The organism is Pseudoalteromonas luteoviolacea, assembly GCF_018100925.1.
Lineage (GTDB): Bacteria > Pseudomonadota > Gammaproteobacteria > Enterobacterales > Alteromonadaceae > Pseudoalteromonas > Pseudoalteromonas obscura.
This window is the reverse complement of record NZ_JAGJEH010000004.1, coordinates 1-230,686: the sequence shown is the minus strand read 5'-3', so window position 1 is coordinate 230,686 and position 230,686 is coordinate 1. Positions and strand designations below refer to the sequence as shown.

At 40.9% G+C, this 230,686-nt stretch carries 202 protein-coding genes, 5 tRNA genes and 1 pseudogene (1 of these 208 cut by a window edge); 124 read left to right on the top strand and 84 right to left on the bottom strand.

What is annotated here, in order from left to right; genetic code table 11:
• The 3 genes from J8M00_RS10045 to J8M00_RS10035 form a co-directional block, all read left to right on the top strand.
• A protein-coding gene (locus J8M00_RS10045; RefSeq protein WP_211010124.1) for an efflux RND transporter permease subunit crosses the window boundary here: on the top strand, positions 1 to 1,533 show its 3' portion. It extends 1,518 nt beyond the left edge of the window; only the last 1,533 of its 3,051 coding nucleotides appear in the window; its start codon lies off the left edge, out of view; it ends in the stop codon at positions 1,531 to 1,533.
• A 400-nt stretch (positions 1,534 to 1,933) separates the two neighbouring features.
• Positions 1,934 to 2,491, top strand: a complete 558-nt coding sequence (locus tag J8M00_RS10040) for an NADPH-dependent FMN reductase (RefSeq protein ID WP_211010123.1) — start codon at positions 1,934 to 1,936, stop codon at positions 2,489 to 2,491.
• 15 nt (positions 2,492 to 2,506) lie between these two features.
• Entirely contained in the window at positions 2,507 to 3,310 is an 804-nt protein-coding gene (locus J8M00_RS10035; protein WP_211010122.1) for an arylamine N-acetyltransferase family protein, read from the top strand.
• Positions 3,311 to 3,428: 118 nt separating this feature from the next.
• Here the strand turns inward: J8M00_RS10035 and nrdA are convergent, their stop codons facing one another.
• From nrdA to ubiG, 3 genes are all read right to left on the bottom strand, one after another.
• Complete coding sequence (nrdA, locus tag J8M00_RS10030; RefSeq protein ID WP_211010121.1) at positions 3,429 to 5,714, bottom strand: class 1a ribonucleoside-diphosphate reductase subunit alpha; 2,286 nt, start codon at positions 5,712 to 5,714, stop codon at positions 3,429 to 3,431.
• A gap of 334 nt (positions 5,715 to 6,048) precedes the next feature.
• Positions 6,049 to 6,696, bottom strand: a complete 648-nt coding sequence (locus J8M00_RS10025; protein WP_211010120.1) for an HAD family hydrolase — start codon at positions 6,694 to 6,696, stop codon at positions 6,049 to 6,051.
• Entirely contained in the window at positions 6,693 to 7,403 is a 711-nt protein-coding gene (gene ubiG, locus J8M00_RS10020) for a bifunctional 2-polyprenyl-6-hydroxyphenol methylase/3-demethylubiquinol 3-O-methyltransferase UbiG (protein ID WP_211010119.1), read from the bottom strand. The genes J8M00_RS10025 and ubiG overlap by 4 nt, the downstream gene beginning before the upstream one ends.
• A 181-nt stretch (positions 7,404 to 7,584) precedes the next feature.
• Here ubiG and gyrA point away from each other — a divergent pair, with 181 nt between their 5' ends.
• The 13 genes from gyrA to J8M00_RS09955 all read left to right on the top strand — a co-directional run bounded on the left by gyrA (position 7,585) and on the right by J8M00_RS09955 (position 22,596).
• The gene (gyrA, locus tag J8M00_RS10015) at positions 7,585 to 10,260 is read left to right on the top strand and encodes a DNA gyrase subunit A (RefSeq protein WP_211010118.1); all 2,676 of its coding nucleotides are present in this window, start codon (positions 7,585 to 7,587) and stop codon (positions 10,258 to 10,260) included.
• Positions 10,261 to 10,451: 191 nt separating this feature from the next.
• Complete coding sequence (gene serC / locus J8M00_RS10010; RefSeq protein ID WP_211010117.1) at positions 10,452 to 11,534, top strand: 3-phosphoserine/phosphohydroxythreonine transaminase; 1,083 nt, start codon at positions 10,452 to 10,454, stop codon at positions 11,532 to 11,534.
• Positions 11,534 to 12,814 carry a 3-phosphoshikimate 1-carboxyvinyltransferase gene (aroA, locus tag J8M00_RS10005; protein ID WP_211010116.1) on the top strand — a complete coding sequence of 427 codons (1,281 nt, stop codon included), beginning with the start codon at positions 11,534 to 11,536 and terminating at the stop codon, positions 12,812 to 12,814. The genes serC and aroA overlap by 1 nt, the downstream gene beginning before the upstream one ends.
• A gap of 160 nt (positions 12,815 to 12,974) precedes the next feature.
• Positions 12,975 to 13,682 carry a (d)CMP kinase gene (cmk, locus tag J8M00_RS10000; protein WP_023401702.1) on the top strand — a complete coding sequence of 236 codons (708 nt, stop codon included), beginning with the start codon at positions 12,975 to 12,977 and terminating at the stop codon, positions 13,680 to 13,682.
• A 95-nt stretch (positions 13,683 to 13,777) separates the two neighbouring features.
• A complete protein-coding gene (rpsA, locus tag J8M00_RS09995) occupies positions 13,778 to 15,445 on the top strand; it encodes a 30S ribosomal protein S1 (RefSeq protein ID WP_023401703.1) in 1,668 nt (555 codons plus the stop codon).
• 60 nt (positions 15,446 to 15,505) lie between these two features.
• Positions 15,506 to 15,796, top strand: a complete 291-nt coding sequence (gene ihfB, locus J8M00_RS09990; RefSeq protein ID WP_023401704.1) for an integration host factor subunit beta — start codon at positions 15,506 to 15,508, stop codon at positions 15,794 to 15,796.
• Positions 15,797 to 15,855: 59 nt separating this feature from the next.
• A complete protein-coding gene (locus J8M00_RS09985; RefSeq protein ID WP_284136910.1) occupies positions 15,856 to 16,080 on the top strand; it encodes a LapA family protein in 225 nt (74 codons plus the stop codon).
• Entirely contained in the window at positions 16,077 to 17,213 is a 1,137-nt protein-coding gene (gene lapB / locus J8M00_RS09980) for a lipopolysaccharide assembly protein LapB (protein ID WP_211010114.1), read from the top strand. Before J8M00_RS09985 ends, lapB begins: the two co-directional genes overlap by 4 nt.
• 39 nt (positions 17,214 to 17,252) lie before the next feature.
• Positions 17,253 to 17,957 carry an orotidine-5'-phosphate decarboxylase gene (pyrF, locus tag J8M00_RS09975; protein WP_211010113.1) on the top strand — a complete coding sequence of 235 codons (705 nt, stop codon included), beginning with the start codon at positions 17,253 to 17,255 and terminating at the stop codon, positions 17,955 to 17,957.
• A 142-nt stretch (positions 17,958 to 18,099) separates the two neighbouring features.
• On the top strand, positions 18,100 to 19,431 hold the full coding sequence (locus J8M00_RS09970; protein ID WP_211010112.1) for a DASH family cryptochrome: 1,332 nt from the start codon (positions 18,100 to 18,102) through the stop codon (positions 19,429 to 19,431).
• Positions 19,421 to 20,875, top strand: coding sequence for a cryptochrome/deoxyribodipyrimidine photo-lyase family protein (locus tag J8M00_RS09965; protein WP_211010111.1), 1,455 nt, complete (start codon positions 19,421 to 19,423; stop codon positions 20,873 to 20,875). The genes J8M00_RS09970 and J8M00_RS09965 overlap by 11 nt, the downstream gene beginning before the upstream one ends.
• Entirely contained in the window at positions 20,875 to 21,018 is a 144-nt protein-coding gene (locus J8M00_RS09960; protein WP_211010110.1) for a DUF2256 domain-containing protein, read from the top strand. Before J8M00_RS09965 ends, J8M00_RS09960 begins: the two co-directional genes overlap by 1 nt.
• A 6-nt stretch (positions 21,019 to 21,024) precedes the next feature.
• Entirely contained in the window at positions 21,025 to 22,596 is a 1,572-nt protein-coding gene (locus J8M00_RS09955) for a cryptochrome/photolyase family protein (protein WP_211010109.1), read from the top strand.
• On the opposite strand, the gene J8M00_RS09950 is transcribed toward J8M00_RS09955, so the two are convergent.
• From J8M00_RS09950 to J8M00_RS09940, 3 genes are all read right to left on the bottom strand, one after another.
• On the bottom strand, positions 22,597 to 23,796 hold the full coding sequence (locus J8M00_RS09950) for a hypothetical protein (RefSeq protein WP_211010108.1): 1,200 nt from the start codon (positions 23,794 to 23,796) through the stop codon (positions 22,597 to 22,599).
• A gap of 85 nt (positions 23,797 to 23,881) precedes the next feature.
• Positions 23,882 to 25,483, bottom strand: a complete 1,602-nt coding sequence (locus J8M00_RS09945; RefSeq protein WP_211010107.1) for a trypsin-like serine protease — start codon at positions 25,481 to 25,483, stop codon at positions 23,882 to 23,884.
• 262 nt (positions 25,484 to 25,745) lie between these two features.
• Positions 25,746 to 28,031, bottom strand: a complete 2,286-nt coding sequence (locus tag J8M00_RS09940) for a TonB-dependent siderophore receptor (protein WP_211010106.1) — start codon at positions 28,029 to 28,031, stop codon at positions 25,746 to 25,748.
• Positions 28,032 to 28,483: 452 nt separating this feature from the next.
• Here J8M00_RS09940 and J8M00_RS09935 point away from each other — a divergent pair, with 452 nt between their 5' ends.
• The 4 genes from J8M00_RS09935 (at position 28,484) to J8M00_RS09920 (ending at position 30,169) form a co-directional block, all read left to right on the top strand.
• Positions 28,484 to 28,855 carry a hypothetical protein gene (locus J8M00_RS09935; protein ID WP_211010105.1) on the top strand — a complete coding sequence of 124 codons (372 nt, stop codon included), beginning with the start codon at positions 28,484 to 28,486 and terminating at the stop codon, positions 28,853 to 28,855.
• An 84-nt stretch (positions 28,856 to 28,939) separates the two neighbouring features.
• Positions 28,940 to 29,030 (top strand) — tRNA-Ser (locus tag J8M00_RS09930).
• Between the two features lie 50 nt (positions 29,031 to 29,080).
• A complete protein-coding gene (locus J8M00_RS09925; protein WP_211010104.1) occupies positions 29,081 to 29,449 on the top strand; it encodes a hypothetical protein in 369 nt (122 codons plus the stop codon).
• 102 nt (positions 29,450 to 29,551) lie between these two features.
• Positions 29,552 to 30,169 carry an FKBP-type peptidyl-prolyl cis-trans isomerase gene (locus J8M00_RS09920; protein ID WP_211010103.1) on the top strand — a complete coding sequence of 206 codons (618 nt, stop codon included), beginning with the start codon at positions 29,552 to 29,554 and terminating at the stop codon, positions 30,167 to 30,169.
• Positions 30,170 to 30,227: 58 nt separating this feature from the next.
• Here J8M00_RS09920 and J8M00_RS09915 read toward each other — a convergent pair whose 3' ends face one another.
• Positions 30,228 to 32,645, bottom strand: coding sequence for a methyl-accepting chemotaxis protein (locus tag J8M00_RS09915; RefSeq protein ID WP_211010102.1), 2,418 nt, complete (start codon positions 32,643 to 32,645; stop codon positions 30,228 to 30,230).
• 193 nt (positions 32,646 to 32,838) lie between these two features.
• Here J8M00_RS09915 and J8M00_RS09910 point away from each other — a divergent pair, with 193 nt between their 5' ends.
• The 5 genes from J8M00_RS09910 (at position 32,839) to J8M00_RS09890 (ending at position 37,510) form a co-directional block, all read left to right on the top strand.
• The gene (locus J8M00_RS09910; protein WP_211010101.1) at positions 32,839 to 33,831 is read left to right on the top strand and encodes a cytochrome-c peroxidase; all 993 of its coding nucleotides are present in this window, start codon (positions 32,839 to 32,841) and stop codon (positions 33,829 to 33,831) included.
• Between the two features lie 9 nt (positions 33,832 to 33,840).
• The gene (locus tag J8M00_RS09905; protein ID WP_211010100.1) at positions 33,841 to 34,449 is read left to right on the top strand and encodes a hypothetical protein; all 609 of its coding nucleotides are present in this window, start codon (positions 33,841 to 33,843) and stop codon (positions 34,447 to 34,449) included.
• 10 nt (positions 34,450 to 34,459) lie between these two features.
• The gene (locus J8M00_RS09900; RefSeq protein ID WP_211010099.1) at positions 34,460 to 35,047 is read left to right on the top strand and encodes a cytochrome P460 family protein; all 588 of its coding nucleotides are present in this window, start codon (positions 34,460 to 34,462) and stop codon (positions 35,045 to 35,047) included.
• A 645-nt stretch (positions 35,048 to 35,692) separates the two neighbouring features.
• Positions 35,693 to 36,115, top strand: a complete 423-nt coding sequence (locus J8M00_RS09895) for a globin family protein (RefSeq protein ID WP_211010098.1) — start codon at positions 35,693 to 35,695, stop codon at positions 36,113 to 36,115.
• Positions 36,116 to 36,292: 177 nt separating this feature from the next.
• On the top strand, positions 36,293 to 37,510 hold the full coding sequence (locus J8M00_RS09890) for a glycoside hydrolase family 18 protein (protein ID WP_211010097.1): 1,218 nt from the start codon (positions 36,293 to 36,295) through the stop codon (positions 37,508 to 37,510).
• A gap of 407 nt (positions 37,511 to 37,917) precedes the next feature.
• Here J8M00_RS09890 and asnS read toward each other — a convergent pair whose 3' ends face one another.
• The gene (gene asnS, locus J8M00_RS09885; protein WP_211010096.1) at positions 37,918 to 39,315 is read right to left on the bottom strand and encodes an asparagine--tRNA ligase; all 1,398 of its coding nucleotides are present in this window, start codon (positions 39,313 to 39,315) and stop codon (positions 37,918 to 37,920) included.
• 345 nt (positions 39,316 to 39,660) lie between these two features.
• On the opposite strand from asnS, the gene J8M00_RS09880 reads away from it, so the two are divergent.
• Positions 39,661 to 40,095, top strand: coding sequence for an AAA family ATPase (locus J8M00_RS09880; protein WP_211010095.1), 435 nt, complete (start codon positions 39,661 to 39,663; stop codon positions 40,093 to 40,095).
• A gap of 32 nt (positions 40,096 to 40,127) precedes the next feature.
• Here the strand turns inward: J8M00_RS09880 and J8M00_RS09875 are convergent, their stop codons facing one another.
• Complete coding sequence (locus J8M00_RS09875; protein WP_211010094.1) at positions 40,128 to 41,465, bottom strand: KamA family radical SAM protein; 1,338 nt, start codon at positions 41,463 to 41,465, stop codon at positions 40,128 to 40,130.
• 215 nt (positions 41,466 to 41,680) lie between these two features.
• Positions 41,681 to 42,970, bottom strand: coding sequence for an adenosylmethionine--8-amino-7-oxononanoate transaminase (gene bioA, locus J8M00_RS09870; RefSeq protein ID WP_211010093.1), 1,290 nt, complete (start codon positions 42,968 to 42,970; stop codon positions 41,681 to 41,683).
• Positions 42,971 to 43,084: 114 nt separating this feature from the next.
• Between bioA and bioB the strand changes: the two genes are divergently transcribed.
• The 5 genes from bioB (at position 43,085) to J8M00_RS09845 (ending at position 47,732) form a co-directional block, all read left to right on the top strand.
• Positions 43,085 to 44,128: a biotin synthase BioB gene (gene bioB / locus J8M00_RS09865; RefSeq protein WP_211010092.1), complete on the top strand. Its 1,044-nt coding sequence runs from the start codon at positions 43,085 to 43,087 to the stop codon at positions 44,126 to 44,128.
• The gene (locus J8M00_RS09860; protein ID WP_211010091.1) at positions 44,129 to 45,262 is read left to right on the top strand and encodes an aminotransferase class I/II-fold pyridoxal phosphate-dependent enzyme; all 1,134 of its coding nucleotides are present in this window, start codon (positions 44,129 to 44,131) and stop codon (positions 45,260 to 45,262) included.
• Positions 45,259 to 46,011 (top strand): methyltransferase domain-containing protein, encoded by a 753-nt coding sequence (locus J8M00_RS09855; protein ID WP_211010090.1) that lies wholly within the window; start codon positions 45,259 to 45,261, stop codon positions 46,009 to 46,011. Before J8M00_RS09860 ends, J8M00_RS09855 begins: the two co-directional genes overlap by 4 nt.
• Entirely contained in the window at positions 46,011 to 46,688 is a 678-nt protein-coding gene (gene bioD / locus J8M00_RS09850) for a dethiobiotin synthase (protein ID WP_211010089.1), read from the top strand. Before J8M00_RS09855 ends, bioD begins: the two co-directional genes overlap by 1 nt.
• A 156-nt stretch (positions 46,689 to 46,844) precedes the next feature.
• The gene (locus J8M00_RS09845) at positions 46,845 to 47,732 is read left to right on the top strand and encodes an NAD-dependent epimerase/dehydratase family protein (RefSeq protein ID WP_211010088.1); all 888 of its coding nucleotides are present in this window, start codon (positions 46,845 to 46,847) and stop codon (positions 47,730 to 47,732) included.
• Positions 47,733 to 47,788: 56 nt separating this feature from the next.
• Here the strand turns inward: J8M00_RS09845 and J8M00_RS09840 are convergent, their stop codons facing one another.
• From J8M00_RS09840 to J8M00_RS09810, 7 genes are all read right to left on the bottom strand, one after another.
• Entirely contained in the window at positions 47,789 to 50,443 is a 2,655-nt protein-coding gene (locus tag J8M00_RS09840) for a DUF2339 domain-containing protein (protein ID WP_211010087.1), read from the bottom strand.
• Positions 50,444 to 51,072: 629 nt separating this feature from the next.
• Positions 51,073 to 51,149: transfer RNA gene (locus J8M00_RS09835), tRNA-Val, on the bottom strand.
• Between the two features lie 33 nt (positions 51,150 to 51,182).
• A tRNA-Val gene (locus J8M00_RS09830) sits at positions 51,183 to 51,259 on the bottom strand.
• A gap of 30 nt (positions 51,260 to 51,289) precedes the next feature.
• Positions 51,290 to 51,366: transfer RNA gene (locus J8M00_RS09825), tRNA-Val, on the bottom strand.
• A gap of 36 nt (positions 51,367 to 51,402) precedes the next feature.
• A tRNA-Val gene (locus J8M00_RS09820) sits at positions 51,403 to 51,479 on the bottom strand.
• Between the two features lie 104 nt (positions 51,480 to 51,583).
• Positions 51,584 to 52,567 (bottom strand): DUF3080 family protein, encoded by a 984-nt coding sequence (locus J8M00_RS09815; protein WP_211010086.1) that lies wholly within the window; start codon positions 52,565 to 52,567, stop codon positions 51,584 to 51,586.
• The gene (locus J8M00_RS09810; RefSeq protein WP_211010085.1) at positions 52,536 to 53,897 is read right to left on the bottom strand and encodes an MATE family efflux transporter; all 1,362 of its coding nucleotides are present in this window, start codon (positions 53,895 to 53,897) and stop codon (positions 52,536 to 52,538) included. The genes J8M00_RS09815 and J8M00_RS09810 overlap by 32 nt, the downstream gene beginning before the upstream one ends.
• A gap of 136 nt (positions 53,898 to 54,033) precedes the next feature.
• Here J8M00_RS09810 and J8M00_RS09805 point away from each other — a divergent pair, with 136 nt between their 5' ends.
• Positions 54,034 to 54,675: a riboflavin synthase subunit alpha gene (locus J8M00_RS09805; protein ID WP_211010084.1), complete on the top strand. Its 642-nt coding sequence runs from the start codon at positions 54,034 to 54,036 to the stop codon at positions 54,673 to 54,675.
• Here the strand turns inward: J8M00_RS09805 and J8M00_RS09800 are convergent.
• Complete coding sequence (locus J8M00_RS09800) at positions 54,672 to 54,875, bottom strand: CPXCG motif-containing cysteine-rich protein (protein WP_023399951.1); 204 nt, start codon at positions 54,873 to 54,875, stop codon at positions 54,672 to 54,674. The genes J8M00_RS09805 and J8M00_RS09800 overlap by 4 nt on opposite strands.
• Before the next feature lie 75 nt (positions 54,876 to 54,950).
• Positions 54,951 to 55,805 carry a fructosamine kinase family protein gene (locus J8M00_RS09795; protein ID WP_211010083.1) on the bottom strand — a complete coding sequence of 285 codons (855 nt, stop codon included), beginning with the start codon at positions 55,803 to 55,805 and terminating at the stop codon, positions 54,951 to 54,953.
• 127 nt (positions 55,806 to 55,932) lie between these two features.
• Between J8M00_RS09795 and J8M00_RS09790 the strand changes: the two genes are divergently transcribed.
• Positions 55,933 to 56,625: a DUF445 domain-containing protein gene (locus J8M00_RS09790; protein WP_211010082.1), complete on the top strand. Its 693-nt coding sequence runs from the start codon at positions 55,933 to 55,935 to the stop codon at positions 56,623 to 56,625.
• A 57-nt stretch (positions 56,626 to 56,682) separates the two neighbouring features.
• Here J8M00_RS09790 and J8M00_RS09785 read toward each other — a convergent pair whose 3' ends face one another.
• Entirely contained in the window at positions 56,683 to 57,033 is a 351-nt protein-coding gene (locus tag J8M00_RS09785; RefSeq protein WP_211010081.1) for a DUF3718 domain-containing protein, read from the bottom strand.
• A 472-nt stretch (positions 57,034 to 57,505) separates the two neighbouring features.
• On the opposite strand from J8M00_RS09785, the gene J8M00_RS09780 reads away from it, so the two are divergent.
• Both J8M00_RS09780 and J8M00_RS09775 read left to right on the top strand, forming a co-directional pair.
• A complete protein-coding gene (locus J8M00_RS09780; RefSeq protein ID WP_211010080.1) occupies positions 57,506 to 58,891 on the top strand; it encodes an amidohydrolase in 1,386 nt (461 codons plus the stop codon).
• 10 nt (positions 58,892 to 58,901) lie between these two features.
• Positions 58,902 to 60,143, top strand: a complete 1,242-nt coding sequence (locus J8M00_RS09775; RefSeq protein ID WP_211010079.1) for an amidohydrolase family protein — start codon at positions 58,902 to 58,904, stop codon at positions 60,141 to 60,143.
• Between the two features lie 305 nt (positions 60,144 to 60,448).
• Here the strand turns inward: J8M00_RS09775 and J8M00_RS09770 are convergent, their stop codons facing one another.
• Positions 60,449 to 61,255 (bottom strand): hypothetical protein, encoded by an 807-nt coding sequence (locus J8M00_RS09770; protein WP_211010078.1) that lies wholly within the window; start codon positions 61,253 to 61,255, stop codon positions 60,449 to 60,451.
• 1,024 nt (positions 61,256 to 62,279) lie between these two features.
• Here J8M00_RS09770 and J8M00_RS09765 point away from each other — a divergent pair.
• From J8M00_RS09765 to J8M00_RS09745, 5 genes are all read left to right on the top strand, one after another.
• Complete coding sequence (locus tag J8M00_RS09765) at positions 62,280 to 62,963, top strand: hypothetical protein (protein ID WP_211010077.1); 684 nt, start codon at positions 62,280 to 62,282, stop codon at positions 62,961 to 62,963.
• A gap of 45 nt (positions 62,964 to 63,008) precedes the next feature.
• Positions 63,009 to 63,767 carry an alpha/beta hydrolase gene (locus J8M00_RS09760; RefSeq protein WP_211010076.1) on the top strand — a complete coding sequence of 253 codons (759 nt, stop codon included), beginning with the start codon at positions 63,009 to 63,011 and terminating at the stop codon, positions 63,765 to 63,767.
• Between the two features lie 565 nt (positions 63,768 to 64,332).
• Complete coding sequence (locus tag J8M00_RS09755) at positions 64,333 to 65,040, top strand: hypothetical protein (protein ID WP_211010075.1); 708 nt, start codon at positions 64,333 to 64,335, stop codon at positions 65,038 to 65,040.
• Positions 65,041 to 65,160: 120 nt separating this feature from the next.
• Positions 65,161 to 65,514, top strand: coding sequence for a DUF2834 domain-containing protein (locus tag J8M00_RS09750; RefSeq protein ID WP_211010074.1), 354 nt, complete (start codon positions 65,161 to 65,163; stop codon positions 65,512 to 65,514).
• Positions 65,515 to 65,666: 152 nt separating this feature from the next.
• Positions 65,667 to 66,071, top strand: a complete 405-nt coding sequence (locus J8M00_RS09745; protein WP_211010073.1) for a hypothetical protein — start codon at positions 65,667 to 65,669, stop codon at positions 66,069 to 66,071.
• A gap of 211 nt (positions 66,072 to 66,282) precedes the next feature.
• Here J8M00_RS09745 and J8M00_RS09740 read toward each other — a convergent pair whose 3' ends face one another.
• Entirely contained in the window at positions 66,283 to 68,421 is a 2,139-nt protein-coding gene (locus tag J8M00_RS09740) for a winged helix-turn-helix domain-containing protein (protein WP_211010072.1), read from the bottom strand.
• A 498-nt stretch (positions 68,422 to 68,919) separates the two neighbouring features.
• Between J8M00_RS09740 and J8M00_RS09735 the strand changes: the two genes are divergently transcribed.
• Together J8M00_RS09735 and J8M00_RS09730 are read left to right on the top strand one after the other, a co-directional pair.
• A complete protein-coding gene (locus tag J8M00_RS09735; RefSeq protein WP_023399969.1) occupies positions 68,920 to 69,357 on the top strand; it encodes a hypothetical protein in 438 nt (145 codons plus the stop codon).
• A 70-nt stretch (positions 69,358 to 69,427) separates the two neighbouring features.
• On the top strand, positions 69,428 to 70,144 hold the full coding sequence (locus J8M00_RS09730) for a hypothetical protein (RefSeq protein WP_211010071.1): 717 nt from the start codon (positions 69,428 to 69,430) through the stop codon (positions 70,142 to 70,144).
• A gap of 214 nt (positions 70,145 to 70,358) precedes the next feature.
• On the opposite strand, the gene J8M00_RS09725 is transcribed toward J8M00_RS09730, so the two are convergent.
• A complete protein-coding gene (locus J8M00_RS09725) occupies positions 70,359 to 70,559 on the bottom strand; it encodes a hypothetical protein (RefSeq protein WP_023399971.1) in 201 nt (66 codons plus the stop codon).
• A gap of 426 nt (positions 70,560 to 70,985) precedes the next feature.
• On the opposite strand from J8M00_RS09725, the gene J8M00_RS09720 reads away from it, so the two are divergent.
• Positions 70,986 to 72,275, top strand: a complete 1,290-nt coding sequence (locus tag J8M00_RS09720) for a hypothetical protein (protein WP_211010070.1) — start codon at positions 70,986 to 70,988, stop codon at positions 72,273 to 72,275.
• A gap of 138 nt (positions 72,276 to 72,413) precedes the next feature.
• Here J8M00_RS09720 and J8M00_RS09715 read toward each other — a convergent pair whose 3' ends face one another.
• Positions 72,414 to 73,604, bottom strand: coding sequence for a beta-propeller fold lactonase family protein (locus J8M00_RS09715; RefSeq protein ID WP_211010069.1), 1,191 nt, complete (start codon positions 73,602 to 73,604; stop codon positions 72,414 to 72,416).
• 232 nt (positions 73,605 to 73,836) lie between these two features.
• Here J8M00_RS09715 and J8M00_RS09710 point away from each other — a divergent pair, with 232 nt between their 5' ends.
• The 5 genes from J8M00_RS09710 (at position 73,837) to J8M00_RS09690 (ending at position 77,245) form a co-directional block, all read left to right on the top strand.
• Entirely contained in the window at positions 73,837 to 74,466 is a 630-nt protein-coding gene (locus J8M00_RS09710; RefSeq protein ID WP_211010068.1) for a LysE family translocator, read from the top strand.
• Between the two features lie 76 nt (positions 74,467 to 74,542).
• Positions 74,543 to 75,127, top strand: a complete 585-nt coding sequence (locus J8M00_RS09705) for a DUF4377 domain-containing protein (protein ID WP_211010067.1) — start codon at positions 74,543 to 74,545, stop codon at positions 75,125 to 75,127.
• Positions 75,128 to 75,152: 25 nt separating this feature from the next.
• Complete coding sequence (locus J8M00_RS09700) at positions 75,153 to 75,503, top strand: hypothetical protein (protein ID WP_211010066.1); 351 nt, start codon at positions 75,153 to 75,155, stop codon at positions 75,501 to 75,503.
• A 795-nt stretch (positions 75,504 to 76,298) separates the two neighbouring features.
• Positions 76,299 to 76,622, top strand: a complete 324-nt coding sequence (locus J8M00_RS09695; RefSeq protein WP_211010065.1) for a hypothetical protein — start codon at positions 76,299 to 76,301, stop codon at positions 76,620 to 76,622.
• 212 nt (positions 76,623 to 76,834) lie between these two features.
• Positions 76,835 to 77,245 (top strand): GNAT family N-acetyltransferase, encoded by a 411-nt coding sequence (locus tag J8M00_RS09690; protein ID WP_211010064.1) that lies wholly within the window; start codon positions 76,835 to 76,837, stop codon positions 77,243 to 77,245.
• Between the two features lie 102 nt (positions 77,246 to 77,347).
• Here the strand turns inward: J8M00_RS09690 and J8M00_RS09685 are convergent, their stop codons facing one another.
• Positions 77,348 to 79,168, bottom strand: a complete 1,821-nt coding sequence (locus J8M00_RS09685) for a hypothetical protein (protein WP_211010063.1) — start codon at positions 79,166 to 79,168, stop codon at positions 77,348 to 77,350.
• 609 nt (positions 79,169 to 79,777) lie between these two features.
• Positions 79,778 to 80,674, bottom strand: a complete 897-nt coding sequence (locus J8M00_RS09680) for a LysR family transcriptional regulator (RefSeq protein WP_211010062.1) — start codon at positions 80,672 to 80,674, stop codon at positions 79,778 to 79,780.
• Positions 80,675 to 80,894: 220 nt separating this feature from the next.
• On the opposite strand from J8M00_RS09680, the gene hutH reads away from it, so the two are divergent.
• From hutH to J8M00_RS09660, 4 genes are all read left to right on the top strand, one after another.
• Positions 80,895 to 82,394 carry a histidine ammonia-lyase gene (gene hutH / locus J8M00_RS09675; RefSeq protein ID WP_211010061.1) on the top strand — a complete coding sequence of 500 codons (1,500 nt, stop codon included), beginning with the start codon at positions 80,895 to 80,897 and terminating at the stop codon, positions 82,392 to 82,394.
• A gap of 11 nt (positions 82,395 to 82,405) precedes the next feature.
• Entirely contained in the window at positions 82,406 to 84,406 is a 2,001-nt protein-coding gene (locus tag J8M00_RS09670) for a urocanate hydratase (RefSeq protein ID WP_211010060.1), read from the top strand.
• 455 nt (positions 84,407 to 84,861) lie between these two features.
• Positions 84,862 to 85,035, top strand: coding sequence for a hypothetical protein (locus J8M00_RS09665; RefSeq protein WP_211010059.1), 174 nt, complete (start codon positions 84,862 to 84,864; stop codon positions 85,033 to 85,035).
• 290 nt (positions 85,036 to 85,325) lie between these two features.
• Entirely contained in the window at positions 85,326 to 85,943 is a 618-nt protein-coding gene (locus J8M00_RS09660; RefSeq protein ID WP_211010058.1) for an HAD family hydrolase, read from the top strand.
• 49 nt (positions 85,944 to 85,992) lie between these two features.
• Here J8M00_RS09660 and J8M00_RS09655 read toward each other — a convergent pair whose 3' ends face one another.
• Positions 85,993 to 86,493 (bottom strand): DUF1842 domain-containing protein, encoded by a 501-nt coding sequence (locus J8M00_RS09655; protein WP_211010057.1) that lies wholly within the window; start codon positions 86,491 to 86,493, stop codon positions 85,993 to 85,995.
• Positions 86,494 to 86,802: 309 nt separating this feature from the next.
• On the opposite strand from J8M00_RS09655, the gene J8M00_RS09650 reads away from it, so the two are divergent.
• The 5 genes from J8M00_RS09650 to J8M00_RS09630 all read left to right on the top strand — a co-directional run bounded on the left by J8M00_RS09650 (position 86,803) and on the right by J8M00_RS09630 (position 91,534).
• Positions 86,803 to 87,438 (top strand): hypothetical protein, encoded by a 636-nt coding sequence (locus J8M00_RS09650; protein WP_211010056.1) that lies wholly within the window; start codon positions 86,803 to 86,805, stop codon positions 87,436 to 87,438.
• Positions 87,439 to 87,841: 403 nt separating this feature from the next.
• Positions 87,842 to 88,354 carry a GrpB family protein gene (locus tag J8M00_RS09645; protein WP_211010055.1) on the top strand — a complete coding sequence of 171 codons (513 nt, stop codon included), beginning with the start codon at positions 87,842 to 87,844 and terminating at the stop codon, positions 88,352 to 88,354.
• Positions 88,355 to 88,450: 96 nt separating this feature from the next.
• On the top strand, positions 88,451 to 88,948 hold the full coding sequence (locus J8M00_RS09640) for a DUF7000 family protein (protein WP_211010054.1): 498 nt from the start codon (positions 88,451 to 88,453) through the stop codon (positions 88,946 to 88,948).
• A gap of 303 nt (positions 88,949 to 89,251) precedes the next feature.
• A complete protein-coding gene (locus J8M00_RS09635; protein ID WP_211010053.1) occupies positions 89,252 to 89,416 on the top strand; it encodes a hypothetical protein in 165 nt (54 codons plus the stop codon).
• A 486-nt stretch (positions 89,417 to 89,902) separates the two neighbouring features.
• On the top strand, positions 89,903 to 91,534 hold the full coding sequence (locus J8M00_RS09630; RefSeq protein WP_211010052.1) for a methyl-accepting chemotaxis protein: 1,632 nt from the start codon (positions 89,903 to 89,905) through the stop codon (positions 91,532 to 91,534).
• 406 nt (positions 91,535 to 91,940) lie between these two features.
• Here the strand turns inward: J8M00_RS09630 and J8M00_RS09625 are convergent, their stop codons facing one another.
• Positions 91,941 to 92,303, bottom strand: coding sequence for a hypothetical protein (locus tag J8M00_RS09625; RefSeq protein ID WP_211010051.1), 363 nt, complete (start codon positions 92,301 to 92,303; stop codon positions 91,941 to 91,943).
• 260 nt (positions 92,304 to 92,563) lie between these two features.
• Here J8M00_RS09625 and J8M00_RS09620 point away from each other — a divergent pair, with 260 nt between their 5' ends.
• From J8M00_RS09620 to J8M00_RS09585, 8 genes are all read left to right on the top strand, one after another.
• Positions 92,564 to 92,938, top strand: coding sequence for a MazG nucleotide pyrophosphohydrolase domain-containing protein (locus J8M00_RS09620; protein WP_211010050.1), 375 nt, complete (start codon positions 92,564 to 92,566; stop codon positions 92,936 to 92,938).
• A gap of 48 nt (positions 92,939 to 92,986) precedes the next feature.
• Entirely contained in the window at positions 92,987 to 93,433 is a 447-nt protein-coding gene (locus J8M00_RS09615) for a GNAT family N-acetyltransferase (RefSeq protein WP_211010049.1), read from the top strand.
• 67 nt (positions 93,434 to 93,500) lie between these two features.
• Positions 93,501 to 93,845: a VOC family protein gene (locus tag J8M00_RS09610; protein WP_211010048.1), complete on the top strand. Its 345-nt coding sequence runs from the start codon at positions 93,501 to 93,503 to the stop codon at positions 93,843 to 93,845.
• A gap of 424 nt (positions 93,846 to 94,269) precedes the next feature.
• Positions 94,270 to 94,719 carry a pyridoxamine 5'-phosphate oxidase family protein gene (locus J8M00_RS09605; RefSeq protein WP_211010047.1) on the top strand — a complete coding sequence of 150 codons (450 nt, stop codon included), beginning with the start codon at positions 94,270 to 94,272 and terminating at the stop codon, positions 94,717 to 94,719.
• A gap of 81 nt (positions 94,720 to 94,800) precedes the next feature.
• Positions 94,801 to 95,673, top strand: a complete 873-nt coding sequence (locus J8M00_RS09600) for a PhzF family phenazine biosynthesis protein (protein WP_211010046.1) — start codon at positions 94,801 to 94,803, stop codon at positions 95,671 to 95,673.
• A gap of 97 nt (positions 95,674 to 95,770) precedes the next feature.
• The gene (locus tag J8M00_RS09595; protein ID WP_211010045.1) at positions 95,771 to 96,136 is read left to right on the top strand and encodes a hypothetical protein; all 366 of its coding nucleotides are present in this window, start codon (positions 95,771 to 95,773) and stop codon (positions 96,134 to 96,136) included.
• A 246-nt stretch (positions 96,137 to 96,382) separates the two neighbouring features.
• Positions 96,383 to 96,853 (top strand): DUF6265 family protein, encoded by a 471-nt coding sequence (locus J8M00_RS09590; RefSeq protein ID WP_211010044.1) that lies wholly within the window; start codon positions 96,383 to 96,385, stop codon positions 96,851 to 96,853.
• Positions 96,854 to 97,225: 372 nt separating this feature from the next.
• Complete coding sequence (locus tag J8M00_RS09585) at positions 97,226 to 99,103, top strand: NACHT domain-containing protein (RefSeq protein ID WP_211010043.1); 1,878 nt, start codon at positions 97,226 to 97,228, stop codon at positions 99,101 to 99,103.
• 125 nt (positions 99,104 to 99,228) lie between these two features.
• Here J8M00_RS09585 and J8M00_RS09580 read toward each other — a convergent pair whose 3' ends face one another.
• On the bottom strand, positions 99,229 to 99,585 hold the full coding sequence (locus J8M00_RS09580; protein WP_211010042.1) for a ribosome recycling factor family protein: 357 nt from the start codon (positions 99,583 to 99,585) through the stop codon (positions 99,229 to 99,231).
• Between the two features lie 207 nt (positions 99,586 to 99,792).
• Positions 99,793 to 100,794, bottom strand: a complete 1,002-nt coding sequence (locus tag J8M00_RS09575) for a sensor domain-containing diguanylate cyclase (protein ID WP_211010041.1) — start codon at positions 100,792 to 100,794, stop codon at positions 99,793 to 99,795.
• A gap of 304 nt (positions 100,795 to 101,098) precedes the next feature.
• Here J8M00_RS09575 and J8M00_RS09570 point away from each other — a divergent pair, with 304 nt between their 5' ends.
• Positions 101,099 to 101,479, top strand: coding sequence for a hypothetical protein (locus J8M00_RS09570; protein ID WP_211010040.1), 381 nt, complete (start codon positions 101,099 to 101,101; stop codon positions 101,477 to 101,479).
• A gap of 78 nt (positions 101,480 to 101,557) precedes the next feature.
• Here J8M00_RS09570 and J8M00_RS09565 read toward each other — a convergent pair whose 3' ends face one another.
• Positions 101,558 to 104,722 carry a M43 family zinc metalloprotease gene (locus tag J8M00_RS09565; RefSeq protein WP_211010039.1) on the bottom strand — a complete coding sequence of 1,055 codons (3,165 nt, stop codon included), beginning with the start codon at positions 104,720 to 104,722 and terminating at the stop codon, positions 101,558 to 101,560.
• A 689-nt stretch (positions 104,723 to 105,411) separates the two neighbouring features.
• On the opposite strand from J8M00_RS09565, the gene J8M00_RS09560 reads away from it, so the two are divergent.
• A complete protein-coding gene (locus J8M00_RS09560; protein WP_211010038.1) occupies positions 105,412 to 106,338 on the top strand; it encodes a S41 family peptidase in 927 nt (308 codons plus the stop codon).
• A 189-nt stretch (positions 106,339 to 106,527) separates the two neighbouring features.
• On the opposite strand, the gene J8M00_RS09555 is transcribed toward J8M00_RS09560, so the two are convergent.
• On the bottom strand, positions 106,528 to 107,412 hold the full coding sequence (locus J8M00_RS09555) for an alpha/beta hydrolase (protein ID WP_211010037.1): 885 nt from the start codon (positions 107,410 to 107,412) through the stop codon (positions 106,528 to 106,530).
• A 448-nt stretch (positions 107,413 to 107,860) separates the two neighbouring features.
• Between J8M00_RS09555 and J8M00_RS09550 the strand changes: the two genes are divergently transcribed.
• The 5 genes from J8M00_RS09550 to J8M00_RS09530 all read left to right on the top strand — a co-directional run bounded on the left by J8M00_RS09550 (position 107,861) and on the right by J8M00_RS09530 (position 112,336).
• Positions 107,861 to 109,411, top strand: a complete 1,551-nt coding sequence (locus tag J8M00_RS09550) for a hypothetical protein (protein ID WP_211010036.1) — start codon at positions 107,861 to 107,863, stop codon at positions 109,409 to 109,411.
• A 227-nt stretch (positions 109,412 to 109,638) separates the two neighbouring features.
• On the top strand, positions 109,639 to 110,022 hold the full coding sequence (locus J8M00_RS09545) for a GFA family protein (RefSeq protein WP_211010035.1): 384 nt from the start codon (positions 109,639 to 109,641) through the stop codon (positions 110,020 to 110,022).
• A 293-nt stretch (positions 110,023 to 110,315) separates the two neighbouring features.
• The gene (locus J8M00_RS09540; protein WP_211010034.1) at positions 110,316 to 110,672 is read left to right on the top strand and encodes a VOC family protein; all 357 of its coding nucleotides are present in this window, start codon (positions 110,316 to 110,318) and stop codon (positions 110,670 to 110,672) included.
• A 93-nt stretch (positions 110,673 to 110,765) separates the two neighbouring features.
• Entirely contained in the window at positions 110,766 to 110,936 is a 171-nt protein-coding gene (locus J8M00_RS09535) for a DUF6435 family protein (RefSeq protein WP_211010033.1), read from the top strand.
• 296 nt (positions 110,937 to 111,232) lie between these two features.
• On the top strand, positions 111,233 to 112,336 hold the full coding sequence (locus J8M00_RS09530; protein ID WP_211010032.1) for a serine hydrolase domain-containing protein: 1,104 nt from the start codon (positions 111,233 to 111,235) through the stop codon (positions 112,334 to 112,336).
• A 347-nt stretch (positions 112,337 to 112,683) separates the two neighbouring features.
• Here the strand turns inward: J8M00_RS09530 and J8M00_RS09525 are convergent, their stop codons facing one another.
• The gene (locus J8M00_RS09525; protein WP_023400014.1) at positions 112,684 to 113,511 is read right to left on the bottom strand and encodes a CvfB family protein; all 828 of its coding nucleotides are present in this window, start codon (positions 113,509 to 113,511) and stop codon (positions 112,684 to 112,686) included.
• Between the two features lie 3 nt (positions 113,512 to 113,514).
• The gene (locus J8M00_RS09520) at positions 113,515 to 114,843 is read right to left on the bottom strand and encodes a DEAD/DEAH box helicase (protein ID WP_211010031.1); all 1,329 of its coding nucleotides are present in this window, start codon (positions 114,841 to 114,843) and stop codon (positions 113,515 to 113,517) included.
• A 265-nt stretch (positions 114,844 to 115,108) separates the two neighbouring features.
• Here J8M00_RS09520 and J8M00_RS09515 point away from each other — a divergent pair, with 265 nt between their 5' ends.
• The 8 genes from J8M00_RS09515 to J8M00_RS09480 all read left to right on the top strand — a co-directional run bounded on the left by J8M00_RS09515 (position 115,109) and on the right by J8M00_RS09480 (position 131,208).
• On the top strand, positions 115,109 to 116,095 hold the full coding sequence (locus tag J8M00_RS09515) for a rhodanese-related sulfurtransferase (RefSeq protein ID WP_211010030.1): 987 nt from the start codon (positions 115,109 to 115,111) through the stop codon (positions 116,093 to 116,095).
• Positions 116,096 to 116,366: 271 nt separating this feature from the next.
• Entirely contained in the window at positions 116,367 to 117,473 is a 1,107-nt protein-coding gene (locus J8M00_RS09510; RefSeq protein ID WP_247687315.1) for a sensor histidine kinase, read from the top strand.
• A 14-nt stretch (positions 117,474 to 117,487) separates the two neighbouring features.
• The gene (locus tag J8M00_RS09505) at positions 117,488 to 118,330 is read left to right on the top strand and encodes a LytR/AlgR family response regulator transcription factor (RefSeq protein WP_211010029.1); all 843 of its coding nucleotides are present in this window, start codon (positions 117,488 to 117,490) and stop codon (positions 118,328 to 118,330) included.
• Between the two features lie 281 nt (positions 118,331 to 118,611).
• The gene (locus J8M00_RS09500) at positions 118,612 to 121,788 is read left to right on the top strand and encodes a glycoside hydrolase family 16 protein (protein WP_211010028.1); all 3,177 of its coding nucleotides are present in this window, start codon (positions 118,612 to 118,614) and stop codon (positions 121,786 to 121,788) included.
• Between the two features lie 60 nt (positions 121,789 to 121,848).
• Positions 121,849 to 124,818, top strand: a complete 2,970-nt coding sequence (locus tag J8M00_RS09495; RefSeq protein ID WP_211010027.1) for a TonB-dependent receptor — start codon at positions 121,849 to 121,851, stop codon at positions 124,816 to 124,818.
• A 93-nt stretch (positions 124,819 to 124,911) separates the two neighbouring features.
• Positions 124,912 to 126,171 carry a sugar MFS transporter gene (locus J8M00_RS09490; RefSeq protein WP_211010026.1) on the top strand — a complete coding sequence of 420 codons (1,260 nt, stop codon included), beginning with the start codon at positions 124,912 to 124,914 and terminating at the stop codon, positions 126,169 to 126,171.
• Complete coding sequence (locus J8M00_RS09485) at positions 126,168 to 128,717, top strand: glycoside hydrolase family 3 protein (RefSeq protein WP_211010025.1); 2,550 nt, start codon at positions 126,168 to 126,170, stop codon at positions 128,715 to 128,717. Before J8M00_RS09490 ends, J8M00_RS09485 begins: the two co-directional genes overlap by 4 nt.
• A gap of 865 nt (positions 128,718 to 129,582) precedes the next feature.
• Positions 129,583 to 131,208, top strand: coding sequence for a methyl-accepting chemotaxis protein (locus J8M00_RS09480; protein WP_211010024.1), 1,626 nt, complete (start codon positions 129,583 to 129,585; stop codon positions 131,206 to 131,208).
• Positions 131,209 to 131,700: 492 nt separating this feature from the next.
• On the opposite strand, the gene J8M00_RS09475 is transcribed toward J8M00_RS09480, so the two are convergent.
• Both J8M00_RS09475 and J8M00_RS09470 read right to left on the bottom strand, forming a co-directional pair.
• Positions 131,701 to 133,113, bottom strand: a complete 1,413-nt coding sequence (locus J8M00_RS09475; protein WP_211010023.1) for an alpha-amylase — start codon at positions 133,111 to 133,113, stop codon at positions 131,701 to 131,703.
• A 136-nt stretch (positions 133,114 to 133,249) separates the two neighbouring features.
• The gene (locus J8M00_RS09470) at positions 133,250 to 135,253 is read right to left on the bottom strand and encodes an alpha-amylase (RefSeq protein WP_211010022.1); all 2,004 of its coding nucleotides are present in this window, start codon (positions 135,251 to 135,253) and stop codon (positions 133,250 to 133,252) included.
• A 319-nt stretch (positions 135,254 to 135,572) separates the two neighbouring features.
• On the opposite strand from J8M00_RS09470, the gene J8M00_RS09465 reads away from it, so the two are divergent.
• Entirely contained in the window at positions 135,573 to 136,061 is a 489-nt protein-coding gene (locus J8M00_RS09465) for a DUF523 domain-containing protein (RefSeq protein ID WP_211010021.1), read from the top strand.
• 19 nt (positions 136,062 to 136,080) lie between these two features.
• Here J8M00_RS09465 and J8M00_RS09460 read toward each other — a convergent pair whose 3' ends face one another.
• Positions 136,081 to 138,573, bottom strand: coding sequence for a cation:proton antiporter (locus tag J8M00_RS09460; protein ID WP_211010020.1), 2,493 nt, complete (start codon positions 138,571 to 138,573; stop codon positions 136,081 to 136,083).
• A 152-nt stretch (positions 138,574 to 138,725) separates the two neighbouring features.
• Here J8M00_RS09460 and J8M00_RS09455 point away from each other — a divergent pair, with 152 nt between their 5' ends.
• Positions 138,726 to 139,127 (top strand): GFA family protein, encoded by a 402-nt coding sequence (locus J8M00_RS09455; RefSeq protein WP_211010019.1) that lies wholly within the window; start codon positions 138,726 to 138,728, stop codon positions 139,125 to 139,127.
• 67 nt (positions 139,128 to 139,194) lie between these two features.
• On the opposite strand, the gene J8M00_RS09450 is transcribed toward J8M00_RS09455, so the two are convergent.
• Complete coding sequence (locus tag J8M00_RS09450) at positions 139,195 to 140,082, bottom strand: alpha/beta hydrolase (RefSeq protein WP_211010018.1); 888 nt, start codon at positions 140,080 to 140,082, stop codon at positions 139,195 to 139,197.
• Between the two features lie 208 nt (positions 140,083 to 140,290).
• Here J8M00_RS09450 and J8M00_RS09445 point away from each other — a divergent pair, with 208 nt between their 5' ends.
• The 8 genes from J8M00_RS09445 (at position 140,291) to J8M00_RS09410 (ending at position 146,603) form a co-directional block, all read left to right on the top strand.
• Complete coding sequence (locus tag J8M00_RS09445) at positions 140,291 to 141,283, top strand: D-cysteine desulfhydrase family protein (RefSeq protein WP_211010017.1); 993 nt, start codon at positions 140,291 to 140,293, stop codon at positions 141,281 to 141,283.
• Positions 141,284 to 141,497: 214 nt separating this feature from the next.
• A complete protein-coding gene (gene def, locus J8M00_RS09440; protein WP_211010016.1) occupies positions 141,498 to 142,001 on the top strand; it encodes a peptide deformylase in 504 nt (167 codons plus the stop codon).
• 144 nt (positions 142,002 to 142,145) lie between these two features.
• On the top strand, positions 142,146 to 142,568 hold the full coding sequence (locus J8M00_RS09435) for a DUF3574 domain-containing protein (protein WP_211010015.1): 423 nt from the start codon (positions 142,146 to 142,148) through the stop codon (positions 142,566 to 142,568).
• Positions 142,569 to 142,571: 3 nt separating this feature from the next.
• Positions 142,572 to 142,958, top strand: coding sequence for an MmcQ/YjbR family DNA-binding protein (locus J8M00_RS09430; RefSeq protein ID WP_211010014.1), 387 nt, complete (start codon positions 142,572 to 142,574; stop codon positions 142,956 to 142,958).
• Positions 142,959 to 143,060: 102 nt separating this feature from the next.
• Positions 143,061 to 143,687 carry a LysE family translocator gene (locus J8M00_RS09425; protein ID WP_211010013.1) on the top strand — a complete coding sequence of 209 codons (627 nt, stop codon included), beginning with the start codon at positions 143,061 to 143,063 and terminating at the stop codon, positions 143,685 to 143,687.
• 170 nt (positions 143,688 to 143,857) lie between these two features.
• Positions 143,858 to 145,729: a DUF885 domain-containing protein gene (locus tag J8M00_RS09420; protein WP_211010012.1), complete on the top strand. Its 1,872-nt coding sequence runs from the start codon at positions 143,858 to 143,860 to the stop codon at positions 145,727 to 145,729.
• Positions 145,730 to 146,063: 334 nt separating this feature from the next.
• Positions 146,064 to 146,246, top strand: a complete 183-nt coding sequence (locus J8M00_RS09415; RefSeq protein WP_211010011.1) for a hypothetical protein — start codon at positions 146,064 to 146,066, stop codon at positions 146,244 to 146,246.
• Positions 146,247 to 146,336: 90 nt separating this feature from the next.
• Positions 146,337 to 146,603, top strand: a complete 267-nt coding sequence (locus J8M00_RS09410; RefSeq protein WP_211010010.1) for a hypothetical protein — start codon at positions 146,337 to 146,339, stop codon at positions 146,601 to 146,603.
• A 50-nt stretch (positions 146,604 to 146,653) separates the two neighbouring features.
• Here the strand turns inward: J8M00_RS09410 and J8M00_RS09405 are convergent, their stop codons facing one another.
• The 3 genes from J8M00_RS09405 to J8M00_RS09395 form a co-directional block, all read right to left on the bottom strand.
• Positions 146,654 to 146,854 carry a hypothetical protein gene (locus tag J8M00_RS09405; protein WP_211010009.1) on the bottom strand — a complete coding sequence of 67 codons (201 nt, stop codon included), beginning with the start codon at positions 146,852 to 146,854 and terminating at the stop codon, positions 146,654 to 146,656.
• Positions 146,855 to 146,966: 112 nt separating this feature from the next.
• Positions 146,967 to 147,569 carry a LysE family translocator gene (locus J8M00_RS09400; protein ID WP_211010008.1) on the bottom strand — a complete coding sequence of 201 codons (603 nt, stop codon included), beginning with the start codon at positions 147,567 to 147,569 and terminating at the stop codon, positions 146,967 to 146,969.
• Positions 147,570 to 148,146: 577 nt separating this feature from the next.
• A complete protein-coding gene (locus J8M00_RS09395) occupies positions 148,147 to 148,323 on the bottom strand; it encodes a hypothetical protein (protein WP_211010007.1) in 177 nt (58 codons plus the stop codon).
• Between the two features lie 500 nt (positions 148,324 to 148,823).
• Between J8M00_RS09395 and J8M00_RS09390 the strand changes: the two genes are divergently transcribed.
• Together J8M00_RS09390 and J8M00_RS09385 are read left to right on the top strand one after the other, a co-directional pair.
• The gene (locus J8M00_RS09390) at positions 148,824 to 149,051 is read left to right on the top strand and encodes a hypothetical protein (RefSeq protein ID WP_211010006.1); all 228 of its coding nucleotides are present in this window, start codon (positions 148,824 to 148,826) and stop codon (positions 149,049 to 149,051) included.
• Positions 149,052 to 150,077: 1,026 nt separating this feature from the next.
• Positions 150,078 to 150,308, top strand: coding sequence for a hypothetical protein (locus J8M00_RS09385; protein WP_211010005.1), 231 nt, complete (start codon positions 150,078 to 150,080; stop codon positions 150,306 to 150,308).
• Between the two features lie 573 nt (positions 150,309 to 150,881).
• Here J8M00_RS09385 and J8M00_RS09380 read toward each other — a convergent pair.
• Positions 150,882 to 151,820, bottom strand: a complete 939-nt coding sequence (locus J8M00_RS09380) for a hypothetical protein (RefSeq protein WP_211010004.1) — start codon at positions 151,818 to 151,820, stop codon at positions 150,882 to 150,884.
• A gap of 297 nt (positions 151,821 to 152,117) precedes the next feature.
• Here J8M00_RS09380 and J8M00_RS09375 point away from each other — a divergent pair, with 297 nt between their 5' ends.
• The gene (locus J8M00_RS09375; protein WP_211010003.1) at positions 152,118 to 152,807 is read left to right on the top strand and encodes a sel1 repeat family protein; all 690 of its coding nucleotides are present in this window, start codon (positions 152,118 to 152,120) and stop codon (positions 152,805 to 152,807) included.
• A gap of 231 nt (positions 152,808 to 153,038) precedes the next feature.
• Here the strand turns inward: J8M00_RS09375 and J8M00_RS09370 are convergent, their stop codons facing one another.
• Positions 153,039 to 153,875, bottom strand: a complete 837-nt coding sequence (locus J8M00_RS09370; RefSeq protein WP_211010002.1) for a hypothetical protein — start codon at positions 153,873 to 153,875, stop codon at positions 153,039 to 153,041.
• 547 nt (positions 153,876 to 154,422) lie between these two features.
• Positions 154,423 to 154,746, bottom strand: coding sequence for a hypothetical protein (locus tag J8M00_RS09365; RefSeq protein WP_211010001.1), 324 nt, complete (start codon positions 154,744 to 154,746; stop codon positions 154,423 to 154,425).
• Positions 154,747 to 155,106: 360 nt separating this feature from the next.
• On the opposite strand from J8M00_RS09365, the gene J8M00_RS09360 reads away from it, so the two are divergent.
• Positions 155,107 to 157,266 carry an alkaline phosphatase family protein gene (locus J8M00_RS09360; RefSeq protein WP_211010000.1) on the top strand — a complete coding sequence of 720 codons (2,160 nt, stop codon included), beginning with the start codon at positions 155,107 to 155,109 and terminating at the stop codon, positions 157,264 to 157,266.
• A gap of 87 nt (positions 157,267 to 157,353) precedes the next feature.
• Here J8M00_RS09360 and J8M00_RS09355 read toward each other — a convergent pair whose 3' ends face one another.
• The 4 genes from J8M00_RS09355 to J8M00_RS09340 are packed head-to-tail and all read right to left on the bottom strand — an operon-like array spanning position 157,354 to position 164,533.
• The gene (locus tag J8M00_RS09355; protein WP_211009999.1) at positions 157,354 to 159,903 is read right to left on the bottom strand and encodes a hypothetical protein; all 2,550 of its coding nucleotides are present in this window, start codon (positions 159,901 to 159,903) and stop codon (positions 157,354 to 157,356) included.
• On the bottom strand, positions 159,896 to 160,375 hold the full coding sequence (locus J8M00_RS09350; RefSeq protein ID WP_211009998.1) for a hypothetical protein: 480 nt from the start codon (positions 160,373 to 160,375) through the stop codon (positions 159,896 to 159,898). The genes J8M00_RS09355 and J8M00_RS09350 overlap by 8 nt, the downstream gene beginning before the upstream one ends.
• Before the next feature lie 18 nt (positions 160,376 to 160,393).
• Positions 160,394 to 163,231, bottom strand: coding sequence for a sensor histidine kinase (locus J8M00_RS09345; RefSeq protein ID WP_211009997.1), 2,838 nt, complete (start codon positions 163,229 to 163,231; stop codon positions 160,394 to 160,396).
• A complete protein-coding gene (locus J8M00_RS09340; protein WP_211009996.1) occupies positions 163,232 to 164,533 on the bottom strand; it encodes a KAP family P-loop NTPase fold protein in 1,302 nt (433 codons plus the stop codon).
• A 586-nt stretch (positions 164,534 to 165,119) separates the two neighbouring features.
• Between J8M00_RS09340 and J8M00_RS09335 the strand changes: the two genes are divergently transcribed.
• Positions 165,120 to 167,270, top strand: a complete 2,151-nt coding sequence (locus J8M00_RS09335) for a PQQ-dependent sugar dehydrogenase (protein ID WP_211009995.1) — start codon at positions 165,120 to 165,122, stop codon at positions 167,268 to 167,270.
• A gap of 92 nt (positions 167,271 to 167,362) precedes the next feature.
• Here J8M00_RS09335 and J8M00_RS09330 read toward each other — a convergent pair whose 3' ends face one another.
• Entirely contained in the window at positions 167,363 to 167,782 is a 420-nt protein-coding gene (locus tag J8M00_RS09330; RefSeq protein WP_211009994.1) for a hypothetical protein, read from the bottom strand.
• Positions 167,783 to 168,073: 291 nt separating this feature from the next.
• On the opposite strand from J8M00_RS09330, the gene J8M00_RS09325 reads away from it, so the two are divergent.
• A complete protein-coding gene (locus tag J8M00_RS09325) occupies positions 168,074 to 169,168 on the top strand; it encodes a GGDEF domain-containing protein (RefSeq protein ID WP_211009993.1) in 1,095 nt (364 codons plus the stop codon).
• Positions 169,169 to 169,215: 47 nt separating this feature from the next.
• Here the strand turns inward: J8M00_RS09325 and J8M00_RS09320 are convergent, their stop codons facing one another.
• The gene (locus tag J8M00_RS09320; RefSeq protein ID WP_211009992.1) at positions 169,216 to 170,580 is read right to left on the bottom strand and encodes a hypothetical protein; all 1,365 of its coding nucleotides are present in this window, start codon (positions 170,578 to 170,580) and stop codon (positions 169,216 to 169,218) included.
• A gap of 533 nt (positions 170,581 to 171,113) precedes the next feature.
• Here J8M00_RS09320 and J8M00_RS09315 point away from each other — a divergent pair.
• Positions 171,114 to 171,422 carry a hypothetical protein gene (locus tag J8M00_RS09315; protein WP_023397514.1) on the top strand — a complete coding sequence of 103 codons (309 nt, stop codon included), beginning with the start codon at positions 171,114 to 171,116 and terminating at the stop codon, positions 171,420 to 171,422.
• A 100-nt stretch (positions 171,423 to 171,522) separates the two neighbouring features.
• Here J8M00_RS09315 and J8M00_RS09310 read toward each other — a convergent pair whose 3' ends face one another.
• Positions 171,523 to 171,708, bottom strand: a complete 186-nt coding sequence (locus J8M00_RS09310; protein ID WP_211009991.1) for a hypothetical protein — start codon at positions 171,706 to 171,708, stop codon at positions 171,523 to 171,525.
• 298 nt (positions 171,709 to 172,006) lie between these two features.
• Between J8M00_RS09310 and J8M00_RS09305 the strand changes: the two genes are divergently transcribed.
• Together J8M00_RS09305 and J8M00_RS09300 are read left to right on the top strand one after the other, a co-directional pair.
• Positions 172,007 to 172,966 (top strand): ABC transporter substrate-binding protein, encoded by a 960-nt coding sequence (locus J8M00_RS09305; protein ID WP_211009990.1) that lies wholly within the window; start codon positions 172,007 to 172,009, stop codon positions 172,964 to 172,966.
• A 16-nt stretch (positions 172,967 to 172,982) separates the two neighbouring features.
• On the top strand, positions 172,983 to 173,729 hold the full coding sequence (locus tag J8M00_RS09300; RefSeq protein ID WP_211009989.1) for a substrate-binding periplasmic protein: 747 nt from the start codon (positions 172,983 to 172,985) through the stop codon (positions 173,727 to 173,729).
• A gap of 118 nt (positions 173,730 to 173,847) precedes the next feature.
• Here the strand turns inward: J8M00_RS09300 and J8M00_RS09295 are convergent, their stop codons facing one another.
• The 3 genes and pseudogenes from J8M00_RS09295 to J8M00_RS28240 all read right to left on the bottom strand — a co-directional run.
• The gene (locus tag J8M00_RS09295; protein WP_211009988.1) at positions 173,848 to 174,054 is read right to left on the bottom strand and encodes a hypothetical protein; all 207 of its coding nucleotides are present in this window, start codon (positions 174,052 to 174,054) and stop codon (positions 173,848 to 173,850) included.
• Between the two features lie 417 nt (positions 174,055 to 174,471).
• Positions 174,472 to 175,269 carry a dermatopontin-like protein gene (locus tag J8M00_RS09290; protein ID WP_211009987.1) on the bottom strand — a complete coding sequence of 266 codons (798 nt, stop codon included), beginning with the start codon at positions 175,267 to 175,269 and terminating at the stop codon, positions 174,472 to 174,474.
• A 588-nt stretch (positions 175,270 to 175,857) separates the two neighbouring features.
• A pseudogene (locus J8M00_RS28240) lies at positions 175,858 to 175,980 on the bottom strand (sulfite exporter TauE/SafE family protein); the annotation flags it as partial.
• 362 nt (positions 175,981 to 176,342) lie between these two features.
• Between J8M00_RS28240 and J8M00_RS09285 the strand changes: the two are divergent.
• The 5 genes from J8M00_RS09285 to J8M00_RS09265 all read left to right on the top strand — a co-directional run bounded on the left by J8M00_RS09285 (position 176,343) and on the right by J8M00_RS09265 (position 181,997).
• On the top strand, positions 176,343 to 177,317 hold the full coding sequence (locus J8M00_RS09285; protein ID WP_211009986.1) for a DUF1852 domain-containing protein: 975 nt from the start codon (positions 176,343 to 176,345) through the stop codon (positions 177,315 to 177,317).
• Between the two features lie 327 nt (positions 177,318 to 177,644).
• On the top strand, positions 177,645 to 178,850 hold the full coding sequence (locus J8M00_RS09280) for an N-acyl amino acid synthase FeeM domain-containing protein (protein WP_211009985.1): 1,206 nt from the start codon (positions 177,645 to 177,647) through the stop codon (positions 178,848 to 178,850).
• Positions 178,850 to 179,734: a class I SAM-dependent methyltransferase gene (locus J8M00_RS09275; protein ID WP_211009984.1), complete on the top strand. Its 885-nt coding sequence runs from the start codon at positions 178,850 to 178,852 to the stop codon at positions 179,732 to 179,734. Before J8M00_RS09280 ends, J8M00_RS09275 begins: the two co-directional genes overlap by 1 nt.
• A gap of 204 nt (positions 179,735 to 179,938) precedes the next feature.
• The gene (locus J8M00_RS09270; protein WP_211009983.1) at positions 179,939 to 180,388 is read left to right on the top strand and encodes an Lrp/AsnC family transcriptional regulator; all 450 of its coding nucleotides are present in this window, start codon (positions 179,939 to 179,941) and stop codon (positions 180,386 to 180,388) included.
• Between the two features lie 73 nt (positions 180,389 to 180,461).
• Positions 180,462 to 181,997: a serine hydrolase domain-containing protein gene (locus J8M00_RS09265; protein ID WP_211009982.1), complete on the top strand. Its 1,536-nt coding sequence runs from the start codon at positions 180,462 to 180,464 to the stop codon at positions 181,995 to 181,997.
• 139 nt (positions 181,998 to 182,136) lie between these two features.
• Here the strand turns inward: J8M00_RS09265 and J8M00_RS09260 are convergent, their stop codons facing one another.
• Positions 182,137 to 182,712: a TetR/AcrR family transcriptional regulator gene (locus J8M00_RS09260; protein WP_211009981.1), complete on the bottom strand. Its 576-nt coding sequence runs from the start codon at positions 182,710 to 182,712 to the stop codon at positions 182,137 to 182,139.
• 144 nt (positions 182,713 to 182,856) lie between these two features.
• On the opposite strand from J8M00_RS09260, the gene J8M00_RS09255 reads away from it, so the two are divergent.
• Positions 182,857 to 183,420: a hypothetical protein gene (locus J8M00_RS09255; RefSeq protein ID WP_211009980.1), complete on the top strand. Its 564-nt coding sequence runs from the start codon at positions 182,857 to 182,859 to the stop codon at positions 183,418 to 183,420.
• An 82-nt stretch (positions 183,421 to 183,502) separates the two neighbouring features.
• Here the strand turns inward: J8M00_RS09255 and J8M00_RS09250 are convergent, their stop codons facing one another.
• The 8 genes from J8M00_RS09250 to J8M00_RS09215 form a co-directional block, all read right to left on the bottom strand.
• Complete coding sequence (locus J8M00_RS09250) at positions 183,503 to 183,976, bottom strand: peroxiredoxin (RefSeq protein ID WP_023397526.1); 474 nt, start codon at positions 183,974 to 183,976, stop codon at positions 183,503 to 183,505.
• Positions 183,977 to 184,121: 145 nt separating this feature from the next.
• Positions 184,122 to 185,792 (bottom strand): asparagine synthase B, encoded by a 1,671-nt coding sequence (gene asnB / locus J8M00_RS09245; protein WP_211009979.1) that lies wholly within the window; start codon positions 185,790 to 185,792, stop codon positions 184,122 to 184,124.
• Between the two features lie 201 nt (positions 185,793 to 185,993).
• Positions 185,994 to 186,656 (bottom strand): pyroglutamyl-peptidase I, encoded by a 663-nt coding sequence (gene pcp, locus J8M00_RS09240; RefSeq protein ID WP_211009978.1) that lies wholly within the window; start codon positions 186,654 to 186,656, stop codon positions 185,994 to 185,996.
• Positions 186,649 to 187,671, bottom strand: coding sequence for a DUF979 domain-containing protein (locus J8M00_RS09235; RefSeq protein WP_211009977.1), 1,023 nt, complete (start codon positions 187,669 to 187,671; stop codon positions 186,649 to 186,651). Before J8M00_RS09235 ends, pcp begins: the two co-directional genes overlap by 8 nt.
• Complete coding sequence (locus tag J8M00_RS09230; protein ID WP_211009976.1) at positions 187,668 to 188,396, bottom strand: DUF969 domain-containing protein; 729 nt, start codon at positions 188,394 to 188,396, stop codon at positions 187,668 to 187,670. The genes J8M00_RS09235 and J8M00_RS09230 overlap by 4 nt, the downstream gene beginning before the upstream one ends.
• Positions 188,393 to 189,331, bottom strand: coding sequence for a biotin-dependent carboxyltransferase family protein (locus tag J8M00_RS09225; protein WP_211009975.1), 939 nt, complete (start codon positions 189,329 to 189,331; stop codon positions 188,393 to 188,395). The genes J8M00_RS09230 and J8M00_RS09225 overlap by 4 nt, the downstream gene beginning before the upstream one ends.
• On the bottom strand, positions 189,325 to 189,981 hold the full coding sequence (gene pxpB, locus J8M00_RS09220) for a 5-oxoprolinase subunit PxpB (protein WP_211009974.1): 657 nt from the start codon (positions 189,979 to 189,981) through the stop codon (positions 189,325 to 189,327). The genes J8M00_RS09225 and pxpB overlap by 7 nt, the downstream gene beginning before the upstream one ends.
• Positions 189,982 to 190,144: 163 nt before the next feature.
• Entirely contained in the window at positions 190,145 to 191,659 is a 1,515-nt protein-coding gene (locus tag J8M00_RS09215; protein ID WP_211009973.1) for a leucyl aminopeptidase, read from the bottom strand.
• A gap of 391 nt (positions 191,660 to 192,050) precedes the next feature.
• On the opposite strand from J8M00_RS09215, the gene msrA reads away from it, so the two are divergent.
• A complete protein-coding gene (gene msrA / locus J8M00_RS09210) occupies positions 192,051 to 193,268 on the top strand; it encodes a peptide-methionine (S)-S-oxide reductase MsrA (protein ID WP_211010370.1) in 1,218 nt (405 codons plus the stop codon).
• On the opposite strand, the gene J8M00_RS09205 is transcribed toward msrA, so the two are convergent.
• Complete coding sequence (locus tag J8M00_RS09205; protein ID WP_211009972.1) at positions 193,233 to 193,619, bottom strand: hypothetical protein; 387 nt, start codon at positions 193,617 to 193,619, stop codon at positions 193,233 to 193,235. The two genes, msrA and J8M00_RS09205, sit on opposite strands and share 36 nt — an antisense overlap.
• Complete coding sequence (locus J8M00_RS09200; RefSeq protein ID WP_211009971.1) at positions 193,609 to 193,776, bottom strand: hypothetical protein; 168 nt, start codon at positions 193,774 to 193,776, stop codon at positions 193,609 to 193,611. The genes J8M00_RS09205 and J8M00_RS09200 overlap by 11 nt, the downstream gene beginning before the upstream one ends.
• A gap of 200 nt (positions 193,777 to 193,976) precedes the next feature.
• Here J8M00_RS09200 and J8M00_RS09195 point away from each other — a divergent pair, with 200 nt between their 5' ends.
• Genes J8M00_RS09195 through J8M00_RS09185 form a run of 3 tightly spaced genes read left to right on the top strand, consistent with a single transcriptional unit; the run spans position 193,977 to position 196,165 of the window.
• Entirely contained in the window at positions 193,977 to 194,231 is a 255-nt protein-coding gene (locus J8M00_RS09195) for a hypothetical protein (RefSeq protein ID WP_211009970.1), read from the top strand.
• A gap of 6 nt (positions 194,232 to 194,237) precedes the next feature.
• Entirely contained in the window at positions 194,238 to 194,549 is a 312-nt protein-coding gene (locus tag J8M00_RS09190; RefSeq protein ID WP_211009969.1) for a hypothetical protein, read from the top strand.
• Complete coding sequence (locus tag J8M00_RS09185) at positions 194,546 to 196,165, top strand: PepSY-associated TM helix domain-containing protein (protein ID WP_211009968.1); 1,620 nt, start codon at positions 194,546 to 194,548, stop codon at positions 196,163 to 196,165. Before J8M00_RS09190 ends, J8M00_RS09185 begins: the two co-directional genes overlap by 4 nt.
• A gap of 37 nt (positions 196,166 to 196,202) precedes the next feature.
• Here J8M00_RS09185 and J8M00_RS09180 read toward each other — a convergent pair whose 3' ends face one another.
• The gene (locus J8M00_RS09180) at positions 196,203 to 197,990 is read right to left on the bottom strand and encodes a sensor domain-containing diguanylate cyclase (RefSeq protein WP_211009967.1); all 1,788 of its coding nucleotides are present in this window, start codon (positions 197,988 to 197,990) and stop codon (positions 196,203 to 196,205) included.
• A 90-nt stretch (positions 197,991 to 198,080) separates the two neighbouring features.
• Positions 198,081 to 198,605 (bottom strand): TetR/AcrR family transcriptional regulator, encoded by a 525-nt coding sequence (locus tag J8M00_RS09175; protein WP_211009966.1) that lies wholly within the window; start codon positions 198,603 to 198,605, stop codon positions 198,081 to 198,083.
• A gap of 136 nt (positions 198,606 to 198,741) precedes the next feature.
• Between J8M00_RS09175 and J8M00_RS09170 the strand changes: the two genes are divergently transcribed.
• From J8M00_RS09170 to J8M00_RS09150, 5 genes are all read left to right on the top strand, one after another.
• On the top strand, positions 198,742 to 198,957 hold the full coding sequence (locus tag J8M00_RS09170) for a hypothetical protein (protein ID WP_211009965.1): 216 nt from the start codon (positions 198,742 to 198,744) through the stop codon (positions 198,955 to 198,957).
• A 189-nt stretch (positions 198,958 to 199,146) separates the two neighbouring features.
• Complete coding sequence (gene purE / locus J8M00_RS09165) at positions 199,147 to 199,629, top strand: 5-(carboxyamino)imidazole ribonucleotide mutase (protein WP_023397540.1); 483 nt, start codon at positions 199,147 to 199,149, stop codon at positions 199,627 to 199,629.
• A gap of 1 nt (position 199,630) precedes the next feature.
• The gene (locus J8M00_RS09160) at positions 199,631 to 200,779 is read left to right on the top strand and encodes a 5-(carboxyamino)imidazole ribonucleotide synthase (RefSeq protein ID WP_211009964.1); all 1,149 of its coding nucleotides are present in this window, start codon (positions 199,631 to 199,633) and stop codon (positions 200,777 to 200,779) included.
• 58 nt (positions 200,780 to 200,837) lie between these two features.
• Positions 200,838 to 201,776 carry a YeiH family protein gene (locus J8M00_RS09155; RefSeq protein ID WP_211009963.1) on the top strand — a complete coding sequence of 313 codons (939 nt, stop codon included), beginning with the start codon at positions 200,838 to 200,840 and terminating at the stop codon, positions 201,774 to 201,776.
• Between the two features lie 280 nt (positions 201,777 to 202,056).
• A complete protein-coding gene (locus tag J8M00_RS09150) occupies positions 202,057 to 204,540 on the top strand; it encodes a prolyl oligopeptidase family serine peptidase (RefSeq protein WP_211009962.1) in 2,484 nt (827 codons plus the stop codon).
• A 213-nt stretch (positions 204,541 to 204,753) separates the two neighbouring features.
• Here J8M00_RS09150 and rrtA read toward each other — a convergent pair whose 3' ends face one another.
• Positions 204,754 to 205,350, bottom strand: a complete 597-nt coding sequence (gene rrtA, locus J8M00_RS09145; protein ID WP_211009961.1) for a rhombosortase — start codon at positions 205,348 to 205,350, stop codon at positions 204,754 to 204,756.
• A gap of 90 nt (positions 205,351 to 205,440) precedes the next feature.
• Here rrtA and ggt point away from each other — a divergent pair, with 90 nt between their 5' ends.
• The 4 genes from ggt (at position 205,441) to J8M00_RS09125 (ending at position 211,549) form a co-directional block, all read left to right on the top strand.
• On the top strand, positions 205,441 to 207,204 hold the full coding sequence (gene ggt / locus J8M00_RS09140) for a gamma-glutamyltransferase (RefSeq protein ID WP_211010369.1): 1,764 nt from the start codon (positions 205,441 to 205,443) through the stop codon (positions 207,202 to 207,204).
• Between the two features lie 172 nt (positions 207,205 to 207,376).
• Entirely contained in the window at positions 207,377 to 209,071 is a 1,695-nt protein-coding gene (locus J8M00_RS09135; RefSeq protein ID WP_211009960.1) for an NAD-dependent malic enzyme, read from the top strand.
• Between the two features lie 342 nt (positions 209,072 to 209,413).
• Complete coding sequence (locus J8M00_RS09130; protein ID WP_211009959.1) at positions 209,414 to 210,232, top strand: ABC transporter substrate-binding protein; 819 nt, start codon at positions 209,414 to 209,416, stop codon at positions 210,230 to 210,232.
• A gap of 510 nt (positions 210,233 to 210,742) precedes the next feature.
• On the top strand, positions 210,743 to 211,549 hold the full coding sequence (locus tag J8M00_RS09125) for a hypothetical protein (RefSeq protein ID WP_211009958.1): 807 nt from the start codon (positions 210,743 to 210,745) through the stop codon (positions 211,547 to 211,549).
• A 100-nt stretch (positions 211,550 to 211,649) separates the two neighbouring features.
• Here J8M00_RS09125 and J8M00_RS09120 read toward each other — a convergent pair whose 3' ends face one another.
• A complete protein-coding gene (locus tag J8M00_RS09120) occupies positions 211,650 to 215,831 on the bottom strand; it encodes a response regulator (protein ID WP_432652262.1) in 4,182 nt (1,393 codons plus the stop codon).
• A 241-nt stretch (positions 215,832 to 216,072) separates the two neighbouring features.
• Here J8M00_RS09120 and J8M00_RS09115 point away from each other — a divergent pair, with 241 nt between their 5' ends.
• From J8M00_RS09115 to J8M00_RS09100, 4 genes are all read left to right on the top strand, one after another.
• Entirely contained in the window at positions 216,073 to 216,771 is a 699-nt protein-coding gene (locus J8M00_RS09115; RefSeq protein WP_211009957.1) for an SIMPL domain-containing protein, read from the top strand.
• 69 nt (positions 216,772 to 216,840) lie between these two features.
• On the top strand, positions 216,841 to 217,215 hold the full coding sequence (locus J8M00_RS09110) for an MAPEG family protein (protein ID WP_211009956.1): 375 nt from the start codon (positions 216,841 to 216,843) through the stop codon (positions 217,213 to 217,215).
• Positions 217,212 to 217,847 (top strand): sulfotransferase, encoded by a 636-nt coding sequence (locus J8M00_RS09105; RefSeq protein ID WP_211009955.1) that lies wholly within the window; start codon positions 217,212 to 217,214, stop codon positions 217,845 to 217,847. The genes J8M00_RS09110 and J8M00_RS09105 overlap by 4 nt, the downstream gene beginning before the upstream one ends.
• A gap of 70 nt (positions 217,848 to 217,917) precedes the next feature.
• Positions 217,918 to 218,490: a tRNA-(ms[2]io[6]A)-hydroxylase gene (locus J8M00_RS09100; protein ID WP_023397553.1), complete on the top strand. Its 573-nt coding sequence runs from the start codon at positions 217,918 to 217,920 to the stop codon at positions 218,488 to 218,490.
• A 263-nt stretch (positions 218,491 to 218,753) separates the two neighbouring features.
• On the opposite strand, the gene J8M00_RS09095 is transcribed toward J8M00_RS09100, so the two are convergent.
• On the bottom strand, positions 218,754 to 219,716 hold the full coding sequence (locus J8M00_RS09095; RefSeq protein ID WP_211009954.1) for an endonuclease/exonuclease/phosphatase family protein: 963 nt from the start codon (positions 219,714 to 219,716) through the stop codon (positions 218,754 to 218,756).
• Between the two features lie 852 nt (positions 219,717 to 220,568).
• Between J8M00_RS09095 and J8M00_RS09090 the strand changes: the two genes are divergently transcribed.
• Positions 220,569 to 220,838 carry a hypothetical protein gene (locus J8M00_RS09090; RefSeq protein ID WP_211009953.1) on the top strand — a complete coding sequence of 90 codons (270 nt, stop codon included), beginning with the start codon at positions 220,569 to 220,571 and terminating at the stop codon, positions 220,836 to 220,838.
• An 84-nt stretch (positions 220,839 to 220,922) separates the two neighbouring features.
• Here J8M00_RS09090 and J8M00_RS09085 read toward each other — a convergent pair whose 3' ends face one another.
• The 9 genes from J8M00_RS09085 to J8M00_RS09045 all read right to left on the bottom strand — a co-directional run bounded on the left by J8M00_RS09085 (position 220,923) and on the right by J8M00_RS09045 (position 228,095).
• Positions 220,923 to 221,144, bottom strand: coding sequence for a hypothetical protein (locus J8M00_RS09085; RefSeq protein WP_211009952.1), 222 nt, complete (start codon positions 221,142 to 221,144; stop codon positions 220,923 to 220,925).
• A gap of 237 nt (positions 221,145 to 221,381) precedes the next feature.
• Positions 221,382 to 221,822 carry a hypothetical protein gene (locus J8M00_RS09080; protein ID WP_211009951.1) on the bottom strand — a complete coding sequence of 147 codons (441 nt, stop codon included), beginning with the start codon at positions 221,820 to 221,822 and terminating at the stop codon, positions 221,382 to 221,384.
• A 142-nt stretch (positions 221,823 to 221,964) separates the two neighbouring features.
• The gene (locus J8M00_RS09075) at positions 221,965 to 223,107 is read right to left on the bottom strand and encodes a phage head morphogenesis protein (protein ID WP_211009950.1); all 1,143 of its coding nucleotides are present in this window, start codon (positions 223,105 to 223,107) and stop codon (positions 221,965 to 221,967) included.
• A 1-nt stretch (position 223,108) separates the two neighbouring features.
• Positions 223,109 to 223,723, bottom strand: coding sequence for a DUF3164 family protein (locus J8M00_RS09070; RefSeq protein ID WP_211009949.1), 615 nt, complete (start codon positions 223,721 to 223,723; stop codon positions 223,109 to 223,111).
• A gap of 4 nt (positions 223,724 to 223,727) precedes the next feature.
• Complete coding sequence (locus J8M00_RS09065) at positions 223,728 to 225,200, bottom strand: phage portal protein family protein (protein ID WP_211009948.1); 1,473 nt, start codon at positions 225,198 to 225,200, stop codon at positions 223,728 to 223,730.
• Positions 225,193 to 226,938 carry a hypothetical protein gene (locus tag J8M00_RS09060; protein ID WP_211009947.1) on the bottom strand — a complete coding sequence of 582 codons (1,746 nt, stop codon included), beginning with the start codon at positions 226,936 to 226,938 and terminating at the stop codon, positions 225,193 to 225,195. The genes J8M00_RS09065 and J8M00_RS09060 overlap by 8 nt, the downstream gene beginning before the upstream one ends.
• Positions 226,938 to 227,441, bottom strand: coding sequence for a DUF1804 family protein (locus J8M00_RS09055; RefSeq protein ID WP_211009946.1), 504 nt, complete (start codon positions 227,439 to 227,441; stop codon positions 226,938 to 226,940). The genes J8M00_RS09060 and J8M00_RS09055 overlap by 1 nt, the downstream gene beginning before the upstream one ends.
• A complete protein-coding gene (locus J8M00_RS09050) occupies positions 227,441 to 227,689 on the bottom strand; it encodes a hypothetical protein (RefSeq protein ID WP_211009945.1) in 249 nt (82 codons plus the stop codon). Before J8M00_RS09050 ends, J8M00_RS09055 begins: the two co-directional genes overlap by 1 nt.
• Positions 227,679 to 228,095 carry a glycoside hydrolase family protein gene (locus J8M00_RS09045; protein ID WP_211009944.1) on the bottom strand — a complete coding sequence of 139 codons (417 nt, stop codon included), beginning with the start codon at positions 228,093 to 228,095 and terminating at the stop codon, positions 227,679 to 227,681. Before J8M00_RS09045 ends, J8M00_RS09050 begins: the two co-directional genes overlap by 11 nt.
• Positions 228,096 to 228,312: 217 nt before the next feature.
• Between J8M00_RS09045 and J8M00_RS09040 the strand changes: the two genes are divergently transcribed.
• The gene (locus J8M00_RS09040; protein WP_211009943.1) at positions 228,313 to 228,768 is read left to right on the top strand and encodes a hypothetical protein; all 456 of its coding nucleotides are present in this window, start codon (positions 228,313 to 228,315) and stop codon (positions 228,766 to 228,768) included.
• Positions 228,769 to 228,861: 93 nt separating this feature from the next.
• Here the strand turns inward: J8M00_RS09040 and J8M00_RS09035 are convergent, their stop codons facing one another.
• The 5 genes from J8M00_RS09035 to J8M00_RS09015 form a co-directional block, all read right to left on the bottom strand.
• Complete coding sequence (locus J8M00_RS09035; RefSeq protein WP_211009942.1) at positions 228,862 to 229,050, bottom strand: hypothetical protein; 189 nt, start codon at positions 229,048 to 229,050, stop codon at positions 228,862 to 228,864.
• A 257-nt stretch (positions 229,051 to 229,307) separates the two neighbouring features.
• Positions 229,308 to 229,724 (bottom strand): Mor transcription activator family protein, encoded by a 417-nt coding sequence (locus tag J8M00_RS09030; protein WP_211009941.1) that lies wholly within the window; start codon positions 229,722 to 229,724, stop codon positions 229,308 to 229,310.
• Positions 229,717 to 229,908: a hypothetical protein gene (locus J8M00_RS09025; RefSeq protein ID WP_211009940.1), complete on the bottom strand. Its 192-nt coding sequence runs from the start codon at positions 229,906 to 229,908 to the stop codon at positions 229,717 to 229,719. Before J8M00_RS09025 ends, J8M00_RS09030 begins: the two co-directional genes overlap by 8 nt.
• Positions 229,901 to 230,287, bottom strand: coding sequence for a phage protein GemA/Gp16 family protein (locus J8M00_RS09020; RefSeq protein ID WP_211009939.1), 387 nt, complete (start codon positions 230,285 to 230,287; stop codon positions 229,901 to 229,903). The genes J8M00_RS09025 and J8M00_RS09020 overlap by 8 nt, the downstream gene beginning before the upstream one ends.
• Positions 230,284 to 230,640 (bottom strand): hypothetical protein, encoded by a 357-nt coding sequence (locus J8M00_RS09015; RefSeq protein ID WP_211009938.1) that lies wholly within the window; start codon positions 230,638 to 230,640, stop codon positions 230,284 to 230,286. The genes J8M00_RS09020 and J8M00_RS09015 overlap by 4 nt, the downstream gene beginning before the upstream one ends.
• Positions 230,641 to 230,686 lie beyond the last annotated feature (46 nt).

The window sequence follows — 230,686 nt, the reverse complement described above, 5'->3', positions numbered from 1 at the left end:
CTCGGGTTGATGTACGCCAAGGTATTAAAAGCAAGCTTTAGGTATAAAGTACAAATCATTTTCGCATCAATTGTCTTGAGCTCTTTGATGGTGCCATTTTATTTGTACTCGGCGAAAGAGTTAGCGCCAGTTGAAGATCAAAGTTCAGTATACATTGTTTCGGATGCACCTCCCGCTTCTACGTTGGCTTATGGTACTGAATATATGTCTAAAGCTGTTGATACTTTGAGTCAAAACCAAGGCATTGAAGCTATTTGGCAAATTATACGCCCGGGCAATGCATTCAGTGGCATCAACTTTGTTGATTTTGAACAAAGAGATGAGTCAGTACAATCCATGCTACCTGCATTATATGGGCAGTTATCTCAGATTTCCGGTATTAAAGTGTTCCCGGTTTTGCCCATGCCTTTGCCAACAGCTGGACAGTTTGACGTGGAGCTTGTGGTGCAATCTCAAGATAGTTATGAAGAAATGTTGAATTATGCGTATCAATTGGTTGGTGCGGCATATGAAACGAACATGTTTCTTTTTGTAGATACTGATTTGAAGGTGGATCGGATGCTCGCACATTTTGAATTTAATCATCAACAAATGGCTGATTTGGGGTTGGATGTATCAAATGTTGTTAATCAAGTGTCTTCTTTACTGTCTGAGCAGGCGGTTAATCGGTTTGATGCTGACGGTAGGGCATACCGTGTCATACCTATGGTTGAACATAAAGATCGCCGTTTCGCTGAAGCAGCATTGGGGTTACATATAAAACTACCCAGTGGTGAGCTTATCCAGTTGAGTTCAATCGCGACGCTTAAAGAGAGAGTTGGACCAAGGCAAATGGGGAAATTTAATCAGCAAAATGCATTTAGAATTCTTGGCGGAGTGGCCCCCGGGGTGACGGCGGAGCAGGCACTTAAAGCGCTTGAGGAACAAGCCCGACATATTTTACCTGATGAGTACGCGCTAAATTATGCGGGAAACAGTCGTCAGCTGAGAAAGCAAGGCAATAGCTTTTTAGCGACATTGGGCGTCGCCATTCTAGTAGTCTACTTGGTACTTGCAGTGCAATTTAACAGTTTTAGATCGCCATTGGTAATTTTATTGGGGTCGGTACCGTTAGCGATATCTGGCGCTATGTCATTTAGCTTTTTCAATCTAACAAGTATGAATATCTACGCCCAGATTGGGCTTATTACATTGGTTGGTTTAATCGCAAAAAATGGCATTTTGATCACTGAGTTTGCAAATGAATTATTAGCGCAAGGGAAGTCCAAGAGTGAAGCGATTATTGAAGGGGCGGTAGTCAGGTTAAGGCCTATCATGATGACAACCGCAGCGACCGTGTTGGGGCATTTCCCTTTGGTGTTGGTTACAGGTGCAGGCGCAGAGGCAAGAAATAGCATAGGGATTATTCTAGTTGCTGGTATGTTGATAGGCACAGTGTTCACATTATTTGTGCTGCCGACGGTTTATATGTTACTTGCTAAAAACGTTCAACAGATAAAAAGTGAAAACAGTCAGCTTCTCACTGCGAATTAATAGTGATGCTCAGGTAAAAGACGTGTATTGCATCTCTTTTACCTGGGCACTGTAAATAATATCCGAATTGTATATTTGTAATCACTTTTTCTAAAACAAACCAAAATATCATATTGTTTCATTTGGGTGCTTTTAAGCGCTGATATATTCCAAGTATTCAGACCTTTTATTTAATTCGATCCTCTTTTAGTTGGTATGGCAGAGCTGCCATATTTGGTCATTCTACGACTAGATTCTTGTTTTTCCGTCTTTTTTGCTCTTGTCGTTAAAAGTTATTTTAAGTGCTTGACCTCAACTTAACTTAAGGTTTTAGAGTGGCAGTATAAGATTTGAGGCAAGCTGGACTGTAAGGAGCCGCGACTTAAATCGATAACTTATGATTAATTAATGAGGGCTTTAAATGAATATACTGGCATTTGGTGCAAGCAATAGTAAAAAATCAATAAATCAAAAACTGGCTTTCTATGCTGCCACACAAGTGAATGGCGCGACTATTTCTCTAATCGATCTCAATGACTACGAAATGCCAATTTATAGTGAGGACAGAGAGAAGGAGTTTGGTATACCAGAGCTAGCAACTCGGTTTTACAACAAAATAGCAGAGGCCGACTTAATTGTGGTTTCATTTGCAGAATATAATAGTTCATATACTGCCGCTTATAAAAACTTGCTTGACTGGACATCGAGAGTTGGCATGCAAATTTTTCAGCAAAAGCAGGTACTCATGCTGGCCACATCACCGGGAGCAGGGGGAGCAAAAAAGGTTTTATCATCGGCTCAATCATCAGCCAGTAGCTTCAGTGCTAACCTTATTGGCGCTATATCGCTTCCTAGTTTTTATGACAATTTTGACTTAGAAACAAATACGGTTACGAGTGATTCGTTTAATACTCAGTTAATAGATTCATTTAAGAGTAATGACATTGAGCCTGTTAATTTAAGCAAGAGCCAACAGTAAAGCCGAGGTATACCTATGAATAGCGAGTTACTAGCAAAGTACTTTAATAGAATTAACCTTAAAACTGATGCGGTTGTGGATATTGATTCACTTTTCCATATTCATGAATTGCAACATGAGTTCATCCCTTTTGAGAACCTCGACATTATTGATGGCAACCCCATAGATTTATCTAATGAACATGTATTTAAAAAGCTGGTGGACAAACAGCGGGGAGGATACTGCTACGAATTAAATGGCTTGTTATACCAAGTTTTAAAGACCATTGGCTTTGAGGTGACGCAAGCATTAGGCAGAGTTCATTTGTCAGACAAACCTACAGGGCGAGGGCATCTTATTAATTTAGTATCAATAGAAGGCCAGCAGTGGGTTGTTGATGTAGGGTTTGGTGCAAATACACCGAGAAAACCATTACCTCTTGTTTTTGATCAGGAGTTTAATACCGACAAGCAAGTTTTTCGATTCGTCAAAGACACCACTTTTGGTGTGATGCTACAAAGTAAAATTGAAGGTGGTTGGCAAAGTCTCTACAGCCTTGACATGAGCTATGTCTGTGAGGGAGATATTGAGTATGGTAATCACTTTGCTTCTACCGGCTCTAGTTCTTTATTTACATCGAATATAGTGCTGGTAAAGCGTACAAAATACGGAAAAAATATTCTATTTAATAATAGGCTAAAAATTGACACGCAAGACGAAACCATAGAGACAATATTGGACAGTGAGCAGCTTTTTAATCGAGCCTTGAAAGAGCATTTTGGCATCAAAAAGAAAATTGCTTACGAAAAAATAGCTGGTTACGTCAATTGGGCTGAATAATTTAGAGCGATTAATATGGTGTTGGATCTGATGTAATGAGTTGATTATTGAAAAGAGAGTTAAAATTTTTTGACAAAAAAGCCCAGCAATAGCTGGGCTTTTATTATTTTAAAGCTTGTTAAATCTTACAAGCACCGCCTTCGCAGCCATCATCTTCTGGCTCAGGCTTCAACTCGTCTTGTGCATCGGCTGCACCATCGCGAGTATTATGGTAGTAAAGTGTTTTAACACCAAGCTTGTATGCTGTTAGTAAGTCTTTTAGTAACAGCTTCATTGGTACTTTACCGCCTTCAAACTTAGTTGGATCATAGTTTGTGTTTGCAGAAATAGTTTGGTCGACAAACTTTTGCATAATACCAACTAGACCTAGGTAACCATCATTTGAAGGAATATCCCATAGCAATTCATATTGATCTTTAAGCTTTTCGTACTCAGGTACAACTTGCTTTAAGATACCGTCTTTACTTGCTTTTACGCTGATATGGCCTCGAGGTGGTTCAATACCATTCGTTGCGTTAGAGATTTGAGAAGAGGTCTCTGAAGGCATCAGTGCTGATAGCGTAGAGTTTCTCATTCCATACTCTTGGATACTTGCTCTTAGCGAATCCCAATCAAGGTGTAACGGCTCATCACAAATTGCATCGATGTCTTTTTTGTAAGTATCGATTGGCATAATACCTTGTGAATACGTCGTCTCATTGAACATAGGGCAAGCACCGCGCTCTTTTGCAAGTTCGTTTGACGCTTTCATTAAGTAGTACTGAATTGCTTCAAATGTTTTGTGTGTTAGGGCATTTGCGCTGCCATCTGAGTATTTCTTACCATTTTTAGCAAGGTAATAAGCGTAGTTGATAACACCAATACCTAGCGTACGACGTCCCATTGTTGCTGTGTGCGCTGCTGGCACTGGGTAATCTTGGAAATCAAGTAGGTTATCAAGTGCACGAACCGCTAGCTCAGCAAGTTCTTCAAGCTCTGAAAGGTCGTTAATCGCGCCTAAGTTAAATGCAGACAAGGTACACAGTGCGATTTCGCCTTCTGCATCATTTACATTATTTAGTGGCTTAGTAGGAAGCGCTATTTCCAAACATAAGTTTGATTGACGGATTGGCGCAACTTTTGAGTCAAATGGGCTATGTGTATTACAGTGGTCAACATTTTGTAAGTATATACGACCAGTACTAGCACGCTCTTGTGCGAACATTGAAAACAGTTCAATCGCTTTGATGCGTTTTTTACGAATAGACTCGTCTTGCTCGTATTTTAGGTATAGCTCTTCGAATAGTGCTTGATCTTCGAAGAATGCATCATACAGCCCCGGAGTATCAGACGGGCTGAATAGGGTAATGTAGTCATCTTTTAATAGACGCGTATACATCGTTTTATTGAATTGTACGCCGTAGTCTAAGTGACGAACACGGTTTTCTTCAACACCACGGTTGTTTTTCAGAACAAGTAGGTTTTCTACTTCTAAATGCCACAATGGGTAGAATAGTGTTGCAGCGCCACCACGCACACCGCCTTGTGAACAGCTTTTTACTGCTGTTTGGAAGTGCTTGTAGAATGGAATACAGCCAGTATGGAAAGCTTCACCGTTACGAATAGGGCTACCTAGCGCACGAATACGGCCGGCATTAACACCAATACCAGCTCGCTGGCTCACATACTTCACGATTGCAGAAGAAGTTGCATTGATTGAGTCCAAGCTATCATCACACTCGATTAGTACACATGAACTAAACTGGCGCGTAGGTGTGCGTACACCCGCCATAATAGGCGTTGGTAATGAAATTTTAAATTGTGAAACTGCATCGTAAAAACGCTTAATATAGTCAAGACGAGTTTCTTTTTCGTAATCTGAGAACAGGCTTGCTGCAACTAGCATGTATAGAAACTGCGCGCTCTCATAGATTTCACCTGTCACACGGTTTTGTACCAGGTATTTACCTTCAAGCTGTTTAACCGCAGCGTAGCTGAATGTCATATCGCGGCTGTGGTCGAGGTATTCATTTAGCTCGTTAAGCTCTTCACGGGTGTAGTCTTTCAATAGGTGTTCGTCGTAGCGCTTATCTTCAACCAGCTTGGCTACATGATCGTATAAATGTGGTGGCTCAAATTGACCGTAAGCTTTCTTTCTTAAATGGAACACTGCAAGACGTGCTGCTAGATATTGATAATCGGGTGTATCTTTTGAAATTAAATCAGCAGCTGCTTTAATGATTGTTTCATGGATATCTTCAGTACGGATCCCATCGTAAAATTGGATATGAGACTTCAATTCCACTTGAGAGACTGAAACATTGTCTAGGCCTTCGGCAGCCCAAGTTATCACACGATGGATTTTATCTAAATCAAGCGGCTCTTTACGACCGTTTCTTTTACTGACAGATAATTGTTGGTTCATAAGCTATGCCTGTATTCCCAAATTCTTATATTGGCTAGGAAATCACCACTAGATATGGTGCCTATTTGAAAGTGCATCACAAGATAGTGTGGTTATTTATATTTTGCAATAGAACAACTTCACTCAAATTGTGGATAACATTGGGATAAAACTAGCGTGTTAGTGTTCACTAACCTTCTGTTATCCACGAAGTCTGCGTGCGTAAAAAAATCAACTTCAGTTCGGTGATTTTTGTCTTTTTTTAACAAAAAAACTGAATGATTTTTTTATGTTCAATTTATTGCCCAATAAAGTGTAAGGCACAATATGTAGTGTCTCAAATTATAATTTTTCACTATATGTGCGAAATTAACTCTTTTGGTTGCTTTAAGTTTAACTCGGCTTGCCAAGAAAGAGCTTCTTCAAGAGAAGGAATGAAACCCCATAAAGCAGTGACTGAGCGCATCTTCGCTGCTTTAGCTGCTTCTATATCACGTTGTGCATCACCAACATAAGTACACTGTGTTGCCGTGACACCAAGTTTTTCGGCTGCATATAGCAGTGGATCTGGGTGTGGTTTAGCAACTTTTAGCGTATCTCCACACACAACTGCTTTAATGTCTTTTAATGCATCTATTTTTGCAAGAAGTGGGAAAGTCAAAAACTCAGGCTTGTTTGTGACTATACCAACAGCGATATTTTGCTCATACAACGATTTTAGCATGTCGGTAATACCGTCAAAGCAATGGCTGTGAACAGAAATATTTTGTTCATAATAGTCTAAGACTTGCTTCCTTAAAGAAGCAAAGTCGTAGTCGACCAGTTTGTCTTTAAAGCCTACTTCTAATAGGGCTTTTACTCCATTAGAGATTGCGGGGCTATATTCATTTTTGGGTAAAGTCGGTAATCCATGCTCTTCGAGCACGTGATTTAATGCAGCCCCGAGGTCGTCACTGGTATCTAATAGCGTACCATCTAAATCGAACAGAACGGCTTTGGTCATGCTAATTTCTCAAAGTGAAGTAAGTAGTTCACACTGACATCTTTGGTCAGCGTAAATGTCTTAGTGAAAGGGTTATAACTGATACCAGCAGCGTTGCGTACTTTTAAACCGTGTTCTTCGGCCCAACCAATTAGTGTCGACGGTCGAATGAATTTGTTGTGATCATGAGTGCCTTCAGGCACCATTTTTAATACTTTTTCGGCAGCGACCACAGCAAGTAAGTAGGCTTTGTGTGTTTTATTTAAAGTAGAGAAAAAGACACTGGCCCCAGGTTTTGCTGCCTGTGCAACGGCGCCAATAATCGCTGCTGGATCTGGCACGTGTTCTAGCATTTCCATACAAGTGACGACATCAAATTCTTCTGTATGTTGCTGCGCAAATACTTCGGCGGGGATCTTTTGATAATCCACATCTATTCCGCTTTCTAGACTGTGCAATTTGGCTACGTTTAGTGGTTCTTGACCCATGTCGATACCTGTGGCTTGTGCCCCAAGTTTTGCCATGCTTTCTGTCAGGATCCCGCCTCCGCAACCGACATCTAGTACTTTTTTAGAAAACAAGCCTGCGCTTTTATCATTAATAAAGTCCAATCTCAATGGATTGATGTCATGTAGCGGTTTAAATTCTCCCTCGGTATCCCACCATCGCTCAGCGATTTCTTCAAATTTTGCGATTTCTTGGTGATCTACATTTTGATGTTCGGTCATAAAAAGCTTCCTCGTTTATCTGGGCGCATTGTATTGGCTATTTATAAAAATACCAGACATTTTACGACTGCAAATTGAATTTAACTGTGTTACTATCGGCAGCCGAATAAATAATAACTTAACCCTTTGTTGCTAATAGTTTGACACAAAAGGGCAAGACTCTGAAGGAAAGTGGTATCAAATGACTGATCTCGCCAATGAAATCCTCCCGGTCAATATTGAAGATGAATTGAAAAATTCATACCTAGATTACGCGATGAGTGTAATTGTAGGGCGTGCATTGCCAGACGTACGTGACGGACTAAAACCAGTTCACCGTCGTGTACTTTTCGCAATGAACGAGCTACGTAATGACTGGAATAAACCTTATAAAAAATCAGCTCGTGTAGTCGGTGACGTCATCGGTAAATACCACCCTCATGGTGATAGTGCAGTATACGATACTATCGTACGTATGGCTCAGCCGTTTTCTTTGCGCTATATGTTGGTAGACGGCCAAGGTAACTTCGGTTCTGTAGATGGTGACTCAGCTGCAGCAATGCGTTATACCGAAGTACGTATGGCTAAAATGTCTCACGAACTACTTGCTGATTTAGAGAAAGAAACTGTTGATTATGTGCCAAACTACGATGGTACTGAGCAAATTCCCGATGTATTGCCGACCAAGGTTCCAAACTTATTGGTAAACGGTTCATCAGGTATCGCAGTTGGTATGGCGACAAATATTCCGCCACACAATCTAACAGAAGTTATCAATGGCTGTTTGGCTATTATTCAAAATCCAGATCTCACCATTGAAGAGCTAATGGAATATATCCCTGGCCCTGATTTCCCAACTGCGGCAATTATCAGTGGTAAAAAAGGGATTGAGCAAGCTTATAAAACGGGTCGTGGTAAAGTTTATATCCGCGCACGTGCTGAGATTGAGACGGACGAAAAAACGGGCAAAGAAACAATCATTGTCCATGAGATCCCGTATCAAGTAAACAAAGCGCGCCTTATTGAAAAAATCGCCGAGTTAGTAAAAGATAAAAAAGTTGAAGGGATCAGTGCATTACGTGATGAGTCGGATAAAGACGGAATGCGTATTGTCATTGAGATCAAGCGTGGAGAAGTGGGAGAGGTTGTATTAAATAACCTCTACGCTCAAACGCAGCTTCAAACTGTGTTCGGTATGAACATGGTTGCGCTAGACAATAACCAGCCCAAGTGTTTCAACTTAAAAGAAATGCTTGAGGCGTTTGTTATCCACCGTCGCGAAGTTGTGACACGTCGTACTGTATTTGACTTGCGTAAAGCAAGAGACAGAGCACATACACTTGAAGGCTTGGCAATCGCCCTTGCGAATATAGATCCTATTATCGAACTTATTCGAAAGTCACCAACTCCATCAGAGGCCAAGGCTGCGTTGACTTCACGCGCATGGGAGCTAGGTTCAGTAGCACCCATGTTAGAGCGTGCTGGTGAGCAAAATGTTGCTAGACCTGACTGGTTAGCGGATGAACTTGGTATTAGAGATGGTCAGTACTATCTATCCGAGCAACAGGCACAAGCAATTCTAGACTTACGCTTACATAAGCTAACCGGTCTTGAGCATGAGAAGATCTTAGGTGAGTACCAAGAGCTTCTTGATTTGATTGCAGAGCTACTATTTATTCTTTCTTCACCAGAGCGTCTAATGGAAGTTATCCGTGACGAATTGGTTGAGATTAAAGAAGTATACGGCGATGAACGCCGGACAGAAATCACAGCAGCCGCTCATGATATCAGCTTAGAAGACCTGATTAACGAAGAAGACGTTGTAGTAACGCTTTCACACGAAGGGTATGTAAAGTACCAGCCATTATCAGATTACGAAGCACAGCGCCGTGGTGGTAAAGGTAAAGCGGCGACTAAGATGAAAGATGAAGACTTTATCGAGCGTCTACTTGTTGCCAATACCCATGACACGATATTGTGCTTCTCGACAGCGGGCCGACTGTATTGGCTAAAAGTTTATCAACTCCCATTGGCGTCGCGTCAAGCACGTGGTAAGCCGATAGTAAACTTATTGCCATTGGAAGCTGACGAGCGAATTACGACAATTCTTCCAGTTCGAGAATACGAAGAAGACAAATATGTCTTGATGGCAACAGCAAATGGTACTGTTAAGAAGACGCCATTGACTGCCTACAGTCGACAGCGTGCAAGTGGTATCATTGCAATCAATCTTAATGAAGGTGACAACCTAATTGGTGCAGATATCACTGATGGCAGCAATGACATCATGCTATTTACTGATCACGGTAAGGTTGTACGTTTCAATGAAAAGTTACGCGACTCTGAGACTGGTGAAGTGAAACTTGACCCTGAAACGGGTGAAGAAATGTTAGCCTTGCGTCCAATGGGTCGTACTGCGACCGGTGTTCGTGGTATCAAGATGCCTGACGGCGTGAAAGTTGTGTCTTTAATTGTACCAAAGAATGATGGTGCAATTTTGACTGTAACAGAAAACGGTTATGGTAAACGCACTCCTCTTGATGAGTACCCAGCTAAGAGTCGTGCTACACAAGGTGTTGTATCTATCAAAGTTACTGAGCGTAATGGTAACGTGGTTGGTGCAGTCCAAGTAGAAGATAACAATGAGATTATGCTTATCTCTAACCGTGGTACTTTGGTTAGAACACGCGTAAATGAAGTCTCTACAGTTGGTCGTAACACGCAAGGTGTTATTTTGATCCGTACTATAGAAGACGAGCAAGTTGTTGGGCTTCAGCGCATCGAAGAAATTGAAGTAGATGACATAGAAGACGCCGTTGTAGATGATGCAACTGGCGAAGAAGCACCACCAAGTGCACCAGAACAAGATTCTGAATAATACAAAAGCGGCTTAGGCCGCTTTTTTATTAAAAAAATTCAACCAACCAAGATGATTTAGTCCAGAATTTTGTTTTATCTGACCCCGTATTTGATGTAAATTCATAGATTGAAAATTTTATTTCCGTGTCGCGCTGTACAAACTTTATTTGTGCTATTTGAGCGACACGTTTTATTTGGAATGAGGAAAATATGACTGTTTATAACTTTTGTGCAGGTCCTGCTATGTTGCCACCCGCCGTTATGGAGAAAGCGCAAGCTGAGTTCATTAACTGGCAGGGGTTGGGCGTATCAGTTATGGAGATCAGCCACCGTTCAAAGCCATTTTTAAAACTGGCAGAAGAATGTGAAGCGAGCCTGAGAAGGTTAATGAATATCTCGGATGAATTTGAAGTGTTATTCATGCATGGTGGTGGTAGAGGGCACTTTTCAGCTGTGCCTTTGAATCTGCATTTAGATAATGCGCCTGGCGTGTATGTAGAAAATGGCATTTGGTCTGTGGGTGCGACCAAAGAGGGCGCTAAATTTACACAAGTAGAATCAGTTGACATTCGCACCGACAAAGATGGTCAATTTGATATTTTGCCAGTGTCAGAATGGTCACTACCACAAAACGCATCATTTATTCATTATTGCCCAAATGAAACCATTGATGGTATAGAAATATTTGAAGTACCTAAGCATCCTACAGCACCTATTGTTGCCGATATGTCTTCAATGATTCTCTCTCGCGAAATCAACGTAGATGATTTTGATTTGATTTATGCTGGCGCGCAAAAGAATATTGGTCCTTCAGGTTTAAGTATCGCAATTATTCGAAAGTCGTTACTTGAAAGAGAAGGCCTGCCAAAGCCTGCAATTTTAGATTATGCCATCGAAGCAAAGCAAAATAGCATGTACAACACACCCCCAACTTATGCTTGGTATTTAGCAGCCGAAGTATTTAAGTATCTAGAGACAATTGGCGGTGTGCCAGCGATGGAGAAACATAACAAAGAAAAAGCTGCGCTTTTATACGACTATATTGATAGCTCTGATTTTTACTACAACAAAGTGGCTGAGTCTTGTCGTTCATTGATGAACGTCCCATTTTGGTTAAAAGATGATGCCTTAAATGACACCTTCCTGCAGCAAGCCGAAGAGCATGGTTTAATGGCACTTGAAGGCCACCGGTTTGTTGGTGGTATGCGTGCTAGCATCTACAATGCGATGCCAAAAGAAGGTATCGAAGCACTTATCGCATTTATGAAAAAGTTCGCCAAGGAGCATAGTTGATGGAACAGTTACCTTTAAAACCAATTAAAAAAGTGTCAGGTTCAGTTACATTACCGGGCTCAAAAAGTTTATCAAACCGTATTCTATTGCTCGCTGCATTGTGTGACGGCGTCACTGAAGTGCGCAATTTACTTGATAGTGATGATATTCGTCATATGCTCGCTGCACTTGACGTTATGGGTGTTAAAGTTGAACTAAACGACGACAAAACGGTTGCACTGGTGCACGGTAATGGCGGACAGTTTAAAACGCCATCTGAACCTTTGTTTTTAGGTAACGCTGGCACTGCATTTCGACCATTAACAGCTGTTTTGGCCGCGACACAAGGTAAGTTCACGCTTACGGGTGAGCCGAGAATGGAAGAGCGCCCAATTGGTCACCTTGTTGATGCTTTGGATGCACTCGGGGCAGATGTTACTTATCTTAAAAATGAACACTACCCTCCATTAGATATTGTAGGCAAAAAGCTGCAAGGTGGAACAGTTGAAATTGACGGAAGTATCTCAAGTCAGTTTTTAACTGCATTGTTGATGGCAGCGCCGATATTTGATGGAGACAGTGAGATTAAAATCTCTGGAGAGCTGGTCTCCAAGCCTTATATTGATATTACGTTAGGTGTTATGAAGCAGTTCGGTGTCGTCGTTGAACACGATAACTACCAAGTATTCTATGTCAAAGGGCAACAGGGTTATACATCGCCTAAAAGTATAATGGTTGAAGGCGATGCGTCGTCTGCTTCTTACTTTGTTGCGGCTGCTGCCATTGCTGGTGGTGAAATCGAGATCAATGGTGTAGGTAAATCGAGCGTTCAAGGTGATATTGGCTTTGCAAAAGTAATGGAGCAAGTGGGTGCGAAAATTGAGTGGTTTGACGAGAAGCTGATTGTCAAAAAAGGCCAGTTAATGGGGGTGGATATTGATGCAAATGCGATCCCGGATGCGGCTATGACACTTGCAACAGTGGCATTATTTGCAGAAGGTAAAACAGCTATTCGCAATATTTACAACTGGCGAGTTAAAGAAACGGACCGGTTATATGCCATGGCGACAGAGCTCCGTAAAGTTGGCGCTGAAGTTGTTGAAGGTGAGGACTTTATTGAAATTACGCCACCAGAAGAGTTTAAACTTGCAGAGATCGACACTTATAATGATCACCGGATCGCAATGTGCTTTTCAATGGTGTCTGTAGGTGGTCAACCTGTCACCATCAATGACCCAGGGTGTACTGCCAAAACTTTCCCGACGTACTTTGACGTATTGGCATCAATTTCACATCATTAATTTTTCTGTAAAAAGAGCGTGTTTCTTACACGCTCTCATACCTATAAAAGATACAAATTCGACAATAGAACAAAAAGTTACATGTTGATAAGGATCTATTCAGCAAACTTGCGTATAATGGGCGCCGATTTATATAAGGTGTGCATTTCAGGAGGTTTTAATGCAGGCTGCAATGCCCGTAATCACCGTAGACGGCCCAAGCGGTTCTGGCAAAGGGACTGTTTGTCGCTTGTTGGCTGAGAAACTAAATTGGGATGTATTAGATAGTGGCGCAATATATCGCGTGTTATCTATTGCAGTGTTACATCACCAAATTGCTCTGGATAATGAAGAAGCGCTTGTGCCTCTGGCTGCGAATCTTGATGTCCAATTTGTGATTGATAGTGCGTCAAAGAAGTCTAAAATCGTACTAGAAGGTGAAGATGTAACGAACACTATTCGAAACGAAGAAGTAGGTGCCACAGCGTCCAAAATAGCAATGCTTCCACGCGTTAGGGAAGCGCTCCTTCGCAGGCAGCGTGCGTTCAGAACAGAAAACGGCCTTATCGCGGACGGCAGAGATATGGGTACTGTTGTTTTTCCATCAGCTGAATTAAAAATCTATCTTACAGCGAGTGCCGAAGAGCGAGCTAAGAGACGCTTTAATGAGTTGAAGGAAAAGGGCCTTGATGTTACAATTGAGGGCCTTTTAGAAGATATTAAAGCGCGTGATGAGCGAGATATGAATAGAAAGGTGGCGCCGCTAGTGCCAGCTGACGATGCTATTCATATTGATACCACGACTTTAGATGCTGACCAAGTGTACCAGCAAGTGCTTAAACTTGTTGATGAAGCTGTCTTGGCAGGTAAACTTCCAAAAGTTAGCTAATTTTTCATAGCACTGGCAGGGCTGCTGGTGTTTTTTTAACTACCCCATGCGGCATGGTTGCTTATTGGTACATTTATATATGAGACGTATTTAGTATGTCAGAAAATTTTGCGCAGTTATTTGAAGAAAGCCTAAAGGGTTTTGAAGCAGAGCAAGGCTCTATCGTTAAAGGTACTGTTATTTCAATCGAGAACAACATCGTTCTTGTTGATGCTGGCCTTAAGTCTGAAAGTGCAATCCCTGCAGAGCAATTCAAAAATGCTGCTGGTGAACTAGAAGTTGCTGTTGGCGACGAAGTAGACGTAGCACTAGACGCAATCGAAGACGGTTTCGGGGAAACTATCCTTTCTCGTGAGAAAGCGAAGCGTCACGAAGCTTGGATCCGTCTTGAGAAAGCATGTGAAGACCAAGAGACTGTTATCGGTGTTATCAACGGTAAAGTTAAAGGTGGTTTCACTGTTGAAGTTGATTCAATCCGTGCTTTCCTACCTGGTTCACTTGTTGATGTTCGTCCTGTACGTGACACTGCTCACCTTGAAGGTAAAGAGCTTGAATTCAAAGTAATCAAGCTTGACCAGAAGCGTAACAACGTTGTTGTTTCTCGCCGTGCAGTTATCGAATCTGAGAACTCACAAGAGCGTGAAGAACTTCTTGCTAACCTTGTTGAAGGTCAAGAAGTTAAAGGTATCGTTAAAAACCTTACTGACTACGGTGCATTCGTAGATCTAGGCGGTGTTGACGGTCTACTTCACATCACTGATATGGCTTGGAAGCGTGTTAAGCACCCATCTGAGATCGTAAATGTTGGTGACGAAATCGCTGTTAAAGTACTTAAATTCGACAAAGAGAAGACTCGTGTTTCTCTAGGTCTTAAGCAACTTGGCGAAGATCCTTGGGCAGCAATCGCTGGTCGTTACCCAGAAGGCGCTAAGCTTACTGGTCGCGTAACTAACCTAACAGATTACGGTTGTTTCGTTGAGATCGAAGAAGGCGTTGAAGGTCTAGTACACGTTTCTGAAATGGACTGGACTAACAAGAACATCCACCCTTCAAAAGTTGTTTCACTAGGTGATACTGTTGAAGTAATGGTTCTTGAAATTGACGAAGAGCGTCGTCGTATTTCTCTTGGTCTTAAGCAGTGTAAAGCTAACCCTTGGCAGGAATTTGCTCGTCTACAGAACAAAGGCGACCAAGTTACTGGTAAGATCAAGTCAATCACTGACTTCGGTATCTTCATCGGTCTTGACGGCGGCATCGACGGTCTTGTACACCTTTCTGACATCTCTTGGAACACTCCAGGCGAAGAAGCTGTACGTGAGTACAAGAAAGGCGACGAGATCACTGCAATCGTTCTTCAGGTTGACCCAGAGCGTGAGCGTATCTCACTAGGCGTTAAGCAAATCGAAGCAGATCCTTTCAATAACTACCTAGACGCAAACAAAAAAGGTGCTATTGTTAAAGGTAAAGTGACTGAAGTTGACGCGAAAGGCGCAACTGTAGAGCTTATTGAAGGTGTTGAAGGTTACATCCGTGTAGCTGACATCGCTCAAGAGCGCGTTGAAGATGCAACTTCTGTTGTTTCTGCAGGTGACGAAATTGAAGCTAAATTTGTAGGTGTTGACCGTAAGAACCGTGCGATCAGCCTATCAGTTAAAGCTATCTTCGAAGCTGAAGAGAAAGAAGCGCTAGAGAAGCTGAAGAAAGAAGAGCCTGCATTCGAAAATGCAATGGCAGCAGCTTTCAAAAATGCTCAAAAAGACTAATTTTTAAGTCTAATCAAGAAGGGCACTTTAGCCCTTCTTTTTTTATTTAAAGGAAACGTTATGACAAAGTCTGAATTAATAGAAAAACTTGCTGAACAGCATGCACATGTTCCTGTAAAAGACGTAGAAAATGCAGTAAAAGAAGTTTTAGAACAAATGGCGGGTTCACTATCTGGTTCTGATAGAATTGAAATCCGTGGCTTTGGCAGTTTCTCTCTGCACTATCGCTCACCTAGAACCGGTCGTAACCCTAAAACAGGCGAAACGGTTGAACTAGATGGTAAGTATGTGCCACATTTTAAACCTGGTAAAGAATTAAGAGATCGCGTTAACGCCAGTCTCGAAGGGTAATTGGAGTACCTAGTTTGGTTCGAGTTGTAAAAAAGGGACTACTTTTGGTGTTGCTTTTAGTGGCGTTTGTAGTAGGCACACAAAATCCGAATGTTGTTGAAGTAAACTTTATCGTTGCAAGTGCCGAAATGCCGTTAGCGACACTACTGAGCTTATGTCTATTTACAGGTATAATTCTTGGTGTTTTGTTTAACTTGGGCTCAATAGTAAGGTTAAAACGAAAGAATAGTCAGTTACATAAAACAAATAACTTATTATTGAATAAAGATCAAAGCCACCCATGATCGAGCTTTTGTTCTTGCTGCTTCCTGTTGCCGCTGCTTATGGTTATGTAATGGGAAAGAACAGTGCTAAAAATTTGGCACATGAGCAAAATAGAAAAATCACATCTGAATACAGTAAAGGCCTGAAATTCTTACTTGATAGAGAAGAAGATCAGGGTCTTGAGCATTTAATTAAATTATTAGAAGTATCCGCAGACTCCGTAGAGCACTACCTCACTTTGGCCACGCTGTTTAGAAAACGCGGCGAACTGGATAGAGCAATTAAAATCCATGAACTTCTTATAGAACAGCCCAATTTAGACATTGAGTTGGTAAAGTCATGTCGGCTTGAACTCGCAAAAGATTATATAATGGCAGGTTTGTTAGATGGGGCTGAATCAAATTTAGTTGTTTTGGTTAAAGCTGGTTTTGAAGATGCATTGGAACCCATGATTCAGCTGTACTCACAAACACGGGATTGGCAAAAAGGGGTGAATATGTATGAGGCGTATTCAGAACTTTTTAGCGATAAAGCAAGCTGTGCAGCGATAGCAAACTTCTATTGTGAAGTTGCCCTTGAGTCCAGTGATACTCAATATTTGGAGAGGGCAACCAAGCTTAACCATCAGGCGATCAGGCCACTTTATGAGCTTGGTTTAGACGCGCATGAGCGCCAAGACAATGTTAAAGCCATTTACTATTGGCGAAAGTTAACTTCTGAGTTTCCTCAAATTGCCCCTCTTGTTGTTCATGACCTTCAATCTTGCTATGCATCTTTAAATATTTCAGATGACTTTTATGGGTTGATTGAAGAGCTATTACCTAACGCTGGTGTAACGATAAAAATAAAACACTGTCAGGGGTTAGTAGAATCAGGAAGAGTAGCTGAAGCGATAGAGTTTTTAACTGATAGTTTAAAAAGAGAGCCTTCAATTAGAGGCTTTAGTTATCTATTACAGTTATTGAGTACCAAAAATGTAAAGATTCAAGATGTGCTAGAAGAGATAGATCATCTAGTGACATCTTATATATCCACAAAACCTGACTATCAGTGCAATAAATGTGGCTTTACGAGCCATAAGCTATACTGGTTATGCCCATCTTGTAAGACTTGGGAGTCAGTTGTACCAAGTCGGGGATTAGATGGATATTAATATTGTATGTGATTCTTTTAAAAGAAAATTAAGGTAATTATGTCAAATATTGAACTAAAAAAAGTGCTAATTGCATTGGATTACGATGACGAAAATGCGGCGTTAGCGTTTGTGTCTCAGCTTTCTCCAAACGAGTGTAGACTAAAAGTAGGTAAAGAGATGTTTACTTATTTTGGACCTCAGTTTGTTAAAAAGCTGGTAGATCTTGGATTTGACGTATTTCTAGACCTGAAGTTCCACGACATTCCGAATACGGTTGCAAAGGCTGTGACTGCGGCTGCAGAGTTGGGCGTATGGATGGTTAACGTGCATGCAAGCGGTGGCACTGAAATGATGAGTAAAGCGAAAGAAGCTTTAAGCAAATATGGTGAAAAAGCGCCATTACTTATCGCCGTAACCGTGCTGACCAGTATGGATCAAGCTCAGCTTGATAAGTTAGGAATTGATAAAACACCGCAAGAGCAAGTGCTCTACCTTGCAAAACTTGCTAAAGAGTCGGGATTAGATGGCGTTGTTTGTTCTGCTCAAGAAGCTGAATCTCTCAAGGCTGAGCTAGGTAGCGAGTTTAAGTTGATCACTCCCGGTATTAGACCAGCAGGTAGTGATGCAGGTGATCAAAAGCGTATAATGACACCTGCAAAAGCAATCGCAGCTGGCAGTGATTATTTGGTTATTGGCAGACCAATTACCAAAGCAGAAGATCCTGCTCAGGCGCTTCGAGAGATTAACCAGAGTATTGCTTAAACAAAATCAGATTTTTGGTTAAGGCTAACTCCAGCCTTAACCCTTTTCCTCATAAACTCTTCCGAATATTTAAATCTAACCTCTTTGTTGATACGTATATCTCTGTCAAATATTGATTTTACGGGCAGGGTACTTACGCGTCATGAGCAATGCACTATATTGGTTTACCGATGATCTAAGGCTTCAAGATAACCCTACCTTAAACTCCACCCTTTACGCGTGTAAAAACATCCTTTTTATTTATGTGTTTGACCAAGCACTCTTTATGCCGACCAACTATAGTCATGTTCACCTTGGTCCAAAGCGGGAGCAGTTTATAAACGACAGCCTAATTGATATAGCTGAGCAGCTGCAACAATTGGGGTATGAGTTACATGTGTTTCAAGGAAATTCAAGGGATGTATTAAATCAAGTAATCGAACAGGCAGATATAGACATAGTGGGCTGTCATGCAGGAGCAGGGTATTATGAGCAAGCATTACTGAGTGATATAAAATCTGATAATGGGTGTGTACGTTTTATACATCAGCACAACAACTTGTTGTTTGGCCCTCAGCAGTTGAATGACCAAGATTTGAGTGGCTCTTTTTCAAAATTTAGGAAAAAGGCGGACAAATTAGCTACCACAGAGCCAACAGAAGATGTTTTTTCGGATACGTTACCATTACCCTTAAATTTAAAAGTTTTTAATTCAAAAAACTATCAACTGGAAAGTCAATACTCAATAGGTCATCACCAATTTATAGGTGGAGAACGAGCAGCTCAAAATCACCTTGAGGAATACTTTTCAAAACCAGCGGCTTCCACATATAAGCTGACTCGAAATGCATTAGATGGAAAATACAGTTCAACTAAATTTAGCCCTTACCTGTGTGTTGGCAACTTGTCACCAAGGCAAATAATTAACCATTTAATGCAGTATGAAAAAGAGAATGGAACAAATGAGTCAACCCAATGGATACGATTTGAGTTGATGTGGAGAGATTTCTTCCATCATAAAGCCATGTTAAAAGGTCCAATGTTGTTCAAGTTTTCAGGCGTGCAGGGTGTTCGCCCCTTGACAAGTTATTACCCTCAGCGATTTAAAAGCTGGTGTTGCGGTACAACTCAGTACCCACTCGTGAATGCTTTTATGAAGGAGTTAAATGAGACAGGATTCATGTCTAATCGAGGTAGGCAAATAGTTGCTAGCTGTTTGGTCAACGAGCTTCAAGTAGATTGGCGTTATGGTGCAGCGTATTTCCAACAACAACTGATTGACTATGATGTTGCTTCAAATTGGGGGAACTGGCAGTACATTGCAGGTGTTGGCGATGACCCCAGAGGTGGTCGGCATTTCAATATCGAAAAACAAACTCAAATGTATGATCCTGATGGATCTTTTCAAAAGAAATGGCTTTGTGGATCAGAACCAAGTCTGGTAGATGTAGATATGGTCGATTGGCCAGTAATGAGAACCGACAATGGGCGTTAGTCTAGTGTGGTTAAAGAGAGATCTGCGACTCAAGGATCATGCTGCATTGCACAAAGCTACTCAATCGGGTAGTCCAGTTTTACTTTTTTACTGCTTTGAACCTAATGTAGTAAAAGATAAGCATACATCACGCCGCCACCTTAGGTTTATTACACAGTCGCTAGAAGACATCGCACAAAATATCCCTTCTGGAAGTTTGTATTGTGCCTACGGAGAAATCCTAGACGTGCTTGAGCAGATCAACCAACAGGTGGGTATTGATGGCTTATATTCCCATCAAGAGATTGGACTTGGTTTAACATTTGATAGAGATAAGCAGGTCTCACAGTGGTGCGATGAATGTGATATTACTTGGTTAGAGTTTCCTCAAGGGGCGGTGGTCAGGGGTCTTAAAATGCGAACTTACTGGGACAAACATTGGCAACAAGTGATGCGCGACCAGCTATACGACGTCGATTGCAATCAGGTTAATTGGTTTTCAGGAGGTAACCATTTCAACAGGCATGTTGATTTAGCACGCTTTAAATATGAAGAAGATGCAGCTGACTTTCAAAAAGGTGGAGAAACTCAAGCTTGGTATGTGATCGACTCTTTTTTTGACTATCGGGGGAAGGAGTATGCTTTTTCTTTGTCGAGCCCTGAAAAGTCGCATAAACATTGTTCTAGGCTATCGGCTCATCTGGCCTGGGGTAATGTGAGCTTGAAACAGGTATACCAATCGGTTTTGGCTAATTGGAAGAAGCCACAATGGCGGCGCTCACTCGTCGCTTTTGCATCGAGGCTACATTGGCACTGTCATTTTATTCAGAAATTTGAGAGTGAGTGCGAGATGGAGTTTAGGTGTGTTAACCGCGCCTTTGAGGGCATGCCAAGGATTGCAGGTGATCAATTCACCGTGAGGCTCCGGGCTTGGGAAACTGGGCATACCGGTATACCTATGGTTGATGCTTGCATGCGAAGCTTAATCAAAACAGGATACTTAAACTTTAGAATGCGAGCCATGTTGGTGAGTTTTTTATGCCACCACTTAGAGCTAGATTGGCGAGCGGGAGTTGCGCATTTAGCCAAATTATTTTTAGATTTTGAACCCGGGATCCACTACAGCCAGTTTCAAATGCAAGCTGGCGTCACAGGGATAAATACCATACGGATCTACAATCCAGTTAAACAGGGCCAAGAGAAAGATCCCGAGGGCATATTTGTCAAAAAATGGGTGCCGGAACTGTCCAATATTCCAGCTCCTTTGGTGCACTCTCCTTGGGACTTATCGGAAATGGAGCAATTGATGTATGGCATTGAGATTGGTTCTGATTATCCGTCGCCGATAATAAATTTAAAAGAAAGTTATACCAAAGCACAAGCCTTGTTATGGCACTGGAAAAAACGAGAAGACGTCACAATGGAGTCGAAACGTATTTTGGCGACGCATGTAAGGGAAAGGTAATGCACAAGAAACTGAACTTACCTTCGAAAATTTGCCCTGTGTGCATGCGTTCATTTTACTGGCGGAAAAAGTGGGCAAGGGATTGGTCTAATGTAAAGTACTGTTCGAAACGCTGTGCGTTGAACCGCGTTAAAGAGAGTTAATAAATTATGGCTAAAACCTATCAAACGCTTCGACTTATATTGGGCGATCAACTCAACGCCAGTCATTCATGGTACAAGACTATAAATGACAGTACGTTGTACGTGATAGCAGAGTTGCACCAAGAGACAAGTTATGTGAAACACCATGTTCAGAAAGTCTGTGCATTTTTTGCCGCAATGCAGGAGTTCTCGCATGCGCTTAAAAAAGCGGGCCATCATGTTGTTCATTTAACGCTAGATGACACTCTGCCTCATGAGGATTTACCAGCGTTATTAGGTGCACTGTTTGAAAAATACGCGATAGAGACTTTTGAATATCAGCTGCCCGATGAGTATCGGCTCCGCACACAGCTGAGTGACTTTTGCGCGTACTGTAAATTGAGTACCCGAGGATATGAAACAGAGCACTTTTATTTATCCGATAGTGAATTAACGACTTATTTCAGCGCTGGAAAGAAGCACCGGTTGGAAGCTTTTTATCGAAAAATGCGGGTTAGGTTTAATATCCTTATGAATAATGGACAACCTGCGGGAGGAGAGTGGAATTTCGACACTAGTAACCGTAATAAACTAAAACAAAAAGATTTATCTCATATCCCAGAGCCTTTGGTGTTTGCAAATGATGTGAGTGATATATTTTCAAGAGTAAAAAAGCATCAGATAAGTACCTTTGGAACCTACGAATCAAAATGTCTGTGGCCCATAACCAGACAGCAAGCTAAGGCGCTTCTATTTTCTTTTTGTGAAACGCAACTCAGTAAATTTGGCTTTTTTCAAGATGCTATGACGTGTAAAGCAGATGATATGTATGTGAAAAAACAATGGAGTTTGTACCACTCGAGATTGTCATTTGCAATGAATAGTAAAATTATCAGCCCAAAATTTGTTGTAGATACAGTCATAGCTTATTTTCATCAACATGAAGATGAAATAGATATTGCACAAGTAGAAGGTTTTATTAGGCAAATAGTTGGCTGGAGAGAGTTTGTACGCGGTATTTATTGGCTCAATATGCCGCGATATGGACAATTAAATGCGCTTGCAGCAAAGCGAGACTTGCCAGTTTGGTTTTGGCATGGAGAAACCAAAATGAATTGTCAAAAACATGCTGTTAAACAATCCCTCGATTATGCCTATGCGCATCATATTCAACGTTTAATGGTGACAGGTAATTTTTGTTTGATTGCAGGTATCGAACCATCTCAAGTTGATGCATGGTATTTGGGTATATATATTGATGCGATTGAATGGGTAGAAATGCCAAACACTCGTGGTATGAGCCAGTTTGCTGATGGTGGTATTGTGGGCTCCAAAGCATATGCGGCAAGTGGTAACTATATCAACAAAATGAGCGATTACTGCTCCAGTTGCCACTACGAGATTAAATCTATAACAGGGCACAATGCTTGTCCACTTAACTCACTCTATTGGCATTTTATGCACGAACATGAACAGCAGTTTTCTGCTAATCCTCGCAATCGAATGGTTTATGCAACGTGGCGCAAAAAGTCACCTGAACAACAAACTGAAATACTGCAGCATGCTTCAGGTCTTCTAGGCAACTTGGACAAGCTCTGATCACTGATGCTCGAAATATATTCTATAGGTACTTGACCAAATTGGATAATCTACTTCTGTCGCATAACAGATAAAGTCATCTGTTCTGGTGCCACTGACGTCGAGCAAATAGCGCAGCTTGTCTTTTTGAGCCGGTTGCAATTGGCTGTGTGCGAAGCGCTCTTCTAAAGATGTAATTTTAAGCTCGGGAAACTCAGGAAAACGCTCTGTCCATAAGTCACTGGCCTTGAGCTTACCTTCCTCTACTTTTTGGTTGCTGTGATAGCAGCCAATGTTTACCGTACTACATTTATCTATTTGCTTTTCAAGCAAAACAAGCATTGTGAGCTTTTTTGCTGGGTTTTTAATCGATAGGCTCGTGGAACTGCAAGGGCTGTTTTGATGTAAAGGGTTGACTACTTCGTCTGGGTTATTAAATACAAATGTGACGTAACAATTATTGCTAGGTAAAGGATCAAATACCAGCCCAGAATTACTAGGTGAATAAGTACTGAAAGCCTCGAGAAACCCAGCACTTGAATATTCTTTAGAGACGCCAAGTGTGAATTCGTTTGGCTGCAAAGTGCTAGTGCGCGTAATTGCAATGGGGCCTTTAAAATGCTCTGGGTGAGGGTGGGTGTAAAATTGCACGAAAGGTACCGCACCAACTTGTCGGTTTATACCGGATTTACTAATAAGTGCGACTTCTTGTAGATACCTTGGATCGTTCTGATTTTTGCGCAAAATATAGACGCAAAATATTTCTTCAACACTGAATTTTAAAAGTGCTTGTGCCGCTTTATATAGTTGAGCTTTATGGTTAGTGGTTTCGTTGTTGTCATCTATCTGGTGCAGTGGCGCAAGAATACGACGTTTTAAGTCAGCATGACTTTTCGCATTATTTTCAATACACTGAACAAACAAAGTAACAACTTGATTGACTTGGCTCATCAGTGACTGGGATAACACAGGGGAGAGTTTTTGCAATAGCTGTTTTAAGGCGTGAATACCTGGTAACTCAACGAGTACTTGCAATCCACTGTTCGCTTTACATGCAGAGAAAAATCGTTGGCTATTTGAGCGGTTATAATCTAAGTACTTTGTAAATCCGCCGATCGTTTGTGCATGATCGGGCAATGCATCTCGTACTGCGATAAAGGTTTTTTGGATCCTTTCTCCTAACCGGGTTAATTCTGTTCTGTCTTGTTGATTAAGTCCCATGCTCTCTGTATAACAAATTTTTCCTACAAGATTACATGGGACTGATTGGCTTTAAAAGTAAAATTTACATTTTACTATCAGTTTGTTAATTGCAAGGTTGGATATATGTCCATGGACCCCAATTACCTGAGTTAGCCGGATTTTCTCCCTGTACCCACCAATTTGCTTCATAGACAGCACTATTGTGTGCAACTCGGTCACCTTTTAAGTAGACGGCATCAGGAGACCAAGTTGGTAAACCACCGCATCCTCCTGTAACCTCTCCAACTGTTACAAGTTTGCTGGATGTTGCAGATTCACCCTTGTTATTTTTTGCAACCAAAGTGATCGTGTACTGACCTTTTACAGCATAAGTATGTGTTGGTGATTGTAGGCTGCTCATAGCGCCATCACCGAAGTCCCATGAATACGTAACAGCTCCTGTACTTTGGTTTTGCAACGAGACGGTAAGGTTATTTTTAACGACGGTAAAATCAGCAACAGGAAGCGGGCCTGTTGAACCATCACATTTACCACTGGATTTCCATACATTGCTATATAGATCAGGTTGCGCACCTTGTGACCACCAAATCGCTTCATAGACTACACCATTAAATGTCACTTTATCACCTGGCGAGTAATTCTGTGTTGCTTGCCATTGCGCGGCGCAATCGGTCGGTTTACCGATAGTAACAAGCTTTGAAATACTGTCAGTCTGGCCTTTGGTATCAGTTACTGTCAAAGTAACGTTAAAACTACCTTCTGAATTATAATCATAGCTTGGATTTTCTAACGATGAAGAGGCATTACCTTGGCCAAATTGCCAATCGAAACCTGAGATGCCATTGTCATCTGTTGATTTACTCGTGAAGTTAACAGAAGTGCCATTCACTGTGTATGAGAAGTCTGCTACAGGCGGATTGTCTTCACCAATTCCGGTTTTTTGTTTGATCCAGTCGACATAGCTTGTAGTGCGCGTAAAAGCGGTTGCGCCTTGGCAAGCAATCCCCCAACTGACTGTACCAATACTATAGAAGTCACTACCTACGCGCACGGCATACGGACCGCCACTGTCACCATTACAGGCTGAGCGACCACCCTCGCCACCACCACAAATTACTGAGCCTGGAATAGAGAAGTTTAGTAAGGAGCTACAGCTACTATTGCTAATTACCGGCAGTTCAGCTTCTCGCAATACATCGCTTGGTCTACCGCGATTTGAAGTAAGTCCCCAACCCGAGACAGTGACATAGTCACCTACATTTGCATATTGAGATTCAATGGCGGCAGTTGGTAGTTTTGCAGGGGTATACTGATTCGAGGCAGGAGAGGCTAGCTTCAAAAGTGCAATGTCGTAGCCCGAACGTATGCCGTTTGCACCGCGCCAACGTTCGTGATTGATAATCTGAGATACTCTGATAGATTGACCGTCACCACGACTAATTGAATGCGCACCAACGCGTACGGTTAAGCTCGAAGTTGAAGCACTGTCGAGGCAGTGTGCAGCTGTTAATACCCAATTAGGGCTGATCAGTGTTCCGCCGCATCCCTGACGGCCATTCATAAGTAGAGCAACTTGGTATGGTCTTGAGTAGGCTGGTGTTTCTATGCCACCAACCACGTTTGGTTGGACATCTGTAGGTGGTGAAGCATACGCATTAGCTGTCATTATTGTGAGCGCTGATAGGAGTAAATTAACCTTTTTCATGATGTATCGTTTCCTTTAATAGCTCGGAATTGAGCTAATATATGAATAATCTGAGATACACCTAGATTTCAAGATTTGCCCGATAAATAAACAGAGGTTTGACCACTTTGTTTCTAAATCAGATTGTTAATATTTGCATTAATTACAAACAATTGTGTGTAACAATAAATTTACAAAGGGGGTTGCGGTATTAGCTATAATTTTGGTGTGTGTGAAAAAGCGAGCCGCAGTGCTCGCTTGTTAGAGAGAAAGTGAGGTTAGCTTAAAAATTATATCTTGCTGATAACTTCCAATTTCTTGGCTCACCCCATGTGACATAACCCTGATTTTTAGAAATGGCATTGTAGTATTTCTTATCAAACAGGTTGTCTACATTAAGTGAAACGCTCAAATTGTCGGTTACGTCATAACGCGCCATCAAATTGAATAATGCTATAGAGCCGTGGGTACGAAGCTCTTTAACCTCTACAGGCATTGGTCCCCAAGGCGCTTCGTAATATTCGCCATTGCCCGCAGGGCGGGTACTATTTACCCAATAGCCGTCCTTCCAGTTGACGCCTAAACCAACCGTTAAATTCTCTATCAGTTCAGTTGGCTCGTAAGTTGTGTATAAGTTAAACAGTTGCTTTGGTACTTCGGTATTCAGTGGGTAACCTGTTTCATCTTCCGTCTTAGCGTATGAATAACCAGAATAAATATTAAACCCAGGAGATACTTCACCACTGAGCTCTAATTCGAAGCCTCTGGTTCTGGCACCATCAATAAGAATGGTAGCAGTATTACCATTTGGTGTGAGTTGCTTCTGAGTGGGGTCATCTTGGGCAACATTGTTTTTATTGCTTTCAAATACTGCGAAAGAAAAGTTTAACAGCCCGACTTCAGCTTTCAAACCTGCTTCGAGGCTGTCGCCGACAACAGGGTCTTGTAGGTTATCATCTTTATCGTATTTGTTTTGAGGCTCGAATGCGTCGGTATAGCTTGCGTAAATACTAAACTCGTCGTTCACATCATAAATGAGGCCTGCATACGGTGTAACTTCGTTGTTTAATTCATAGCTGCCGCCTTGGCTATGAGCATACTTTCCCGTCCTTCGATTAGTTCTATATTCAACTACTTCCCAATCAGTTTGTCTGATACCAATGATGGACTTTAAATTATCAGTAAGAGAAAGGCGTGTGGCGATATACAAACCGTTACTATCATGCTGTGTTGTGTAATTTGGTGTGTCTAAGTGAGTGTACGAATAACGCGGTACATCTCCAGTCCACTCAAAATAATTGATGTTGTCGATTGAGATATCTCGTTGACTGTCAGTTTTATTGTAACCAATACGCTCTCTATCAAATAAATTAAAACCGACAATAAGGTCATGCTCTCGACCTAAAAACTCGAAGCCGCCCTGTAAGTTAATATCAAAAGTCTTTTGCGTGTCTTTTGAATTACTGATCACAAAATTGTAACCGTGACCAAGTGTATTAGTGCCGTCGGGGTTGTAATAGTCATCTGTCCACACAAAAAACAGATTGCCGCCTTCCATCTCAATAGTGTTATATGTTGCAATCGTATTTAGCTGCCATCCGTTATCGAAACCGTGGTTAATACTTGTAAAGTAAGTGTTTTCTTCAAGCGGCCACGAACTGTACTTTGCGGCAAGACCCGTATCACTTCTATCAGCATTAAACAATGAGCCGTCGCTGAAATAGTATGGAACAGCGTGCGAATTCATTGCACCCAAAGACTCAGTGTCTGCATATTCGTAGCCGATACGTAAAAGCGTCGATTCTGTTAAGTCGGCTTCAGCTGTCATATAAACAGAGGTTTTTTCCTGGCTGTATCTGTCTACGAAAGAATCTCTATCGTAATGCGCAGCTGCAACACGCCCACGAATACTGCCATCACTACTAAGTGGGGTAGAGACGTCTAACTCAACACGATTATTATTCCAGCGGCCAGTAGTCACTCCTACATGACCATCTAGTTCTTTGCTAATAGCACGTTTGCGAACTAAGTTAATGGTTGCTGTCGGGGAACCTACGCCAGTCATTAAACCATTTGCCCCACGTAAAATTTCAACACGTTCATAGGCAATGGCGTCACCATTTACATCCGAACGGCGACCACCTGGGAACTGCTGTACACCATCGACTTGAACTAAGTTGACTCGCTCACCACGCGCCATGAAAAATGGACGGTCGTGGCTGCGAGATGTGCTGGCATAGACGCCCGTTGTGTGTTGCAAAATGTCCTTGATATTAACTGATTTCCAGTCTTCCAACTGCTGTTGAGTAATAACCGACACCGATTGCGGCGTTTCTTTCAAAGAAAGAATCATCTTTGTCGCAGATTTGGTCGCCGCGTCAGAGTAGTTGCCAGCCGTTGATGCTGTAACATAGATACGTTCGATTTCGTTCGCAGATTGACTGCTATCTGATTCGGTCTCGGCAAAGGCATGAGTACCCGTAAAAGCTGAAGCAAGCGCGATAGCAACAGGAGCCAAACGGAGAGTACCACTGCGCTTATTAGAAGATTGAAAAGTTGAGTTGTCCATAAAATCCTATCCAGAAGAACAAGTGAATGTCACACCAATAAATGGTGCAACTGAAGTCAGTTAAGGAATATGCGGTCCATACGCTTGTACCAAATATGGTGTTAACTGATAATGGTTTGCATTATCGTTATGGGTATTGTGAAGTCAAGCTGATTTAGATATAACAACTTGAAAAATTGCCATATATTAAGTTTTTAATGGAATAGGGAGGTTTTACTTAAATTTTGTTTTCTTTATAGAGTCTATGGTTATCGGCGAAGTAATTTCTGTCCAAAAAGTAATTTCTAATTAAGTTTTGTCCATTCTTATAACCCTTACAAAAACCTTAATACTGATGAGTGAAATAATTCTTCGTGTGCTGGTTGTTTTTTAAACTGTGTTTGTTAGTCTAGTAATTCTTAGTATAGATGTACCTAGTTTGTTACCTGTGAATAAATATAAGAAGATGGGTTATGGGAGATTTGTTTCTAAAGCGACGAGAAAATTGGTGGGTGTGGATCACATGGGGTGTACTCGGGTGTATCATTTGCCACTATTTACTCATATATGTTAGCAACGCTTGGGTGTCGTTATCATCGCCTGTTTTACTACTTGTTATGATTACCACGTGGATGAACTTTAATCGGCGTTTTGATTTCTTCGCTGCATTAAAAATTTTCATGGTGGTTGCATCTATTTCGGTTATTCCACTCATGGCAGAAAAGTTCAATAGTTGGGAAAAACTAATCCATATTGCAATTGACTCTGGTGCTGTGTTTCTGTGTATCGTATTAGTGAGCATTGTCTGTGCTTTCTTGGCACGACGTCCAAAACAATATTACTAAATTCGGTATTATATAATAATTGTCAAAAGTTCAAAAAAGTACTTTACATATTTATGAATAGCCATTAATATTCGCGCCAACAACGGAGAGATGGCTGAGTGGTTGAAAGCACCGGTCTTGAAAACCGGCATACGTTAATAGCGTATCTAGGGTTCAAATCCCTATCTCTCCGCCACCTCATTCCCAAAACCGCCTAACGGCGGTTTTTTTCGTTAGGAGAGTTCAATGGCTCAAGATGTTGTTAAACATTGCTCGTTATGGATTGTCTTTAGTTTTTTCTATTTAAGTGGTCTGCAAATGGCAGTGATAATGTCAATTGATGGCCAGTCTGAACCGACACTTTGGCAAACACTTTTATATACGTTTCTATTTAATGCGCTGATTGGACATCTCATTACGAAATATGAAAAGCTATGGCCATTTTTAGCATCAATTGTTATTTCATTATTTGGTGTGATTGGTTTTGGGGTCTTCTTTGGCGACAAACTTGCTGGTTACAGCTATGAGCTGATTATAGGTTTAGTGTTATCTCTCCCGTTTGCGACATTCTTAGTTAAAGAACTAAAATCAAAAAATTTTGATACTAACTCATGATAAGTAGTTTATAGGGCGTGTATTTTCTTTGCGCCCTATAAGTTATCCTTTCTCTGTGCTAAACTGCGCGTCCTTTTAAAATGATAAATAAAGTGAATTTATATGTCAGATTTATTCAACACAGACGCTGGTAAAGCGAGCTACGGTATTGGTCTACAGATGGGCGAGCAGTTAAAAGCTAACCCTTTCGAAGGTCTAGACTTAAATGCAGTTTTTGAAGGTATGAAAGACGCATACACAGGCGGTGAGTTCCGCGTTGAGATCCCTGAGATCCAAGCTGCTTTCGAAAAGATCAATGGCGAAATCCAAGCTCGTCGTGAAGAAGAAGCAAAAGTACTAGCGGCTGAAGGCACTGCTTTCTTAGAAGAAAATGCAAAGCGTGCAGAAGTGACAGTGACTGAGTCAGGTCTACAGTACGAAGTGATTACTACAGGTGAAGGCGACAAGCCAGTTGCAGATTCAACAGTTCGTGTTCACTATCACGGTACATTGATCAACGGTACAGTATTTGATAGCTCATATGACCGTGGTCAACCTGCTGAGTTCCCAGTAAATGGTGTTATCAAAGGTTGGACTGAAGCACTACAGCTTATGACTGCTGGCTCTAAGCTACGTCTATACATTCCACACGACCTAGCATACGGTGAGCGTGGCGCAGGTGCATCAATCGCACCTTACTCAACACTTATCTTTGATGTTGAGCTTCTAGAGATCCTATAAGTTAGGTTGTCTTGAAAAGTAGTATGCTCAGTAAGCGCTGAGCATACTTATTCTATTATCACTGATCAAAAAACTCATATAGTTCTGACAACTTGCCACGTCTCTCTTCATTTTCAATCACGAACTCCATACCGTAGTAAGTATATTCCTGATTCTTTTCCTCTTTCCTTACCACACGTGCGGATATCTTCATAGGTGTTTGATCCATATACTCTTTGTAATTCTTTTTGGGGAGATACATTACCAAGGTTAAATTTGCATCAATGTCTAACTCTTGATTTAATTGTTTGCTTAGAGTGACACCACAGCCTACACAGCTTAGCTCCCTAGTGATGGTAGAATACGATATGTCTTGTGCGATGAGTTGGATCTTAATTTTTGCTTCCAATCTGTCTGAGCGCCTTTTCTCGTGTCGCTTTTTAATGGCATCTTTATCTTCGTCAAAATGGAAACTATCCATTAGGTTGTTTACAAGTTCTGATGTCTGATATAAGTCGGCCCCAATCATGGAAACCATCTGTGCTTTTTCAGCGTTTTGCTGCAGTGATGAGAACAGGTGCTGTAGTTTGTGTTGCATTTCGTGCATCTGATTGCTTTGTTCATTAGAACGTTGTGCAATTTGGTCATTTGCAGAAATAATAGAATCAATTGTGTTTGTCATCGCTCTAAGCGCCTGACCGCTTTCATCTGAACGCATTTTACTGACATCCACTTGATGAATGATATCCGACATTAACCTGATCACATCACCCACTTTGTTAGTTAGTTGAGAGATCACAGTTCTAATTTCGTCTGTAGAGTTGGCTGTTCTCTGTGCTAAGTTTCTCACTTCGTCTGCAACAACTGCAAAGCCTCTGCCTTGTTCACCAGCTCTCGCAGCTTCAATTGCGGCATTAAGCGCTATCAGCGCGGTTTGATCTGCGACCGTTGAGATGGCGTCAGTCACTGATTCAATTTCTTCACTCGCAGCTTTGAGCTCTTCCACGCCTTCAGAAGCAAGGGTAACGACCTCAACTGTTTTTGCCATTTCATTGAGATTGCTCTCTACCGCTTGTATGCCTGTGTCAGCTTCTGTTTTGGCTTGCTCTAAGACTCCTTGGCTTTGTTCAATAGCTTGCCCAGATTCAACTAACAAATCCATAAATGACTCTATTACGCGCATTACTTCTGAATAACTCGCGTTCTCATTTTTGGCAACAGTGCTGATTTCTGTCGCAATTGCAGCTACTTGGTGAGCCGAGTGGCCAACTTGTCTAGATTGGCGCCTTACTGTCGCAATGGTCGAGGACAGAGAGAGCGTCATGTGGTTAAAACTTTCCGACAGCTGGTTTAGCTCATCATCTGAACGAATAACAAAATACGATTGTTGTGTTTTAAAATCACCCACAGATATGTTTTTCGCTCTTGTCAACAAAGATTTAACCCGGTTTTTGAGCTTGCTGCTGAACATCACGCTGATCACACTGGCTATTATGATTGTGAGGATAGAGCTGATCGCCAGTACAACAAGCATATTGGAGAGCGCATGTTGTGTGTCATCAATGCCTTGCTTGGTGACAAACTCTACGTGCTCGTTCATTTCTTGCAGTTCACTGAAAATAGTTTCTGTCAACGGTTTTATTGTTGTGCTGAGGTGGTGAGTGGCGAAATTGGCTTCTTCACTGGCTTGTTTTTCAAAGGCTTGTATGGTGATAGGGGCGAGTTTTTCCCGCTCTTCACTGTACGAACTCCAATAGTCTAATTGCTCATCGGTAAATAAGTCTTCGAAGTCATCTAGGATAGATACAAACGCATCACTATTTTTAAACCAAGCTTGATCAAATCCATCTATGTTCTTTTGTTCGCGAGTCAATAAAAAAGCCCGCAGCTCTGAAATGGCAGTGGCAAAACTGACTTCAGAATCGACTAACAATTTGAACAGCTCAATGCGGTCTTCATCCAAATCTTGTTCACTTTCAATTTCGATCATTTGTGCTAGTAACTGCACCATGGACTCAGCAAGCGGGATAGCCTGTGTAACCAGTAGCTTAACCGCTGGCTCGTTCTCAAGCGTGTTTGCGATGTTGGAAGTAATTTGTTGTTCTTGTTTAAGCCGCTTTAGATTTGATTGGATGACGCGTAACTTATCCTCGCTAAACCCTGTTTGGTTTGCAAGTTGGCTCAGTTGTGAAAAGTTTCGCTCTATGTCTTCCCATGCATTCTCTCTTCTCGCAACTGCAATATTACGTGCTTGTACATTACTACCTGTAATAATTTGCTCTTCAAGTGCAATTAATGAATCGAGGATTTTCATTTTTAGATCAGAATTGACATTCACCAGTGGGATCGACACTGACGATACTTGAGTGAAGTTGCTAGCCAATGTACCTGTGCTCAAGTAAACAAAAAAGTTACTAAAAATGCCTAATGATGTAATCACACCAAAAGCCAGTAACATTTGCGCAGCAATGCCTGGAACGAAACGAGAAATTTTCATATTTTGCTATGAGCTCTGATTTATTTTAGTAGCAAGGTACTTTGGTGTTTGTACCTACTTGCTTGGATTTAATAAACTTTTATTAAAAGCTACTAATTTTTTGATTTATTGAAAAATATAGTCAATCCTTCGGTAAGGTCAAAGTTTATATCTAAATATTTACAAATGATTATTGATTACTTGGGGGCTGATAATGGATTGTAACAAATGGCTTTTATTTTCTTGTGCTCTGACGCTTTGTTCGGGAGCGTGGGCGGTGGATTCACCCGCATATGGTAATTTGGCAACACCGGATATTGACGACATAGAATATATCGACGATGAAGAGCCCAGCGAGAGAGAGGTAAATCTCGGTAAAATGCTATTTTTTGACAACAGATTGTCAAAACACCAAAACCAGTCATGTGCAACTTGTCACAACCCTGAGTTGGGTTTTAGTGATGGTTTAGCAAAAGGCATTGGAAGCGGTGGGGATATTTTGGGGCGCAACGCACCTCATCTTTACAACCTAGCTTGGTCATCTATTTTTTTCTGGGATGGCAGGGCAAAAAGCCTCGAAGAACAAGCTTTAGGACCGATAGTTTCTGATGTTGAAATGCAAATGACACCGAAAGAGGCGCTACAGAGATTAGAAAAAGTAGCGTTTTACAAAAAAGAATTCAAAGAGGTATATGGAGCCTTAACATTTGAAAATATTGGCCGAGCAATCGCGGCATTTGAAATGACTATTATTAGTGACGACTCGGCATTTGATAAATACCTCGCTGGTCAAAGAGAGGCGATGTCGCATTCAGCAATTAGGGGGCTCAAGCTATTCGTAGGTAAGGCTAGATGTGTCAAGTGTCATGATGGTGCGAACTTTACTGACGACAGTTTTCATAACATAGGCATTGAAGACAATGACGATGGTCGCTTTGCTGTAGATCCAAATAGTAAGTTAAAAGGTGCATTTAAAACTCCTGGGCTCAGAAACATCATCATGAGTGCGCCTTATATGCACGACGGTTCTTTGGCTAGCCTAGAAGAGGTTGTTGAACACTATGACAAAGGTGCGGTAAACGTGAAAAATGTTAGCCCTTTGATTGTACCGCTTAATTTAAATCCACAGGAAAAAGCGGATCTCATTGCATTTATGGCGGCTTTAACAGATCCGGTTGTCATCACCCGTCCCCAATTACCAAACTAAGGAGTGGCCATGAAAAAATATATGTTAATAAGTATAGGGCTATGTTCGATATTTTCTGCCGAAGCGGCGGTTTTAACCGGGGAGTTAGAGTTTGTTAAACGCCCTTCATTTGTCGGTTTAGTCTATGCGAAAGGTGGTAAGGGGCCAAGCGTTGCAGAGTTGGACCAGTCCAATAAAGTGTTCGATAAAAAAGCGGTAGTTATTGGAAAAAATGGAGAAATTACGTTTAAAAATTCCGACGAATTTCAGCATAACATTTTTGCTAATGACCCTAATTCAGGCGTTAAGTTTGACGTTGGGCTTATGAACCATGGGCAGACGACTAAGGTGTCAGCTGATTGGTCAGAAAATACGTTGACCAGAATTGGCTGTAAAATTCACCCTAAAATGCGCAGCTATATTGCGAATGTAAACTCGGATGCCTATCAGGTGCTGCCTTTTACAAAAAAGCAAAAGGTATACCCAATTAAACTAGACGTTGGCTCTCATACTGAATTTGTGCTTCAAATCCCCAAGTATGACCCTGTCGAGCTAAAGTTGGCAAAGGGACAAGAGACGAGTGTTGATGTGATGTATAAAGGTAAAAAACGTGCGACATTAAAGCTTGCTCTAAATTAGGGAGCCATCAATGACTCGAACTATACAAATGCTTTGTCTGTTACTCAGTATTAATGCCTTTTCTGTATCGGCGGCAGATCCATTTAATGTGTACCCGTTTAAAATACCAGATAAATACAAAGATGCTTTGAAGGATTATCGAACAAAGTGGCATCGTATGACGGGCTTTGAGCATTCAGGCCTTCACTGGCAGCAGTTTATTGTTGTATTTCTAAATAAAGAGGCGAAAGTATATGAGCAAAACTATTTAGAATACTTAAGGTATTATCAAGATTATGATGAAGAAGAGGATGAAGACGAAATAGCAGAGCCAAACTTTAAGGCCTACAGTCCAGGTACCATTGTTTTGAAGGAGAACTTTTCATCTGTATCTGGGGCACCGCATGATGCCTTAACTATTACGATGATGATTAAACGAGAAAAAGGTTATTCTAAAGGGTTTGGTGATTGGGAGTACGTTCAATTTGACAAAGAAGGTAATATTGTTTTGGCTGGGAAAGGCAGTGAACCAATGATAAAACAAATGTGTTCAAACTGTCATGCAAGCATTGAAGAACGCGATTTCATATTCGCCAATTTTTATTCTAGAAAAAAATAGTGATGTAATTACGCAGGCTGTGACGTAATTGTTCGCAGCTTGTATAGTTTCCATTTCCAATGACTTCTGACCTATTGTGACTGGGTGACAGAATTTTTAGTACTTATCCTTCCATAAAGTGATTGATAATTTAAATATTGATATACACATATACTGCATTGTACGGTGGATGCGTGATTGCCTTTTGAGCGAGTCTGGAGAGCCACGCCTCAGAGCCTGCTGCTAGTGGAGCTATTTGGCTTGTTGTATTGGCGATTATACTTTTTCAGAACAGTGGTGGTTTCCACATTGACCTATCATTTCGGCTTAAGTAGATTCGATACTGAAAGAAGTAATAATAGTAGGGCGGTGATCACATTGATCTACAACTATTTGTTTTTAGAGTTGGAATCTACTGGCGTTGCTATGTAAATTCATTGGTCATTTTGTTGTTAGGTCATAGCTTGATATCTGGGAGCGGGTTGTGTCCAATCGAAAACTATGGAACGCAGTGTTGATTAGCGGTTAGCTTGATTTTTTTTCATGGTTTAACGGGTTTATACAAGTGGGGGAATAACCAATTTTATTGTGATATTACGTATTATTAGCCAGATTGAGTTATAGGGTCTAGAGTTGTTAACAGAGCCATAAATCTCGGATGTTAATATGAGCATATCACAGAGACAAAAGCAGTTAGTACAAGAAAGTTTTGCAAAGGTTGAACCTATTTCAGAACAGGCGGCTGATATTTTTTACACTACACTTTTCGAATATGACCCGTCGCTTAAATCGTTATTTAAAAACAGTATTAAAAGCCAAGGCCAAAAGTTAATGGCGACTTTAAAAGTTGCAGTCAATTCTTTAGACGATATAGACGCATTGGTCCCGGTTCTGCAAAAACTGGCCGAGCGGCATGTCAACTATGGAGTTAAACCTGAGCATTTCACACTTGTTGGGAACGCATTACTGTATACCTTGAAAAAGGGATTGGGGAGCGATTGGAATTCAGAGTTAAGGCAAGCTTGGATCGATGTATTTAAAGTTGTTGCAACTGTGATGAAAAATCATGCGTTTAACACAAAGCACTAGCGGTTAGCGGTTTTTTGGATTTGCAAGCTGTGGCAATTAAACATTTTATTTGTTGTTTTTAACAATATAAGCCTAATAAAAAAGGTACATATTGACCGTATAAAAATTCAATACTCTGTGAAGGTTATTCGTGTTACTTAAAGTAAGGATACACTTTTTAACAACATGGAGAAGGTTATGTTTAAACGAAATTGCATTGCAGCATTGACTGCTGCATGTCTTGGTACAATAGCAACAAGTGCTATAAGTGCAGAGTCTTGCCCTAGAGTCGAAGGCTTTTATTCAACTTGGGGCTACCCCGCTGGTGGTGAACTTGATGTAAGGGATCTTGCGACAGATCAGCTCACTCATATTATTGTTGCTTTCGCCTATCCTCGCTCTGATGGCACCATGGATACGACAGAAACTGATCGTTATATTGATGACATTGTGGCACATGCGCATGAAAATAATACAGGTGTAATGTTGTCTGTTGGTGGAGCAGGGGTAGATTTCCTATCTATGGATGCGAAGGCCCGAAGCAACTTGGTTGACAATTTAGTCGCGTATGCTGAGTTACACCAACTAGATGGTATTGATGTTGATTGGGAAGACTGGAGTACATATAACCAGCCAAACCCGGTTGAGAGTGCGTACTTATTAAACTTAGTTAAAGAACTACGTGAAAAGTTACCTCAGCATTTAGAGGTTTCAGTAGATGTTCAGGCTGGTGGTTGGTCAGGGATCAATTTCCATAAAGATCTAGATGAATATGCAGATATTATTCGCTTTATGGCTTACGACTATACTGGCGGATGGGGTGGTTCTCCTAAAAATCACCATGCTGCTTGGGAGTATATTCATGGCGGTTTGGTACACCCAGCACCTTGGAGTCAAAGTATGATAACGAAATATGAAGTCGCGAAGACCAGCCTTGGTATCCCTTTTTACAATAAATCATTTCCCTTGGGCAGTGGGCCTGTGAAAACGCTTACAGCCAGAGAAATAGTCGATGTTATCGTCAAAGGAGAGGGCATTGATTACGATCAAGGCTTTTACGAGCTAGACAACTATGTACATTTTTGGGAAACACCTGAGTTACTAAAGACGAAAACGGATTTTGTATCACAAAACGGTTATCCAGGAATTTTTATATGGGAGCTGCATCAAGACTCACGCGATGACGACTACAAGCTATTGGATGTAATTGCTCAAGAGCTACCTAAGTGTCAACCATGTGCACAGCAGTGGCAGCCGTACCCGAGTGTATATAGTACAGGTGATGTAGTAAGCTTTGAAGGTAAAAACTGGGAGGTAAATGGCGGCCCATTGCACGGTGTGGCACCTCAAACTTTAGGCCATGCACATCGCTATACAGATCTTGGTGCATGTAAGACTTACGTATTGAACAATTAATAGGCAAGCCAGGTTTTACAATTGAAGCTCTTGCCATAATACGTATACGTTAGTGGTTTAACCTAAGGAATTGGGCTCTGAATCGAGTTCAGAGTGACGAGGGTATATTCCTCTTCGTCATTCTGAGCATTTTGGTGTATTAAAACGCCAGTTATTCTATTCATGCTTCAGAATCTATATCGTCTTTGTACTCATTTTGAAACTGGCGATAACTCCGCTGGCGGTTTAACACAACGTGTTTGTTGTATTCATACCTCCGTCGTCATTCTGAGCTTGCCTCAGAATCCACTTTAAGTTGTGCGCAAGCAAAAGAAAAAATCACCACAAGCTATTGTTCTTCAAAGAACAAAGCGTGGAAACAAAAAAGCCCCGTAATAACGGGGCTTTCATTTTTAAACTAGGCCAGTCTAGTAAGTTGCGCTGCCTTTAGTGCGTGGGAATGCGATAACGTCACGAACGTTTGCCATTCCAGTCACGTATGCAACTAGGCGCTCAAAGCCTAGACCGAAACCGGAGTGTGGTACAGTACCGTATTTACGAAGGTCTCTGTACCAGCTGTAATCTTCTTTGTCTAAGCCCATTTCTTCTAAACGTGCATCCAATACGTCTAAACGCTCTTCACGCTGAGATCCACCGATAATCTCGCCAATACCTGGTGCTACAACGTCCATTGCAGCAACAGTTTTGCCGTCTTCGTTTTGACGCATGTAGAATGCTTTAATATCACGTGGGTAGTTTTTGATAACCACAGGTGCTTTAAAGTGCTCTTCAGCTAGGTAGCGTTCGTGCTCTGACTGAAGGTCTACACCCCACTCAACGTCAAATTCGAACTTCTTACCAGACGCTTTCAAGATGTCGATTGCATCTGTGTAGTCTACTTGAGCAAAATCTTTATCTACAAAGCTTTCAAGACGAGAGATCGCTTCTTTGTTTATACGTTGAGCAAAGAACTCCATGTCATCACGGCGCTCTTCTAATACCGCTTTAAACACATACTTCAACATGCTCTCAGCCAGATTTGCAACATCATCTAGATCAGCAAATGCAACTTCTGGCTCTACCATCCAGAATTCAGCTAGATGACGTGATGTATTTGAGTTTTCAGCACGGAACGTAGGACCAAAAGTATAGATTTTTGACATCGCACTTGCGTATGTCTCACCGTTTAGCTGGCCAGATACCGTAAGGAAGGCCTCTTTACCGAAGAAGTCTTCATTGTAATCAACGTCGCCTTTGTCTGTACGAGGCAGGTTGTTCATATCTAAAGTAGATACACGGAACATCTCACCTGCACCTTCACAGTCACTTGCAGTGATAATAGGTGTGCTGATCCACATGTAACCTTGCTCGTGGAAGAATCTGTGAATCGCTTGTGATAAACAGTTACGAACACGCGTTACTGCACCTATTACATTCGTACGAGGACGAAGATGTGCATGCTCACGAAGATATTCGATTGAATGGCGCTTTGCAGCCATAGGGTACGTGTCTGGGTTTTCTACCCAGCCAAGTACTTCTACAGAGTTAGCCTGTAGTTCAAAGCTTTGGCCTTTACCTTGTGATTCAACAAGCACACCTGTTACAGCCACAGAGCAACCAGCAGTTAGGCTCGTTACTTCTTCATAATTATTAAGCGAATTAGGTACTACTGCTTGAATAGGGTCGAAACAAGAACCGTCGTGGACGGCAAGGAATGAAATACCCGCTTTTGAATCGCGTCGTGTACGGATCCAGCCTTTGATTGTAACTTGGCTGTCTACCGCAACGGTGCCTGCTAGTAGCTCCGTTATCGCTATGTGGCTCATCTTTACTCCAAAATGATTTGTAAAAAGGGCTAAAAGTGCCCAGCTTGTTTTTGTCTATATATGCTCACCAGCACAAATTTCAATGCACTGAGCGCAAATTCTGTTGTGACTCGGTTTTTTAACGCAATTTGCTTGTTGTGTTTGGAGTCACGTGATCGGTATCTTACCTCTGATGGCTACATAAAAAAACTACCAAATGGCGCTATTTCAAAAAAATTTGACGATTGCGACCAATATTTGACTTATCACTTTGTTTTACGGGGTATAGAAGACTGTGCGACAGCACATTTTTATGGCATTATAGCTCGGTTATAAATAAAAATAGTCGGAATGAATTTTCACTAAATGAAACAAGCTTTTATTCTTAGAGGGTTGCCGGGCTCTGGCAAAACACACTATGCGCACACATTGGCCGATGAACTTGTCTCGGGTGATGAATCAAGGTACACCATTTGCTCTACCGATGATTATTTCACTGACGAACAAGGCCATTATGAGTTCAATAAAGCCAAACTACCTCAGTTTCACAACCTGAACATTGCACGTTTTATAAATGCAATGGCTGAAGGTATGCCTCTGGTTATTCTTGATAATACCAACATTAAAAAGTGGGAATTTATCGCTTACGTCAGTGCTGCACATGCAATGGGTTACCAAGTTAAAGAGGTGATCGTGGGAGAGGTTAAAGATAAATCAATGCAGCACCTATATGCCAAGCGAAACCAACATGGCGTTGCATTAAAAACCATAAGTAAAATGGCACATATGTTTGAATGGTAAAAAGCCGACTTTAAAGTCGGCTTTTTTCTGTGTTACATCGCTTCGTATTCTTCTTGCCAGAAGAACTTTTCTTCGCCAAATGCTGGTTTCAAGTCATCTAGCCAGTGAGCGTTCTCGTCAAACTTTGCAAAGAATGGACGTTGTACCCACTCAGGGTTACGTGCTTGGATAAAGCGCAGAGCAAATACTTTTTCGCCGTTAATTTCAGTAACGCCTGAAATTTCAACTTTACCTGGGCCTGCACTCATTGATGGGCCACGAACCGTTCGGCTTACACCAGATACTTGCTTATACGCATCTTTAAAGATTTCCCACGTTTTGTGAAGTGGTAATTCAAAGTAACGTTTTGCGCCTGTATCACGTTCAATGAACATGTAGTATGGGATCATGCCCATCTGTGTTTGCTCTTTCCACATTTCTGCCCACATATTTGGATCTGTATTTAGGTGGTTAAGCAAAGGCGCTTGCGTTCTGATCTGCGCACCAGTTTTACGGATAAGCTTGATAGCTTCTTTAGCAACATCAGTGCGTAGTTCTTGTTTGTGGTTTACGTGTGCCATGAATGACACGTGTTTACCTGCATCAACAAGCTCTTTGATAAGAGCGAGTAAGTCTTTTGCATCTGGATCTGTCACGTATCGGAAAGGCCAGAAAGTTAAAGACTTAGTACCAATTCGGATTGTGCGGATATGATCAAATCTTGGCTCTTTAAGTGCCTCTAGGTATTTACGCAATTTAACAGTACGCATAACCATAGGATCACCACCTGTCATAAGTAGGTCAGTGACTTCTGTGTGTTCTTCAAGATATCTGTGCAGTAGCTCTTCATCGTTATTGTTGAAACGCGTTGCCTTACCAACAAATTGCGCCCAACGGAAACAGAAAGTGCAGTAAGAGTGGCAGTATTGTCCTTGCGCAGGGAAGAACAGCACTGTTTCTTTATACTTGTGTTGAACACCAGCTACGTTTTCGCCTTCAAAAGACGGTACGTTTTTGTCCATTTGACCTGCTGGGTGTGGGTTAAGCTTTTGTCTTAGTTTGGTTGCAAGCTCGAACACTTCTTCTGGTGTGTGATCGCGCTTCAATAAAGCAGCCATTTCGTCATAAGACTCATCGTCAAGCATGCCGCGCTGAGGGAATGTGAGCTGGAATACTGGATCGTTAGGCACCTTGTCCCAATCAATCAGTTCGTCAATAACGTAATTATTTACACGAAATGGGAAAACGTTAGCAACGACCTTCATTTGAAAACGAAGGTGCTCAGGTAGCTTATCGAGCTGTTCGATTTTATCAATTTGACGGTGTTGATACACAGTAAAGCGAGGTGGCTGATAGGCCTCTGCCGGCTGCAATTGGACGGATTGTTGCATACTTACTACTTCTCAGCTTGCTAGATTATTAAAAATAAGAGGCGTATTGTATCAAAAAGCTGAAGTAATTTCAGGTACAATTCATCAAACATTATGAAAAAATGATACTTTTCATCGTATGTGGTTGGAATATATACAGACTTGTTTGAACAATAATCATCTAGCGAATGTTTTGTACCAGCCCAGGGATAGAGGTGCGCTGGTACAGCACGATTTTAATACGCTTTTTGCTCGATCGCTTGGTAAATACCGTGGCTCAAATGTGCAATGTCTTCATTTGACGTGATATAAGGCGGCATAATATAGATTAATTTTCCAAATGGTCGGATCCACAAGCCTTTTTGAATGAAGAACTTCTGGATTTTTGCCACATCAACGGTTTCGAATAATTCGACCACGCCAATGGCACCAAGTGTCCGGACTTCTTTGACTGCATCAAGTGTCTCGCAACGATGCAGGTTTTGCATGGCTTGGTAGACTCTTTCTACATTTGCTTGCCAATCTGTTTGTTCAAGCAGCTCGAGACTTGCAATTGCGGTAGCGCATGCGAGCGGGTTGCCCATAAAGGTTGGGCCGTGCATTAAGACTTTGGCCTCGCCTTGGCTAATTCCCAATGCCACTTTATCTGTGGTTAGCGTGGCGGATAAAGTCATGCAACCGCCTGTGAGTGCTTTGCCTACACACAAGATATCGGGTGCGATATCTGCGTGTTCGCAGGCGAACATCTTGCCTGTTCGGCCAAATCCAGTGGCTATTTCGTCGAGGATCAACAACACATCGTATTGATCGCAAAGTGCGCGAAGCTTTTTCAAATATGCGGGGTTGTAAAAGTTCATACCACCGGCGTTTTGCACAATCGGCTCGATTATAAATGCTGCAAGTTCGGTATGATGCTCTGCGAATGCTTGTTCTAAGGTGGCGAGTTCCGCTTCTTCTTGTTGTGCATTGAATTTAGACTGTGGTGCTTCAACAAAGACATGTTCAGGTAAAAAACCTTGATACATGCTGTGCATGGAGTTGACTGGGTCGCATACACTCATCGCTGCAAATGTATCGCCGTGGTAACCTTTTTTTGCTGTCATTAACTTATTTTTAGACTGACGCCCTTGGCTCAACCAATACTGCAAAGCCATTTTAATAGCAACTTCAACGCTTACAGAACCGCTATCGGCTAAAAACACGCGCTGTAAAGGCTCAGGTGTGATTTCGACGAGTTTTTTACATAGGTTTACAGCTGGTGCATGGGTAATACCGCCAAACATCACATGACTCATTTGGCTAGCTTGCTCAGTCATGGATTTTACCAGTTTGGGGTGGTTGTAACCGTGTAAAGCGCTCCACCATGATGCCATACCATCGATCAACGATTCACCAGTTTCTAGGAAGATCCGGTTTTTGTCTGTGTGTGTCACTGGGTAAACAGGCAGTGGATCAATCATCGATGTATATGGGTGCCAAATATGCTGCTTGTCAAAATCGAGATCAATCGGTTGATTTTTATTCATTTGTAAACCTTGTTTGCTCATCACTCGTTGACAATACTAAAGCAAGAAGTAGACTAAGCCAATCACCGTCAAATTATCTGGCGAAAAAAAACCAGAAAAAGAAGAGATTAAGTTATGGAATATGGCATCGTTCGTCACGATTGGAAACACGCAGAAGTAAAAGCATTATTTGAAATGCCTTTCAACGATTTACTTTTTTATGCTGCGAGTGTACACCGCAAAAATTTCAAACAAAATGAAGTCCAGATCTCTACTCTTCTGTCGATCAAAACAGGTGCATGTCCAGAAGATTGTAAATACTGTCCGCAGTCGGGTCATTACAAAACAGACCTAGAAAGAGAAAGACTGATGGAAGTGGAAAAGGTGGTCAATCAAGCAAAACTAGCTAAAGAGAAGGGCGCAACCCGTTTTTGTATGGGCGCTGCTTGGTCAGATCCTAAAGACAGAGACATGCCATACATTGAAAAAATGGTTAAAGAAGTTAGCGCACTTGGTCTAGAAACTTGTATGACGCTAGGAAAGCTAGACAACGAAAAAGCACATGCACTAAGAAATGCTGGTCTAGATTATTATAATCATAACCTAGATACCTCTCCTGAATATTACGAGCAGATTATCACAACACGTACTTACGCAGACCGACTAAATACCATAGATCATGTGCGCGATGCAGGTATGAAGGTTTGTTCTGGTGGTATCGTAGGTATGGGTGAGCAAGCAGCTGACCGCTACGGTTTATTAATGCAGTTAGCAAATTTACCAAAACAGCCTGAAAGTGTACCAATCAACATGCTAGTAAAAGTAGCAGGTACACCACTTGAAGATGTGGAAGATTTAGATCATTTTGAGTTTATCCGTACTATTGCTGTGGCGCGTATTATGATGCCAGAGAGCTATGTGCGTTTATCAGCTGGTCGTACAGCAATGAATGAGCAAATGCAGTCAATGTGTTTCTTTGCTGGCGCAAACTCGATTTTCTATGGTGATAAGCTATTAACCACAGAAAACCCTGAAGCAGATGCGGATATGAACCTACTTAAAAAGTTAGGTATGAAGCCAGAGACGCGCGAAGATTACTCAGATGAAGCGTATGAAGCGTCTTTAAACTCTGCAATTGCAGACAAAGCAACGTCAGAGCTATTCTACGAAGCAAAATAAATGGCGTTTGAATTTATAGATCAAGCGCTAGAAGACAAAGCACGTGACGCGCTACAGCGTCGCCGTATCTGCATAGATAAAGTGTCTGCTCGTCATATCCAGGTTGATGGGCAGCAGTACTTAAACTTTGCCAGTAATGATTATTTAGCGCTTGCAGATCAAGCTGTATCCGGTGACTTTGTTGCTGGCAGCAAAAGCTCTGCACTAGTTACTGGATATCAGCGTACTCACCGACTGCTAGAAGCCAAATTATGTAATTTGCTCGGCTATGAGCGGGCGATGCTGTTTGCCAGTGGCTTTGGCGCTAATTTTAGTGTGCTCAGCACTTTATTTCATGATAATAAAGCTGGCCAAGATAGCGCTATGTTTCAAGACAAGCTCAATCATGCCAGTCTCATCGATGGTGGGCTGAACAGCAGCGCTAAGCTGGTCAGGTTTAATCACAACGACATGGGTCATTTGCGCGCGCGTTTGGAAAAAACACGCGCCCAAAACAAGCTTATTGTCAGTGAAGGTATTTTCTCAATGGATGGCGATGGCGCGCCGTTGCATGAGCTGAAGTCTTTGGCTGATACCCACAGTGCTTGGTTGATGATTGATGATGCGCACAGTTTCGGGGTGTGCGGTGAAAATGGTTTAGGCTCTGTTGAGTCCAATGTGAGGCCAGATATTTTGGTCATCACTTTTGGTAAAGCCATGGGGTGTCAAGGCGCTGCTGTGCTCTCAAGCAAGCGGGTGATTGATTACATGGTACAGTTTAATCGTGAATACACCTACTCAACGGCCATGTCACCAGCTTTAGCTGAGATTGCATCGACGCAGCTAGAGCGACTATGCGATAGTCATAGCGCTCGTGAGGCACTACATCGCCACATTGCGCAATTTAAAGCGATTTGTGGCGATGCGGGCATTCCTGTACAAGCGTCAAATAGTGCGATTCAGCCTATTGTATTGGGTGATGCGCAAAGCACGCTAAATGCTCAGCAACGCCTTGCACAAAAAGGGATTTGGCTGACCGCGATTAGACCGCCAACGGTGCCACACAATACTGCTAGATTGCGTGTGACCCTCACCGCAGCACACCAGCAAGCTGACATCGAATACTTGGTGCAGTGCCTTAAGGAGGTTGTATGAGTGCTGTGTTAAAACTGAATATTGCACATAAGTTCTCACGCGCGTCTGCACAGTATATTAAGCACGCCAACGTGCAACAACGCTCTGCCGAAATCCTGTTTGCGGGTTTAAACCGTCGTTACAACACTATGTTGGATTTAGGTGCAGGGCCTATGCAGCATCATGGTGTGTTGTCACAAAAGTGCGATACTTTAGTGGCTTTGGACCTGAGCGAAGGCATGTTAAAGCAAGGGCCAGCATCCGCCATGAAAGTGTGCGCGGATATGGATGCATTGCCTTTGCAAGCTGAGTCTGTGGAATGTGTGTTTAGTAATTTTGCGATGCAGTGGAGCAGTGATTTACCAACATTATTTAGCCGTTTGAATACCGTGTTAAAGGCTGGTGGCAGTGCGCATTTATCCATTGTTATTGATGGTTCGTTACGTGAAATTGCCAAAGCTTGGCAGGGGGTAGATGGTCATTGTCATGTCAACCAATTCACGCGATTTGAGGACATACAGCAGATAGCAAGGCAAGCTGGGTTTTCGATCCGCTCGATGAGCAAACGTTGCTTGGTGGATATTTATAACACTCCACGCGAGGCACTTAAATCGGTTAAAAGCATAGGTGCAAACCAGTTAAACAATGCGGATACGCGCCGTGGCTTAGTAGGTAAAGAAAGTTATCAGGCTTTGTTAAAAGCTTATCCGTTAGTCGATGGCTTCGCCCATGTTAGTTACGAAGTGGCATTTTTGGAGTTAACAAAATAATGAGTCAGTTTTTTATTACCGGCACAGATACTGAAGTTGGCAAAACGTATGTCACGAGTTTGCTGCTTAAGTATCTCGTCTCAAAAAAGAAAAAGGCACTTGGTTTTAAGCCCATTGCCGCTGGTGCTGAAGAAGCGTTTGGCGAGCTGGTCAACGAAGATGCTTTAACTTTAATGGAAGCGGCAAATGTACACGGCACCTATGAGCAAATTAATCCGTTTTGCTTTGCACCACCGATTGCGCCGCATATCGCTGCAAGTCGAGCAGGTGTGCATATTTCAAAGCAGGATTTGACCAATAAACTGGCTGATGTTTCTACACTAGGTGCTGAGTTTACCTTAGTAGAAGGGGCTGGTGGCTGGGCGTTACCTATCAATGACGAGGATTTTTTGTCAACGTGGGTTGCGGAGCAAAACCTACCTGTAATTTTGGTTGTCGGCATGAAACTTGGTTGTTTAAATCATGCGTTTTTGACAGCGCAAGCTATTGAGGCTTCAGGTGCAAAATGTGTTGGCTGGATTGCCAATCAAATTGACCCAAACATGGCCGAGTACGACGCAAACCTTGAGACGTTAAAGCAACGGCTCAACTTTCCGCTTTTGGCGGTTACACCTTACACTGAAGAAAAAGCCAAGATGCAAGTGCATTCTGCACTCAATAGCTTACTTGGGGTATAGCTCGGCCATATTTTGCGAGATAAGACCTTATTCTTGTCAGTCGCCTAAACTGAAGCCGAGAAAGACGATACACGAATTAAACTAAGTAAAGGGCCGATTTAAAGGCCCTTTTTCGTTTGTTACAATAAAAGCAATGATAGTCACACTGAGTGGTTTATGAAGGTTTTAGTTACAGGCTCCGCTGGACGCGTTGGTCGAGCCATTTATATTAATTTGGCACACACATATCAGGTTGTGGGCTTGGATAGCACACCTTGTTCAACCGCAGATTTTATTGGAGATATTCGAGATGAAGCACTTTTACAACAGGCACTTGAAGGGGTTGATGTGGTTGTGCATACCGCGGCACTCCATGCGCCGCATATCGGTCATATGAGTGACGAGATGTTTCATGACGTGAATGTTTTGGCGACTATAAAATTAGCAGAGCTTGCCATCGCCTATGGTGTAAAGCAGTTCGTGTTTACCAGTACCACAGCGTTATACGGGCATGCAAGCACGCCGAATGGTCGAGTAGGGTGGGTGACAGAGCAGACAAAACCTTTACCTAAAACTATCTACCATCATACTAAAATTGAGGCGGAAAAAGCACTTAGGGCGATAAGCAATGAGTTTGCTTTCGCCGTGACTGTACTACAAATGTCGAGATGTTTCCCAGAGCCAGTTGAGCAAATGGCACTGTATCGGTTAAATCGAGGAATTGACTACCGAGATGTGGCGTCTGCGCACCGCAGTGCCATTGAAAAAGCGTTGCCAGGTTTTAATCGTTTTATTATTTCAGGGAAAACACCGTTCGATTTAAGTTGCTGTGAGCAATTATTTTACGATTGTGAGGCCGTTTTACGCGCACGATCACCAAAACTGGTGGCGCTGTTTAAACAGCGTGGTTGGTCTTTACCACAAACCTTAGACAGAGTTTATGACTCAGCTAAGGCGCAAAGCGAATTGGGTTGGACCCCGCAATATGGGTTTGAAAGTGTGATTGACTTGTATGATGACGGTTTTTCAGAAGTCCTGCCCAGTAAAAATAAAAGTTCAAGTTAATCTTTTTGTGATTGAAAAAAAGCGAGTGACCTGCACTCGCTTATGATTGCTGGCAATTAACTCTCTTTGCCTGAAACGCTAGCAGCGGACTTGGGCTGCATTTTTTGAAATAGCCAACCCACACCCACCAAACATAAGCCTAAGCCTATGAATGATAAGGCTCTGAGCAGCCCCTCAAGATTAGACATATCGACCATAAAGGCTTTTAAAATCACCATGGCTAGACCGATAAAGCCAATATTGATTAAGTGCTTATGATTAAAGTGCTGCGCGACAAAAATTGTTGTGGTTGAGATCAATAACCAGACAATCGAATAAGTGTATAGCTCCGCTTCTTCCATCCCCAAATGCCAATTGATGAAGCCATCATTAAATAAGGTGCGTATTTCACCGTTGATAAACATAAAGCCAAGTATGGCCATCGCCACATAAATAAAACGGTTAAAGTGCGCTTTAACTAGCTTAAAGTGTATAAACCCATACAGGCATAATACAGGTGCAAGCCATTGGATCCACAACCAGTTTATAACATATCCGCCTACGTGTTGACTGTGTATAAACGGGCTTTCAAACAACGAGAATTGCACATGTATCAGGCCATTTGCACCGAGTAATATGCTGCCACCAATCATGTATAGTTTGTGTAGGTTTTGTGTAAACTGACTGCGCCAATAGTATACACCTGCCAAAATTAACCAGTTTAAGGATAAAACGATGCCTTCTTGATAACTTAAATTATCAAAGTCAGGATAATCCCCAACTAGTAAATAGCTGGTTTCGGTGGTGACAAGTAGCGCACATAAGTGAATAAACACGCCCATAAACCAAGTATTAAGCACCTTGGATGGATTATATTTTGCTGCAAACCAAACTAAAGCCAGCGCAATTGGGTAGACGATGAGTGTCCAATGGATACCTAAAATGGTTTCATGTTTATAGTCAAGTGCCCAAGGGGCCACAGATAATCGAGCAACCACAACTAATAAGGCTACTTTGTATAGCCAATCAGGGAGCTCAACCTTGTACTTCCAACTTAAATAGCTCATGGATGCGACTTGCGCTGCTATGGCCAAGGTCAGCGTACTTGCCGATAACAACATGGTCAAACACAAGGTCAGCATGGCATTTGCCAACACTAAAAATGTCACTCGTTGCAAAGGCATTGATGATTTTGCAGCGGCAAGTGCTGCGACTGCGGCGATAAGCAGGAGTTCAAAAGCCCAAACAGGGTAAAGGGTAGTATCACTGTCTACGGGTAGTGAAATATAGCTTACCCCAAATAGGCTAAGCGGTACTAACACAAGTAATAGTAAATAAGCGTGGCGTACTGCGTCACGTTTAATCATAAGCACACTGAATGCCATTCCTAACAATGCGGCTATTTGAATAAACAAATATTTACCAGTAAATGGATAAAGGATGTCATTAAAATCTACTTTGTGATGCATATTGCTAAACATAATTAACGCAAAACACAGTGCCAAATATGGCCAAGTATCTAAGGCACTATGCCTGTAAGCTGAAGCGAAAGTGATGGCTGTAACAATTAAAGCTGCTATGACCATGTGACTGAATACAGGTGAAAATATCAGGTAAATGGCAAACAAGAATAGGGTGATGAGGGTCGCGACTTGTTCCCTTCTTGCCATCAACAATGACTTAATGGGAAGTGGATTGTGCATGGTTAAATTCAGTCGCCAGCCAAGTAGGTTTGAGAGCACATAAAAATACAGGGTAGCAACAGTGAAGAGGGTAACAGCAGCAAAATCACCTTTATCACCCAAAACAATGGCACCGACAAACCAAACACAATGGCCAACAAAGCTTTGCCACCACAACCACTTTTGTCTGACGTAGTCTGCAACCCATACTGCAGATACAGACACAAAAGCCACATAGAGTAAAAGCGCTCCGATATTATTAGATCCGGTCGAGACAAGTGCTGGCACGGCATACGCACCGATGATCCCAATTCCAGCAAGCACAGGCCCAAAGCGCAGCGCCAAATAGGTTGCGCACAGCGCAATAACAGCTAAAAAGACAAAGGCGAGGTTGGCAGGTAGAAAGTGATAGTGATTAAACGACACTAGAACCATAGCAAAACAAGTAATAACACCACCACTGGCAAGTGCAGCAGAGATATAAGGCGTATTGACGTTGAGCTTAGTTTTAAAGCGGTTGACCAGTTCGGCTCCTGACACTAATGCACAGCCAAATAAAGCACCTAAAACAACACGCACAGCTGGTGGCATAAGGCCTGCTTCAATTGAATATTTGGCGAGAAATACACCACCGATGGATAAAATAAGTGCGCCTAACCAAAAAATACCATTGCCTTTTAGAAGGGAATCTAAATTAAATTCAGGCAGTGAAAATTGGCTTTTAACCGGTCGCTTTGGAGGCTTCGGAGTAATCGATTGGGAAATAGTCGATTTGTGTGACTGGTCAATTTCAGTAGCCTGGATTTGTCTGGGAGGAGCTACAGTTGCTTGTTCCGTCGGTGCCTGTACATTTGTTGATGATTGCTCAGGTGCTTGCTCGTGTATTGCTTGTTTGAGCTTGTCGATTTGTGCAGTCTGAAAGTCGATAATTTTTTGAAGATGTGTGACTTTTTGAATGAGCTCTTTGATCTGACCACGATCTTTAAGTGCAATGACTACACCAATAAACAAAAATAGATTAAACGCAAAGGAAAACAACTCAGTATCCATACTCTTTCCTTATATTTATAAAGAGGTAGGATGAGTTTGCTTTAAAAACAGATAATTATCAAGTAGGGTGCAAAGGGTTAATGACTGCAAGCACAGTGAGTACATTTCTTTTCGCAAGGTGATACGCCTCACTTTTCACAATATTATATGTACTTGTTATACGCTTTACATGGATCCCGGAGTCAGTCCGGGATGACGAACTTAGCCAAGTATGATGAATTCTGTAACCGAGCAAAATATGCCCTTTTAGTCATCCTGATCCTGTTTCAAGGCCCAGTGTTTAGGGGTTTAACTACAACAACTAGCACAGAACTTCTTTATATAAGCTAGGCAAATAATCAGGTAATTAGGTGCCTATTTTTTATCTTTACCCCATTCAATCAATATAAGTGTAACCATAACTACAACAATGACCTAAAAGTTCTTTGCTGAATAATGTTGGCTTTCTTTTTTCTATTGTCGGCTTTAACAAATATCGGCCTCAACTTTATTGGGTTAACGGTGATAAATTAGCAAGCACTATTATTGAAATTTATGATGTCAGAATGAAGTTTAGAATAGGGCAGAGTTTTTGCGTTTTACTATCAGTAAGAGAGAACGTTTAGAAAATTTAAAGGAGGCTTACAGCTTGGTACGACCGAGTGGATTCGAACCACCGACCCCTACCATGTCAAGGTAGTGCTCTAACCAACTGAGCTACGGTCGTACTACAGAGATATGTAACTTAACAAGGTTAAGTTGGTACGACCGAGTGGATTCGAACCACCGACCCCCACCATGTCAAGGTGGTGCTCTAACCAACTGAGCTACGGTCGTACTGAATTGTGTTTCTTATTTTAGTTGAGTTGGTACGACCGAGTGGATTCGAACCACCGACCCCTACCATGTCAAGGTAGTGCTCTAACCAACTGAGCTACGGTCGTATCATAAAACTGTTACATAACTTAACTAAATTAAGTTGGTACGACCGAGTGGATTCGAACCACCGACCCCCACCATGTCAAGGTGGTGCTCTAACCAACTGAGCTACGGTCGTACAATGTGCCGTGTTTCTTGGCAACGGCGGCTAATATATAGTGCTCTGCGAAATGGATCAAGTAACTTTGCTAAATTTTTGTTTGTCTGCGGTTTTTTCGATCACTACGGGCTAACTTTGCACACTTTGTAGAAATTTTGCCACCAATACACATGACTTTTAGCTGATTGCTTTAGCTCGGTTATTAATGGAGTGACGAGATTCGGGTAGGTGTTGTGACCAAATTTATCTGTGAATGTTTGAAAGTGAGGCTCGATATCGTGTAAGCGTTTGGCAAGCTGTGATTGATAGGCCTGAATATCTTGGATATAGAATTTTTGAAATACGTTGTTGAGTATTTTGGCGCGTTTTTTATTTTTACCAGCAGGGCATACTCGATGCTCTAGCTCCAGCGTGTTAAGCCACGCTGTGGTTGTGTGGTTCCAAGCAATTTGGACTCTGGTACTAGTAATTAAACTTTGAACATAACTATTGTTATTGAGCTTCTCAAGTGCAGCTGTCAGCATATCGCCATTCGCTTTGTTTGGTTCGTCTAAACCCTTTATTAGGCTGGTTAGCGTATTTAACGCTTCTAGGGCCTGTATTTCCCCTTTGCTGGTTTCACGCTTTATTTCACTAAATGTGAGTGTAAAAAACTGATTGAGTTCTTTTTCATGGGTAAATACATAAGCAAGCATAGGGTAGAGCTGAGCAAGCTTTTCTTGCCTTGCAAGTTCTAAGGCTTGTTGCACATCTTGTGGTGTTCTTTCGTCATCAATGCATGCTTGCGCATGTCGGATAAAGTTAAGTGTATATTTAAATTGTTCACTAGGTTTAGCAAGCTTACCTAGTTGATTGTTATGATTAGCAATGTGTGTAGAAACGCGGCAATGCCCGAGCTTGGCAAGATCTATTACTGAGATTGTGTAACTAGATTTCGGTTTGTCGAAGGCTGAGTACGGCAACATACTCAGCGCTTCGATAGATAACCCGTCGGAATTGAACACCTTGGCTAGGCGTTCGGTATACGTTTGATTCGTGTCGCTAGGCGCAGGTTTGCACCCTAACAAAACCGTGCTAAGTGCTATGAATAGCAGTTTGCATTTCAACGAGTTTTCTCCTCACAAAATATATCAGCAACACAGCAGCCACTGTAAGACCAACAATAATACCGACCCAAAAACCAGTCGGTCCCATTGCAGGCACTATTAGGTCTGTTTTTGCCAATACGTATCCAAGGGTAAAGCCGATTACCCAATACGAGATAAAGGTAACGCCAGTAATTGGTTTGGTATATCTAAGGCCTCTTAAAACGCCATTTGCAGCGACTTGCAGCGCATCAGGTAACTGGTAAACACAGGCGAGTATAATGATACTCGATGCGAGCATAGCAACTTCTTTTTCTTGTGTATAAAGCCAACTAATATCATATCTAACCAAGTAGGTGCCCAGTGCCACAATAGCTGCAACACCAACGGCCAGTATAAAACTGGTGTAGGTTGCATTGACCAGTCGTTCAATATTGTTTTGTCCGCTGATATTGCCAATTCTAATACCAATTGCCATGGATAAACTTAGCGGAAGCATAAATAAGATCATGGTTACACTCGCTGCAACCTGATGCCCAGAGACGGCGACAGCTCCTAAGTCAGCAATAAAGAGTGGGATACATGCAAATAACGTCACTTCGAAAAAAGTGGCAAACGAGATAGGTAAGCCGAGTTTAGTTATTTGCAAAATAGTTTCTTTGTGCGGCTTCATAAAGTTGCTGAGCAGCCATTTTCCTTTAAGTTCTTTACTTTTTAGGCTGTAGCAGAACTGTGCAATGGCCATGGTCCAGATAACAATACTAGTTGCTACACCACAACCGGCACCCCCCAAGGCTGGCATGCCCAATTTGCCATAAATAAAAATGTAGTTGGCGATAACGTTAATCCCCAGACCAAGTAATCCAATATAAAAAGCAACTTTGGTGTTACCCATGCCTTCAGTAACATTTCGGTACACAGAGAAAATCAAAAACGCTACCAGTCCATATTTAACATAATCGATATAATCTTGTGCCATTTGCGCAATCTCTGGGCTGGCGCCTGTACTGGCAAATAAGTACGGTGTGAAATAGCTAGCTATAAACCCCAAAGAGGACAACATTACGGCCAAGTACAAGCCTTGCTGGAAATAACGTTTAATACTGTCTTGATCCTTAGCACCGACACTATGAGCAACCATACTGGTCAGTGCCAATAAAATAGCCTGCAACGAAAACATCAGTGGGTTGAGCGCCCCAGTAGCAATGGAAAGCGCTGCCAAGTCGTTTGGACTAACTTGTCCTGCCATCATGGTATCGACTACAGACATCATCACGAGGGTAACTTGGGCTAATAGAACGGGTGTGGCAAGTCTAATTAACTTTTTGGCTTCCCAGAGTTCAAACTTCATCCTAAAACTCAGTAATTTCAAAAAGTGCATTCTATTGAAGTTTGTCGAGTTTATCTACGAAATAAGTGTGTAAATATGTTTCGACAGGGCAGGGCATCAGGTAGAATGGCGGCATAATTTTTACCTCGGAAAAAACATGTTTACTGGAATTGTTCAAACTCAGGCATCTGTTGTCAGTGCAATATTAAATGATGGCGTCATGCGCTTAGTGTTATCTGTTGGCAATGAGTATTTACAGCAACTCACAATCGGCGCCAGCATCGCAGTGAATGGGTGTTGTTTAACTGTTGTACAATTTGAAACGAGCCAATCAGATGTAGTTGGGCAAGTGAGCTTTGACGTTATCGATGAGTCTTTGAAATTAACCAATTTGGGCGAGCTTAAGTGTGGCAACAAAGTAAATTTTGAACGTTCGGTGACATTCGGTACAGAGCTGGGCGGGCACATCGTATCCGGGCATATTCATGATATGGCGATCGTAGATTGTATTATTAAAACAGCTGACAACGTCAAGATAAAATTGCTGTTGGATGCAAGCTGGGCGAAGTATGTTTTTTACAAAGGGTTTATTGCAGTAAATGGCGCTAGCCTCACAGTGGGTGAAGTGGATGAGGATGGGTTTTGGCTCCACCTTATTCCAGAAACCTTATCAATCACTAACATTGGTAAAGTACAAGATGGTGACAAGCTCAACATTGAAGTCGATCAGCAAACATATACTATCGTCAACACGGTTGAGCACTATCTGCGAAAAAATACGTTGAACCCAATAGGCTAAAAGATTTGTTCGTCGTCACTGTCGATTCTTAACTCCAATTTATTGATGGCTTCATCAATGTGCATGTTTAAATGAATTGGATTGCAACATGCGGCGCAATCTTCGTAGAAATCTTGGTCGCCCTCACTGATATCTAAGTCTACAAATATATGATGACCACAGTGGGGGCAGCTGATCCGTTGGTTATACAGCTGCTTCATAATATGGCTCCAACAACCGCCTGAACTCCTTTTCTTACTATAGCAGTTATTGCAATTATTACCGCAATGTTGCGGCTATTTTAGGATGTGTTCGATCTGTTGTTTTGATTGAATGATGTAGTCACCAGCAAAGACGTTAGCATGACAGAGCAAACTATATAACTGATAGATAGGTTTACGTTGTTGATAGCCTTTATCAATTTGGTACGCTTCGTTATACCCAGTGTAAAAAGCGTCTGGTAACTGGGCAAATAATTCGCTGTTGGCGATGTCGACTTCTCTATCCCCGTAATAACAAGCTGGGCAGTAAACACTGGGTTTATCATTCGAAAACGCGATATTACCGCGCCAGAAATACCCGTGTAAGAGAGAAGGTTGTACAGGGTGGTTGACTAAGGGCTTGATGTACTCAACAAAGCTATCGATATCAACGAGTACTATGTTCTTTTCATGCAATAATTGCAGTTGCCAGGCGATTCGCTCTTCTGCAAAAAACATGGACCATTTCTTATGCCATTGATTTGGTTGTGAAAGGCCCAGGATATAATTATCTTGTTCGAATCCGAACATTTCCTGTTCGTGGCGGCTGTGCATTTTACCTAGTGTGCTGCCGCAAAGATACCAGTCTTGTTTATCTGTTTGTGACGGAAGCCACTCAAAGACGCTAAAGCAGTACTCAAGGCTGGAGCCAATCGTGATTGGGTCGGCTACTAAAAAATCGCTGTCACGAGTGAGCAATGTATGATTGTCCGCTTCGCACTCATAGCGCTCCAATGCACTAATGTGGTCAACTTTTACCAGAAAGCTGTGCTTGTCATTTTCAATTTTATAGTTTTTGGACTTGTGGTTGCTGGGAAGCTGTGTTTTTCGAGTAAATTCAAAATTGTCGTGAATCGCTTCACTGATGTACTGGTTTACTAGGTTCCACATAGTTAGCCCGGTGGCGAGTGAGCACTTGATCTAACTATGATCGATTTTCGCTATAACACAAATACTTGAGTGCAAATTTAAATCTAATAGAATAGCCACCAGTTTTGAAATGTTTTGGATGTTCACATTGAATAAAAGTGTTATCACCAACCTGATGGCCGCAACGTTAGTTGCTGTTGGCTACGGTTTAAATCATGATTTGCTGTTCACCATGGGGCTGTTTGCGCTTTCAGGCGCTGTTACCAATTGGCTTGCAGTACATATGTTATTTGAAAAAGTCCCTGGTTTATATGGCTCAGGCGTTATTACCATTAAATTCAAAGAGTTTAAAATAGCCATTAAAGAGCTCATTCTAGATGAGTTTTTTAATCAAGATAAATTAAAAAGCTTTGCTGCAAAAAATCAGATCGATATTGATTTGAACCCTGTGATAGAACATGCGGATTTGTCGATTGCCTTTAACAAACTAGTTCAAGTGATAGAAGGGTCACAATTTGGCGCAATGTTAGCGATGGTAGGTGGTAAAGAAGCCATTGAACCAATGCGAGACACTTTTACCGATAAAATGAAAGAAGCCTTGTTAGAAATGAGCGAGCAGCCAGAGTTTAAAGACAAAATTTCTGGGGTGTTAACGAATGGACAATCTCTTGAGTCAATTCGCACAGCAATTGAGCATGCAGTAGATGAAAGGCTCAACGAGCTAACACCCGTGATGGTTAAAAATATCGTTCAAAACATGATCCATACTCATCTAGGCTGGCTTGTTGTGTGGGGTGGTGTATTTGGGGGATTATTTGGATTAATCGCCAGTATCTTGTAACTTTAATCAACAAGGTGTGCATAGATAACGTATTTATGCACACCATTTGGTCAGTCATTATTTAGAGCCAGATAAAACGACAGGTAGCGTTGACTCAGTTTGCGCAATATCTTTGATAGACGTTTCTGTTTCTATATCAATTCTCATAAATTTGGCTGTACGAGTTAAACTGTACGTTTGAGCAAATTCACTCAAATTCATATCGTTACACTCGAGTTTATTGGTAATGCGCACTTTGGCGGTGTGTTGTCCGCGTATCGCCTCAAGCATGATATGAGGGCGATCAGAGGCGAAAGCCATACATAGCTCAGTAGCATGGCTGTCGTCAGCCGCGACAAATTCAACAGCGTGAGCATTTGATACAGATACAAGCGCAGTCAGTGCAGCAGCGGTCATTAGTACTTTCATCGTTATTCTCCAAACAGATTTTTAGGTGCGATTCCACTAGAGTATTGTTCTGAACCACTCAAAATGCTGTAAGGGAAGATTGTACGAATGTAAGGAATTATGTATTTGTATTTTTGTTAGTGTAAGTACATCTAATTACAATAAAAAAGCCATACAATCTTGTGTCAAACCGATGATAAAAAATTTCAGATTTTATTTTGTTAACAGATCGGTAGCGAGGTGTTTCGACGTATTTAGCAGCTTTTTCTCCTTCTATTAAAACCTATTTCAAAAGTATGTCGAAGTATGTAAAAGTGTGTATAAAAAACAACCTGAGTAATCATGGGCGTGCCTGATTGTTATACAATATTGCAATTTCTCACGTAATTTATCGTAATTTATGGCATTTTGAGGTTTTTGCATCGAAATTTTTGTGAATTTTCGCTACAGTCTCTTTGATAACTACAGTCACAAAAACTACAGAGATGAAAATATGAATATGTTCAAACCCTCTGTGATCGTGCTTGCACTAAGCACAGCTCTTTTAGGTTGCCAGCAAGACACTGGTCCTCAAAAAGATAAAGTCACAATCGAGAAAAATCCTTACCCAAGTACTTATAAGCCTCATTCAACTTCAAGTACCTTAATCACAAATGCAACAGTTCTGACTGGTACTGGTGAAAGAATCAATGATGCTGATGTTTACATCGTTGATGGTAAAATTAGCCAAGTTGGCAAAGATTTGGCTGTGAGTGCAGACGCTACGATCGATGCAGCAGGGAAATGGGTAACACCTGGCATCATAGACAACCATTCACACTTAGGCGCGTACCCAAGTCCTGGCGTTGAGTCTCACCAAGATGGTAATGAGATGATCAACCCAAATACAGCTCAAGTTTGGGTAGAGCATTCGGTATGGCCGCAAGACCCTGGTTTTAACCGCGCGCGTGAAGGTGGTATTACGTCACTACAAATTTTACCTGGCTCTGCAAATTTATTCGGTGGTCGTGCGGTCACACTAAAAAATGTTCCGTCTGAAACCATGCAAGGCATGAAATTCCCAGACGCGCCTTATGGCTTAAAAATGGCGTGTGGTGAAAACCCTAAACGTGTATACGGCGGTCAAGGTGTTGCACCTAAAACGCGTATGGGTAACATGGCAGGTTACCGTGAAGCGTGGATCGAAGCGTCTGAATACAAGCGTGCTTGGGAGCAATATGAAGCTGAGTATGCTGCTGGTTTAAACCCTGATGCACCTCATCGTGACATCAAGCTAGATACGCTACGTGGTGTATTAGATGGCGAAATCCTAATCCATAACCACTGCTACAAAGCAGAGGAAATGGCCATGATGATCGACCTTTCTAAAGAGTTTGGCTATCACGCAGGTACTTTCCACCACGGTATTGAAGCATACAAGGTTGCAGATCTTCTGGGTGAAAATGGTAACTGTGCGGCGCTTTGGCCTGATTGGTGGGGCTTCAAAATGGAAGCATATGACATGTCACTTGAAAACGTCGCAATTGTTGACGCTGCTAAGAACTCGTGTGCTGTTATTCACTCTGACTCTGATACAACAATTCAGCGTCTGAATCACGAAGCTGCAAAAGTTATGTACTCAGCCAATGAAGTCGGTTTTGACATCAAAGAAGAAGATGCCATTAAATGGATCACCTACAATGCAGCAAAGTCTCTAGGTGTCGAAGAGCTAACAGGCTCTATCGCAGCAGGCAAGCAAGCTGATGTGGTTATTTGGGATCAAAGCCCGTTTAGCGTTTATTCAAAAGCTGAGAAAGTATTTATTGATGGCGCAAAAGTTTATGACCGCCATGACAGTAAATACCAAGCTGTAAGTGATTTTATGTTAGGTCAGCGCTAGGGGAGCCACAATGAACAAGTTTAAATTATCTATCCTAACTGGTGCGTTGCTAAGTTCTACGGCGGTATTCGCTCAAGTAACAGCAATTACAAACGCGACTGTGCATACACTAACCAGTCAAGGCGTGCTTGAAAACGCAACTGTTGTTATCGAGAATGGAAAAATTAAAGCTGTGAACCCTCAGTCGTTTAACGCTGATGTAACAGTGGATGCTCAAGGGAAAATCCTAACGCCTGGTCTTATTGGTTCAATGAATCACCTAGGTTTAGTTGAAGTGGGTGCTGTATCTCGTTCTGTAGATGCATATGACAAATCAGGTCTAGAGTTTGATCCGAGCTCTGCTTTTAACCCTCGTTCAAGCCTTATCCCATATGCGAGGAAAGGTGGAGTAACACAGAATGTAAGCGTACCTTCTTTACCTTGGGGTGAAAGTGGTGTGTTCTCAGGTCTTGCTTTTGTCGCAGACTTATCTGGTGAGTTTGGTAGTGTTACAGATCGCAAAACAGCACTGATTGTAGACTTAGGTGCAGTGAGTGACGACGGCTCTCGTGCTGCAGCTGTTCAAGCTTTCTCTAAAAAGTTAGCAGAGCAAAAGGCAAAGCTCACCGCTAAAAAAGATAAGAAAAAAGACAAAGATCCGTCAGCTGAAGAAAAGCTGCTGATCCAAGTTCTAAATGGCAAACTGCCAGTAGTGGCTTCTGCATCACGCGCTTCTCAGCTACTAGAGCTTATCGAACTGAAAAAACAGTTTGGCTTGAATCTGATCATTGAAGGTGCAGATGATGCTGTCGTTGTAAAGGATGAGTTAGCTAAAGCTGACGTACCTGTGATTGTGAGCTCAGTATCAAATCTACCAACTGGTTTTGACGCGCTACATGCACACCTAGGTAATGCGGGCGAGCTCGAAAAAGCGGGCGTAAAAGTCATTTTGAATGTTGCTGGTGACGGTAGCCACAATGTGTATCAAATGCGCTTTAATGCTGGTATTGCTGTTGCAAATGGCATGACACATCAGGGCGCTCTTGAAGCGATGACAGTAAACGTTGCTGATGCTTTTGGCATCGAAGGCGGTAAAATAGCAAAAGGTGAGCGTGCGGACGTTGTGCTTTGGACTGCGGATCCGTTCGAGTTTAGCACACGTGTTGATAAAATTTGGATTAACGGCGAGCAGGTAACAACTGAATCACGTCATGATAAATTACGTGAGCGCTACACTACAGATTCTTCAATGCCCCGTGGCTATACGAAATAATCTGGCAAAGATGTATTAAGGCGCCTTGTATGGCGCCTTTTTTATACGACGATAAATATAGCTGTGCATACAGGACTCTCTTCATTGAGTGAATACTCGTGGGTTCGTACACGAAAAAACAGAAGAACCAAGGTAAATATAAGGGGATGATTACCGAGTAAAACAGGGGAGAGAAAAGAAAAAAGAGAAGAAAGATTCCTCTCTTATAATTATTAATATGTGGTAGCACCAAATAGCGCGCAGCCATTTGGTGGTATGCTTTTAAAGGTCAGTCGAGCCTTTTAATACTCGACTAGCTCAATACATTATTTGTAAACGGTGTAATCAACTTCTAGGTTAATATCGTTTTCACCTGATACAACCCATACTTGAGTACGCTGAACTTCACCTACTGGGCTGTGGCAAGTCACAGTTTGTCTAAACGCAGGACCAGAGTAGTTATATACTGCATTTTCTAACGCGTAATGGTTTGTGTGAAATAGTGGTGTGCTATCGTAACCATTGAATACACGAGACTCGAAACCGTCATTCATTGTTGATGAACAATACGTGTCTTTGTTTTTGTTATCGATGTGTAGTGATGAGCTATAGCTTACTTGATCATACCATCCGCGGCCGCCACAGTGTGAACTCGCGCCTGTACAATCTGGCCTTTTGTACTCACCAACGCCCGCTAGGTTTGTATCCCAAGTGATAACAGGTAGTGCTGAGAATTTATGGTATACCTTGAATTGCTCTCCTTCTAAGTTTTGGCAGTTTAAGGCAAGAACGCGGTTGCGCTTGAGTTGTTCGTCACTGAAACCGTTATTGAAATGAACAGTATCAACCATGGTTGCACCAATGCCGCCTGTGCCGATATTGACAGTACCATATTGCTGCCCGGTTAGTTCATCGAAAATATAGCCACTGGTACACTCAGAGCCAGCTTCCTTATAGTAAACCCAAGCTTCAAAACTACGAGCACTTAATGAGTCAGTGACAATACGGTCTACAGCGCCATTTGCGTATGTCGTCGTTCTGTTGTAGCCATCAATATCTTGAACAGAAGTTTGAGCAAATGCTGAAGTCGCTAATAATCCAGTTGTAAGCGCTGCGAGTAATTTTAGTTTCATTGGAACTCCATTGTTTTTTAAATACAGGACTTTATTAGTCCTGAACTGCGGTCTGGCGCAGAAGTTATCTGCCGTATTGCTGAGCAACTAACATATTACTATATGAATATATTCATGCGCCGAATTCTATTTAATCTGCAAGATAGGTATATTCATTCTAAATGAGTTTGATATATACACTCCCGGTTAACATCGTAACTAGGCATTAGCTGGGCTCTAAAACCTTAAGTTCTGTGTTCAACCGTTGCTGATTGCCAAATAACCTAGCGGCTAATTTTTATTGTGTAAACCCCCTTAAAACGCTGGTGTTTTGATAATTATTTTCATATCTGGAATTTCTATTATTAGAATTTTCTATATTTAATATTTACTTTTGTTTGCATTTTTATATTTCGATAATGAGGTTTTTTGTTGTTATGAAATAGTTTTTAAATTATGTAACTTAATGAAATTTAAGGCTTGATCTTCATGGGCTGAAAGGGAGGTGGACAAAGTGTTTAAATACCTTAAAGAAACAAGGTTGAAATAGGTGTATGAAATTTGTTCTTTTGGGTGTGAAGAGGATATGAATTTGGAATTTTAAACAATAGCGAGTCGACAATTGATGCAAAAAAATAAATTGAAAAAATATAAAAATATTTTTAACTTTTGATCTGAATCTATTTTTGCATGGTGCATCGTTCCAAAATAATTTGCATCATCTCGCTGAAATGGTACAAAAGGGGGGGCACAGTATTGAGCAAAAAAGTGTGTTCCTGACTGATCAAATTCTGACAAGCGTTATACAGCGAGATGCTATTCGTCGCTCAGTGTGAAGTGGATCGCAGACGACAAACTATGAATTGCCTTTAATGCTAATGACACGCATTTAAATTCCTAGTAAAGTGAGCTTTGTATTGTGTCCATAACCAAAGAGATGGTGTCTTTTCTGGCGCTGCAATTGAAAAATGGTATTTAAAGGCTACATTGAGCAGGTTGTTGAACAAGGCTGTTGGTAAATAAAATAAAGTTGAGGTTTTAAAGTGTGTTAATAGATGTATTACAAATCAGCTATTTATCGAGTGTCGTTGTGGTTTTTTTGATAACAGTGTCACTCATATCCATACAGCAAGGGCTGCCAAAATTACAACGACTAGAACTTGCATTATGTTGGGTGATGATTCTATCGCCCGCAGTTGAGTTTATGAGTTTACTCGATTTTGAAATTCCTTGGTTTGTGGTTGCATTTATTCATGCATCACCTCTGCTGCTAGGCCCTTTGATAGAGCGTTATCGAAATGAAACGGATAGTATCAGTGTGACATATTGGCAATCATTTATTCATTTTGTTCCATTTGTTGCTTTCTTTACGTACCGTCTAATTGATACCACAGAAGTAACACCTATAGTTGGTGTACTCTACTTGACTCAGATAATCTACTATCAAATTAGTTTAATTAAACTTAAGGGACTTTGCCAAAGCTCGGTAACACATCATAATATAATGAGCTCTATGCTTATTCCGCAAAAACTTTTGATGTCATTTTACTTTGTGTTTTCCTTCTCTGGCGCTATTCAAATGGCTGGTTATTTCTTCAATTTTGAGCAACTATGGTTGCTGTTACACATAACAAATACGTTTGTGTTTTTATATGTTGTGTTGCTATGCCGAGGGTATATAAATTTGCTATTAAGAAAGCTAGAGAGCCTTAATCATTCGTCATATTGAAGTGGTATAGTATTAAATTAGAGCTAAGGTATTTGGGGTAATGCATTGACTCGCAATAAAGTGTATGTGCTGCCAGGCACCATGTGCAATCGAAGGCTTTGGGAAGCGCTAAGCTGCGAGCTGGACCACCAAATCGAATTGGTGCACTGCGAGATCCCAGATGCCGAGAATTTGGATGAACTGTGCGAGAAGCTTTTTAACAGTATCGTCGTTGATCTCGTAAGGTCTAATCAAGCGCCAAATACACCGTTTAATCTTTTGGGCTTCTCAATGGGGGGCTATCTTGCTGCATATATTGCGAGTAAACACCCTCATCAGGTCAAGCGACTTTTTGTCGTTGCAAACAGTCCGACACAATTGCTTGCTGACGAATTGTTATCTCGACAAGCCGTGCTTTCAATTATAGAAGGCAATGGATATGGAGGGATCAGCGTTAAAAAAGCGCATGGACTCATTGATCGAGCTAGTGAGCTTGGAAGTGCAAGTATTGTTGATACAATTCAATTGATGGATAGGGAGCTAGGCGAAATCGCGCTAATTAACCAGTACCGATGCACTAACGAGCGAATAAACTTGTTACCTCAATTACTTACACTAAACATACCCATCTATTTCTATTACAGTAAAGAGGATAAACTAATAAACCACCGTTGGTATCAGAAATTGGATCAAACCCATTTGAATGAGCATGTTTATAAAGCTTGTGGCAGCGGTCACATGCTTCCTCTTGAAAAACCAAAAGAACTGGCAGCGCTTGTCAATTCTTGGTTAACGTATCCGGTAGACGATTACATAATGTCCTGAGTGTGAGGGGCATCTTAATCCTAGAGGTTCAGTATTTGCTGTCCAAAATTACGAGTCAGTTAAGACTGTTAACTTTAAAAATATAATCCACGGGGTCTTTGGGTTTGGAAAAGCACTTTATATCCGAATTCAATACCACAGGCCTACTGTCGAACAACTTTCCAGAGGTAGAACTGAGTGTTTGGTTACTTGCAGGCAACCAAACTTAGGAGGGAGATGAGATGATTTTTAGAATAGTGGCCGCAGTGTTAGGTGGATTTTTTGGCATATTATGTATTTTTCTATTTTCTATTTTCTATTTTCTATTAAGAGTGAGTCAGTGGTAAGTCTGTTAATAGAAGTCAGCTCTTGCCTCATGTTAGCGACAATTTTCATCTATTACGCTGTCACTGGAAAGGAGCTTGTTTCAGAACTCCTTAAGAAATATTGTAAAAGATCACGCTAAATTTATACCTTACTCAGTTCAACGGGCTGCGCTAGCATAAATACAGTAAAGCGCTATTGAAATCTATATCATACTTCGTCATGGTTATAGCTGGTAAACATGATATATTTTAAGGAACTTATGTATAAAACACTCGCTTTTTCAGCCCTTTTTTTGAGCAGTGGCAGTTTTGCTAGCATGCTAGAAGAAATAAACTGTGAAACATATGACCCATCACTACAACCCTATAAAACAAAGTTTACTTGGGGTATCGAAAGAGAAACCCTCGATATGCCATTGGAGGAATTCTTTGCCAAATTAGCAGTGGCATATCCTGACGTAGAGCCGGCACACAGACGATGGCTCTTTAAATTACTTGACAAAAAAACAGGGAAATATAGTAAAACTCAGGTGGTCAGGTCATACCAGGAACAGGCAGGAAAAAGCTATAAAATAGAAAAAGTCACGGTCCAACCTCCGTGGGTTGTTAATGTCGACGGTGAAATTTTGATTGGCACTAACAATGGTGAATTTGGCGGAGAGTTGCTAAGAGTTGATAAAGCCAACAACATGACTTTACTTGAACAAATGAACGTGGAGGATGTTTATAAAATGCCTTTTGGTGTTGTGGTGACATCGGGTCTGGCTCACTTATCATCAAACACTGGAAAAATTAGCCTGCTCACGCCCGATTTTAAATTGGAAACGCTATTTGGTTTAATTGGCAGCCCTCAGTCTTCTTGGTTACTAGGCAATGGCGATCTTCTTATAAATAGTTATCCAAAAGGCACTCAAGTTTTAACCAAAAAAGGCTACTTAAAACGAGTAAAATGTGCCACAAGCCAATAAACTTAGTTATTATTTTGCAGAGTCTTAAAAAGACTAAGTTTTAAATTAAAAGGTATTGATTGGAAATAAGGTCTGTATCTGGCCACCAAGAGCATTCTGAGGGTGTTATAAGGATGAAATATGATTAAATATGTTTATGGCATTTTGTGTATTTTAGGCATCGTTTTACCGTATAGCATGTTGATCCCTTGGGTATCTGAAAACGGGTTAAGTGTAGTGACACTTTGTACTCAAATAAGTGAAGACCAGATTTCATCATTTGCATGGTTAGATGTGCTGATCTCAGCCTGTACCCTAATTGCTTTTATATTGTATGAAGGTAAGCAGCAAAAAATGACTAAGTTATGGTTGCCTGTTATGGGCACTATGGCGGTTGGTGTTTCATTTGGTTTGCCACTATTTCTATTGATGAGGCAGTGCCACTTAGAGCGCGTTGAGTTGGCTGTGGGGCATCGTGAGCAAGTTATAAATTGATTTATGCGCATTGTGCCGTCATTTTTGTGATGTGTCTTCACTAAGGGAACATCGTAAATTACGATGACACTTACTCATCAAGTGTGTATTCATTTTGACTTTTTAAAGCGTCTATAAATATACGTCTATTCAAGCTAAAAAGGATATTTAAAATGCAATTTAAAACGCTTAGCATTGTTACGGCAATAATTGCTGGTTTTCTATTTGTGGCATTACTGCTTTTCCCAGAGTTAATGTATTCTTTATTTCAAATTCCTCAAACCGAATCAGCCTCTTTCATGGCTCGTCGGGCTGCCATTCTATTTTTAACACTTGGAATCTTGTCTTGGTTGATGCGTAATGCAGATCATGCTGAGTCAAGGAAAATGGTATGTTTGAGTTTTATTATCATGATGTTTGGGTTAGCCGGCCTGGGAGCATTTGAATATGTTCGAGGGTATGCGGGAGTGGGGATTGGGCTAGCGATTGCTACGGAATTGGCACTTGGACTAGCATACCTTAAAGTATACTTCGATACTCGATATAGATTAAATAGACAGCATCAACTAGAGCAATGAATAAATCAGGTTTGAGTCAATGACTATTAAAATTGTGGCATAGTGAGCTAACTGAAAGTCTGACACCCGTTTAATTAAATCGAATTGACACTAGGTATGAAATTGCTTGCTGTTCACAAAGATACTTGGGTATGCGGTAAAACAGAAATGCCCAAATAGACTTTTGAATGGCGCATTCAAAGTCTATTTGGGCATCTAAACTTGCTATTGATTATAGGTTTAATAGCAATTCAACAACTTCCTTTTTCGATGAAATTCGAGCGGTGGCAAAAAGCCCTCTGGCATTTATCTCAGAAATGTTTGCGATATTGCTAGGTAGTTTGCCTACGACGTTAAATTGTTCGTTGCTGAGGTTGTAAGACCAAAGCTCAAGCTCGTTGCTCACTCCATAAATTGTACTGCCATTGACTAAAAAGTGTTTTCTATCGCCACCGTGCCCATCTAATGCGGGGATGTGCTGAGCTTCCACGGCTCCAGAGCGCCAAAATCTATCCATATGGTCAGTGTAAATCAGATCTCCACTTTCAGTTTTACTTGCCCAATTAACCCGTCTGTCAGTTAAAATACGAACTTCATCGGTTAATAGGTTGAATTCTGTCAACTTACTAACACCTCGGAAACTAGCCAGAGTTAGCGCGGTGTTTTTTACGCTGTCCCAGTGCAACAGCTCGAGTATGATGTACTCATCTGAATAGCTGGTTTGACGTGCATCTAGTTGTAATTGGACCAATTTATTATTCACATTAACTAGAAGACTGCCGCCATCTGCAGACCACTTTATGCCTGATATATAACTGTCTATGGGAAATTGACTTAGTTGTTTCACACCTTGCTTATTGCTTAGCCAAACCTGATCTTCTCCCGAGCGTGCAGAGATAAATGCAATGGTTTCACCATTTGGTTGTAAAACTGCACTGTCATCTGCAACCGTTGAACGATTAATCGTCATCGAACTTTGGTCATCAATGTTGTTCTGAGTGACGTCCGCCAGCGGAATAGACAGTATATCGCTGTCGTATTGGCCTTTTATAATTAACGCACGATCGCCGTCAGGGTGAAAGCTTGGCGAGAATGCCGGTTGATCAAGTGGGATACTGACATTGTTTATTTTCCCGTCAAAGGACAAGGTAAACATCTGTCTTCCGGTACTAAAAACAAGGTGGTTTTCAATTGGTGAGAAGTTGGCAACAAAAAGTCGCTGACGACCGGTGTCTGGTGGAAATACGATTTTATTGCTTGAAATAAGTTCGCCGCTGGGGGTTAGTAGTTCAATATAATGCTGGTTATCTTTATGAATACTAATCACTGCCAAAAGATCGTCTTTGGTAGAGTAATCATAATAGACGATATTGCCATCATTCACTTTATGTATAACTTGGCTTTCATTATCGCTGATCGAATAACTGATCAGTTGCCACTGGGATTCATCTTTTTGTAGCAAAGCAATGTTGTTATTATTTAACCAGTGCGGTCTAGTAATTTCTGAGTTTTTACATTCAAGTAAGAGCTGCATAGGCTGAGGTGCTTTCAGTGCCTTGGCAAAATCAATACTCATGAGCTGAAAGCATTTTTTTTGTGTGATAGGCTCGTCACAGTCGACAGTTCGTATAAAAACCAGTTGTTTTCCATCTTTTGAAAAACTATGACGGCCATAGCTGTCTATGTTGTCTGTAAGTTTATATTCCTGCTTAGTAGCGAGATCTTTTGCCCAAATATTGTTGACACATGCTTCTTCAGAGTAACGATGAAAGATAATGTACTTACCATCTGGAGAATAGATGCTGGCAAACTCTCGCCCATCCGATGAGGTTAACGCGCGTAATTCGCCAACAGAAAACATCGGAGTGTCACTAGAGGCTGAAAAGTGTGCCCCAATAAAACCACTTACAAAAATAAAGGAGAACAGCAAAAGGAGTTTTGAGCGCCATAGAGTGAGCTTTTCAGTAAAGGTTGGTGCTTTTTGAGTTGTTGGTTGCGGGTCAGAATTTACAGTTGCCGATGCACAAGAGTCCGTGTTTTTAGTTTTTACGTTTGCTTGCCAATTAACTTCACATTCTAAACTGTAACCTTGTTTAGAGTGTGTTTTGATATAAACTTGGCCTTTTCCATCATCACCGAGGGCTTTGCGAAGTTGTGCAATGCTGCGTTGTAAGCTGTTAGGTGAAACAATCGTATCGGGCCAAACTGTTGAAAGCAGTGTTTCTTGGCTAACTACTTCACCTTGATTTTTGGCCAGCAGTGTTAAAACGGCTAATGCTTTTGGTGCGACTACTTGCGGCTGTTTGTTTTGCGTGATTTGGTTTCTTGATAAATCGATAAAGAAATCACCGATCCAATATTGCTTTACCATAGAGCGTCCGTCCCGTTTATCGGGGTAACTAGTTATTATTCTTTTATTAACTGACTTTAGCACACCTTCAGTGAGTAAAAAAACAAACTTGTAACTGGCTGATTATTTTATTTTTTATTTCATAAGAATGATATTTTTAGTACATGATTTGGAAAGTCCAGAGGCCGCATGAGGTTGAGCCTGAATGTGAAGTGAAGACCTAAACAGTAATTTAGTTGTTATATTCAGGTAAGCCTTTCCAAAGAATTGGATTGATGAAAATGCCTAGACTAAGTCAAATCCCCAGCTGCGGTGTCAACCAGTAGGATTAATGAACTCGTGAATGGTTCACAGTAAGCCAAACAGTGGTACATATGCAGTGTTGAACGAGTAAAACAGGTTTTTTACTTATATAACAGATTGTATTTTTGTTTATTTTTCAGGTTTAATAAATAAAGGTTGTTTATCGGCCTGAACTCGTTTAGTAAACCTTATAATAACAATGAAAACGGACTAAATATGTATAAAATAGGCGTGTGCCTCACTTTTCTATTTTCGACTCATTTTACAGCAGCAAATGAAAATAATGGTATGGCAGCTTGCCTATCTTTGTATCAAATTGCGGCGTCTGCGATTGACTATAAAGCAAAGGGAAAAAGTAAGCAGGAAATGTTGGCGCCGTTGCCTGATAAACAAAAAATAGAAAATGATGATCAAACTGTTCCGAGTGCCATTATTGCATTGAACATGTACGATATTATTGATGAAATCTATGACTACGACACGTTACCTATAGCTGTTTACGCACCATACGCATCAGAAAAGTGTCTTCGGCGTGTGGATGGAAAACCAATTAAACCATATCGCAAAGCACACCCTCAATTGCAGCAATGCGCAAAGTTAACTCGCAGCAAAGCTATGTTAGAGTGCGCCTTTGCAGTCGTAAATCAAGTATAGCCGTCATCGCAGTAGAGATAATGTGAAAGACAGTTATTGTATATTGTAAATTTAAGTTGTTGGAATATTTATGAAGCATATTGTTATTCTATTCATCGTACTATTATCTGGTTGTACTAGTGGGCCTAAATATCTGTATAACGATCCTGATTTGTCAGCGGATCAGCGTGTATTGTTGACAAATCAATGCGACGCTGAATGCGAAAATAAAATTAAAAGTGCGCTCGAGCTTGACAATAAATATGTTGCAGCAGAATCAAGGTTATTAGAGGTTAACGGCATAAAAGGCGGCTATAACAGAAATATATCAGTCGGGAAAATGTTTAATTCAACGATTGATGGTAGTCTTGAAATATACACAGTTCAAGGTTTGCACGAATTACTTGCTCATCATGCACTAAGAACAAGTCATAGTTTTCCTGAGCGATTTAAGGTTAATCTATTAGCTGGTCATACATATCATATTGGCGGTTTTGTCGTTAAGCAAGGCGAAGAAAACACATTATATCGTTGGTTTCCTGTGGTATATGATCTCACAGACAATAAAGTAGTTTATGCGGGCGATTCAGCATTTCAAGTTCGTATGAACTTGCTTTGCCGCAGCGGTCATCCTCAATATGGTCCGTTTTGTAAGTGTATGGTTGGAGAGATAAATAACAAGATGTCGTTTAAGGAAAAAGAAGACTACATCTTAGGCCTAAAAGCTGGTGAAAACCAAATCAACGAAAAGCTTTTAAAACGACTTACAGCAGGTATTGTTCAGTGTTTACCTAAGCAAGCTAATTAGTGTATGAAAGTTGTCAGCGTCGGCTTTAATCTAGACTTATCAAAGCAATGTATTTGACACTGTGGATGGGGGGGGCCACCATTTATTATGAATTTAAAAGGCTGTATAAAACTTGTTGGTGTTTTAACAGCCTTTAATATTTACGCAATACCGCAAAAACCACAATTTAAAATGCGTTTAAGATGCACCTTTAAGGTGTATATCAGTAAATGTGTTATGCGCAGTGAATTGGGTGTGTATCTGGGCACGCACAGCCTGTCTCGTAAGGCATATGAGAAGGGCAGGTACCAAGGTGATATGTGTTAGGTCCACACCCAAACGAACGAATAAAGCCACCGGCAATATTTGGTGTTTGCTGTTGCACTAACTCTTTTTGTTGGCTTAGGTTTTTTAGTTTCTTTTTATTAAGTCTCATCTTTCTTCCTTAATGTTTATTTTATTGATTTTTGTTGTGTTTTAAAGTGATACAAGTACTAACATCGCCAAGTATCATTTAGGGCTTTTTGTCGCCATAAAAATATTGAGTATCCTGTCTCATTAAGAATCTTTACTAATCACAGTGGGTAAATGCCGACGTTGAGATAAAGACACATTATTTACAGCATGTTAACTTTTGTGGCGTTTTTTATCAAGCCTAAATGCTTAGTAAGCTTTTACAGTATTAATAAAAAGGTGAGAGTGCTTAATAATTTATGCGTCTATAAACGATAGTTATAACGGTTTTGATAAACGACATAAATAGAATAGGATAGTCAAATAAGTGGTTAAATTTCAGCAATAAGTATTAAAGATACCGTTATTCTTGCCGATAAATTGTTGTACTTAATATAAGGAGATTAAGATGCAAATTAAATCAGGGCAGAGTATTGATTCGTTGGCTATGCGTCAACTTGCGTCAAACGCAAAAGTTTCTAAATCTGAAAGGGGAGAACTTGACGAGGTGCTGCGCAGTAAAGAGATTGCCACAATTGAGCAAGCGCCAGATCTGATGTCATTTCCATTTCGTGCAAAGCGTTACCAAGTTATTAATTTGTCATCTCCACACGAACCACCCCAATACCAATATGGCGAATTGACTAACCCTCACGATATTGAAGCATTTCTGACCCATCAGGATAGGCTGAGCAAAGAACAAAGCGATATCCTTAGAACCTATGTGCCTTCAAAAGAGTTGCTGGCTGTAATGGATAAAATGGACGACGAGACACTGACGGCGTTTGTTGATGTGTTATCCGCTTCATTTGGATTAGACAGCCTGTTTGGACATAACAAAGAGAAATCACAGCAGTTGATTTCATTAATGAGTGACATGTCTGAAGAGCAAATTAAGGATACTGTCGATACGTTAGCACATTTGTCAGACAAGGAAATAAACGATAAACCAGACTCCCCAATTCTCGCGTTTGGGTATCGTGGACCCGCTGAAATCCAGTTGCATAGCTTTGCGCAAACTGCGGATCATCGTTCTCACTTACAGCAAAGTATTCATTTCAGTAAATTGACTCACCAATACGTTGATCTACTTGCGGAAAACCGTTATTCAGAAGGAGATCTGATGTCTATTAACCAACATTTACAGGAAAGTTCGTTTGAGCAAAGCCGAGGTATAATTGATATGGCGATAAACGTCAAAAATAATGACAGGGTTTCGTTTTTGAACATGCTTGATGAAGTAGACAAAGACAGTGAAAACAACATATTTGAATACGTAGGCAAGCAGGTAGATGTCAGTCAGTATACCAGTGCATATGAGAGCTCATACGGAGGTTATGTCTTGTTTTCTGAAAAAATGGCCAGTGAATCACAGCGTACAGAACTATATAGTAATTTAATTGATTCTTATGATAACCAAGGTGTTGGTTTGATGGAAGATGTGGTGGGGCACTTGAAAGATACACCTCCCCAGATCCAATCTAACATTTGGGAGGCGTTAAACGAGACTATCGAAAACAATCCCGCGCTATTTGATAAGTCAGACTCCATTGAAAGCTGGATGAAGCTGCGACTTGGTTCTTTTCAGCGAGATTTTGAAAATAAACAGGTTGACCAAATCTATGATATCGCAGAAGAGTTAGACGTTCCAAGAGATGTAGGGCAGCTTGAGTGGGTAAAATTAAGCACTTTATATTGAAGGGGCTAAAAAGGCCGGCAAAAAATTACTGGCCCGGTTTGGCAACTATTTAACCAATTTACATATATGCATTTATAACAAATGGGTATGATTAAATCGGAAGACATACCGGACAAAGCGATCAGGTTAGCTCAATGACTAGTCGAGGCTCAGAATAAAGATTTCATTATTTTTCCCAGTCGTAACAACCAATTGTTCTTCGTCTTCCGATAGCCTCAATGATGAAACGCCAGTGAGCTGGTGGCGATTCAATTCAGTTATATGCTGCCTAAACCTAAGCTTCCCTGTACTTGGTGTGAAATCAAAAATGAGTATGCCTTTATCCGTTTCACCAGCAACAAAAAGGGTATTTTGATTGTCAGAAAACGCCAAACAACAAGCCCCAGATAGCCCCGGATTTTGCTCACTTGTAATGACTTGATGAAGATTAAATCGCGCTGATGTGTCCTTTTTGAATACATTTAAAGCATTACTTTTAGAGGCTGCGACAAACAAAAATTGATTGTCAGGTGTCACAATAAGTTGCTGTGGGTTGAGCATGGATTTAACCCCGTTTTTGTCATGCTGTATTGTTTGTGTGACGGAGAATTTCCCTTCGGATGTTTTAGACAGCACAGATATTTTGCTTTGTTCAAAGCCATTGATATAGAGCCAATCGGCATTATTTGGTTGGGATATAGATGTTGGTCTGCCCCAATCGTATTTTGGAAGCAACCTACCTAATGGAGTTAACTTTCCAGAATCACTTACCTTAAACTCGCCGACAGCGTTACTTTGGTAGCTTGCGACATATAAACGCTGACTCTCTTGTACGATATGCGTATCCCATGCTCCAACAAGGTCTAACATATCTTGGTCTTTCACGTCTTGATACGCAGTAAAAGCTTGCTTTATATCTAGGTGATCACTGACAGTTTCAATGTGATTAAATTGGCCTTTATCACCTAGCTTGAATGTTGATAGTGAACCACTATAAAAAGCCGATACAATGGCAATGTCAGCATCTTTTAAAAAAGAAATACTAGAAGCCCCTTCCAGTGACGCTGATTGATCATTTTGTTTAGAAAAGCTCTGTGAATAAGCGAAAGAGTGATGCTTACTTGGAGTAAAAATAGAGAGAGAGTTGCTGTCTCCGCTAACAATCAATAGAGTATTATTATCGGTTAGCCATGCGTCTCTTGGGTTGGCGACTTCAAAATGTTGGTTGCCTGCATGACGAATAACCTGCTTTAGTTTTATAGTGGTTGAGTTTGCTGGAGGTTGTGTATTAGCATAAAGTTGAAAAGCAAAGGTTGCAAAGCAAAAAGCTGTCAAAAACTGTAAATTCATGTGGCTATGTGTTCAATAAATCGAAATAGGGATGAGTTAAATATGAACATGTACACAGAATTAAATCAACTCATTACCGAGAAGGGTTAATCCTAGCAACTATTTTAGTAACCGTTCAAGAATACGAAGGGAAAAGAGGCACTACGTAACACCTGAATTTTTCACCTTGATATAAATAGGTATTCATGTCACGTCAGTTTTAAAGATAAATATAATGTGAGAGGTGCGATAAATGGAGTTTAGTTCTATATATGTGTTTGTTCTAGCCTGTTTGGCGATCAATTTAATCCCTGGTCCGGATGTTATTTATATTGTGACAAATACCATGAGAGGACAAGTCACAAGTGGCGTAAAAGCTGCTTCAGGGCTCGGTGTCGGTTACGTTTGTCATACTGTCGCCGCATGTTTGGGGTTGTCTGCTGTTATATTAAGTTCTGCTCTGTTATTTAACATAGTAAAAATACTGGGCGCACTATATCTTGGCTATTTGGGAGTAAAATGTCTGATTTCCGTGTACCAAGGGACATCACAGCTAGATTTAATTCACCAAGGAGAACACACAAACAATATCTTTCTGCAAGGTGTAATCGTCAGTGTTTTAAATCCTAAAGTGGCGTTATTTTTCCTATCGTTTTTACCTCAGTTTATCGATCCTCATAGTGCAAATACAGCGTGGTATCTATTAATTTATGGGTTGATTTTTAGTTCCTTAGCAACAGTTTGCAATTTAGTGTATGCCGTCGCTGGGAGTTGGGTATTTAGGAGTGATAGAGCCAAGCAGTACACACAAGTGCTTGAAGGGATTTCGGGTTTATTGCTTATTGGGCTCGCGAGTAAAATAGTACTTGATAACGAACAGTGACGTTTACAAATAGAAACAGAATAACGCAATGTAATATGTAATTATTCCCTATATGTATCGATATAAGGGAAATTATATGCAGCGAATTTTATTTTGTATTCTATCAATCGGTTTAGTAGCTTGCGGTTCATCCAGCGAAAATACCAACATAGATCCAAGCATAAAAGAAACAACTCAAAATAACATCGATATAGAGTATGTAGAAACATTAAAGTTATCATCTTACCGCTCTCCCTGTACAAGTGTTGTACAGCAGCTGTGCCTGAGAGTCGAGGGAAATGAAGAGCACGAGTTTGAACTATTTTATGGGGACATTGAGAATTTTGACTATCAATGGGGCACGCGCTACGAACTAGTCGTCAAGACCAAGGATGTTAAAAACCCTCCAACGGATGGTAGCAGTATGCAATATCAATTGAGCGAAATATCTACACAACAGGAAGATCCTATCGACACAGAGTATAAATATTCAAATGTTGATTTGTTGGACAGTACGTTTGTATCGAACAACGGATCTTTTAAATTTCTAGGCCAAGCATTTGAATGCGCAAAGAAGGTTGATTGCGATAAGTTGGTTGACTTAAATAATACTGCTGGTGCCGTTAACCTGACTTTCAGTTATGTCGGAAATGGTCAAATAGAACTTATAAACTGGAATTAAATAAGCTTAATATCAAGGAAAGGTAATGAATTATAAAAGCATTATTTTAAGTTGTTACCACTGGGTTTCAGTTGCTTTTTCTTTGCTTCTTTATGCACCAAGTCTTGTACCTGGCGCGATGTCCATACTGGCATATTACATATCTTTGTTTGTGCTTTTATTATCTATAATTACCATTAAATATGGCGGTCGTTGGTGTTTTAAATCAACAGCGGTGATTGTTGGCTTAGGCATATTCATTGTAAATGACTATTTAAGGTTGGTTGGCTCCCTGCCTTCATCTACATGGGTTGGCAAATTAGTTATGTACGGTGTGTTTACAGTGATAACCACAATTGGTATTAGAAAGTGCAATCATCTCGTAGGTACGAAGTAAAAGGTGGGCAAAGGTAACGGTAACTGCTAGATAACTTTTGTGTGGTACGTGTAGAGTTTTAGTAGAGAGCAGCCTAAGATTAGGAATACCCACTTTAAATTAACAATGTAGAAGTTTTTTGATTATATTGTTTTTTCACATAGACTTGGCTAAGTGTACAGCGAGTTACAGTGGGCGCGCGTAGAGTGTCGGTGTAGGGATTTTAAAGCGCAATCGTGATGGGGGTAGGGGGCGGAAAATTGCTGGAAGTATCATATTCCATTGTGATTTAAATCGACATTTTTCTGCAAAATACCACTAATGGAGGCGTTTTGAATTGAGAATGGGTTTTTCAATTTTCAATATGTGTTCCCAGATTGATGTTTTACCAATAGCAATCAGTGGGTTGCTGCACTTCTACTGGATTGGCAGCATGTGTTAATGCTGCGTCATCGAACTGGCGAAATTATTATTTCCTGCTCTTCTAAGCTTGATTTAAAAATCACCATTTTTGTTGCTGCTGTTCATCCGACTTGATTTACGGTAATGATTTTATTATCACAAAAAATAATTTAACGGCCTTATTTTTGAATTAAATATTCCTTTGGAATTTATGGGTTTTTGGTCATAAATTGCGCGTTAAAGTGATGTTAGTTTAAAATCAACCAACCCTTTTCATCGTGTTTTTTAATTTATCCATCATTTTTTATGTGGCAATTAATGTTGTGTGTAGATTTGTTTTTATTTTAATTGCTTTGTTGAGTTTGTTAAAAAAGTTGTTTATTATTGTTTTGAAATTAAATAAGGATGATAATAATGAAAAAAATATTCGCATTTGCTCTGCTATGTGCTCCATTTATATCTAGTGCTAATACAGGTGCATTCTTAATAAAACATATCCAAGTAGAGCATGGGCATGTGTACATGTGGGGAGATGGAATGCAAAACCCTAAAAATTGCGATATCTCTGGAGTGGTTAAGCTTGATAAAACAAAAGAGGGCTTTGACCAGATGTACAGTTTAGCTTTGACAGCAATGGCCAGTGGTAAAAAAATAGGGTTTTGGGCAAGTCATTGTGGCGCGACGCCTTGGGGTGGAAAAAACACAAATACAGCATATGCGGCTTATATTAAACCATAACAATTAATAGTAGGGCTAGTAATAGCCCTGCTTCTTTTCTTATTACATTGTAAATTAACTTTTGTTTACAGTACTTTTGCTCGCAACGCTTTGCTTTACATGCACATTTCTTCATAGCTACTCTCCCTTTCTTTTGCCTAACTCAAGTATTAAACAACTGTATATATAAACAGTATTGTGTATAATCTTCTCAATATTGCCGAGGAAAGATTATGAACTACACAATTGAAGAACAAATTCCGACACCACAAGAGTATTGTGATTTGCGGGTGACAGCTGGGCTGTCTGCTAAGTCCTTGAAGGCCGCTGAGATTGGATTACCTAATACACTATATGGTGTATCTATTCGTAAAGAGGGGCTATTAATTGGTATGGGGCGAGTTGTTGGCGACGGCGCTTGTAACTTTGAAATTGTGGATGTTGCTGTCGACCCCAAATATCAGGGACAGGGTCTTGGCCGTGAAGTGATGACGTTTATTGATAGGTATTTAGCATCAGTGGTTTTAGATGGCTCATATGTGTCGATGATAGCTGATGAACCTGAGTTTTACGAGAAGCTAGGCTATCGACTGGTGGCGCCGAAAAGCCAAGGTATGACCAAAAAGTTTAATAGTTTGAAGTAATGAGAGCTCTTGTATAAAGACCGATCTTATAAGTTGTTGCTGCTACTTTCTAGGATTGTGTTTCGAGCCAGAAAGTAGCAGCAAATTTATGTTAAATGGTGATTATAGTAGAGAGTGCAACACCGCAACGAGTACACCAGGGTTGAAAGTTATATCACCATTAGGGGAAGCAAATACTTCTCTTGTTGAGTGCAGATCTCTAAAGTCTCTACCCTCTGAATCTTTTAATGCAGTTACTCTAATTGGGTAACTAACATAGTCAGCAAAATCATGTGCTACAAACAAGCCACCTTGGCTGCCTGTTACTTCTTGAACTTCGCCATCTCCCCATTCAATCTTATAGGTAACATTGCTTGTGTAAGGAAAACATGAACGCATTGCTACTTTGATTTGGGTATTACCAGATTTAATTGATTCCGGTGCAGTGATAAGAGGTTGGAATGCATCTGACTCTACTAACTCTTTAAAGAAAAGGCTTCTTTCCATTACAAAGAGATCTTCGTCTTCTGCGCCAACATCAACTTCTACCCAGCCTTCAATGATTTTTAGCTTCAGTGGTTTATCATAGTCTTTGCCTAATACGCCCCATGAATACTTTGCAGACACACCAACACCTGCATCGATAGCGATACCACCTATTGTTTCATTGATACCATCATAGTTACCGTCGCCACAGCTATTGCCGTAATAACCCCAAAGCTCGGCGTAAGAGTAAAGTGCCGTTTCCAAAGTTAAGCTCGCAACTTCCAGTTTCTTGTGGTACAGACCCGCACCTTGCTTGTATATTACAGCAATTTCAGGCTGCACTCTTGCTCTAACTGATACACCCGCTTGAACAGAAGGGTTGCTTAGATCAACTTGAAAAGTATTTACTGTTTTAGAAGCTTCAGCACAACGGTTTTCGCCTTCCATTTCGCAAACGAAGTCGAATTCATATTTTCCAGATACGTTATAGTTAAGATCAACCTCAGCTTCTAATTTTACACCGCCGCGTATTCTTGCGCGTAGGTCTAACTCATGAAACCAAACGATTCTTACTGGGCCGACCCAAAAATCAAGGTCTTTTTCAAATGTTTTAATGCTTTCGTTATAAAGAAACTTATTTGTCGTATCTATAACTGTACCTTGTACTCTCAGTTTACCATTATCAGAGTAGAGAGAGCCTTTAGCATTAAACCCAGTTACAGAGTGTTTATAAGGCACTTTGAATGAACAACGGTTTGTTTTATATTTGTAGGAAATTGAGTAATTAATTGAGCCTGCAATACCTGTATCAGCAGTAAACGTTAAATTATCTTTTATATCTGCAGACTTTTTAAGAGACGTTATATCAAGTTTGTCTGACTTAGTACGATTATGCCAACGTTTTTTACAAAATCCGCGAATGGTCTGATCGCCATTTACTGATTGGGTGCTAGTCGAACTGCCACCACCTACAGCAAGCAGGCTTGAAGAACCTTTCATTGTTTCTAAGGCAAAGTTTTCGTCAATGACAATTAAACCCGTGTTGACTGACAGCAAGTCACTATTAGGCGTCACATCGTAGTCATCCAATATATCAACTTTGACGGCATAAGGTAGATCAGAATTCATCACACCGACTAAGTTTTCAAATACATAGGCTCTAGTTGATGTGTGTAATGAGGTTACAGCTTGAGCTGCTTCTGACCATTCAACTGATTCCAATGATTGAGTGTCGCCCGGAGATGCAGGTGTACGGGCTAATCGACTAATACGAGAAGCATATTCTTGGTAATCTGTTCCAGATACTTCATATACTGAAAATCCTTCGCCTGAATTAACCAAATAGGTGTTGGTAGTTTCTTTTACGCTAATCTGGTTCGAAAATGCATAGCCCGAGAAAAAGCTGAATGCAATTAAAAAAACCTTTATAAACGATAATTTCTGTATTGTTTTTAACACAATTGTCCCTTTATTTGAAATTTGTGCGTCATAATATATATAGTGCTGCTAAAATCAATTAATTAATTTAATTTTTTTATATTGCTTATTTTTACAGCAGTGGTTTATTTTAAATATAGAAGCAATTTATGTATGAGAGGTTGTTTAAGGTAATTTAATTGTTTATTTTGTGGAAATTAAAGGTGGTTTCGCCCTGAGTGCAGAAAAAGTGATTAGTCCTGTTTTTTTATTGTGTGAGGATAAATTCAGTGCTGTCTTTACAAGAGCAAAAGAAAGCTTATGCTCTGGAACAGTTCCCCCATCGCAAGCATAAGCCTGTAATGAATCTGTTGCATCAGACTACCTTCGAAGAAGTCAAAACCTTTTAAATAATATACAACGTTGCAGAACATTTGGATCGTCAATTCAAACTATGGCATGTTGTCATTGACGAAGTTTGTAGATATGAACTTGTGATATAGTAGGCTTTTAAAAATATTAGAAAAACGGCCTTACTATTAAGTGACAGAAATTGATGAGGTGTGGTGCTCAACAGTTATATCGAGTACTTATATATCAAAATCATCACTAGGTTAGTTTGGTAGAGTGAAAACCCAAAAATGTGTCTTTTTAAACTGCATGGCTGTTTTTCAATTCATTGATAATGGCATTTGCAAGTGGGGACGCTGAATTATTTTTGGCTGTGATAAGTGAAACAGGGATAGTATAAGCGTACTTTTGCGGAGATATTGCTTTAAAGAGCCCTTTATCAACCCAATAGCTCGCGTAATGTTCTGGCAGGTAGCCAATAAAGGCACCGGAAAGAATCAAATGAGCAATGCCCTCATCATGGTATGCGATGGCGCTATTCATATAATTGAGCCCGTCATTTCTGACTTCTTTATCTCGCATATAGTTACTTGAAACAACCTCTGCACTATTAAGGAATTTGTTTACTTGCGAAACTTTACAGTCAAACAATGGGTGTCCTTTTGCGCAATATAAGTAGTTTTTTTCGTCATAAAGTGGAATGTACTCTAAACCACGTAAGTGATGACGACTAACTCCAAGTCCAACTAATGAGCGGCCATTTATCACCGAGGTTTCAACTTCTTTTGCTTCACATACATTAATATCAAACTGAATATTGTCACTTTGTTTTTTCAGGGAAGCGATGGCGTTTGCAATACCGCACCTTGGATCACTTGCCATGGTATCGATGACTGCAATAGTGACACGTCCAGAGAGCTCATTTTTGGAGCTGGCGACGGTAGTAGCAAAAGCTTCACATTGCTGCAAAAGCTCAAGAGATGCTTGATAAGTTACTCGACCAGGTTCGGTAAGTTCAAACCCACCACGCCCACGTTTACATAGTTTTATGCCGAGCCGGACTTCAAGGTCTGAAAGATGAGAGCTAATGGTCGATCGCCCTATGTTGAGGCGAGACTCGGCAGCGGATAGTCCACCAGATTCAACAATAGCGACAAAAATTCTCAAAAGGCGTAAGTCAACGTCATGAACTTGCACAGGTTTATCTCCAAAAAGCCGCGCATGTATACGCTTACTAAAGACCTAAAAATATCAGAACGGTTATTCTAGAGGAATGTTCGCCAAAGTGAAAACATAAAGTTTGATAAACTCGGAATGAATTACGATTATCTATAATTTATAAAACATCAATTGAAGAGTAATATTGCGTCATCAAGCACACAGTTGCTTAGGAAAAGCATATATTTAGGAGAATAAGATGACGTTTAGATATGGTGTAGATCGTCTGAACCTTGATATTGTGAACGGCATAGCCGATGGCAGTATTGAAGCAGAGCTTTGTCAGGAAGCATTAGATAAAATTAACAACAGCCGTCAACGTGTAGACAAGATGGCAGCATCTGATAAGGCCGTTTACGGTATTAATACTGGTTTTGGTCCGCTGTGCGACACCCAAGTTTCCCCTGAAGAGACAAAGTTACTTCAAAAAAATCTTCTTATTACCCACGCAGTAGGTGTAGGTAACCCGATCGCAAAATCCATTTCTAAGCTGATGCTTATCACTAAAGTTCACGCGCTGAGCCAAGGCTTCTCAGGCATTCGCCTGGAAGTGGTTGAGCGCATGCTTAAGTTTATCGAGCTAGATATTATCCCAGTTGTGCCAGAGCAGGGCTCTGTAGGTGCATCAGGTGATCTTGCGCCGCTTTCTCATCTATTTTTACCTCTATTGGGTGAAGGTGAATTTTGGGTTGGAGATGAGATACAACCTGCGGCAAAAGTACTTTCTGATAACAATTTAGAAGCAATGGATCTTGATTCAAAAGAAGGACTCGCGCTTATCAACGGTACACAGTTCATTTTATCTCATGCCATTACTGGTTTGACAAAAATGCGTTACTTATTAGACCTTGCGGATGTGGCCGGTGCAATGAGTATTGAAGGCATGCAGGGCAGTGAGCAACCGTTCCGTGAAGAGCTGCATGCGATCCGCGCATTTGAAGGTAACATTGCGGTTGCAAAACGCATGCGCCGTTTGTTCAAAGATTCACAGAATATGGCGGATCACGAAGAGTGTGATCGCGTTCAAGACCCATATTCACTAAGATGTATTCCACAGGTACATGGTGCATCACGCAATGCATTTAACCACCTAAAAGAGCTTGCTGAGACAGAGATGAACTCAGTGACAGACAACCCAATTGTGATCAGTGAAGAAGAAGCCATTTCAGGTGGTAGTTTCCATGGTCAGCCTTTGGCAATGGTACTTGATTACGCGTCGATTGCCGCAGCTGAACTGGGTAATATTTCTGATCGTCGTTGTTATTTGCTACTAGAAGGCTTACACGGTCTACCTCGTTTGTTGACTACTTCTGGTGGTTTGAATTCAGGCATGATGATCCCGCAATATACTACAGCGGCTTTGGTTACAGAGAATAAATCACTGTGTTTCCCACCGTCTGCGGATAGTGTACCAACCTCTATGGGCCAAGAAGACCATGTGTCTATGGGTAGTATTTCAGGTCGTAAATTTAATCAAATCTTAGGTAACTTAGAAAAAATCTTCGCGATTGAGTTGATGTATGCAGCGCAAGCAGTTGATTTTAGACGTCCAAACACATGTTCAGATATTATTGAACAAAATCATGCATTGATCCGTACAAAGGTCGCGAAGCTTGAAGAAGACAGACTACTTAAACCAGACATTGATGCTATGGTTGAGTTTGTTAAGTCACAAGCATTTACGGTTACAGTGAACTAAGGAAATCCGACATGAACTTTCAAGAACAAATTAAGCAGGGTATCCCTAGCGTATTACCTGAAGCAAAGCCGTATCCTGCCGGGGCAAATCGTGCACCTAAGCGTAAAGATATATTAAGCCCTGAGGAAAAGCAGCTGGCAGTTAGAAATGCACTGCGTTATTTTCCTAAAGAGTGGCACCAAGAGCTAGCTGGTGAATTTGCACAAGAACTTAAAGATTTCGGTCGTATCTACATGTACCGCTTTAAGCCTAATTATGAGCTAAAAGCACGTTCAATTTCAGATTACCCAGCAAAATGTGAGCAGGCGGCTGCAATCATGCTGATGATTGACAATAACCTTGATCCAGCTGTTGCTCAGCACCCTGAAGAACTTATCACTTACGGTGGAAACGGCGCGGTATTCCAAAACTGGGCACAATACCTACTTGCCATGAAGTACCTAAGTGAAATGGAAGAAGATCAAACACTTCACATGTATTCTGGTCACCCAATGGGTCTATTCCCATCATCTAAAGATGCGCCACGCGTTGTCGTAACGAACGGTATGATGATCCCGAACTACTCTCAACCAGATGACTGGGAAAAGTTCAATGCACTTGGCGTCACTCAATACGGTCAAATGACTGCGGGTTCTTTCATGTACATTGGCCCACAGGGTATCGTACATGGTACTACTATCACAGTCATGAATGCATTCCGCAAAGTATTAGAGAAAGGCGACAGTCCAAAAGGTAAGATCTTCTTAACAGCTGGCCTTGGCGGTATGAGTGGTGCGCAGCCTAAAGCAGGTAACATTGCTAACTGTATTACTGTATGTGCCGAAGTTAATCCTAAAGCGGCGATTAAGCGTCACGAACAAGGTTGGGTAGACGAGCTAGTTGATAACATGCCAGATCTTGTCGCTCGTGTTAAAAAAGCACAAGCGGGCGAGGAAGTGGTTTCAATTGCGTTTATTGGTAATGTAGTTGATGTATGGGAGTCATTCCTTGCGGAAGATATTTTCATTCACCTTGGTTCAGACCAAACATCACTTCATAACCCTTGGTCAGGCGGTTACTACCCGGTTGATATTAGTTATGAAGAGTCAAACCGCTTAATCCGTGAAGAGCCAGAAGTATTCAAAGAAAAAGTACAGGCAACGCTAAAACGCCATGCTGATGCAGTGAACAAGCATACTGCAAAAGGCACGTACTTCTTTGATTACGGGAACGCGTTCTTACTGGAAGCTTCACGAGCTGGTGGCGATGTCATGGCGGAAAATGGCATTGATTTTAAATACCCTTCATATGTTCAAGACATCTTGGGTCCAATGTGTTTTGACTATGGCTTTGGTCCGTTCCGTTGGGTATGTACATCAGGTAAGCCTGAAGATTTGGACAAAACAGATGCTATCGCAGCGAAAGTGCTCGAAGAGATCATGGCGGAATCACCAGAAGAAATTCAGCAACAGATGCAAGACAACATCACTTGGATCAATGATGCGAAGCAAAACAAGCTGGTTGTTGGCTCGCAGGCACGTATTCTTTATGCTGATGCAGAAGGCCGAATGAAGATTGCGAAAGCATTTAATGATGCGATTGAGCGTGGTGAGATTGGCCCAGTTGTTCTTGGCCGTGACCACCATGATGTAAGTGGTACAGATTCGCCTTTCCGCGAAACATCAAATATTTATGATGGTAGTCGCTTTACTGCTGATATGGCGATTCACAACGTTATTGGTGATGGTTTCCGTGGCGCTACTTGGGTATCAATTCACAACGGCGGCGGTGTAGGCTGGGGTGAAGTTATCAATGGTGGCTTTGGTATGTTGTTAGATGGCTCAAGCGATGCTGAGCGTCGATTGAAGTCAATGCTACTGTTTGATGTTAATAACGGAATTGCACGTCGCAGCTGGGCACGTAACGAAGAAGCAAATTTTGCGATCAAACGTGAAATGGCTAGAACGCCTAAATTGAAAGTGACACTGTCAAACAATGTGGATGACGATATATTAGATAATTTATCTCTGTAGCCATGTTTTTGTAGAGCTTAAGAAATACTTAAGCTCTACCATACTGCAGTTGCCCCAGACTATTTTTATAAGCTACAACTCTCTTACCTATCGACCTGCTCTGTCACTTTGAGTAATTATCATACGAAATCGAACGTTGAGCATTGCAGACATTTCAAGCAACTTCCACTCGTAATTAAGTATTTATTAAATTTTATCCCAATGAGTTTTATCTAATAATATTTTATTGATTTTGTAATTTTGTGGGTATTAAACTCCCCATTTGATGATGAAGTGTTAAATGCGTTCAAAATAAAAGCAAATTTAGAGTGAGATATTTTAAAAATATCAACATTAACAGATTAAATAACCATAATTTAGATCAAAAAAGGTTATATTTTTTGTTTTTGTGTATTTGTATGAATATAAAAACCTGTTATTGTGTGCGTGTTGAATGTAACTAACCAAAGGAAATTATGATGTTACTTAAACTAAGTAAAAAGAAAGTCAAAAACCTAAGCACGCCTAACAAAACACTTAATCGACAACAGACTCCCCAGATTGGCGGTGCAAATGGCTTAGATACTCTAGGCTGTTTACCAACAGTCAATTGTCAGGTTTCTTGGCAGTGTTACTCAGATAACTGCTAATGAAAAAAGCAAGCTATGCTTGTGTTTGTAAATATCCTTAACCCTTGTCGTAGGTCTTAATTGACCTACTTTCGCAATAACATAGTTTGTCTTTCCATTTTTCCCTACCTAGTAAACTAGTACTAAATTGGCAAAAGAGATTCACCCCTTTCTAAATTATTTATATAAATGACTATTGGCTAGATATTATTATTTCGCACCATGAACTTAATTCAGCTTTTAATATCAAAATAGCATCGACAATACTGTGTACACTCATGATAGACAAAACGTAAAACAAAGGAATAAAAATGGCACAAAATCGGATAAAGAATGTTGTTTTTGATATTGGCAATGTTGTAGTGCGTTGGTCCCCGGTAGACATAATCAGACTGACATTTCCCGATGCAAAAGAGAGCAATGCGCTTGCACAGTCAGTTTTTCACTCTGAGATTTGGTTGGATCTCAATAAAGGCTTAACTACAGAGCAGGAAACAAAACAACAATACCAACAAGTGTTGGGGTTTTCTCAGCAAGATACTGAGCGGCTTTTTCACTATACCAAGCAGTCTCTTATCTTACTTTATCAATCGGTAGAGCTTATAAAGCGTGTGAAACAGGCTGGCTACGGTGTATATACTTTAACAGACAATGTGCATGAAATTGTTGCTTATCTAAAAGACACTTATGACTTTTGGGATTTGTTTGACGGCGAAATTGTATCGGCAGACTTAGGGGTTTTGAAACCTCAGCCGGAGATCTACCACGCGCTGTTAGAACAATATCAGCTGGCTGCCAATGAAACGGTTTTCTTAGATGATATGCCGCATAATGTAGCAGGTGCAAAGGCGGTGGGTATGGCAGCAATACAATTTGAAAATGCAGAGCAGGGAGTCGCGGCACTAAAATCATTAGGGTTAGAGTTTTAAATTTTAAAAATGTTGAGCCTCAATTTGGGTGTGAGGCTCAACATTTTTATTACGATGCTTTGTCAACTAACTTCGTTTCGGCGAAATGAACTTCATGGATCCGCTGATAGACTTTGACCCATTCTCCCAAACTAGGTTGAGGGTAATCAGGGTATTGTAGATATTGGTAAACTACCTCGCCTTCACTAAAGTCAGGTTCTAACACCAAAGTCGCTTTAAAATTAGGTGGGATTTGAATTCCAGGGCCTTGACCAGGGATCTGAGGCCAATGAATATTAGGGAAGCCTGTAAGGTCAATTCTTACTTTTGAGCCAGGACCCATAACCGTTTCGTATATAATGTTTCCACTTACATGTGAAACACTTTCTACGTGTGTAGCTGTTGCTTTGGTGACTTCAGCATAGCCTGTCGCTGAGTCATGGATTGTATCAAGCGTAAGTTGCAAGTTTAATGTGGGTGCACCCGCATATAACTCACCAGTTTCCGACTTCAGTGCTAAATGAACCAAACCTGCTCTTTGCGTTGTTAAGTGATTTTTATGCTCTGACATTATCGTCTCCTTTTATAAGGTAAATTCCTAGTTATGCTGCTTGCTCAGCATCAAAAAAAGAGTAGTCCGCGCATGACAGATAATGTATTACAGGGTCATTACACGACCCTGAAAGGTATTATTTGAATAGGTCAATTCTCTATGGTTGTTTCATATGATACTAAGCAGGGTTATAGTTGTGCCGATTGGCGTAATTAAGTAGATAAAAATCAGTGGAAGAGAGTTCCCTCAAATGCATGACGGGTATTAATAACTATGTACACAAAGACTAGAAAATATAAGGATGAGCTATGGAATGTGAGTTTTTTAATGCTCGTAATGTTATCCGCATTATTTCCTTTGCCTCACTCTGAGGTAACTCGATCAGAAATGTGGGATATTTTGAGTGTTGCGGCATTAATGGTCATGACTAATGTGCTTGGTCTCCAATGGTTCAAGCGAGAAGAGCGAGTCAACCATGGCGGTTTTATTTTATGGAGTAGTATCATCATGGGTCTAGGCATTTTACTTCTTATGCTAACTTCTTACAGCTTAGTTAATGGACAGGGGTCAAACGTTGCCTTGTTGGCTTTGCTCTCACCCCCCGTTATTGTTGTGATCATAATGTCCTTCAAAAGATACTTTGATGAAGGTTATTCATATCAGATTGCGAAAGACATTGGCAAAGTTCGACCGGGTACGTGGTACTTTTCCCATACGACAGCATATGCTCTGCAAGAGCAACCGACGAAAGTGAGCAATAATCGTTGGTTACCAAAATTGAGTAGCGGTTTAATCATTATGGCAGCAGTGGCAGGTGGTTTTGTTACAGATAATTCATTAGATGCATATCTTCTTTACTGTGCCAATATAATAATTGCTGCGGCATTTACTTGGTTGAGTTTTTGGGGATGTTGGATGGACTTGATCCATGTTACAAGGGCGAAGTTAAGTAGCGCATTATAAACCTAAAATGATACAGACACATATTAATTGCTTAAATCAGGCGCTTTGAATGTAGTTTAAACCCCCGATATTTTTGATAATCAAAAATGGATTTGTCGTCGATGTCTTAATCGTCACTTAATACCCAGATGTGTACACCGTGTTTTTTGTATGGAGAGGGCAAGTATTTGATCGGGAATATAAAATGTACAGTATTATAAAAGATACCCATGCTAATAATTGCATAAAATCAAAAGGAAACCTCACAAGTATGTTTTGAAACTAAGTGCCCGAGAATCCGCCTAGGGTGGATTGTTGAACTTGTTGGTTCTGTTATGGAAACAATCAAAGTATAGTTATGGTAAAAATTAAGCCAGATGCCTTATTCTTTTTTCTGTTGTTAGATGTAAGGAAAAATAAAACCATGACCAAACTGACAAGTAATATTGCCGAGTATAACCCGAGGTGGAGTGAGATGTATGAATTTGAAAAGACACGTCTGACTGATATTTTAGCAAATGATATCAAGGAAATTCATCATATAGGGAGCACTTCGGTTGTTGGTCTGGCGGCTAAACCTGAGATTGATATCTTGATCGTAATATCTGCGAAAAATACAAATAAAGATTTTACCTCCAAACTCGTTCAACTAGGCTACAGACGAGGTAATGACTTGTCTAAGGGTCACCAATTTTACAAAAAAGATGTCAACGATGTAAGAACGCACAAAATACATATCTGTATTGATGGACACTCAAAGGTAAAAGAGTTAATTGGCTTTCGCAACTACCTTCGCGCTAACAAAAAGGTGCGTGAAGAGTATCAAGCGTTAAAGTACAAGTTAGAAGTTGAGAATCAACACGGTATTTCCGAGTACCTAAGTAAAAAAGGCCCTTTTATTCAGCATGTAATACAAAGTGCACTTCAAGTAAAGTGATTGGGCGTTAGGGAATATTGCTTTGATTTTAAAGAATGTCACACATTAAGGTGTGTACTTTAAATTAATACAGGCGCTATGCACAAGAGGATATCAATGGTGGTTACTAAAAGCTTAAATACCCAGATTTCATTCTATAAGCAAGCTCTTGAAAGTGGCGAATTACAGGAAACGTATCAAAGTTTGGTGAGTATCGTTCAAAACCTCCGAACTGAGTTTTCAAAAAGATATGACGGCGAGTATGCAGTCGGGGGCGTTTTACATGGCTACTTAGATTTTACTTATTTTTATATCCAAAACAGCTACCTAAAATCTCACAAGCTAAAACTTGCAATTGTACTCAATCATCAACAAGTAAGATTTGAACTTTGGCTTCTAGGTCAAACCAAAGGCGTGCAGAAACGGTATTGGCATAAACTAAAGAATACTGACTGGGCCAGCGCACAGCGCATGCCAAAGTATTCGGTATTTGAAGTTCCCTTATTGGAGTCCCCTGACTTTGATGACTTAAATGAACTATCGGTATCAGTATACAGTGGATTTGAGTCACTATCGGATCAGATTGTTAAAGCGTTAAAGTTGGGCGAAATATAAAGAACAAACCTTCAATAGGACATAGATATATCAAACTGGAAAACCGCCAAATCGATTTATGCCTGATTAAGTTCACTAATTGGTATGTAAGTGGAAATCAGTTTACGCAAAAGCAGTGAGCGCTATGTGGTGTATTTAATTTCCAAAGTCTATAAGCATAGGCTCATTGGAGTATGTGTAGCTGAACATATACAAAACACGTGATGTGATTAAAGGAACACTATTAATTTTTCTAAATTGACAGTACCTAATTAATCGGTAGTTTTGAATTCGGGTGAATAAAAAACAATCTAAGGAGATATTGTGAAATTAAAATTAGCACTCAACAAAAAGTCAATGAAACAACTTAACCAGAAGCAGTTAAATCAGCAGGTTACGGATAAAGTAGCTGGTGGAACATTCATTTCGCAAGTGGGCTGGTGTGGATCTGGTGTGATCCAGTGTTGGACAAATGGGCCATGCCTATAGGCATGGTGTTCATTGCACAATAGCCTATGAGAGCCTATATAGTATTGGGCTCTCACTTTACATTAAATACATATTAATCAACTGAAATTCACTAAAACCACGCACTTTTCCACCGTTTTATGCTGCACTTGTTTTGAGTATTGACAACATACCTTAAGGAGAACAGTGTGCCTTTGCCTCGGTTTAACCTCATCCATTGCAGCTTAATACTGAGTGTTTAACCGTGTATTTATCTTAGTCCTTGGGCTTTTAGTTCCCACTATGGGTTCTGTTATAAGGTCACTTTGTTAGCACTGCTTATCATTCCCTTATTTGCAGCGAACTGTTTGCAAAAGAGCCAGATACAAACTACCAATTAGTAAGTGGTCTAAACATTGGTAGCCAATACCGTTGTCGAACTGCCACGGCAGTTAAGACTTATTTAAAACTGATTAGTAAATCCTGTTACTCATAGTGCAAATTGTAAAACTTGATAAGTGACCTGTTATGAATTTTCAAAGTATTCGCGTTAAATACACGTTGTTGTTTGTTGCGATTTCAGTTTTTTTTATCGCAGTAGTTTCAATAAACCTGTTCCTGATATCTAAAACAGAGAATAGCCTCACAGAAGTAGGGACAAAATTTAACCCGGCTATTTCTGCTGTTATTAATGCCGACAGAGATCTATATCAGGCGTTATCCGCGGAACAGCATATTTTATACAGTACAAATTTAAACAGCAGCTACGATAGTCTATTTTCAGACTACAAAGATAATGCACAGCAGGCACTGGACCGTATGAACAAATATCGTGAGTTGATGCGTGACTACCCCAGTGCGCTTGCTCCGTTAAGAGGGTTTGATAACCAGTATCGCATTTGGCTTTCGGACTCTCAGAGGGTATTTGATTTAATGCGACAAGGCGATAAAAGTGCTGCCATTATCCAAAGTGAAGGTAAAGCAACTCAAAGCTTTAATGATTTAAGAGAGTATTTTAACTTGGCTGGTGAAGCGGCTGATACCATCAGTGGAGAGGTCAGTAGCCAGTCCATTAGTGAAGTAAATAGTACCTTGACGGTGATTTGGATTATAAGTGCAATCATAGTTGCAGCCATCGTTGCAATTGGCGTGATCGCACCAAAAAAAATGGCGAATGCACTAAACGATCTGACAAATCAATTGAGAGACATGAGTCAGGGGGATGGAGACCTTACAAGGCGGATTAACTCTGAACGAGATGACGAACTTGGTGATGTTGCTAAGGAGTTTGATAGGTTTGTTGCAGGTCTGTCAGATTTGATACGGACTATAGTCGATGAATCTATGGCGGTTGTTGAGGGTGTCGAAACACTTGAATCTGGATCTAAAAATATTCACGATACCTGCTCAAATCAGCTGCAAGCCATCGAAGTGATTGTCACCGCGGTCGATGAAATGTCTTATGCAATTAAAGAAGTGGCAAAAAATGCAAATCTTACAGCGGAAGATCTCGCCAGAGTCAACACGCTGACTGATGAAGGGGCAACTGTCACCAACCAAACTGTTGCACAAATTAATCAACTATCAGAGGTCATTGCACATGCATCAGACACCATCTCAAAGGTTTCTGAAGATTCGACAAATATTACTTCTGTGTTAGATGTGATCCGAGGAATTGCTGAACAGACAAATTTACTGGCGTTGAATGCGGCGATTGAAGCTGCCAGAGCGGGTGAGCAAGGCAGGGGATTTGCGGTTGTTGCAGATGAAGTCAGGACACTTGCCAGTAAAACACAGCAGTCCACTGAAAATATACAAGAAATGATTTCAAACTTACAAAAAGGGGTAGAGCAAGCCGTTACGTCAATTGAAAAGGGCAATGAGTCGACTAGCTCAACAGTTGATTGTTCATCACAAACACTCGAGTCGTTAGACAAAATAGCATCGGCCTCACAGCGGGTGTCTGATGTCGCCGTGCAAACAGCGACTGCAACAGAACAACAAAGCAAAGTCACCGATGATATCAGTGGCAATTTGGCCCAAATGTCTCAAGGGACACGCCTCAATTTCGATACTGCGGTAGAAAATGAAGAAGTTGCAGATAAAACAATGGCAAGTGCAAAAAGACTTAGTCAGGCAGTTGGCGGGTTCAAATTATAAATCTAAATACGGCTGTAGGGCTCTTCCCCAAGTGTTGATGAATCGACAACTTAATGTTGAATGCTGCACATACACACAGCCATAGCTTTATTAATAGCTGTTTTTAAACAGACGTAGCAAATCTTACGATGTGCTCTGTTTAAACGGAGGTCAGGTGAGCAGCGTTTTATTAAAACGCTTTTGAGGAATACATATTAACTCTTTTTTACAGTAATACATGATAATGAGACTCGCAGTTAGGGTTAAAAGAAGAATGTTTGTTCTATGGGAACTTAAAAGGAAATGCCCAGTATAGAAAGTAAGCGACTTTTTGAAATCGATTACTCACAAACTGATCACTGCTTTTCTGGTTCAGTGACTATGCACCTAGGCGCACAAAGGCGCATAGTCTGGCGTTTAATCAGGCTTACTCATCAACAGTAAGTACACCATCAATGTTGGAAACACTGACATTGTTTAAGCCACTGATCACTAACGTTGACTCTTGATATGTTTGATCGCGCTTTTGGCACTCGGCAGACAATACAACAACAATGTCATCTGATGTTTTTTGATAACTGCCACTTGGCACATAGCCGCTAGCACTACCTGAGTGTGTTTGATTTACTAAAAACCCATCCATGTTTGCTACATCAGCAGAAGATAAATTCGTCAAATCAAGTGAGGCTGGAATGTACTTGCCATCTCGCTTTTGAGATTTTGTGTATAGAGTAGAGCGAATATTTTTAGACGTTAAAGTAAAGCTACCTTCTGGAATATATTGACTCATTTTAGTTTCCTTTAAGTTGTAAAATAAATTGATGTGAGTGAAGCTCATTTTGTGACACTTTGGTTTCACCGCACTTAAGTTGGCAGATAGATTTGGCTTTTAACATTACAAATTATTACACTGTAACAATATTTGGAACGAGACTGATTTTCTATATTGCTAACAAAACTGGGGCAGTTACATGAACATCGGTAATAGTGGGTTATTCAGTATCGGCATTGATATTGGTTTTGGTAGGAAAAGAGATGATAAGGAGTCCCATGCAAGATTTTGAGAAGGTACTGGAAGTAGCAAAGCGCAAGAGTTTATATGATAAAACAAATAGTTGGTATTCTGGCTCTAGCACATACCTGACTTCCTTAAAAGAAGAAATAACAGAGGTCACAGAAGAAATACCAAAAAATAGGACCTGCTACCTTGAGGACGAGTTAGGAGATATCCTTTGGAACTACCTTAATATCTTACTGTCTCTTGAAAAAGAGTCGGGTATTGACGTTAACTCTGTACTCAAACGTGCTTACGTTAAATACGAGCAAAGGGTGTCAGCCATCGAAGCTGGTGGTAGTTGGGCTGAAGTAAAAGAAAAACAAAAGCAAATATTGGAACGTGAGCAGGCGCTAGCCGACCGAACTTAAATTGTTTTCCAACTTTGGTCCAAAAAATACTGGAAGGCGCAGGGAAAAATGGAATATTTGGAAATTAAAAGTAATGAAATACCGATTGAGCTATTGCTTGAAGCCGATCCGTCAAAAGAGAATATTTTAACCTACCTCTCAGGATCTTGGTGTTTTGTGGTTACAACACGCGGTAAAATTCTCGCCGCATGTATCGTTAAACCGCAGCGAGCAGAACTGGCGGAAATTTATAACATTTCGGTTTATCCAGTTTATCAAGGGCAAGGTATTGGTTCCAAGTTGCTCAAGTTTACTATCTCTGAGTTATCAAAGAGAGGTATAAGGAGAATCGAGCTTGGCACAGGTACGTTTGGTTACCAGCTCACTTATTATCAGCGTATCGGATTTCGGGTGGCATCAGTGTCAAAGGACTATTTTTTAGAGCATTATGATATGCCAATTTTCGAAAATGGCATTCAGCACAAGGATATGCTAAGGCTATATATTCAAATTTAAATCGTTGATCTCCTAGTTAAGACAAAAGTGAATAGGTCGTCAATGAACAGGAACGGGAGAGCTTGCAATGAAAGTTCACTACTTGGAAATCGTTTCAGTTGATGTTGAGTCTGTTATTCGTGCTTATGAAGACACATACAAAGTGAGATTTGGTGAAACCGACGAATTACTTGGTGGTGCTAAAACGTGTCGATTACCAGATGGTTGTATGGTGGGAGTGCGAGAGCCATTGCGAGAGACAGAAACGCCGGTTGTACGCCCGTATTGGTTAGTGGATGATATTGAGCAAGCTGTGCAAAGTGCACAATCGAATGGCGCAGAAATAGCGCTTCCACCTTTGGAAATTCCGGGTAAAGGGAAATTCGCGATTTATATCTTGGGGTCTATCGAGCATGGATTGTGGCAGGTTTAACTAAGGTTGTTTAACGTGCGAACAAGCAACTGAAGACAAACAAGCGCGGCTCTTAGTTACCAGAAAAAAAATGGCCAATGAGCTATCACTAAGTATGTTTTTTGATATCTGTAATCAAGGCAAAATACAGCTCTGTCTTACTTGTTCAGAAAGGCAAATATCGAATAAAACAAGGGCTGGATAACAAGTCTAAGCTGTCCTATCAAGGTGCCGAAAACTGGTATAATATGAGGGACATATGCTACTTGTTACAGTAGACTTGGCTTTTTAAACTGGGTGCTAACTAGCCATAGTGATCGTATTAATGTATTCAACCAATTGCTACTACAGCTCGTCCAAATAGAAACTGTGGATACTATACAAAAGGAAAATAGCTCAGCAAACTTAGAACCTATCAATTAAAAGCAAATAACAAGGAACAGCAATGCTTACAGAAAAAATAAAATCGTCAATACAAGAGAGTGTTTTATGCTGGTTGGCTACTGTCGACGAAGATGGTTGCCCGAGTGTTTCGCCAAAGGAAGTCTTTATCTGCAACAGCGATACAGAAATACTGATCGCGAATATAGCCTCTGCAAATAGCGTAAAGAATATAAAAAGCAATGACAACGTGTGTGTAAGTTTTGTCGATGTGTTTAAGCAAAAGGGGTTTCAGTTGTATGGCAAAGCGACGTATATAGCAAAAAACTCAGATAGTTTTGAGGCCGCCTTTGGTTCAATAAAACCGTTAACAGGTGATAAATACCCGGTTGCGGGGGTAATTCGTATTACGGTATTAAAAGCGAAACCCATTGTTGCGCCAAGCTATAAGCTGTTTCCAAACATCACAGAAGAGCAGCAAATTGAAAGTGCCAAAAAGACATATGGTGTCTAATACACTGGTTTTATGAGCGCGCTCAACTTCTGGTGCGCCGCTGCATTTATTTCAAAAAAGTACAAACTGGAGTTTTAAAGATTGAAGCAAGTTGAAGTTTATTTGGTCGATGCATTCACAGCAAATGGTACTGGAGGAAACCCAGCAGGCGTGGTGTTAAATGCCGAATGTTTATCTGAACAAGAAAAGCAATATATAGCTAAAGTTGTCGGTTACTCAGAAACAGCATTTGTTTCTCGAGATGACGAAGTCGATTTTCAATTGTCGTTTTTTACACCGACTGAAGAAGTCGATTTTTGTGGTCATGCTACTTTGTCTGCTTTTACTGTAATGTGTCAAAGGGGTGTGCTCAGTGCAGGCCAGTATACACAAAGAACAAAAGCAGGATTGCTCGGTGTCATGATTGACGCTGACGGATATGTTGTAATGGAGCAAAAGCTGCCAACATATCTTGGACGAATAAGCTATGAAGAAGTGTCTGAATTTATAGGGTTAGAATCTTCTGTATTGGCATCCACTCAGTTGCCATCTGAAATGGTTTCTACCGGCTTAGCGGATATTTTGGTGGCTGTACCAAATGGATATCTTGATAAAATTAAAATAAATGAAGCGCGACTCAGTGAGTTTTGTAAAAAACATCAGTTGATCGGGGCGCATGTATTTGAATTGTGTGGACCTAACTCTGAATACACTGCGAGCTGTCGGAATTTTGCCCCATTAGTTGGGATATCAGAAGAATCAGCAACAGGCAGCTCTAATGGTGCGCTTGCATGTTATTTGAGTAAACATCTCAAAAACATTGATACAAGCGAGTTTACATTTGAGCAGGGTCGAGCCATGGGGTGTACATCTAGAGTCACAGCGTCTGTGACACTTTGCAACGAACAGGTCACCCAAGTAAAGGTAGGCGGCCTTGCTCATGAATTTGATGTGAAAAAGGTCAATGTGGCATAGGTGTACCGAATTTTAATGTATTGCTATTTGGTGTAATTTGCGCTGTAGTTAAGCGGTATTTGGGGTAGATAAACACGTGTTCAGTCAAGGAGCTACTTTGAAACTGCTCAAATTTATTTATGTGTTGTTAGTAACTTTCAGCGGGCTAGCTGAAAGTATAGAGTTTAACTTAGAGCCTTCATTACCTGTCGTAAAAGAGGTCTTGGTTGACCTAACTAGCCGCGAACAATTTACACAGCAAATCAATAAAAGATATAAGGGCAAGGTTTACAGATGTGGTGTGATCTATCCGCCGCTCACGCCAGATGAAGCTTTGAAACAGCAATATGATAACCAGACACTGAGGGAAATCGTAACGTTCACACAGGTTATTAAAGTGAACACCTATACGCCGATAAGGCAGCTGGCGAAAAAACCTGTCGCGCCCGCTATATTTAATGGTCATTATTTTGTGTCACAGTAACTTTGTCCTTAAGTTGCTCAACAATGAATATTGCAGCTAAAAAAGTACATTAATAAGATAGCTTGCAATTGTTCTAATCGCATGCAAAGCGATATGGTGAAAAAGTATAGTTTCAAGCAGTCTTAATAACGTAGTTAACTTATATTTGCTTTGCATAATGGAGCAAATAACTGGACGTTTCGTTTTGATTTAACTGTCCTTTGGTGCAGGGACAACAATTTTGTCAGTCAAATGGAGGTGTGTTCAATGTCAAAAGTAATAGGTTTTGTATTCGTGTGTTTAGCCTTTCACTCAACGGTGCAAGCGAAATCTTGTGATTCTGTTAAATCACTGTCATGGCTTGTCGGGAATTGGTATTCCGAAAGCAGTAAACTGAAAATTAACGAATCTTGGAAACAGATAAGCGGTAAAACCTTTGAAGGCGCAGGTTCTACTTATTCCATCGAAAAAGGTAAAACGGTTAGCTCTGAAACATTAAGATTAGTAGAGATGTCAGGAGAGGTATTTTATGTTGCCAAGGTTGCTAGTAACGACCTGCCTGTCGCTTTTAAACTAACAAGCTGCTCAGCAAAAACCGCGGTATTTGAGAACCCACAACATGACTTTCCTAAAAAGCTGAGTTATCAATTGACTAAAGATAACAACATAACTGTTTTGATCTCCGGAGAGAAAGGGAAGGGGTTTTCTATCGATTTTGTTGGAAAAAACGATAGCTAAGAAGCTGCTACAGCAAAATAGATATGGCTTAGGTAAGTATCACTCGCTTTAACCAAGCCGAATCAATGGGGTCAGAGTCGATGATCCTTGCACGCAAGTAAATACAATCAATGATGTAGTATTTCGACGATAGTTCATTTGTAGTAGTCCACAGTTGACCCGACAGTTTTAGATGATGTGTTTAGATTGCGCCTAATGGTATGCCTTGAGCGAGAAAAGGTTGTTCGCAAACATTCAATGTATTTTCCTTATCGTATGATTTAGTATTGCTTTCAATACTTTAAAGCGAAATCGTGTTTATATTAATCACTATCTAACAAAGTCTCGCTAATGAGCTGTTATGCAAGTTTGATCGGATAATAAGGAATTTATATGCTTGAAGTGGCCTTATCAGAACTTATTAAAGCTGGAATATCTGTTGCGAAAGATATTCTGGGTACCAGAGTAAAAGAAAAAAACTCTGAGCTTCTTGAAGCAAAAAGGAAGAAAGAGAACGACCAGAAAAAACGTAAGGACAAAAAAAGCCTAGGTCTGACAATAAAAGAGTTAGAAGCCATAGCACTCCTTCCAAATGAACAGTTTAACGCTGAGATTTTAATGGAAGAAGATGAGGTAAGTCAGAGCTTAAAAAAGCACTTGAGTTTGGTTAAAGAGTGGTCTGGTTTTATTGGCTTTAAAGATTTACAAGGAGAAAAAAAGCTAAGTGATATTTACGTTGAGCTAGATACCTATCTGATGCCACTGAGGACGCATTTCGACAGATCAGAAAGGTACACAGTAAAACCATTACAAGAAGCCCTTTTTTCAGATGACAAGCACGCGGTCGTTCTTGGGCAACCAGGAGCGGGAAAGACAACTTCTATGAAAAAGTTGTGCTCAAATTTCTTTAGCGGTTTTGTTAATAGTCAATATAGCTTTCCGGTGTTAATCCGCTTCAGGGATCTTAATACAAAAGGGTCGCATGAAATTATTAAATCCCACCTCTGTGATTTGTTAAAGCTTGATATTTATGCATCCGAGCCCTCTGAGTCCCAAATTAGTGAGTCTTGGAAAGAGGAGTCAATATATGCTGTGATAAACGAACTTAAGCCTATTTTGATTCTCGATGGATTTGATGAATTGCCAACACAATCTCAAAAAGATTCAACCTTAAAAGAAATAAGGAAACTGGCTCAAAATTGCAGAGAGTCCAAAATAATAATTACTTGTAGGACCGGGGAGTTTAATTACACCCTTGATCATACAACGGACTTCGAAATATCATCTTTAAATCAAGATCAGATCCTGTGCTTTGCAAGAAACTGGATAAAGGAAGAGAATAAGGCAATAAAGTTTGTGCAAGATATCAATAGCAGTCCATTTTCTGATACTGCAATTAAGCCACTTTCATTAGCACACCTGTGCGCTATTTATGAGAGAACAGGTAATATTCCAGACAGGCCGAAAACTGTGTATAGAAAAGTTGTAAATCTCATGCTCGAAGAGTGGGATGGTCAACGCTCAATAAATAGAGAGTCTCGGTATGCTAAATTTGAACCGGATAGGAAATTTGAGTTTCTAAATCACCTGTCGTATTACTTAACCATTCATGGTAATACTGGTGTCTTTAATCAACAGCAGTTGATTGACGCGTATTCTTCCATATGTGGAAACTTCGGACTGCCTAAAGAGCAAAGTGTTTTGGCTGCGAATGAAATTGAGTCCCATACAGGTTTGTTTTTACAGACAGGTTATTTACAGTATGAATTTGCCCATAAGTCATTACAGGAATATTTAACGGCCGAATATTTAGTTAAACTTCCATCTTTAGAGCGCGTTAAAAAGTATATAGAACTGCTAGGTTCTGAGCTGGCAATTGCGACTTCGATCTCATCTAATCCTAGCCTATACTTCACGGATATAATTCTTGGTGTATTTTATAGAGGAGTTCTTTCTAACTCCTTCTACAATGCATTTACAAGTCGCCTATCACAAGAAAGGCCCGATTTTTACCCCAGTGAAGATTTGGTCTTGGCATCTTATACCCTGTTAAGCCAAAGAATTGATGATAGAGAATACTTTTCTTTGATGGAAAAAATGCTTGAGAACTGTAATGTAGAGATAATGACTTCATACTATGAGTTGGAAGCTGAAGGCTCTGATGGCACGATAGTAATGAAGAGGATCAAGCAGCACGACGAGTATAGGCTGAAAACGAAACTGAGAATACCGAGTGGGGATTTTGCAGAAAAGATAACATGCATTGCGTAACTAAGCAGGAGTCGGGCCTCCGTATGCTGCGGGTAGCGTTATGAGGATCTGAGTTTAACATAAATGGCGCTGCCGACTTGATTGAGTTCTATGAATTGAACTCAATCAAGTTAAAGCTTTTTTAGTTAATCCCATGCTATTTCGTCAAAAGCTCTTCTGGCTTCCGCCAATGTGCATTCAGTTTGCGCTATCAGTTGGTGTAATGTCATGGTGGGGTTGTGCTTCACTATCGAAACTAAATCTTCAAGGCTTGGTTTAGGCCTATTGCAGTGCAACTTTTCAACTACCCATTGCCAGCTGGGTTCATCATGTTGTTGAATATGCTTAACAATAACTTCCAATTGTGACCAGTCACCTCGTATTCTCCAGTGTCTTGAGCGACCTTTTCGGCTTAGCTGAGCACCGCTGGACTTTATAAGTGCTTTTAATGTGTCTGCGTGTTCAATACGACGAATAAAGCTATTTAATTGGATATCTAACATATGTACATGCGTGGAGAATTGAGCGAGCAGTGTAACAAAATTATTAGTCTCTTGCTTTGTTTAAATGGCTTTGGCGATGAGGAGTTGAATAGCCTGTCGTACACTTTAAGAATTTGATGTACGAAGACTGGAGCAGTTACGAAAAGGCATTAATTTTGACATATCGGATCGTGAGCGCATTAAATACGATATGGATATATGTGTTCGCTAGTTTACTGTTGTGCGATCTCGTCCATTCTTTTTAGATAAGTAAAGTGCCTGATCAGCTCGGTTATAAATAGACTCGAGACTGTCATCTTGGAGTTGTGCGCTAGTTACACCGCAACTGATGGTGATATGAAGGTTATGAATATCGTATTGAACAGACATGCCCGCCACTTCAAGTCGAATACGCTCCGCTAGTTTCTCGGCTGCATCAACATTACCGCTGACTAAAATTACAAACTCGTCCCCTCCAACGCGGAAAAAATGGTCATATGTGCGTATAACTTGATTAATAACCTGACTGAATGTGACCAAAACCAAGTCGCCCACATTGTGCCCATACCGATCATTGAAGTGTTTAAAGTTATCGATATCCATCATAATCATCGCAAATGGCTGCTTGTCGCTCTGCCATTTATTGAGCAACTCGTTACCTACGATAGTCAGACAGCGTCTGTTGCTCGCTTTAGTCAGCGGGTCGGTTTCGGCACGTTTCTTTTGCTCTGTAATTTCCATTTGAGCGTGCAGGTAGTTGGCCAGCCAGTTAGCGATGCATTCGAGTAAAACAGCATGTTGTGTTTGATAGGCATTTTCTCTTAAACTGCCTAAATTTAATGTGCCAAAACATGCGCCAGATTTTTGCAGCGGTACATCCATACATGAGTTTAACCCGCCTTCGTGTAAAATTCTGCAATCGAAATCTTGAGATTCCTTAAGGTTATTGTTTATTTCTAATGTTTTGCTTTGGAATACCCGTCCAACCATGGTGTTGTCAATTTGCAAGATCGTATTAGCTTGAATGGCTTTGTTACCGTATAAAGCATACACCTCCAATGTGTCTTCTTGTCCATTGTGCAAGCAAACACTTGCCCGGTCTGCATCGATAATTTGCGGTAACCAGTGGGAAATCAAGTCCAATGTCTCTGGTAAATCTTTTGATTTAGACAACTCATTGACAAATGTTATTGGCAAGCATATTGACTCATGGTTGATCGAAGAAGACATATTTATCTACAAATGCATAGCGGCAACTAAGTTTGATTATAGCTTAATATTACTTATTCTATAGGTGCTGCGCTGGTGGATTTCTGAGTATTTTCGCTGCGCGAAGGGAAGTTTAAATAGCGCTCTCTGATATGTGATTACACTCCAGTGATAATACCTATAAACGGTATGTTTTAAGCTGAGACCTACGAAACTCAAACTTTCATGCGTGGCACAATTTACAAGCTGAGTGTACAGTTTAAAATGGGTTGAGAGTTAGCTTACAACCAACCATTTGGGACAACATTTATGAAGGACTTCTAAAGTGCGGTGCTATTTTGTATACATGCTTTCAAGCGTTTTTGTCAGCGTGTTTAGCTTTTCAGTCTATTCGCAAGCCTGGCTGCAAGTTGAGTCTAATGTCGAGTGTCCGGATTTATTGAAATTGCAAGGAGAACGCTATTCAATTTACAATGATTGTTACGGCACTGATCCCCGTCATCCAATAATAGAAACAGGCAACATCATACTGAATGAAAATCACATTACTTTTCATACTCGCAGTATCAATCAGGACTCATTTTTGCAAAGAGGTACGAACAGTATAAAGCTCATCGTGTTGCTAAAAACAGATGCTAAGTTACACCTGCGGTATGGAAAATCGATATTTAAGTTTAAGAAAGTCGACAAGAAAAAATCCTTGTAGCCCTAAGAATAAGTAATAGATTGTCGTTTGATTGCCAGCACCGAGCATACGCTGCGGTGCTGGGGGTATGAAAGATGTTTAGTTTTGTTGTCTACATTCAAGGCTATCAAAGTCAACGATAATACTTGTATCTGTTGCATCTCCAGAGACTTTTAGATATGACCAGTAACGGTCACCTGCTGGAATCGTAATGCACTCAGTTTTGGTACCAGAGTTTGATTCAGCATCTTTATCGTTATCACTTGGCCAGCCACCATTTTTGTACAAAATATGTAAGTTACTTTGGCCATGCGCTGTTGTAATTGCAATATTCTGTGCAGAGTCCACTTCTGGTAGGCTTAGCCAAACTGTGCCATTACCACCAAGACATGCGGCTTTGCCAGCCTCCAATCTGCCACCTGTAATAGGAGCTTGCGTTGCGCATGCGTTAGGTACAGTCTTATCCACAGAGCTGGGGTTAATAGTCACTGTATAGTCTTCAACTTCGCCATCACCTATGCTTCCACAAGCTGATGTTGGGGCGCTATTGTACTTCATGGCGATACGCATACGCGTCGTTTTTCCTGCCGCACCAGATGGGATCGACACTATGCCGTTCACAGCACCTTTGCCAGAAACATCGCTCATTACTTGCTCAGAATCTTCAAATTGACCGTTTTCATTTAAGTCAATCCACGCAGCCCAATGTTCTGTATAGTTGCCACCAGGTGTGAGTGTAAACTGATTATCGCCTTCTTTGACGTCGATTGTCTGAGCAGTAAAGTCACTGTAACCACCGGCGTTGGAAGGGTTGCTAAATGCACCTGTTTGTACATTTGCAATCCACTCATACTTTGTATTACCGGTTGCTTCGCAATAGCTCACCCCTGTGACTGTAACGCCAGTCTGTGCTGAGTGAGATAGACCTTCGTTATCTGTGACGGTTAAAGTTGCCGTATAATCACCAGCTTGGGCGTAGCTATGTTTAGGGTTTGCAGAGGTACTTGATTGGCCATCGCCAAATTCCCATTTATAGCTTGCGATGCTGCCATCAGGATCGGAAGAGTTTGCACTACTAAACTCAATATCTTTGCCTACTGAGCCAGTGTATGGTCCATTGGCATTTGCCACAGGCGCGATGTTTTCGGCTTTAACTAGTGCAGTGGCTGTATCACTGGCGGTGTTACCGTCATTATCGGTTACTGTCAGCTTTACGGTATAAGTGTTAGCTTGCTGATATGCATGTGTTGGGTTTGCAGCTGTTGAGGTATTGCCATCACCAAACTCCCATAAGTAACTGCTAATGCTGCCATTTGAATCGAATGAACCCGCACTGCTAAAGGCAATAGTGTTACCGATCAAGCCATTATATGGACCGTTTGCTTGCGCGATTGGCAGTTCTGAATCTGTAGATCTTTCATAATAAACGACTAATGATGCTTCGCTATATTCCAGAAATGGATCTACCAATAAGTTGAGCGTGCCGCCACCTGCTGGGAATTCACAGTATTCACTTAATCTTGGTGCGCTGAATGGACCGCAGTCAAATTTGTCTTTGGTTGGCACCGAGTTTATGCTGGCGTATAGGTCTGGATCGCCTTGATATCCACCGGGCATAACCGCAACAGTGCGCACTGCATCAGCTGGTATATCGAACTGGTAAGTTTTAGGCTCAGCGCCCTTTGCTGATTTTAAATCTTTGACTTCAGTTAAAAACACACGTTCGCACGTGGCACATAAAGTATCATCTGTACCTGCAATGATGCTGAGCGTCGCGTTGGAATAAGTACTATATGCATCAATTGCTGCATGATAACTTTCGGTACTTGAAGGTGCTGATAGGGTTACTAGCTCAGGAGAACCAGGGCTTCTAAAAGAAATGAAGTCTGCATCCCAGTTGTCACCATTTTTAGTCGGCGCTTTACCTTTGGAGACATACATATCCGGGTCTTCGTCATATCCGTCGAGATAAAATGCGACTGCTTGGGTACCGCTAGGTACATTAATTTCAAAGTTATCAACTTCACCTTTTTGTGCAGATAGGTTTGTGAATGACTGTACAACATCGCCTTTAGGTGGAACGACTGCGCCAGAAGTGCCATCCCAAGGGTGGTCTGCATTACTGGTATATTCACCTAAACCCGTTGCAATCAAGTTGGTGTTTGACCAGATAGTTGCACGGGCTGGGCCGTGCAGGGCAGCAGTCATGCGATCTACTTGATCTTTGGTAAACATTGCATAGTTGTCAGAGTAATGCATGAAGTTTTCGGTGTTTGTAGCCTGACCTAAGCAGTTTTTAGCGTTGTCCTGTAAAATACTACTACTCATTTGCGGCGTATCACAAGAACCATCGCCAGTCGCGTTACAGAATGCTTCTGAATGAACAGTACAAGCGCCATCAAAAGTGTGTGGTAGGTTCAACCAGTGGCCAAACTCATGGGTTAATACAGAACGAAAGTTCTCATTGGTATTTGCACCGACATAATCACCATTGTAGACAACACGAGACAGGCCTTGTTGCGACATACTCAATTGCGGGTACCAAGCAACACCTGAATTATTAGTTTTACCATCATCATACAAGTCGCGCTGAATATAAATATTCATGTACTTGAAGTTGTCCCACGCGTCAGCAGCAATTTGGTCATCTCTACCACTGCCTTTACCGTAACCAGCTTTATCTGGGTAGCGAACAATACCATTAGTAGGCTGGCCATTGGGGTCTTTTTTTGCAAGTACAAATTCGATATTAAGGTTTCGTCGGATTGCTTGGAATTCCGGTGCTATCGGCCCATCATCTGTAATTAGCCCCAAAAAGTCTTCATTTGATTTGTTCAAGCCGTCGATAATTTTTTGCTCAGTTAGACAGTAGGTGCCTGTCTCACAGTTATATCTGTCACCGTAAACATGTACAACAACAGGAATGTAATACCTTCCCGGTACACCGTTACCATTTTCTGCGGCAAGGTCCTCTTGAGCGGCAAGTGAATTCATAATTTGCGAAGAAAAGCTTGAGCTTATATTTGCTTGACGGACATTTTCTTTTTGAATGGCAGACCAACTTTGGTCATTGTGGTCAGTACCACATATTTGACCAGAATGTTTATGGTTAGCTTGAACATCCATACTTGCAATGTTGTTCACGTGTGTATGTGGCTCAGAACTTTCTCCTGCATACGACGTTGCAGTTGTCATCGCAGAGAGTAGCGCAATTGTTACGCAATTGAGTTTGGGTAACGTTAGTACCGGTTTGGATAAAAACATGTTGTTCTCCTGTAGTTTATTTTTATTGTTAACAGTTGATATGTTTTAGGTACAGCTTAAACCTAAGTTAACAATTGGCATTTCTGCCAGCACCTCTTGATTGTGAATTGTAATATTCTTTATTATCAGTAGTTTATTGTTATTAATTTAATACTTAAACGACATTTAATTTGTAATAAACGTTTTTTAACTTACAACAATGAAAATAAATTGTATACAATATATTTCAGTTGTGAGTTTCTTTTTTGATCTTTGTTTAGGTTAAATAAGCTGTGAATTTATAAATAATGCAAAAAATACAAGAGGTTATGCGACTTTGGTAACAGGTGGTAAAAATTATCCAAATAGTAACCTTTTTACCTGTCTTAAAAACAAGTTTCAAAGAGTATCATTTGCCAATTAAAGACAAGTGAAATATATACATCACACAATTGAGCGCGCTCAATTGTGTGGTGTTTCATGTGTTTTTAATCCGATTGAACAGAGATATTACTACCTATAACGCTTAGTTTTGTTAGTGGAGTTGTGAGTCTGGCCTTGAAATTTTTCATCTAGTATCAAGATATAAAGCAGCTAAGTTAGTTTTTTCAGTGTCACCAAGTATAACAGTTGTTTGGTCAGAGGTAATTCAGAGGTAATAAAACGAAGCTTTGCTGTCGTAAATACGTTGAATAATAAGGAAAGCAACAATGAAATCAGAGCACTTTATTTGGTTTATCTTTTACTTGATGCTATCGAGCAATCTGTCAGCAAATCAGGCTCAAAAAATGTCTGCTAATCAAGTATCCATTGCAATAGAAACTATTTCTAATTCATTGGTCGATGTTTATGTCAACCCGAATAAAGGAGCGCTTGCCGTAGATTCACTAAAAACAAAAATGAATAGAGGGAGTTTTCGCGATGGCGCTGATTTTCATTGGTTTAAAAATGAGGTTTACAACGCATTACGCATGACAACAGGTGATAATAGCTTTGAGTTAATACACAATACTTTTGCCATAGAACTGATCTCTAAACATAATGATGAGACAGCTGTTAAATCACAAATATCTAGTGATGGTGTGGGTTACATTGAGCTAAAAGGGAGTTTTGCGTTTGGAGTTAATAGAGAATTGATAGCGTCCCATATTTCAGGCTTACCTACACCAAGCGCTTTGATATTGGATCTTCGCACTGTAGATGAGGGAAGTATTGAGTTGAGCCAGACAATGTTAGGGTATTTCATTGATTTAGACCAAGCAATTGGCTTGTTGCAAACAAACAAGGGAATAGAACCGATTTATGCTATCCAAACGCCAGAGTTTGAACGCTTTAGCGACCATATACCCTTATATATTTTGACGTCATCATTTGTAAGTGGTCCGTGGGAACTGTTTATTCACGCGTTACAGGAGTCAGGTCGCGCGGTGATTATTGGGGAGGAAACCATGGGGCTTGCAAGTATCGAAACGTTAATTCAGATCAGTGAACATATTACTTTGTCATTGACCAGCGGCATGTTGATGAGTGTGAAGGAGCGCATATCGTGGCACGAGCAGGGGGTTGTGCCCGATCACTTTTCAAGTAGTGAAAAAGCGCTGGATATCGCACTGAGTTTGATTAGTGAACGACAATAGCTACCCTATTATGGTGTTCGGCTTACCTCGACAGATACGATAAAAGTGGGTCATTTATCCGCTAAGCTTAAGCAAATTGGTAAAGTGCTCTGTGGTTTGAAATGATTCACACTGTAATTGTCACACAAAGAGAAAACGCAGAAGCCAAGTCGAAAGAGGCTTAGCTTCTTGACCGCCAATTACTGGTCACTAATTACTTGCCTTAACCGATTTGTCACAAGTTGTAGGGTAGCACTTAAAGGCCGCTCTAAGGCCTTTATAAAGCCCTTGATGCAATATAGACATATGGGTTTCATCTTGGAAAACGTCATAAGTGCCAGTTGTCTTATTGGATGCATACAACAAGTGCCCAGCTCTGGCCATGGCTTGAATATGTTCTAGATAGTCTCCTGTTGTATCATTCGCTGCATCTTTATCGTTGTGGGCAGCCGCAATATAAATATTAAACGCTTTGCTATTTAATAGACCTAGTGACTGCTCTAACTGGTTGACTGTGTCAGCATTATCCCACCACATCGATGGATCCAGTGCGATGTATGATTTAAAGGTGTCTTGGATTTGTGGGTTAAGCACTGCCGTTATAGTGAACAAACCGCCTAAGGAGTGGCCAGCAAGGACCCGAAAATCATTAGTACGATAGTTTTGATCGATAAAAGAAACAACTTCCTGCTTAATAAAATCCTGAAAAATTGCACTTTTTCCAGCTGTTAAATCAGTACTATGGCCGTCATTTGGTACAGAAGGGGTTAAATCTCGCGTTCTGTGTTCTGTCGTATCAATTGCCACCAAAATGGCTTGTGGAATATGACCAACCATGTTTGCAAACCACATGCTTTCAGCGGTAATAAATTGATACGCTACCCCATCAGTAACATATACGACGGGGTAACGTTTTTGTGCATTTTCAGGTGCGTGATACCCCGTTGGCAGCGCAACCCATACATTTTTGCTCTCAGCCAGTATATTTGGGCTGAACGTATGTGAAATCGGTTCGTGTTTATATGTGAATGGCTCATAGCTGGCGAATGCAGAAAAACAGAATATTGAAAGTAATAGACCAATGATTGTATGCATAAAATTATCCTTTAATTTAATTAACAAATTAGGTGGTATTACGTTGTTTAACCTGTTCCGTTTTTAACACCGTTTAAACAGGGTTTCTGTAAAGTTTTGTTCAAGAATTAAGACAAGACACTCACAGAAATTAGATTGATTTAATGATACGGCTTAGTTTGAAAATTGAACGTTTAGCTTGTAGTGCTGATAAGTGTACAGGCTGCTAAATCAGGCGTTACATTAATATCGCTGTTGCTGAATGAGGGCGTGGTGGTTGAGGGGGATTAAAATTGGCAAGCTTCGAGCTTGCAGGTTATTTGGTTGTCAGTTTATCACCTAGTAACGGTTTATTTTGTAAACATATAGATCTTTATGTTGACTATTTGTATTTATGTAATTAAATCTAAATATCAACAATGTACCTTATAGCGTCACAATTAAATTCAATCAACAAAGGGCGCTACCTATGAACTTAGCTAAATCTTTGGTATGTTTAATGGCCACTATCAGCCTATCGTCAATGGCAGATTCTCAGCCTACTAATGACCCGTCGAGCCTATTTAATACGGCACAAAACCTAATACCTCATGGTGATTTTGAAACTGAAAATCGGTTTAAATTTCCGTCAAATAGTGAAGGGGTTGCCAATCTAAACAACCAGTCTCCTATTTCGGGGCGTCAAAGTGTGCAAGTAAACTTTACCAACTTCAGTGTTTACAGCCCGTTTAATTACTCGTATAAATTCCCGGAAAATACACGACTGGAAAGCTTGAGCTTTAATGGCCTCGTTCAAATGCTCTCAGGTTACGAAACGGAATCACTTATTGCCGAGGCGCATGTGACTTATCATAGTAATGGTCATTATCCGTTCACGCATGAACGTGTCATTATCTCTGGTAATAATAATGCCACTACTTTCAATGTTAACGTACCACTTGATCAATCTCGAACAATAAAACACGTAGATTTGAAGTTTTTATATGCTCAAAATCAGCAAGATTTAACCGTGTCACTCGATAACCTCGCACTGTATGTGGTGCCAGCAGGAAAAGAGAATTTAATATCTCATGGTGACTTTGAAACCGAAAACCTATTTAGATTTCCAAGTGCGAGCGAAGGTACTTCTCAAATAACAAGAGAAAACCCACTGGTAGGGCAACAAAGCTTAGAAGTTAACTTTACCGCTTTCAGTGCTTATAGCCCTTTCTATTACAGCTATCAATTCCCTGAAAATACACAATTAGAAAGCCTTCAGTTTAGCGGTTTACTAAAGATGATTGAAGGATTTGAAACTGAGTCACTTGTTGCAGAAGCGCATGTAACTTACCATCGAAATGGTCAATATCCCCTGACACATCGTCGAGTGGCTATTTCTGGAAATGGGGACGCCGTAAATCAGTTCACTGTAAATGTGCCACTTGATAAAAATAGAAAAATAAAACATGTAGACTTAAAGTTTTTATACACGCAGAATCAACAAGACTTAACAGTATTGCTTGATAACCTAGCACTCTATGTTGAGCCCAAAGATCTTAGCAACCTGATAGAGCACGGCGACTTTGAAAATGAAAATCTGTTTAATTTCCCCTCCAATAGCAGTAGTACTGCATACCTAACAGCGGAATCGCCAATTAGCGGTGAGCAAAGTGCTTTGGTCAACTTTACGGATTTTGATGTCTACAGCCCATTTAATCATGCTTATCAATTTACTGAAAATACTTATCTAAACAGTTTACGCTTTAGTGGTAAACTTCAAATGATTTCTGGGTATGATACAGAATCAGTTATTGCTGAAGCCCATGTTACTTATCATGAAAGCGATCAATACCCATTTACGCATGAGCGTGTGACATTGAGCAATTTAGGCAATTCAGTTACGTCTTTTAATGTAGACTTGCCATTGGATAATCGCAGACCAATCAAACATGTAGATCTAAAGTTTTTGCATTTTAAAAACCAAAACGGTCTATCTATTTTACTAGATGACCTCGCATTAACAGTTGATCCTGCGCACTAACCTTGTTCACTTAGAGGGGTCAGTATTGGTACTTTATTTATTCCTAGCAAATTTGACATTCCTCGATATTTAATAGAGCAAGTTTAAAGTGTGCTTGCTCTTTACATCGTTTTATTTCAACCATCTACATAAACTTCTTGGTGTGCTTTAACTAATTGAAATTATTATAGCTATATGATTGTATATGAGCTAAAAAGTACGACATTAAATACACAGGGAACGGTCAAATGGCAAAAGATTATAAAGGTGGGTGTTTGTGTGGCAACATCCGATTTACTGCAACAGGAAAGCCTCTCAACCCTCACACGTGCTCATGCACCATGTGTCAGCGTCACAGTGGTTCACTCAGCCAGGTTTGGGTAGAGTTTGAACGACAGCAAGTTATTTGGGATGGGCCGGGAGGAAAGCCGAAGCTATGGCGTTCTTCGGAGTATTCTTCTCGTAGTTTTTGCAATGAGTGTGGGAGCACGTTAGGGGCGATTGATGACGCACCGATAATTGCATTGGTGGTTGGCGCGTTTGATACACCAAACCGATTAGAATTAATGCCCAAGTCTCACTCCTATGTTTCAAAAAAGCCCAAATGGTGGCATGTCGAAGTCACCCCATAAGTTGACTGATATCGATTAGTGTACACTGTGAATTTTGGTCGTATTCACGGTATATCACACTGAACCCTAGACGATTAATACAAACTCGACGGTTGCGATTTATCGCAAGATTATGTGAGCAAAAAGGTAGCTTTGATATTGTTGATTCAAATAATTACGTTGCACACAGGACGAATTTTATTTACGACTGATAAACTGAAGGGTATTGTAAAGCCAATAAACTAAAGGTTCAGATCTAGCAAAAACGCTCTGCGCCGAGACAATCAATAATAAATCTGGTTTAAGAGGTATCTATGAATCAACATGAAAAGCTTAACTATGTAGAATTTGCAGCCAAGGATTTGCAATCAACTAAGTTATTTTTCAGTCAGGTATTTGATTGGGAGTTTGTTGACTATGGGCCCGAATATACAGCGTTTTCAAATCAAGGCTTAGATGGGGGATTCTATCAAGCTGATATGTCGAGCACTGTAAGTCGTGGTGGCGCACTGTTAGTATTTTACAGTAATGATCTGACAGGCACGCTTTCGAAGGTTGTTGAAAATGGAGGTGAACTCACTCGTCCTATCTTTGAATTTCCTGGAGGGTGCCGTTTCCATTTTACCGAACCTAGTGGTAATGAGTTTGCCGTGTGGTCAGAATCCGCATAGTTGTGAACACAGTGGTAGATTTTTTAAATTAGGTTGATCTAAAACATCACACAGTTCGTTTACTGATTAAAATGCTTAAATAAAGGTGAACGAATGTTTGGATTTTTTAAGGCCAACCCAGTCAAAAAGCTCAGAAAAGAGCATGATGCAAAGCTGGAGCAAGCGATGTATGCACAAAGAAATGGAGATATCAGAGGATACGCGATGTTGACTGCGGAAGCTGAATCTATTTGGAAAGAAATAGAAAGCATAGAAAGTCAGTAATGGCCTAACTCAGGCCACTTCACAGAGGGGCGGTGGAAGTGGCAACGCTTTATACTGCGCAGGGACAGCAATGTTAATATTGAAAAAGACGACAATGAGGTAAGGGACTATTAGCGAGGTTATCAGCTAATGCCACATCTTCAGTCGGATCACCTTCCTTATTTATTGTTCAAAATTTTACAATTTATTGTTATCGCTCGCTTTTCTTTTGCTTTAATATAGATGCTCAACTGATAAAGGCGTGTCTTTTACAACGGTAAACAGCATTAATAACAACAAACTATAAAAAGAATATTATGAATATAAGTTTAGGAAAGCGGCGGTATCTCGCATGCTCTTTGGCTGCGGTAATGTGCATGTTTACTTCATTTCATTCGATTGCAGATGAAGTAGATAACCTTATTACAACCACGATGGAAAAGCGTTTTATTCCTGGTTTGCAGCTGGCAGTCGTTAAAGATAAAAAAATAGTTAAAACTAAAGGCTATGGTATCGCTAACCTGCAAGATGACATTGCCGTAAAAAATCATACTGTTTTTTCAATCAATTCTATGACGAAAGCGTTTACTGGTGTAGCGTTGATGCAATTGGTAGAAAAAGGAATACTGACGCTTGATGATGGGATCGGTCAACACTTGCCAGAGCTTCCAAAAGCTTGGCATAGCATAAAAATTAAACATCTAATGGCGCACACTTCAGGGCTGCCAAAAATCTTAAGTGGCTATTATATTGATTTGATTGTGAGAGGAAACCCTAAAGCTGCTTGGGATAAAGTGCAAACACTTCCTATGTTGTCTAAAACCAACACCCGTTTTGATTACAACCAGACTGGCTACGTTATTGTTGGTAAAATTATCGACAAATACGTGGATGGAAATTTCATTGATTTCATAACCGATCATCAATTAAAACCGGTTGGCATGCAGTTAACAGCCGGTGCAGGCTTTGAATACATGACACCTGTGATAAAGAATCAAGCTAGACAATATTTGTACGACAAAAATAAGCAGAGTTTTACCAATATGTACGGCAAGTTTTTTTATATGCTGAGAACGGCCGCTGGCATGAATTCAACAGCGACTGAGTTGGCTCAGTATATGATTGCCTTGCAATCAGAAAAACTGATCAAGGACTTGGATGCATTATGGTCTCCAGTTACGCTCAACAATGGTAAAACACAAGGCTTTAGCAACTTGGAAAATGGCTACGCAATTGGTTGGCAGGTAATAGGCAGAGAAAACCACCCTGCGGTGAGTGCAAGCGGCGGCAATGCAGTTACCATGATCCACTACCCAAATGATGATGTTTCTATCGTCGTGCTTACGAACCTAGTCGGCGGTTTGCCAATTCAGTTTGTTGACGAAATAGCGGCGCACTATATCGAAGATTTTGCGTTGTAATTTTAGTAGAAACAGTCGAAACTTATCTAGCACTGGAGGTCGTTTAAGCGCATTCGCTTAAATAGCCTCTGTTGTGTAACGTATTACTTTATTTTTTGCTTCAAGTTAATTAGCGTGCAATACAATCCATGTGCTTAGCGGCTATGCAATCGCACAGATGACCACAAAACACGGTCAAAGACCTGAAGTGTTTTTTATAAACAAAAAGGTTGAGGCAGTGGTAGAGACCAGTAGAAAGAGTATTCCACTTCATTATCAAACGCATATAAACGTATGCGGCGCGAAATTGAGGCAATTATTTAAATGAAAAGGTGATTTGCTCACTTCGCCAAACCACCAAACAGATTTTATTTTCGAAGTGAAATAGAGTTCGCTTCGATATCAATTTTGCCTTGCTTGAATAAGCCTCCAATGGCTTTTTTAAAGTTGGCTTTGCTGGTTGAGAAGGCTTGTTTGATAAGTTGGGGGTCTGACTTGTCGCCCAAAGGTAAAAAGCCGTTGTTTTCCTCTAGCTTAGCAAGAATTTGTTCGCCAAGGCCTGAGATTTTCTCAATCCCTGGTTTTTCTAGTAAAACATCAATTTTGTCGCCCTCACGTACTTGCTTGATAAAGCCTTTCATACGCTGGCCGATATACATGCGCTTGAATACAGTATCAAAAAACACCATTCCAAAGTGAGTTTCGTTTATTACTACTTTGTAGCCAAGATCTGTTTTAGCAGCGACGATTAAATCAACTTCTTGAAACTTATCGTACTGAGCAGGTGTTTTGTTGACGAACTTATTTAAGTTGCTAGATGCACATAAACGTTTACTGGCATTGTCTAGGTATAACTTAACGAGATAGCTGTAGCCTTCGCGCATTTTTGGCTTTTGCTCGTTGTATGGTGCAAGTACATCTTTGGCGATACCCAAGTCCATAAATGCACCCACTTTGTTGATTTGCTTGACGCGAAGTAGCGCAAATTCACCAACCTGTGCAATAGGATCTTTGGTTGTAGCACACGCGTGCCCTTGGTTATCTGAATAGATAAAGACTTCTACGTTGTCACCTTCTTCTAGGTATTCTGGCTTTTCATCCAGTGGTAAAAATACATCACCAAGTTCTTTACCGTCGAGGTATGCGCCTTCCGCACAGATCTCTTCAATCATTAAAAATTGTTTAGTACCTAGCATGGCTTATTCCTCGGTTGGCTTTGGTTTTCTGCGAAGTGGTGCGTTGCCATCCACATCAAATGGTGCTGCAATAGGCTTTTTCGGCGCTTTAGGCTTTTTCGTAAACTTGCGCTTTTGTTCAGGTTTTGCAGTTTTTTGTGGTTTTTTACCTTTATAAGTGGGCTTTTTAGGCTTTTCTTTAAAGCCCTTAAACTTGCCTTCTAAGCCTTCAATTGTGTGGAAGGTGAGCTTTTCTTTCAGGTATTGTGCAATTGCCTGATAGCTCTTCCAATCTTTTGGACCAACTAGAGATGCCGCTGTGCCTTTGAAGCCCGCTCGGCCTGTACGCCCGATGCGGTGAACATATTCTTCAGCTTGCTTAGGTAGGTCAAAGTTGATCACGTGCGTGACGTTTAACAAGTCTAGACCACGTGACGCGACATCTGTAGTGACCAGCACTTTATAAATACCGCGGCTAAAGGCATCCATGATATCTAAACGTTTGTTTTGTGCTAAATCACCTGCAAGACCAATGGCCTTGATCCCCATTTCGTTTAACAATTCACTTAAACGCGTTGTATCTTGGCGGGTAGCTGTGAAGATAATACATTGACCCACTTCGTCTTGTTGAACAAAGTGTTTTAGCAGCGCTTCTTTGTGATCTAGGTGATCAGCAAAGTACAATGCTTGTTGAATATCGCCGTGCTTTTCGTTACTGCCGCTTAGTAAAATCTTTTTCGGTGATTTTAAAAGGGCTTTGGCTGTTATTTCTACTTGAGCGTGCTCTAAAGTAGCAGAGAATAGCATGGTTTGACGAAGACGGTGGTCAGCTTGACTATTGATAGCATTAAGCTGCTTATCAAAGCCCAAATCAAGCATACGGTCGGCTTCATCAAAAATTAATAGCTCAAGGCCTGCTAAGTGCAGTGATTGCTGTTCCAAGTGATCAGTAATACGACCTGGTGTGCCAATCACAAAGTACGGGTTTTTTCGCAGCGCTTTTACTTGGTCGTTAAAGTTCTCACCACCTAATACCTTTGTTGCAGTCATCGCAGTACCTGCGATTAACAAACGGCACTGTGAAAATACTTGGTTAGCAAGCTCTCGGGTAGGGGCAACAATGAGTACGCGAGGGTCGCGTTTACTCAGCGCTTTTTGTTTCATTACGCGCTGAACAGCAGGTAATAAAAACGCCAAGGTTTTTCCTGAACCGGTTTTTGACTGGGCAAAAACATCGTGGCCTGCAAGTGCGGTAGGGATAGCATGCGCTTGGATCTCTGTTGGCTCATTAATTCCTTGATGTTGTAATTGCTTCTCAAAGCGTAGGTCAAGGCCGAGTTCGGAAAATCTCAAAGTTACTTTCTCCAATCATTATTCTAAAAAACGCGCCATTATAGCAAAGTGCCAGACAAAGGCACTATATAAATATAAGGTTAAAAATGTTTTTGCTTTCGTTTTAGTCACTTGGAACAAAAACTCAGCACTTGATTGTGCGTGTTTTGCATTTGTTTCATAAATCCGTAAAATACACGCCTCAGCGCCGGATTTACGATTCGGTTTGTGCCTACGCGTCGTGTTTAAGTGTAGGTTGTTTTAAAGCTTATAAAAGAGAATTATTATGACTAAACCTTATGTTGTTTGTGCAATGTATAAGTTCGTTTCATTGCCTAATTTTGAGCAGATCCGTCAACCTTTATTGCAAGTAATGGAAGAAAATGAAGTGCGTGGTACGCTTCTTCTTGCAGAAGAAGGCATCAACGGTACCGTTGCTGCAAAGCGTGAAGGCATCGATGCATTACTAGCATGGCTAGACAAACAACCGGGTTTAGACAACATTGTTTACAAAGAATCTTTCGACGAAACATGTCCGTTTTACCGCACTAAAGTTAAGTTGAAAAAAGAGATCGTGACCATGGGTGTACAAGGTATCGACCCGAAAAAAGTGGTCGGCACATATGTTAAGCCTGAAGATTGGAATGCATTGATCTCTGATCCAGAAGTCGTTCTGGTTGATACACGTAACGATTACGAAATTGAAATCGGTACGTTTAAAAACGCGGTAGACCCAAAGACAAAAACTTTCCGCGAGTTCCCTGAATGGGCTGAAAAAAACCTAGATCCAGCAAAGAATAAAAAAGTAGCGATGTTCTGTACAGGTGGTATCCGCTGCGAAAAATCAACCGCTTACATGAAAGAGCAGGGCTTTGAAGAGGTTTATCACTTAGAAGGCGGTATTCTTAAGTATTTGGAAGACGTACCAAAAGAAGAAACCATGTGGGAAGGTGAGTGTTTTGTATTTGATAACCGTGTAGCGGTTGATCACGACCTAAACAAAGGTTCATACGAACAGTGCCACGCTTGTCGCATGCCTATCACTGAAGAAGAAATGCAATTAGAGCAGTATATGGAAGGTGTTTCTTGCCATCACTGCTATGACAACGTTACTGAAGAGCAAAAAGCACGCTTTGCAGAGCGTCAAAAGCAAATGGAGCTAGCAAAAGAACGCGGTGAAGGCCATATTGGTCACGAAGCGCAAGAAGCACTTCGTCAGCGTAAAGAGCAAAAGCAAGCGCAAAAAGAAGCGCAGCGTAAGCAATCAGCTTAACTTGCCTTAGTTTTACAAAAGTAGTATCTACTTTTAACGCCCTTGGTCAATTTGGCTGAGGGCGTTTTTTTCGCTTCAAATACCCACTTTTCAAATCCTTTTTTATAGAACTTATTCTTTATAAATCTCAATAAATTCAATTTATTAAATTATCATCACCCTGGTAAAAGGAATTAATTTGAGCGCGCTCAATAATGTTTGTTACTGATTTGGGTTCTTCGGTAATGTGCGCTTATACTGAATTAGGATAAGTTTATACCGTACAACAATAATGAATGCACCAACCCAGTCAGAACTGACAATTTCTCTCCAAGCTTTTTCAAAACAAAGTCACCAGTTTTGGTCGTTACAGATCCTTGGTTGGCTTGGTTATACCGTGGTTGTTTTTATCTCGATTATTCATCCTCAGTTTGATGACAACGACTTTAACTTAAAAGGGCAATTACTGAATTTGGCTGTTGAGGTAAGCTTTGGTTTTACCCTTTCATTTGTACAGTGGTCATTTATAAGACGTATTGTACATTGGCCGCTTAAACGCACTTTGATAATGAGCTTCGTCAGCGCAGCTATTTTGGGCTTAGTGTTCAATATCATTAAGCTGGCTTCATACAAAACCATTGTTTATAACCAAGTCTGGTATCAAGAGCTTAATATGCTTGAGTTTGGCGGCTGGTTTTTGTTTTCGATTTCTACCATGTTTGTGTGGACAGCGATATTTTTTATTATGCTGTATAACGCGCGATTGCAAAAAGAACATGAAATGTTGCTCAGAGCCCAAACTGCGGCCAAAGATGCACAGCTGCAAATGCTGAGATACCAATTGAACCCCCATTTTATGTTTAATACCATGAATGCCATTTCTACTTTGATCATGAAAAAGGAGAATGATATGGCACAGGAGATGTTAGATAAACTCTGTGATTTCTTTCGTGCTTCGCTCCAGCATGACACATCAGATGCCAGCCATCTTGGCAAAGAACTTGAGCTGCTCCAACTGTATTTGAGCATTGAGAAGGTACGATTTGGCGAACGCCTCATGGTAATTTTTGACATAAACGACAAAGCAAAGCAGGCCAAAATACCCCCTTTAATTTTACAGCCCATTGTAGAGAATGCGATTAAGTACGGCGTTGAAGCGAGAAAACAACAAAACTTAATTGAGATTCGGGTTTCCAAGCAAGATGAGCAGTTAAAGGTTTTGGTAGAGAACGACGGGGGGGCATCAGATAGACCAAATGAAAAAGGGTTTGGGATAGGTTTAAGTAACACCAAAGAGCGCCTAGAAACCTTTTTTAGCACGCCATGTGAACTCAGAGTTGAGAGTGGCAGTACGAAAACACGTGTCACTATGGTCATCCCCTTTGTGATAGCAAAATAAGAATTGGAAATAATATGATTACTGCGGTACTGGTTGATGATGAACCTCTCGCGATAGAGGGATTGAGGCTGCGACTTGAAAACATATCTGATATTCAGATTGTGGGAGAAGGGTTTGACGGCGATGATGCAATTCGATTGTGTTATGAACATCAACCTGATGTGTTGTTTATCGACTTAAGGCTACCGGGCCTCAGTGGTCTTGAAGTTGTTCAAGGGTTGCAGTCTGATACTATGCCACTGGTTGTGTTTGTCAGTGCGTATAGCGACTATGCGATAGAAGCTTTTGAACTCAATGCGTTGGATTACCTCATGAAGCCTGTGAATCTCGGCAGGCTTAAAAAAACAGTAGACAGAATTCGTGACTCACTAAATGAGTCAACACGGACGCAAAAGAGTGAAGAAAAAGCCAAGCTTTTAAAAGCTTTAGGTGAGTCGTCGGGTTTGAGTATCTCACAGCTGCAAGAGTGGCTGGATAAAGAGGGTGCGCCATTGCCGACCAAACCAAGACATGAATTGCTGATCAAAAATCATGATAACGAACAAGTGTTTCTGTGCGTAGATGACATTATGTGGGTTGATGCTGCGGGAGATTACATGTGCATTCACACAGAAAAGGAAAACTATGTTGTTAGGATCACACTCAAGCGGCTCAGTGAAGAGCTAGATAATGGCATGTTTGCTCGTATTCATAAATCTACCTTAGTAAATGTGAATTTTGTTAAAAGTTTTACCACACTAAAGAACAATGAGTCGATGTTGGATTTAGGGGGAGACATTAGGCTCAAAGTGAGTCGAAATTATAGTGACACATTGAAGTCATTGCTGAAATCTCGTGTGGGAGATGCATTTTTGTAGTCCTCATGCCGCACATTTCATCGTGTAATTGTTTCGTCTTGTCGTGCAAGGTGCAGCTGCACCAGCATTGACGCAAAATTGCACCGCGATAGCGCATTTCGATTGTCACAATATTATCTTTCTATCAATATTTTAACTGCCAAATTTACATTTTTAATTTGCATTTAAAATAAATGCATTTGGCCAAATGACAACGATAAATGTGCCAAGGTTCACAGCGTGATGTTTTCTAATGCAGAAAATATCACATCTGCACTGTGAGCAAATGTGGAAGTGATGAAATGAAACCAACAGTAAACCAAGTGTTTGGCGTTTTCCTGCTAAGTGCGACACTGCAAGGGTGTGGCGGGGGCGCTGAAACGAACACTGATACCAGCCAAATATCACCAGAAGTTCCCGTATCTGATTGGCAACTCGTATGGAGTGATGAGTTCGAAACAGACACCATTGATACCAACAAATGGCTGCATGAAGTCAATTGTGATGGTGGCGGTAATAATGAGCAACAGTGCTACACGGCCAGCAGTGAGAATTCTTATATTGAAGATGGCGTTTTACATATTGTCGCCTTGCCTGCGGCAGATGGGGAGCCAAAACCTTACACATCAGCGAGACTAAGTTCTAAAAACAAAGCAGATTTCAAATATGGACGTTTTGAAGTGCGGGCAAAATTACCATCTGGCCAAGGAAGTTGGCCAGCATTTTGGCTACTACCAACCGATGAAACATACGGCGGATGGCCAAAATCTGGTGAAATTGATGTGGTCGAGTCGGTCAACCTAAAAGCAAAAAGAGAAGACGGCACGTTAGAGCGTCACGTGTATGGTACTTTGCATTATGGTAAAGACTGGCCTGATAATGAATCTAGCGGTAAAGAATATCTTTTACCAAATGACATGAACCCAGCAGATGACTTTCATACCTATGCGATAGAGTGGCAAGAGGGCGAGATCCGTTGGTATGTCGATGGTTATCTTTACCAAACACAAAGACGTTCTCAGGCACTTTATGACAGCAATGGCAATGCCCTCGGGTTGATATATCGTGGTTGGTTCACAGAGTATTTCGGACAGGACTCAGGTGAATTGGAAACACATTGGGATAACGCGCCGTATGACCAGCAATTCCATATGTTGCTTAATTTTGCAGTGGGTGGAAACTGGCCTGAAAGCGTCAATGAATTAGGTGTTGATGCATCTGTATTTGCAAACGGGCAACATTTTGAAATCGATTATGTGCGTGTGTATCAATGTCAAATCAATCCTGACACGGGGAAAGGCTGTGACACAGTTCGAGGTGGGTTTGATAGTTTAGATGATGCATTGGTTGAAGGCAAAGCGCCTACGCCAATTCCTCCTTCTTCCGGCATAGCTCAGAATTTAGATATCTTTACCGGTACGCCAAATCCAAATTGGCCAGCTTGGGACTGCTGTGGTGGCTCGACACCTGTAATAGTCGATGACGCCGAAAAAGGCGCTGCTTATGAGTTTATGGTGGGAGAAAGCCCGACCGTGAATGGATTTATTTCTCGCGAGGAGTTTATTACCGACGAAGCGGGCGCAGCAACGCCTTTTGATGCAAGCCCACTTCTTGATAGCGGTACGCTGAGCTTTGAAATGAAGGTGGTGAGCTTGCCAAGCGCTGCCGATACCCCTTGGCTTCTTAAAGTTGAAAGCGTCGACGCATCATCGGCAGTGGAGGTGGCCTTGACCACCAGCGTTGAAGGCCAAGCCCCCGTGCTTGGACAGTGGCAAACCTATACATTTCCTTTGCAAGCGCTGGCAAGTGGTGGCCTTAGCCTCAATGCAATAGATGCAGTGATGATATTCCCAACATGGGGCAGTGGCGATGGCGCAGTATATCAAGTTACCAACATGCGCATTGCGGGTGACAGCATATCTGCACCACAATCTTTTGTTATTTTCGAAGACACAATTAACCCTGCTTGGCCGCTATGGGATTGCTGTGGGGGCACGACGCCACAAATCGTTGAAGACGATGCACAGCACGGTAATGTTGCTGAATTCTCCGTGGGCAGTGAACCAACAGTATTAGGTTTTATATCTCGTGCTGACAATATCGTTGAGGAAGGTGTTTCACCAGCGCCATTTGATGCCTCGTCAATGTTTGCCGATGGCATGTTCCAATTTGAAATGAAAGTGGTGAATGCACCGGCTGACGCTGAATCGGTGTGGAAGTTAAAAATAGAGAGCAATAATGCGGAAACAGCCGCCGAGTTGGACCTAACTAACAGTATTGAGGGGCTAGCCCCTGTAACAGGCCAGTGGCAAACCTTTACATTTAAGCTCTCTGATTTAGCCAGTGCTGGGTTGGATGTAAGTGCCATTGACGTTGTGATGATTTTCCCAGCCTGGGGCACGGGCGAAGGCGCACTTTATCGCGTCGATAATTTGAAATTCTATCAACCAATGGATGCGCCAACATTCGAAGGACATGTGCTGTTTCAAGATGATGTGCTGTCACAGTGGTCACTATGGGACTGTTGCGGAGGTACGACACCAACGATTGTTAGTGACGACGCGCAACATGGTATGACAGCTGAGTATTCCATTGGTGCTGAGCCCACTGTTGTTGGTCTATTTGCGGATGATGGTGTGTATCTCGACAGTAGCGCATTTTTACAATCTGGTGTTATTCAATTCGAGATGAAAGTGGTGAGTGCTCCATCAAATGCCGAGTCTGTATGGAAGTTCAAGATTGAATCTATGGATACGACCACGGCGGTAGAGCTGGACTTGACGGCTAGCCAAGAAGGCAGAGCCCCTGTAGTCGGTCAGTGGCAAACCTATACATACTCTTTACAAAGCCTAGTTTCTGCTGGGTTAGATGTGACGGCGATTGATGTCGTGATGGTTTTTCCTGCTTGGGGCACCGGCGAAGGCGCGGTATTTAGATTGGATAATGTGCTCATCTACAACCAAAGTTCAGTCCCTCAGCCGCAATCTCTTACTCTTTTTAAAGATGGACAAAACAGCAGTTGGCCAATTTGGGATTGCTGCGGGGGGTCTACGCCGACAGAGCAACAAGATGATGCAGAGCATGGTGTGACTGCTGAATTTTCAATCGGCGCAGAGCCGACGGTGATGGGGTTTTTAGCAAATGAAGGTGCGCATTTTGATGCCAGTGTGTTGCTCTCTGAGGGTGTTATTCGCTTTGATATGAAAGTGGTCAACGCCCCCAATGACACCAGCAGTATTTGGAAATTCAAAATTGAGTCACTCGATGCGCAAACTGCTGTTGAATTAGACTTGAGCGCGAGCCTCGAAGCACAAGCTCCAGTTAGTGGACAGTGGCAAACCTATACCTACTCTTTACAGTCGTTGGCTGACGCAGGCTTAGATTTATCAAACATCAATGTTGTGATGGTGTTTCCTGCATGGGGCACAGGCGAAGGTGCGGTTTACAGAGTTGATAACGCAGAAATCACGGTGCCGTAACGCGGCAAATACAAGGGGGATGATCTTCCCCCAAGAACATAGAATTTATGTAGGTTAGTTATGAAACAAGTTCAATTTGTATCTTCGCGTGTGGCTTTGTGTGTCGCATTAGCTCTATCAGGAAAAGCGTATGCCAGCGAGCAATCAGCAGTTAATTTAACGGCAGAAGAACAAAACTCAGAAATAGAAGTGATAGAGATCCGTGGGATCAAGGGAAGCTTGACCCGGGCTATGAATCTCAAAAGAAACGCATCAGGGGTGGTAGATGCGATTTCAGCAGAGGAAATGGGGAAATTCCCAGATACCAACTTGGCTGAATCTTTACAGCGTATTACCGGTGTTGCAGTAAGCAGAAGTAACGGCGAAGGCTCTCAAATTACTGTGAGGGGCTTTGGACCAGATTTTAACTTAATTACGTTAAATGGCAGGCAGATGCCAGGCACGGGTAACTCAAGATCATATGACCTAGAAAACTTATCTGCTGATGGTGTAATGGCGCTAGAGGTATTTAAAACGGCACGTGCGGAAAACCCAAGTGGTGGCTTAGGGGCCACCGTTAATATTGTGACTAGAAAGCCACTGGCAAGCCCCGGAGAGCGCTATACATTTTCAGCTAAGGCGATCCACGACTCGTCAAATGTCGAAAATGACGATATCACCCCAGAGCTGTCAGCGCTTTATTCAAACACCTTTATTGATGATGCATTTGGTGTGTCATTCTCTCTCACGCACCATGAGAGAGACTTTCAAAAGCAGCAGGCACATATTCAGGGTTGGCAAGCCAATGTCGATTTACCCGGCAATATCGATGACAGTAATGTGATTGATCCTAGGCCGCTTGATAGTGAAGGTAACAGAATAGGAGATTACTTTTTTCCTCGCGACATGAACTATGGCATTGAAGACTTAGAAAGGGACAGAACCAATGGTCACATTGTTTTTCAGTATGCGCCGACTGATGACTTAGTGCTCTCTGTCGATTATACCCACACCAAAGCCGTTATAGGCAAAAATGGCATTGGTTGGGGGATGTGGAATGAATATGGCGGCAATATCAATGCATATGAGCTAGATGAAAACGGTACAGCTGTTTTTGCCGATATTAGTGGTAATGATGGCTCTTTCACTGCATCGCGTTCAACAACAGAGGTCATTGAAAAATCAGCAGGTATTAATATTGATTGGCATATCAATGACGTGTGGCGTGTTTCTTTGGACTATCACGATTCTTCGAGTGAAACTGACAATGGTATCGATAAGGGCATTGGCAGTGAAGGGTCTTTGGTGTTGGGATCAGATCAGCTACGCACTAAAAACTATGACTACCGCACAGGTGATATCCCACATGCGCAAATACATTGGCTAAATGGGTCTACAACATTGCTTGAAAGTGAAATTGACTCGCACTTTAGTCAGTTTGTTCACTCGCCCGGCAAGGCAGAGGTTCAGCAGCTGCAAATAGACGCGACATGGGAGAATGACCGTTTTGACATTCCACTAAACGATGTCAAGTTTGGTTTCGCAATGACAGACCAAACCATGGGTGGCTCTAACGCTTGGAGTGGTTTAATTGGCGGGTTTTTATTTAATCCGGCGTGGCCGCAAATGTTCCCTGATAGCATGTTTGTTAGAAACAATACCAATGGTTTTTTGGATGCATTTGCAAGCGGTGGCGCAAATTTAAATCCGAATTACTACTACACCTTTGACTTTGACGAAGTGGTAGCGCGCTCCGAAGCATTTTTGACAAATGAAGTACTCGGTGGCGACGACTATTTCGCTACAACTGCCTACCATGATTTAGGCACCTTTTCTCAAAGCTCTGTGCAAGAAGAGACAGTGAGCTTTTATGTTCAGAGCGCTTGGGAATTTGAGGTCGCGTCATTACCAGTTTATTTGAATCTAGGCATTCGATACGAAGAAACAGACGTCACCAGTGTTGATGCACAGCCCATTCCAGTATCAGTTTGGTGGTTAGGTGGCAGCGAATGGCATACACAATACCTCCCTGAGGACAATAGCCAATACACTTCTGAAGGACAACACGATGTGCTATTGCCAATGATTGACGTGAAAGTCGATTTCACCGATGAGCTGGTTGGCCGCGTATCTTGGGGCAAAACCATCACGCGTGCGCCGCTCGGTGACTTGGCGGGGGGGCGAGTGCTATCTGGTAGCCCAAAAATAGGCTCACGTAACGGCAGTGAAGGTAATACTAATTTGGAACCATTTGAGTCTACAAACTTAGATTTAAGCCTGGAGTACTATTACGATGAAAGTAGTTACGCAGCGATAGGGTACTTTAAAAAGTCGGTCAAAAACTTTATCGGGAGTCAGGTCAATGAAACCACCATTGATGGATTTAAAGATATCTATCAAGGGCCGAGGTGGAACCAGGCGGTTGCTGATATCGAAGCGCGTGGTGAGCAAGCAACCAGTGATGCCATTTTTCTGCAAATGCAGGCCAATGGCGCGACACTCAATTCTCAAGGTTACATAGAGCCCAGTGATGACGATCCGCTCTTACTTTGGAAGATAACCAAACCGTTCAATGCGACAGACACAAAAAAGGTCGATGGCTTTGAAATAGCGTTTCAGCATGTGTTTGGCGAGAGCGGCTTTGGCATTGGACTTAATGCAACGTTTGTCGATGGCGACGTAGAATTTGATGTAAACAGTTTAGATCAGCAAACACCATTAACAGGATTGAGTGATTCTGCAAACGCCCAGTTCTTTTATGAAAAAGACGGGTTATCTATCAAAGTGACATACGCTTGGCGTGATGAGTACTTGATAGGAGTTGGCCAAGACCAAGGCTCTGCTGATAATCCGCCTCAGTTTGCCAAAGCGTATGCGCAGTTAGATGCAAGTGTGAACTATGACATTGATGAGCGTTGGACAGTCTTTTTAGAGGGCATAAACCTCAATGACGAAACTGAGCAGGGCTTTGGGCGATACGAACGACAGTTCTTATTCGCCAGGCAATATGGGCCAAGGTATACCTTGGGTGTGAGATACAGCTTTCAGTAATTCTAATCATTCTCTTATCTCTTAGTAATTTTAAGTGCCGAGTATGCAATAGACGCTATTGCATTAACTCGGTGTTTGTTGGAGTTTTTAATTATGGCAACCGAGTTTGCTTCTAAAGCTGCGCATGTGGACCAATCATCCGATTACCCTAAAAACATTGGTTTTGCACTTTCTGCGCTGACAAGTTTATTTTTCATGTGGGGCTTTATTACCTGCCTGAACGATATTTTAATTCCGTACCTTAAAGGTGCATTTCAACTAAGTTACACGCAAGCAATGCTGGTTCAGTTTTGTTTTTTTGGCGCGTATTTTATTGTTTCGATCCCGGCAGGAAATCTGGTTAGTAAAATTGGCTTTCAAAAAGGAATTGTATTTGGCCTATTCATTGCCGCTCTGGGGTGTGTGATGTTTGTGCCAGCGGCGATTATTGGATTATACGAAGTATTTTTACTCGCCTTGTTTGTATTAGCTTGTGGGATCACAATCTTACAAGTGTCTGCTAACCCTTATGTAAGCGCACTAGGTAAACCAGAAACGGCGCCATCTAGACTCACACTTACACAGGCGTTTAATTCTTTGGGTACCACCATTGCGCCATTTTTTGGTGCTTATCTTTTGTTCTCGTCAGAGCAAAATACTGTGTCGAGCGGTGCCGAAGCCGTACAAGTTCCATACCTATTGCTCGCGGCAACATTGGGTGTTTTGGCGGTTGTTTTTGCGGTACTTAAGTTACCGAAACTTGTTGAGCCAAATGATGATTCATCAACGAGTACAAGACCGCTGACAGAGCATCCGCATTTAATTCTTGGTGCAATAGGTATCTTCGTATATGTGGGCGCTGAGGTTTCTATTGGTAGTTTTCTGGTGAGCTTTTTACATCAACCTAGCATTGCAGGCCTTAATGAAGCACAAGCGGCTAAGTTGATTGCCTATTATTGGGGCGGCGCAATGATAGGGCGCTTTATTGGTGCTGCAGTGATGCAAAAAATCGCAGGTGGGAAAGTACTGGCTTTCAATGCAATTGTCTCAATGAGCCTCATTATATTTGCAGTGAATCAAACCGGTGTACTTGCAATGTGGGCAATGCTAGCTGTTGGTTTATTCAACTCTATTATGTTCCCGACGATTTTCAGCTTGGCGATTTCAGGTTTGGGCAAAGATGCAAGCCGTGGTTCAGGCCTATTGTGTTTAGCAATTGTCGGCGGTGCGATCATTCCTATTTTACAAGGGATACTTGCTGACAATATCGGGCTACACGGTTCATTTTTCCTGCCCGCAGCATGCTATATCTACATTACTTACTTCGGTCTTTGGGGGTGTCATAAAAAATCTAGTAAGGAGAGCGCGCAATGAACAACTTAAAACGAACAACGCTACTATATGTTTGTATGGCGAGCCTGCTAAGTGCATGCGGTCAATCCAAACGACTTGAAACAGAAGTTGAAAAGGGCAAAGACCCATCAATTTGGCCAAATATTACCTCTGAGCTTGCTGTATCCGAAGATGTTGAATCACGCGTTGCCACGCTTCTTGCCGATATGACAATAGAGCAAAAAGTAGCGCAAATGATCCAACCTGAAATACGCGATATCACAGTTGAAGATATGCGTAAATATGGCTTCGGCTCATATTTAAATGGTGGTGGGGCTTTTCCAAATGGCGATAAACACGCATCTGTTGCTGATTGGGTCGCATTGGCGGAGTCCATGTATCAAGCATCTATCGATGCATCTTTAGATGGCTCGACAATCCCGACCATGTGGGGCACAGATGCGGTTCATGGTCATAACAATGTGATTGGTGCGACTTTGTTCCCACATAACATTGGATTGGGCGCAGCAAATGACGCTAAATTGATTGAAAAAATTGCTCAAGCCACCGCCAAAGAAGTGCTGGTAACTGGCATTGATTGGATTTTTGCACCAACGGTTGCCACTGTGCGAGATGATAGATGGGGGAGAACCTACGAAGGATACTCAGAGGACCCTGAAATAGTGGGAGATTATGCCTATGCCATTGTGAAGGGGTTACAAGGTGATGGGCGCTCAAATACCGTATTTAAAGATCAGCATGTGATTAGTACAGTTAAACACTTTGTTGGGGATGGCGGTACACTAAAAGGTGATGACCAAGGGAATAATGTTGTTAGTGAAGAGACATTGTTTAAGATCCACGCGCAAGGTTACGTGGGCGGTTTAAAAGCTGGGTCTCAGTCAGTGATGGCGTCCTTCAACAGCTGGCATGGTGACAAGATACATGGTAATAAATACCTGCTTACTACGGTGTTGAAAGACCGCATGGGCTTTGATGGTTTTGTTGTTGGAGATTGGAATGGTCACGGGCAGATACAAGGGTGTACTAATGACAACTGTCCACAAGCGATCAACGCAGGTCTGGATATGTTTATGGCCCCAACCAAAAGTTGGAAGCCTTTATTTTACAATACCGTCAGCCAAGTTAAAGACGGCACTATACCGCTTAGTCGAGTGAATGATGCGGTAAGTCGCATTCTCAGGGTGAAATTACGCGCTGGTTTGTTTAATAAACCGAGCCCAGCACAGCGGCTTTATGCTGGTGACAGCAAAATAATGGGCAATCAACAACACCGAGCACTTGCCAGAGAAGCTGTGCGAAAATCTTTGGTTCTGCTCAAAAACAAGGCAGGGATCTTACCGTTATCTCCTAAGCAAAATATCCTAATCAGCGGAGATGGGGCAAATAACATAGGAAAACAATCAGGTGGCTGGACTATTACATGGCAGGGGACCAATAACGCAAATACTGACTTTCCTGGAGGCACTTCAATTTATGAAGGTATTAAACAACAGGTGTTGAAAGCAGGTGGTGAAATTACCTTGAGTGTTGATGGTTCTTTCGAAAAGGGTAATAAGCCAGATGTCGCGATTGTTGTGTTTGGAGAGGAACCTTATGCAGAAGGTCAAGGAGATAGACCTCATTTGGCATATCAATACAGTACTAACAAGGACTTGCAGCTAATAAAGTCCTTGAAGGCTCAAGGTATACCCGTTGTATCACTCTTCATAAGTGGTCGCCCTATGTGGGTAAATGCAGAGCTAAATGCCAGTGATGCCTTTGTGGCACTTTGGCTACCGGGCTCTGAAGGCGGAGGTGTGGCTGACGTGTTATTAAAAGACCAGCATAACAGTATCCAATATGACTTTTCAGGCAGACTTTCATTTTCTTGGCCTAACTCACCAACGCAACATGTGAACCGTTTTGATGGGCAAAAACCGTTGTTTGAATATGGTTATGGGCTGAATTACGCAAAAATAGATACATTACAAGATAATCTGAGTGAGTTGTTTGACGTTAGCACCAGTGTTAATGAAGTAGAGTTTTTATATGATGGTCAGCCCAAAAAACCTTGGGCATTATATTTAACTGAAAGTAATAAGAAGAAGCCCGTTAAATCGAATAGTGAGCAGTTAAATGGGGTTGAATACAGAACAATTGACCGCTTTGTGCAAGAAGACAGCATTCAATTGTCTTTTAGCAACTCAGATATTGCGGGAGTTCAACTACTCAGTAAGCATGGTTTCCCTGAAGACCTCAGTGCATATGTAAATTCGAATGCGTACCTCACATTTGATATATCTTTGAAATCAGGAACGATTTCAACAGCCGTTGTAGGGATGAATTGTCAGGGAGGCATCAAATGTAATTCGCAAATTAAAATACCAGAAGATAAATTGAGCGTGCTCAATTCAAGTTGGCAGCAGATCGCTGTGCCTTTAACTTGCTTTGAAAACCTTGGTGCTGAGATATCTCAGACAATGTCTCCATTTAAGTTATCACTCGTTGGAAACGCTGAAGTGGGATTAGGGAAAATAGCACTGAGGGCATCAGCATCCGAAGCTTTAATAATTGAATGTAACTAGAATGCTCTTGACGAAGGCCCGCAAATTGCGGGCTTTTTACTTTTAAGACCGGTCATAATTTGTGTTTGATGTGTTTGATGTGTTTGATGTGTTTGATTATTAAGTATTAAGTCATGGTTGTATCGTCATAATGCCGATGTTTTTTCGATAAGGGTATATTCGTGGACTATAAACAAGCATTTAGTTTCCGGCGTTTGCCACACGTCGCCTTGCTCTTATTAAGCATTTGGGGGGTGTTACAAACGACATTGGTCAGCATAATGATAGAGCGTTTTAATGGCTGTCCCTATGACTGTGATTTGTATGTACCGCAACAATTTGTATTTGTTATGGCAATTATATGCTTCCTTTCTCTAATATCTTCATTCATTTGTGCTTTTATTTCAGTATTTAAAACTCAGCAGCCCATTGCATATAAAGTTTTGCTATTAAGTTATTTAGCAGCGTTTTGCCAGATGTATTACATCGCAAGTTTTTAATGTTAAATGTGTTACTAAGCGAGCCCCTCACAGAGTTATCTTTTTCTCTGATATGACACCGTGGTTTTATAAGCAATGGCGAATAAGCTGAGCAGGTAGCCCCCTTTGATAGTCCGTCGGCGGTGCAATCAATCTATCACTTCATTTAAAGCCTTCGCGCTCATTTAACAGTTCAATATCACATGCTACTGCCATACATATAAATGATATAAATCACCGTTAGTATAACCCTGATGTTTTTAGTAGCCAAAGTCACAATTGACTGCCAAGAGGTCGTGAGACTCGTGATATGAAATAAAGCAATCGCCTAGTTTTTACATTGTAATTTCGTCATGTTAGTCAATACTAATCTTGAAGGCTTATAGGCTAAGCTTAAGGAAAATTTGATGTTGAATAATTTCTCTGTACAAAGTCGGTTATTATCGTTGTCTGGCTTACCTGCCATTTTATTTGTTGTAGCGACAATCATTACGCTAACCACTATATCTCACCTTGTCACGAACATGGATAAAATGTACTCCGGTAGGGTGCTGCCATTGAAAGAAATTAAAGTTGTTTCGGACAATTACGCGGTTGTTATCGTTGATACCTTCCATAAATTAAGAGGTGGTCAACTCTCGTCAAGTCAGGCTCTTAGGAGTATTGAGGAAGCAAAATCAATTGCGATAGCCGAGTGGGAAATTTACTTAAGTGGTAAGTTGACCAGCCAAGAGCAAGCGATTGTTCAGCAAATAAAGCAGTCTGAGCGGGAAGTTAATCTGCTCATTCAAAAATATCAGACCTTGATAGCGCAAGATAAGTTTGACACTGTGCCTTACAATCAATTTGTTAAAGACCTCTACGAGACGTTTGACCCTCTCAGTGAAGGCTACAACGAGCTAATGGTGCTGCAATTGGACGAGGCCAGTCAATTAATTAAAGTAAGCCACGAAGAGGCGGATGCCACAAGAATTGGAATGATAATCGCGTCGGTCGTGGTTGTTGTGGCTATGTTGAGTGTCAGCTGGTTGATATACGGCTCCATCCATCGACCATTAAAAGGGTTACGCAAGACAATTAAAATTATTGCTCAAAACGCAGATTTAACCCAGCGGGTACAAGTCTCAGGTGAAGATGAGTTGAGTGAGATTGGTAATGACTTTAATAAAATGGTTAATTGCTTACACAATCTAGTTGAAAATTTAATGGAGATGATTTGCGAGCTCACATCAACATCTAATAACTTGACGAAAATCAGTTCTTCAATGGCAAATACTTCTCAGGATCAAGAGCAACAGACAGCCATGATAGCGACAGCGGTGACGCAAATGAGCGCAGCAATTCAAGAAGTGGCAAATAATGCTCAAAACACGGCTCACAAAGCGGAAACATCAGGCGAACTTGCTGAGCAGGGAACTCGTACAATTACAGAGAACATTCAGTCAATTGAGCGTTTGGCTCAATTGGTAGCTGATAATACAGAGCAAATACAGGCTTTGAACACCCAAAGTAATGAAATTAACCAAGTTGTATTGATGATTCAAGGTGTGGCTGAACAAACTAACTTATTGGCTTTAAATGCAGCAATTGAGGCTGCTCGAGCTGGTGAGTCCGGTCGTGGCTTCGCAGTTGTCGCTGATGAGGTAAGGCAGTTGGCACACAATACACAAAAAGCCACTGAATCAATTAAAGAAATGATCTCTAAGTTGCAGTCGATGGCACAAAACGCAGTCGGCGCGATGGAAAATGCGCAATCTAGTGCGACGTCTAGTGTGGAAAAAGCGAATGAATCTGCCAAATATATGGCGGAAATTAATAACGCAGTAAATGAAATCATTGATATGAATGTGCAAGTTTCAACCGCCACAGAAGAACAAACATCGGTGATCTCTGAGATTAGTACTAACATCAATGAATTTAATAATAGCATTATCGAAATTGCTAAGAATGCGCAATTGAATGCTGAAGCAAGCAATGCGTTAGGTGAGTATACAAGCAACTTAAAAGAGAAAGTGGACTCGTTTAAGACGTGATTGCCAAACCAGTTCAGAGTGACGAGGAGGAGAATGCGTTGGCGTGTAATACTTGTCATTGTGGGCTTGCCCCGCAATCCATGTTTCTTAATGCTGGGTTGGCTATAGAGGTGGCAGCCTTAGCGGTTACATTCTTAGCGATTGATAAATCAGCTCATTTCATCTTGTGAAAAAGCACCGTGCTCACAGCGTTCGCAGTCGGTGCCTTTTGCACTTTGGAACCTAAAACCAGTTCAGAGTGACGAGAAGTGGAATGCTTTCACGGTCTATACTCTTCGTGAGGGTATTTATATTTCTTAAGGTTGCCGTCCTGAATTCGCTGCGCTCATTGTCATTAACACTTTTCACTACGTCATCCTGAACTTGATTCAGGATCTATGTTGATACTGTGTTGGTTTAGTGGTAACAGACTAAGAGGCTGTTAAACTAGCTCATTTCACCTTGCGCAAAGTAAATGAACTCGCTGCGCTCGCTGACATTAACACTTTGCACTTAATTCACCTGTGCAAAACGATGTATCGCCAACGCATCCATTGGTTTTAGAGCAATGTTTGCCTTGCCGTCGCGAGCAATTGACACGGTTTTACCTGAGCAATCATTGGCTAACGTTCTACTTAGCTCATCGCAATAAACACCTGCTGGGAGGCCGGTTTGCAATGTGACATTCATCACTTGAGAACCACGATTAATTGCGACAAAACCAAGATCTCCCCGTGAGAAAGCGATTTGGTTTTTGCCGTTATCCCACCAATGCTGAATTGATTGGCTCTTGCCTGTTTGGGCTCGAAAACGCATCGCACCAGTAATATACGGCTTTCTGTGTTCGCATTGCCATAGTTGGTCATTGCAGTTGAGTTTATCAGATTGATGTACCTGCTCAGTTGGTCCACCCGCATCTGTGTCGCCGTTAAAATTATAACTGGACATGACTTTTGGATAGCCATACGGATAGGTTAGCATAAACACGTTTGCTAGCTCGTAAAGTTTACCATCTTGAAAAGTAACAATATCGCCAGCACCGCCATGACCGCGTTGATTGTCATGGTTATCGGTAAATACAATCGCTTTATCACTGGGCATTAAGTCCCAGTCTTTCTCAAAGCCTTTGAGTGAGGCCAGTCGTCCCTTTTTAAAAACGTGGCTCAGTTTCACACTGTATTTAAACTCTGTAACCATACCATTATTTAAATAAGTGTCAGCGGTGATGGCTTCGCCGCCTTGATCTATGACTTCTTGAAATACAAGAGGAGAGTGTTGAAGCTGTTTTAAAATTGCAGCAATGTCTTTAGCGGGCATGTGTTTGCTGGCATCCAATCTAAATCCGGCGACACCAAGCTTGACTAGTTCATTGAGATAGCCCGCAATTGTAGTTTGTACTCTAGGAGAGTCAGTATCTAGGTCATGTAGGCCGACTAATTCGCAATTTTGTACACGCCACGCGTCATTGACGTAATCTTCTGATTTGATTGCGCATGGCTTGTGAAAGTCTTTTGGTTCATAGATCGGATATTGTTTATTGCCGTATGTTTTGCCAGCTATGCTTTTACCATTGCCGTGGGCCATGTGATTTATCACGGCATCAACATAGATGTCTACACCCCGTGCTTTGCATCGTTTGATCATATCGATGAATTGAGCTCTATTTCCGCCTCTGCTTGTTAATTCATACGATACAGGCTGGTAGCGTGTCCACCATTGCTCCCCTGCGATGTGTTCATTTGGTGGGGAGATCTGTACGGCTTTGAAACCTTGTGGGCCTAAAAAGGCTTCGCATTCATTTGCTATATCCGCCCATGACCATTCAAATAAATGCACAAATGTAGATGTTGAACTGGGTGTCGCCATGACATGGCTAGATGCCACGAGTGCCAAGCTCGCAAATGCTGGAAATTTATTGTTTTTCATTTATATGCTTCTCACTTATTTGAGATTGACAATATATCGCTCGTTTGATGTGAGTCCATTGAATACGTATGCAAAAAAGCAACCAAAAAACTATATTTGGTTGCCTTATTCTGCGAATCAAATGGTTAGTCTACCATTAGAGAGATTGAATAATGTGGGTGTTTTGACCAAACTCAAAGACATTGAGTTTGCCACATTGAGCAAAGTGATTGTTACTGGCATAAGGTCGATTTTGTTGAAAAATATTGTCTTCCCAGCCTTGGCCGTTTTTAACGAATGCTTTTAACTCAAACCAACCCTGATGGGTTTTACTACAATCCATTTCTACGTCTAGTTTCCAGTAGTGCTGGCCCCATTGGTTTAAGCTTGATTCACCAAATCCATGTAGGTCATAGGTTTTCTTTTCACCCCAATTTGCAGGCCAAATATTGGTTGTCCAATCCAAAGCTGTACCTTGTGCTTGGTTTGATTGCCCAGATTCAGATGCCTGCCAGTCTAGGTACCTATCACCTGATTTCCAAGGCGTGGTGGTTTGGTTTCTCAGATTTAAATGTCTAATAGGGATTTGGCAAAGCACTGGATTTTGGTCACATTGCAGCCCACGTTGTAAAGCCGCATGATGGTCCAACCCGCCGCGTACAAACATATCTTGCCCGTTCTGTGTCTGTGCTTTTATAAACACAACCGTTCTTTGCCAATCACCGTCACTAGGGGTATCTGTCGTCACGCTTTGATGATGAATAGCCACAGCGTCCATCGGTGCTAAGGTAATATGTGCGGTACCGTCAGTTTCTACCTTGATGGTTTTGCCGACACAGTTTTGTGCATTTTTACCGCCAGAGAGTTCATCACAATATATCCCCGCAGGAAGCCCTGTTGCTAACTTTGCGTTCATATTGCCTGATTCGCGGTTAATTGCCACAAATCCTAGATTACCGCGCGAAAAAGCAATTTGGTTGTTACCATTGTCCCACCAATTTTGTACTGACCAATCATCATTGGTCTGATTTCTAAAGCGCATAGCTCCTGCAATAAAGGGTTTTCTGTGCTCACATTGCCATTGCTGAGCATTGCAGTTTAAGTTGTCACCTTGATGGACTGGTACGCTTGGTCCGCCTGCATCGGTGTCGCCATTAAACTCATAGCTAGACATCACTTTTGGATAGCCATACGGGTAGGCGAGCATGAACACATTTGCCAGTTCATACAGTTTTCCATCGTGGAAGGTGACAATAGAACCTGCACCGCCATGGCCGCGTTGGTTATCATGGTTGTCTGTAAATACGACAGCCTTGTGACTCGGCATAAAGCCCCATTGCTCCCCAAACGACTTAAGCCAAGCAAGTTTGCCGGTTTTAAATGTTTCGCTAAGTTTGATGCTGTATTTAAACTCTGTTACCAAGCCATTTTGGAAATACTCTGATGCTTGAACTGCTTCACTACCTTGGTCGATTACTTCTTGAAATAACACTGACTGCTGGTTTAATTTTGCAAGCACATCACCAATGTCTGATGCTGGCATATGTTTGCTCGCGTCTAGCCTAAAGCCTGCAACACCAATATTTAAAAGGTCGTTTAGATAGTTTGCGAGCTGTGTTTGAACATACGGTGCATCTGTGTCCAAATCATGGAGACCCACCAACTCGCAGTGTTGGACACGCCATGGGTTATTGCCATAATCAGCAGGGTTTATTGCGCAAGTTGAATGAAAGTCATTCGGACTGTAAATCGGATATTGCTTGTTACCAAATTGGCTACCAGCAACACCCGTACCACGACCATGAGCCATATGGTTAATTACAGCATCGACATAAATATCGACTCCAACGGCTTTACAGCGTGACACCATATCAATAAAAGCCGCTCTGTCACCACCTCTGCTAACTAACTGATAGCTAACAGGTTGGTATCTTGTCCACCACTGGCTTCCGGTAATATGTTCACTTGGTGGAGATACTTGTACTGCTGCATAGCCCTGTGGCCCTAAAAAAGTTTCACACTCTTTGGCGACATCAGGCCAAGACCATTCAAATAGATGAACAAAAGTGGTTGGGGTGCCTTGGCTAACGGGGTTTGCTAAGGCGTTGTTTGATGCAAGTACTGAAACACTTGCTACGATTGGTAAAATTATATTTTTCATTATTGTGCCTCTCATTTACATGAGTTTTACAATATAAGAGCCTTTCAGGAACAATCCATTGAATACGTATGCAAAGCAGGGTTTATATTGCATATTAATTCTTAAATAGATCTTAAATATGGTTTTATATCTTATTTATACTTTATTTTCGGAATATAAATGCCTATAGAGTAGTTATACTACTTTAAATTAATGGCAGTGGTATAAACAAATTCAATACATTTGAGCATAAACTCAAGCCTGATAGCTGTACGGTGATCACTTTCTTGTTTTTTTACGTTAAACTTGCCCTGAATTGGGTTTTGCAAGTGGAATACGGATGCAAAAAGTATTTGTAAGTGCATGTTTGGTAGGCAATAAAGTGCGATACAACGGCAGTAGCTTGTCTTTGGACATGTCAGACAAAGGGTGGTTGGAACTGAACGTTGAGCTTACAGTGTTTTGTCCGGAAGTGTCGGCAGGATTGCCAATTCCGAGAGCGCCAGCAGAGATTATCGGGGGGAATGGACGTGATGTGTTAAACCACACTGCAACTGTTATTGGTGATGATGGTGTTGATGTAACTAGTGCGTTTTTAAAAGGCGCGCGCCAAGCGCTTTCGCTCTGTCGGCAGCATGGGATCAAATACGCGATTTTGGCAGAAGGTAGCCCTTCATGTGGCAGTCAACAAATTTACGATGGCACATTTAGTGGAAAGAAGATCCCAGGTGCAGGTGTGACAGCGCAATTATTGATAGCCAATGGCATTAAAGTTTATAGTCAACATACTGTGACGCAGCTGATACGCGAAGTAAAAAACGAACCATAAAGTATAAAAATTCAGTAATTCATACCGAATAATCCTGCATTAGTTTGCAAATTACCTGTGTGAGCTGGCTATCTTGTTGCATAAGTTGTTTCAGCTTGTCACAGGGGAGCCACATCACATCACAAGGGGTTTCGCTGACACATTCTGTTTTGCTTGTTCCGGTGAGCAAGGCCATTAACGCGATTGACTCGCCGGGCCCTTTACTGGTGCAAGTGTGTTTTTTCCCTTCTTCTGTCACCATTAACCACTGTTCTTTCACGCTGCCGCGACTAATAATGCCAATTTTGTTGAGGGGGCGATCAGCGCCACAAATAAGCTGCTCCGCCTCATAAACGCTGTGTTCAACAAACGACGAAAGCTTTTCTCGAGTTTCAAGTGGTAAATTTTTCGCCCAGGGAATGTCGTTGGTAAATTGTTGCTCCTGCGTTGACTTAAAAATTGACTCATTTTGTAAGCTGGCCATTTTATCTTCGACGCTACACAACAAGCGCTGTGCCTCTGGTTTGTCTAAAACCGCTTGTTTTAATTGTGCATTGATCACTGCGCGCTCTCTATTGAGCAGTAACCTTGTGGCAGCCTGTGTTTGTAATGATTGAATAATTTCAGGAAAACTATCGTGTAACTCATTCATGCGTTCAAGTGTTCGGGACTTATTGTCATTGACTGCTTGCATCACGGCATCTGCCGCCATTTGGCTAGGTGCTAGAGCTTGGATGTGGCTTTGCAGGGCCTCTTGTGCATGCATAAATCCGCGGGCAATGTCATAGCCTAAGGCCAGTTTGTTGAAAAAAAACTTAAGTAGCAGTTTGTTTAGCCAAGTGTATTGTCTAAGTGGCTGCAACCATTTTGGCGTTTGCCACACTGTGTAGATCCGTGTTCTAGGGCTAATGGTTGGTTCTCCATCTAAGGCTGCCTCCACGGCCTCAACCAATTTACTGGTTGCTTGTTTACTCAACATGCCTTGCTCAAACTGTGTCCAGTAGTGCTTTCGTTCCGTTTCAAGTAGCCGCCTTTTATAGGCTGTATTGAGCTCATCGTCTGTGATATTGGCATCGGGTTCAAGCTCATCAAGTGCCTGTAATCTTGACTTTTGTTTAACGGTTTCCCAGTCTGCACCTTGTAGAAAAGGATTGGTCATCATCACAGGCAACATGTCATGAAGTTCATTGCTGATCTTTGCTTGTGCCTTATCGACTGTAGCTTGTTTTGCTGGTGGCAACGAGTTTAAACCTAACAGCTTTAATAGCGTGCCCATGGTAGAGCCATTGACCAATATCGTTAATACCACAATGCCTGCACATAAAAACAACACCCGATCACCAATTTCTTTGGGGATCACATCACTTGCAACTACGGCCAATGCCAAAGCCAAAGATACCGCGCCTCGTAATCCTCCCCAACATAGTACAGCCGCTTTGGGAAAGTTAATGCCAATCCCCAGTCTGGATAAAGCTGGCATAAATACAGCAATAGAGGTTGCGCGGATAAGCAAAATACCCACGTATAAAAACAACAGCATTTGCCATGCTTGCATGTCATTTAAAGGCACTCGAATGGCGACTAAAATGCCTACCAGCAAAAAGATAAGCGTGTTGGCCATATGGGCCATCATTTCCCAAAAATGATGTAAAAACCCGGCCACTTCTGGGCTAATGCGTGTTCTACCGATGCTAGCGAACATAATTGCGAGTGTTACTACCGCAACAACACCAGATACGTGAAAGTTTTCAGCGATAAAAAATACTGAATAGGCAGCAGCAATGGTTAATGAGATCTCTATCATGGGGTCATTGAAAACATGCTCAATCCACATGATGCACAAGCCGCCAACGATGACGCCAATGACTAAACCAACTAAAACGACTTGCAAAAACTCAAGGGTGACATGCAAAGGGGAGGAAAGGCCAGCCGCGGCATCACCACTGTACATGGCAGTAACCCAGGCAAAAAATAACGAAAAGAACACAATGGCTGTGCCATCGTTGAGCAAAGACTCTCCCTCAATTAATGTTTCAAGTCGTTTCCGCGAGCTGACTTCTTTGAGCAACGCAACAACGGCAACGGGATCTGTTGCACTGATCAAAGCGCCAAACATTAAACAAATAGCCCAGCTCCACCCCCAGCCATCAGGCACAATGGCAAAAATCAATTCAGCGGTTAACCAAATCGCCAGCATGAGTCCGGGCACAGCCAAAATGGCAATTTGGGTAAACATGCGTCTGAACAGATGCACTTCCATTGCAAAGGCACTTTCAAATATCAAGGTTGGCAAAAATAAATATAAGAATAGATGGGAATCTATTTCAGCGACTAAGGCGAGGCTATGCCCAAACTCAGGTGCATAAGCATCGAAAAGCTCGCCGCGTTGCAGTAGACCGATAGCTATGCCCAAAAGCAATAGAGCCACGGTGTAGGGGACTTGCGTCCCTTTTAAAATATGTCTGACAAACGCACCAATAAAAAGCGCAAAAATCACGAATAAGAGGATTAAAAGCCCTGTGCTAAAAGCCATAGTTCAGTGCCTTGATTAATTTGATGCACTAAGTTTAGAAAAGGAATCTTGTGTTCGCTAAGTCATCTGTGTTTTATCACCTTGCGATCAGGATATAATTGTTCTTACAATAGAAACAATGAGTTAAACATAGCTGTTTGAAGGGGATAAAATTGGCAAAGGGTAGCTGTAACTGCAATGCTGTGCAGTTTGAAGTGCGTTCGCCTATTAAGCATATTTATATTTGTCATTGTTCTATTTGCCGCAAGGCCGGTGGTGGCAATGGTGTGTCGGTGGCAGTTGTCAATAACAGTGACTTTGTTTGGGTAAATGGTCAAGAGTTTATTAAAACATGGCACAAACCAAACCATGATTGGCTCTGTAGCTTTTGCATTGAATGTGGGTCTAATTTACCGGGCAAAAACGACGAACAGCGTATGTATGTACCAGTAGGTCTGATCTCCAACACCGATTTGGAAAATGCTAAAGTAGTGCACCATTTATGGGTAAGCTGTAAAGCGAGTTGGGAGCATATTGGTGATGATGGCAAACAGCATGCCGAGTTTATTGACTAACTATCCCCAAAACCCTCTTTGCAAAAGAAAAGAGGCGCAAGGGGCACCTCCGAATTGACGCAGAGACTTAGTCGTTACTTGAATCTTCTTCGTTCTCTTTTGGGCATACTGTCGGGTAGCATTTAAATACTTCTCTTAAGCCACGAAATATACCGATATGTAGTACAGAACGGTGATTCTCGTCATGGGTAATGTCGTAGCGGATTGTCGTTGAGTCTGTATCAATTAAGAGCTTTGCGGTGTCGTCAATGGCATTGATATGTGCTAAGTATAGCGCTTGATGCTCAGGTGGGATATTTTCTTCATGAGCTGCCACCATGTACACTGAAAGTACGCTTTCCTTGAGCGTGTCTTGTGCATCGTTTACCCATTTTGCAACAATGCTGTTGTCCCACCACAGTGATGGGTCAATAGCGACATAGCCCTTAAATAGTGGCTGTAATTGATCCGACAATAAACTGGTGATGGTAAACAAGCCGCCTAAGGAATGACCAGATAGCACTCTAAAATCATCGGTTCTGTATGTGTTATCTACAAATGGGATCACTTCATCTTTTATAAAGGTTTCAAGTTTGAGGCTTTGTCCAGAAACCTCAGGTGTGGGGCCATTTTTTGGTACTGTTGGTGTTAAATCTCGAACTCTATGGTGGCGAGTATTGATCGCAACTAAAATGGCCTGCGGCAGCATGTTGGAGCGCTGTAAAAACCACATATTGTGGCCCGTTAAGTACTGCAAGTTTTCGCCATCGGTGGTGTAAACAACAGGGTATTGCTTATCACTGTTTTCTGGTGCGTGGTAGTCTTCCGGTAGAATAACCCAGACTTTTCGCGCTTCACCTAAAACAGCTGACTGGATTGTATGCTCGGTAGGTAGATGCTCATATTTGTAGTCAAGGTAAGAGGCTTGAGCAAACAAGCTCAATACGCACAGTAGTGCAAAAGCAATATGCTTCATAAGTTAACTCCTTTGTTTTGTTATGAGTAGGACGAAGATACCAAGCATATTTTTAACTGGCGTAAAGTTATTGGTGTTGTGGAGTGTGGTGAACGTATTATCTAGGTTTGTCGACATATGAAGAGACAGAAAAGCTGGTAACAGTAATTTATTGTAAAGACACGCAATCTAGGTAGACTGACATCAGTGTATTTAGTTGGATATGGTTATGGATAATCGAAAAATTTTGCAAGATTTCCCAAAAGCTGAACTGGGTTTTTTCCCAACACCGGTTGTTAAGCTCACTAATTTGTCTCGCCATTTAGGTGGCCCAGAGATTTTAATGAAACGTGACGACTTAACAGGCCTAGCCTTGGGAGGGAATAAAACCAGAAAGCTAGAATATATTCTTGGTGATGCGTTAGCCAAAGGATGTGACACCGTCGTAACGGCGGGGGCACAACAATCGAATCATTGCAGGCAAACTGCGGCGGCGGCAGCAAAACTTAATTTGTCATGTCATTTATTGTTAGGTGGCGATAAACCTGAGGAGTCTACGGGGAACCTACTGCTCGATACTTTATTTGGTGCCCAACTCCATTACTGTAAAGACAATCGCAAAGGGGAAGATATTCCTCGCTTTGTAGAAGACTTGAAATCTCAAGGCTACAAACCTTATGTGATCCCATACGGCGGCTCAAATGAGCTTGGAGCGATTGGGTTTGTTGAAGCGGGCTTTGAACTGGCGGCGCAAATAGACACTGATACGTTAAGTCATGTGTTTTTCGCCTCCAGCTCTGGCGGCACGCACGCTGGGCTGATGATTGTAAAGTCTATGCTTAAACATCAATATATGCTTACGGGTATTCAAATTGATAAAGCTGAATCGAGCGCTGGAGAATTTAAGCAAAGTGTATTGGCTCTGGCAAATTCAACATCAGACGCGCTTAATTTAAACCAAGTATTTAACTCAGAAGACGTGATATTGGATGATGGTTATCTTGGCGCTGGCTATGGAGTACTGAGTGAGCCCGAAAAGTCGGCGATTCAACTGTTAGCAAAAACGGAAGGGATACTATTAGACCCTGTTTATACTGGAAGGGCATTTGCAGCAATGGTGGATAAAATAGGCTCAGGTGAACTGGTCAGTGGTCAACAAATTCTGTTTTGGCATACCGGCGGAGCCCCCTCAGTGTTTGCTTACGCTGATAAGCTACTTTGAACGTATAACAGGACATACAATGCGTGGACTTAGGTGTTTTTCTCAGCCCTGTGGGTTGGTTGCATTTGTTATTAGATTACGATAACTTGGCGGCGCTGGTTTGATCCCCCAGCACTAAAGCACTTCATTGTTCCGTGCATATAGACCCTCTTTTTACAACAAGGCGGTTTGCCTGTTGATTTTCAAAATATTTAAACGAGTAATTAAACTAACTATGGCTGTTTTAGAAATTTTAACTGCACCAGATCCAAGATTAAAAATAAAAGCAAAAAAGGTAGAAGATGTTGCGTCTATCCAGGCATTAATTGACGACATGCTAGAGACCATGTATGCGACAAGCAATGGTATTGGGCTTGCTGCGACACAGGTTGGTAGAGAAGAAGCGGTCGTGGTGATCGATATTTCAGATGAGCGAAACGACCCATTGATTTTGGTAAACCCAGAAGTGTTTGAAGGTAAAAATAAAGAAAAAGGCCAAGAGGGCTGTTTGTCTGTACCAGACTATTTCGCTGAAGTTGAGCGTTTCACTTCGGTCACTGTAAAAGCGCAAGACCGCGACGGCAACCCAATTGAAGTTCAAAGTGATGAGTTTTTAGCGATTGTCATGCAACATGAAATAGACCACCTTCACGGTAATTTATTTATCGACTACCTATCGCCGCTGAAGCAAAAAATGGCGATGAAAAAGGTGAAAAAGTACCTTAAATTGCACGCTTAATTGCTGCACGTATTAAACGTAAAAGCAGCATGTTAACGCTGCTTTTGTCGCTGCGGTTGTCGGGTCGGTGCTCGGCTAGAACGTATATTATGGTTTTAAAAGCTTAAACGACTCTTACAAATATGAACTCAAAAGGAGTATGAGGTGAATTACAAAAGCGTTATAGGACTAGTTTGTTTCATTATGTTGTCAGGATGTGTGAATCCCACCAGTACAATTCACGCAAAAACGTCTCAACCAGCAGCCATTCAACCCCAAAGTACAGGCATTAAAATGTATTTTGGTTTATCAATTCCGACAGGTGGCGTAGTTACGCCGCAGCAGTGGCAACAATTTGAGTCAAACCAAGTGGCAAACACGTTTACCGGGTTTAGCGTTGCTGACTCTGTGGGCTACTATAAGGGAAAAAAGGAACATGCAAAGGTCATTACAATATATAACGCATCAGCAGCAGATATTGAAGCGGCCAACAAGTTAGGCAAACAGTATGCTCAATTATTTAATCAGGATTCTGTGTTGGTGGTATTGATTGACGTTGCCCAGATCCAATTTGTCACCAAGGATTAAAACATGTCTATAGATCGCGCTGTTCATGATTATTTAATGGCAAAACCTTTCAGTGACGTAAGCCAGCCTTTTGGTGAAGGGGTGGATGTATATAAAGTTAAGGGCAAAATGTTTGCCACGCTTTCGCCTGAAAAAATGCGTAGTACTCAGTCTCAGAATACGACATGGTGGTTAAACTTAAAATGTGATCCCCATGAAGCCTTGATGCTCCGAGATATTTTCGATGCGGTGATACCGGGTTACCATATGAACAAACAACATTGGAATACAATTATATTAGACGGTACTGTGCCCAAAGGTGAAATAGAGCGAATGATCGACAACTCCTATTTACTGGTGGTGAAAAAAATGCGTAAAAGTGAGCAAGATGCAATCATGCTACATTTGTAATTTGTTGCTCTAGCTTTCCTCAAGTTGATAATTTCAAAGTAAATTTGAACTAAATATAAACAGCAGCCTCTAATGTACACTGTACAATCAAGGAGGTTTTCCATGTTCCCTATCGACGTTTTTATTGCCTATACATCAGCGTGTATTTTGTTAGTTATCTCACCGGGCCCAGATAATATTTTGGCCATTGCTAGAGGCGTTAGCCAAGGTAAGCTCGCAGCCTGTGTTTCTGCCAGTGCGTCTGGCGTTGGGATCTTATTTCATGTTTTTGCGGCAACGGCTGGCCTAACGCTATTGCTGCAAACATCTACCGTAGCTTTTTACGTCGTAAAGTTCATTGGCGCGAGCTATCTCATTTGGTTGGGCATAAAAGTAATTCGTAATCAAAACTTGATTGCTATTGAGCCTGTTAAAGCCAAACCTTTAAGTTCAATTTTTGCGACAGGTTTTTTATCTGCTGCTTTAAATCCCAAGCCTGGCATATTTGTACTCGCGTTTGTCCCGCAGTTTGTAAACCCAGCGCTTGGCAGTGTATCTCTACAAATGTTGGGATACGGTGTTTGGTTTGCGTTACTGACAAGTATTGGCTTTGCACTGATGGGGGTATTTTCAACTCAACTTAAAAACATCCTAAAAAATCGACCAAAAGTGTTGCAGGGTTTAAACGTTTCCGCAGGCGTCACCTTTGTTAGTTCAGGTCTGGCTGTTGCGTTAATGAAACAGCGATAGTTCAGGGTTATCAATTATTTAGACGTCGTTTTTTAAATAACTCAATGGTGTTGTATCTGGGGAATTTCTGTAACTATTTTCATCTTTCGTTACAAATTACCTTTGTAATTGGTTGGCCTACTTGAGGTTTTTATTTAGTGTATCTGAAAAAGTTCCAGGAGAGACGAATAATGTATAAATCAATTCTCGCGATTTCAGTTGCCGCTATTTTGGCTGGATGCCAAGCAAGTAATGTGAATTCACAGGCTAACCCATCAGCTACACAGGTTCAAAAAAGCGTACAAGTTAGTGTAGAAACAGAGTCGCAAAGATTAAATGCGTGGTTTGCAGACAAATACGAACAACAATTACAAATGAGCCCAATGACTATGACCATTTATGGTCGTAAGGATAAATACGACGAAATTGATGATGTTTCATTGAAGGCGGATAAACGCAATTTAACTTGGTTGGCTGGTACAGTTGCAGAGCTTAGGTCTCAATTTGATTACAGCAAGCTAGACGCTGAAGCAAAGATATCCTATGACCTGTGGATATACGATTATGAGCAAGAAAAGCTAGAGTTTAAGTTTTCAGAAAACGAATATGTGTTTAATCATATGTTTGGGATCCAGTCTTGGTTTGCTCAATTTATGATTAACTTCCACAAGGTTGATACGTTGGAAGACATGCATGCCTACAATAGCCGTTTAGTTAAGGGTTCTGAGGCACTAGAGGAGCTACTTGAGCAAGCTCAGCAAAAAGCTAAAAAGGGCGTAAGACCGCCTAAATTTTCCTATGAAGGTGTGATCACACAGTCAAAAAACATCATAACGGGTGCACCATTCTCTGATAGCGAAAATGATGCGCCATTGTGGGCAGATGCGAAGAAAAAAGTTCAAAAGCTAGTTGATGATAAAAAAATCACACAAGCTGAAGCAGACAAAGTGTTAGGTGATACTAAATCGGCGCTCACAGGCGTGTTTAATAAGAGCTATTCGAATTTGATTGATTGGTTTGAACAAGACATGGCAAATCTACAACAGCAAGATGGTTATGGCGTTGGCGATCAACCTAATGGTAAAGCGTTTTATAACTACAGACTTGCCAACCAGACTTCAACGAGCTTAACCTCGGATCAAATTCATCAAATTGGCCTTGATGAAGTTGCACGTTTACAAAGGGAAATGCTAAAAATCGTCAAGCAGGTTGGATTTAAAGGGTCATTGGAAGAGTTTTTTGAGTTTTTCCGTAATGATCCGCAGTTCTTCTATGAAAACAACGATTCAGGAAGGCAAGGGTACATTGACGATTCAGTCGCGTATTTAGATGGCATTAATGAAAAGCTGCCGGAATATTTTGGTATATTGCCTAAGTCAGAGCTGGTGGTTAAACGCGTTGAGTCTTTCCGCGAGCGCCCAGGTGCAGCTCAGCACTACATGCCAGGCACAAAAGATGGTTCTCGTCCGGGCGTATACTACGCTCACTTAATTGATATGACGAGTATGCCGAAGAATACAATGGAGTCAATTGCTTACCATGAAGGTAACCCTGGGCACCATATGCAATTATCAATTGCTCAAGAGCTTGAAGGGATCCCAGAGTTTAGAACAAAAGCGCACTTTACTGCTTACTCTGAGGGATGGGGTTTGTACTCTGAGCAACTCGCGAAAGAAATGGGCGCTTACCAAGATCCGTACAGTGATTTTGGGCGCTTATCAAATGAAATGTGGCGTGCGGTAAGGCTTGTTGTCGATACTGGCATTCACGCGAAAGGGTGGTCTGAAGAGAAAGCAGTGTCTTATTTCAAATCGAATGTGCCAATTCAGGAAACAGCCGTTCGATCAGAAATACGCAGGTATATGATCATGCCTGGCCAGGCTGCTTCCTATAAAGTTGGCATGATTAAGATCTTAGAGTTGCGTGAAAATGCCAAGCGTGAACTTGGAAACAAGTTTGACATCAGAGGGTTCCACGACACGGTATTAGGCGGTGGCGCAATGCCATTGTCTATCCTCGAAAGACGCGTTAATGATTGGGTTGAAGAGCAAAAACGTTCATAAATAACCCGAAAATTCATTAAACCATAAAAATGCACACGTTAAAAAGCGTGTGCATTTTTTAGTGGTAGCATTTTATTTGGCTCTAAAAGCATCTCGATTTTTATATTATTTTTCAAAATATTTCGATTATTAATTAAATTATGCTCAAATTGTGTACAGTTTTTGACAGGTTTAGCATAAGGCCGTGTGTAAAATATATTCGTTAAAAAACCGTTAGCTGTTAATGCTAGCTTTTTAAAGCAAAAGGAATTGCGTGTGCGCGTTAGTGTTGGCTAACTCGTTTCTTTTGCGTGCTGGCGACGCAAACGGAGTATAAATAATAGGGATTAAAATAATGAATGAATCAACAAATACAGAGTCAGCAGAAAAGCAGTTGGGTACCTCTTCACAATTTGAGCAATATCAATTATCTGGCAAATGGCTGAAAAGATTTAACTTACTGAAAAAACTTGGAGCGGATTCTCAATCTATGTTTTCAATTATGAAAACACCGGAATATAAAGGCCTATCAAGCTAGGACAGGATCAGCGTTTCACTTAATTTCTTTGTGTTGTTTTTTGGACCTCTTTATTATTTTTTCAAAAAAATGTGGATGAAAGCTGGATTTATGTTTGCGAGCATTTGGGTATTCAATGGCTTACTCACTGTGCTTGAAGGCATACTAGGCTTTACTTTTCCGGCGATTATTTTTTGGGTTGTGCCGCATGCAGTCTGCGCACAATTTGCATGTTATGACTATTATAAACACGTAACCGCTGAAGAAAAAATATGGACTGAAGTACCCGAGTTCTTCAAAAAGCCTGTCGGTATCATTTCTTATTTAGTCGCTTCGTTTGTATTTTTAATGGTGTCGGTCGCATTAACAACGGCATAATGCCATTTTGAAAAGGGGCAAAGCTGCCCCTTTATGTATAAAATCTGCGTTTAACACATTACCGTGTTACACGTATTGCAGGTTCTTTCTCTCACTGTATTACAGTGTTGGGTAACATTTGTTTCGGTACATATTGTAGTTATCCAATCATTTGTAAATCCACCTGCGACCATAGGTGTTGCATCTTTACCAACCGCGTGTGCATTTTTGCTTAGTTGCTTATAGTTCTTTTTAACTAGCTTTAATTTCATAAGAATCCTGCCTTAATTACTTTTTATGATTGACTTTATAGGTCAATAAAATGTTATTTAAATTAACATTAAATGTAAATGTTTATTTATTGAAATAGTAAACTATTCCAATTCAATCTAGCGGAATAAATGTAGGCACAATTGATGCTACCAATACGAAAGCGAGTACGAGATTGAGTGCTCTAAAGTATTTTGGGTGTTTTATTAATTTAGAGAGCTTAGTGCCAACCAATAACCAAGATAAAATACATGGTAAATTGATTAAGCTAAAAACCACAGCAACCAACACCACTGAACTAAAGTGTGTTGAGGGTGTATAAATGGTGATGGCAGACAGTGACATTGACCAAGCTTTAGGGTTGATCCATTGAAACATCACGGCTTCGAAAAAGGTCATAGGTTGCGCAGTAACATGTGACTCAAATTCAATCGGTGTTGTGCTGGCTACTTTAAACGCAAGGTACAGTATGTATGCCGCGCTTAGCCATTTTAAAACTTCATGCAGCACAGCAAAACGTGTAAACAGCTCACCGATCCCTGCACCAACGAGCAATATCATCGCAGCGAAACCGAGGTTTATTCCTAAAAGTAAGCGAATACAGCGCCTTGTTCCAAACGTTATGCCTGAGCTGAGCAATATCAAGTTGTTTGGTCCCGGTGTGATTGACGATACAAAAGCAAATAAGCTCAGCGCGTAAAGTAGTTCATAAGTCATAGTTTGAATCTCTCGTGGATTGGTAAATCAATTTTAGTGATGAATAAACACAACTATTCAGCGTAATTGGAGGTGGTTGCAGGTTTTTACACAACTATATTTAATAGAATCATTGAAATGCGAATTTATCTTGTGCTTAATCGTGGCTGGCAGGAAAAGGTTGCTGTCATACCACCAGAAACTTGCATTGTGGCAACAAGCGACGGGCATAGGCTAGTGACGAACTTAATGCTATCCGCATGTGGACATAGTTAAGTTTATAAATTTGTTTCCGTTTTAGATAACTCCAATTTGTGAGGATACACAATTTTAATCTTTTACGCGCCTTTACTTAACATTCTGGCTTGCTTTGGAATTTAACTGCTAAAAAAATAGAAGACAGCAATTTCAATCTAAGTAGCTTCTTCTTAATGGACACCTCGAGTCTCAATAACGGACTTCCGTTAAGCATTATGATGAGGTGTCCAACTAAACCAGAATCAAAACCCTTTGCAACTCGATTAGCTGTTCACTAAACAGTTGCGATCTGTAGGCCTAAATGGGCAGTGATACCGAGTGGGGTGGCAAATTTACCAGATCAGCAAAATCGGCCGAATCCGCTTGGGTTACAGGTTTGTTGTGGTGCTCCCGGAGGGCCTATGTGGCTATGGCATGTCCAGGTTCCACCTCCAGCAACAGCCGGCGTATTGTTACCTTGTAAAACTTGTTTTTCAGACAGCGATTTGAGCTTTTTACTACTTAATTTTAATTTCATTATTTTTATCCTTAATTTAATTCGACGTACCGTAAGTACCCAATAACCATAAACTGTTTGAAGATGCATTGTCAAATATTGGATACAATATGCAAAAAGCGATTGCTTAGGTGCTACTGACCATTACTACTAACGTGAGACATGTTTAATTGAAGTTAGTATCTAGCTCTTTTTATCAATCAATTAAAGAAGAATAGCAGGATATTCATTTTGATTAATGAGCGATTAAAATTGCAGAAGATTGCATAGTGGCAGTTATGTGACAGTGCTGAGTTTTATAGAAGAAACGCTGAAATCGATGTCAGGAATTATGTGACCAAAGTAGATTTTATCTTAGGTTTAAACTTTGAAGGCAAAGATAAGGCCAAAAAGAGTGCAATACTCTAAGTTGGCAAATTAAAAACGATAAAAATATAAACTTATTAATAAAATGACAACAATGGTTGCAAGTTAAAATGAATCGAGTAATAATGGTGTTGCATTTCAATTAAGGAATTATTATGAAACTTAATATACAAAAGAAAAAACTAAAACAATTATCAAAGGACAGCAATACAATTAGCCCTGCTATGACGCCAAAAATCGGTGGTGGTGTATTAGAGCCAGATACTGATCGTTGTCAAACACACAGATACTTTTGTGGTGATTACACTATGAGATGTTCTGGCGGCGGTGGTTCAGTGTCTGATGGTCACCCGACTACAATGGCATTAACTTGCCCTTGCTAAAATAGCCTACAGTATTACTGTAAGTTAATTGTGTGGAGCAATTTAAACTTGCTCCACCATGTGTTACGAAATTGTTTGTAAATTCACCATTGCGAAAAAGTTTATATTTTAGCCAAAAAATTCTGTACACCTATTTTTTACATAAGCGCAGCGAAGATAGTGAATAAATAATATGGTAAGTTCTTTTTAATTTAGATAGCTGTTACAACTGTATCGTATTTTTTCAAGAGTACGAATCCCCCTTCTTTTGAACATTGTAGGTCAATTCTCCTCAAGAAAGTTTTTAGTTAAAAAGTTACTAAAGAATGTCGTTCTCATTCAGTAATAAGCAATAGTTCAGGGGTTTTGACGCCTTAAAATTCAATAAAATAGACTTGTTTCTCTTTCTCGTATCTACATTCCAATTACGTTAGCCCTTTGTGCACTGTAGCCAATAAAAATAGCCTAAATTTTGATCTTCATTAAATATCCGTGACACCTTAGTTATATTCGAAGTGAAAAGCGTGTCAGGCACGTTTAATACAGGGTATACCGCAACAATAATATGAGAGAAGCAACTCAATACTTATTTAAAAAACCTGAGATTTAGCGCAGCTTTTCATTTGTGCCCTTAGAGGCATTCGACGGGTACCAGATTGACTGATACATAGTGATTGGAGCATCTTTCAAGGTGAATACTCATAACTTTCGTTATTTACACCTTCAGTTTGGCGCATTGACGCATATTTTGGAGGGGCTATCTCATTGCCTGAATAAATCTTAGACAAGAAAGTGTTTTAATTTTCTGTTTAGAGAGTAAAGGGTCTAACGTTAATGCGTTTATATCTTTAGTTATTGTTTTTATTTGATTTATTTTAATTTTTAGTTGGGTTTTAGAGTGGTATCTTTGTTAATTTTATTAATAAGTAAAAACATTGGACATATTTATTTTTGTTGCTATGATTAATTTTCACCCAATGTGTGGGTGGTTTTTGTTCGTTAAGAGTGCTTGATTCGAGTTCAATTAAATTAAATAAAGGAATAACCATGAAAAGAACAGTTTTATCTAAAGTTACGTTAACTAGCCTTGCTGTATTATTTTCAGCCAGTGTTTTTGCTGGGACTTCTACTTGGATAGGATATGCTAAAGATGCTGCTGATGCAGCAAATCGAGCGCGAACAGCTAACCCAAATTCCTGGGTGCATAGTTGTAAAAACGTTGGTGAAGCAGCTCCTTGGCTTTATACTTGCACTGTGGTTAGTCGTAATTACAACTAGACCTACTTTTGAGCTTTGCCGTATCTAAAAATTAAAATATGGTACGAAGTCTTGTTTAGGAGCCAGCAAGTAATACCAACGTATTTAACGAAGATACATGTAAATACTTGTGTTATGTCAAGCTAAGTAGCTATATCGGGGCAGTTTTTACTGCCTCATTATTATTTATTCATATAGCCGTATTTCGATGACTAATCACTTGTGATCACTGGTTGCTCGGACATATAACCGGGAATAACGGGTAATCAGTTCCCTAAATCGCTTTGCGTCTAGACTTTTTTTTAGAAACTATGGATTTGAGCTTGCTACGCAGCACAACATCTAGTCGGGTTCAATGCCTTTGTCATGACCAAACTTTCGAATCAACAAACTGAATTACTTGATATGTGTTGTTTGACGTTTTGGTGGGTATGGGTTGGAAGATATTAAGAAGCTAGGATGTGAACAAAGCCTAACTTCTTAAAGGTTATTCAATTTTAATCGTCTGTTCTGTTGCCTCTACTAATATCATAAAAGCTTGAATTGGACGTCCTATGCGCTATTTGGCATGTTGAATAACAACATGCGCATGCGTTAGTTTATGAATTTAAAGTCATCGAATGACATTACTAACTCTTCATCAGAAGTATCTATGCCGTGGCCATAAATACCCGCTTTGAAGTTGTGTTTGCCGTTCGCTGCGCGAGTGGGCAAATGATGAAATAATTGGCCATCTTTAGAGAAGTGTGTCCAAGTGCCACCTTCTGGCTTTATTGCTGCTGAAAACTCTCCGTTTTGCTCACTCCAAAGTACATGTGAATACGCAACATACCAACGTCCGACTTCAATAGGGATGATGGTATCAGCAGACCAAGAAGCGATGCTGTTTCCTTTGTTGTCGCATATGCCTGAGTAATGGATTTTATTGCTTGGCTTAGCACAATGCACTTTATGCTGTAGTGATATTGCAGGTCGTTCATTTGCTTGCGGGTATCTGGCAATAACAAAGCTCATCATAGGTGCAACAGGGTAAGCTGCATTTGATGGCGGACCATATTGCATAAGAGTTGAATAACAAATTGATGGCGAGTTCGGTGCTTTTACTCTGCATCCTTTGTTCCAAATTCTGTCTACTTTAAAGCGAAATGTAATTTGTGTTCGCTGTCCGTCGATATTAAGGTAATCTGGGTGAGTGTCATATCTATCTGGGGAATAGAACAGTTCCGCTCTATGGCAATTAATACCATAATTCTTACACTGTGATTCTTCTGCGTGATGACTATAGATCTTTGCGTACCAGTTATTGGTATTTGCATCATACTCTCGTGTTACAAGACCACCATAGTTGTAAATTGTGTTTGGATTGTATCCTGTTTCATAATCTTGCACTTTCCAAGGGCTATGTTGCACGTTTGGTGACCTTACCTTGTCAAAAGGCGAATCAAAGCCACCGTTTTTAAATGGGATATCTGACGCGTAGCTCGTAAAAGCCAATGTTGAGCTAGCCGTTATCATAAAAATCATTCTAAGCATTATTTTAAAATTCCTGTTTGCAATTGGTTATCCATTAATCAGTGGAATGTTATCGTAACATTCTGAGAAAGTGAATCAATGTGAGGTGTATGTTAACTCTTTTTGTTCTTAGGCAATAAACTTTTATTGAAGGGCAGTAAGCAAAGACTTCTTATCAAAAAAAACTTAAAATCTGTCTGGTAAAGTTGCAGAGTTAATGCTTTTTTAATCCAAAGGTATGGATAACGCTATTCATTTCCATATTGAACAGATAAATCCCAAAGGATGAATTAGCCTAGTTTGATTTAGGAATAAGTAATGAAGTTTATAGTTTTATTGATTTTAATTGTGACAACATCTGTGAATGCACAGGAAAAAGATCTTGCTGAAGAATATTATAAAATCGCAGATCAGTATTATAAGCAAAAAGGAAGTAAAGATTTCTCGCCAAAAAAAGCTTACAACCTGTTCCTTAAAGGAGCTGAGTTAGGGCATATCCCCTCCAAAAATATGGCATATGTTGTATTCAATGTTTATCCAAAAACGTTGTTACCGCATATGGAAGAAGCAGTTCATCACCTTGTCGATGCGGCGAAAGCAAATAGCAAACAGGCTCAGTTTAATGTGGGTATGATTTTGACTCAGGGCAGCTATATGGAGAAAAATGTCAATTTAGCCAACAAATGGCTTTATAGTTCAGCTTTGCTAGGTCTCAAGATTGCACATGTTTACCACGGAATAAATCTGGTCAATCAGTATATGCCACAAAAAAATGAGCTAAAGCTCTCTAAAGAAGAGTATGACGTTGTTGTAGGGGAGTTAAGTCACGCGATAGAATTAAAAAATGTGGAAGGCATTGTGCAGTTGGCTCGCTTTGAGTTTGTAGAAACGGGCAACCTTAAAGAGGTAAGAAGGCTTACACAGTTAGCTTTGGATATAGGAGGAGAGGACGCACTTGCTCTTTTAAAAAGTACTGAGTTTTGGGACGTTATCAACGAAGACAAATAGGGGGTGTTAACATTGATATGACCTTAATAAGCATTTGGCTTATGCATATGTTTGACTGTTCCACATTACTCTCATTGATAGTCAGTGTTCTTTTAATCTAGTAAACCTATACAGTGGTTATACAAAATCAACTATCGGGCTAAAAGCTGAGCCAATCGCTCTTGACTCAGCATAAAGGCAACTCTTTTATCTCTATTACTTCAGTCCTTAAATTTGCACGAATACAGCTTGTTACTTATAAAGCTCTAGCTCGCCTAAGCTAAGATAATTACCTAGGTCATTTGAGACATCGAGACGATAAAACTGGTAATGTGCCTTTGACTCTAGACAATATTCCGACATCGCTGGGAAATCTGGCTTATCTCCTGATCCAATAGGTGCCCAAACCTGCTTATCGTTACTGCCGTATAGCTTCCAGCTTGTGGTGACCCAAGTTGTGGCAGAATTATAACCTTGTGCCAGTGCGATTTTAGATACTGCTTCTGCCTGTGGCAATGTAACGTAAATAGACTCTTGTTTTTCTTTGGAGAACCAAACATGACTGTAGCTATAAACCACAACGCCGTCACTGAGGTTACTAATATTCCCATGGCTGGTTGTTGCGACTTCAAAAGAACTGATATTGACCTTTTCATCTGCCAATTGGCAAGCGCGGTTAGGAACCGTACCATCACCTATGGTTAATTCAAAGTCGCCACTTTGTTCAGTAGTATCTACCCAATGCCCATACCAACCATTGAAGTCTAGTGAAGGAGTACCATAATAAGTGGCTTTAACGCCGCTTTCATTAACCACATCAAAAGTAATGTATTTGGTACTGTCAGCGGTATTAAGTTGAGGCTGAGTATGGTGAATCTGGTTTCCAGAAATAATACTGCCTTGACTGTCGGTGGCAATAAAGTACGTGCCTCGGAAATCGGGTGTAAATGTTGTTAACTTGTCCTGCGTCAGTACATTGTCCCTGATACTGTCTTGTTTTAAGAACAACTCACTACTTTGCGCAGATACAGAGCAAGTAACGAGCACCAGAGTACTCAAAAAAAGGTTTGGCTTATTATTGGTAAACATATTAACTCCTTAAAATTATCCTTGTTTACAGGTTCAATTATATGAGAACCCCATGTGTATTAAAAAGGGTTTTCAGTTGCTTTTATTTTAAATCTAGGGTGGTAAGGTGTAATTTAACCTCCATGTTAAGGTCGGTTTAGGAAATAAATATTATCGTTAGATAAAAACTAAACAGTTTTCTTTGTGATGCGCTCAATTTTCCTCAAGTTGAGCGCGGCTATACTTAAAAGTACTTTTTTTATATGCGAGCTCACGTAGGGATTATTTTTAATTTGGAAAGGAAGGGGTATTACTTGATTTCTCGATGAGTTGTCTTATTGTCACTCAAGTAGGTGGACCATACACTGTGTTTTTAAGTAGTGAATTGACATTAAATCTTTGTATTTAAGTCGCTAACCCCATCTAAAAAAGGTTCAACTATCACTCGTTTTTCACTTTCTAACCGCCACATAGGCTTTGTTTTCGTGACTAAGGGAGATTTCTAAACTCAAATTTTTATTGGAATTTAGAAATCATAATTTGATGCGTTTAGATTTTACCCTAGTGATTAATCATTAAGGTAAACACCAACTATATTACCAAATGGATTGCTTGTACTATTTACACATTTGTCGAATTTTACTCTGACCTTTTTTCCTGTGGTTTGTGCAGTAAGTAGCACTGAGAAAATTGCATCATATTTCTTATGTGATGGACTCAAGTAGTAAACAGAGGTAGAACAACCTGTTGCTGGTAACTGAACATACGTATCTCCGTTACTGTTGACAATATGTAGGTTTACCGGCACAGCAGCAGTCGTTGTACCCGGAGTGTTCATACCTGCATAGCTAAAGCCTGATGCTAATAATAGAGGTAAAAGTAGCTTTTTCATTTTAGTCCTTACTTATAAATTTGTCCTGATTATAGGTGCATTACCGTTATAGTCACGTAAAATAATTAAAATTATCGGGATATTTTAATCAAGACCTTTATTTAACCATTTTATGGCAACTTAAATACAAGAGTCGAAGGCTTTAAATGGAAAACATCAGGCCGCATTTTTATAGCACCGTCATCCAAGCATGTGTGCTCTTCAAATTTCTTCAGAAAGCATCGAAAGTATATAGTACTAACTACCCTGCGAGTTTTACTAATTCATCCCACTGTCATTTCCAAATAACGATTTTGCAATACATTTCACGTAGATTCTGGACTAGACCAGACTGGGTCTTTATTAGAAAGGAAATTTACAATGACGATAAAAGACAAATGCGGTAGGGGCGTGATAGGCGCCAAGAAAACCGTAGCAAATTTATGTGTAGGGCTATTTGGGGCAATGCTCAGTGGACAGGTGTTGGCGAGTTCTCACTCATTATTAATAGCCATTGATGGACTCCGGGGTGATGGTATAGAAAACGCAAGTACACCAAACCTAGACAAGTTAATTGCCGGTACGTGGGCTGAGGGCTATCAAGGTGCTTTCGCATTTTATGCGCAAACCATGAAAGACGCTGCGCCAAATAGTGGCCCCAACCACGTTGGTATCATGACCGGCGTGACAGCTAAAAAAAGTGGTGTTACCGGTAATTCTGACGTCCATACGGGCAGATATGCACAATATCCACATTATCAAAGCCTGTTAGAACGCCACAGTGCCAGCCTCAATACTGCTTATTTAGTTACCTGGTCTACAGATATGCAAATAGCAAACGAAGCGGATCTAAAAATTGACTCCAATGACGCTGGAAACGTCAATAATGCTTTGAAAATAATCAATGGTACCTATGAGTCTAACAACTGGCCTAAAGGCACTAGACCAGATTCCATTTTCCTATTTTTAGACGATGTAGACGGGGCTGGGCACGCATGTTGTTTTACTGCATCGGATACAGGCTACGTGGACGAGATTGCAGATGTTGATCGTCAAATAGGGATTTTGTTGGATGCTATAAAAGCTCGCCCAAATTTTGCAGAAGAAGATTGGCAGATTGTCATGACTTCAGATCACGGTGGCCGAGGATCTTCCCACGGTATTCATGCAGCAGACAATTACACAATCCCATTTTTAGTGGCATCAAAAACCGCAAAGCAAGGCTACCTGAGCGGAATACCGAAAAACTATGATGCCGCTCCAACTGTGCTTGCGCATCATGGTCTGTCAGTGCCAAGCAATATGGATGGCGAGGTTAGGGGTCACAGCGTGCAAGCACAAGCACCTGAGAACATTGAGACCGACTTAATTACATATTTACCGTTTGATGGCAACTATGAGGATAAATCAGGGAATCATATTCATGCAAAAGTGGGCGGTGGCAGCCCTGAAATTAATTCGGGCGGCAAGTTTGGCCAATTCGTGGCCATTAATGGCTCGCAAGAGTACTTGTCTTTAGGCAGCCCAGTTGAAATGGACTTTGCATCTGCACGCGATTTTACCTTGATGACTTGGTATCGAGTTAGTGGAGATCAGCAAGGTGATCCAGTGATCGTCGGTAATAAGAATTGGGATAGTGGCAGTAATCGAGGCACATTGTTACTTGCCAACGAAGGGAATGGTGATGATGTAGGGATAAATATCGCTTCAACGTCGGCTGATCGAAAAGATATTGATCCCATTGACTATACCTTCAATGGTTGGTGGTTATTGGTAGCCACGTTTGACCGTGATGGCAGCGCAACCTTGTACGCAGGGAGCCCGACTGGGCAACTAAATATTATATCAGGCAGCATTGAAGATGTAGGCGACATTAGTTCTTCCCTCGATTGGAATATAGGACAAGATGGAGCTGGTACTTACAAATATAATTTGAAGGCGGATTTGGATGATTTTGCAGTTTGGGGACGTGCGCTGACACTGGATGAAGTGCGTGCGCTGTACAATGGCGGCAGCGGTACAGAAATCAACAAAATTTTGAACAATGCGCCGACGCGTTATTTAAATTCGAACTCTTCAGTGACAGAAGGTCAGGATTATCAAGTCATAATCACGGCGGTTGCAAACGGACAAACTTGTGGCCTAGAGTGGGATGCAACATTAAGAAGCCGCGAGCGCAACGCGAAGTGGGATTGCGCTGGGCGAGCTGATCCGTTGACATTTCAAGTGAATAAAGTCACAACATCAGGGTCGGTAAAAAAAGTGTCAGGCTATTTGGTTGCTCAAGGTGGTAAAGGTGCACTAGAGTGGGATGCAGATAGTGTATCGAATGAACGAAATGCAAAGTTTGACGAAGGAACAAGTGGAGACTATCTCACAGTGACACTCCAGCCCAATGAAAATGAGACCAAGATTTCAGCTATCGCCTACGGTCGCGAGTGCGGTCTTGAGTGGGATGCAAAGCTGTCTGGTGGTGAGCGTAATGCGAAGTGGGATTGCCACCCACGCAGTGATTCAGTGAGAATTCAATTGATTGATTAACATTGAAATCGATTAGCACAATGCAGTTTTAAATTAAAAAGCCCCGAAAATACACATCGGGGCTTTTTAATTTATGGTTTGAAGATTTTAAAAAGGCCGATAACGTTTTAAAAACGCTTTTACTTCAGGTAGCGCTGCATATGCCATCACATCAAAATAACCAAGCGGCGCGGTGCCGGTTTCAATCCAAATTAGTTGCGACAACTCACTTTCATGAACTTGCCCGTCTTGGATCATTCTATATAGAGATTCCGAAGGGCTAAGCTCTCCTTCAACGATTTTATCGTTGCTATAGGGGGTTGTTGTTTCACTGCAGTGGTTGGTATGTAAGTCCGACCAAAAGGACTTTTGTTGACCTATCCAATCTCTGATATTGACGTTCATTTGATGGTAAAAGCTGTCACTGAGCATTTGCATAGAATGCAGTAATTGCTTTCTATTTGGCACTTTAAATAAAAGCTGGGGACTATTTTTATATTTATCAGTTATGTTTTCTAAATGTAGTTTTCCCCCTGATTGGATCAGGCGAAGAACTTGCAGTAGTGTTGGTAAATTTTCTGTTGCAGTCAATTTTATCCAATGCGTATTTTCATATTGATACTCAGTTGCCAAATCACCATTTAAAGTGTTGGCGGTACTATGAAAATGGCAAAGAAGACCTTCGGCTTGAATCGCTTTGGGGTTCTCAATTAATGTTGAAGATGGGTGCCATGGTAATACCAAATCACAAAGTAGCAGCATCATGGCTGTTTTTTCAGAATCTCTGGTATAACGGTCTGGCAGGTAACTCATGTTGTGAAATAGAATCGCTCTGGCAGCCGGTTTGATCAGATCTCTAATCACGAGCTTTTTGCGTTCATCGGATTGGATTTGATTGTGGTCATGCACATGTTCAATCAATATATAGGCGCTTGAAATACCTTGTTTTTGTAATGGTAGCGTTTCAAAGTGAGAGAGAGACTCAAGTTCCCTTGATTCAATTAACCCAATTTGAGCAAATTCATCATGGACTTTTTGCCAGTTCATTTCAGTGCTACTGTCAACGTTTTCAAGCATCCCTAAATCATGGAACAGGGCCGAGATTGCGAATGTTTTTTGAAGGTTATCTGCAATTTTCCCCTTGTTAGACAGCATATATTGACCAAAGATGTATACGTCAATAATGTGTTGGCAGTGTTGCAGCGCAAAGTTGAGTGTTTCTGACGATTGACTGGCGTGTAAGCTATTTTCGAGCGTTCTAAATAGAGAAATGGGTAAATACAATTCTAAGTTTTCACGACAGTGCATTTTTATAAGCCGTAACATACTCATTGCAAGGTCAACTGGGAAGCTTCTAAATCGATAACCGTCAGAAAAAATGGTTCTAGCTGACTCAGTAATAACAAATGCCAAGGCACATTTCTCGGGCTCTATAAACTGATAATCTTTTTTATCCTTTATTTTCTCTAACACCTGAAATACTAGCCAGAGCATGAGATAACCCCGTTTTAACGGCGTTTTTTCGCGAGCTTGAAGCAATCCCAGATGTTTCAAGTAGATGTTTAAACCGTCGTAAGTCGTTGCTAAGAGCGTTTGAGTGCTAGATACATCTCTTTTTCCGAGTCGCACTTGCAGCCACATGGCTAGAGGCTTTATATGTTTGTCTACATTTTGCAGTTTGGAGTCAAGGTGCTTGTTTTCATTCTCGTCTTCATGGTTAGTAAAAAAGGCAGCAAATAAACCTACCAGGTTTTTATATCGTTTGAGCTTTTTTCCGTCGTGTTCCTCAGTGCTGACAGAGCTGATAAGGTCGACTGTTTGTTTGAGAGTATCGCGGTGCTCTTTTAAACAAATATCAGCACCTTTGGTAAAAAAGCGTTCCAGTAAAAGTTGCCGCCAAACGGTTAATAAAATAGGAATGCTAATGTCCGCCCAATATTCTACTGGGAAGTCCATATCCGCCCAAACTTTAAGCTTTTTGTTGAGGCTTTTAAATTTTGTTATAGGCCAAGGCACAGACGAGTTGTATTTCGAAAGTGTATAAGTCCGTATTGCTGGTGCCATTTCGGGCCACTTTCGAGCTTTATAAGCTCGCCAAATAAGATAGGTTATCTCAATATCTGTATTTAACTTATCTTTTAACTGGTTGGCTATCTCTACGGCGTTGTTTTCGTCATAAATTTGAAGTTGCCAACAGGCTGTCAATCGCGGTGACTGATTACTAGGATCAGAAGTGAGTATACAATTAAGTACAGATAATTTGCTGTCAACGATAGATTCAGTGACATACCATTTAAAATAGATCGACTGAGCGCTCCCTAACATATGCGTGGAAGCGTCACTCTTAGACGCATTGTTGGCTAGTTGGTTTGACTTTGCGAAATATTCAAAAATTTTATCTATGCTTGTTTCCAGCTGGTGTTTATTGGGGTAAAGCTGTTCTACTTTTTTGGTTATATATGGAATACTCTTATTGCTGAGTCCAGGCATAGAGAAAGCGACGGTTGCACTTATGACCTGCTCAGGTATCACAAAACATAGCACTCTAGCAAGCTGCGACTCAATATCAGAGCTTGTGTAATTTTGCAAAAAATTATTGTTTAACGCCTTAGTCAACTTTGCTTTTATATCGTCTGTTTTAATTATCTGCTCAGTCATGGTGCTTACCGATTTCTAGGCTACGAGTGAAATTTAATAGTTCCGCTTCTTCAAGGGGCTTAGTTGTGCGCTTTATTCTCCCGTCACAAAGCTGGTTAATTGTTTTTTGAACGTCACCGTCGTAAAAACCAGAGATAATAAGTATGGGGGCGGTTGTATTGGATTCTTTTGGCTTAGGACAAGCTTTGAGCTTTTCGAGTAATTCCAGCAATTGCTGATCCAAATGTACTCGCTGATTCTTTAGCCAGCAAATAAATAAAGTCCCCATCCAAACCACTAAATCAGAATCTATAGGCTGGCTTTTATCTTTGATTTGCTGATCAAGTAAAATACCATCGTAATAATGTTGATTAAGCAAGTTAGCAGCTTCCGGTATGGTCGTTGCCCAATCAAGAGTAAAACCTTCTTCTTCTAGCAACATGGTTTCAAAGAAAAAGTTTTCCTTTTCATCATCAATCCACAGTAGTCGCATTGTTTTCTCCTTAAATTTTTATCCGCGCCAATAATGTAAAAAAGTGGCTTGGGCAGTTATTACCGCCTTATTGTTATCGCTTCTCAATGGTGTGCTTTTTAGGGTGAGTTGACCGTCAGGGTGTGCGTTAATAAGCGATGTTGCCAATGGCAAACCAATTCCTTGTCCGCTGATGTTTCTGTGCATATTATCTCGCTCGCCAAAACGCATAACCTGCTTTAATTGGTAGTCACTTAAGGCATGACTTACGTTACTGATCTCTATGACTAACTTATATTTAATCGTCGAGACCCGAACAAAAATATTATGATTTTCAAGGGTGTACTTAACTGCGTTATCCAGTAAGTTGCCGATGGCAATGTCCAAACTTAATTCATCAAAAGTAAATTGATCCGGTGCGGTATATTCAAATTCAATCGCAGCGCCTTTTTCTGCTGCCCAGTCTCGGTATCTGTCTATCCAGCGCTCAAAACATTCCCTGAGATCTGTCTCTTTTCTATCGAGTTCTATCTGTTGATCCATCAATACTCTTTGAAATTTTTGCCAACTTTTAACTAGAAACTCGTCCCTTTTTAATAACCTAAGCTGTTTTTTAATGGCTTTGTCATCGGGGGCATGCTTGAGGATCAAATGAGCAAACCCTTTTGCTCTGGACACCAGCCCCTGTGATGGGGCCAAAATAGCATGACGAAAAACACCCATATCAGATCGCCATTGAATTCGCATTGCTTCGTGGTAAATCACCTGCGATAGCTCTCTGACTATTCGGTATACTTGCTCCGCTTCCCATTGTGTAAAAGCACGATTGTGTGATGTGACTACTAAAAAGCCGCGAACAAGCTGGCTACCATGGATAGCGATACGAGTGACCATACTGTGCATACCCAGTGCGATTAATTTGCCATTTGCTCTTTGAAAAGCATTCTTTTTAGGTTTAATGAGAAAATAGTTTTTGTTGCTGGGGAATATTCTTTCCAAGTATTTAACGGTTTTTATGTAATCGACAGATGTCATTTGCTGGGTCTGTTTGGACGCTCCAGACAATATAAGTTGGCCCATTTCATTATTTACCATAAGCTCAACGTGACAGTCACGTCGGATATAGGTATCGACTAAGTGTTTTGTTCGCGCGATAAGGCAGTTGTTGAGGTCCTGCCCAGAGAGCTGCATTAACTCATCCATAACCTCTGGCAACTTTGCAAACAAATGGTGCTGCTGAAATTCACACCATTGTATAGCCGTGGCTGCAAGCAGCTTGTCGGCCAGCTGCTGTTGAAATAACCCAATAACTCTGTTTTGAGTAAGGAGTTTTATCATACCAATCAAAGCAACATCACTTTGAGTAGATTTGATCTTTGGTTCAAAAAATAAGGGGTGATATAACCAAGAACGAATTTGCTTCCAACCGAGCTCATGACTAAGACTATCTAATTTGCTTTTATCGAGACAGCGACCAGCATCTTCGTCTGTTTTTGGGATAAGACAGGCTTCACATTTATTGATTAAATAAGCCGATGTAGAACCTTGCGCAACACCAAAATCGATCAAATTAAGTATGTCATTTCCACTTTGACAGCGCGCTTGTGTTACTTTACCTGATTTGACTGGCTCGTAGAGCAATGCCGCTTCTGCACCGGTATACTTGCAGAGTTGATCTAGGGTCCTTGAGTGCAAAGATTCGAGGTCTTGCTCTTGGTTCTGTGCAAAATCATGTAACTCGCTGCTGAACTTTTGTACGCAATAACTTTGGTAATCTTTGAAGTACTCATAAAATCGTTTACCCGATGCCTGTATAAAGGTCTGAGATTTTTCCCTTGCAGCGGAACCGCGCCATCTGTGTAATGCATTAAAGTGAGGTTGATAGGCTTTATCAAACACAGCCAACCAAAGTGAACTGTTTTTGATGTATTTGCTGACATCATTGTGTTCAGGCTCCCACATTTTAAAACAGGCGCGTAGTAGCAGTTCAGATTGTTCATTTTGAGAGATACCCAAGTCTTCTAGCATGAGGTTTTGTATCTCTTCTTGCTCGATTGAATCAATATAAATATCGGAGGTATGCTGCTGTGTTGAACCGTCACAACTCCAATGGCTTATGGTATATAAACGCTTCTTATCAGCGTCGTACTCCATTAAGTTTAGTGAATATGCTTGGATGAACTCACCAACATGCCCGAGTAGTAGTGAGAGCGTTTCAAAGAATGTTTTTTTTACACTGGGTAAGCCAATGAGATCCTTATATGCATTTTCTGCAACATCTTTACGTTTAAGTGCCCGAGAGTGTTCGTAGGCAATATTGATGTGCGCAAAATCACTTTGATATTTGGCTATGTCACAGAGCAAAAACCTGTCTTTCACATTGTCTTCGCCAATATAAAAACAAATAAAGCCGATTAACTTTTGCTCTAAGTTATGAAGAGGCCAAAATAGTCTGCATTTGTCTTTATTGTTTAGCTCACCACACTCAATGCGTGTGCTAGGGAACGATTCCGGGTCGCCATATCCCGATACTTCTACTGGGTCATTTGCTAGGCCACCTATAGTGCAGCGCCAGTAGTCACTGTTCTTTGCGCGCTCGGCAATGACCCACTTTTGGTGTTCGACTAAATGGTTGGTTAAGTGAGGTTCTTCTTCATCGCACAGATAGCGCTCGAGTTTCTGTGTATCTAGTTTCTCTTTCGCTGCGCATTTTAGTTTGACGTAGGGCCCATTTTTGTTAGAAAAATCAATGCCAAAAATACGCCAATGGTCAGCGCCTAGTTTGTAGCATAGACTGTCAGTGAGCTGGCTTAATGTATCTTCTAGTTTATCAGGGCTGAGCAAAGCCCATACGTCATGTCTATTACTTTCTAGCATTTAAACCCCTTTACTGCTGATGAATTCATCGAGAACTTTATAATCTTGAATTCGAGTTTGAAGCCTGTATTCGTATCTGGCACCGCCTTTGGTTGGGCTTTCGTTAAAAAACTCGCGAATATAGGGCTGCTCTAATAGTTCATCTACTGTTGCGTCTTGATTTTCCGAGCGGACACTGTCGTGTTGTAGTGCGTTTTCCACTTGCTCCCAAAAAACGTTAGACTTGGCATGCAAATAGTCTCTGAGAGTTGGCCAGCGGTTGATGGCGGCAAGCCATTCCATAAGCAGTGCTGTGTCAAAGGGTGGGGTTTGGCTTTCCGGCTCATTAGACATAAGCCACTGATAGGTGTTTAAACAGCGTTTTATAAGCCTTAAGTTTGCAAAACAAGGCGTTGAAAAAACGTCTTTCCACTTTTCATCAAATCGCAGTCCGCTATCAGTGTTGTCTTGATCATCGTGATATCCGCCTTGACTCAGTAGCTCTTGATACAATGTATTATGATTAGCCAAAGAGAATCGCGGAATTTGCAACATGATTGGAAAGAGTTTCTCTAAGTACCTTTGGCTATCATAGCTTGAAAGCGATGAAAATTTGCTTCTGATAGCTTGTTGCAAGGTGACCTTGTCCATCGCCACCACAAAACGACACCCTGTATGTGTATGACTACTTACCAATAGCCGTATTTGATCTAGCAGTTCAACAGCGCTTTCAGGGGAACACCTGTCTAAATCATCTATGATGATAATCGGCTTATTATCTTCCCAGAGGGTATTAATCAACTCTTCAAACTGTTCGGTAAGCAGATCAGTTTGAGTTTTAACAGGGGGCTGTGTTTCAACCTGACTAATTGTGTCGAAATCTTTTTGAATATCAGTCAAATTACCTTTAATACCAATAGCACCAAGCATCCCCCTGACACCCAAAGATGCTGCGGTTTTAAGTACAGCTTTAAATGCATTTAAGGCTTGCTGCTTCGCATTATTTGGCTCTGGTTGGCTTTGCCAAATACAGTGCAGCAGTGCAGTCATTAAGCTGCTTTCAGCTTCGTAACGCCATGCGTCAAGCCACACAACGTTTTTATCGTTTAGCTCTTTTTTCAAGCACATTAATAAACTGGTTTTGCCTGAGCCCCAGTCACCACTAAGTAAAATAGGCGCTGTATTGATGAGCTCTGTATTCTGATGGCCTTGCTCAAAGTTGTCGAGTTTATTTAGATTTTCTGCAAGGTAACTGGCGAAGCTTTGCAATTCAGGCCAATTTTCTAAACTTGAAACTGGGGTATCACTAAGAAATCCTTTCATCTCATTACCAATGGTGAATTCAATGTAAAGCTCATACTCCTAAAATAACATTTTTTTTTCAAGTTTATTTTCTATTTAACAATCAAAGAGGTGGCTAAAAATACAGTTTGGATGACTTACCGCAAATAAATGGAGGCTGGATCTTAACGAGGGTTATATTAATGTTGCGGCTTTTTGGTGTACGGGCTTCATAAGAGCCTGATTCGCTGGGGGTGTATTATGAAACGAAGATATATAAAGCTTTTTTAAGCCGAGTTAAAAGCCTCGTCTAAATAGTCTCAGTTACTCTGTATGTAAGAATGATGAGCATGTCTATTGGCAATATTTAACATAATGTTTATCGGTATGCTGAGACAATGATCTAACAAAAATAAATGCAGCTAGTTGGCAAGCTATTTTATAAACCTTGGTTACTTTCCAAAGGCAATAACCTAAGCTCTAAAACGTTGACGATAAGGTCTATTTTTTCTGGTGAAAGAAGAGCATTCCAGTCAGAAAATAAAAGACAAAAATTGTTCTATAAATCGAAATTAAATTGACTATATTTTGGTCTACTTATCACACCTCATAGTAAAGGTATCATGTCATGTATAGTCTGATCAGATTTATGTTCTGTTGCTGGGTGTTGCTTGTGCCCAAGCTATATGCAGCGGATGTCTCAACCACTTTCCCAACTGACCAAACCTCAGGAACCTTTACTTTAGGCACTCAGCCCAAAACAGTTACGTTCAGCGGTGGCGAAGTGAGGATCGCAGGGATTTCCTCATTATATCGAAGTGGTAGTCGGGCATTTATGGTACGTAATACGACGGCAACGATATCGTTTGGCACGCCAGCTGTCGAATTACTATTTTACATTCGTGGGCAATCGACGGGAAACGCGTTTGTTAGGCTGTTAGATGCAAATAACAATGAGCTATTAAGAGTCGAGGTAAACAGCAGCGATTGGAGCCAAGTATCGTTGCGTCGCGATAGTGGCATTGCCAAAGTTGAGTTTACTAACAACGCGAACGATTTAGCGGCTATGGAAGATTTTGAATACACGGCAATGGCAGAGCAAAGCACCGAACCTACCCCCATCACAGATCCCATTCCCGCTATGATTGAAGAAGGGGCGTTGAAGGCCAATCTAATTCCATTGGTATCGGGCACCCTGACTTCACCGGTGACCGGTGCAACGATAAATGGACAAGATAATTTCGTATATATCGTTGATCAAATTGGAATTTTATATAGTTTAAACCTCAGTACCAATCAGTTGAGTCAAGTATTAACCGTGACAGATAGGCTAGTAGACATTAACCCTAATTTTGATGAGCGCGGCTTTTTAGGAGTCTCATTTCATCCAAACTTTAACAACAATGGACTGCTGTATACCTATACGTCAGAGCCCGCTTCGGGCAGCGTTGATTTTTCTTTCTCTGGTAGCGTAGATCATCATACGGTGATCAATAGTTGGCAGGCCACATTGGACCCTGATGAGGGTGTTAATATAAATAGTGATTCCGCGACTGAGATAATGCGCATTGCACAACCTCAAAGTAATCATAATGGTGGTACTCTAATATTTGATAGTGACAGCATGTTATTGATTTCATTAGGAGATGGCGGTGGAGCTGATGACCAAGGGAATGGGCACAGTGACGATGGAAATGGTCAAGATACTCAAACACCGCTTGGTAAGTTATTGCGGATAGATCCACTAGGTAATAACGCCGTAAATGGCAAATATGGTATTCCAGCGAACAATCCATTCATTGAAAGTAATGGTGTTTTGGACGAAATATGGGTGGTTGGGGTGAGAAACCCCTACCGTATTGTCGCGCATGATAATCAAGTATATGTATGTGATGTCGGTCAAAATAAGATTGAAGAAATCACTTTGGTGACTGGCGGAGAAAATTTGGGCTGGCCTTTAAAGGAAGGGTCGTTTGCCTTCAATAATAATGGAAGTGACAGCGGATTTGTGTTTGACCCTAACCTTGCAAGCTTGCCATCAGAGCTTGTTGATCCAAATTGGCAATATGACAGCGATGAAGGGATCGCGGTGATTTGCGGAGCTGTATACGAAGGTAATATTGAAGTATTAAAAGGAAAATTCTTATTCGGTGACTATCGTTCTCCAGATGCAGATAAAGGTAGGCTATTTTATACATCAACTTCAGATCTGATTGCAGAAATACCTATCGAAACAGGCTTTGAAGGCGAAAAGCTACTTGGATTTGTTAAACTTAACAGTGGCGATGTGCTGGTTTTGACGAATGAAACAGGTACCCCACAAGGGTCTACTGGTAAAGTGCTCAGAATCGAAGCGATACCAAACAATGCACCACTGGTTGAGGTCGCTGAGTCCAATATAACAGTCAATGAAGGCGAGTTGGTTACTCTAAGTGCATCAGGTTCAAGCGATCCTGATGGCGATACATTGTTGTTTGTTTGGACTCAAACATCAGGTACTACTGTATCATTGAACAATGGCAATACTGTAACGGCTACATTTACAGCCCCCAATGTCGAACAACAAGTATTGTTAGAGTTTATGGTTGAAGTTTCAGATGGCCATTTAGCTCAAAGTCGAGAAGTTAGTGTGACGGTCAATAATATTAGTAATACCAATAGTAACACCACTACTGGCAGTGACTCGGGCGGTGGCGGTGGTAGCATGTCATTCTTTTTAGTATTGCTACTTATTTGTTCAATTTACTTACATGGTAAGCGTTATCGGGATGATGATTGAGTATAACTAAAGGCGAACATAGTCGGTTTTGTAAAGAATAGATTTTTGACAAGTTTTTAAAGGGGACTTTATAAGCTAAGCCCCTTTTACTATCAGAAGCATATTAGTTTGTAGCTACCGTGAAATGCGCTGTAACCTTGGATAAAGGACATTGACAATCTATTTCCTCTTTTGAATATAGCTAGAGGGGAGGGCGAGTTGTCGACAAACAACACGTTGCATCCCAAAGACTCAAACCCTGTTGGTAATTGAAGGGTAAAGCTTACTTCATCAAAATTAGCGGACTCTTGCATTGAGTGGACATTGTAATTGTAAGCATTGGCCAGAAGATCGCTAAAACTAAATGTGCCTTCCGTTATACCGGTTGGTACCAAATTGGCATCTTCAACCGTTATACTATCTTGCCAATTAATATTTACTTTAAAAGAATATGAGTTTTGAGCAAACGAGTTGAATGGGCAACTGGCGAGCAAAATCGCTAATATCGAAATTACTGAAAATGTTTTGTTCATCTGACTATCCTCTATAATTTTGTCTTGTAACATATAAAAAGATTACTAAATGCCTTATTTCGAGTAGAAAGCCCCTACGTTTCGAAGTCCTCTCGATACCTAGGCATAAGCCAGATCTTAGATCGCATTGTTCAACAAACTATTACACTTTATTTCAGAGTTTGTTGTGTATTAAGCAAGGCTATGAATTTACTTATTTTAGGAGTAGTTAGGTAAATTTCCTGTATCAAATATGCTCAACTTGGTTATATTCACCTATACTAAGCATGTCCGGCTTTGGTAAATTTCTTTATGTATAAACGTCTTAAGTCTGTGTTTAAGAGGGTTATCAACATTGGTTGCGATGGCGATGACTACAATGCACACAAAATACGTGTGTGTAATACGTTCGCACTTTTGTCTTGCTCTATCGTTTTACTCGATGCCTGTATTTTTGTTTTTTTCTATCAATCCTTAACTGCAGTATTAATGAACATGCTGTTAGTGACTGCCTGCTGCTTAGCGCTAATATTGCAATATTATAAGTACCATTACGCCGCTGGATTAATGTTATTTCTCAGTGTTATCAGCTTTATTTTTGTCCAAGCTTATGGGGTTGTTGGAAATGAAGTCGGTGTTCAAAATACCTTTTTAACCCTATTACCCTTGCCTTGGCTACTACTTGAAGGAAGTAGAAGAAGCACAAAAATATTGCTGTCAGTGCTTTGTTGTAGCTGTTATTTCTTTATCGAATACCACCAGCCGATCCAACAGCTAATAACGCTAAAAGATACCCATAAAGGTGTATTACAGATCCTGTACGAATTACTTGCAATGCTGGTGTTAATCTTGATCGCCATTACATTTGATAATGACCGCTATAAATTTGAGAAAAAGCTCAAAAGAATGGCGACGATAGATGGACTGACAGGGCTCTCTAATCGAACCAAGCTTTTCATCGAGGGAGATAGAGCACTTTGTGGCGTTAAACGGCATAAATTACCATTTTGTGTCGCATTAATGGATATCGACCATTTCAAAAAGGTGAATGACAACTATGGACACAGTCATGGAGATGCTGCACTTCAAATAGTCGCGAAGCTATTAGCCAATAACACACGACAAAGCGATATCATAGGCCGATATGGAGGCGAGGAATTTGCACTGATTTTACAAGGTACGGAGCTGTCATCAGCTATTGATAAGTTGAATTCTATACGGGAAAAAATAGAAGCAGAACCCATTTGTTACGGCAGTGTTTGTATCAATTGTACGGCAAGCTTTGGAGTCACTCAGCTGACTAACCCTAGTCAAAATCTAACGGATTTATTTGACCAAGCGGACTCAGCTTTATATGACTCTAAGGATAAGGGAAGAAATTGTGTGTCTGTTTACCCGTTTGTTTAGCCAATTTAGTTGCAATAGAGTAATACTTTTAGAATGAAGCCTACTTCCTATTGATTTGCCAACCATTTATACCAAGTGTTTTGTTGGGTCTCGGCGTTTATTCTTTGCTGTAACAGGGCATCAATTGAAGTGGCGTTTAGGGCAGTGCCAAATTCAAAATCTTGACTGCTTTGCTCTAAAGTAACACCATTCTCACGGCCTTTATCTGTCACTTCACAGTGACCATTTTTACAAACTACATCTGGCTCAGGTTTGATAACTACAGAGTCAGACTTCGTCATGATATAGCGTTCACCTACATGAGTAGGACTCTGAAATTTGCTGAATTCACTTGCTGGTATACTTGTATCAGTTTTTGCGGTTACTTCTACCATATGTTGTAAAAACTGAAAACTGCCTTGGTGGGACAACGCACTTGTACCGGGCTCTGTGATGAATGAAATAAACCCTTTATCAATTGGTGAAGCAGAGAGTGCGTCACCTGCAAGTAAGTCAGTGATTGTTGCTTGATCTTTCTGTATAAACTGCACGGTCAGCTGGTGGCCATGTTCATCGAAATGGCCCTGATTAAAATTGCTCAGGCGCTTTCCATCATCATGTTTTCTATAATTCCCCAGATCGCTGGCAAACTGGCGAATATATTTTAAATCTACATTATTTTCCTCGCCATATTGATACATTTCAGACAATAAATTTCTATCGCCTTGTGTTAAAAATTCGTACGGGTGTGTATTCAAGTTAGATAAAGACATACCATCGACTTTGCTGTGAACATCTGGTTCATGTTCACCAAATAAATCTTCCACCATGAGTGCATAATACTTGTTTGACTGGGCTGGACTTACCGTAGTGTCACGCTCAAGGTGAGTTATGTTAGATGCAAACTGTGATAGTGCTTGTTCTTTGTATTGGTTTGAAACCATTAATTTTCCAAGTGGAGAAAACCCCTCGTAATGGGTATCTAGCGACTGTTTAAACTGTGCTTTTGCATCTATATCACTGTCCATTTTAACGGCACCTCTCCTAAATTTTGTTTGAACATTCTGATCATGCATATGCCACATTTGATAAGCCGCTAGTTTCTCCGAATCGGAAAAAGTGTCACTTGGGTCAAGCGCAATGATTTCCAGTTGTTGCTGAGGCAACTTTTCAAACTCCCTTTTTGAAGACCCAACAACTTCCAGGTTGATATGTGGACGTGACGGGTTATTTAGCTGTCTCCAACTTTGAGCTAATTGGCTTAGCTGCGTTTTACCAATGGCTTGCTGTGCGTCTCTTAGCTTTAACGCTAGTGATGATATTGAAATGTTGTTGTTTTGAGAAACGGCTTGATGTGTGTATGTGTGCTTTTGCACAGAGGCTTTTGCAGGTAGTTTTACATTTGCATTCAATTTAGAACCTGAAATATCCATATTATCCGCTCTCTTTGTGGCAGGTTGAACACGCGATTGACTGCGAGTACTAAAGAAGAAGCCATGTCCTTTATCTGGCGTAGTACATTTAGCGTATCTAATATGGTAACAAAGTAAGAGGGTTGAAGCTCTTTGTCAAGTTGTGGACTTTATTTTAGAGATAGGTTTATTGGTAGAATAAAGCATTATTTATGGTCTGTTTTCATTCGATATAATCAGTTGCTTTTTTATCAAATATCTCGTCGTTATAAGGCGATTTTTATAGAGTATATTGTGGTTAAAATCGCAACTATTATAATTTCTCATTTGGTTTTTGTTGATCGTTTGTGAGGTCAGTGTTAAAAAATGTTCGCTTTGTCGGCTGTTGTGACAAGTTATTATAATTTCTTATTATTGTTGATAATGCACATTTATAAAGATCCTGTTATGAGTGATATTGTCTTTAAACTTGCCTTAGTAGATAAAGCTGACTATTTAATGAGCTATCAGGAAATAGCTTATACCTGTTAATACGTAATAAAAAAGGAGTTATTATGAAAGTTGCAATTATTTTATTATCTAGTTTGCTTGCCTTGTCATCTATAAATGCGAATGCTGCGATGGGATTTGATGAGTTTTTTGAACTTAGTAGGAGTAAATGGTTTGAACCTTGTATGTTTCAGTCAACTTTGAGTTTTTCCGAATATTTGGCACTTTTGGTGGCTGATGGTGCAATTACGCCAGAAGTCGTGCCTTATGCACTTAGCAACGGTTATGTTCCCGAGACTGCTTGGCCTTTTGCACCGGAGATAGTCGTTGATATATGTAAAGCAAGGAGTCGGAACTTTGCCTCTTTGGATTGATAACAAGGGCGACACGCAACTATAAGCTATTTCAATATAAGGTTGCCTTGTATCTGGCAACCTTTTTGATTGCATCTTATCTTCTATTTAATGGTGTTTATTAAATGCAGCGGTTCTGTGTATAGCAACCAGCATCCCAAGTCATACAATACTGCTTTTGCTCTGTCCAGCATGCATAATATGAGACGTATCCAGCTCCCGCAACTTGTGGAGTGTGTTCTCGTTTTAGTGTGTTGTCGGCATTGTCTAAGCGTTTAAGTGATTTTTTGTTAAAGTGAAGTTTCATATCGCCTCCTTGTTCTCATTTTGGTGAATTTCACCCTGAATCTTATTATCAATCTGTGACAATTTTATTTTACTTTTACTTCACCTTTTTGTTACCGGTAGATTGCAAAGCAATTAAAGTTAGCAAGGCTAAGGTAGTCCCCACGTCTAGATGGGTTTATCCAAAATAATTGTATTGCACGCTTTAATTGTTGTGATCACATCTATACTTGAGATAGTGAACTCGTTTGTTTGTCATTAAGGAGAAGGACAGGTCAAACTAATAAGTTTTTGTTGTTTGATAGAGAAGATCTATTTTTATGCGCTTTGTTGTCAAATTTACAAACTGGTTATTCTTAGTGTGTGCTGTTTTGTGTTGTGCTCATGCAAATAACAAACAGAATGAAATTTCAATTCCAATGAACAACTGGACAAGCCAGCGTGTGCTGTCTTATGCGGTTGGAAGCATGATTCAAACGTATGGCTACAACGTTATTTACCATGATATGCCAGCCAGCGATCAGTGGGGCGCAATGAAAAAAGGGCTCGTACACTTTCAAATAGAAATTTGGCAACAGTCGATGTCTGGGCAATTCAATAGAATGATAGAAAACAACTATATAGTAGACTTGGGTGTCCACGATGTGGTGGTTCGAGAAGAGTGGTGGTATCCAAAATATGTCGAGGAATTGTGTCCGGGCTTACCTGACTGGCAGGCGTTAAATCGATGTGCAACGCTTTTTGCGCGAAAACCCGGTTCTTCCAAAGGCGTTTTTTATACAATTGACTGGGATTATCAGGATGCGGACCTTATCCGCGCATTAGGACTACATTTCACAATAGAGCGACTCAATAATGAAAATGAATTATGGCAGCTACTTGAGCAAGCTTGGGAGAATAAAACGCCGGTGTTGATAATAAACTGGACACCGAACTGGACGGATCTTTACATGCCAGGGAAGTTTGTACAATTTCCCAAATACTCGCCAGCTTGCGAGGTAGATGCAAGCTGGGGGCAAAATAGCAATTTAGTCAATGATTGCGGAAATCCACAAAAAGGTTGGTTGAGAAAAGCTGGCTGGACAGGTCTGCAAAGTACCTACCCATGTGTATACAATTTACTAAGAAAGCTTAACTTCTCAAAAAACATGATAGCTGATGCTTCAGCACTGGTTATCGTAGATGGGCACTCAGAGCAAGAAGCTGCAAAAAAGTGGCTGGAAAAGTATAACCTTGATATAGCCCATTGGCTCGAGTCGTCCTGCGTATCAAAAACATGAACAACTAAGGCTGAGTATGAAGCACGCTTTAGTGTGTACTTTACTACTATTTAACTCAAATTATATTGCAGCTTTAGAAGTTGTATTTGAGCACAACCCTCCATTTCAAATGGTTGACGAGAGTGGTACGGGATATGGTCCCGTTTACTTTTTCGCTAAGAAACTCTTAAAAGCGGCAAACCTAAATGGTAAGTTTACAGCCAAACCCTGGGCTCGGATCATGAATATAGATGCACACAGGCCAAATGTGATGATCTTATCGATGTCCAAAACTCCACAAAGAGCCAACCGTTTTATCTGGCTAACATCAGTCTATACAGGGCAACAATACTTGTGGAAAATTAGGTCGAGAGCAGAGCCAACCAACGGAGTCGTTAACGTTGCAATTGAAAGAAATTCTCACAAGATGAAAAGTGTCATTTCTTATTTTCGAGAAGATAACGTGTTGCAAGTGATTAATTCAACTCAAGCGTTGCAGGCATTGATCAAGGGTCGTGTGAACCGTTTTGTGGGAACGACTTTCGCGGTTTCAGGCAAGCTTGCAGACCTAGGTTACGATATATCGATTCTAGAGCGTTTAAATGTGTTTGATGAAGCGGGGTTTGAAAGTAAAGGTTTATATTTAACACTGACACTCAACACGCAGGAGAAATACGTGTCGGCTATCCAACAAGCACTAGCTAGCTCAGAAATCAAACGTGCAAGACATGAATTATTTACCGGCTTTGTAATGGCCGAGAAAGCAATATTAACCGAACAGTGAACTGTTATCGGCCATTTTAATCGGCAGGGCTTTATCGCTTTTTGTACCGCAATGGCTTTGTGTAGGTAGATAACAAGTTAGCTAATAAACACATGAAAAGTAAAAAGGTACTTTTCGCTTAAAAGTAGACAATTTTAGGTAAACCACCTTCATCAACACAGCGATAATAGGCTGTTTGAATAGAGTGTGGGTTATAGTGCTCTTCGCTCCAGGCGACTTTACCGGACTTATAACACAAAACGTATGTAGTCGTGCGTGCTTCAACTGAAGACGATACCGAAGATGCCACAAGCGTTGCTAATGCGATGAGCGTTGCCTTTTTCATTTTGAACCTTTGTTATTGTTGTTGTGCTAAGTCGCTAAAAATTTACTCTGAGGCATTTTCATACAAAAAGAATGTGTTGTAAATTGTATTGTTAAAATTCTTGTCGATTTTGTAATTTTTTTGAGTTCCTATTGCAAGAATTCTGTCGTTAAGTTGCTTTGAAATAGCCCCTAGAGCTGTTTTCAGGATTCAAGTTATAACCTAACAATCATTGGGACTTTATAAGATTGAAAAATACATAATAAATATGTAAATACACTGTTTGTTATTGGCTTTTATTATAAGGTCAATTAATTTAAGTAAGTTGAGGGTTATTAATGTTGAATATTTAATAAATTAAAAAGCCACGCCTTTAATGTTCTTATATAATATAAAAACGTGGCTTGAACAGTTAAGAAAGTATTTATTAACTGGTTATTACCAGCCGCTATTTGCACTCAAACAGTAAGTAACAGTCGTTTTTCTGTCTTCAGCCCAGTTTACATGCTCGCTCTTCATACCAACTAATGCGCCACGAGAAGAACCTAAATCCCAAGGTCGGTCTAGTGAAGAAGGGCCATCTTCAAAACATTGTTCTGGCTCTAATTGAGTACCGTATGCAGAACCTTCGTTCATCGCCGCACAAGCAAACTTGAATCTACGATCTTCAGCCCAGTTTTCGTGTTCAGCATAAACACCCACTAAAAACTCACCATGACGACAAGTATAATTAACGGCATGATCGAATTCATTTGCATAGCCAGACCAACTTACGCGGCCACGGTATACTTTGCTACCAGATGCCGTTTTAAACTTTGCGCATTCAAAGCTAAAGCGGCGGTCTTCAGCCCAATTTGCATGGTAGCTAGATACACGCTGTAAAAACATATTGCTCGGACAAGTAAATCTGAATGTTGCGTCAAACGCGTTGACGTCAGTTGCGCTGTAACCACTAAAAACAACCAAATTACCTGACTGAATGTTAAATGACGAGCTTGATACTTGTGCGCTTTCTAATTCGAATGTGTTTACACCGAATTCAGATACATCGTTATTTGAGTCAATTAATTCGATTATTTTATCAACATTAACTGATTGGTTTGAGGGGATTTTATATACCTTGTTGCCTATTTTATATTCCATATCTCCAGCACTTTGCAATTCTTCAGCAAATGAAAAAGAAGAGGTAAGTAACGCTGATATCATAGCCGCGCTGAATAGTAACTTTGTATTCATTTAAATATTCCTTTTAAATTTAAATAACAAGATCGGCCTAGACCTTTGTGGCCTTTCCTAAATGTGAGGTGGCCGGTTTTGATTTTATATACTGAGTTCCGATACAGCCATATATTTCGGAGTCCTATTTATAGATATTGAATATTTCAGCTAAATGACGGGGATTTATATTGATTTTTATTACATTGCACTTAGTGCAATTTGTTACTAAAGGGTAGTAATTTAGTTCTGTAAGGTAAAAAACACCCCAAAATAGCGAGAATGAGCTCGAACGAGCAACCAAATTTGGCTAAGTTACGATTTAGGCGCAGCTATATTTTTATCGTTATATGACTTATATACGAATAATGTGCGATGTACGAACAAGATACTAATGCAATTCATGAGATAAAAATTATTTAAATTTTTTTTGTGGGTTATAGGTGTTTTTTAAGCTCTGTACTGCTTGACTGTATTATTAGTAACGGCCAACCCTTGGTACAAAGATTTACACCATAGCCAAAAAACCCAATGAGAAGTTAAGGCTTTTCTGCTGTGTCAGTAATGGCGAATTTATCGGCCAAATATCATATTCGTAGCTATCACAACTCATAATCCGGGGAAGATTTTTTTCACGGTAGACACAGATAAATAATTCGTAGCCTTGGCACTTAAGGGCGCGGTAAGCCAAGATGTACATAAGATGCCAAACAAAGCCGGCAAATAAAAAAAGTGGTTTATGTGGTTCTTGTTATAGGTGAATCGTGGGGCAAGCGATAAAGAAACTGGCTCATGGGCTTACCTTACTCCTTATGTGAATTGACCGCTAAGATAGCAGGTTAGCTGCGAGTCCCAATTTTTCAATATTATGAATTTTCTTCATGTTTAAATTGAAATAATAACATTTTTAATCACTTAGCCATCCAAGTATAACTAACTCATCGAAAGATGTAGACGTCTAGAGGTCTAAAACTCTTGGCGGTCAGTTGGTGCTAATTGCTCAAGTAGGTTAATCAGGTCTTGAACTAGGAAAATAAACCTAAGCAGAGCAGGAATTACATTTAGGGTTACCTAAAACATTTGGATACCAGATCATGAATAAAGATTTTACATTTACTATCAAGAACCTTCGTCTAGATGAGAACTATCATCCGTCAAACAATACGCGCATTACGACGAACTTTGCAAACCTAGCTAGAGGCGAAAGTCGTCAATCTAACTTGCGTAATGCATTGCAAATGATTGATAACAGTTTTAATGCACTTGCACATTGGGATAACCCGCAAGGTGATCGGTATTCAGTTGAGCTGGAAATTATCTCAGTAGATATGGATATTGACGGTAGTGGCGAAACATTTCCGTCAATTGAAGTGCTAAAAACGTACATTGTTGATCATAAAACAGGCGAGCGCACCGAAGGTATTGTGGGAAATAACTTCTCTTCTTATGTCAGAGACTACGATTTCAGTGTACTACTGTTAGACCATAACAAGGACCAACCGCAATTTAGTATTCCGGATAATTTTGGTGAGTTGCACGGAAATTTGTTTAAGTACTTTGTAAATTCAGACACATATAGGCGTAATTTTAGTAAACTTCCGGTTATTTGCCTAAGTGTCTCGGATAACAAAACGTACCACAGAACTGAAAATCAACACCCAGTATTAGGTTATGAGTATCAACCGAATGAGTCTTCATTAACTGAGCAATACTTCAAGAGAATGGGCTTGCAGGTACGTTATTTTATGCCACCAAATAGTGTTGCACCATTTGCATTTTACTTCTTTGGTGATCTACTAAATGATTACTCAAACCTAGAGTTGATCAGCACAATTAGTACTATGGGGACTTTTCAAAGAATTTATCGTCCTGAAATTTATAATGCGAATGCCGTGGCGGGTGCACGTTACAAGCCAAACTTGAAGAATAAAGATCACTCTCTGACACAAATTGTATATGACCGCGAAGAACGTAGTCGTTTAGCAATTGAACAAGGGAAGTTTACTGAAGAGAATTTCATCAAACCATATCAAAATATTTTGCAGCAGTGGTCGGCGAATTACGCTTAAGGCCCTTCAAGTACCAAAACAAAATAGGTAGAAAGCACCAACCAGTGCTTTCTTCTTAGTTGCAAGAGCAAGTTACTTGTGGCGAAGATATGTTCGGTGATGGCGAGCATAATATAAATGCGGTGTTCACTTTACTCGTAGGTTCTGCTACTCAATGAATTTTCTTAAATCAGCATTGTTTGATGATGTATAGCCATCTCTGTTTGTATAGACTCGTTTTTGCAGGCTAAAAATAAAGTATTACTTTTTAATTATTTAGGTTTTGCTGATTGTAATAAAAAAGGGTTACAATCAAATTTTACAATAATTATTAAAAAGTTCCGTTCAATGTCTATTAGAGTAAAAGTTGCTTCCACCCCAGTTGAGCTCAACCATGTTTATCAACTTAGATATCAGGTATATGTAGAAGAGTACGCGTATATGCAGGCCAACCCGCAACGTATTATTATGGATATGTTTGACGGTATGCCTGACAGCTATAATATCATCGCATATGATGGCGAAACGCCAGTGGGTACCATACGAGTTGTGATAGATGGCGCTCTGCAATTGCCAGCTGACCAAATGTACGACTTTAATCAATACCGCAGCCAGCTAATTTTGCAAAATCACGAACAGAATTTACCACCTCCGCTATTAGCCAATTCTGGCATGTTTGCGATAGATGCCAATTGGCGAAACCGTCGAGACTTATTCAGAGCTTTATTTAAATTAAGTTGTGATATCGGTGAAGCCCGGGGTGTAACAGATATCATTACTACAGCTAATATTGAAACGCTTGCGATATATAAACGGATGGGTCTAAAAGCACTGGGTGCACAGGTACGACATGAACATATTTCGGTTTCTATGGTACCCATGCACTGTACTATGCAACAGATCACGCAATGGGCTTTCGGTGGACCAAGAGCCCATACTAAACTGACGGAGTTGTTTTCTGAAAGCTTTGAATATCTGCTGGTGAGTGCTGGGACACCAATCTTCAATGCGTCAGAAGAGAATGCTGAAGAAGCGTATCTTATCAGTAGTGGCGCGATAAGTATTGCAATGGACAGAGCAGATCAACAACAGCACTTTGACTTGGCCACATTGACCGCAGGCGAATTGTTCGGTGAGTCTTGCCTTTTTGATGAGCAGGGGCGCACTGTCAATGCCGCTGCTATTGTAAATACTGATCTATTGGTACTAAAGAAACAAGATTTTTGGCAAAAGGTAAATAAAGACCCCAGCTACATGAAAACTATTCTTAAAGTCATGGAGCAGAAACTACGGGATGTAGGGCGCAGAGCACTTATATATGCTCATGCATCGAAACAAGAGAGGCTTGAATTTTTTTTAGAACAGTTGTCAAAGACAGCCAAACCGATGTTGAAAAAGCCGCATCAGCGAGTAGTGAGAATGGGCGGGCATGCATTCTCGGTGATATCGGGTGTCGAAAGGGATGAAAGTCAAGCATTCCTTGAACAACAAGCACTAACAGGCTCGATTGGTTTAACAGACAAAAGCATTATTTTTTATAGTGAGGCACGTTGATGAAAGATAACGAAGCCAGTTCAACCGCGTTTACTGTCGCCCAAGGCTTATTGTTTGCAGCAAAAACGTCAAAATACAGTGCTTTGGTAGACGAGCAAGTTATTTCGGTATCTCGCCAAATTTTACAGGGTAGTGAGCAAGGCCGGCATAGACTGAAGCAACTAGAAAGCTGGTGGTTTTGCAAGCTTGCCAAAGTTAGGGAGCGCCTGTTGTTGCCAGGAATATCTTTGCACTATGTATTGCGTAAACGTCATATCGAGCAGCTAACATTGAAAGCCTTGTCTGAGGGGGTTACACAAGTAGTCGTACTCGGGGCTGGGTTTGATTCTTTGTGTTGGCGTTTGCAGCAGACATTTGTTGACGTTAACTTTATTGAAATTGACCATCCGGCCACGCAGTCTCAAAAAGTTAAAGCGTTAGAAGAAGATTCGTTTGATAGCTCGAACATGCACTTTTTGGCTGTGGACTTTGGTCGTCAACAGCTAAAAACAGCGCTTTCTGAATTTCGAGGTTTTTGTCCTGAAAAACGAACATTGTTTATCTGCGAAGGTGTTTTGATGTATTTAAACCAGCAGGACGTAGACACGGTATTTGAATCAATTCGCGCTTTAACAGGTAGTGGCACACAGTTTATTTTTTCGACACTGGAGCCCAGAGAAAGTGCAAAAAATACGGTCCCCAAACTTCTCTATCGTCACCTTGAAAAACTCGGTGAACCGGTGGTTTGGGATATAGACAGCAGCCAAATGCAGACTTATTTACAAAAGCACCAGTGTCAGCTTCACTCTATAGCAGGTGGTGCGGAACTGGTAGAACAACAGATTAAAGAACAATTGAATCAAAAAATGTATCAAGGTGAGTATTTTGTTCACTGCTCTTTTTGATCAAGCCGACCGCTGACTTAGTCAGCGGTCAACATCATCTCAGCAGGCGTAAAGTGTATCCATTGATATATCTCCCGAAATAAGCTGGTGTTGGCCTCACACTTCTTTTCAGTTCATGAACACATTAACTATTTTTGCACCTTGGTGAGAAGTTTCGTTGCTATGAAATAATCAGTCAGTTTATTCTAGTGACGGAGGGGAAAAATGAAAATAGATAAGTTTAATCGAATCATATTACATGAATTGTCAAAAGATGGACGTCTATCAAACGTGGAGCTAGCGGAAAAAATAGGGCTTTCTCCCTCGGCATGTTTAAGACGTGTTCAAGATCTGGAATCAAAAGGGCTTATTAAAGGGTATCGTGCCGTATTGGATTCGGAAAAACTTGGCACGGGATTCATCGCTTATGTTGGTGTAGGACTGAGAGAGCATTCGACTGAGTCTCAAAAAGCATTCGAACAAGCGATTGAACTGGCCAGTGCAGTAAAAGAGTGTCATAACGTCACTGGTGAGTTTGAATATTTGCTGCGTGTAGAAACATCAGATTTAAATGCGTACAAAGCTTTTCATGCCGATGTACTTGGATCTATTCCACAAGTTTGCACTATTACGACACACGTTGTCATGGAGTCGACAAAAGATGAAAGGGCGTAAAACGAGTCCTTAACAAATTGGAGAGTTTAGTCGTCTAATAAACGTAATCTTGGTTAAAACAAAAAGGAATTTTATGGCAACTTACTCACGAGCTTTGCCCATTGCCCCATTGGTTCTTTTATTGGCAATCAGCACAAGTAGTAATGCAAATGAAGATAAATCAATAAATGCTAAAGCACAGATGATGGAAAATGGACTAAGAGATTCGGTTCTCGATAAGTCTAATCCGACAAAGTGGTCTTTATCGCAGCGTATGGCGCATTTCAATGTACCAGGAGTGTCGATAGCTGTGATAGAAAATTACAAAGTTGTCTTTGCTAAAGGTTATGGCTTAAAAGAAGCGGGCACAGCACAACCTGTTGATGAAAATACGGTCTTTTCTGTTGGCTCATTAAGTAAAGTTGCAACAGCGGCGGCAGTACTAAGTTTAACTTCCCAAAAGCAGATAGCATTGGATACGGACGTCAACACCTACCTAAAACAGTGGCGGGTTCCTGCAAGTCAATACACAAATATAGATAAGGTTACCTTGAGGGGGATATTGTCTCATACGGCGGGGCTTTCTCTATGGGGGTTTCCTGACTTTGAGCCTCACGAAAAGACGCCGACTGTATTGGAGACCTTGAAAGGAACTGGGCTTTCCCGAACTAAGCCTGTACGCACGTTTTATCAACCTGGCACAAGTTGGCGTTATTCAGGAGGGGGCACCACCATTATTCAGTTGTTATTTGAAGATGTTTTAAAGCAACCTTTCGAAATCGCTACCGAAGATTTACTGTTCAAGCCGCTTAAAATGACTCGTTCAACTTTTGAGAACCCTTTACCCAAAGAGTTCGGCAATATTGCAAAAGCACATGATGCATCTGGGAAATTAGAAGCAAAGCCGCGTGGGTGGCATACATTTCCAGAAATGGCGGCGTCTGGCCTTTGGAGTACACCAAGCGACTATGCACATTTGATGATTGCTCTGATGAAAAGCTATCAAGGAAATCATAATTATCTAGAACACGGTTTAGCGCAACAAATGATGACTGAAGTTGGATTTGGTAAGTTTGGGTTAGGCCCAAAAATGTCAGGTGCAGGGGAGTTAAGACGCTTTCGTCACGGAGGTTCAAATCAATCGTACAAAGCATGGATGGAAGGTCATTTAAATTTAGGAACGGGGTTGGTGGTATTTACCAATGGGAGTAACGGCGATGACTTGTACGAGGAAATAAGAAGAGCCGTAGCTGATGCTTTCGACTGGCCGTTTTACAGGCCATTCTATCGCTATGAACCCGCTATCAATGCTAAGTGGCTAAATCAATTTACAGGCGCATTCACTGTTTCTGGAGATAAATATACGGCGTTGGAAAGGGGGTTTATCAGTGCAGATGAACCAAGGTCAAAAACAAGGTATTTCTCGCTAAAAAATAACACGCTATATGTCGGTCAGCGCGCGTTAGTGCCAATAGCTCCAAACCAATTTGTGCTTCAAGGTGATGATGCAGAAGAGCAAACTTATGTAGAATTTATACAAAATACACAAGGGCAATTCGAAACTGTAATTGTAAGAGAGGGCGCTAACAGTGTTGTCGCCAGCAAGGATATGGCGGAGAGGCTGAATTAATCAAACTGGGTTTTAAGGTGCTAATCGTTATAGCCGCTTCATGTTTTTCAGATTTGACTGAAGGATCAAATCAAATCTGAAGATTGCCTGTAGACAAAACGCATAGATTAGATACATCCCAGCTCTGTGATTTCATCCATTATGTTTTGGGCTTGAAAGAGGTAATTACCGATAGGATTTCTTCAACCATGTCATCACTGTTTAGTGATTCAGGCGTAAAGACTGAGCGAAATAACGTAATTGCAGGTGTTATCTCAGCAAGCAAGTCCAAGTGTTCATGGTCTTCACCAATAGTTCTAGCAATCGTTTTGCGATAATGTTCTAACGAAAATCCGGCTTTAACAACAGCCTCTATTTCTTTATCAGAACGCATTGCTGCAACTAATCCTGGCACTAAATCAGGTTTCTCGCTGGCTTGGCTACATTGCTTTTCTATGACCGTCTTTAGATCAGTCGTTGGTTCATCCGTAACGGGCGCTTCTTGCGCAGGCATGCTTTTGATTGCTTCAATAATTAAAGACTCTTTCGTAGGCCACCGCCTGTAAATAGCACCTGTTCCACAGCCTGCTTTAGTCGCAACATCTTGAATACGAAATCGATCAAACCCCACTTCCAATAACAAGCTCAGAGCCACCTTTACAATCGCATCAGTTCTGCTCGAATCACGTTTTCTACCCCGTGTATTACCGGGTTGTTTGGTATTTTCTTGTTTCATGCTGGCGATGGTATCAGAAAGCAATTTTACAGTAAATGTACAATTACGAAAATGATGATTTCCGAAATTTTTTAACGGAAGTGTTGATTTCCGGAAATAAAGGTTCCACAATAAAAAACACTTAAAGACTAAAACGGAAAAATCATGGATCTTAAATTAAACCTACAATCAGACAGTTGTTTAGATTTGGCATTTGGTAAAGTTATCAGTGGGAAAGAAGCGCAAGTATTTCAAACATACTTTCCAGCAGTAGCGCCAGCTTTACAGGAGTTTGGTCTTAAACCTTTACGCCCTTTTGCTGTTTTAGACACAAATATAAGGGGGCCGATACCTGAACAGGGGAATTTAACTTATGTGCCAAGCGTAGAAAATTTTGTGCAATTTCATCAGGACGCTAGATTTCAAAAAGCTAAGCCGATCAGAGATGAAGGTATGGAGTTTCTAGCCGATGGAAACCTATTTAAATCCATTAAAGAACAAATTACATTGGATTCAAATTCGGACTATGCATTGATTTTATCTAGCAATCAAATTGCTAAAAGCACATCTTTATTTGAACTTAATCTTAGCGAAAATAGCCCTAACCAACGATTTAGAGGTCAGTCATTAAGCCTGTGCCCTTGGAGTGAAGATACAGAGAAGTTGTTACATGCAGTTCCTAACGAAACAATTGTATTAAAGGTCCGCTTTTTTCCTGAAAGTAGTTAACGAGGTAAGCTGGAAGAAGTGCATAACTAAACTAGCTCATAACTGTTCGTTAGAATAGTTATGAGCGAAAATACCTTTGTGATTACAGCGCTTCTAAAATCACTTCAGCTTTACTGATCTCAAAAGTTTTTGGTGCTTCTACGTTCAATTGAGTGACTACACCGTTTTCAACAATCATAGCGTAGCGTTGAGAGCGCACACCGCCAAAGCTAGCTGTGTCCATATCTAGCCCTAATGCTTGAGTGAAGCTTGCATCGCCGTCTCCGAGCATTAAAATTTCATCTGCGTTTTGCGCATCTCCCCAAGCTTTCATCACAAAAGCGTCATTGACTGAAACACAAATGATGCTATCGACACCTTTAGCTTTGATTTTGTCCGCCAGTGCAACAAACCCTGGTAAATGTGCTTGCGAGCAAGTTGGTGTGAAAGCACCTGGTACTGCAAAAACAACGACTTTCTTGTTGGCAAAAAGCGCTTCAGACGTATGGTTTTGCATGCCATCGGCTGTTAGCTCAGTTAATACCGACTCTGGAATGCTTTGTCCTTGTTCAATCATTGGTTTTTCTCTTTTAGATTTAGAATGCTTGCAAGTGTAGTACGTAAAATGGCATATAAAAACCGATAATTATTAGGGTTATTAAAGTGACCTCGAGATGAGAACTTGTAGAGCACTTTAATCATTACCCTATAGTTTTATTACATCACTGTTGTTTATACGCATCGTTGTGCACATTGGCGGCGCGTCCCGACGGATCTGCGTTGTTTTCAAAACTCTCGTCCCACGCAAGTGCTTCGGGAGTAGAGCAGGCGACAGACTTTCCATGAGGTACGCATTTTGCGGCAGCCTCTCCAGGAAAGTGCTCTTCAAAAATGGTGCGATAGAAATACGCCTCTTTGCTATCTGGGGTATTAATTGCAAAGCGATAGTGTGCATTTGCCATATCTTGATCAGAGACTTGGGCCTCGGCATAGTCGCGAAGAGAATCTATCCATGAGTAACCCACACCATCAGAAAACTGCTCTTTTTGACGCCATAAAACATCATCGGGAATGTATCCGCTAAACCCTTCACGAATAACATGCTTTTCTATTCGGCCATCTTTACACATTTTGTACTCAGGGTTGGTGCGCATGGCGATATCAACAAACTCTTTATCTAAAAATGGCACTCTTGCCTCAACGCCCCAAGCTGCCATCGATTTGTTCGCACGTAGGCAATCAAACATATGTAATTTAGAGACTTTTCGGATAAGCTCATCATGAAACTCTTTACTATTTGGGGCTTTATGAAAGTAAAGGTATCCACCAAACAATTCATCTGCGCCTTCACCGGATAGCACCATCTTGATGCCCATAGCTTTGATATATCTCGCCATCAAATACATTGGAGTGGAGGCACGAATGGTTGTCACATCATAGGTCTCTAAGTGGTAAACCACTTCTTTTAAGGCATCTAACCCCTGTTGCACTGTAAAATGAATAGGGTGATGGATGGTACCTATTTGATCCGCTACTTTTTGCGCAGCCTCGAGATCTGGTGAGCCTTCTAGACCAATTGAAAATGAGTGAAGTTTAGGCCACCAAGCATCACTGGCGTCATTGTCTTCAATACGCTTGGCAGCAAATTGTTGGGTTATTGCCGAGATTACCGAGGAGTCTAACCCACCGGAAAGCAACACGCCATAAGGCACATCGCACATCAGCTGCCTTTTAACCGCAGCCTCTAGACCATTTTTGACTTCAAGGGCGCTCGCGGGGTTGTTTTTCACTGCATCAAAACTTTGCCAATCTCTTTGATAGTATTTGTGATACGTCCCTTCTTTTGAATACAAATAGTGCCCAGGGGGAAACTCCTCTATGTGATTACATATAGGTGTAAGCGCCTTCATTTCACTGGCAACGTAAAAGTTACCGTGCTGATCTCGGCCCGTGTACAAAGGTATAATGCCGATATGGTCACGACCAATTAAATAAGCATCTTGTTCTTCGTCATAAAGACAAAATGCAAATATGCCATTTAAATCATCTAAAAACTCAGGCCCTTTTTGTTTATATAAGGCTAAAATAACTTCGCAATCAGACTTTGTTTGAAACTCAAATGGGGTTTCCAATTGCTCTGCAAGTGCCTTGTGGTTGTATATTTCGCCATTTACTGCGAGTACATGGGTTTTCTCTGGGTTATACAAAGGTTGAGCGCCACTGGCAACTCCAACAATAGCGAGTCGCTCATGCACTAAAATCGCTTTTTCGCTAGAGTACACACCGGACCAGTCAGGTCCACGGTGTCTTAATTTTTTCGACATTTCAATAGCTTGTGCTCGTAACTTGTCAGCCGAGCCTTGGATTTCTAAAACACCAAATATTGAACACATAGTACCCTCATTCCTGTTACGCCCGTTACCAGTTTACCGTCGGTCACGAGCTAATCACTGTGATAAATATAGTTATTTTTGTATAAAACTAAGTCTATAACTAACAGAAAATTATGATGAAGTCACACGGAAAATACTAAATATCGTAAGGGGAAAGGGAGTAAATTTTGGTGCATCTCTGCACCAAAATATTGCAAGTTATTAGTGAGTTGTTCCTGCCGCTATGGCCAAATCCTGATCATGGCTTAAAGCAGAGGCAATCATTGATTTTAACGCTGCAATGACCGTTGACTCAGCCATGCTGGGTGCACCGCTATGGTGCACAGCTTGCTCTGGCAAATATGGAATATGTATAAAGCCACCTTTTAAATTGGCTTTGTGTGTTTCTATGTAATGACATAGTCCATACATGACATGATTACATACGTAGGTGCCTGCAGTATTGGAAATACTGGCTGGGATCTGCGCTTCATGTAGGTCCCAAAGCATTTGTTTTATCGGTAACTTAGCAAAAACAGCGGCTGGACCGCCTTTAACAACGGGTGTGTCGATAGGCTGGTGGCCTGCGTTATCTTTAATTCTTGCATCATTGATGTTTATAGCAATACGTTCAATCGTAATATCGCTGCGGCCGCCTGCTTGGCCAACACATAATACAAGGTTTGGTTCATGCAGCGCGATATTGTTGTAAAGCGATTCCAAAGAGGTGTCAAACTCGCAAGGAAGCTCTCGTGTTACGATTAAATGGCCTTCGATAATAAGGCCTTCTAACTTCTGAACCGCTTGCCATGAAGGGTTAATTGCTTCGCCACCAAAAGGTTCAAATCCAGTAATTAACACGGTAGGGTGATTAGGTTTAGTCATTAAAAATAACCCCATACATTAAAAAGATATTGATGATTAGTAGAGCGATCGCAGTTGGTATTTGCACCTTGATCACCTGATATTTGTCTTTTAAATCGAGTAGTGCGGCTGGGATAATATTAAAATTTGCAGCCATTGGCGTCATTAACGTGCCGCAGTAACCGGAGTACATACCAATCGCTACCAGTGGTGCAGGGCTAGCGCCATGCCCTTGAATCAAGAATGGTACCGCGATACCCGCTGTCATGACAGGGAAAGCAGCAAATGCGTTACCCATGACCATAGTAAACAAAGCCATACCGACGCAATAAAGTACAACGAGCATAAAACGATTATCTGGAGATATGAACAGAGTTACAATATCTTGTATTGCTGTACCTGTATTTGCCACGATGAAAACGCCGCCCAGCATAGCCAGCATTTGTGGTAAAATTGCTGCCCATCCTATGGAGTCAACAAGGCGTCTAGATTCGCCTATCGCTTGAATGGGGCTGCCTGAAGTGAATTTCCATGCAACTAATAAAGCACCGCCACAAGCAAGTGTTAGAGACGCTAAGGTTAAATGATTTTGGTCAAATAAATAGGTTCCGCCAAGGTTAATACCACCTAAGAAGAGCGTACAAATCACTGTTATAACGGGAATAAGTACCGCAGGAATAAATAGTTTATTGCCAATTGTTTGAGCGCTTTTGTCTAGCTCTTCTTCGCTTGGTGTGTAGTATGTGCCCATTGACACTTTGCCCATCCCTGCCAACAGGGCGATGGCTATCACACTGACTCCCACCCATTGGTAAGTTAGCGTTTCACCTATTAGCGAAATTGATAGATCACCAAATAAAAATACATTACCAAAGAGCATCCAAAATAGGGCTGTCGTGAGACGTTTTGGGTGTTGCTTATCTTGTAGAGTTTTAACTACTAAAAACAGTACTAAAAAGCCGATGAGTAAATAGATATTGTCTATTGAGAGTATTGCTGGTTGTGCCGAGTGTGTAGTTTGGCTTACTGCGCTCATGCTAACTCCTCAGTACTGACAGATTTGTTTAGTTGTTTTATCTCGGCTATTTTGTTGCAAATTTTTGCTTCGAGACGAGCGAGGCGGAATAGGTGTACGATTAATGCGAAAATCGCAGTGGGTATGGCCCAAAGACCGATATGCAGAGGCTCAATACCTTGGATACCATTTTCCTTTAAAAACGCATCCATTAATAAAACGGCTCCAAAAGCAATAAATATGTCTTCGCCAAAAAATACTGCAATGTTGTCGCACGCGGCTGAATGTGCGCTGATCATGTCTTTGACTTCTTTGGGAAGTTCGCCATGTATATTTGCAGCAGCACCTAGCGCCATCGGAGCTAACAAAGGCCTAACCGTTTGAGCTTGGCCAGCTAAGCTAAGCAGGCCCAAAGCTGCCGAAGATTCTCGCACCACGAAGTACACGCTGAGAATTCTCGCGGTAGTGGCCCCTTTAATATTGGCTATCCAATTTTTTGCACGATTTTGCAGCCCGTAGCGTTCCAAAATCGCAATAACAGGCAGAATCAATAAGAAACTTGCCAGTTGTCGGGAGTTCATAAACTTTTCACCAAATGTGGCTAATAGTTCAGCAAAATTTAAATCAACTGCCCAGCCGGTAATTAGCCCTGCCGCAGTGACTACCAATAAAGGGTTAAACCGCAGGGCAAAGCCGACTACGACAACCAATATCCCGGTTAACGGGAGTAAATTTAGTTCAGTCATATATTTTTCTTATCATGATGTAGCACAGCAATTTTCAATTGTGCTAGGTGTTGTTGTTGTTGATCTAATGCTTGTTGAGCTTGCAGTCTATTTACGGCTCTAAACTGACAGTGTACTCCTGCATGTAATTGGCCTAAATGACGTAAGTCAGCTTCAATCACATGTGCAATAATTGGATATCCCCCTGTGGTTTGGCAGTCATTAAGTAATACGATAGGTTGGCCATTGGGTGGTAATTGTATCACACCAGGGCTTACCGCTTGGCTAGTAATACTTACGTTGTGGCTTATATCAATATCACTTGCGACTCTTAACCCCATACGATTGCTATTTGGTTGTACTTGCCACTGCTGATTGTACAAGCTTTGTTGATTGTCTTTGGGCAACAAGTCTATGTGTGGTCCAGGGATAACGCGAATTGTGTCGACATAATCAGGTAGTGCAGCACCAATGGAGTCAAGCGCGTTAAATGGGGTGTAAGGTAATACATCACCGTCTTGCAAAGCCCTGCCGCTGAGGCCTCCAAACCCTGCTTGTATGTCGGTTGCCGACGAATGCATGACAGGTGTAACATCATTAAATCCACCTTGAACAGCAAAGTAAGCACGTGTGCCACTCTTACTCGACGCAAAAGTTAATATGTCGTTAGCCTCAGCGTGATACCGCCACCCAGTGGCAATGCTTTTTCCATTAAGCTTTGCACCAAGGTCTGCACCAGTAAGCGAAAAGTTGGTTGGATGGTCAAATTTAAATTTACATAAGCCTACGGTTATCTCAATAACAGCGGAATCCGTGGAGTTATTAAGGAGTATGTTGGCGCTTTTAGCCGCGAGGGGGTCCATCACGCCAGCTTGCGACACGCCTAAATGCCTGAAACCATACCTTCCTAAATCTTGTATGCACGTTTGAATACCAGATTTTAAGATTGTTAGCATATTCCCTCCGTGCTTGGTATGAACTTTACAACATCTCCTGGTTGCAAAATACTTGGTGATTCTAATTGATGATTAAACAAAACAGTGTCTGTGTGGCCGATAAGTCGCCATCCACCTGGTGATTCACTAGGATAAACTGCCGTAAGGTCTTGTGCTATCGCCACTGATCCAGACGGCACGTGTGTTCTAGGTGTATCAAGGCGAGGTAAATGTAATTTAGGGTTGAGATCCCCCAAATAGGCAAAACCAGGTAAAAAACCTAAAAATTTAACCTGATAACTTTGCTGACTGTGCAACTCCACCACTTGAGCTGGGCTCAAACCTGTAAGAGAAGCAACGGAATCTAGGTCCGGTCCGTTACTTTTTCCATAGCGTGTTATGATTTGATGAACAGTTGGTTGAAATGCCTCAGGTTCAATGTTCTCCCATGCCTCTCTTAACCTGTCTAGCCAGTACTCTGGATCTTGAGAGTGCATTAAGTAGCCAGTGATAGTCGTTTTGGCCGGTACGATATCTATGAAGACTTTTTGTTCACGCATCCAAGCGTGTAACGCAAACAATTTATTTTGTTGGTGTTGCGATAGGTGAGTTTGAAATATTTCTAAAACGAGTGCACGTTCGCCCAGAATATAGGTCTTGTTGTTTGTCATTATGTTGTCTTTATAATAATTTGAAACACGACTTTTTTATTATTTATAGCGTTGTCATTACGGGTGCTTTTGCGTGTTTAATATACATAGTAATGGTGTGAGAGGCCACATAAATAGAAATAAGAAAAAGGCCATGCAATGCATGGCCTTTTTATTGGAGGGATTAGTTACCGCTCAATAACCATTCACTAAGAATGCGAACACCGTATCCAGTGCCGCCGGCAGGAACTTCATCTTTGGTTTTTTTAGAGATCGCATTACCAGCGATATCAATATGAACCCAGCGAGTATCGCCAACAAACTGTTGTAAGAAGGTTGCAGCTGTAGTTGCACCAGGACCGTAAGAGCCAATATTAGTTAGATCTGCGATGTCAGATTTTAGCGCGTCTTTATAACCCAGAGGTAGGCGCCAAACTTGCTCATTAACTGTTTGACCAGCGATTGTAAACTCTTTAACAAGCTCATCGTCTTCTGAAAAGATTGCAGAGTAGTTATTGCCAACCGCACGGATTTTAGAGCCAGTTAATGTTGCAAGGTCAATCATAATTTCTGGTTTGTAGTATTGACGTGCATACCACAATGCGTCACTCAAAATAAGTCGACCTTCAGCATCTGTGTTAAGTACTTCAACACTCAAACCTTCAGCTGTACGCAGAACGTCACCTGGCGCGAAAGAGTTTTCAGATACCATGTTGGCAGCCATTGGCATAACTGCAACCACGTTTACATCTGCTTTTGCTTTCGCCATCGCTTTCACTGTGCCAAGTACGGCAGCTGCACCAGCCATGTCCACTTTCATTAGCGCGATAGACTTACCCGTTTTCACGTTATAGCCGCCTGAATCAAAGGTAATGCCTTTGCCTACAAGCGCAATTGGTGTGTCGTTGTTACCTTTGTAGTGTGCAATGACTAGTCTAGAGCCTTGTGCACTGCCGCGACCGACAGCTTCAAGGGCGCCCATTCCAAGCTCTTTAATTTCAGCTGGTTCTAATACTTTCACTTCAACACCATATTGCTCAAGCTGTTTTGCAGCCTTTGCAAAATCCACTGGTGTCATTTCAGAAGCTATTTCTGAAGTTAAGTCACGAGCAAGAAACACGCCTGATTGAATATGCTCAAGCGGGATGTATTCTTTAGCAGCTTTACGTTTGCTGTCTACATCTATGCTGTAGCTAACTTTAAAATTATTTGGCTCTTTTTTATAAACTTCAAAAGTATGGTCACGTAAATTAATACCGTGAGCAAGCTGAGCAGCTAGCTGAGAATTATTAATTTCACCATCAAAGTCTTCAAAAGCAACAGCAACACTTGATGACTTTTTATCTTCTAACTTAGCGTGCAGATTGCCGCCAAGTTTAGTCATTTTACTTGCGTTTAGTTCGTCTTCCTTACCTAAACCTACAACAATGATGCGCTTATAATCAGAGGATACTGGCGCTAGCACTTCAACGGTTTTTCCAAACTTGCCTTGAAAGTCTTCACTTTCTATCGCTCTGTCTAATTGAGCTCTAGTTGGCTTGTCTAAAAACTTGAAAGCAGCTTTTTTGTCTTCAGCTTTGAAAATGACGAGTGACTCAGCGTTTTCAAGCTTAGATGTGAATTGGATGTCCGCAGCTTGAGCTGAAATTGAAGCACCAAGTGCAACTGCGATCGCTGAAAGGCGAGAGATAAAAGACATTTTTAAAATCCTCTGGATATTGCGTGCCAACGTTTTACCCTATTTTCAATGGCATATTAATCTAATGTCGTTGAACTGCTCAGATTCTAGGGTGAGTTGCAATTGCAACGGGTGTGGTATCAGTGTAGCAAGTTGGTGCACAAGGTGTTATTGCGTTTAACTTTATTGGTAAAGCAAGTTTTAATTGTGCCTAGAGAATGTCGCAGTGAAGGCGAAGTTTTGACTGATATTGAACTGAGTTTGCTAGCTTGTTATGCAAAATTTTGAAATTGTTTTATTCGAAGTTCGGTCCAAATGGATAGATAATTATTAAAGGAGCACTTACGTGAAGAAGCAGCTTAACTTTACTTTGTTACTCAGCCTTTTTTCAACTTTTTCGTTTGCCGCTGATATGCCGAAACCTGAGATGGATAACGCAAGCGTAAATATTAAAACACTTGTATTAGGATCTGGCTGCTTTTGGGGTCCAGAAAAACGCTATGAAGCAATGGTTGGCGTGATTGATGCGGAATCAGGGTATGCTGATGGAAGGGGCTTTAAAGCAACCTACAAAAATATAATTAGTCCTCGTCGTCGTTATGATGAAAATAACTACGCAGAAGTAGTTAAGGTGACGTATAACGCAAACTTGCTTTCAACAGAGTCATTAATTAAGTCTTATTTTGAAAGCCATGACCCGACTCAAAAAAATAGGCAAGGCAATGATGTAGGTACGCAATACCGGTCCATCATTTTGTTTGATACGGAGAAACAAGCAAAAGTGGCGCATCAGCTCAAAGGGGAATATCAGCACTTGCTGCAAAAGGCCGGGTATGGCGATATCCAAACAAAAATTAAGCCGCTCGAAACTTTTGTATCTGCTGAGGAATATCACCAAAATTATTTAGCGAAAAACCCTAACGGGTATTGCCCGGATCATAGTACTGGTGTGACTTTTGACAAAGTGGATAAAAAGAAAGTAAGCAACGAAGCGCTTTTAAGCGGCAAACATATTGTGGTGTTAGACTCAAAAAACTATTGTCCCTACTGTGAAAAGTTTAAAAGTACAGTTGTTAATGATTATAAGGGGTCAATCCCGTTACATTACAGATTCGCGGACCAACTACAAGGCATTGAAATTATGTCAGCTACTTGGGCGACGCCAACTATTTTACTTATTGAAAATGGCAAAGAGGTTGCTGGATATCAAGGCTTTATGAATCGAGAAACCTTCTACAAAGTATTGGGAGCGTTCAAATTAGGGAAGACGGAAGCTTATAAAATAGCCTTTCAAAAAGGCACCGAACGTCCATTTTGCAAGCAATATGATATTTTCAAAAATACAGGAGAGGGCGTTTTTGTTGATAAACTCAGTGGAGCGCATTTATTTGATACTAAAGATCGCTTTAACTCAGGCACAGGGTGGTTGTCATTTAAGTATCCAGTCAAAGGCAGCGTCACTTACCATCAAGATTTAAGCCACGGCATGGTTAGGACTGAAATCAGGTCCAAGTCGACTGGTATTCATTTAGGTCATGTGTTTAAGAATGAAGGGCCAAGAGGCACAGATAGATATTGCATTAATGCAACCGTGCTAGATTTTATTCCCAGTAAAGATGTTGTGAACTGAAATTGAGTTACATAACTTTCCACTGCTTTTTGTAGGTATCTGACATACTGATAAAGTTGCCCTGATGGGTGTCATGGACCCTGAAATAAATTCAGGGTGACGGATGTTAGGGAAGGCGGCCTGTTGATACTTCACTTTATTGTTCAAAATGTTGATACTTAGGTTGTTAGTCAACAAGTCGATACCGTTATTAAATACGTAGATACCGTCATTGTGGGCTTGCCCCGCAATCCATGTTTTACGCGTATGTGTGAGTGGCTTAACTTTATAAGTCAAAGTGGACCCTGAAGTAAATTCAGGGTGACGGATGTTAGGGAAGGCGGCCTGTTGATATTTTACTTTACTGGCCAAAATGTAGATACTTCACTTTATTGTTAAAAATGTAGACACTTAGGGTGTTAGTCAACAAGTCGATACCGTTATTAAATACGTAGATACCGTCATTGTGGGCTTGCCCCGCAATCCATGTTTTAAGCGTATGTGTGAGTGGCTTAACTTTATAAGTCAAAGTGGACCCTGAAGTAAATTCAGGATGACGGATGTTAGGGAAGGCGGCCTTTTGGGGAACGGTTTTGTGGGAATGAGGCTTTAATCTCACCTTAAGTTTTGAAAATAATTCTCATTACAATTTAAAGTGTAAAGTTGTTCCTATTATGTTTATAATCTTGCTCCCAGAACACTAAATTAGCTAAGGACAGGAGCATAAGTTTGTACTCTTTTCTAATGGTGCTATTGATCGGCATCGGTACACTTCTTTTATATTTATCAAACAGACATCAAAGGTTGTTGGAAAAGCCCTTGGCAAAACCAATGCAAAGAATGGGTTATGCGGCCGTGGCCATAGCCATTGTTTTAGGTGCATTTTACTTTATTGGCTCGGCTGGGTTTTTTATCACGCTTATGATGTTAATGACTGCATTATTTTCACTGCCTTTACTTATGCTCTTTCTCAATAGGAAGTAAAAAACCATGGCTCAATACAATAAAATTCAACCTCATTGGTGGACTAAAACATTTGCGGGTGTGATTGGCGGTTTTTTCTTAACGCTTGGGCTTGTCGGTATTTTTGCGTGGCTCGGGCCTACGGGGTTAACTGAGCAGATCACAGAAGAGCAAAGGCTTTGGAAAACGCAATTTAACATGTGGATCATAACGCCAATATGGCTTCTAATCCTCTGTTTTGTTTATATGTTTAAAACGGGGCGCCAGGCATGGCTGTACTTAGGCGTTAGCGCTGTGATTTCCAACGTTATTGTTTATCTCCTAAGGAGCCAGTTATGAAAATTAGAAGCGATATCCTAAGGACTTACCAATCTCTCCACACTTGGACTGGGATCACCGCCGGTTTGTTACTTTTCATTGGGTTCTTAGCAGGATCACTGACGATGTTCAGCGATACCATTAATGATTGGGCCACGCCTCCAGGTTACCAATTGGGTCAGGTTCAATCAGATCAGTACGAATTGTTACTTGAGCAAGTGTTAGCACAAAACCCGGATTCACTCAAAGCTGTCACAGTTAGCTTTGATGAGAATAGCTCACCAATTCATTGGTATGGACAAGGGTCTGCCCGTGGCTTTTCAATGGATGATCAAGTTTGGCATGCAACGTTGAATGAGCAAGGTCACCTGGTAACTGAATTACGTCATGTCAATGAGTTATCAATGTTAATTGATTATTTGCATCGTTCAGCAGGGATTATCGGAGAGGTTGGACACGATCAAGCGGGTGTGTATGTGCTAGGTATTGCCGCATTTTTATATTTTCTTGCTCTAGTGTCCGGCGTTATTTTTCTCTTACCGAGCTTAGTAAAAAGTTTTTTTGCCCTTCGTAAAGAAAAGGGACCAAATCGCTTTTGGCTAGACTCACATAATTTGGTTGGCATCGCGAGCTTGCCTTTTCATATCATAATTGCGATCACTGTAGTTGTTTTTTCTTTCCATGACTTGTTTTACGGCGGATTAAGCCAAGTATATGGAGACAAACCCATGTTTGGTGGTGGAGAAAAACATGAAGAGGTTCGATACGATATTAGAGAACTAGCGACATTAAATGAAATAAAACAAACGATTCATGACTATGCTCCGGGATATGAAGTAAATAGCATCAGGCTAAGTGGCTTGTCATCTGCACATCCTTCCGCAAGCATATCTATCATAAGCGATAGAACTTTGATGCGTGGTCCACACAATGACTATGTTTTTTTGAATCCCTTTACGCTAGAAATAGACTCCAGTACCGTGAGAAATGAAAGTGGAGAGCAAAGTATATGGGCTGCCGTTGTCACGAGCTTTTTTGGTCTTCACTTTGGGAGCTACGGAGGTGAGCTTGGTCGATGGTTATATTTCGTTATGGGCTTAGGCGGTGCGTTTTTGTTTTATAGTGGTAACTTGATTTGGCTTGAGAAACGGCGCAAAAAACAGTCTTTGAATCAAAGTCGTTCAAGCCACTTTATGGCTAATCTGACCATAGGTGTATCTTTGGGGTGCGCTATAGGTATGGCTGGTGCATTCGCAGCAAATAAATGGTTAGCGCTAGTTAGTTGGAATATCAATATAGCCTATATGTGGATTTATTATTTGCTGTTTTTTGTAACACTCGCTGGCGCATTCGTTTATGGTGCTGCAAGGTTTAGCATACTGAGTTTAAAAATTTTAGCTGTTCTGTGTTTGCTCATTCCGACAAACTCTTTGATAGCATTTATGCTCCCAGAAATTGGTATTTGGGCGCCAGACTCTCTTGGTGATCTAGGGATTGAACTTGGCGCTGTAGGTTTTGCTTTAGCCTCATTATATGCCTTGAAACATGTAAAACGCCGTGTATATCACGGTGAAAAGAACAGTATTTGGTATTGCTCTAAACTCAGTAAAAAAGAGGTTGTCGAAAGCTTCAGTTAGTGTGTTCGTGGTCAGCTAAGTGCTGACCATTTCAATTTCACGAATCTAAAACTGAGCCTAGGGAGACTTGGTTTCTGCCATGTTGTTTGGCGAAATAAAGAGCCATATCTGATTGTTTTACAAGCTCATGAGGTTCTAAGTCAACGCCCCACTTAGTTGCTATACCAACACTGATTGTTAGTTTTATAATTGAGTCTTCGAATTTAACTACAGAAGCTTCAGTATGTCTTCTGATCAGCTCCGCTAGGTCAAATGCATCTCCCTCGTTGCACTCAGGTAGTAGAATACAAAACTCTTCACCGCCGTAGCGAGCTACAACATCGCCTGCACGAGTACATGTTTTTTTTAAAACGCTGGCCACATGCGTAATACACTTATCACCACATTGATGGCCATAGGTGTCGTTAATTTTTTTGAAGTGATCAATATCGACCATTAATAAACTAACGGAGTGCCCAAAACGTTTTGCTCGCAAGCACTCAGTATTTAAAGCGTCATTTAAGCTTCTTCTATTGAGCACTTGAGTGAGTTCATCAATTCGAGAGATATGTTTAAGTTTGTCATAAGCAGTCTGAAGCTCTTTTGTTCTGTTGTTTACTTCTGCTTCGAGCTGCATGTTTGCTTTGCGGATTTCGGTCATGCTTTTAGCTTGTGCTATAAAACGCTTTTTTCTCTCTGAATTGATTCTCTCAGCCATTGCAAATGATAAGCATGCAACCTCGATTGAGGTGCCTATTGTGAGTGCATGTTCAGTAAACCAATTATTGGGTATAAAATTCAATTTGTTGGCCGCAAGGATTATTCCGCCACAAAGTGCTGCATTCCAGGCTAATGAGTAGTATGTCGAGAAGTGTGTACCCTCAAACAGTTTTATTGTTCTTGTAATTACCCCCCACAAACACGCAAACGACGCATACAGAATAATGACTCTGATCATGGTGCCATAGGAAAAGTACATTGATGCAAATAGCAGGCAGACTCCAATCGCGAAAAGTAACAAGCAGCCCCTATATAAAATTTTACTATTTTTATGCAATTCTAGTAATTTGACTATAAAAGAAGTACCTGCAAGCACAGCCGCGAGCAAAAAGAATAATATAGATTGGTCATTCCACCACAAGCTTCCTTGCCATAGATACCTGAACCCAAGACCTGACAGGCTAAAATAGAAGGCAATAATGGCTGATACGTAAACAACGTAGTAAAGAAAGGTTGTATCTTTTAGTGAAAAATACATGAGCACGTTGTAGATAGCCATAATACTCATAAGGCCAAAATAAATCCCTAAAAACAGTGTAGCTACTTGGTCGCTTTCGTAAAAACTAGGCTGACTCCAAAGTCGGATAGGTAGTTGTAGGGCACTGGTCGAATTCACTCTAACATAGAGGGTGAGCGCCCCTTGAATGTTTTCATCTATAGGGAGGATAAAATTATGATGCTTGATCTGCCGGTCTTCAAAATGCTGTTTATCGCCTAGTTTTGAATAACTAAGTACTTCATCTCCTTGCATCAAATAGAGCTTTATACTGTCCAGAACCGGGTAGGCTATTTCTAAAAAGTACCCGTTTGTGTCCCGAGGCAAATTAAAACTAACTTTTACCCAATAGGTCTCGGGGGTGTATCCAAGGTTAAAGTTGTCAGTTTCATTGATTTGCCAGTGATTATTCGGTAAAGACATTACGTCTACAATGCCAAATTGGTTATCCAACAAATAGTAGCTTCCAGCACTTAAGTTGACGTACTTTTCGTGTGTCAGTGTTAAGTCTGGACCAGCGCTATGAGCAATTGAAGCGTAACAAAATAAAAACACAAACAGGGTTTTCACAAGCGTTATATGCGTATGGTGATTCTATATAAAGCTTAGAAGTGTATAGAAGATAGAGCAAAGTTATATAAACGAACACATCATACAGTTTTATGTATGTATCATCTGGAGCTTAGCGGTAAGCAATGACACCAAGTCGACAGGGGATAGCTGTTCGTTGTTAAGTCCGTATATGAGGGTCATAAAGTAGCAATCCATCATAGCTGTTGCTTTGATTTCATCATATTTATGGCCTTCAAAGAGCATATGTTTAAAGTCGTTCAATTGGTCTTCAAAAAACGCACTGTGCCACATTAAATCCTGTAATAGCGCTTTACTAAAAGGGCGGTTCTCACAGTAAAAGCGGTAAAGAAATTTTGCGTAATGCCTGAGTCGTAGTCTAGGACTGGTCTGCTCATTTTCTTGATGAGCTAATCTAAGTACCTCATCGATGCGTTGATGCATCGCCAGCTTTAATATGTCGATTTTATTTGGAAAGTGGCTGAACACTGTGCCTGTTGCAACAGATGCTTGCATTGCAATTTGGCGAGTAGTTGTCTCGGCGTAGCCATGTTCTTGGAATAATTGCCAACTAACGTCAAGTATTTTTTGGGCTGTAATTTCTCTTTTTTTCATACTAAATCAATATATTGAGCGCACCAGAGAGCTTACCACAAAATACGATAAAGTGACAAAGTAATCTGCATACTTGACAAAAATGAGCGTGCTCATTAAATTAATTGAGCGCGCTCATAAATTAAGGAGGTGTTTGATGCTTACGCGGTTAATTGGTTACATTCTGTTTATTCCATTTATTGCTTTTTATAGTTACGTTTTGGGGCCCGTACTTAAACTCGTACTGGTGCCAGGCGGTTTGATGTTGTTCTTCTTTATCCTCGGTCCTGATGAGTTTTCAAAACATTGGCAAAAAGCATTTTCGAAAACGCAAAGAGAGTGTGAAAATGTGCCAGTGAAGCAAGTCAATTAGCTTTACTTGGGTCAACTCAAAAAGCCATTGCTTGCAATAAGTTATATTTCTAGATAAAAGCCGCTATAAGCGGTTTTTTATGTATTGAGGCTCGCTTTCAACTACCACTCGGGTATAATACTCACGATTTCGGCGCAACCCCTTTAGCGCTGTAGTAAGTATCGTTTAATTTAGAATTGAGGAATTATTATGACGGTTGGCATTATCATGGGTTCTAAGTCAGATTGGCCTACAATGCAACATGCGGCAGATATGTTAGATAAGTTTGGCATTGAGTATGAAACAAAAGTGGTTTCGGCGCATCGCACTCCTCAATTATTGGCCGATTATGCAACAACGGCAGCGGAACGTGGTATCAAAGTGATCATCGCCGGAGCTGGCGGCGCAGCACACCTTCCTGGTATGGCGGCTGCATTCACTAGTTTGCCTGTATTGGGTGTACCAGTAAAATCGAAAACTTTAAATGGTGTTGATTCATTACTTTCAATCTGCCAAATGCCAAAAGGTGTTGCGGTGGGTACATTAGCAATAGGCGATGCAGGTGCCGCGAATGCAGGTTTATTAGCAGCACAAATATTGGGTTGTCAGCAACCGGAAATATTTGAAAAAGTTGAAGCGTTTAGAAAAGCTCAGACTGAAACTATCTTAGCTAACCCAAATCCAGCTGAATAACATGAAAGTATTAGTACTAGGCGCGGGTCAGTTGGCCCGAATGATGAGTCTGGCTTCTACTCATTTGGGTATAGATGTTTTAGCTTACGATGTAAGTTCAAAACAAGTAATTAACCCAGTTACTTTTGAAGTGAAGCACACAACACTCGAGCAGGAAGTAGAGCTGGCGTATGCGATTACCGCAGAATTTGAGCATATTCCTGAAGACGTACTCAATGTATGTCAACAAAGTGGTAAGTTTTACCCGGGTGCAGAGTCAATCTCTATCGGTGGTGACCGCAGTAAAGAAAAAGCACTCTTAGACAATGCTAAAGTTCCGTGTGCACCGTATGCATTGATCACAGAGAAAAGTGCTTTTATTGAAGCTATCGAAAAGCTTGGCCTGCCACTTGTGATTAAAACGTGTCAGGCGGGCTATGATGGTAAAGGCCAATGGCGCCTGAAATCAGCTGAAGACGCAGAGCAGGTATGGTCTGAGATGAAAGGCTTTCTTGATACCGGCACTGAGGCTGCACCACACTCAATCATTGCTGAAAAAATGATCCCATTTGATAGAGAAGTTTCTATCATAGGTGTGCGTGATAAAGATGGACAATGCAAAGTGTATCCATTAACTGAGAACCAGCACACAAATGGCGTTCTGACCTTATCTATTGCTGGAAAAGAAAAGGCAGCGATACAAGTTCAAGCAGAAGCTGCATTCGAAAATTTGGCGTCAGAGCTAAATTATGTGGGTGTATTAGCAATTGAGTTTTTCGACGTTGACGGTAAATTGCTAGTGAATGAAATAGCGCCTCGTGTTCACAACTCAGGACATTGGACACAACAAGGTGCGCACACTAGCCAATTCGAAAACCATATGCGTGCTATCACAGGCTTACCGATTGGCAGTACTCAATTAGTGCGCCCGACTGCTATGGTAAATGTACTAGGGCAGCCATCAATTCCTCAAGCGGTATTGTCTGTTGCAGATTGCACGAGTCACTGGTATGGAAAAGAGGCTAAGCCGGGCCGAAAAATGGGCCATATTAATGTCTCAGCAGCTAATTTGCATCAGCTAGGTGAGCGGTTGGCAGAGCTGGCAGAAATGCTACCTGAGGAGGATTACCCAGGAGTTAGCGAAACCAGCCATGCATTAATATTAAATTAGAAAAAAGCCGAGCAATAGCTCGGCTTTTTTATGCAGCATATACGTTAGAAGTTTTTATATGATTAATATTAATCCAAATGTACTTAAGCTCTTGTTTATAGCTTGTTTCATTGTGTCAATTACCCCTCTAATTGGCTCTGCAATGGCATTGTTCATGGGGATCTCTTTTGCCCTTTTATTTGGAAACCCATTTGACTTGCAAAGTGCACAACTATCCAAGCTACTTCTCAAAGTATCTGTTATTGGTTTAGGGTTCAATGTTGATGTTATGCATGTCCTAGAAGTTGGTAGGAGTTCAATTGTATTAACGATTGTGAGTATTACTGCGATTATTGGACTTGGTGAAATATTAACTCAACTATTCCGCTTGAATAAAAATACGGGCACGTTGATCTCTTTTGGGACTGCAATTTGCGGCGGTAGTGCTATTGCTGCGATGGCGCCTGTGATTAAAGCAAAGCAAGACGAGATAGCTGTAGCATTAGCAATCGTATTTTCTTTAAACGCAGTCGGTTTACTCATATTCCCGTGGCTGGGGCACTATTTTGAGCTGACCCAAAGCCAATTTGCTCTGTGGAGTGCATTAGCAATTCATGATACGAGCAGTGTCGTAGGGGCCGCGGCTGCTTATGGTCCTGCTGCATTAGCTATGGCTACAACCATTAAGCTTACGAGAGCAATGTGGATAGTGCCATATACAGCGCTGGCTGGCGTATTCTGGCGCTCAGAAGAGAAGGCGAGTATCCCTCTATTTATTGTCGGTTTTTTGCTTGCAGCAGCTATCAACACTTGGCTTCCTGAATTCAAGCCGTTGTGGCAAATTGGCTACGAGTCCGCAAAAGCTTTGCTAGTTGGTACTTTATTTTTAATTGGAGCGGGTATTTCAAAAACAGTACTTAAGCAATGTGGGTGGCAACCCTTTGTTATGGCGATAATTTTGTGGGCTATTGTAAGTTCAGTCATACTTTTATTAATTATTGACGGTTTTATTCAATAAATTTACTAAATTTTTTTGAACCTTTCGAATAAGCGCCAGTCTGAATATTTGAGGCTTGGATATGCCTCATTTCATACTCGTTGTCCATCAACGACTATGTGAGCGCAGAGAGTATTTGGCCAGTAAGCTTTACTGGCCTTTTTTTATACCTGATTGTTGCTAAATTGTGTACGCCCCCGCCACCAAGCTAAAAACTTTGGTTGTTTATCTAAAACCTGTCGAATATTGTTCTATCTTTTGATTAAATTGCGCTGATTAATAAATTAAAAGAAGAGCTCTAATGAAAAAATCCCTATTGAGCATTGCCGTTGCAGGCCTACTGCTGACTGGTTGTCAAACAACAAGCAAACATTCAAACACTGATGAAGCGACAAGCAACTCAGCTGTTGTTTCGCAAGCCGTACAAACTCCATTAGATTTTGGTAGTGAAAATATCACTCTTGAGCAAGCGATGGCAGATCCGGATTGGATTAGCCGCTCTCCAGAAAGCGCATTTTGGGGTGCAGATAGCAATACCATTTATTTCAACCAAAAGCAGGTTGGAAATCAACTCAGGGATACATTTTCAATAAATAGCCAGGGTACAGAGCAAATAGCTTTGGCTAACTTGCATGAGATTGGCAATAACAATGCTACTTATTCTGCAGATGGTAAATACCAAGCGTATACATTCCAAGGCAATATTTTTGTCAAGAACTTAGTTACTAAACAAACTAAGCAGATCACACGCTCAAGTGACAAAGAAACAATTATCCAATTTATGGTTTCTGGCGAGCTTGCGTTTCGTATTGCCGATACCTTTTTTACTGTCAATGTTGAGACAGGCTTGACCAAAGAACTTGTTAAGATAAACGAAGGCAATGCACCTCAAGGTACTCAAGAGCCAAGTACGTACATTGCCAAAGAACAACACAAGTTAATTGATTATGTAGCGCTTACACATAAAAACGCGCTAGACAAAGAAGGTCGTCAGGCACAACTAGAATCTCAAAATAAAACTATCGCTGACAAGCAAGTCTATATCGGCGAAGGAAAAAACCTAGTTGAAGCAAGTATTTCTCCAAGCGGCGACAAGCTAATTGTGGTTGTAAGTAAAGACAACGTCTTTTCTCAATCAACAAAAAAAGACATGATGCCAAATTACATCGGCCAAGATGGAAATATTGTACCAGTGCCAGCTCGAAGCCGTGTGGCGGACAATAAGCCTGTCGAAGTTGAAGTACTTTATTATGATTTAAAAGCTGATTCACACAAGTCTATTAGCTTTGATACATTACCTGGCTTTGACGAAGATGTGTTAGCAGACGTTAAAAAAGAGAATGCGGCTGCGATTGGTGAATCATACACATCTAAAAAAGAACCAAGAGCGATTAAAATGATGCGCGACTGGTATTGGTCTCAATCACCAATTCAGTGGAATAGCAATGGTGACCAAGTGGCCATGATGTTTAAAGCGTGGGATAACAAAGATCGCTGGATTGCTACATTAGATTTCGAAAACGGCGAACTTGAGCCTCAACATAGATTGCATGACACAGCATGGGTCAACTATGCATACAATGACTTTGGTTGGTTGAACAACGAAGATGCATTATTTTTCCTTTCTGAAGAAAGTGGTTATAGCCACCTATATGTAAAACCAATTGATGGTAAAGCTAAGCAAATTACGTCAGGTAAGTTTGTAGTCTCAGATCCAAAATTGACAAAAGACAATAGTAAGTTTTTCTTTAAAGCGAATGTAGAGCACCCGGGTATCTACGAAATCTATTCAGTTGATGTCAATACGAAAGAGAAATCTGCTATTACAGATTTAAATGGTATGACTGACTTTGTATTAAGCCCAGATGAGTCAAAAGTGTTACTAAAGCACTCAAAGATCATGATGCCAACTGAGCTTTATGTTGCAGATGCAAAACCGAACGCACAACCTAAACGATTGACAAATACGGTGTCGGATGAGTTCTTAAATAAGAAACTAATTGCACCTAAAATTGTTGCTGTTCCATCAAGCCATACTGATGAGCCTATCTACGCAAAAGTGTACTATCCAGCTGACTACAAGCCAGGTGAATCAGGTAAAAAACGCAAAGCTATTATCTTTAACCATGGCGCTGGTTATTTACAAAATTCGCATATGGGCTGGTCTGTGTACTTCCGTGAATTTATGTTCCATTCACTACTTGCAAGTGAAGGCTATGTGGTAATGGATATGGATTACCGCGCTTCTAAAGGGTACGGCCGAGATTGGCGTACTGCGATTTATCGCCAAATGGGGACGCCAGAAATTCAAGATTTGGCCGATGGTGTTAAATGGATGACGCAAAATGCCAATGTAGATGAAGGATCTGTAGGTACATATGGTGGCTCATACGGTGGCTTCATGACATTTATGGCTTTGTTCACTCAACCTAAGCTATTTCAAGCCGGTGCAGCGTTACGTCCGGTAACCGATTGGGCATATTACAATGACCCATACACATCAAATATTCTTAACAGACCTGATGTTGATCCAATTGCCTATAGAAGAAGTTCACCAATCTATTTTGCAGAAGGTTTAAATAAACCACTGCTTATTAATGCGCCAATGATCGATGACAACGTATTTTTCCAAGACGTTGTGAGATTGGTTCAACGTTTCATTGAGTTAGAAAAAGAAAACTTTGAAACGGCCATCTATCCAGTTGAACCTCACGGGTTTGTACAGCCTTCGGGTTGGTTGGATGAATACCGTCGTATTTATAAGTTGTTTAAAGAAAATCTTTAGAATCTAGAATTTTAGGCCAGCGTTAAGCTGGCCTTTTTTATGTTGCATGAACAAAACGTTGCGTAATTTCGCTCTGTTTATACATGACGTATTTATTGCTTAGTTTGTGTCGAAGACTAAATGTATTGAAAATGCAGATAGGGCCGGAATGTTCAGTAAGATTGCATTTGTGGATTACGGCCTGATATTCTTCAGGCCGATGTTTATAGAGTTTTAATGTTTAACTGCGAATCCCAGTTTACCTTTAATAAGTGGTAATGCTAAAACCAAACCGCCTATGGCACCAATTAAGTGGGATTCGATGGCAACACGCGAGTCAATGAGGTTACCCACATCAGTACTTGGTCCAGCATATTGTTCCCAAGCAAGTTTTCCAACTATCCCTAAGAATAAAAGAATTCCTGTTGGCTCTTTGACCTGAATATCTTTTAGCGCCCCCCAAACAATAATTCCGTGTAGCAATCCGCTTAATCCTGTGTATACTCTGATGTCGGGACAAAATAGCCAAATACCTATCCCTGTCCACAAGCCAAGAAATAAAACATGAATAAAATAGCGGCGTATTGAAGTATGCTCCGCGTGCAGTACCCATATAAATAGAATACCGACAAGATTTAGGGCCAAATGTGTCCAATTGGTATGAATATATTGACTACTCCATATCCGCCACACTTGACCTTCACTGATCAATTGGCGGTGAAACTCTAGAGCATCTCGCATATCGAATGCCATTAACACAGTAGCAATTGTTGCTAAAACAATTGGTGGGACTATATATTGGCGGCTTATTGGAAGGTTGAAACCAAACATGCTATGTCTACAATAATAAAGGTATTTTTGTATATTGTGCCTGTTAACTTTTATGATGCCAACGAAGATTGAAAAGAAATAATGAATACATTGAATTTTAAGCACTCATTAATTGCATTAATATTTGCATCTAGCTTACCCGTTGCTGCAGAACAAGCAGACCCTAAAAAGCGAGAAGCGCGCGAACCTGAGGCTGCAACCGGTTTTACAGAGAAGAAAGATAAAATCTCAGAAAAGTACATGGTGGTTGCAGCTAACCCGCATGCAAGTAAAGCTGGACAGATCATGTTACAACAAGGCGGTAGCGCAATCGATGCAGCAATCGCTGCTCAACTAGTCCTTACATTGGTGGAACCTCAATCTTCAGGTATTGGTGGCGGAGCCTTCATACTTCATTACGACAAAAGCAATGATTATCTAACAACATTCGACGGCCGTGAAACTGCCCCTAAAAAAGCAAATCATAAGTTATTTTTAGATAAAGAAGGTAAACCTGTTAGGTGGATTGAAGCTGTTGTCGGTGGCCGATCTGTTGGAGTACCTGGCATTATACATGCGATGAAACAAGCGCACGACAAATATGGGGTTTTAAAGTGGCGCCAATTATTTAAGCCAGCAATTGAGCTTGCCAACAAAGGTTTTAAGGTATCGCCACGGTTGCATATGCTCCTCAAAAAAGAGTTCAATCCCGGTTTAACAAAACTTTCCCCTGCAAAAGAGTATTTTTACCCTAATGGTAAACCCTTAGCGATTGGCACTGTTGTAAAAAATCCACAACTGGCAAAGTTGTATAAGGAAATAGCTGAGTATGGCCCAAAGGCCTTCTATGAAGGGAAATACGCCGAAGATATGGTCAAAGCTGTCCAAAACTCAAAAATTGCACCAGGCCATCTGTCTTTAACTGATTTAGAAATTTACCAGAGTAAAGAGCGTCACCCTGTTTGTACTTCTTATCACGGCTATAAAGTGTGCTCTATGGCACCGCCAAGTAGCGGTGGTTTGACGGTTTTACAAATTCTAAAATTGCTTGAGGGAAAAAAGCTAGCACAATACAAACCAAACGAACCCCAAGCGATCCACCTATTTACTCAGGCATCTCGCCTTGCCTTTGCGGATAGAAATTTTTACATTGCAGATCCAGACTTTGTAGATGTTCCGACACAAGGCTTATTAAATCCGGTTTATCTTAAATCTCGAGCCCAACTCATTGGTGAAAGAGACAATCAGAGCTTTCCTGTGGGTGATCCGTCTATGGGCAAGCTGTCCTATGCACAAGATGATAGCTATGAGTTACCTTCTACAACGCACCTTTCAATTATCGATAGAAAGGGCAATGCTGTATCTATGACAAGCTCAATTGAAATGGGTTTTGGGTCAACTGTTATGGTTAATGGCTACTTGCTGAATAATCAGTTAACTGATTTTTCTTTGTCACCAAAAATTGGTGACAAATGGGTTGCCAATAGGGTTGAGCCGAATAAACGACCTCGTAGCTCCATGGCACCTGTCATGGTATTTAACAAAGATGGTAGCTTGAAGCTTGTGGTGGGCTCACCAGGCGGCAGTCGTATTATTAATTATGTAGCTCAAACAATCATTGGAGTACTCGATTGGGGGCTAACGCCACAGCAAGCGATTAACCTTCCTCGCGTGACAAACAGAAATAAGTACACCACGCTTGAAAAAGGTACGGACTTAAAAGCGATAAAGCCTTGGCTTGAGTCAAAAGGGCACGTTGTGCGTATTTCAGATCTAAATTCTGGTATTCACGCAATAGAAATAAAAGAAGGACTTTTATTTGGTGGAGCTGACCCAAGAAGAGAGGGCGTCGCTCTTGGAGAATCTAGCGAGTAAACGTAGGATATTACAGATTATTCAGTTATAATGTACGACCCTGTTTACGGATCACTCATCCGTTTACAGGGTCGTTTTATTGGTCTGATGTGCATTAAATATATTGAAAATTTGTGTACTTAGACAATAATGATCCCTTATATCAAAAAATTAAGAGTCACAGCTTGTAAATATGACTAAACAAACCGATCCTAATTACCTCTACATCCCATATTCTGGCCCAACGTTATTAGAAACGCCCCTTCTAAACAAGGGAAGTGCATTCAGCCAGCGTGAGCGTGAAAACTTTAACCTAGCAGGTTTAGTTCCTCCTCGTTATGAAACCATTGAGGAGCAGGTAGAGCGTTGTTATCAACAGTTTTCAAGTTTTAAAGACAACCTCAACAAGCATATTTATTTACGAGCTATTCAAGATAACAATGAAACGCTTTACTACCGCTTAGTAAGAGATCACTTAGAAGAAATGATGCCTATCATCTACACTCCTACTGTTGGTGATGCATGTGAAAAGTTTTCTGATATCTATCGTAGTTCACGTGGTCTGTTTATTTCGTACGAAGACCGCCACAATATAGATGATATTTTACGTAATGCTACAAAAGGCAAGGTAAAAGTTATTGTTGTTACTGATGGTGAGCGTATTCTTGGTCTTGGAGATCAGGGCATTGGCGGAATGGGGATCCCAATTGGTAAGCTTGCGCTTTACACAGTATGTGGCGGTATTAGCCCAGCATACACGCTACCTGTCATGTTAGATGTCGGTACAAATAACGAAAAGCTGCTGAACGATCCAATGTATATGGGTGCTAGACACAAGCGTATTAGCCAAGAAGAATACGACGAGTTTTTAGATCTATTTATAAAAGCCGTAAAACGCCGTTGGCCAAATGTGTTACTACAGTTTGAAGATTTCGCACAGCCAAATGCTATGCCACTTTTAAAAAGATACCGAGATGAAATCTGTTGTTTCAATGATGACATTCAAGGTACTGCGTCTGTTACTGTGGGATCATTGTTAGCCGCTTGTCGCGTTAAAGGTTCTAAGCTATCAGAGCAGAAAGTGGTCTTTGTGGGTGCAGGCTCAGCAGGTTGTGGTATTGCAGAGCAAATCATTGCACAAATGGTTTCAGAAGGTATCTCGGATGAACAAGCTCGTAGCCAAGTATTTATGGTCGACAGATTCGGCTTACTTACTGAAGGTATGGAAGGGTTAAGAAATTTCCAAGCTGCGTTAGTGCAGTCTTCAAGTAACTTAGAAAGCTGGAACTACAGTGGTGAATTTGCATCTCTTTTGGATGTTATGCATTGTGCTCAACCTGATATTCTAATCGGTGTATCTGGACAACCAGGACTATTTACTGAGCAAGTTATAAAAGCGATGCACTCAGGTTGCTCACAACCTATTATTTTCCCTCTAAGTAATCCATCTCGCCAAGTTGAGGCGCATCCAAAAGACGTGATTGAATGGACTGAAGGTAATGCAATCGTTGCGACTGGCAGCCCGTTTGAGCCAGTAGAATTTGCAGGTAAAACACATGTTATACCGCAATGTAACAATAGCTATATCTTCCCAGGTATTGGTTTAGGTGTTTTAGCTGCGAAAGCATCTCGTATCACAGAGTCTATGCTCATGGTTGCCAGTGAAACACTTGCTGAGTCGTCTCCTTGGGCAAATACAGGTAAAGGAAGCCTCTTACCTTCATTGGTTGAAATTGAGCAACTAAGTAAGCGTATAGCTTTTGCCGTAGCCAAAAAAGCAATGGAAGAGGGTGTCACTTTAGATATGCCTGATGAGCGAATTTGGGCTGCGATAGACAAAAACTATTGGATGCCCGAATATCGAAACTACAAACGTTGTAGCATCTAGTCTAAAACGTTTTAATAAAAATATAGCGCCATAACCAAAATATTTGGTTATGGCGTTTTTTATCAAAGTAGGCCGTCAATCTCTTTTTTCAGGGTTAAAGTGCAAGTTGTTATTGAAAGAGATGACATACCCACCCGTGCACACAATCTTACAGCAAGGCCATTAAAAAGCAGCGGCAACCAACACCCGTTCAAAACAGAATTCTATTCGTTCTATTGTCTGCTTGTTATTGATTGGTTGTTTTAAGAAATCCGTTTTTTCTTCTTTACATAGAAAACTAATTTATAAAAGCTATACTCAAGAGATAACTTTTCGCAAGGACTGCATACAGTAGGAGTAGATATGCTGTCTAAATTTGCGTTTGTTGTAATTGTATTTTTGTCTTTTTTCGGCTTTGCCAACCCAATAAAAATCGAGATTGTTTCAGACTATAATCCTTCTTTTGGTGAAGCACCTGGAGATCTAGCGACCCAACTGTTGCTCATCATTACACGTAATCTAAAAAATGATATGAAAATTGATTTTGTCCCGGCGAGCAGGGAGCGCGAATGGAGAGAATTGCAAAATCAAGAAAACGTGTGTTTGTACAATAAAGTAAAAACACCACAACGAGAGGCGATGGGTGTATTTGTGTCTTTTCCTCTAATGGCGTTCCCTTCAAACAGATTGATTTTGAGGAACAAGAAATTTGTTTCAATCGAAGTTTCTCTAAAAGATGCCTTGTCCATGGGGCTGAGAATTGGTGTGACACAGGGTCGTTCGTATGGGTTAGAAATTGATGATTTTATTAAAGCTAACACGGACAGAATGTTTATAAGTGAAGGTAATGACAGTGCATTTCGATTACGACAGATGTTGGTACAAGGCAGGCTTGACGGTATTATTGAATACAGTTCAGTATTTGTGACCGATTTCCCTTCAGAGGAGGTACTTAAAGACATATCTTTTCATGCAATTGGAGATACTACCGCAACTATTTTTGGATATATTGCCTGCTCTGATTCTCGAACAGGCCGAGCAGCAGTGGACTTATTCGAAAGAACATTGCAAAAGCGAACGATTCAAGAATTGATCATTCAAGCTCATGCAAATTTATTCTTACCGCAAGAGGAAGTGTTTATTAGTAATTCACTCAAATCCGCATTTAATATTAAAAATTAGCCTTACTAAATCTAAAATATCTAACAAAAATGTGACTTGTATTCTAAATAAAGGTTATCAAATCACATTGCTTAATTATAAATGGTACTATTATTTTGCAGTGTTGTTTTAATGTGATTTAGTTCCTTAGTTATATTCCATTATGATTAATTTCAGTTCGCCACACTTTCATTAGTATTGCCTCACTATTAATTTACCATATTGAGTTCTTATTTGTTTTTTAAGTTTTTGATATGTAGGGTTTTAAGTTTTTTTCAGCCCAAGTTCTACACTTTTTGTACAGTTGTTTTTTAGTTTCACCATCCTTATATGTATTATAAACATCTTCTTTTTTATACGTGAATGACGAATTTTAATGAATTTACAAGCCCAAATTTAATCCCTAACTTATGTTGCGAGAAATACGACGGGTGCAAATAAAAAACTTTTATTGGCTCCGTTAAAAATGCTTTATTTACCTTTCATTTAGAAAGTAAGTTTTAATTCAACCAAAGTAAAAAAGGGATCAAAATGAAAATTAAACTTCTCGCTGCTGTAGTATCTTTAGTTGCAATGAACAACGCTGTCGCAAGCGTTACTGTTAATGACGTAGATGGTTATGACCGTGAGTCTAAGTATACGGGTGGATTTATGGACCGTATCGTAACTGACTCTGACCATTCTCGTACTTTTGGCGCTTGGGCATTTCGTGCTGATACATATGGTTCATGCTCAACTGGTGCTGTATATGATGAAGTTTCGGGCGAGTTCATCGCAAATGTAGCGATAGCGCCAGCTGGACACAATACTTGGCACATCGATAGAATCGTATTACAAGGCCAATTTACTGAAGCTCAGCTACAGCGTACTCGTGTTCTATCTCTAAGTTGTGAATCAGAAGCTGGAGAAAGCTTTACTGTAAATCATAAAATCCCAGCGGTACCAAAAATCACTTGGGATGCGACTTTGACTGGCGTTGGCGAATGGCAGTCTCCAGCTTGTGGCGGCCAATCTTCGCACTGTGGTGGCGCAGGTTGGTACGAGCAACTTAGCTATACGTCATCAATTCTAGTGAACAATGGAACTGAAGACGGCTTCTGTACCTCTCAAATTAACGACGGTTTAGTTTCTAAAGTATTCAATGGCTATGACTCAACACCACTATTCCACACCAATCACTATGCTTTAAATAATGAAGTATACAACTATAACGGTCGTGTATTTAGGCAAACCGTTTCTTGCCAAAACCCAGCAGGTACCACAGAGCAGGTTACTATTTGGGAAGTTACTGGTGAAAATGACATCAACCTAGTTATTGACCAAGTTAACTACAAATAATGTAGAACACTGATTTATAAATGGGCCGTCAGGCCCATTTATCGTTGTGTATGCATTTTAGTCAAATAATTTGACCGCTTCAAATGTTGGAATAGGAAATTCAGACAGAACGATTGCCGGTGTTGTTGACCCAATATTCAAGCTTCTCTATTACCTTGTCTGTTTCAATAGGTTTAGTTATGTAGTCATCCATACCTGCATCAAGGCATTTTTGTCTATCACCTTGCATAGCATTTGCAGTCATCGCAATGATAGGTATATTCGATTGTTTTGCTCCTGCATTGGCCGCCCTTATATTTTTTGTTGTTTCGTAACCGTCCATTTTAGGCATTTGACAGTCCATTAATATCACCGTATAGGGTTGTTCACTTTCCGCAGCTTTAATTTTTTCAAGTGCTTCAAGTCCATTTTCTGCAATATCGACCATCAATCCGATGCTATCTAAAATGCGCATAGCGACCATTTGATTTACTTTGTTATCCTCTACAAGCAAGATCTTGGTGTTTGCAACCCAACTTCCTTGATTGTTGCCACCTTTGTTACTTTCTTCTGTGGTCTTTGGTTTATCTAAATAATGCCTAATATCAACACAAATAGTTGACAATGCATTAAGCAGATCCTGCTTAGTGGTTGGCTTAGAAAAATAACCGTCTAGTTTTACTGTGCAAGATTCAATAGCTGTGTACTGTTCTTTTAAAAGCGTCATCATAACTAATTTAACATTGTTATTTTGCTCATGCTTTCTTATTTCTTTAGCCAGCAATTCACCATCCATACTAGGTAAAGATTTGTTAAAAAAAACAATATCAATTTGTCGCTTAGAGATTAAGCGCAGTGCTTGGTCGGCGTTGGTTGCGTCAAAAACTGTGACACCCCAAACCTCCATTTGCTTGCGAATTGCTTTGTTACTAGATGCGATAGAATCGACAAGCAAGGCTGTTATGTTGTAGCCCGATAAAGTCACTGTTGGTGGGCCTAGTTCATCACTTTTGGATACGACACAAGTTACTTCAAAGCAACTTCCAACCCCAACAGTGCTAGAGACTTTGACGTCACCATTAAGCAACTGGCATAAATTTTTAGTAATACTTAATCCAAGGCCTGTGCCGCCATACTTCCTTGTTGTGGAAGCGTCCACTTGTATAAATGAATCGAACAATGTAGTTAACTTTTCTTCGGGGATCCCAATGCCGGTATCTTGGATTTTACATGTGAAAATATAACCTTGTTTTTTTCCATCTGGCTCAAGCCTTGCGGATAGCACTATTTCGCCTTGATCGGTAAACTTGATTGCATTGCTGACTATGTTGGTAATAATTTGCCTTATTCGCCCAGGATCCGACTTTACAATTGCGCTGTCGAGATCAGCAAAATCCAAAATGATGCTCACTCCTTTTGTCTGAGCTGATAATGCCATCGACTCCGATAAATTTTCAAGTAACTGTCGAAGATCAAAATCAACATACTCTAACTCGAGTTTGTCTGCCTCTATCTTTGAAAAGTCCAATATATCGTTAATTAACGAAAGCAATGAGTGGGCACTAGTACTAGCAATATTCACGGAATGGGCTTGAGTAGAAGTTAAACCGCTCTTTTTAAGTAACTCAAGCATACCTATCACTCCGTTCATAGGCGTTCGTATTTCGTGGCTCATATTAGCGAGAAATTCAGACTTAAGACGTGTTGCTTCCTCAGCTTTCTTCAATGCTTCCTCGAGCCTTCTTGCCTGAGTTTCCAATGAAGCCGTTTTCTCGGACACTTGTTTCTCTAGCTGAACGACGAATTGTTTTTGTCTACTGATTTCTGCTTTTTGTAGTTTGGTACGTAAATATATGACTGTAAAAATACTACTGGCGACCAACAAAACATAAAGAGAATAGGCCCACCACGTTTTCCAAGGTGGGGGGGACACATGCACATTAATTGATAAAGTTTTGGAGCCCCATTCACCGTTGCTGTTGGTCGCTTTCACTTGAAATCTGTAGGTTCCACCATCTAGATTCGTAAACGACGCCGTATTTCGATTACCTATTTCTATCCAGTTGTCGTCATAACCTTCTAGTTTATACGCATATTGATTCTTATTAGGTGAAAGAAAGTCCAGCACAGAAAACTCAAAAGAGAAAATGAAGTCGAGGTATGAAACATGAATGTCTGTAACATAGGAATAGGGGGTATCTAAGTTTATTGGTAGCCCCATCTTGTTAAATCCGGTGAGTACAATACCGGGATCGCTACGAGTAGATTGTTGAACTAACGTGCTAAAATACTCTACACCACGCTGGCTGTTTGTGAATAATGTGTCACTTTTTCCTTTGATAAGGCTACTTGGGTAGTAATTTAAACCGAGCAATCCGTTTCGGCTATCGAAATTGATGACTTGCCCAGAGGAAGGAGAAAACTTAGTAACGCCTTTGTTAGTGGTTAACCACAAATTGCCTTGTCGATCATCCGATATCGCTCTTATTAGGTTGCTTGGCAATCCGTTTTGCATGTTAAAGTGAGTAAAGTTATCTTGATCTGCTTGGTATAAATTGAGCCCTTGTTGCGTGGCTACCCATATATTCCCATCTTTGGTTTCATAGATATCTTGAACAATACTGCCTAGTAAGCTGTTGGGTTGATAGGGACTGTTTACAAATGATTGAAACTCTTTTCTGTCTTCAATCCAACGGTTTACACCATTCCCGGTGCCAACCCAAATATTATTGGAATTGTCCTGATAGATCGTAAGCACTTCCAAGTGAGATAAGCCAAATGAAGTACCCATATGCTTAAAAGTCTTTTTCGCATAATCGTACAAATAGACCCCATTTTTGTACGTGCCAATCCACAGCATTCCCTGATTATCGACGCATAAAGCTCTGATCTCGCGAAATTGTTCGTGATTCTTAGCTGTTTTTGGGTAGGTAATGATTTCGCTTTTTTTGGTCTCTAAGTTAATTTTCGCTAAACCTTCATCCTGAGCCATCCATAGTGTGTTCGCTTGATCTAAATACAAAACAGGTCGCTCTAATAAGCGGTTTTCACTAAAGCCTTTTTCGGAAGTAAACACTGCGGGAATTAACATATCTAAAGTCTGAGATGTGACATCCCACTTAAACAGTTCAGATTTAGAATTTGCAACAAGAATATCTCCTTCATGGTTAACGGTAATTCCATTTGGAGTTGTTAACTCAGGGTTATCAATGGACTTAAACTTGCGGTGAGGCACAAGTTTAAAAATCCCTTGAAGTTCGTTTGTTATCCAGATTGTATTTGCATTGTCTTCGAATATAATTCGAAGTCCACTGTTGTGTTCTAAATCTAGCTGAACTAACTGCCCATCGCTCTGAGAGAGTCTAAAAGCTCCTCTGCTTGTGATAAACCAGATGTAACCTTCGTGATCTTCTATCATCGAGTTGACTTGACCGAGATGTTTGCCGTTTGTAACGCCAATCTCTGAAAATGTTCCGCTTTCATGATCTAGAATAAAAGGGCCTTGTTGGGTGCCAACATAAATGTGCCCCTTCGAGGACTTTATTACATGCCGTATTTCATTGGCGCCAGTTGGCGTGCTATTTTTAGGGTCTGGGAAATAATAGCGGTAAGTGTTATTTTCTTTGTTGTATAGATTCAGCCCATAGCTTGTTGCAATCCAAAGACTCTGTATCCCGTGATTTTCAATATCCCAAATACGATTGTGTGATAAACCCACTGAAGTATTTGTTGATTTCTTTATGTGTGCAAATTTATCGCCACCTAAATACCTACTCAAGCCATTGTCATAAGATCCTAGCCATATTGATCCATCTAAGTCGTGTAGTAATGACTGTATCCTGTTCGCAGAAATCGAATCGGGCCTTTTGGAATCATGAATAAAGTTTTCAAATTGGCCCGTTTTTGGGTCATATCTATTTGCGCCACCTCCCCAGGTACCAATCCAAATATCTCCATTTCGATCTAGCATCAAGTTACCCGCATCATTGTGGGATAAACCGTTCATAGTCTCACTATCAAATTCAAACAGTGTGACTTTTCTGCCATCATAGCGCATTACGCCATTCTCAGCTGTTCCGAACCAAAGCAACCCTTGTTGGTCTTGGATAATTGAGTAGATTTCTGAAGACACAAAGCCATCTTCAGCAGTTAGCTTTTTGACTGAATATTGATTTGACAGTACAGGAATATTCCCATAACAGATAGAAGGGGCCGCGGTTACCATCACCCAAAAGGTGTAAAATACTATAAGCCGTTTACCCATAAGCAATTTAATTAACCGGAGAGAGTTAAGTCTACTCATATTAGGCTAGTTTATATCGTGAACAATTTCTACGCACAATACTGAAAATCGTTAAAAATTAAGTGCCTAATTTGCTTGTGATACTAAGTAGGTTAGCCCGAACGAGGCACTCATAGTGCAAAAAGGCCAATTGAAATGTACTGTTCATTCAAGTATGAAATATAGTATTCAGTAATGATTAATTTTAATATGGTTCAATAAGTCCGTTACCAACATCAAATTCAAGAATTTTGGAGAGTTTATGCGTTTACTCACAGCTGTTTTCTCAGTTTTATTAAGTACCTCTGCCGCTGCGGGAAGTATTCCTAATACTCCCCATTTATATGTGAAAGGCTATTCAGAAGTTTCGGTACAGCCGGATACTGCAATTATCAATGTGGCGATAAACGAAAAAAGCAAAAATCTTAAAGATGCAAAATCAAATGTCGACCGTGTTGTCGCCAAAGCGTTAAATATAGCAAAGAGCTTTGGTGTGAAAAGTAATCATATTCATGCGGAACAACTCAACGTATATAAGCAAACTAGGTTCAATAGAAGTACTAATGAGGAAGAGTTTACTGGCTTTAAAGTTTCGAGAAACATTACTTTGAAGTTAAAAAACATCGACAGATACCCTGAGTTACTACAGGCATTCGTTGATAGTGGTATCAACCAGTTCAACAATACTCAGTTTGTTGTAGAAGACAAAGCCGAAATCATGAAAGAACTCAATCAAACTGCGATTAAGCAAGCACAACTCGGTGCACGAGAGCTGGCAGAAGGGTTTGGAGTGAAAGTAGGGGGACTCTACTCAGTGTCTTTTTCGCCGATGAATATGCCTACTCAACCTTACGCAAGGGGCAAAGTTATGGCGGCAGAATCTATGAGCTTGCAAGATGCGTATAGCACCGGAGATACCAAGCTAACCGCTGAGGTCTACGCTGTTTATTACATTGATTAATCGACTCTTTTAAAGTCCCTTAAAAACAACGTATACTGTTCGGTATAAAAAGGAATAGGGGACTTTATTATGTTCAGCGGATTGTTTGCTGCAATTTGTACACTTTTCTATATCAAGCTCAGCCTCGATGTAATAAAATTGAGGAAGGGTCACCAAGTTGGCTTAGGTGATGCTGGGCATAAAGATTTGCAGGCTCGTATTAGAGCACATGCAAATTTTATTGAGTACACACCACTTGCCGTTATTTTAATTTTTATACTTGAATACCAGTTGATTAGCGAAGCAATATTGATCCCTTTTGCTGCGCTATTTTTAGTTGGAAGAATTTTACATGCTCAGGCCTTAGCCAAAGCTAATATAAAAATGAGAGTCGTCGGTATGGGATGTACATTCTTATCCTTAATTGGAATGGCGTTAATGAACGCATATTTATACATAATATGAACAAGAAATATTTCGTTTTAGGTCTACCCAGGACCGGAACGACGAGCCTATGTGTCGCGAGTCTTGATATTGGGCTTAAAACGGCACATACGGCATATACACAGCACACCTTGCAAACAGCTGAATTTATTGCAGACACCCCAGTTTTTAACGATTACACACAGCTACATGAGAAGTTTCCTGATGCCAAATATATCTATTTGGAGCGTGAACATGAGCTATGGATCCCTTCCATTCGTCGCCTGTTACTAAGAATGCTTCCTAAATTAGCAAATCAAAGTGGCGGATTTAACGATACTCTAAAGCGTTGCTATTTCAACGTTTTTCCAGAGCTATCTGAGGAGAAAATTCATTGCGATGAATACCTAATCGAGTGCTACAACCGGCATAAAAAAAGAGTTTCTACATTTTTCGAAGATTCAAGAGTAGGGCATATCTCAATTAACTTGTCTGATTCCCTGTCCTGTGAAACGTTTTCACAGTTTATGTCTGCGCCAATGGTAAATATTCCTCATTTAAATAAAAAAGGTAAAGTAACCGCTTGGAATGATATTAAGCATCCACTAAAGATTGAGTCGACAAGAATTGGCAAAGTTGATAAAGATGTCAGCTTATATGATTTTTGCAACTAATGTCCGATATTAAATTATAGATAAAGTTCTGCTTTCTGTAGCAGTTGTAGTAAGTGAGATAGAAAAACCTATGTTTGAATTGAAGTATCACACTCCATTCGAGTGGACACACAAAGTAATGGATGATTTTGTAACATTTTTACAGGATCATGCGGCCGCAGAAAAAAAAGCTTCTGGAATGGCCATGTCAATGCTGGGGCATTACCCTGATCGAACTAAGCTTGTAAAAGCGATGGCTGACTTAGCGATAGAGGAAATGATTCACTTTAAACAAGTGCTTAAACTTATTAATGAGCGAGGTTTAGCACTTGGAAATGATAAACAAGACCCTTACATCAAAAAGATGCGCTCTTTATTTCGACAAGGTAGTGATGAGTTTTTAATTGATAGATTACTTGTTGCTGCCGTTATTGAAGCCAGAGGACATGAACGATTTTCTTTGGTCGCGCAAGCATTACCGGAAGGCAAAGATAAAGACTTTTATGTTGCGATTGCCAAATCAGAAGAGAAACATAAAAACTTGTTTGTTGAATTAGGCTATGAATATTTCGATAAAGATATAATCGATGCTAGACTGGAAGAGATATTGATAGCAGAAGCACAAATATGTGAGAGCATTCCATTTAGTGCCGCATTACATTAATCTTATTCTAAATAAAGGCACTCTTTATGAGAGTGCTTTTATTATGTTAAATTGAGTGATTTATTAAAGTTTTCTAGACCAAAGGCCTGCTCTAAACTTGTAAAATAATTTTTATTGCAAACTTTTCTAGTTAAAAACAATTAAATACAAAAATTACTTTGGCTAAATCTAGTCATTAATTTTTCAATGCATAGATTGGCTGGGAGCACAGGGTAGGGATGATATCAGCCAATCAAAAGAAAAATGGTTTGTAGGATTCAACTCTAGACGGAGCTACCTATAATATTATTGAGCCTAACTTGATCATTGTTTGTTTTAATCTGTAGCCAAAGGGGAAAGTGATCACTGAGTTGAAATGTTGCCTGTTTGAAAGTTAACTCAGGAAATAATACTGTTTCCATGAATTGGTCTTTAGAAAAATCAACTACGCCGCCTCTACCTGAAAAGCTCACTTGGTCACAGCGATGTAAAATTTGATCATAATTTTTAGGTGTCCCTTGTGCTGCTGCTGTATCATTTATCCCTTTCAAACTATCAGGCATTTTCAATTTACTTTCGACAGTCAAAGCTTGATAAAAACGGTCGTCATTAGACGGAATATTGAAATCTCCAACGACAATTAAATCTTTATCAAATACTTTGTCTTTATTGTCTTCCCATCGTTTTTTTATCCAGTTTCCAAACCCATTTAATTCATCGATTCTACCATCAGTAGTTCCCCAACGGGCATGCATGGCCATTAGGATAAAATCAAATTGGCCAGCTGAAAAGCTTGCAAAGTAAGGGGAGCGCCACCAACTTTGGCTTGTGTAATAGTCCCCATCAATTTTTTTCCTTGCTGGAGAAGCTTCAGCTGCCAAACCAGTAAAGGTAACCATTCGTTCATCGTATAAGAAAGCTACGCGTTCTCGATTTCCAGCTCTATCAGGTTGCCAGTCATTGATCACAAATTTCCAATTAGGCCCAAGCAAATTTAAAACTCGCTTAAAATCAGTTAAATCATCTCTAACTTCGGTGATTGCTATCAGGTCGAATTGATAGAGAATTTGAGCGATAAACAAAATCCCATCATCTGAACGACGCGATTTACCAAAATCTCGAATGTTCCATGTTGCAACATTGAGTGATTCATCAAGTGAAGAAGAAGGAATATTAGCCAACTCGATGCGTTCATTGAGTTGCTGAAGCTTGATAGCTTGATCTTTCGAAACTTTTGAATAGTCCATAACGGTATCCTTGCTGTTTAGTGAACAACCATGTAGGTATAACACGAGATTTCCATATTTCAAGATGGGCTATGTTTAGGTCAATTAAGAATTAAGTTGGCAAACTATTTCGAAGAGGCTTTTCTCGTATACACATCAACAAAAAAGAGAAGTGACCAGTAGCCTTGAAACATAGAGTTTAGTTATAACGATACTGTACTTAATGCGAAAAAGAACTCCTGTTATTGGTCCTAGAGAGTCAGAAAAAGCCATAGATAAGATCAAGTAATAAACATCGAATATCCTTGTGCGTTTTGCTATCAAGTTATTGAATTTGTTTAGGTAATAACAGGTAAATGAAAATCAGGAAATTATCAATTGGAATACATTTAATATCCCATAATTTACGTTATGTTAAATGGTGTTTTTATCTAACACCTCTGCTTTTGTAGCGCTGTGTTCGCCATATTTTTTGTATGTCCAATACTAGACGGTATCGGACATATGGGTGTTGGCTATGAACTGTAAATGTAAGGGGTCGTTCATTTCTAGATTTAGCCAAACCATGAAATTCAACTGTAAGGGGTCGTTCATTTCTAGATTTAGCCAAACCATGAAATCCAACTTTCGATTCCTCTGAAAGCCCCGTAAATACTGGACCTCTGAAAATTTCGAATCAAATTACCAAAATCAAAAAATACATTTGTTTTTAGACAAAACCCGCTCATTCCATATCATTTTGCGCTCATTCCTGCTCATAATACGTTTAGAATTAGACTAATAATCGCCATTTTTAAAAACGTTTAAACGCCCTTTAAACTGACTTTAAATACGGTTTAATCCACTTTTAGAGCTCAGTGATGGTGTTTTCTCATGAAGTCTCGACTAGACTTAAGATTCACTATATACATGGAGAACGTATTGGATGTTTACATCGTAACAAAAGATGTTAACGGTAATTATGGTCACGAGGATTGTTCAAGCCTCAAAAACGCACTGACTACTGTAAACTCTATGAGTTTTGGTAAGCTACATAAAGACAGCGAAATTTACATACTGCAGGTGTCTGGTAGTGACTCAAGAAAATACTACACGCTTGATGGTTCTTGGTCTTGGGACCCATTTAATTTAAACCTGAGTTGAACGAGCAACATACGGCGCAGTCGTGATAAACATTCATGTGATGATGAATTTAAAGTCTTTGATTCTTTAAAACTTGGATGATTATCATGGTTCGTCAGTATCCAACACTTTCACCGCAACAACGCGATTCATATCCGGGTCGATTTGAATTGTGATCTGAACTCCATTGGCTACGAACTGTAAAACACTTTGGTTAAATGCAGAGTTGGTTTGGGCTTGGACCAACTTCATCAACTCAGTCGTTTGCTCAAACCCGATAATTTGAATCGCTGTTGTAAGGGGTCGTTCATTTCTAGATTTAGCCAAACCATGAAATCCAACTTTCGATTCCTCTGAAAGCCCCGTAAATACTAGACCTCTGAAAATTTCGAATCAAATTACCAAAATCAAAAAATACATTTGTTTTTAGACAAAACCCGCTCATTCCATATCATTTTGCGCTCATTCCTGCTCATAATACGTTTAGAATTAGACTAATAATCGCCATTTTTAAAAACGTTTAAACGCCCTTTAAACTGACTTTAAAGCCGCTTTAAACGCGGTTTAAACATCTACTAGCTTAACTTCAACAACACGATTCATATCCGGGTCGATTTGAATTGTGATCTGAACTCCATTGGCTATGAACTTTAAAACACTCTGGTTAAATGTCGAATTAGCTTGTGTTTGAACTAGCTTCATTAACTCAGTCGTTTGCTCAAATCCGATAATTTGAATCGCTGTTTTTAGCATTGCTTCATCTATAACTACCAATGTACTTTTGGTTTCGGGCGCAACATCTAACACTGTTTTAAATAATTTCGGATGCAAGTGCCCTAGCGTCAATTTCGTTCCAGACTTTGGTTTTCCTAATGCTTGCTTTGCAGCTGTAAGGGGTCGTTCATTTCTAGATTTAGCCAAACCATGAAATTCAACTTTCGATTCCTCTGAAAGCCCCGTAAATACTGGACCTATGAAAATTTCGAATCGAATTACTAAAATCACAAAATACATTTGTTTTTAGACAAAACCCGCTCATTCCATATCATTTTGCGCTCATTCCTGCTCATAATACGTTTAGAATTAGACTAAAAATCGCCATTTTTAAAAACGTTTAAACGCCCTTTAAACTCACTTTAAATACGGTTTAAACGTCAACAAGCTTAACTTCAACAACGCGATTCATGTCCGGGTCGATTTGTATTGTGATCTGAATTCCGTTGGCTATGAACTGCAAAACGCTTTGGTTAAATGTCGAATTGGTTTGGGATTGAACTAGCTTCATTAACTCAGTCGTTTGCTCAAACCCGATAATTTGAATCGCAGTTTTTAGCATTGCCTCATCAATGACAACCAAAGTGCTTCTGGTTTCGGGCGCAACATCCAAAACTGTTTTAAATAATTTTGGATGCAAGTGCCCTAGCGTCAATTTCGTTACAGACTCTGGTTTTCCTAATGCTTGCTTTGCAGCAATTGTTGAAACCTGAGATTTAAAATAATCTTTGCCTTCATTTATAGCGGCATTAAAAATTGGCGTGGCCACTTCTCGAATTTGGTGATCGAGTTTCGCAAGCATTTGGCCTGTTGCTTTATCTGCACCTAACCATGCAAGACCAGGATTGTAATCCCAACCTAAATCTATACCCGGCAATCGTTCGAGCTCTTCACCTGTTTTTGGATCAACTTCGGTAAATGGTTTTTGATAATTCTTAAGTGCTGAATCAGGTGTAACCGTTATTCCCATTCGTTTGATGTCAGCGTCACTTATACTCACGACTTTACACCTACAGTTCCAACCGTTCGGTGGATAATGTGTGTGCCAGAAATTATGTTCAATGGGTAAAAGAATATAATTCCACGCGTTATGTTGCGGTCTTACTCGCGAATCACCTGCAGTCAAATACAAAAGATAAGGCCTACGATGTTTTACTCGTTCTTGCTGTTGCCATCGACCAGCTGCGCGCGCGGTGTTTTTATTATTTTGATAAATTACTTGAGTTCGCCAACCGCGTTTTCCATTGTAAGACCAACCATGTTTTGAAACGGTTTTATCAAAGCGCGCTCTAAAATCAGTGATCGTTTCACCATTTTCAATCGCAGCAAGTACCGCTTTATAAAAGTCATCCAACAATTCAGTTTTGGTAGCACCGGCAACGGTAAATGCGCGAGCATGTATGTGGCCAAGTAAATCTTTGTACGATTCAGTTGGTATTTGAACTTTTGATTTTAGATTGGAAATGGCCTCGTCGAATTTTACGAGTTGGCCATACATGGTAGGGGTATCGGACATATTAGAGTTTAGCTATATCGAGGGAAATTGCTTGATCAGCGCCCTGCTCATCTCGCTTGTAAAACCGGATAAATCGACAGCTATCAATGGTGTTTACAGACTCGGCAATGATATCCATGGCCTTTTGCCATTTGCCTGTTTCGTCATCAATTTCAAGCTTACGAAGACTCAAAATACGCTGCGGATTAATGGTGCCTTCCTTGTCAGTTGAGAACACTTTATTGACGATGGCTTTGATGTTTTGATTGCCACCTTCGGTCCAATCACTAATGCATTCATCTATTAATTCTTTTGCAATTTGTAGCTCAGGGCCAAGCTCAATGCGTTCTTGAATTTGTATTTTCACAGACAACGAGTGGTCAAAAGATCGCAATGTTAAATTGCCTTTTTTACCGCCTAGATTTACGCCATGTTCTTGTGCCAACAGGTCTAAAAAGTCGTCAGCTTCATCCATTTGCTGCTGCTTAAACTCTGCGAGTTGTTGTTGCTGTTTCTCTGCAAGTTCTATCGCTTTTTTGACATATTCGTCCTTTATCAGGTCTGTTTGCTTCACGTTCGTGAGTGCTACTAAATTGCCTTTACCATCTTTTAAAAAGCCTTCAGGTATCGCATTCATATGGTTAAATCTCCTGTTGATTTGCCTCGTTCATTCCTTCTAAAACTTCCAATTCAAACGCCTTTACAGCAACTTCAGCTAGGGCTGAATTGGAGATGTTTGGGAATTCATCAAGGATGTTTTGTTTTAGTTCGTCGAGGTTGTTTGCTTGCTTGGCAAACTCAAAAATCTTCTTAATTTCGGTGTCAGTTGCTTGGTCAAACTCATCAAAATTAGGGATATCAGCGCCCTGTTGAACGCTTGAAAAGTCCTGCTTTGGTGCACTTGCGATGCCTTGTCCATCGTCTTTGATTTCAAGAAGTTCTTCGCCTTTTTGAGGTTCTGGAATACCCAATGTTTTGTACACATAATCCTTGGAAACAGGCACCATACGGGCTGATTCTCGAATCACGTTTACGGTTTCGAGGTTGATCTCTTTCTTATCACGCCAGACATATTTTGGCGGTTCGCCACCGTCGAAATTCACTTTATGGATGGTTTCTAATAGTTGGTTTCGATAACCAGATACAAGTGCCCTATCAGCCCGTTGGTTTTCACCCGCCCGTTTTGCGTGAGTTTCACTGGCTGCACGTGCACCGGCTTTTTGCTCTGTGGCGAGCGTTTGGGAAGTCAGCGCTTTACTCATTTCTGAGTTACATAAATTGATAAGCTGCAGCTGAACTGGCTCACCCGACATTTTACTTTCTAGAATGTCTAAACTTGAGTCATCTGGTATCACAGCAATCCCGTCTGTGAGCAGCCTTGCTAAGCCTTCAACTAACTCTTCAATATCTTTGTCTTGCATTCCTGGGCGGTACTTCCCGATAGGAAACGGCACACCAAAACGCTCACACAGCTGAACGAAGAATTTAAAGCCGCCATGTTTAAACATCCAAGGCCAAAAACAACTGCTGAGTAGTGCAATCCCATATGGGTTTTTAGCCTCTGGCATATGCCTAACACATGTCCAACGGTCTTCATTGATGGGCTCACCCTCTGGGTTTTCCCGGGTTTTAACAAGCAATTCATGGTCAGAGTTAAAAGCAAAGCGCCCTGCTGGCCACTGCTCAATTGTGCTAGGTATCCAAGCGTTGTCTTGCTTTTCGAATTTGCCTAAATGCGTTACTGCAAACCCGTGTAAAATCGCGCTGTAGTTGTGCCAATCAATGTCCATCCACTGTGTATTTTTGGCGGGGTTTGAAGCCATGAGCGCTTTGGCAATCTCAAAGCTTTTCATGCTTGTCTCGTCATTGCCTCCTGGCACCAACTCTGCGTTAAATGCGAACATACCAGAACGTAAACTACGTAGCTCGCCAATAACATGGGCGTCTCGGGCTATCTCGTCATAAATCAGCGAGCTTTTACCCGCTTTTCGTAGAATTGGATCAGGATTTGGCAACTCCCGCATCATGGCCCACAGTGCAGGGTCTGTTTTACTCATCGAAAAGGCTTTTTGCAACGCGCGATAGCCCTTATAACTTAGGTGGGGTTTAGACATGGTAGCCCCCTATTGATTTGGTTACTTTACGGCTTCTCACTTTTGGAATACCACCCGCGCCAGTGCTAGCAATCATCCATAAAATGGTGAGAGCACAGCTCAAATCGTAATGGTGGTTGCTCTGTTTCTCGGGCCAGTTTTCTAACTCATCCATAAGCAATCGACTTCGACGGGGATGAAACAGGATTTGAGCAGGTTCGTTGATCACAAAAGGTTCTAACCCCTCGATGCGTTCTTCTTGTGGCACTGTGGCCGTAATACCTCTAAGCGGCAATGCAACGCCTTGGTCTAAAGCATCTTTCATGTAGGTTTGGCGCATAAAGTCATACGCATTATTGTCTTCGAACCCCCAAACCAAACAGTTGTATTCGATTTGTAGTTTAATCAAGTCCTTTAATAGCCGACTGGGGCCGCGTACTTTTCGGCTTTCATGTTCTAAGTGAAGTTGGTTAAGTTCCCTTGCCCAAAAACCTACAAGCAAAGCACTCGGGTCGGCGCTGGCTGTTTTGCCCATGCTTGGGTCACATGCGCCATAGGGTGTCCACAGGTTTAAGCGGTTAACCCAAGTTTCAAACCGATAAAAGATCTGCTCTTCGTCTGACTTGGCAATGCCTTGCATCTCACGGTTAAACTCTCGTTTGTTTGAGGCTCGCATTGCCATCAAATCATACAAACTCCGCACACTCGGCCAACTGGTTTTTGCGCCTTTTGACATGCGCTTTTTGTTCTTATTCCAAAACTTAAAGCTTGGCTTTTCTTCTAGGGCGACCGCTTTTCCTTTACTCGCTGCTTGCTTCTCAAATTGTTTGTCTTTGTAAAGCATGAGCTCACGGCATTGCTCCCAAAGCTCCATGTTTTCAGGGAGCTGCGATATTGCTTTAAAGCGATGCACGATATGGCCTGCGGCGTGCTCAGCTCTTGATATAGGGTCATCATTGTTAAGTACGGTATTGACACCGAGGAATTTAACCCCTTTACCTGGCGGGCCAAGGTATTGCACGGCAGCTTCTAAAAATGCCCAGCGATTGTCCCTTTCGGTTGCTGATTTGGCCTCTTTATCGGTGATGATGTCATCAGATAAAAGTAACTTAGGACGGCTTGCGCCGTGGAATGCGCCTCGAACTGATTGTTCTGAACCACGACTTTCAAAGCGCACACCTTGGGGTGTCGCAAATTCACCTATTTTCCATAGTGGTGACTTGGTGCAGACTTCTGGAAAGTCCAACATCAGGTTTCCATTATTTAGCAGCTCAGTTTTAACAACTTCAAGTGTTTTGGCGGGCATCTTTGCTTCAGCACCAAATAGAATAACAAAGTCGATGTAAATATTGGGCTTGGTCAGGCCCAGTTCTTCGCATACGGCTTCATCCTGTAATAGCGCTAAAACCGCTATATATACTGGCGCAATTTTTACAGCTAAAGTTGATTTACCTTCACCACGGGGGGCAACAAACCAATGTTTCCAGTAGTTGTCGAGGTCTATGGCCTGTGGAAACCAATCCATAAAATACTGTTGGAATTCACTTGGCTTTTGGCCTTCATCAAGCCACATATGATGCGGGAAGTAGGTATAAACAAAAAACTCAAAGTCACCGCCTAATACACGCTTACGCCGCTCTTTGATTGCTTTGGGGCTAGGGTCAATATCACGGTGTTTGGCTTCAATATCTCGTCTTAGTGATGAGGTAAGCTCTTCGACTTCCTTTAAAAAGTCTTTTGAATTGATGTCTTTGGCCATTACTCTTCCAACTTTCTAGCGATGTATGGCCCAAAACCATCAATGATTTTTACAAAGGTTTCGGTGTGTTCACTGTGATGGTGCGTGATGTACTGGCCGAACTCTTTTATAACGGTTGCGGCGACAGCAAGCTTACCGATCTTCTTATCACCGCCAGCTAAGTCGATGACTGAGGTATACATATCCTTTAGCTGCTTTAACACCTTTGCTCGCTCGGACAAAGGCATGTCATCGCCCTTTTCTTTCAAAGCCTCAAGTGCTGAACTTACTTCAAGGGAGAACTCCTGAATAAACATTTCGGTAAATTCTCCAGCTGGGCCAGTCGCTTTTCTAGCAGCAGCTCGGGCTAAATCCCAGCAATCACCAGCCGCTTTAGCATCAAGCTTCCAGCGTCGTGCTGTACTCTCGGGCACGTCATGCTTTCTGGCTGAAAGGGTGAGATTCAAAAGCCCGTTGACATAGCTATCACGGACCGCTGTCATCACTTCATCACCATGGGCCATTAACCGCCTCCTAGCTTCATCAGCTCTGATGTAATAGCTGCGGCCACTCCTGTTAAGCCGCTCGCGCCTGCAATTTTCAAGCGTGTGTTTGTGAGCTGCTTTTCCGCCTTTTCGACTCTGACCTCAAGCTTATCTACGCGTGCATTGACGTCTGTTTTAATCTGCCTAACTTCGTTCAAGATAGAAGTTTGGGTTGCTTCAATTTGGCCGATAGACTTGAACAGTTGATTCTCTTGTTCAGGCGTCATACCATTCTCCCGTTTTCATTTGCTCAGCCAACTGGTCTGCACGCTCTCCAACTTGAACAGCCCAGCGGCTATCGAACATTTCAATAACGGCGGTATCCCAGTCGCCGCGTTCTACGGCTGCAATGGTTTCTTTGAAGTTGAGCAGTCCATGAATACCGAGGTTAAAGGCCATATTGATAAGTACAGCTTTTCGGGCGGGGTTACACTTGGATGTATCAATGTGCTTTTCGACTTGGGCAGTAAAATAAGCAATGTCGTTGTTTAGTAGATAATTGATTTCATCGTCAGTCAGTCCTCTTTGCTCAAGGTTCCTGCCAACGCCTATTGATTGGTAGCCACCAGGGCAAACATACACTTTATGCTCGTATCCTTCATGGCCAATGAGTTGTTGTTTTAGTTTTTCCATGCCATTTCCACATGTGGTTGATCACATGGCTAGTCTGGCAAATTGGAGGGGGGAAAGTAGGTGTAAAATGTTTTACGGTGCTTTGAAGTAAAGCCGATACATTAGGCTAATGTAAGAGTTTTAGTGATGCAACCATTCCAAATCATAATTTCACTTTTAAGTTGATATTTTAGGCATAACTTCTTTACTTATAGCTTGATAACATAAGGAACTGGAAATGAGAATTTTACTACTATTGTTTATATTATTTTCTACTTTTTCAGCTGCTATGGAAGAAAGGAATGTCCATAACATTCCTGATGAATTCTGGTGTAGTACAAAGTCTTTAAAAGAAGTTTCAAGAGAAGTTGAAGCTCAAATATTTAAAGATGATTATCTACAAGCTATGAGCCTCTTAAGAGAAAGGATTTTTCTAGCTAATGATAGGTTGTATCTTGCATTACGAGGAAAAATGCATAGGGTTCCCGAGAGTTTAGAAAAAATATTTATCGAAGATATGGAAAATATGAAAGATAAAAGTATTTTGTGTAAAGCTGTATGCATGGTTGCGGGTATTCCAGAAGAATGTAAATTTATTGCACAGTGCGTGCTTGAGACTGGTTTGATGTGCTCTGGAGGTTTAGCTATAGCTACTGGCAGTGCTGCTCAAAAAGCATGCGGGTGTAATGAATGAAACTGTCTTTGCACTACTTGACTTGATTTTGCCAATCTTGTGTAAAGAGCTACCTTATGACAGCAAGGCAACTCTTTTAAATTTAAAACTGATTTAAGGCCACACGACAGAAACAGTTGGGTAGCAATCTCTTGTTGGGTTATGGCAACAAGCAGTATGTTCTACATCGCGGCTTCTATCTCCGCCACAACCGCCACGGACTAGTGGTGTCATATCAGGTCGAGCTGTTTTAGCGTCAATCGAAAGGTTTTTTATTTTTTTCTTTTTCAATGTGAATTTCATCAATATTTCCTTTTAAAATTTTTAAAAATGAATTTCTAGGCGCTTTAAAATTTAATAAATACGACTCTGTTCTTTATTCACAGTTAAATTCACCTATGTGTGTCACAGCTACAAGAAGTTGTATGCTGAAAACAAGGAAACGATAGCACCCTGATATATTGTATGCAATTTGGAACATGTTACAAAATGCTAAGGAGTTTGATATTAAACACACAAAAACCAGCCCCCACACCTAACAACGAAGGCTGATCACAAACCTACAACTTCAACTCCATTTGCTTGTGCGCATCGCCAACTAAAATCGGTGCGCCATTGGCTTCGGAGGTCACTATTAAGTTGATCATTTGTCTGGTCAACTTATAGCGCCTTACTAAATCTTGGACTGAAGCGCCCTGCTTAAATTCCTCTCTTAGTTTAATGTTCCGTAGCTGAATCATTATTTTGTCTAGCTTTGGAATTTGGTACGTACTGCCTGCATGGTTACTAAGCGCCCTTGCCATATCCACGCTAAACCGCTTACAAAATTCGTGATTCGGCGTTGGCTTGTCGGGAATAAAAAACAAGTTGCCCTGCTCTTCACTTAAGGCGTTTACTGCATCATCCAGCCCCATAACTTCCACAAACAACCGCAAACCGTGTGGCAGCAAAGATGCATCCAATTCATGCTCAGCCATCGTCTAATTCCTCTAACAACTGCTCAATGCTGAACTCATTTGATGCGGCCTGCATTTCTCTTGTTTCATCCCATTTAGTCCTAAGCTTGCCAATACGCTTAATATTTGGCGGTAAGTTGTCGTACTGGGCCTCTTCGTAAAGCGGTCTGTCTGGGTTAATTAGGATTGTTTCACCTCTAGGCATGATTCGTCTCCTTACGATGTAGCCATTGCTTTAAAATCTCTATCACTGCTTGCCAGTGACTTTGTGCATTGTACAGGCGCTTACCGTCACAAAACTTCTCACAAAAAGCGTCACATGCTTGTTTTGAGTCTTTTTCGACTTTCCCAGCACTGGCCAATTGGCCCCAGAGGCTATAAATCATCTTAAGTTGCTTTGGCATTTCTTGCTTAGGGGCCATTTGCTGATAGCGCTTAAGCAGTGCTCGTTGCTGGTTCTGAGTCAGCCCCGTACAACTATTTGTGAGACCACTGCTAATCTGTTTAACGTTTTTCACATGGCATACCTGATCAATGCCTGCCGCCCGTTGTGCCGCTTTTATCGCTTTAATCATCGGGTTCATGCTGCATCCTCCACGCGTTCTACTCGGTGCTCTGGGAATACTGCAAACTCTTCTAGTTCAAAGTCCCACGGTTTGGAGTCATCAATGCATAAAGTGGCTATGTGCCCGAAACGGTTGGTAAATTCCTTGGTAAAACTTACCTCTAAATTAACCTTGGCTAATTGCTTGCACTCGTATAACCTCTGTCCAAGGAAAATACAAAACGCCGCTGGTACATTGCCGTTTACGCCATCTAATATGGAGCCGCTTGGGTCCACTGTGGCTAAAACACTCAGCATGTGTTGGTCGGTTAGCGTGTCGTTTAATACAAAATGACCGCCAAAGGTATGGTGATATATCTTTACTCTTAACATGGTGTTTTCCTTAATTAATGAGCCCAGTTGCAGCTAGGCTCGTTGC

Bases quoted from the DNA above. Each gene is read 5' to 3' on its own strand.
- J8M00_RS09290 (WP_211009987.1), bottom strand. From the start codon at position 175,269: ATGAATACAAAGTTACTATTCAGCGCGGCTATGATATCAGCGTTACTT.
- bioA (WP_211010093.1), bottom strand. From the start codon at position 42,970: ATGAATAAAAATCAACCGATTGATCTCGATTTTGACAAGCAGCATATT.
- J8M00_RS10040 (WP_211010123.1), top strand. From the start codon at position 1,934: ATGAATATACTGGCATTTGGTGCAAGCAATAGTAAAAAATCAATAAAT.
- J8M00_RS09755 (WP_211010075.1), top strand. From the start codon at position 64,333: ATGTATAAAACACTCGCTTTTTCAGCCCTTTTTTTGAGCAGTGGCAGT.
- J8M00_RS09940 (WP_211010106.1), bottom strand. From the start codon at position 28,031: ATGGACAACTCAACTTTTCAATCTTCTAATAAGCGCAGTGGTACTCTC.
- J8M00_RS09535 (WP_211010033.1), top strand. From the start codon at position 110,766: ATGTTTGGATTTTTTAAGGCCAACCCAGTCAAAAAGCTCAGAAAAGAG.
- J8M00_RS09235 (WP_211009977.1), bottom strand. From the start codon at position 187,671: ATGAGCGCAGTAAGCCAAACTACACACTCGGCACAACCAGCAATACTC.
- J8M00_RS09285 (WP_211009986.1), top strand. From the start codon at position 176,343: ATGAATAAAGATTTTACATTTACTATCAAGAACCTTCGTCTAGATGAG.
- rpsA (WP_023401703.1), top strand. From the start codon at position 13,778: ATGTCAGAAAATTTTGCGCAGTTATTTGAAGAAAGCCTAAAGGGTTTT.
- J8M00_RS09190 (WP_211009969.1), top strand. From the start codon at position 194,238: ATGGCTCAATACAATAAAATTCAACCTCATTGGTGGACTAAAACATTT.
- J8M00_RS09175 (WP_211009966.1), bottom strand. From the start codon at position 198,605: ATGAAAAAAAGAGAAATTACAGCCCAAAAAATACTTGACGTTAGTTGG.
- J8M00_RS09950 (WP_211010108.1), bottom strand. From the start codon at position 23,796: ATGGGACTTAATCAACAAGACAGAACAGAATTAACCCGGTTAGGAGAA.
- J8M00_RS09670 (WP_211010060.1), top strand. From the start codon at position 82,406: ATGAACTTTCAAGAACAAATTAAGCAGGGTATCCCTAGCGTATTACCT.
- J8M00_RS09040 (WP_211009943.1), top strand. From the start codon at position 228,313: ATGAGAATTTTACTACTATTGTTTATATTATTTTCTACTTTTTCAGCT.
- J8M00_RS09150 (WP_211009962.1), top strand. From the start codon at position 202,057: ATGAAAAAATCCCTATTGAGCATTGCCGTTGCAGGCCTACTGCTGACT.
- J8M00_RS09730 (WP_211010071.1), top strand. From the start codon at position 69,428: ATGAAGCATATTGTTATTCTATTCATCGTACTATTATCTGGTTGTACT.
- J8M00_RS09540 (WP_211010034.1), top strand. From the start codon at position 110,316: ATGAATCAACATGAAAAGCTTAACTATGTAGAATTTGCAGCCAAGGAT.
- J8M00_RS09135 (WP_211009960.1), top strand. From the start codon at position 207,377: ATGACTAAACAAACCGATCCTAATTACCTCTACATCCCATATTCTGGC.
- J8M00_RS09580 (WP_211010042.1), bottom strand. From the start codon at position 99,585: ATGTTAGATATCCAATTAAATAGCTTTATTCGTCGTATTGAACACGCA.
- J8M00_RS09360 (WP_211010000.1), top strand. From the start codon at position 155,107: ATGACGATAAAAGACAAATGCGGTAGGGGCGTGATAGGCGCCAAGAAA.
- J8M00_RS09310 (WP_211009991.1), bottom strand. From the start codon at position 171,708: ATGAAACTTCACTTTAACAAAAAATCACTTAAACGCTTAGACAATGCC.
- J8M00_RS09910 (WP_211010101.1), top strand. From the start codon at position 32,839: ATGGATTGTAACAAATGGCTTTTATTTTCTTGTGCTCTGACGCTTTGT.
- J8M00_RS09795 (WP_211010083.1), bottom strand. From the start codon at position 55,805: ATGTGGAACCTAGTAAACCAGTACATCAGTGAAGCGATTCACGACAAT.
- pyrF (WP_211010113.1), top strand. From the start codon at position 17,253: ATGTCAAATATTGAACTAAAAAAAGTGCTAATTGCATTGGATTACGAT.
- J8M00_RS09845 (WP_211010088.1), top strand. From the start codon at position 46,845: ATGAAGGTTTTAGTTACAGGCTCCGCTGGACGCGTTGGTCGAGCCATT.
- J8M00_RS09155 (WP_211009963.1), top strand. From the start codon at position 200,838: ATGATTAATATTAATCCAAATGTACTTAAGCTCTTGTTTATAGCTTGT.
- J8M00_RS09480 (WP_211010024.1), top strand. From the start codon at position 129,583: ATGTTGAATAATTTCTCTGTACAAAGTCGGTTATTATCGTTGTCTGGC.
- J8M00_RS09320 (WP_211009992.1), bottom strand. From the start codon at position 170,580: ATGGATATTTCAGGTTCTAAATTGAATGCAAATGTAAAACTACCTGCA.
- J8M00_RS09380 (WP_211010004.1), bottom strand. From the start codon at position 151,820: ATGCTTAGAATGATTTTTATGATAACGGCTAGCTCAACATTGGCTTTT.
- J8M00_RS09255 (WP_211009980.1), top strand. From the start codon at position 182,857: ATGGATCTTAAATTAAACCTACAATCAGACAGTTGTTTAGATTTGGCA.
- J8M00_RS09740 (WP_211010072.1), bottom strand. From the start codon at position 68,421: ATGGTAAAGCAATATTGGATCGGTGATTTCTTTATCGATTTATCAAGA.
- J8M00_RS09970 (WP_211010112.1), top strand. From the start codon at position 18,100: ATGAGCAATGCACTATATTGGTTTACCGATGATCTAAGGCTTCAAGAT.
- J8M00_RS09260 (WP_211009981.1), bottom strand. From the start codon at position 182,712: ATGAAACAAGAAAATACCAAACAACCCGGTAATACACGGGGTAGAAAA.
- J8M00_RS09075 (WP_211009950.1), bottom strand. From the start codon at position 223,107: ATGTCCGATACCCCTACCATGTATGGCCAACTCGTAAAATTCGACGAG.
- J8M00_RS09610 (WP_211010048.1), top strand. From the start codon at position 93,501: ATGAAAGTTCACTACTTGGAAATCGTTTCAGTTGATGTTGAGTCTGTT.
- J8M00_RS09770 (WP_211010078.1), bottom strand. From the start codon at position 61,255: ATGAAACTAAAATTACTCGCAGCGCTTACAACTGGATTATTAGCGACT.
- J8M00_RS09945 (WP_211010107.1), bottom strand. From the start codon at position 25,483: ATGAAAAAGGTTAATTTACTCCTATCAGCGCTCACAATAATGACAGCT.
- J8M00_RS09350 (WP_211009998.1), bottom strand. From the start codon at position 160,375: ATGCGACTACTGTGGATTGATGATGAAAAGGAAAACTTTTTCTTTGAA.
- J8M00_RS09735 (WP_023399969.1), top strand. From the start codon at position 68,920: ATGTATAAAATAGGCGTGTGCCTCACTTTTCTATTTTCGACTCATTTT.
- hutH (WP_211010061.1), top strand. From the start codon at position 80,895: ATGACGTTTAGATATGGTGTAGATCGTCTGAACCTTGATATTGTGAAC.
- J8M00_RS09160 (WP_211009964.1), top strand. From the start codon at position 199,631: ATGAAAGTATTAGTACTAGGCGCGGGTCAGTTGGCCCGAATGATGAGT.
- J8M00_RS09375 (WP_211010003.1), top strand. From the start codon at position 152,118: ATGAAGTTTATAGTTTTATTGATTTTAATTGTGACAACATCTGTGAAT.
- J8M00_RS09050 (WP_211009945.1), bottom strand. From the start codon at position 227,689: ATGACGCCTGAACAAGAGAATCAACTGTTCAAGTCTATCGGCCAAATT.
- J8M00_RS09335 (WP_211009995.1), top strand. From the start codon at position 165,120: ATGTATAGTCTGATCAGATTTATGTTCTGTTGCTGGGTGTTGCTTGTG.
- J8M00_RS09920 (WP_211010103.1), top strand. From the start codon at position 29,552: ATGTCAGATTTATTCAACACAGACGCTGGTAAAGCGAGCTACGGTATT.
- J8M00_RS09460 (WP_211010020.1), bottom strand. From the start codon at position 138,573: ATGGCTTTTAGCACAGGGCTTTTAATCCTCTTATTCGTGATTTTTGCG.
- J8M00_RS09750 (WP_211010074.1), top strand. From the start codon at position 65,161: ATGATTAAATATGTTTATGGCATTTTGTGTATTTTAGGCATCGTTTTA.
- J8M00_RS09345 (WP_211009997.1), bottom strand. From the start codon at position 163,231: ATGCTAGAAAGTAATAGACATGACGTATGGGCTTTGCTCAGCCCTGAT.
- J8M00_RS09605 (WP_211010047.1), top strand. From the start codon at position 94,270: ATGCTTACAGAAAAAATAAAATCGTCAATACAAGAGAGTGTTTTATGC.
- J8M00_RS09100 (WP_023397553.1), top strand. From the start codon at position 217,918: ATGTTTGAATTGAAGTATCACACTCCATTCGAGTGGACACACAAAGTA.
- J8M00_RS09035 (WP_211009942.1), bottom strand. From the start codon at position 229,050: ATGAAATTCACATTGAAAAAGAAAAAAATAAAAAACCTTTCGATTGAC.
- pcp (WP_211009978.1), bottom strand. From the start codon at position 186,656: ATGACTAAACCTAATCACCCTACCGTGTTAATTACTGGATTTGAACCT.
- def (WP_211010016.1), top strand. From the start codon at position 141,498: ATGGCTGTTTTAGAAATTTTAACTGCACCAGATCCAAGATTAAAAATA.
- J8M00_RS09400 (WP_211010008.1), bottom strand. From the start codon at position 147,569: ATGACTTATGAACTACTTTACGCGCTGAGCTTATTTGCTTTTGTATCG.
- J8M00_RS09425 (WP_211010013.1), top strand. From the start codon at position 143,061: ATGTTCCCTATCGACGTTTTTATTGCCTATACATCAGCGTGTATTTTG.
- bioD (WP_211010089.1), top strand. From the start codon at position 46,011: ATGAGTCAGTTTTTTATTACCGGCACAGATACTGAAGTTGGCAAAACG.
- rrtA (WP_211009961.1), bottom strand. From the start codon at position 205,350: ATGTTTGGTTTCAACCTTCCAATAAGCCGCCAATATATAGTCCCACCA.
- J8M00_RS09690 (WP_211010064.1), top strand. From the start codon at position 76,835: ATGAACTACACAATTGAAGAACAAATTCCGACACCACAAGAGTATTGT.
- J8M00_RS09385 (WP_211010005.1), top strand. From the start codon at position 150,078: ATGAAAAGAACAGTTTTATCTAAAGTTACGTTAACTAGCCTTGCTGTA.
- J8M00_RS09445 (WP_211010017.1), top strand. From the start codon at position 140,291: ATGGATAATCGAAAAATTTTGCAAGATTTCCCAAAAGCTGAACTGGGT.
- J8M00_RS09700 (WP_211010066.1), top strand. From the start codon at position 75,153: ATGAATTATAAAAGCATTATTTTAAGTTGTTACCACTGGGTTTCAGTT.
- J8M00_RS09270 (WP_211009983.1), top strand. From the start codon at position 179,939: ATGAAAATAGATAAGTTTAATCGAATCATATTACATGAATTGTCAAAA.
- J8M00_RS09465 (WP_211010021.1), top strand. From the start codon at position 135,573: ATGCAAAAAGTATTTGTAAGTGCATGTTTGGTAGGCAATAAAGTGCGA.
- J8M00_RS09895 (WP_211010098.1), top strand. From the start codon at position 35,693: ATGAGCATATCACAGAGACAAAAGCAGTTAGTACAAGAAAGTTTTGCA.
- J8M00_RS09505 (WP_211010029.1), top strand. From the start codon at position 117,488: ATGATTACTGCGGTACTGGTTGATGATGAACCTCTCGCGATAGAGGGA.
- J8M00_RS09745 (WP_211010073.1), top strand. From the start codon at position 65,667: ATGCAATTTAAAACGCTTAGCATTGTTACGGCAATAATTGCTGGTTTT.
- J8M00_RS09935 (WP_211010105.1), top strand. From the start codon at position 28,484: ATGGGAGATTTGTTTCTAAAGCGACGAGAAAATTGGTGGGTGTGGATC.
- J8M00_RS09170 (WP_211009965.1), top strand. From the start codon at position 198,742: ATGCTTACGCGGTTAATTGGTTACATTCTGTTTATTCCATTTATTGCT.
- J8M00_RS09070 (WP_211009949.1), bottom strand. From the start codon at position 223,723: ATGAATGCGATACCTGAAGGCTTTTTAAAAGATGGTAAAGGCAATTTA.
- J8M00_RS09430 (WP_211010014.1), top strand. From the start codon at position 142,572: ATGTCTATAGATCGCGCTGTTCATGATTATTTAATGGCAAAACCTTTC.
- nrdA (WP_211010121.1), bottom strand. From the start codon at position 5,714: ATGAACCAACAATTATCTGTCAGTAAAAGAAACGGTCGTAAAGAGCCG.
- J8M00_RS09060 (WP_211009947.1), bottom strand. From the start codon at position 226,938: ATGGCCAAAGACATCAATTCAAAAGACTTTTTAAAGGAAGTCGAAGAG.
- J8M00_RS09565 (WP_211010039.1), bottom strand. From the start codon at position 104,722: ATGTTTTTATCCAAACCGGTACTAACGTTACCCAAACTCAATTGCGTA.
- J8M00_RS09880 (WP_211010095.1), top strand. From the start codon at position 39,661: ATGAAACAAGCTTTTATTCTTAGAGGGTTGCCGGGCTCTGGCAAAACA.
- J8M00_RS09705 (WP_211010067.1), top strand. From the start codon at position 74,543: ATGCAGCGAATTTTATTTTGTATTCTATCAATCGGTTTAGTAGCTTGC.
- J8M00_RS09325 (WP_211009993.1), top strand. From the start codon at position 168,074: ATGTATAAACGTCTTAAGTCTGTGTTTAAGAGGGTTATCAACATTGGT.
- J8M00_RS09405 (WP_211010009.1), bottom strand. From the start codon at position 146,854: ATGAAATTAAAGCTAGTTAAAAAGAACTATAAGCAACTAAGCAAAAAT.
- J8M00_RS09905 (WP_211010100.1), top strand. From the start codon at position 33,841: ATGAAAAAATATATGTTAATAAGTATAGGGCTATGTTCGATATTTTCT.
- asnB (WP_211009979.1), bottom strand. From the start codon at position 185,792: ATGTGTTCAATATTTGGTGTTTTAGAAATCCAAGGCTCGGCTGACAAG.
- J8M00_RS09095 (WP_211009954.1), bottom strand. From the start codon at position 219,716: ATGGACTATTCAAAAGTTTCGAAAGATCAAGCTATCAAGCTTCAGCAA.
- J8M00_RS09340 (WP_211009996.1), bottom strand. From the start codon at position 164,533: ATGAAAGGATTTCTTAGTGATACCCCAGTTTCAAGTTTAGAAAATTGG.
- J8M00_RS09625 (WP_211010051.1), bottom strand. From the start codon at position 92,303: ATGAGTCAATATATTCCAGAAGGTAGCTTTACTTTAACGTCTAAAAAT.
- J8M00_RS09475 (WP_211010023.1), bottom strand. From the start codon at position 133,113: ATGAAAAACAATAAATTTCCAGCATTTGCGAGCTTGGCACTCGTGGCA.
- J8M00_RS09810 (WP_211010085.1), bottom strand. From the start codon at position 53,897: ATGAAGTTTGAACTCTGGGAAGCCAAAAAGTTAATTAGACTTGCCACA.
- J8M00_RS09515 (WP_211010030.1), top strand. From the start codon at position 115,109: ATGACTAAACCTTATGTTGTTTGTGCAATGTATAAGTTCGTTTCATTG.
- J8M00_RS09120 (WP_432652262.1), bottom strand. From the start codon at position 215,831: ATGAGTAGACTTAACTCTCTCCGGTTAATTAAATTGCTTATGGGTAAA.
- J8M00_RS09550 (WP_211010036.1), top strand. From the start codon at position 107,861: ATGAACTTAGCTAAATCTTTGGTATGTTTAATGGCCACTATCAGCCTA.
- J8M00_RS09490 (WP_211010026.1), top strand. From the start codon at position 124,912: ATGGCAACCGAGTTTGCTTCTAAAGCTGCGCATGTGGACCAATCATCC.
- J8M00_RS09780 (WP_211010080.1), top strand. From the start codon at position 57,506: ATGAATATGTTCAAACCCTCTGTGATCGTGCTTGCACTAAGCACAGCT.
- J8M00_RS09410 (WP_211010010.1), top strand. From the start codon at position 146,337: ATGTTTGCGAGCATTTGGGTATTCAATGGCTTACTCACTGTGCTTGAA.
- J8M00_RS09130 (WP_211009959.1), top strand. From the start codon at position 209,414: ATGCTGTCTAAATTTGCGTTTGTTGTAATTGTATTTTTGTCTTTTTTC.
- J8M00_RS09720 (WP_211010070.1), top strand. From the start codon at position 70,986: ATGCAAATTAAATCAGGGCAGAGTATTGATTCGTTGGCTATGCGTCAA.
- J8M00_RS09715 (WP_211010069.1), bottom strand. From the start codon at position 73,604: ATGAATTTACAGTTTTTGACAGCTTTTTGCTTTGCAACCTTTGCTTTT.
- J8M00_RS09630 (WP_211010052.1), top strand. From the start codon at position 89,903: ATGAATTTTCAAAGTATTCGCGTTAAATACACGTTGTTGTTTGTTGCG.
- J8M00_RS09695 (WP_211010065.1), top strand. From the start codon at position 76,299: ATGAAAAAAATATTCGCATTTGCTCTGCTATGTGCTCCATTTATATCT.
- J8M00_RS09545 (WP_211010035.1), top strand. From the start codon at position 109,639: ATGGCAAAAGATTATAAAGGTGGGTGTTTGTGTGGCAACATCCGATTT.
- bioB (WP_211010092.1), top strand. From the start codon at position 43,085: ATGGAATATGGCATCGTTCGTCACGATTGGAAACACGCAGAAGTAAAA.
- J8M00_RS09725 (WP_023399971.1), bottom strand. From the start codon at position 70,559: ATGAGACTTAATAAAAAGAAACTAAAAAACCTAAGCCAACAAAAAGAG.
- J8M00_RS09015 (WP_211009938.1), bottom strand. From the start codon at position 230,640: ATGTTAAGAGTAAAGATATATCACCATACCTTTGGCGGTCATTTTGTA.
- J8M00_RS09510 (WP_247687315.1), top strand. From the start codon at position 116,367: ATGAATGCACCAACCCAGTCAGAACTGACAATTTCTCTCCAAGCTTTT.
- J8M00_RS09860 (WP_211010091.1), top strand. From the start codon at position 44,129: ATGGCGTTTGAATTTATAGATCAAGCGCTAGAAGACAAAGCACGTGAC.
- J8M00_RS09280 (WP_211009985.1), top strand. From the start codon at position 177,645: ATGTCTATTAGAGTAAAAGTTGCTTCCACCCCAGTTGAGCTCAACCAT.
- J8M00_RS09800 (WP_023399951.1), bottom strand. From the start codon at position 54,875: ATGAAGCAGCTGTATAACCAACGGATCAGCTGCCCCCACTGTGGTCAT.
- J8M00_RS09615 (WP_211010049.1), top strand. From the start codon at position 92,987: ATGGAATATTTGGAAATTAAAAGTAATGAAATACCGATTGAGCTATTG.
- J8M00_RS09640 (WP_211010054.1), top strand. From the start codon at position 88,451: ATGGTGGTTACTAAAAGCTTAAATACCCAGATTTCATTCTATAAGCAA.
- J8M00_RS09645 (WP_211010055.1), top strand. From the start codon at position 87,842: ATGACCAAACTGACAAGTAATATTGCCGAGTATAACCCGAGGTGGAGT.
- J8M00_RS09115 (WP_211009957.1), top strand. From the start codon at position 216,073: ATGCGTTTACTCACAGCTGTTTTCTCAGTTTTATTAAGTACCTCTGCC.
- J8M00_RS09265 (WP_211009982.1), top strand. From the start codon at position 180,462: ATGGCAACTTACTCACGAGCTTTGCCCATTGCCCCATTGGTTCTTTTA.
- J8M00_RS09900 (WP_211010099.1), top strand. From the start codon at position 34,460: ATGACTCGAACTATACAAATGCTTTGTCTGTTACTCAGTATTAATGCC.
- J8M00_RS09065 (WP_211009948.1), bottom strand. From the start codon at position 225,200: ATGTCTAAACCCCACCTAAGTTATAAGGGCTATCGCGCGTTGCAAAAA.
- J8M00_RS09025 (WP_211009940.1), bottom strand. From the start codon at position 229,908: ATGCCTAGAGGTGAAACAATCCTAATTAACCCAGACAGACCGCTTTAC.
- J8M00_RS09330 (WP_211009994.1), bottom strand. From the start codon at position 167,782: ATGAACAAAACATTTTCAGTAATTTCGATATTAGCGATTTTGCTCGCC.
- J8M00_RS09185 (WP_211009968.1), top strand. From the start codon at position 194,546: ATGAAAATTAGAAGCGATATCCTAAGGACTTACCAATCTCTCCACACT.
- J8M00_RS09055 (WP_211009946.1), bottom strand. From the start codon at position 227,441: ATGGCCCATGGTGATGAAGTGATGACAGCGGTCCGTGATAGCTATGTC.
- J8M00_RS09585 (WP_211010043.1), top strand. From the start codon at position 97,226: ATGCTTGAAGTGGCCTTATCAGAACTTATTAAAGCTGGAATATCTGTT.
- J8M00_RS09660 (WP_211010058.1), top strand. From the start codon at position 85,326: ATGGCACAAAATCGGATAAAGAATGTTGTTTTTGATATTGGCAATGTT.
- J8M00_RS09785 (WP_211010081.1), bottom strand. From the start codon at position 57,033: ATGAAAGTACTAATGACCGCTGCTGCACTGACTGCGCTTGTATCTGTA.
- J8M00_RS09925 (WP_211010104.1), top strand. From the start codon at position 29,081: ATGGCTCAAGATGTTGTTAAACATTGCTCGTTATGGATTGTCTTTAGT.
- ubiG (WP_211010119.1), bottom strand. From the start codon at position 7,403: ATGACCGAACATCAAAATGTAGATCACCAAGAAATCGCAAAATTTGAA.
- J8M00_RS09915 (WP_211010102.1), bottom strand. From the start codon at position 32,645: ATGAAAATTTCTCGTTTCGTTCCAGGCATTGCTGCGCAAATGTTACTG.
- pxpB (WP_211009974.1), bottom strand. From the start codon at position 189,981: ATGACAAACAACAAGACCTATATTCTGGGCGAACGTGCACTCGTTTTA.
- J8M00_RS09875 (WP_211010094.1), bottom strand. From the start codon at position 41,465: ATGCAACAATCCGTCCAATTGCAGCCGGCAGAGGCCTATCAGCCACCT.
- J8M00_RS09495 (WP_211010027.1), top strand. From the start codon at position 121,849: ATGAAACAAGTTCAATTTGTATCTTCGCGTGTGGCTTTGTGTGTCGCA.
- msrA (WP_211010370.1), top strand. From the start codon at position 192,051: ATGCCGAAACCTGAGATGGATAACGCAAGCGTAAATATTAAAACACTT.
- J8M00_RS10035 (WP_211010122.1), top strand. From the start codon at position 2,507: ATGAATAGCGAGTTACTAGCAAAGTACTTTAATAGAATTAACCTTAAA.
- J8M00_RS09355 (WP_211009999.1), bottom strand. From the start codon at position 159,903: ATGACTGAGCAGATAATTAAAACAGACGATATAAAAGCAAAGTTGACT.
- J8M00_RS09590 (WP_211010044.1), top strand. From the start codon at position 96,383: ATGTCAAAAGTAATAGGTTTTGTATTCGTGTGTTTAGCCTTTCACTCA.
- J8M00_RS09020 (WP_211009939.1), bottom strand. From the start codon at position 230,287: ATGAACCCGATGATTAAAGCGATAAAAGCGGCACAACGGGCGGCAGGC.
- J8M00_RS09805 (WP_211010084.1), top strand. From the start codon at position 54,034: ATGTTTACTGGAATTGTTCAAACTCAGGCATCTGTTGTCAGTGCAATA.
- J8M00_RS09470 (WP_211010022.1), bottom strand. From the start codon at position 135,253: ATGAAAAATATAATTTTACCAATCGTAGCAAGTGTTTCAGTACTTGCA.
- J8M00_RS09215 (WP_211009973.1), bottom strand. From the start codon at position 191,659: ATGTCTTTTATCTCTCGCCTTTCAGCGATCGCAGTTGCACTTGGTGCT.
- J8M00_RS09110 (WP_211009956.1), top strand. From the start codon at position 216,841: ATGTTCAGCGGATTGTTTGCTGCAATTTGTACACTTTTCTATATCAAG.
- cmk (WP_023401702.1), top strand. From the start codon at position 12,975: ATGCAGGCTGCAATGCCCGTAATCACCGTAGACGGCCCAAGCGGTTCT.
- J8M00_RS09250 (WP_023397526.1), bottom strand. From the start codon at position 183,976: ATGATTGAACAAGGACAAAGCATTCCAGAGTCGGTATTAACTGAGCTA.
- J8M00_RS09855 (WP_211010090.1), top strand. From the start codon at position 45,259: ATGAGTGCTGTGTTAAAACTGAATATTGCACATAAGTTCTCACGCGCG.
- J8M00_RS09415 (WP_211010011.1), top strand. From the start codon at position 146,064: ATGAATGAATCAACAAATACAGAGTCAGCAGAAAAGCAGTTGGGTACC.
- lapB (WP_211010114.1), top strand. From the start codon at position 16,077: ATGATCGAGCTTTTGTTCTTGCTGCTTCCTGTTGCCGCTGCTTATGGT.
- J8M00_RS09655 (WP_211010057.1), bottom strand. From the start codon at position 86,493: ATGTCAGAGCATAAAAATCACTTAACAACGCAAAGAGCAGGTTTGGTT.
- J8M00_RS10025 (WP_211010120.1), bottom strand. From the start codon at position 6,696: ATGACCAAAGCCGTTCTGTTCGATTTAGATGGTACGCTATTAGATACC.
- J8M00_RS09230 (WP_211009976.1), bottom strand. From the start codon at position 188,396: ATGACTGAACTAAATTTACTCCCGTTAACCGGGATATTGGTTGTCGTA.
- J8M00_RS09650 (WP_211010056.1), top strand. From the start codon at position 86,803: ATGCTCGTAATGTTATCCGCATTATTTCCTTTGCCTCACTCTGAGGTA.
- purE (WP_023397540.1), top strand. From the start codon at position 199,147: ATGACGGTTGGCATTATCATGGGTTCTAAGTCAGATTGGCCTACAATG.
- J8M00_RS09960 (WP_211010110.1), top strand. From the start codon at position 20,875: ATGCACAAGAAACTGAACTTACCTTCGAAAATTTGCCCTGTGTGCATG.
- J8M00_RS09295 (WP_211009988.1), bottom strand. From the start codon at position 174,054: ATGAAAAAGGCAACGCTCATCGCATTAGCAACGCTTGTGGCATCTTCG.
- J8M00_RS09450 (WP_211010018.1), bottom strand. From the start codon at position 140,082: ATGAAGCATATTGCTTTTGCACTACTGTGCGTATTGAGCTTGTTTGCT.
- J8M00_RS09575 (WP_211010041.1), bottom strand. From the start codon at position 100,794: ATGTCTTCTTCGATCAACCATGAGTCAATATGCTTGCCAATAACATTT.
- J8M00_RS09965 (WP_211010111.1), top strand. From the start codon at position 19,421: ATGGGCGTTAGTCTAGTGTGGTTAAAGAGAGATCTGCGACTCAAGGAT.
- J8M00_RS09275 (WP_211009984.1), top strand. From the start codon at position 178,850: ATGAAAGATAACGAAGCCAGTTCAACCGCGTTTACTGTCGCCCAAGGC.
- J8M00_RS09840 (WP_211010087.1), bottom strand. From the start codon at position 50,443: ATGGATACTGAGTTGTTTTCCTTTGCGTTTAATCTATTTTTGTTTATT.
- J8M00_RS09710 (WP_211010068.1), top strand. From the start codon at position 73,837: ATGGAGTTTAGTTCTATATATGTGTTTGTTCTAGCCTGTTTGGCGATC.
- J8M00_RS09370 (WP_211010002.1), bottom strand. From the start codon at position 153,875: ATGTTTACCAATAATAAGCCAAACCTTTTTTTGAGTACTCTGGTGCTC.
- J8M00_RS09045 (WP_211009944.1), bottom strand. From the start codon at position 228,095: ATGGAAAAACTAAAACAACAACTCATTGGCCATGAAGGATACGAGCAT.
- ihfB (WP_023401704.1), top strand. From the start codon at position 15,506: ATGACAAAGTCTGAATTAATAGAAAAACTTGCTGAACAGCATGCACAT.
- J8M00_RS09620 (WP_211010050.1), top strand. From the start codon at position 92,564: ATGCAAGATTTTGAGAAGGTACTGGAAGTAGCAAAGCGCAAGAGTTTA.
- aroA (WP_211010116.1), top strand. From the start codon at position 11,534: ATGGAACAGTTACCTTTAAAACCAATTAAAAAAGTGTCAGGTTCAGTT.
- J8M00_RS09555 (WP_211010037.1), bottom strand. From the start codon at position 107,412: ATGCATACAATCATTGGTCTATTACTTTCAATATTCTGTTTTTCTGCA.
- J8M00_RS09030 (WP_211009941.1), bottom strand. From the start codon at position 229,724: ATGGCTGAGCATGAATTGGATGCATCTTTGCTGCCACACGGTTTGCGG.
- serC (WP_211010117.1), top strand. From the start codon at position 10,452: ATGACTGTTTATAACTTTTGTGCAGGTCCTGCTATGTTGCCACCCGCC.
- J8M00_RS09955 (WP_211010109.1), top strand. From the start codon at position 21,025: ATGGCTAAAACCTATCAAACGCTTCGACTTATATTGGGCGATCAACTC.
- J8M00_RS09315 (WP_023397514.1), top strand. From the start codon at position 171,114: ATGAAAGTTGCAATTATTTTATTATCTAGTTTGCTTGCCTTGTCATCT.
- J8M00_RS09560 (WP_211010038.1), top strand. From the start codon at position 105,412: ATGAAATCAGAGCACTTTATTTGGTTTATCTTTTACTTGATGCTATCG.
- J8M00_RS09305 (WP_211009990.1), top strand. From the start codon at position 172,007: ATGCGCTTTGTTGTCAAATTTACAAACTGGTTATTCTTAGTGTGTGCT.
- J8M00_RS09105 (WP_211009955.1), top strand. From the start codon at position 217,212: ATGAACAAGAAATATTTCGTTTTAGGTCTACCCAGGACCGGAACGACG.
- J8M00_RS09225 (WP_211009975.1), bottom strand. From the start codon at position 189,331: ATGCTAACAATCTTAAAATCTGGTATTCAAACGTGCATACAAGATTTA.
- asnS (WP_211010096.1), bottom strand. From the start codon at position 39,315: ATGAGCCACATAGCGATAACGGAGCTACTAGCAGGCACCGTTGCGGTA.
- J8M00_RS09525 (WP_023400014.1), bottom strand. From the start codon at position 113,511: ATGCTAGGTACTAAACAATTTTTAATGATTGAAGAGATCTGTGCGGAA.
- J8M00_RS09890 (WP_211010097.1), top strand. From the start codon at position 36,293: ATGTTTAAACGAAATTGCATTGCAGCATTGACTGCTGCATGTCTTGGT.
- J8M00_RS09530 (WP_211010032.1), top strand. From the start codon at position 111,233: ATGAATATAAGTTTAGGAAAGCGGCGGTATCTCGCATGCTCTTTGGCT.
- J8M00_RS09125 (WP_211009958.1), top strand. From the start codon at position 210,743: ATGAAAATTAAACTTCTCGCTGCTGTAGTATCTTTAGTTGCAATGAAC.
- J8M00_RS09365 (WP_211010001.1), bottom strand. From the start codon at position 154,746: ATGAAAAAGCTACTTTTACCTCTATTATTAGCATCAGGCTTTAGCTAT.
- J8M00_RS09300 (WP_211009989.1), top strand. From the start codon at position 172,983: ATGAAGCACGCTTTAGTGTGTACTTTACTACTATTTAACTCAAATTAT.
- J8M00_RS09500 (WP_211010028.1), top strand. From the start codon at position 118,612: ATGAAACCAACAGTAAACCAAGTGTTTGGCGTTTTCCTGCTAAGTGCG.
- J8M00_RS09390 (WP_211010006.1), top strand. From the start codon at position 148,824: ATGAAACTTAATATACAAAAGAAAAAACTAAAACAATTATCAAAGGAC.
- J8M00_RS09665 (WP_211010059.1), top strand. From the start codon at position 84,862: ATGATGTTACTTAAACTAAGTAAAAAGAAAGTCAAAAACCTAAGCACG.
- J8M00_RS09485 (WP_211010025.1), top strand. From the start codon at position 126,168: ATGAACAACTTAAAACGAACAACGCTACTATATGTTTGTATGGCGAGC.
- gyrA (WP_211010118.1), top strand. From the start codon at position 7,585: ATGACTGATCTCGCCAATGAAATCCTCCCGGTCAATATTGAAGATGAA.
- J8M00_RS09395 (WP_211010007.1), bottom strand. From the start codon at position 148,323: ATGAAATTAAAATTAAGTAGTAAAAAGCTCAAATCGCTGTCTGAAAAA.
- J8M00_RS09090 (WP_211009953.1), top strand. From the start codon at position 220,569: ATGAAGTCTCGACTAGACTTAAGATTCACTATATACATGGAGAACGTA.
- J8M00_RS09775 (WP_211010079.1), top strand. From the start codon at position 58,902: ATGAACAAGTTTAAATTATCTATCCTAACTGGTGCGTTGCTAAGTTCT.
- J8M00_RS09420 (WP_211010012.1), top strand. From the start codon at position 143,858: ATGTATAAATCAATTCTCGCGATTTCAGTTGCCGCTATTTTGGCTGGA.